Here is a 230,686-nt window from a genome sequence, read left to right as displayed (position 1 = left end):
GTTGTTACAGTTACCGATGCGAATGGTTGTACTCAAACACATCCGGTTACAATTAACAACTTAGCAGGACCAGTTGCTACTGTGTTCAGCACAAACAACGTTTCTTGTTTCGGAGACAATGATGGAAGTGCAACGGTGACAGTGAGCGGAGGAACAATTCCATTTACATTCTCATGGAGTAATGGACAAACATTGCCAACAGCTACGAACTTAGTGGCAGGAACCTATACGCTTGTTGCCACAGATGCCAGTGGATGTGTTGCTTCTGTTTCAACAACTATTACTGAACCTGTTTTATTGGATTTAGCAATTGCTATCGTTCACCCATCATGTGCAGGTGCTTGCAATGGATCGCTTACTTCTAATACATTGGGTGGAACAGCTCCATATACTTATTTGTGGAATCCGGGTGGAGTAACCACTCCATTTAATTTAGGATTATGCGCTGGCACTTATACACTTCAAGTAACCGATGTAAACGGATGTACTGCATTTAAACCGGCAACTCTTGTTGATCCAATTGCAGTAACTGTAGCCATCGCAAATACAAACGTAAGTTGCAGTGGATTATGTGATGCAACTGCTACTGCTAATCCTTTAACAGGAACAGGACCTTTCACTTATTCCTGGAACGATATCAATGCACAAACAACTCAGGTTGCTACTGGTTTATGTGCTGGATCTTATACAGTAACCGTTACAGATGCAAACAATTGTACAGCCACTCAAACCGTAACAATTACAACCCCTGCCTCAATGGTGGCTTCCATTACTTCAATTGGAAATGTCACTTGTTTCGGAGCCTGTGATGGATTTGCTTCTGCTACAGTTGTTGGTGGATCTGCACCTTATGCCTATCTATGGAATCCGACAAGTACTGCCGGAGCTTCTGTAAACAATTTATGCGCTGCCAACTACACCGTAACCGTTACAGATGCAAATGGTTGTACCGCATCTACAACAGCAAATATTACTGAACCATTCGAATTAATTGCAACCATTACGAGTACGAATGTTACTTGCTTTGGAGCATGTGATGCTACTGCAAATGCAGTGTACACGGGTGGTACTGGACCATATACTTTCTTATGGACACCTTCTTTTGCAACAACACCAAACATCACCGCAATTTGTGATGGAGTGCACGATTTAACAGTAACTGATGGTAACGGCTGTTTAGCAACTGCTTCTGTTGTAATTACGCAACCAACAATTCTTGCGGTAACAACTACAACAACAAACTCCAGCTGTGGAAATGCTGATGGATCTGCATGTGCTGCAATAACAGGTGGTGTTCCACCATTTGCATATTCATGGAATGACCCTTCGACACAAACAACAAGCTGTGCGTCAAATATTAATGCTGGCGTTTACACCATTTCAATTACGGATGGAAATGGTTGTAGTGTGGTAGGAGTTGCAAACGTGAATGACAACACTGCACCAGTGGTAACAATTCCTACCAGTGCAAATGTTACATGCGCAGGCGCTGCTAACGGAAGTGCACAATCATCCGCAGTTGGTGGAATCATTCCTTATTCAATTACATGGACCCCAACCGGACAAACAACAGCTTTTGTGAGTGGACTTTCGGGTGGAATTTATACTGTCACATATACTGACTCAATTGGCTGTATTGGATCTGCTTCAGTTACCATTAACGAACCGGCACCATTAGTTTCCGGCATACTTGCTTCCAGCAATGTAAGTTGTTTCTTGACCTGTGATGGAACTGCTACTGTAGGCGCTGGAGGCGGAACTGCTCCTTATACTTACTTGTGGAATACTAGTCCTGTTCAAACAAGCCCAGCAGCAACAGGATTATGTGCTGCAGGTTATACTGTAACCATTACCGATGCAAACGGTTGTACAAGTACCAGCTCTGTTAACATCACAACACCTCCTGCTATTAATATTGCACTTACATCCACTACAAACGTAAGTTGCAACGGTGGAAGCAATGGTGTTATTAATTTAAATGTGACAGGTGGTACTCCAGGGTATACATATACTTGGACACCAAATGTTGGCTCCGGACCTACCGTAACCGGACTTGTTGCGGGAAGTTACAATGTTGTTGTTGCAGATCAAAATGGATGTTCAAGTACGATGACGTTCGTTATCACTCAACCAAGTCCAATTGCTTTAACAACAATAACAAACCCAAGTACCTGTGGTAATGCGAACGGATTTATCTCTGTTACACCTTTAGGTGGTACACCTGGGTATACCTATCTATGGGATGACCCATCTGCACAAACAACGGCTATTGCAACCTCATTGCCGGCCGCAACCTATTATGCAATTGTGACCGATGCGAATGGATGTACAGCAGACACTTCCGTAGTATTAGCTGATCAAGCTGGTCCTACATTGGCACCATTCACATTCACAGAACCATTGTGTAATGGAACAGCATTGGGTACTGCAACTGTATTCCCAGTTGGTGGAACTCCATTGTATACATACTTGTGGAGTGGAATTGGCGCTCAAACAACACAAACAGCCACTGCATTGGTCGCAGGAACTTATACTGTAACTGTTACTGATAACAATGGATGTACCGCAGTCGGTTCAGTAGCTGTAACTCAACCTTCACCAAATGGCATTATTGTTAGTCCGACTGATACAATCTGTATCGGAGAGAACGCAATGATTTACGGTGCCGGATACGGAGGAACACCAACTTACACTTACACATGGATTCCTGCAACATTCACAGGAGCAGGTCCTCATGTTGTAAATCCTACAATTACCACTACTTATGACGTATACGTAACAGATGCAAACGGATGTGTTTCTCCGACTGAAACCATTACATTGTTTGTTAATCCTCCGGTTACCGTTACGGCAACAGATGTAAGCGTTTGTAGTGGAAGTTTTGTAACAATCTCTGCTGCAGCTTCCGGTGGTAATGGAGGACCGTATACATACACATGGAGCAATTCATTTGTAGGTGCTTCTCAAAGCGTATCACCATCAATCGCTTCGTCACCATTTAATTATATTGTGATTGTAGATGACGGTTGTTCATTACTTGCTACTGATACTGCTACAGTTACTGTTAATCCTTTAGCTGTATCATTTATGTTAGCAAACGATACTGCAGGCTGTGAAGATTTCACGGTTACATTTAATGGTGTAAGTGATATCGGAACTGTTTATTCATGGAACTTTGGAGATGGTACACCAAACGTTGTTGGGGAACCGGTTACACATACCTATCCAGATCCGGGAACATATAATGTAACATTAACCGTTACAACGGCTTTAGGTTGTACATCAACAATAACAAATAATAGTTATATCGATGTATATCCCGCTCCTACTGCTGCATTTAGTTATTCACCAACCACCATTACACAAACGGCTCCATTGGTAGACTTTACTGATTTATCCACAGGAGCGAATGCTTGGGAATGGAATTTTGAATATCCTTCCGGAATTTATTCCGATACTACTCAAAATCCATCCTACTCATACAATGACACTGGTTCATATACAGTTATGTTGGTTGTAACCAATAGCTATGGATGTACCGATACAGCCTTCAACGATTTAGAAGTACTGCCGGAATATACATTGTATGTACCAAACGCCTTTACACCATTAAATCATGATGGAAATAACGATACCTTCTTCCCGCAAGGTGTTGGTATTGATCCTGAAAACTTTGAAATGATGATTTTTGACCGCTGGGGAAGTATGATTTATAAAACTACAGATATCAACAAAGGTTGGGATGGTAAAGCGAATGGAGGCGACAAAGTAGCTCAAATAGACGTATATGTTTGGAAAATCACCACAAAAGATTTCAAAGGTGACACGAAGCAATATGTTGGAACCGTTACAATTGTAAAATAATCCATCCAAAATACTTTTCGATGAGGCCGGAATTTCTTCCGGCCTCTTTTTTTTGCACCAATTCCTGAATTATTAAAAAATCAGACCTCTTCATGCAACCTTTTGGCCATAAAAAGCATCAATTTTATAGTGAAACGGAAAAATTGAATTTTTCACTGATTTTTGTTACATTTAATGAAACGAAACAACATAGATTTCATACTCTCTTTTTCTTAATATTTATTTTCTCTAAACTAAAACAAAATGGCTAAATTTTCTAAACTACTCGTTGCTCCGCTTCTTTTTGTTATATGTTTTTTAAACATAAATATTTTAAAGGCTCAAATGGTAGGGGCGAATGCCTATATCAGAGGTACATTTGTTGAAATCGGATTAGCCGGAAACGGTGGTTACGAAGGATGTCCAACAGGAGTTTCACCTCCATTACCAGGCATGCACTTTCGTTCGGGAAATCCATTTTTTGGTTTTGTTTCTAATCCTCAAGCCAACGCATGGTTGACCTTTGATGGTGATTTTTTTACGCCTGGAAGTCCTGAAAATGGATGGGGCGTTGAAGTAGGTAGCGCAACGGGCATCAAAGCAAGTAATAACTGTGCACCGGTTCAACAAATCAATGGAGCGCTTACTTCTTGGTCGCAAACATTCAGCTGTATCAGCTCTGATTGGGAAGGAGATTTAACATCGTCAACAAACATTCATATAAAAATTAATTACTTTTTAAAAACTACAGATTTATTTTATACAACTACTGTATCCATCACGAACAATACGGGTGCTACAATTCCTGAGTTATTTTACTACCGAAATTTAGATCCAGATAACAATCAGCCTATCAGCGGTGACTTTACTACTCAGAATACTATTGTTTCACAACCCTTTTCTGGTTTGTGCAATACAGCTCACGTAAAAGCAACCTCTTCACTACCAGCAAGTCAGCCAATGTCCTATTTTGGATTAGCTGCAACTGGAGCAAATTGGAGAGCTTATTATGGTGGATTTGCGAACCGAGACGCTTCCGATTTATGGAATGGAGTCGCGGGTTTTACACAAACTGTAGGCTCAACGTTATTTGTTGATGGGGCTATTGGTTTGGCATATAGAATACAGAACTTGGCTCCTGGTGCAACTGAAACCTTTAAGTTCGTTTGTATTCTGGATGACTTAGCAGCTGCTCAAGCGGTTGCAAACACAACGTATTTAACCTATCCAGGTTCTGCAACTGCACCACCTGCTGCATGTACACCTTACACGGATACTGCAAGAATCTGTCAAGGTGTTCCTGCGACTTTAGGAGTTACCGGGCCAAATATTGCAAGTTATAACTGGTCTTGGAGCCCGGCTGCAGGCCTTTCATCTGCTACAGGAACTACTGTTTCTGCTAATCCTGCAACAACAACAACTTATACTGTAACTGGAACACCAATAAATGCTTGTTTTACATCCATTTCTTTCCCAATTGTTGTTTACGTTACCCCAAGCCCAACTGTGGTTCCGGAAACCAATCTCACATTTTGTGCTGGTGATGTAGTTCCTATTAATACATTTACGAGTACTCCTGCCGGTGCTACATTTGCTTGGACAAACTCAAATGCTACGATCGGATTAGCCGCGAGTGGAACAACAAGTTTACCGTCCTTTACAGCAGTCAATGCGGGTGCCGTCCCTATTACATCAACAATTACTGTTACCCCTACAATACCGGGAAGTACATGTCCGGGTGTAGCGAGCACATTTACGATTACAATTAATCCTCGACCAGTTGTTTCTGTTAACTCCTTAACAGTTTGCCCGGGACAACCCGCTGTTCTTACAGGCGCAGGAGCAACAACATATGCTTGGTCAACAGGCGCAACAACAAATCCGATTACTGTATCCCCTTTAGTAACAACCACCTATACCGTTACCGGTACAACTGCAGGCTGTACAAACACAGCAATAGCTACCGTTACCGTTGGAGGATCTGTTGCTGTTACGGTTAACTCACCTACAATTTGTGCCGGCCAAACCGCTACACTTACTGGTGCTGGAGCTACTACTTTTTCTTGGTCAACAGGTGCTACAACGAATCCAATTACAGTATCCCCTGCAACTACAACAACCTATACTGTAACTGGAACCTCTTCCGGATGTACGGGCTCTGCCATTGCAACCGTAACTGTAAATCCATTACCTGTTACTACCGTTAACTCACCAACCATTTGTGCTGGTGATGTGGCTACTTTAACCGCTGCCGGTGCTACTTCGTATGCTTGGTCTACTGGTGCTACAACTAACCCGATTACTGTTACACCTGCTACAACTACTACTTATACCGTTACTGGTACTTCATTGGGTTGTACGTCTACTACTGTTGCTACCGTTACCGTTAACCCTATTCCGGTAACTACTGTAAACTCTACCAGTATTTGTCCTGCAGGTACTGCAACATTAACTGCTGCTGGTGCTACTACCTATGCTTGGTCGACTGGTGCTACAACCAATCCAATTAATGTTACTCCTGCTGCCACTACATCCTATACCGTTACCGGTACTTCATTGGGTTGTTCATCAACTGCTGTTGCTACTGTTACAGTAAACCCGGGTTTAACTGTTAATGCAGGATTAAATGATACCATTTGTTTTGGTGCTAGCACTGTTTTAGGTGTTACACCAACCGGTGCTGGATTTACTTACAACTGGACTCCGGCTGCATCACTTGTTGGTGCTACCACCGCTACTCCTACCGCTTCACCTGCTACTACCACTACCTATTCGGTGTTAGTAACCGATGCCAGCGGATGTACTGGAACAAGTACCGTTACCGTATTTGCTGATCCTCAAATTACACTTGCCATTGCTGGTATTGATGTAACTTGTAATGGTGCATGTAACGGACAAACCATTGTGATTCCTTCTGGTGGAACACCTGCATATAATTATGCATGGTCTTCCGGATGTGCGGCCGCTTCTTGCAGTCCGTTATGTATTGGAACATACACCGTTACCGTTACCGATTCGTGGGGTTGTACCTCTTCAGGAACAGCTACCGTTGTTGAACCTACTTTGCTAACAGCTACTGCTGTTGCTACACCTGCTACTTGTAATGCTGTTTGTGATGGAACAGCTACAGCTACCGGTGCCGGTGGAACTGTGGGCGCTGGATATTCTTATTCATGGAACACCGTTCCTGTTCAAACTACGGCTACTGCTACCGGATTATGTGCAGGTACTTATACTTGTACCATTACGGATGCAAATAGTTGTACAGCTACCGTTACCGCTACAATTACAGAACCTACATTGGTGGTGATTGCACCGATTGCACCTGCTGGCGTTTGTACAGGTGGAAGCACAACTATTACAGCTTCCGCTTCCGGTGGAAATGGTGGAGCATACAATTACACTTGGTCACCAGCTGGAACGGGAACGACTCCTTCTGTAGTGGTTACACCGGCAACAACTACAACCTATACTGTAAATGCAACCGATGTAAATGGTTGTCCGGCTGCACCGGTTACCGTTACAGTTACCGTAAATCCTCCACTAGCTGTGGTTGCCAGCGGCACTGCATCTATTTGTCCGGGAGCATCTACCAGCATTTCGGCATTGGCTTCACTAGGAACTGGCGGACCATATACTTATACATGGGCACCTGCAGGTGCTGGAACACCACTTACGGTTTCACCTGCGGTAACTACGACATATACAGTTACTGCGAGTGACGGATGTTCACCTACCGTTACTGCTACCGTTACTGTTACCGTATTACCTGCACCGGTAGTTGCATTCAGCGCTCCGGTTACTTCCGGATGTGCTCCGTTATGTGTCACATTTGCTGATAACACAACCGGTGGAACCGTTGCTTCTTGGAACTGGAACTTTGGTGATGGAAACACCAGCACTGCTGCTGCACCAACCAACTGCTATGCGAATCCGGGTAATTATACTGTTACATTATCAACAACAACTACACTGGGTTGTACAGCTACCGATAGCATCGTAAACTACATTACCGTTTATCCAAATCCGGTTGCTAGTTTTACTGCACCATTGTCGAGCAGCATTCTTAGTCCAATTGTAAATTACACCGACAACTCCACCATTACAAGCGGTGCTATTACCGGATGGAATTGGAATTTCGGTGATCCATTTGCAGGAACAGACAGCACAAGTAGTTTGCAAAACCCAACGCATACGTTTACCGAAGCAGGAACTTATTGTGCAACGCTGACAGTAACTAGTAACTTTGGTTGTACAGACAACACACAGTTGTGTTTAGTGATAGAACCAGATTTTACGTTCTTTATCCCAAATGCTTTTTCACCAAATGGAGATGGAATCAATGATGAATTTTATGGAAAAGGTGATTACATCAAAAAGTTTGAAATGATGATTTACGATCGTTGGGGAAATTTAATCTTCTTCGCAGATGACATCAATAAACATTGGGATGGAATTGCTAACCATGGGAAAGAAATTGCACAACAAGATGTATATGTTTATGTAGTTAAAATCACAGATCAAAACGACAAAAAACATAAATATACTGGTACAGTAACCATTGTAAAATAGATAGGATTTTTCCTGATTTTTTATAACTTTGTAATAGATAAAACTACTAACTACTATGAAAAGCAAACTGTTCAAATCAGCAGCAATCATTTTAACAATGATGTTAAGTGTATTGCTACCAAAAAGCAATAATGCCCAAGACAATGTTGGTATAGGAACAACTACTCCGGATGCAACAGCAATTTTAGAATTGCTATCTGCTAATAAAGGGCTACTCGTTCCAAGAATGAATACAGCCGGAATGCTAGCAATCGCAACTCCTGCAAACTCATTATTAATCTACAACACAGATTCTATGTGTTATTTCTTTTATAGAGTTCCAACAACAACCTGGGTATCGTTATGTAACGGAACGGGTGGTGGAGGCTCAGGTGCTACTGGACCGACAGGTCCTGCAGGAACAGCTGGTGCTACTGGACCGACAGGAACAGCTGGAGCTACAGGTGCCACAGGAATTGGTACAACAGGAGCTACGGGTGCAACAGGACCGACAGGTGCTGTTGGACCAACAGGTTTTGGAGCAGGAACCCCCGGTGCAACTGGTGCGACTGGTCCAACAGGAACAACTGGTGTAACTGGAATTGCAGGAGCAACCGGAGCGACTGGTTCAATTGGTGCAACGGGCGCTACCGGAGTTGTTGGTGCGACTGGTGCGACTGGTGCTGTTGGCGCAACTGGAACGGCTGGTGCAACAGGTGCTACCGGAACAGCAGGAGCTACGGGAGCTACAGGGACAGCAGGTGCTACGGGAGCTACAGGCGCGACTGGAACAGCAGATGCGACAGGCGCTGTGGGCGCAACGGGTGCAACAGGACCTTCTTGGACATTAACAACTCCTACTTTAAATACGGATGGTACTTTCACAGTAAATGGAACAGCTGGATCTGGCGGACCAGTTACATCCACAGTGGCTGCATGGCTATGTGCTCCATCTGTTGCAACGGCAAATGTGAATGCAGGTACACGTTTTTTAGGAACAACAAGCAATACTCATATGGACCTTGTTTCGAATAGCTTAACAAGAGGCCGTTTAAGTAATTTAGGAGAATTTTTTATTGGAACAACTGCAACTGTTTTGGCTGGAGATTTAATGAATGGTGTTTCCAATGCCGCCTTTCCTTGGGCAGTAAATGGTTATTCTACATTTAATGGCTCTGGTGTTTATGGTAGTGTTACAGCCGGAACAACAGCTTTCGATGCAGTACAAGGCGAATACCTTGGAACGAGTGCCACTGGAGCTGGTGTTAGAGGGATTGACAATTTAAACAATGCGTATGGTATTCATGGTCAATCGGGAACAATTGGATGGGCTGGTTGGTTTGATGGCGATGTAAACGTAACTGGAGGGTATTTCAACATTTCTGATGCAATGCTTAAAACCAATATCAAAACCTTAAACGGTAAAGATGCCTTGGAAAAATTAAAATTAATCAATGGTGTTCAGTACGATATGGATGTAAATAAATATCCAAAATACAAACTGGATCCTCGTCATAAAATTGGATTATTAGCAGAAGAAGTTGAAGCCGCATTCCCTGAATTAATTAAACAAACAAAGCTTCATACACCTAACAATTCAAGAACAGCTAGTGACAAAACGATTGAATCAATCGATATCAAAACGGTAAATTACATGGGCTTGATTCCTGTACTTGTTGAAGCGATTAAAGAGCAGCAAAGACAAATCGAAGAGCTTAAAAACCAAATCAAAGCATTGGAAAACAAGTAGTCTTCACCTATAATTCCTTAAAAACACCTCAGTAAAAACTGGGGTGTTTTTTTTATTTTAAGAGATTTTTTTGTTTGGATAAATAGTTTAAATTTGTAATCTGTTTAAACCCAACACAAAATGAAAAACATACTACTCAAATCGATTGCTTTTTTTGGTTTAGCTACCATCTTATCAATCCCTACGAATGTTCAAGCCCAAGATAACGTGGGTATCGGAACAACAACGCCTGACGCAAGCGCAATTTTAGAAATGCTTTCGACAAATAAAGGGGTTTTAGTTCCACGAATGAATACTGCAGGAATGCTTGCGATTGCAGCTCCAGCAAACTCACTTTTAATTTACAACACAGATTCAATGTGTTATTTCTTCTATAGAGTTCCAACAACTTCCTGGATTTCTTTATGTACCGCAACAGGTGGTGGCGGATCAGGTGCAACAGGACCGACAGGTCCTGCTGGAACTGCTGGTGCTACCGGACCAACAGGGCTTGACGGAGCAACCGGAATTGCAGGTGCTACTGGAGCTACTGGTGTTGGTACAACTGGAGCAACAGGTGCAACAGGACCTACTGGTGCTGTTGGACCAACAGGTTTCGGAGCTGGAACTCCGGGAGCTACTGGTGCAACGGGTCCAACTGGAGCGACAGGTGTTACTGGAATTGCTGGTGCTACTGGAACAACAGGAGCAGTAGGAGCGACAGGTGTTACCGGAGCAGTTGGTGCAACAGGAGCAACGGGTGTTACCGGACTTACTGGAGCAACGGGAACGACAGGTGCGACTGGTGTTACTGGAGCAGTTGGTGCTACTGGTGTTACCGGAGCAGTAGGTGCGACAGGAGCAACTGGTGCTACCGGACTTACGGGAGCGACAGGTGCAACTGGAACGACAGGCGCAACAGGAGCTACTGGTCCTAACTGGACAATCACTTCAAACAATTTTAATGCTAATGGTACTCAAAGTATTGTTACTACAATTCCTTCTACCATCACTTCTACAACAGGTGCTTGGTTAACAACAGGAAATACAGGATTGACAGCAGGAACAAACTACATCGGAACCAACGACAACGTTGATTTTATTGTTAAAACACGAGGAACAACAGCAGCAAACGAACGTATGCGCGTGTTAGGTTCTGCTGCAACAGGTAACGTGGTTGTAAACAACACCACTCCTTTTGCAACAACAGACGTTTTCTCTGCTTATGGATTTGGTTATCCGGGAGCAATTAATACTACTGCGACATTAACTTACCCAATTAGCGGATACAGTGCAGGAACCGCATCCGGTATTTATGGTGAAAATACAGCAACCGGACAAGGGGTTTTAGGATCTGCTGTTTCTACTGGTATCGGTGTATGGGGAGATAATAATGCAGGTGGCGGTTCCGGAGTTGTTGGAACCAACAATGCTACAGGTGTTGGTGTATTTGGATTTGTTTCTGCACCAGCGACTGCCGCTTCTGATGCCGTAGTTGGACAAAACAACGCATTAGGTAGTGCAGGTACTTTTCAAATCGCAAATGCTGCGAATGCAAACAATGCATTCTGGGCAATTACAAACGGTACTGGACGTACTGCAGAAATTCAACAAAACAATGCAACATCTACTGCTATTGCAACGGGATCTTTCCACGCTGGTTTAGGTAGAGCCGGAAACTTCCAAACATCCAACGCAGCAAACGTTGATGTTACTTTATTCGCTTCTGCGGTTGGAAATGGCCGTGTTGCTTCTTTCCAAAATACATTGGCAACTGCCGGTATGAATACACAAGTGCTTTTTGCATCTTCTCTTTCAACAAGTACAAATGCGAATCATGCGGCTGTATGGGGACAAACAAACGGTGTTACCGGTGCTGTTTTCCTAGCTGCATTACCTAACAATGCAACTGTTGAATTAAATGCTCAAGCTACAGGTGTGGGTGCATTTAACTCAATTGGTGTTGTGGGTATTTCTGCAGGCACAGGCTTCCCAATAGGCGTTTTGGGACAAGCGGCAACTCCTGGAGATGCGGTATTCGCAAATGGTGATATGACTGCAACTGGATTTAAACCATTTACAATCGATCACCCGTTAGATCCTCAACACAAATTATTAAAGCATTTCTCTATCGAATCCAACGAAGTATTGAATATGTACAGAGGTAATGTGGTATTGGATGGAAATGGTGAAGCGACTGTTGAATTGCCGGATTATTTTGATGCAATCAACATCAACTTCAGCTATAACTTAACTGCTATCGGATCAAAAGCTGATTTATACATCAAGACTGAAATTGCAAACAGACGATTTGAAATTGCCGGTGGTAAACCTGGTCAAAAAGTTTCATGGGTAGTATATGCTGATCGTAACGATCCATATGCGCAACAAAATCCAGATGCTAAGAAAACCGAAGTACAAAAGCCTGATGGTTGGGATGGAAAATACTTACAACCGAAGTTATTTGGTGCTTCCGAAGAGCAAGGTATTTTCTACTACTTGAAGAAAGAGCCACAAGAAAATGCAACACCTGCTGCTCAAAGTCAAAAACAAGAAACAGCTGCACCGAATACTGCAACCAAAAAATCTACAACAAACAGATAATTGCAATATCATTTAACGAAAAAGGCTTCGAGATTCGAAGCCTTTTTTGTTTTTGTTCATCTCCAATTATTCCAATAAAAAAGGCCAATCGATTGATTGGCCTTTTTACTATTTATGTATTAAATATTATACATCAATATTCGCATACTTCGCGTTCTTCTCGATAAACTCTCTACGCGGTGGCACTTCATCGCCCATCAACATTGAGAATATTCTATCCGCTTCTGCTGCACTATCAATTGTAACTTGGCGCAAAGTTCTGAATTCAGGATTCATTGTCGTTTGCCATAATTGTTCTGCGTTCATCTCTCCCAAACCCTTATAACGCTGAATACCTACGGTACCTTCTTTCCCTTCACCACCCGCTAATTCCTTCACGTGTGCATTTCTTTCTTCTTCTGTCCAGCAATATCTTTGCTCTTTGCCTTTTTTCACTAAATACAAAGGAGGAGTTGCAATATAAATGTATCCGTTTTCTACCAACTCCTTCATGTGACGGAAAAAGAAAGTAAGAATTAAAGTAGTGATATGACTACCATCCACATCGGCATCACACATGATGACAATTTTATGGTAACGCAATTTGTCAATATTTAATGCACGCTCATCTTCTGATGTTCCACGAAAAACGCCCAATGCGGTGAAGATATTTTTAATCTCTTCGTTATCATAAATTTTATACTCCATGGCTTTTTCCACATTCAAAATCTTACCTCTCAATGGCAAAATTGCTTGAAATGCACGGTTACGGCCTTGTTTCGCTGTACCACCCGCAGAGTCACCCTCAACTAAATACAACTCACACATGGATGGATCTGACTCAGAACAATCGGATAATTTTCCGGGTAAACCTGTTCCAGTAAGAACACTTTTACGCTGAACCATTTCACGCGCTTTACGGGCAGCATGACGAGCAGTAGCAGCAAGAATTACTTTATCAACGATTTGACGCGCTTGCTTTGGATGTTCTTCCAAATAATTCTGAAGCATTTCACTCACCGCTTGATCAACTGCACCCATCACCTCGTTGTTACCCAACTTGGTTTTTGTTTGCCCTTCAAACTGAGGCTCCTGAACCTTTACAGAAATAACAGCTGTTAATCCTTCACGGAAATCGTCACCATTAATTTCAATTTTTACCTTGCTTAACAATCCGGATTTTTCCGCGTAGGATTTTAACGTACGTGTTAAACCTCTTCTGAAACCTGCTAAATGGGTACCACCTTCATGTGTATTGATATTGTTTACATAGGTATGAAGGTTTTCAGAATAAGAAGTATTATACATCATGGCAACTTCAACGGGAATTCCGTTTTTCTCACCTTCCATATAAATTACATCCTCAATTAAACGTTCACGGGTTGCATCCAAATAGGTTACAAATTCTCTTAAACCACCTTGAGAATAATAATCTTCTGTCGGATGGTTTCCAGCCTCATCTTTTTCACGTAAATCCGTTAAAGTGATGTGAATTCCTTTGTTCAAGAATGCCAATTCGCGTAAACGAGCTGAAATGATGTCAAAATGGTAAACTGAGTGGGTAAAAATGCTTGTATCCGGCTGAAAAGTCACAATTGTACCTCTATAATCGGTAGCGCCTACCTCTTTTACTGGATATAATGGCTTACCGATATTGTATTCCTGGATGTATTCTTTCCCGTTTCTGTGAACATTTACCGTTAAATGGGTAGAAAGTGCATTTACGCAGGAAACCCCTACCCCATGCAAACCACCGGATACTTTATAGGAATCCTTGTCGAATTTCCCACCGGCATGTAATACCGTCATAACCACCTCTAAAGCGGATTTTTTCTCTTTTGCGTGATAATCTGTAGGAATACCCCTTCCATCATCCTTTACAGTAATGGAGTTATTTTCATTGATACTTACGTAAATATTTTTACAATGACCGGCCAACGCCTCATCAATGGAGTTATCCACCACCTCATATACCAAATGGTGCAATCCTTTTAAGCCAATATCACCAATGTACATGGCAGGTCGTTTCCGAACCGCTTCCAACCCTTCTAATACCTGAATACTATCGGCTGAATAATCGGATGATTTTGCTAGATTTTCATTCACTGTCTCTTCCATAATTTATTGTTGTTTTTTATGCTTTTTTTAATGCTAACAAATATAGCTTTTTACCGCGTAAATAGTGGTGTTTCGGGAGAATAAAAAAGCCTGGTTTTATTAACATTTAGTTAACAAAAAAAAGCCCAAAAATTTGGATAATTAAAGGATAGTTTACTGAAAAAAATCGTTAAAACGAATAGGACAATCCGGCCATAAATCCAAGACGTTGTGTTGGATAATTATTGTAACGATAGTATCTGAAATTTGTAATATTATTAAAGTTCAAAAAGAATCCCAACTTCTTTGTATACCGATATTCTAATCCGATATTCGCATCAAAAACACCTTTTAATTCCTGTGCTACCACTCTTTTTCCGGTAGCGGATGTTGTATCAGTTACAAATGTTTTTGCAAACTGATTATCGATGTAATACAAATCTACACGTGCTACAATTTTATCTCTTAAATTATAGTTTGCGGCAAGAGTAAATTGCATTTGTGGTTTGTACCATGCTTTTTGTTCTGTTGCCATCTTATAACTGAAATATTCTCCACGCAATAATATGCGCAATTTCTCGCGCTGTTGATAGCTGACTTCCCCTTTCACAGTAAGTATTTCAGAATTATCATAAATCACATCAAAACGATTCTCCAACAACTCTTTTATATTATTCACATACAAGGTCATCGTATCATTTACATACAAAGCCATATCATCTACACTGGAATAACCTGCTCTTACATCGTATGCTACGGTGGAAGACAACGTTCCTCTCAACCCTCCAAATATTTCATACTTATAATTTGAATTTTTCATGGTTAAATCGGAAAGCACAAATGGATTTTCATCAGTTAAAGCTTTGTAACTATTCTTCTGAAGTTTTCCGGAGGCACCTGCATACGGAATAATGATATCGTCAACAATATTGTAACTCAAATCAATGTTCGGGTAGAAATAAAATTTTGATTTTACAAAAACATCCATCACTCCCGTTAATCCGATACTCGCTCTATAACGTTCTCCTGTTGCAATAAAATTGGGATTCAACGTAATGATTGTATTGTTGATAGTATCACTGATTGTTTTATAATTATAATAATCCACAGAAGCATTTACCTTCAATACTTCTTTCAATACAGCTGTTTGAAGATAACCGTTTGCTTTCAAATTCGTTTCCGAAGATTTATACGTATCCTGCAAATTGTAAAAATTTAATTTCACATCGTGGTTATAACGTTCTGCTTTTGCATAATGACTTTTAAGCTCTGCATTCGCTCCGAAATAATTATAACGTTGAACTGTTAACTCCTTATCAGTAATATCAAATTTAGCCGTATCATACCCATAAAAATGCACCACATTTCGGGCGTAATCAAAATTACCTGACAGCGTATGCTCTTTCAAAAATTTCTTTCCATACAAGCTTACTTCGTTATCACTAAATCCACCAAAACCATAATCTTCCAAATTTGTTTGTGAGGATAAATGTTTCAAGCGCAAACCATAGGCATATTCTTTCGAACGTAAATGATTGTACCATGCTTCGCCATAAGGTGTTGTATAATTTCCAAAACCTATTTTCACCAACCCATTGTAAAGCTTCGTTAAAGGCTCTCCCACCATTTCAGCGGCCTCAATCGGTTCCACATCATAAGTAGTGGCAATCTTTTTAGAACTGATGCTGTACCCGTTTACTTTCAATTTTTTTGTTGAATCCACAATGGTTGGTTGCTCCAATAATTTATTGGCATCTACAATTATTGGACGGTACGATCCAACACTGATGATTAACATGGAATCCAATACTTTTTGTGCAACCATCTCTCCAATTGTTCCCAACGATAACAACATCAGAAAACTGTATTTTAACGACATCTTATTCATGTTTTTCTTCTCCTTCCTTTACCGGTGGTGTAGTTGTTGACGGATCAGTAAATAATTCATTTTGCTGTTCGCTATTGCCTTCAAATTCCACTTTTATAGGTTCTGCAACTTTTTGACTTTTCTTTGCTTCTTCTTCCGCAGCAGTTATTTGATTCAATTTTTCTTGTGCCACTTTTATCAATTCAGGTGTATCTGATTCATCCACCACAATTTTCAAATACGCTTTTGCCTGGAAGTTATCATTCATTGCCACATAATTATCTGCCAACAAAATCATTCCGTTAGTTACCCAATACGGATAATCGCCATCGCCATTGATTAAATCAAACACAATCTTTTTGGATTGTTTGTAATCTTTTTTCAGGTACTGAATATACGCGACATAATATTGCGACTCCGCTCCTATTTCGGCTTTTGAAGTATTTACAACAGCTTGAAATGAAGCCATAGCATCGTCTAGCTTTTGCATACTTAAATAGGCTTGAGCGATATCATAATTCGCTTCACTGCTCAACTCATTATTTACATTTTCTATCTTCAATACTTTTCCTGCATAAACAATTACATCATCGTATGCTTTTGTATTGAAATACGAACGCATCAAACCAACAATAGCAGTTGTATTGCTTTTGGGATTCTCTGCCTGCATCTCCAATTGTTTATACAATTCGATTGCTTTTGCGTAATCCTTTTTCTTAAACGTTATATCCGATGCGCGTAACAAAGCCTGCTCTGTATATTCCGTTTTTGGTTTGCCGGCTATGTATGAATAACAAGCCAATGCTGCATCCATATTGCCTAATTTATAATCGCATTCCGCTTTATAAAAATTCGCTTGCATGATAAAGATTCCATCCGGAAATTTTGAAATATACTTTTCAAAATCACTCACCACACTTTTACAATCTTGCTCCATGTAATGATTCTTCCCATTGTTGTAAGTCAATGAATCCAATTCTCCCTGAGGAATACTTGCTCCAACGGATGCTAAATACGTGCCCAATCCATCCGGATCACCTTTGGATGCATAAATGGCTTTCACGGTATTAATGGCCTCACTTGCTTCCGCAGATTTACGGTCACGTTTGATTAGTTTATCAAAATACGACAATGCTTTATCATCCTCTTTCTTTGCATAATAAATCAAACCAATTTTACTCAAACACACATTGATGTAAGCACTGTTCGGATATTCCTCCAGAAAGGATTTAAACTTCGTTAACGCCACTTCTTGCTGATTGTCTTTATCAAACGTTAAAGCCAATTCAAATTTTGCTTTTTGGAGATATGGTGATTTCGGATACGCTGTAATAAATGCATTTAAATCAGCAATTTTTGCAGGATATTTTTTCTGCACTCCATTTGCCAATGCTTTTTGAAACAAGGCATAATCGGCATCAATCAATTTCATTTTATAGGATTGATCATAATAGTCTACTGCATTCGCAAAATCACGTTGCATAAAATAACCATCACCGATACGATTCAAGGCATCGTTTATTTTTTTTGCATTTGCTTGTGGTTTGAATGTGACAAACTTGCGGAACCATAAATTACTATTGGTATAGTCTTTCAATTTATAATAGGCATATCCAACATTATAATTTGCATCACTCAACTCTGACTTACCAATGGCACCAGGCTCAGCAGTATAATCAATATAATTTTCAATCGCATCGGGATATTTTCCCAAACGGTAATATGATTCAGCCTTCCAATAAATAGCATTGGCACGAATACTTTTGTCAAACAAATAGGTATTGGATTTATCAAATAACTTCACCGCCTCTGCAAATTCCATGTTGTTAAACAAATCAACTCCTCGGTAATAAGCTACTTTTTGATGTGCAACTTTTAATTCCGGTGTTAGCACTTTAATATTTTCAATCGCTTCTAAAGCGTCTTTATAACTTTTGGTGGTAATGAATACATTTGCCAAATAAGTATACGCTTCGTCAATATGCGCTGCATTCGGGAATGTCTTGATGTATTTTTGAAATGCTTTTATCGCTTCGTTGTAAGGATTAAATGCCAATTCATAGGCGAGTTTCGCATAATTAAACAAGGCTTCTTCCTGCACCAATTTATCAAAATCCAATTTGGCAGCCAATCCGAATGCATTTAATGCATTTTGTTTGCTATCGGTTTTTACATAACAATCTGCAATGTGGTAATAAGCACTTTGCGATAATGAATCATCAATATTTCCGACTCTGATAAAATAGCTAATGGCATCTTCATAATCTTTCACCTGATAATTTGCAAAACCCATTTGATAATTATCTTTTCGTGTTAACGAACCATTTGCCTTTTCATATTTTTTCAAATACGGAATGGCTTCTTTGTATTTCCCAGTTCGGTAATACGACTCACCCACCACTTTAGCTATTTCAGGCACACGCTTAGTAACCGCTGAATCGAGCAAAGCGGGAGCGTAACTGATTACGGTTTCATATTTCCCTTGCAAAAAATAAATCTGGGCGATGTAATAAGGAACAATCGGTCCAAACGTTTCATTGGTTTGCAATTTCAAAAAGTCACCCAGTGCTGTTTCGTAATTTTTCTCTCCGTACAAAATATGCGCATAATAATATTTTGCAGCTGCTGCATATTTATTGTCGACATCTTTTATTTCATAAAAATCCTTTTTTGCGTCTGTTAATTTTTTAGATTCAAAAAAACTATATCCGCGTTTGAAATAAAACTCAGCCAACTCTTCTGTTGTTAAGTCATAAATATCAACCTTTTCGAACCATTCGATGGCATCTCTGTATTTCTTTTTGCGGTAGTTGTATTTCCCTAAATAAAAGTAAGCCGTCTTTACTTTCGGACTTTCAGGATGATTGGCGATAAATTGTTTGAGGTATAATTCTCCATCCTTATTAAACAATTCGATGGCACAAATGGCATTGTAATATTCTGCATCAATATGAATCAGCGAGTGCACATCTGTATGGGTTTCCATAACAGCAGCAAAGCTTTTTTGCGCAGCGCCATACTTCTCTTTTTGAAGAAGTTCAATTCCCTTTTTGAATTCCGAATCTTCATGTAGTACATGAACTGTTTTTTGTGCAAAAACAGAAATCGAAAAAAGAAATCCAATAACTAATACAGCCCCTTTTAAATTCTTCATTGAATTGGTAAATAGATGATGATTGTAAAATTAGTAAGGATAGCTGCATGAAGTTTTGTACTGGTTGGAAGTTATTAACGCAGAGATGTTGAAAGTATTGCAAACAATTACCGAATGATTGCAGCTTAAGAAGTAATTTTATACAATCAATAAATCATGTAGTTGAAGCATATACAACATAAACATGCTTTAAACCGAATAAACAATGGCACTCGACACAATTATCAGTCTGCATAACGTTTCAATTTTCCAAAAGTACAATTTGGTATTGGCCAATGTGAACATCAGCATCGACAAAGGCGAATTTGTTTACTTAATCGGGAAAACGGGCAGCGGAAAAAGTAGTTTGCTCAAAACCTTGTATGCCGACTTAGATCTTATCGAAGGAAGTGGAACCGTTGCCGGATTTGATTTGGCTATCATTAAACGCAAAGAAATTCCATTCCTAAGAAGAAAACTGGGCATTGTTTTCCAGGATTTCCAATTATTAACCGATAGAAGTGTCAACGACAACTTGATGTTTGTATTAAAAGCCACAGGCTGGAAAGATAAACTGGCAATGCAAAAACGCATTCAGGAAGTATTGGAAAAAGTGCATTTAACTACCAAAGGCTTCAAAATGCCACACGAACTTTCCGGTGGAGAACAACAACGTATTTCCATTGCTCGTGCTTTACTCAACGACCCTGAATTAATCTTAGCTGATGAGCCTACTGGTAACCTCGACCCTGAAACGTCCGAAGGCATCATGAATTTATTGGTAGAAATCAGCAAAAATGGCAGAGCTGTGCTTATCGCTACTCACGATATTATGATGTTTGATAAATTTCCTTCCCGCACCATCAAATGTGAAAACGGGAAGGTGATTGATTCTAAACTGAATTAAACCAATTCTTGTTTAATTCTTACAATCCTTAGAAAAACATGGACTTAAAAACTGCAGAGCGTTTCCATGAAGAATACGCAGAACAGTATGAGGAGAAAAATGCGGAAAATTCCATCAATCAGGAAAAGTTTTTTTTGAATTCACTTGAAATCGTACATCTCCCCCCTTTCGATGACACAAGTTATGATGTAATTCTTTATGCCATTAAAGAAGGAAAAGTAATTACATTTAAAATACAGGATGCCATACGAATTTTTGGGGATAGCTTAAAGTAAAACAGCTTGATTAAACCTTCGGTGTACCAAAGGTTTGGTTTCAGAAGAACCGGAAACAAATGAAGGGGTCCTGGGTTCGAATCCCAGCGGGATCATTGCTGATTATTTAGATTTTAAAAAACTGCTTGGGACAATTGACGTTTAATAACAGAAGTTGAAATAATTATAATAATACAATAAGATGCATAAGTTAAGTAAATTACTTTTTCTTCCTTTCTACCTAATTGCTTTAGGTTGTGGCTCAGACCAAGAAATACACATAATTCTTTCTGAAGGGTTCAAAGGGGAAGCTACTGTAGTTTGCGATGAAGTTTGTGGAATTCCAATAAAGGAATCTGACTCAGGAATTATTACTTTAGAAATCCCTACAAATGGTATTTTAATCACTCAATTGCCAATGAGTTGCAAAATTGATAAAAGGAAATATTTTTACAAAAATGCTGAAGGAGCAGTTACTGAAATTCCTAAAATGTCTGAGCTTGAAGAGATTCGAAGTTGGACTAGAAAAATTGGTGCTGCTGATCCTGAAAGGGACATTATTGGAGCATATGAGGAAATGTGTGGGTTTAAAACGGATAATGGATTTAACTCACAATCTGTAACAATTATGACTTATAATGAATTGCAAGATAGCTTAGCTAGTCCATTTTTTGCCATTAGAAATCATTTGAATATCCAAAAGGAATTAAAAAAGTGTCAAGAGTCCAAACGTTAAACTTATATTAAAATTTCAAACTAATTTTATGAAGCATATTAAAGCAATCTTTTTGTTCCTTCTTTTTCCTCTTTTTTCTGTTAAAGCCCAGGAACCTAAGATCAACAAAAATCTTTCTTTTTTAGAAGGGCAAAAAACTATCAAACTTGAGTTTACTTATGAGAACTTAACAATAAGCGGTGATAAAGAAGAGGATTTTTTAAAAGAGAATTACTTAAATCAACCTGGATTTTTAACGTATTGGGAAAACGAAAAATCGAAAAATATTCCAGATTGGTTTATGTTATCGTTTAATAATTACTTTGAAAAATTGGATTTCACTGGACAGTTATATTCTGATGAATCAAAATATGTTTGTGTTATTCATCTTTTGTCAATAAAAAAAGGAATAAAAAATTTAATTACCCCTACTTTTTGGGTATCCTATACATTCTATGAAGAAGGGAAAAGGGATATTCCATTGGCATACTTTAAAGAACATGTAGCCTATGCCAAAGGAGGAACAATTATTACAAAAACCGAGATTAAATCAATGGCTACAGGAGACTGGGATGAAGCATATTCCGGATATTATAAGGAAGGAAAGAAAATTGCGAAATTGGTTAAAAAGGGCGCAAAAGTTAGAAAAAAGCCAAAAAAGTAGTTCCTTCTGAACTTAAAAAAACATTTTATGCATCGGCAAATAATGTCGGTGCTTATTTTTTTAATTTAAACGATTGAATTATTGTTAAATTCTGTTGAAAACAGCATTCTTGTATGTTCTTCTTTAACTCCGATACGTCCGCAATGGACACAGGATTTTAAGTCCTGTTCATCTCATATTTCTCCGGTCATCCTGAAACCAATACTTCGGTAGACCGAAGGTTGTTAATGATAATCATTCCCTACCAAAACGGATTCTTATCACTCCCTCGTTCCGAAGTAATTATCAAAACTCTAAAACCAACAAATGGAGATGCCCCATTTTTATTAAACACCGAAAGCATATTCAGATATTCATCTTTGTTCTGCCAACAGCAACCTCTCATTTTTAATTCCCCTTCTTTACTTTTTATTAATTCACTTACATGTCCAGCCAAACAGCACGCTTCCACATTATCGGGATACAATGCAGGTTCTGCAGGATTACCGGAACTTTTCGATTTTACATTTTTGTAGTTTATTGCCTTTTTGAATATTTCAATCATTTCTGCTTCGCTCATCCCAAATCGGTTAACATCTGAAAGTTTATCCATAGGCGTTTCTTTGCTCTTGTCAATTTTGTTCACCTGTGATGTGCGTTTATAAAAACCTTTGTCCACCAACCCTTCGCTCGGGTCAAAAATCGTATTATAACCTGCACAATTAGGAATAAGCGCATAGGCGGCATCCGCAGCGTATATCCATTCGTAATCGTAAGGCAAACGCACCAGCAATTGTTTTCTTTTGCCTCCACCTTGCACTTTGGAAGTCTTAGACGAAACACCAACAAGTTGCTCATTGATTTCCATCTGCAACCATTCGCAATACATCATACTTGCATTCAAATCGATGTTTACAACGGGGAAATCGTTATACATTTCATTAGAAAAATAGTTTTTGGCTAACGTTGGACAACCATATTCATTCCATACAGTTTCGTTCGGCAAACATTTTTTCATATCCTCAAATCGTCCTTGCATCACCAAGTCGGCTAAAAATGTTTTGTATTCTAAATTCGTAACAGGAAAATTAGCCATTACAAAAGGAGGCACAATCACTTCCGTGTTTTTATACATGGTGGAACCGGGTGCTGTTTTCGCGTACAACAAATCATCGATCTTCAACAATTTTTGCAACATTTTTTCTTTTACTTTGGCAAAATGTTCCAAACCCGCTTTGTTAAAATATGGGAGTTCTTTTTCCTTTTCAGGCATTGGTTCGTTATTAACTTCAGGAGCGTATGTCTTCACAATTCCTAAACTATCAATAACTGGAGGTGTAAATTTATCTGTGACAACATACGGTGAAGTACTTAAAGATTTTTTTTCTTCCACTTTCTCTTCATCTATTGTGGAAGAAGAAACAGTCTGAGTTTGCTCAGAAGCAGAACGAGAAGTTTTTTCTAAAGTTGACGAAGTTGTGTTTGTTACTTTTTGTCCATCCTCTTTCCCTGTAAACAAAACAAGTGATGAACCACCAAGTAAAACCAAGCCAATAACAATCCAAAGGATATTTTTTCCTCCACCAGATTTTCCACTTAAGCGTGCCAGCATTGCGGCTTCTTTTTTAGGATTGATGGTTACGTTGTATTCTTGCTCCAAACAAAAACGCGCAACACCTTCATCCTCCTTTTGAGAATAGGTCTCCAGAAACAGAGCATTTAATGCTCCTTCCAAATCGTTTTCGTGTATGGAAGTCGAATCTTTCATTCGTTTTTATTCATGCAATCGTTTGTTTTTTCTGTCACTACTTTTTTCAAACGCATGTGATATACTTTAAGTTGATCGCCTGGTCGCTCCACATATTTTGAAATTGCTTCATAGGAATGATCTTGTGCACGCATCAATAAAAGTATGCGTTGCCAATCCTCCAATATCGCTAGTGCTTTTTGCAAACACCGCATCAAGGGGCTTTCTGGCACTTGTTCTTGCTCGCTGTCGACACGATCATTTACAATTTTTTCATGTACTTCCAATAAATCTGTCGTCACGATACCTTTTGCCTTCGTATCTCGATAATGATTACGCAAATAGTTGATGAAAATCTTGAAGAGAAAACCTGTAAACTTACTTTCGTCATTAAATTGATAGCGATGCCCAACATCCATTACCTTATACAACGTTTTATAAACCAATTCCCATGAATCATCCTCGCTAAGTTTCCATTTGGTTATTGCATAACCGTATAGTTTTTTTCCATACCGTTGGTAGAGCAACGCAACCGTTTCCTTTTTTGCCTGACCATTAGGCAAGTCGTTATTTTTGAGTATGGAATTAATATCAAACATATTGAGTATACCCGCTATTAAACGGGTATACTAAGATATAAATTTAAAATTTAAAATTTTGAGCGAATCTTTCTTTTCATACCGTATTCTTTGCTCAACTTCACATTGTAGCGGAATGTTTCCCGATCCATGTCTTTCATATTATCAATCAACAATGCATATTCTGATAATTGTTTATCAAATTCACGTAAATAAACATTTTCTCCAACCTTTTTGAAATGCACATCTAAAATATCACGGGCTTCTTTTACTACTAATTTAGCTGCTGCATATTGCTCAGCATTTGCATTTTCCACTGCTTTATCATACAACTCTTGTGTAATTCCATGTGCATAGCCTTCACTTGCTGCATAATTATATCCTGAATCGTATTCTTTCTCATCAGCGGCTTGTTTCATCTCCGATTTTCTGGCATCTGTCACCACCACTGCCGGATCAACATTCGCGTTGGAATACTCGATAAAACTTTCTATTGCAAGAGGTGTCGTTAATTTCCCTTTGGTTTTAAAACAAATCAAAATAGATTTTTGCTCCTCCGCAAACAGGTCATTAAAACTGATCTCCAAAACATCTCCTTTTAAGTTGCTACTGAAATTGAATGTTCTATCATACGTTAAATATTCGGTGGGAAATTTAATTTTCAAAATTGTATTTTTTGCAATGACTTTCGACAACCCTTTTAATTCTTCATCAAAGATGGAAGGAAGTTTTTCTGGTGAGTAAATAAAATAATACAATCCACCCCCTTGCAATGCCATTTTGGCCATGAGGTTTTCATTGTAATCATTTCCAACTCCAAACGTAGAAATAGAAATATGATTTTCTTCAAAATTACTTTTTGTAATGGCGCACAATCCTGCTTCATCCGACAATCCAACATTGGGCTGTCCGTCAGAAAGCAACATCACACGGTTAACCATTTCGGAGCCAATTAATTTTTTTGCACTTTTCACCAATTCATAGCCTTTGCGAATACCGCCTTCTAAATTGGTAGAACCGGCAGTTGCAATTCTATCAATTCGTTTTAACAAACCCTCTTTATCTTCCAAGCGTTGTGGTGATAAAAAAACGTCTACCTCCGTATCGTATAAAACTATGGAGATGACATCGTTTTTGTCTAAATTATTCACTACGTACTTCAATGCTTCTTTTGCATATTTCAATTTATCACCATCCATCGATCCACTTCTATCCAAAACAACAGAAATGTTTAATGGCATACGTTCTTTTACATCTGTCAATGTTTTTTGTACTCCCTGTAAATGGACATAGTAATACAAATTTCCGGCTTTATCGGGCAGAAAATTATTTACGGGTTCGGCTCTGAAATAAACAGAGCCGTTACTTGCAAGTGCACCATGGTGAACATTTTGCGCGTTGACTGACAAGGCAAAAATAATTGCCAGCAGCAGAAGGTTAATTTTCGATTTACTCATCGCTTCAATTCTAAAGCGAATGAATTCTTGAATCTTTGATTTCATAGTTTTTCTTATTTAGGGTTTTTATTTTTATTTAATTGTTCTTCGATTTGTTTTTGTTTTTCCAGCAATTGTTTCTTTTTCTCTTCGGCATTTCCTTTATCAATTTCTTTTTCTATGGTGATGCGCGGAAGTTTTAAACTGATCCCTATTCGGCAACGCAAACCAAAACTGACTGTATTGATATTGGTTCCAGTTTCCTTAAAAAATCCGCTTCCAAGTCCGGCAGACGGTTCCAATTCCATTTTTAAATGATTATCGATTAAAAACAATTGACTGCAAAGCCCAACCGTTAATGAATGCTGGAATGCTTGTTCGTTGCTTTTAAAATTTGCAAGGAATGTAGTTTGATTTGCTCCACCTGCGGTAGTAACGGAGACGGACGTATAGCTTTCGAAAGAGGGCGTATATGTAAATGTGAAACCAAAACGCAGTTTCTGTTGATTCATATGATGGTAACTTCTATATCCTCGACTTTGAATCCAACTGTAAGAAACAGGAAAACTCCAATAAGAAATTTTTCCATCTACTGTTGCAACACCAAATTGATTGCTTTCAGGAAAAGTGCCTTGCCATTCTTTTTGATATTTAATTTCACTCAATCCCATTCCAATCCCAATAAAATGTTTTCGTCTTACTGCGATGTGGTACGAACCACCAATAAAATTTCCTTCACAACGATTTATTTTTTCTGATAGTCCGAATACCGTTTCGCCAACTTGCGGAATTTTATAGTGCGAAATGGAATAATCAAAATTTAGGAAGTTGCGTTGGCCATGCAATGAGATTCCCAAATGAAGGGTAAGAATAAGAGTAATTAGGTGCTTTTTTGACATCACAGTTGTAATTGGATATCATAATAACACAAAGAGGTAACAAGCAAAACAAGCGCCTGAATATCAAATACTTACAAGTAAAACTAAATTAAGTCGATAAGTTTTTTCACATTTTTCGCATTGGAAAAATGTTCCATGAGGATGGATTCACGCTTATGTTGCTCCTGCATATCAAACGGTTGTTCAAACAAGCGTATAATTTCTTCCGACATCGCCTCCGGTTGATCCTGGATAGAACATAGCTGCTCCAAACCTGTATTGGCTACCATTGGAGAGTTTACAACGCAATGTCTGCCGGTAAACAAAGCAGCCAACAATTTTAATTTTATTCCGGTAGCTTGAAAGGTGGGTAATACATTGATTTGAGCTGTACGGATCAACTCATCGATATCTTGCGTGTTGATGTTCGCTTTAATGCTGATGTGTGAATAATTGGAAACGGCTGCAACTAATTCTGCAGAAGGTTTTCTGCCGGCAATCATCAACGGAATTTTTATTTTTGAAAACACTTGATTCACCAAATACATTGCAGCTTCATTGTTTTCACCTACTTCCAAATTCCCGTGATACAAACAGAAATTACCTTTTCCTTCTTTAATCTTTACTTCTGAATTTGGATGAAATGCAGTGATGTGATGCACATTTTGGTAGCGTGTAGAAAGTTCCTTTGCATCAGCAGGCGAAATAGCGGCAACAAAATCTGCCTTTTTTAAAACGCGTTCAAATCGTTCCAACTTCTTGCCCTCCATTCCAAAATATACTTTTTTGAAAACGGATTTTTCTACTTTCTGAAGATTTTTGTAATACTCATGTTCGATGTTATGAGTACGCACAATTTTAATACGTCCCATCAAACGATTATCATTCAAATGAAAACAAGAATGCAGCCCTTCAAACAAAATCGGATAGGTATCGCGTAATAAATTCTCCATAAGTTTTTCGGAGGAGCGAGTAACAACCACAAAAGGCAGCGGACTAAATAGCAAGGATTTGCTCATGTTCCGTTTGTAGTAATATACCTTTTCGCAAATGCTCTCCAAACTCAACGCTTCTGCCCTTCCGTACTCAAAACAATGCAAATGAATTTTTATGCCTTCGCTATGCAGTGCTTTTAATTTATAATATACATCAATCACCCCACCATAATTGGCTGGATAAGGAACATCAAAAGAAATAATATGTAAATGTTTTTCCATTTTTTTCATTCCCCTCTCCCTCGGAGAGGGGTTAGGGGTGAGGTCATAAAAATTTCGAATAAACTTCAACCAACTGTTTTTCCTCGTTCTCCCAATTTAATTTTTCGGATGCAATTTTAGTGTTTTTTTTCCACAACTGGAGTTTATTTTCGTCCGACAAAATACCATTAATTTTGTCGGCAATGTGCTTGGAGTCGTGCGAAGTAATACAATCGCCAATAGCATACTCATCAATTATTTTTTTTATCTCTACCAGTCCGGAAGCCAATACAGGAACACCTGCGTGGATATAATCAAACAACTTATTTGGCAAACTGTATTTATAATTAATATTTGTGTCTTTATCTAACGTCAATCCTAAATCAGCATGACGGGTGTATTGCACCAATTTTTGGAATGGAACTTTACCTATAAATTTAACTTTATTATTAAGTTTTAAGTCCTGGACCATCTTCTTCAACACATCCATCACATCTCCACTACCGATAATTAGTAAAATAGCATTATCAACATATTGCATTGCTTCAACGGCCTCCTCTCCTCCTCGGTCGATATTAATACCAGCTCCTTGCAAAACAATTATTTTTTTATCGGTGGGAATACCTAGAGTTTCTTTGCTTTCATGCGCAATGGTTGCCTGGGTTGAGAGCAAAGGAATATTCCGCACCACTTTAACAATTACCTTGTATTCTTCCGAATAGATTTTTGCAATGGAATCATTTACCGTAAAAACATGTTTCAATTTCGGGAAAATTTCCCGTTCAATGTTTTTCCAGATATTTTTTTTCTTTGGATTATTTTGTAATTCGGGCACTTCACAAAACAATTCATGACTATCATACACCAGATGAGACGACTTTAATTTGGAAATCTGATAATTCGGCCACAAGGTATCCAAATCGTTTGCGACCAGCACATCTGCTTTATGGAACAATAAATAAAGAAATAGTCGGAATTGAAATTCTGCATAAAAAAGCGGACCTTTTTCAAACAGCAAAAACATCCGTTTTGTAGAATAGGTTCTCGCTGCAATTGGTAAGCTTGCGCGTTGCCTTCTGCCAACCAAAGTAACCTCATAACCCAGCTCCTCCAAAGTCGTGCACACCTTATGTACACGCTGGTCGGTACTCAAATCGTTTATGACGGAGACAATGACTTTTTTCACTATGCTAAGATATGGAAAAAGTTGATTGAGTGACTCCAGTGGTAACTAGGTGACCAGGTGACTAAGTAACTAGGTGGTAATTCCAAAGGAAAATATTATTAAATTTGGCTATGAAAATCCTGGAATACCATTCCTTAAAAAACCTCAACACATTCGGTATTGATGCCTCTGCAAAATACTTTGCCGAATTTTCAAGCATACAGGACATCGAAGAGCTTTTATCCAACCCTAAATTTTTAAATACTAAAAAATTAATTCTCGGAGGAGGAAGCAACTTGCTGTTCACCAAAAATTTTGACGGAATTGTTTTAAAAAATAACCTCAAAGGAATTGAGTTGGTAAAAGAGGATACTGATTTTTATTATGTAAAATCTGCTGCCGGTGAGGTATGGCATGAATTTGTAATGTATTGCATCCAACACAATTATGCAGGATTAGAAAACTTATCTTTAATTCCGGGAAATGTAGGTGCTAGTCCGATGCAAAACATTGGTGCTTACGGAGTAGAAATCAAAGATGTGTTTTATGAATTAGAGGCATTTCACATTGCGGATAAAAAAATGCGCACCTTCTCAAAAGCGGAATGCAAATTCGGTTACCGTGAAAGTGTTTTTAAACGTGAATTAAAAAATCAATACATCATCACCTCCGTTACGTTTAAGCTTTTCAAAACACCACAATTCAACACGAGTTATGGAGCCATTGAAACAGAGCTGAAAGCAATGGGCATCATCGAAAAAAGCATCCGAGCAATCAGCAAAGCCGTTTGCAACATCCGAAACAGCAAATTGCCTAATCCTGCAGAAATTGGCAATGCAGGAAGTTTCTTTAAAAATCCGGAAGTGGTTCGTGGGAAATACGAATTTCTTAAAATAAAATATCCAACCATTGTTGGATACGAATTAGAAAACGGAAATGTAAAATTGGCTGCAGGATGGCTGATTGAACAAGCCGGCTGGAAAGGTAAAACAATCGGAGAAGCCGGTGTTCACAAATTACAAGCACTGGTACTCGTAAATTATGGAAATGCAAAAGGGAACGAGATCTTCGATTTATCCACCAAAGTATTAGAATCAGTAAAAGAAAAATTTGGAGTAGAATTGGAACGTGAAGTAAATATTATCTAATTACTCGTTCAAATATTTTTCTTTAATCACATTCATATGATGGGTGGCATGCCCGGCAATCATAAACAACATTGCACGCACTGTAACCTCCAAACCATTGGCAACGCCTACTTGGCTTAATGCTTCCTCGTTCCAGGTTTTAAATAAAGCCAAATTCGCTTCACGAACAATTGCAAATTCATGCCCTAAACTATACAATGTTTGATTATTAAAATTAGCATTCGCTACAAAATGATTTTCATCGTAACCCGGCAAAGGGGTTTTATCTTTTCGAGCAAAACGCATGGCACGATACCCCAACACTCTTTCCGTATCAATGATGTGGCCAATAATTTCTTTGATAGTCCATTTTCCAGGAGCATAGAGATACTCCTCTTTCTCCTCCGGAATCTCTGAAATAATCGCTTGAATATCGATTACCTGATCGCGCAGCTCCTTAATAATATTATCTGTTTTAACATTATCAACATAATGTTTATAGAATGAAGGGTACTCGTTGGGAAGAGGACGTTTCATGTTTCTAAATTAAAGTTTATCTAATTCGGATTTAACAAAATCTGCTAATTCTTTTACATAGGCTTGTGAAAAATTAAATTCAATCCCTGCTGTTTTATAAATTTCAGGAATTGATTTTGTATATCCTAAACGCAATGCTGCTTCGTATTCATTTAACGCTTTTTCAGGATTCTTTTTATAGTTGCGCCACACAGCAATTGCTCCTAATTGTGCCATTCCGTATTCGATGTAATAAAATGGAACTTCATAAATATGCAATTGACTTTGCCACCCTCTCGCTCTTACATCATCCAATCCTGTATAATCAATTTCTTTGCTTGCAAACTGATTGATTACTTTTCTCCAATTCTCCATGCGCTCCTGCACCGAATGTGTTGGATTTTCGTAAATCCAATGTTGAAATTTATCCACTGCAGCAATCCATAATAATGTTTTTAAGGATTTATCCAGCTGTTCTTTTTTAGCACGTTTTAAATCATCTGCATTTTTGAAAAACACGTCCCAATGTTCCATGGAAATTAATTCCATCGACATAGAAGCTAATTCTGCAACTTCGGAAGGTGTACTTTTAAAATCGGTGATGGGTAAATCTCTGGTAACAAAAGAATGAATGGCATGTCCGCCTTCATGCACCATCGTGACTAAATCACGGTGTGTTCCTACCGAATTCATAAAAATAAACGGAACACCAATTTCATATAATGGATAGTTATAGCCACCGGGAGCTTTCCCAATTCGGGAATCCAAATCCAAATAGCCCATTGTTTTCATTATTTGGAGATAATCACCAAAGTCAGAACGCACTTTATCAAAACACTCAATGGATTTATCTGTCAACTCAGCGGCACTCGCAAAGGGTTTTAAAGCGGGTTTCCCTTCCACATCCACATCCGTATCCCAAGGTTTCAAAACATCCAACTGCATTATTTTTTTTCGTTCTTTATCCGATGCTTCTGCCAAAGGAAGAATTTCTTTTGCAATGGATTCATGAAAGTTAAAACAATCTTGTACGGAATAATCAAAACGGCCTAGCTCATCAAATTTATAATCGCGGTAATTTTTGAATCCCGCATTGATGGCCACCTGATGACGCAACTGAATGAGTTCCGTAAACAAATCGTTAAGGGTATTTGTATCAACAGCTCTTCTTTTCTGAATTTTCTGATACACCTCTTCACGAATTTTTCGATTCACATCTTTCATCAAACTGGAAGCCATCTGTAAAGTAATTTCTTTCCCTTCCCACTCAATCGTCATGGCAGCAGTGATCGCTCCATACTTTTGCGATTCAATTCCTATTTTTGTTTGAAGCGGAATATTTTCCTCCCGATACAATTCCAATGCTTTTTTTACACCACGAAGATAGATGCGGTATTTTTCCTGATCCAGCTCCTTTAAATAGGGAGATGCAATCAACTTAATATTCAATTCGTTGCTGTAGGGCGCAATGTGAGGATCAATTTCAGAAACAAAGAAGTTATAGGAATCTGTCAATGCTTGATTTGCAGTATCACATGTCATTTTAATATAACGCCATGCAAAATCTTCGCTCAAAGCAGCTTCTAGTTCACTGCGGTCAAACAGCCATTTCTCCAGCTCGCTTACTGAAGAAATTTTTCGTTCTTTCAAATCGATAAAAAATGATTCAATTCTTTTCCAAGAATCAATTGTCAAATCTTGAGGAAGGAAGTGACGAATAGGTTTTGTAGGAATAGCAACCTGTTTAGTCTTCATTCAAAAAATATTGATTTTAAACTTCTATCTAAAAAAGAGGATGGTAAATAAGAAGCTAAAAAATTAGAATTAATAAAAGAAAATCCGGTGCTTATGCAACTCCGGATTTTCTAACGCCTTGTACTTTTACTTTTGAGCTGGCTGTTTTCACTGTTTTAGGACCAGTATCCTTTACTGTTTTAACAGCCCCTTTTGCATCCGCAACAGGTGCTTTTACTTTTGCCTTTTCAGCATCAGTTTCTGCCTTCTTTTCAAGCAAACCATCTTTCTGAAGTGCATTGTACCAATTCAACACTTTTTTGATATCCGAAACGTATACTCTTTCTTCATCGTATTCAGCAAACGCAGCTTTGAAATATTTTTTCAATTCCGCATCAGCCGATTTATGATCAATACACGCTCCACCTTTTTCTTTGTCGTAAATTTTTTGAAATACGTCTTTCAAAGGCACATCATCACCTGTTGAGTAAATACTAACATCTTCTAACGCACTGATTTTATGTGTAGAGAATGCTTGCACTCTTTTTTTGTCGATTAATGATTCAACAATTAATCCGTTTTTTGTTTGAGCGATAACTTTAAAAAGTCCGCTCATTCCTGCAATTGAAATAATTCCACTTAAATCCATAGTTCTTTTTTAATTGAGCCTCAAAGGTAAAAAAATATTGTTTGTGATTTACTTCGTTACCATCAATTTTTGTACATACTTTTTATTTCCAACAGTCAACTGATAGTAATACAAGCCATTACTCAACGTAGACGTTTCGTAAACAAAACGGTGTTTCCCTGCTGCATACTGCTCAGAAGTGATTACACCGATTTCTTTACCCAATACATTGAATACACGTAAATCAATTTTAGCTGATTCTGTAAGTGTTAAATCCACAAATGATTCTCCGCTAGTAGGGTTTGGGAAAACGCTAAATGCATTGTCACCATCCATTGTTACAGACGTAACATCTGTAGTAACACCTAATCCATCGTACATTACTTGCGCATTTCCGGCACTTACAATTAAGTCTGCTAAGTCATCACCTGCCAAGATAGCAAATGCCACTTTTACGGAATCACCGGAAGCAATGGCATACGGACCGGTACTTACCACATCACATACATCGGCACCTAGTCCGGCAACACCGGCAGTAGCACGATTGGTTGTCATGGTAATGTATTTTTCATTTCCACTGTATCCATTGGTCAAATCTTGTCCACCAGCACCACCAGCAACGTTATCGATTGCATAATGAAGAACAGGAGCAGAAGTCGTTAACAATTTGATTCCGGCATATTTCCCTGCAGCACCACTGTACCAAACATATCCCATTTTAGTTGCAGCATCAAATGCAGCACGGTTTTCACCAAATGTAGCCGCATCAATATCCCAATCGGCAAAAATTCCGGCATATAAACTCGATAAGCTGGAAGCTCCAGTATTTGCAATCGTGTATTCTACAATCACATATTTTCTGTTACCCGGTGTGCTCCAAGCAAATGCTTTATGATGAACATCAATAGGTAATGGCAAAGTAGCCAAGTTATCTCTAAATTTTCCATCCACATCAAACTCTGAATAAACAGAAGGAATTACTTGATGCGCAGATACCAATGAGCTAAAATCAGCTGAAGGAGTTGAAAATGCTCTAACACAATCAGAAACACGACCGGTATCTCTACCAATCATTAATCCTGCCTCATAAAGCATAGCCGTTCCCAAATAATTAAACCCTAATCCACCGGTTTGTCCGTTTTGTGAGTAACCAATACGACCATTACTTCCAATAGACGTGAACACATCATTAATAGTGATATTTACATAATCTACATTTACAGTGATGTAAAAGAATTCAGCAGCTGAATAAGAGGTTGCAGGATCACTATACGTGATTTTAAATAAAATAGATGAATTTAACGGAGCTGTTGGTAAAATCTTCACTGTATATGGATCCGCATTGTTATTTCCAACACCCAACGTTCCAATTGCACCTAAGGTTGTTGTTCCATCAATCACCGTTACGAAAGGAGATGTTGAAGAAAGTGTTGCTGTTAAATTCACTGTTGGCGCAAGGTAATTCGTATAGTTTCCTGAAATACGCATTGTATCATTTGCTACAAAGGTATTGTCGTTGTTATCTACAATGTTACGACTTGTCATTACAACAGAAGGTGTATTTGTAGCAGTCAAGGCCTTAAATAAATTTACACGTCCGTTTCCAAGTTTGTTTGCATAAACCGGACTGTGTAAAGGATAAATATTATCGCAAGTTACTTTCAAACGTTCACCAACTTGTAAAGCAGTATAGGTTGGGAAATACGATTTAATAATTGCAGCAACACCGGAAGCAAATGGCGAAGCCATAGATGTTCCGGTTAAAGAAGAATATGAATTTGTTGGATAAGTAGAGTTAATTCCTGTTCCCGGAGCACATACATCCGCAGTATAGTTGTAGCTAGAACCGGTATTTCTTCTATCATCTGTTTTTGTGTTTACAACGCTGATAACGTAAGTATAACCTGCAGGATAAGAGATTTCATCCACTCCACCATTTCCGGCAGCCGCAATTACCAATGCATCCTTATTAATCGTTGCGTAGGTTACAGCATCTTGTCCGAATGTTCCACCACCGGCTCCTCCCCAAGAGCAGTTGATAATATCACATCCATGGTCAGCAGCATATACAATCCCTTGATAACTTTGTGTTAATGTTCCTGCAGAGTTTGCAATTTTTACAGGTAAATATTTACATTTAAAACCCACACCTGCAACACCAATCGCATTGTCTGTTTTTGCACAAGCAATCCCAGAAACGTGAACACCATGCGAGTCGCCTGTCCATGTAGGATTATTATCATTGTCTCCCAAATCCCATCCACGGTAATTGTCTAAATAACCATCTCCATCACCATCACCACTGCCGGGAAGGTCACCTTGATTAATTTTAATTTGATTTTTTAAATCATCGTGTGTCAATTCAGTACCTGTATCTGTAATACCAACCACAACGTTTGTATCACCACGAGCGGTGGTTGTATTTACCCCCCAACCAGCTTCTACCTGAACATTCGTCATTCCCCATTGTGTTGAAAACAATGGATCATTTGGAGTGTAACTTACTTTTGGAATATAATATGGTTCCACATATTCAAATATACCTGCTAATGCTATTTTATTAATCGCCTTTTCTAACGTTACATATGATGTATAAGAAAATTGATAGATCAATGTTAAGTCAGCATATTTTTGCCCTTGTTGATTATACTCTCTTTCAGGCGCTTTTACAAACGGGAAAATTTTCTTAAAGTCCATTCCGCCTAATTCTGCAAACAATTTAGTAAAGGTAGGATCTTCAATTTTCCCGGCAGAACAAATAGAACGGTATTCAGGTTTTACCTTTATAATGATTGTTTTTTCAAGGTAATCACCGGGCTTTAGATTTTCAGCCATTCTAAATTGAGGCACAGCTTTGTAACCACCAATTTTTGTTTGTGCAATCATCGTTGAAACGCACATTGCGCTTGCAAAGATAACGAGAGAGATTTTTTTCACTTGTAGCATTGTAGGGGAATTAAATTGTTAATTTACTGCAATATAGGGAAGATTTTGAAAAAAACAAATCCTGGTTAAAAAACCGGAATTTCTTCCAAAAACCGGTAGTTATTCTTTTCATAATCCATTTTACAACAGAAATGATCCATCCCATTCGTAACCACCAAATAGGTTACCTTAAACGACATATTGTACCGTGCTACCTGGTCAAAAACATCCTGTGATATCTTTACCTCAGGGGCTTTGCATTCAACTAATAAAAACGGACTTCCTTGTTTATCGTAAACCAAAATATCGGCTCGTTTTTGAAGTTCATTGTATTTCAAACCGGCCTCTACTGCAATTAAAGATGCTGCATATTTTTTCTCGGTGATTAAATACTGCAAAAAATTCTGACGCACCCATTCTTCAGGTGTCAATACCACATACCTCTTCCTGAAAGCATCAAAAATCTTGATTTTTCCATCCGCTTCCTTTAGTTTAAATTGATATTTAGGCAAATTGAGCTCCTGCATCACGTTCACGAAGTAAGCATATTTTAGCTGTAGTTGATCGATTATATTTATAAAAATTTCTTAACAAAAGTCTATTCACAAGCCATAATTTGTAATTTCGCTCAAACCTATTAAAGCGGATGAAAAACAAAGAAGAGATTGTTCAAAATTGGTTACCCCGTTATACCGGAACTCCATTAAACGAATTTGGCAAATATATTCTCCTAACCAACTTTGGGAAGTATGTTAGAAAATTTGCCGAATGGAATAACGTTCCAGTAAAAGGTGAAGATATGCCAATGCCAAATGCAACAGCAAATGGAATTACAATTATCAATTTTGGAATGGGAAGTGCAAATGCCGCCACAATTATGGATTTACTTAGCGCCATCGAACCCAAAGCCGTTTTATTTTTGGGCAAATGCGGTGGATTAAAAAAGAAAAACGAATTGGGCGATTTGATTTTACCAATTGCAGCCATCCGTGGTGAAGGAACCTCTGACGATTATTTTCCACCGGAAGTACCGGCTTTACCAGCCTTCAGCCTTCAAAAAGCAATTTCAACAACCATTCGAAACCACAACAAAGATTATTGGACAGGTACTGTTTATACCACCAACAGGAGAGTTTGGGAACACGATGAAGAATTCAAAGAATATCTTCGTTCTATCCGTGCCATGGGAATTGATATGGAAACAGCCACCATTTTTTCAACCGGTTTTCACAACGAAATACCAACTGGCGCATTGCTTTTAGTAAGCGACCAACCCATGATTTCAGAAGGTGTAAAAACGACTGAAAGTGATAAAGTAGTTACACAAAATTTTGTGGATGAACATTTAAAAATTGGTATCGACTCGCTAAACGAGCTTATCAATAATGGTTTAACAGTAAAACATTTACGATTCGAATAGATTCGGATAGCGAAAACAACGAAATTACGAATCGACAGAAAAACTTAAAAATAAAAGTAAAAGACAATTGGAATACAACGAAATTATATCTGAATTAAAGAAGAAAACCTATCGCCCCATTTATTTCTTAATGGGAGAAGAGCCGTATTTCATTGATATGATTTCAGATTATATTGAGAACAATGTATTGGATGAATCTGAAAAAGAATTTAACCAATCAGTCCTCTACGGCCGTGATGTTACCACCGCTGAAATTATCGGTGCCGCAAAACGATTTCCGATGATGAGCGAACACCAAGTGGTTATCATCAAAGAAGCACAAGACATTAAAGATTTAGTAAAAAAAGAAAAGGAAGATAAAAAAGATAAAGTTAAAACACCCTTCGAAGCATACCTAGAAAATCCGCTTCCATCAACCATTTTGGTGTTTTGTTACAAATACAAAACCATTGATAAACGAACAGCATTGGCAAAATTAATTCAGAAAAATGCCGCATTGTTCGAATCAAAAAAATTATACGACAATCAAGTTGCCGATTGGATTAGTAATTATTTAAAATCGAAAGATTACACCATTAACCAACGTGCAGCTGCTTTGCTCAACGAATACTTAGGCACCAGCCTAAGCAAAGTTACTAACGAGCTCGACAAGCTCATTATTAACTTGCCTCCGAAATCGGAAATTACACAAGAACACATCCAGGCAAATATTGGTATCAGCAAAGATTACAATGTGTTTGAATTACAAACTGCCATTGCGAAAAAAGAAGTAGTGAAGGCCAATCGGATCATCAATTACTTTAATGCAAACCCAAAGGAAAACCCAATGGTAATGACCGTTGCGTCCCTCTATGGTTATTTTTGTAAAGTATTAATTTATCATTTTTTAGCCGACAAAAAAACTGCCGCTGCAGCTATGGGAGTAAATCCATTTTTTGTAAAGGATTATGAAATGGCTGCAAAAAATTATTCGGCAGGAAAATTAAAATCCATTTTCAGCTATCTACGCGAATACGATTTAAAATCAAAAGGCATCGACAGAGGCTCTGCCACTGAAGGAGAATTGCTGAAAGAATTGATTTTTAAAATCATGCACTAAACGGTTACAATTAACCAAAATAAGATTAGTACTTTATCAACATGCAACACTGGCTCGTAAAATCAGAACCCTTCAAATACAGTTGGGAACAATTTCTAAAAGATAAAAAAGCGGTTTGGGATGGTGTAAGAAATTATGCCGCTCGAAACAATATGCGTGCAATGAAAAAGGGAGATCTTGTTTTCTTTTATCATAGTAACGAAGGATTAAACATTGTTGGAATCGCCAAAGTAGTAAAAGAAGCGTATCAAGACCCAACCACGGATGATACTGCTTGGAGTGTAGTAGAAATCGCTCCATTCAAAACCTTAAAACGGCCTCTTTCACTTGCCGAAATAAAAGCAGATGCGCAATTAAAAGACATCCAGTTGGTTCGCTTGAGTCGATTATCTGTTGCTGCCATAAAGGTGGAAGAATTTGACAGAATCCTGGCTTTATCGGAAACGAAATAACTCCTCCTTTTTCATTCAAACCCTTATTTTTCTTATCTTCGCTACTCTTTTTTAAATACGAATTACCAATGAGCGAATTAAACAAACTTACTGCTATATCTCCCGTAGATGGTCGCTACAGAAATACGACCGAAAAGCTTGCGGATTATTTTTCGGAAGCCGCACTTATTAAATATCGAGTGTTGGTTGAAATTGAATATTTTATCGCACTGTGTGAATTGCCATTGCCTCAACTAAAAGGATTCGATAAAAATTTATATCCGGCATTAAGAAAAATATATTCTGAATTAACAGAAGCGGATGCGCAACAAATTAAAGACATCGAAAAAATTACCAATCACGATGTAAAAGCGGTTGAATATTTTATCAAAGAAAAATTCGATGCATTAAAAATTAACGAGCAAAAAGAATTCATCCATTTCGGATTAACCTCTCAAGACATTAACAACACCGCTATTCCTTATTCTATAAAAGTTGCGATGAACGAATGTTTGTTGCCTGTTTTAGAAGAAGTAGTTTCGAAACTTTCCGCTTATGCTGAAGAGTGGAAAAGCGTTTCGATGCTAGCCCGCACACATGGACAACCTGCCTCTCCTACAAGATTAGGAAAAGAAATCATGGTATTTGTGGTTCGTTTGCAAAACCAAATTGCCATGTTAAAAGCAGTTCCTTACGGAGCAAAATTTGGTGGAGCTACCGGAAATTTAAATGCACATCACGTAGCATACCCACAAATTGACTGGCTAACATTTGCCAACGATTTTGTAAACAAAAATTTAGGTTTGTCGCGTTCATACCCAACAACACAAATCGAACACTACGATAATTTTGCTGCCTATTGTGATGCTTTAAAACGCATCAACAACATCATCATTGATTTGGATCGTGATATCTGGACGTATATTTCCATGGATTACTTCAAACAAAAAATTAAAGCCGGAGAAATTGGTTCTTCTGCAATGCCTCATAAAGTAAACCCAATCGACTTTGAAAACTCGGAAGGAAATTTAGGAATTGCAAATGCTATTTTTGAACACCTGTCGGCTAAACTTCCTATTTCTCGTTTGCAGCGCGACTTAACAGACTCTACTGTATTGCGCAATGTGGGCGTTCCTTTAGCACATAGCTTAATCGCTTATAAATCTTTAATCAAAGGATTGGATAAATTAATTTTAAACCAAGAAGCCTTTGAAAAAGATTTAGAAAATAATTGGGCTGTAGTTGCTGAAGCCATTCAAACGATTTTACGAAGAGAAGGATATCCAAAACCTTACGAAGCGCTAAAAGAATTAACACGCACCAATACGCATATTACAAAAGAGAGTATTTCTGCTTTTATTGATACCCTAAATGTAAACGATGCTATCAAAACAGAATTGAAAAAAATATCCCCGAGTAATTTTACAGGAATATAATTTTTTTAGCTTTTAAAAGTAAAGGCTCAAAGAAAGGATGATTTTAAGTAGCTATGAAAGTAAGCGGATTCACAATTGTACGCAATGCCATCAAATACGACTACCCCATCGTTGAAGCCATTACGTCCATCCTTCCCATCTGTGATGAAGTGATTGTTGCTGTTGGAAAATCCGAAGACGACACATTGAAACTGATTCAATCCATCGATTCACCCAAAATAAAAATCATTGAAACCATTTGGAACGAAAGTCTTCGTCAAGGTGGAAAAGTACTTGCCGATGAAACCAACAAAGCCTTTGCTGCTGTTGCAAAAGACAGCGATTGGGCCTTTTATATTCAAGGGGATGAAGTAATCCATGAACAGTATTTGCCGGTCATTAAAAAGGCAATGGAGGACTTTAAAAACGACAAACAAGTGGAAGGATTGCTCTTCAACTATACTCACTTTTATGGCTCTTATGATTATATCGGAGATTCCAGACGCTGGTACCGAAGAGAAATACGTATCATCAAAAATGATAAATCTATTTCTTCTTATTTAGATGCACAAGGATTCAGAAAAAACGGACAAAAATTAAATGTAAAACACATTGATGCATTTGTTTACCACTACGGATGGGTAAAACCACCGGAAGCACAGCAAGCAAAACAACAAACATTTAATAAACTCTGGCATGACGATGAATGGATGAAAAAAAACATCCCTGATGTAAATGAGTTTGATTATTCTCAAACAGACTCTGTTGCGCTTTTCAAAGGCACCCACCCCAAAGTGATGCAGAACAGAATTAATCAAATGAACTGGAAGTTTTCTTTCGATCCCACCCAGAAAAAAATTTCCTTAAAAGTTCGATTCCTCATGTTCATCGAAAAAACTACCGGATGGAAAGTTGGTGAATATCGTAACTATAAACTTCTCAACACATTACTTTTATTAGTCACATTGTCGATTCCCCTTTCCGCACAGCCTCCTAAAGAAGGATTTGCCGGAAGTAAAACCAGCTCCAGAATACTGGATAGATATGAAGTACTAAATAAAACCAGTGATATAAAAAACGGACATAGCGAAAAATGGTACAGAGGTATTAAAATAGTGAGTTGTGAATATTTAAATGGAAAGAAAAACGGATTGTGGAAAAGTCAAAGTGTAGATGGCCGTGTTTTTTTTCAAGGAAATTATTCAGATGATAAAAAAAATGGAGCATGGAAATATTATTTGAATCAAAAACGACTTTGTATCATTTATTTTAAAGACGACAAAAAAGACAGTACCTGGCAATCGTTTTATCCAAATGGAAACATACAATGCATAAAAACGTATGCGAATGATGTTTAGAATGGCCCATACAAGTTATACTATGAAAGTGGGAAAATCAAAAATGAAAAAAATTATCGTGATGATGCAGTGGAAGGAAACGACATCTACTATCATCCCAATGGAGCAATTCTTTCCAGTATTGAATACAAAAATGGCTTGCCTTACAATGTTATTAAAATGAACGACTCGTTAGGTAAATCGCAAGATTTCGGCACATTTAAAAATGGAAACGGAAAACTAATCGAATATTCTCCAAAAGGAACCAAACGATTTGAAAAAAATCACAAAGACGGATTAAAAGACGGAATCACCAATCGCTATTTTGAAAACGGAAAATTATTCTCCGAAGAAAATTATACGCAGGGAGAAAAAGACGGAAGTGCTACCTATTATTTAAGCAATGGCACCATTTATTACTCTTACGAATACATGAATGGTACTCGAATAAAAAGTTATACCAATGAGAAAATCGATCCAGCCCAAGCTAAAAAAGACGCTGATGAAATACAATCTTTAAATGAAGATTTCGTACAAGTAAATCCGATTTCATTGGGTGGTGAAGAAGGTTTAAATAGCTTTTTGCAAGCAAATTTTAATCCTCCGGAGGCTTCTAAAACATCCGGACATCAAGGAACAATCTATACAACATTTAATGTAACCATTGACGGGGCAACACAAAATGTCAAAATTTTAAAAGGCCTTTCAGCCGAATTAGATATGGAAGCTTTGTCTGTTATCAAAAAAATGCCTCCTTGGATTCCTGGATTTAGTGATGGATTGCCGATGACCGTTCAATTTAACTTACCTATTCAATATTCTGTATACCGATGAAAAAATCAATCTTTACATTGATCCTTTTGAGTGCTTTATTTTTCTCCTGCTCTTCTGACAGCGGAAAAACCAACAACACCTCAACAACAAAAGATTCCATTCCTGCTAAAGAAAAGTTTGCAACTGGAACATTAATTGAAAAGGTAAATGTTCTAAGCAACAGCAATCAATCGTACGCCCTGTATTTGCCATCCTCCTACACACCCGATAAAGCACTGCCTGTTATATATCTGTTTGATGCACATGGCGCAGGGAAATTACCGCTCTCGATGTACAAAAATTTAGCAGAAAAATACGGATACATCCTCATTGGCTCAAACAATTCCAAAAACGGAACACCCTGGGAAGAGACTCAAATCATTGCCAACAATTTATTTTCTGACTCTCAGGAACGAATGGCAATCAATACCTCACGCATCTATGTAATGGGGTTTTCAGGTGGAGCGCGCGTTGCAAATGCGTTATGTTTAACAAACGGAGGCATTGCAGGTGTAATTTGTTGCGGTGCTGCTGCTCCTGCTATTAATGCACAAGACCCAAGAAGCAATTATACATTTTTAGGCATCTGTGGAAATCAAGATTTCAATTATGTAGAAATGAGACGATACGACATGATTGACTTAGCAGGCCGACCGGTTAAACATGCCTTCATTGAATTTGACGGGAAGCATGAATGGCCAACTGAAGAAGTGATGAAAGATGCTTTTTTATGGACAGAATTTGGTGCGATGCGTAAAGATCCGAAGTTAAAAAATGAACCGTTAATCAAAGAAGAGATTGCTCTTTTTGATAAAAAAATTAAAGCCGCCCAACAAAACAATAAAACGTTTGAAGTATATACACTTGTTCGGAAAACCATTAATTTTTTTGATGGCCTTACTGACTTAAAAACCTTTTTTGAAATTTACAACCCACTCAAAGACAACAAAGAAGTAGACAAGGCGCTAAAAAAGGAAGAGGCTACTTGGAAAAAGGAGGATGAATTAAAAGCATTTTACTCAAGTGCAATACAATCCAAAAACATCGACTGGTGGCGCCAGGAAATAGCATCAATTACTAAAAAAGTAAAATCAGCCAACGCAGAAGATGTTTTAGTGTATAAACGAACCCTCGACTATTTAAGCCTATTAGCATATATGCAAACAACCAATGCAATGCAAAAACAAAACTTCCCGGCTTCCAAAATGTTTGCAACCATTTACCTGATTATTGACCCAGCGAATAGCGAAGCACATTATTTAAATGCAAACATTCTTGCGATAGAAGGAAAAGAAAAGGAAACAATTGAGGCCTTAGACGGTGCGATTAAAAATGGCTTTACAGATGTTGCCAGAGTTGAGAATGATGCACTCTTCGGAAAAATGAAAGAAAACGAAGACTTTAAAGCAATCCTAAAAAAAATGACTGCTGCCGATTCCACAGCAATTAATTAAAGTATACCTTCATCAGCAAAACTATAAAACCCATTTTCGGCAACAATCAAATGGTCGAGCAAAGGAATTTCCATTAATTTTCCGGCTTCCTTTATGTTTTTTGTAATGCGGATATCTGCATCGCTGGGCTTCCTATTTCCGGAAGGATGATTGTGGCAAATGATGATTGAGCATGCATAATTTTCAACTGCAGCTTTAAAAATAATCTTAGTATCCACAACAGTACCCGAAACACCTCCTCGAGAAATGAGTTCTTTCTTAACAACAAGATTTGCTCGATTCAACATCAACAACCAAAATTCTTCATGTGGCAAATCCAACAAAATGGATTTCATGATATCATATACATCTTTACTTGTCGTAATTCGATCACGCTTCGCAACCTCTGCTTCCTTTCTCCTTCGCCCCAATTCCATCGCAGCCATTACACTAATTGCTTTCGCCTCACCAATGCCTTTAAATTTCACCAATTCATGTATGCTTAATTTTCCTAAATCGTTTAAATTATTTCCGACACTGGCTAATATTCTTTTCGAAAGCTCCACGGCTGTTTCATCTTTACTTCCTGAACCAATTAAGATGGCAATCAATTCAGCTTCTGTTAAAACATGTCTCCCTTTTTCAATTAGTTTCTCTCGTGGCCGATCTTCCTCTGCCCAAGATTTTATTCCAAACCTATTTTCCTCCATACAATTTTGAACTTTTTTTTGCACTACTCTTATTTACGCACCTAGAATCCGCATGTCCTTACTCTATTTTTTAACATAAAAAAAAGGCTCCGCAGCATTGCGGAGCCTCAATTAAATGTATTATCGTTAAATAGTGTACGCTATTATTTTTTTAGCGCATTTACTTTTTTAGTCAACTTTGATTTTAAGTTAGCTGCTTTATTCTTGTGAATAACGCTTTTCTTCGCTAATTTATCTACCATAGCAATAACTTTTGGAAGTTTCTCGCTAGCCGATTTTTTACTTTCGTCAGCTCTCAATTCCTTCACTGCATTACGCATTGTTTTCGCTTGGTAACGATTTCTTAATCTTTTAGCATCGTTAGAACGGATTCTTTTGATACTCGACTTGTGATTTGCCATCTTTTCTTTTGTTATTCGTTACAAGTACTCGCTTTGACTTTCCTTACAACAATTTACTATTAACTAATTACTTTACTCTTTTAGTAGCCCGTAGGGGAATCGAACCCCTGTTTCCAGGATGAAAACCTGATGTCCTAACCCCTAGACGAACGGGCCCTTTAATTTTGGGAGTGCAAATGTAAATGAAAAATCCATTTCTGCAAAATATTTCTTAAACTTTCCGCAAAAATCAATCAATTGATTCATTATCTGCCTGAAAACGAAAGCCTAAGCGTTTTCCGGTTTTCATTTGCATGTTCTCACTAACCGACTGCATATCCATTACACTGATCTCTTTTATGGTATCAAATGGCGGTGTAAACAGGTCAAAACTCAAACAATACAGGATTGTTGTCTCCAAAACCGCCTTAATGGCCGCCTCATCAATCACTGCATGTACAAAATCATTGTACAAAAAGCCCAATTGACGCTTGCCTTCCACAAAATAATGGTTCTCTTTATTCACAAACACCCGACCAATCACATAACCTAAGTCATTGACTCTGTTGTACTTAAATGAATCATTCAAGAAATTGTAGATGTTTATCATTCCACAATAGCTTCGGGCATGGTCTTCTTTAATATAAGAGCTTTTCCAAAGTGGATGGTTTTTATCAAACTCAAATACATTTGTATGCATCGAAAAGATCAATAAATCACCCGCCACACGCAATTCAAACTCAAATTCGCCCTTTTCTTTGTATTCGATGACAATACGCTTATCAATCTCCCGTGCCGACTTTGATAATTCAGCAATCGTTTCTTTCGAAACTTTTTTGAACAGCAGAAACGCCTGAAGTGTATTCGCATACACATCTTGCTTCATACTCGACTTCTCTTTCAACGTCTTTAAAATCAAATCTCGGGGCGATTTATTTTCCATCTTTGATACAATTAATACGCACGGGCAAATACCACTCTTCTTGAGGACGGCTTGCCACTGTATATACATTTCCCTTCTTCAGCCTTCGCATCTAAAGGAATACAACGAATTGTTGCTTTTGTTTCTTCTTTAATTTTTTGTTCCGTTTCCGGTGTTCCATCCCAATGCGCCATTACAAATCCTGGGGTTTCATCCAAAATACGTTTAAAATCTTCGTATGTATCTGCCGAATAGGTTTTCGCTTCTTTCATCGCCTTTGCTTTTTGATACAAATTATCCTGTATCTGCGTTAACAAATGCTCAATCTTATTCTCTAAATCGGCTTGCAACAAGGTTTCCTTTTCCATAGTATCTCTTCTGGCCACCTCTACTGTTCCATTCTCCAAATCTCTTCCACCGATTGCAATACGAACGGGAACTCCTTTTAATTCATATTCTGCAAACTTCCAGCCCGGACGCTGTGAATCACGATTATCATATTTCACACTAATACCTTTGGCTTCCATTGCTTTTTTCATCTTCGCAACCACTTCATTGATTTGTGCCAATTGCTCTTCGCCTTTATAAATTGGCACAATCACCACCTGAAAAGGTGCCAATTTTGGAGGCAACACCAATCCTTTATCATCCGAATGTGACATAATCAATGCGCCCATCAAACGGGTAGAAACGCCCCAAGAAGTTGCCCACACATATTCTTGTTTCCCTTCTTTACTTGCAAATTTTACATCAAATGCTTTCGCAAAATTCTGACCTAAAAAATGGGATGTACCTGCTTGTAATGCTTTTCCATCTTGCATCAATGCCTCAATACAATAGGTTTCGATTGCTCCTGCAAAACGCTCATTCGCTGATTTAATTCCTTTGATTACCGGCATCGCCATCCAGTTTTCTGCAAAATCAGCATATACGTGCAACATCTTCTCTGTTTCAATTACTGCCTCTTCAGATGTCGCATGTGCAGTATGTCCTTCTTGCCACAAAAACTCGGTTGTTCTTAAAAACAAACGTGTACGCATTTCCCAACGCACCACATTAGCCCATTGATTCACCAATATCGGTAAGTCGCGGTGAGATTGTATCCAGCCTCTATAGGTATTCCAAATAATCGTTTCTGAAGTAGGACGAACAATTAATTCTTCATCCAACTTAGCGGTTTCATCCACCACCACACTTCCATCGGGTGCTGTTTTCAAACGGTAATGCGTCACAACGGCACATTCCTTGGCAAAACCATCCACATGGCTGGCTTCCTTGCTAAAAAACGATTTAGGTATAAATAGCGGAAAATAAGCGTTTACGTGATCGGTATCCTTAAACATTTTGTCTAAGGCCTGTTGCATTTTTTCCCAAATGGCATATCCGTAAGGCTTAATAACCATGCACCCTTTAACTGCTGAATGTTCCGCTAAATCGGCCTTCACAACCAATTCATTGTACCATTCCGAATAATTTCCTTCACGCGTTGATAACTCCTTGCTCATAATCTTTTTTTTGTGGTATAGTATTTGTAATTTTATATCTGACTTTAGGAACGTAAAAATAGAAAATTAAACCTTTTGTTATTCCTTTTGTCGATTTTAAAAAGATTTAAATCATCCCCATCATATTTAAATACTAAAAAATGAAAACCTATTTAAGCATTCTGGCAATTGTTTTATTAGCGTTTACCGCTTGTAAAACTCCCGATGGTGCGCAATCGAGAGCTTACAATGATGATATTTATTATTCATCAAAAGACAAAGCTGCCGATAAAGAAAAACAAGCTTTGGCAGAAGCCCAACAGCGCGAGGAAGCCAAAAAACAACTCGAAGAAATGGCAGCCGCAGAGAAAAGAAATAATCCTGCTACTTCTGATGATTATTATACCCCGTCCGAAAACGGGAAAACAACCATCAACAATACAACCAATAATTATTACGACAACGAGCCGTTCGATTATGATGATTATTATGATGATGCTTACGCTGTTCGTTTAAGACGTTTCCATGGTAGTTGTGGTAGCTACGGTTACTATGATAATTATTATACCAACTCCTACTGGTATACAGGAAATCCTTATAACTATGGGACAAGTGTTTATATGGGATACAATTTCTGGGGACCGAGCTATTTCACCTATACCTATAATCCGAGTTATTATTGGTACGGAAACCAAGGTTGGGGTTACGACCCATGGTACAATCCTTATGGATATGGATATGATCCTTATGGATACGGTTACGGATATAACCCGTATGGATATGGTTATGGTTATGGCGGATACAATCCTTATGGCGCAGGCTATAACAATGGATACTGGGATGGATATTATGCCGGAATGTACAACAACAACTACTTCAACAGTTTCGATAATAACAGCTATTATTATGGACCAAGAGGTACAACTGGTTCGAATGGCAGAGAAACAGCACAACCGACTCTTGCTTCACGAATGGTAGAAGAATTAGAAACACAAGCAAAGGCGAATCCTGAAAATTGGAAAAAAGACGACTATGGCCGCATTAAACCGGTATACGTAAATACGGATACTTACAAACCTGTCAACAATGGTGCAACCGTTATTCCGGTGGGTCCAGTAAATCCGGCTTATAAACCTGACAATAGCACTAGTAAACCTACATCTACTGAAAATCCGGCTTACAACAAACCGGTGTACAACGAAAAGCCTGCTAATAAAGAACAACCGGTATACAACGAAAAACCGGCATATAAAGAAAAGCCGGTGTACGAAGAAAAACCTCTATACAAGGAAAAGCCAGTTAATATTGAGCGTCAAAAACCGGTTGAACAACCTAAATATGAAAAACCTCGTGAAGAAGCACCTCGATACGAACAACCGAAACCAACTCCTTCGTCTACACCGAGTGGAAGAGGCGGTTCTACTCCTCCACCATCTGGAAGCAAACCTCCAAGAAGATAATTTATTCTGAATTCGTTTTTAATTTTCACACGTTTACTCCGTGTGAAAATTAAAAACACGATTCAACTTTAAAAAAACGGATATGCAAAAACAAATTATAATTACAGGAATCGGATTACTATCGTTGTGCACTTCCTTTGCACAAAATGATATTGATGCCATGCGTTACTCGCAACTTACCTTTGGCGGAACGGCTCGTTTTGCTTCTATGGCAGGCTCTATGGGCGCTTTAGGTGGCGACATCTCAACGCTTAGTTTCAATCCTGCAGGGATTGCTATTTTCAAAAAAACAGAATTATCCATTTCACCTGCTGTGTTTTCACAAACCACTGCGTCTACCTACAATGGCTCAACCTCAAGTGATCGTAAATTAAATTTTAATTTAGGAAACATTGGTTTGGTGGCGAGCATTAATTTGATAAGCGACAAAAATAAGAGCGGTTGGGAAAATATAAATTTCGGATTTGGCTACAACCGCACCAATAATTTTCACAATCGAATGGATATCGAAAGTGATAACAAAAACAACTCCTTATTGGACGCATTTGTTCAAGATGCGAATGGTAACAACCCAACAAGTTTTGATGCGTTTTCAACGGACTTGGCATGGCAAACCTATCTAATAAACCCTGACAGTGTGGGCGTTTTACAATACAACCATGTAATACCCAACTACGGAATCAACCAACATAAAACTGTGGAAACAACCGGTTCCATGGGCGAAACCGTGATTAGTTTCGGAGGGAATTACAAAAGCAAATTGTATTTAGGTGCGACCTTCGGAATTTTAAGAACCCGTTTTTCAGAAGAATCTACTTTTGAAGAAACAGATGAAAAAGATACAATCGCCAATTTCAAATCTTTTAAATACACTCAATATTTATCAACCCAAGGAAATGGTGTGAACCTAAAAGTAGGTGCGATCTATCGTCCGAACGATTGGGTGAGAGTTGGTGTAGCGTTTCACACGCCATCTTCTATCAGCTTAAGAGATAACTACAGCAGCGAAATGAGTTCCGATTTAGACGGCTATAAATACGATACCGTTTCACCGGAAGGCTCCTATGATTACAGAATTACAAATCCCTACCGTGCAATTGGCAGTGTTGGTTTTGTGATTAATAAAATTGCGCTCATCAATGCAGAATACGAATATGTGGATTATTCTTTTGCTCAGTTGCATGCAACTGAAAATGTTTTTGGTGATGTAAACAAGCTTATTCGCACAAAATATAAAGGAACAGGCAATTTGCGTGTTGGTGGAGAAGTTCGCTTGGATCCGATTGCTTTGCGCGTTGGATATGCCTTGTATGGAAGTCCGTTTAAAAGCAATGAAAACATCAATGCGAACCGAACGAGCTATACAGCCGGAATTGGATACCGCCAAGATCATTTTTTCATTGACTTTGCCTATGTGCTCACCAAATACACGGAATTCAATTATTTATACAACACACCCAATTCTACCATCGTAGAAAACAGTTATAAAAACTCCAGCTTTATGTTATCTTTTGGTGTAAGATTTTAAGAACGAACGTCCCACTCTAATTATTGAGTGGGACGTTTTTTTGTATCTTGTATCCATGAATTCGATTTTCAATATTCTTTCCGGCACCTGGTTTATCATTAGCTCCAACTTTCCAATGTGGTTGGATGGAACCAAAACCAACCCTACATTTAATTATACCATTGCAGAAAAAAATGGAAAAACGTTTTTAATAGATGAAGTCAAATACCTTAAAAAAGGGAAAACAAAAACCATTAATGGTTTCGATTATGTAAACCCCAATAATGACAAGGCATTTACTTGGCAGGGAAAAGGATTTTTAGCAATCGCCAAAAGTCATTGGGAAATAAAATTATTTGATGAGAAAAACGAATGGGCTGTTATCTGGTTTTCAAAAACACTATTTACTCCGGAAGGAGTTGACATTATTAGCAAAAAGCAGAAACTGGATAAATCATTGATTGAAGAAATAAAAACAAAAATGCTCGCTGATACTATTTTAAAAAAGCATGTGAGTAGTTTAAAAGATCTATAAAAAAAGCCCCAAGTGAAAACTTGAGGCTTTTTTAATTAAGGTATTTCTTAAAATTATTCTTTTGTTTTTCCAGTTAAGATATCCGCATCCACCAAAATTCTTCCGCAATGCTCACACACAATCACTTTTTTATGTGTTTTGATATCCAAATGACGTTGAGGTGGAATTTTATTGAAACATCCGCCACAAGCATCACGCTCAACAGTTACAACGCCTAATCCGTTCATTACGTTTGAACGCAAACGGTGATACGCGTTTAATAAACGTTCTTCAATAATGCTTTCAGAAGCTTTTGATTTTTTAATCAATGCTGATTCTTCTTTTTCTGTTTCAGCAACAATTTCATCCAATTCTTTCTTTTTGATTTTCAAATCTTTTTGTCTGTCTTTGAAATCCTCTTCTGATGCTTCAATCACTTCTTTCTTAGAAATGATATTCGCTTTGTATTCTTTGATACGTTTTTCAGCCAACTGAATTTCCAAATTTTGGAATTCAATTTCTTTTGTAATCGCATCGTACTCACGGTTGTTACGTACTTTACCTTGCTGTGTTTCGTATTTCTTAATCAATGCTTGTGAATCTTTAATCACATTTTTCTTTTCTGTGATTGACTCTTCCAATGTTTTTAACTCTTCCGTTAAATTCGTTATACGGGTTTCTAAACCAGCAACTAAATCTTCCAAATCTCTCACTTCCAAAGGCAATTCACCTCTAACAGTTTTAATTTTATCGATTTTAGAATCTACTTGTTGTAATTCAAACAAGGCTTTTAACTTTTCCTCTACAGAAATTTCGTCAGTCTTAGTTTTTGCCATTTTTATAAATAGTTTATCGGATTTGTATTGATTTTTGATAAATGGAGTGCAAATGTAGTAAATTTTCTGCTTAAAATCTCATAAAATAATTCCATCGTGTATTGCTCACTCTCATAATGCCCGATATCTGCAATAATTATCTGATTTTCAGCATCAAAGAACTGATGATACTTAAAATCTGCCGTCACAAATACATCCGCTCCTGCTTGCATCGCATTTTTCAGCAAAAAGCTACCCGACCCGCCACATACAGCTATTTTCTTCACTTTTTCACCCTTTAATGCGGTATATCGTATTCCATCGGCCTTCATCACCGTTTTTAAATGCATCAAAAATGCTTTTTCGTCCATTTCAGTGGCCAATTCGCCAATCAACCCTGCTCCAATGCGATTATTTTTATTACTTAACTCCACTAAATCATAGGCTACCTCTTCATACGGATGTGCCAAAAACAAGGCTTTTAGCAACTTCGACTCGAGATATGCCGGATAAATCAACTCTATCCTGGTTTCTTTTTCTTGGTGTTGTTTGCGGATCTCACCTACATGCGGATTGGCATTCGCTCCCGCCTTAAATGTCCCATACCCATTTCCATTAAAACTGCATTCTTCATAATTTCCGATAGAGCCACCACCTGCAGCAAATAATGCTTCACGGATAGGCGCTGCGTTCACATCCGGACAATACGTTACCAACTTTTTAATGCTACCATTCATTGGAGCAAGTACTGAACAATTTTCCAAACCAATCATTTCAGCAATCTTAGCATTTACTCCATTGTGTACATTGTCCAAATTGGTATGTGCCGCATATATCGCAATGTTATTTTGGATTGCTTTTATGATGACGCGCTCGACATAATTTTTCCCGTTAAATTTTTTTATTCCGGAAAACACAATCGGATGATGGGCAATTACTAAATTACATTTCTTCGCAATCGCCTCATCAATAACAGCTTCAGTGCTGTCCAAGCAAATAATTGCTCCGGTAATTTCCATATCGGGATTGCCAAAAATCAATCCTGAATTATCATAACTCTCTTGATAAGCAAGCGGAGCAATGGATTCGATATGGCTGGTTATTTCTTTTAATTTCATTTTTTATAAATTACGAATCTGCACGAATTTACGAATCTATTTAACATTGTTGAATCTGCAGCTCCTCAAATTTGCTCAAAAGAGACTACTTCGGAGCACATTAATTCGTATTTTAGGGCTGTGAAGTTTATTCGAATCATATTATTACCGATTTCCTTTTTGTACGGCTGTATCACATTTCTGCGAAACATGTTTTACGATTTGGGACTTTTTTCTTCCAAGCAATTTGATTTGCCAACTATTTCCGTAGGCAATTTAAGTGCCGGTGGAACCGGAAAAACTCCGCATATTGAATACCTGATTCGCCTTTTAAAACCAGAATTTTATATTGCAACACTCAGTCGTGGCTATGGCAGAAAAACGACAGGTTTTATATTGTCTGACACACAATCAACAGCAAGTGATATTGGTGATGAACCACTACAATTCAAGAAAAAATTTAGCGGTTTGCGCGTTGCAGTAGATGGGAACCGGGTGAGAGGAATCAAACATTTATTAAAAGAATTTCCTTCCTTGCAAAGCATTTTGTTGGATGACGCCTTTCAACATCGAGCTGTAAAACCCGGACTAAGCATTCTTCTTACCGACTTTAGCAGATTGTTTGTAAATGACAACCTTCTTCCAAGTGGTAGTTTGCGCGAATTTAAATCCGGAATGAAACGTGCCGACATTATTGTTGTTACTAAATGTCCGGAAATATTATTACCCATCGAACGCAAACGATTAATTTCAGAAATAAATCCATTGCCCCATCAACGCATTTATTTTTCGTACATCAAGTATGGCGATTTTATCCCGGTAACCGGTGACGGCACCAACCCTTTGGCAAAAGAATATTATTTTGAACGAAACTTTTCGGTCGCACTTTTAACAGGTATTGCAAATACACGACCATTAGAATACTATCTAAAGGATAAAATTAAAAATATTGTTCCTATCAAGTTTGGCGACCACCATCACTTTACTAAAAATGACATCAGCAACATTCAAAAAATATTTAATAATATTGTAACCGCAAATAAAATTATTTTGACGACCGAAAAAGATGCGATGCGTTTAAAAAGCGCAGCGTATGCCGAAGCCATTAAAAATCTTCCTCTTTTTTATATTCCGATAGAAATTGAATTTCACAATAACGATAAACAAGCGTTCAACGAGCAAATACTCCATTATGTTAGAGCAAATCAAAAACACAGCAGCATACATTCAAAGTAAAATTTCATTCACACCTGAAGTAGGAATTATTTTAGGAACAGGTTTAGGTGGATTGGTGAAAGAGATAAACATCCAACACACCATCCCGTATGAAGAAATCCCCAACTTTCCTGTATCTACCGTTGAAGGCCATTCCGGAAAATTAATTTTTGGTGAGCTTGGAGGAAAACGCGTTGTTGCAATGCAAGGTCGCTTTCATTATTATGAAGGATATACCTTACAGCAAGTGACCTTTCCTGTTCGTGTGATGAAACTACTCGGCATAAAAAACTTGTTTGTATCCAATGCATCCGGTGGTGTAAATCCTAATTTTGAAATTGGCGACTTAATGATTATTAACGACCATATTAATTTTTTTCCTTCCAATCCGCTGATCGGAAAAAACATTAAAGAACTAGGTCCGCGTTTCCCGGACATGAGCGAAGCCTATAGCAAAGCAATTATTGTAAAAGCTAAAAAAGTAGCAGCAACTAACAACATCAAAGTACAGGAAGGAATTTATTTAGGCTTATCCGGACCAACATTCGAAACACCTGCCGAATACAACATGGTGCGTGTATTGGGTGCCGATGCTGTTGGAATGAGTACCGTTCCGGAAGTGATTGTTGCACGCCATATGGATATCCCTTGCTTTGCAATGTCCATCATTACAGATTTAGGTGTTCCCGGCAAAATTGTGGAAGTCACCCACGAAGAAGTACAAGAAGTCGCTTCTCACGCAGAAAAAAAGATGACCATCATTATGAAAGAATTGATGAAGGAATTATAATATTCCCCTCTTCATTCTCGTTATCTGGCGTATATACTAATTCCTCGTATCATGCGCAGCCTCTCTCTTCTGCTATCCATTTGTATGATTTCATGCAGTGCGCAAGCGCCATCCAACGATGAAGTATTGGATGCATCCATCAATACTGCCAAAGAACAAACACTTTCCTATGAAGAATTAAAATCATCTATTCTTTCAACCCGCAACAAAATCAATAAAGAATACCTTTCAGCCGATAGCATCGGTAAGGATTCCATCGTTAAGTATAGCCAAGAATTTTTACGCAACATCACACAAGAAGTGTTTACCTATTGGTACAAAACGCAATGGGATTTTAATGGCATTACACAAACCCCGCAACAAGGAAAATTGCCTGCGGTTATTTTGTAACCACCGTGATTCGTGATATTGGCTTTGACATTCCTCGATCCAAATGGGGACAACTCCCTTCCGAAACCATGATCAAAAAACTAAATCCGGAAGTCAAAAAATATTCCAACAAATCCATTACAATCGTTATTGATTATTTAAAAAATCGAGAAGATGGAATTTATGTTGTCGGCATGGACACGCATGTCGGATTTGTTTCCAAAGAAGGCAAACAATTAAAATTTATTCACGCCAATTATTATCAACCGGAAATTGGTGTAATGGAAGAAAACCTCAAAGGCAACAATCCCCTTAACGATGCCAGCTATCGGGTAATCGGACAACTCTTTCAGTATGACATGGCTAAAAAATGGATTCTGAATGAGAAGTACGAATAGTTTCGTATCTTTATAATTCAAAATTTTAAGCATGAAAAAAATCTACATTGCACTATTATCTATTACTCTTTTGTTGAATGTAAAAACATTCGCACAGTATAGCTCCAATAATATTTCGTTGGTTGGCCATTGGTACAACCCATCACAACCTCCTGAACCCACTTATGGAATTAAATACAACAGTGTTTGGGGATGGGTGGATACGGCAGATTCAAATAAAGAATATGCTATACTGGGTTCCGGACTCGGCACACACATCATCGACATTTCTGTTCCGAGCAATCCTGTTCAAATTGATTTTGTTGCCGGACGAAGAGATGAATGCATTTGGCGCGAATACAAAACCTATGGCAACTACCTCTATGCAATTAGTGATGATGGTGCTCCCAATAGTTTTCAAATCATCGACCTCAGCTACCTCCCGGATTCGGTGCATGTGGTTCATGATGATACCACCATTGTTGAAAGAGCACATACTTTATTTATTGAAGGAGATAAATTATACATCGGTAGCGTAAAAGAACATTCACCGGGTGGTGGTGTATATTCCATGGCTGTTTATAGCTTAGCAAATCCGGAAGTTCCACTTTTGCTCCGTGCATTGAATCAAGATTACCCATCCATAACATGGGTGCACGACATGTATGTTAGAAACGATACCGTATACGCCTCCTGCGGATTTGACGGATTATACATCTATAAATACAATACAGGAACAAATAATTTCATGGCACTTAATTCGCTTACCTCTTATCCTGATCAAGGATACAACCACAGTAGCGCATTGACACCGAATAGTCATACACTTGTTTTTTGTGATGAAGTACCTGAAAACACCTTGGTAAAAGTTTTGGATGTGACAGACGTTACCAATCTTGCTATTTTGGATACCTTTAAATCCAATGAAGGCGCCACACCACACAATCCTTACATTTGGGGAACCGACAGAGTAGTGATTGCTTATTATCAGGATGGACTTCAAATTTTCGACATCAGCAATCCGACCAATGTTACCAAAACAGGTTTTTTCGACACCGACACGTTGCATGGACTAAATGATGGATTTCCTACAGGCAGCACCTATCATGGCGCATGGGGCGCTTATATTGATTTACCAAGCGGACTATTTTTAGTAGGTGATATGCAAAACGGATTGTTCGTGCTTAACCCTTCATTGGCATTGGGTGTAACAGAAAACAACATCAACGAAAACACTGTTTCGGTTTTTCCAAATCCAACAAACAATTATTGTTCAATCACAATTAATTTAACACAATCTGAAGCTGTTTTATTTGAATTGTTTGATGTAACAGGGAAGAAAATTTTCAGCAAAACAGAAACGATTGGAGCTGGAAACTCAACACGCACAATCTTTATGGAACAATACAACAGCGGAATGTATATTTTAAAAATGACCGGAAAAGATATTTACTACACTCAAAAAATTATTAAGAAATAAAAATCTCTTTAAAATTGAAAAAGCTTCTGAAAACTAAATTTCAGAAGCTTTTTTTATGACTAAAATTTATCGGGACAAATAATTGCAACATTTTGGGGAGCAGAATAAATCTTTTTCAGGGACACTCATTTTAACAAAATTTGCATCTACGATTACGAATTATTCAGCAAATCCATCCTCAATTTTACCCCAATACCATTGATTTTTTTCGTATCTTTCGCGCTTTAAAACTGTTGATTAAAAAATGAGCATTTACGATAAATACGAAGCGGTTATCGGGTTGGAAATCCATACACAATTATCCACCAAAAGCAAAGCGTATTCCAGCGACTCAACCGAATTCGGTGTGTTGCCCAATACCAATGTAAGTCCGATTACTCTCGGTCACCCCGGAACATTACCCAAATCAAACAAACGCGTAATTGAATATGCCGTGCGCTTAGGTCTTGCTTGCAAAAGCACCATTCGTGAAGTGAACGAATATGCCCGCAAAAATTATTTTTACGCGGATTTACCGAAAGGATATCAAATCACCCAAGATAAAACGCCTATCTGTACAGGAGGATACATCACCATCAAAACTGCAGACGGTAAAGAAAAACAAATCAACATCACACGTATTCACATGGAAGAGGATGCCGGAAAAAGCATTCACGACATTGATCCGTTTGATACACTTATCGACTTAAATCGTGCGGGTGTAGCCTTGTTGGAAATTGTAAGTGAGCCGGATATCCGCTCCGGTGAAGAAGCTTATCAATACGTTACTGAAGTGCGCAAGCTTGTTCGCTACCTCGACATCTGCGATGGAAACATGGAAGAAGGAAGTATGCGTTGCGATGCCAACGTATCTGTTCGTTTGAAAGGCGCAACAGAATTTGGGAAACGTACCGAAACAAAAAACATGAATTCCATCCGCAATGTGCAACGCGCCATTGAATACGAAATAAAACGTCAGATTGATATCATTGAAAGTGGCGGAGAAATTTCTCAAGACACTATGGGATTTGATGCTGTTGCGGGAACAACGTATCTGATGCGGAGTAAAGAAATGGCGAACGATTACCGCTATTTCCCTGAACCGGATTTACAACCAGTTGTTGTTACACAAGCATACATCAACAAAGTAAAAGAGACATTGCCTCCATTACCAAACGAACTGTTTAAAAAATATACAGCGTTGGGCTTATCTGAATACGATGCCGGTGTATTAACCGACTCGAAAGAAATTGCCTTGTACTTCGAAAAAATTATCGCAAATACAAAAAATGCAAAATCTGCATCCAACTGGTTAACCGTTCAAATCAAGTCTCATTTGAACGATAGTGCATTGCACATTTCTGATTTCAACATTACACCGGAGCGCATTGCTGAGTTGGTGAACTTTATTGATACCGGGAAAGTAAGTCATACCATCGCGACACAAAAAATATTTCCAATCATGTTAACAGATGTTACAAAGTCGCCTGCACAAATTGCGACTGAAAACAACTGGATACAAGAAAGTGATAGTGGTGCCTTGACTGCATTTGTGCAGGAAGCCATTGCAAAATATCCTGACAAAGTAATTGAATACAAAAATGGGAAAACAAATTTACTCGGTTTGTTTATGGGCGAAGTGATGAAACTTTCGAAAGGAAAAGCAGACCCGAAAGTGGCTACCGAGATTGTAAAAGAAATGCTTGAAAAATAAACAATTTGAAAATCTTAATATCAATCAAATGAAATTTATAAACACATTCATCGCTGTTTCCGTTTTATTGTTCTCCGCTTGTTCGAACCCAAACAATGAATCTTCTTCCGGATTTGAATTGAAAGGAAAATTTGGAAATGCACACGGTGACACCCTTTACCTTGAGTTGATGGCTACCGATGGATTGAAAAAAGTAGATACCGCCATCCTGGATGAAAATGGTGAATTCACCATGAATCCAGTTATTCCTGAAATCGGATTTTACCGTTTGAAAACAAACGATAGAAATTTTGCTACGCTGATTTTTGAGCCCAACCAAAAAGTAAACATCACAGGTGATGTTGCCGATTTAGGAAACACTTATAATGTTGAAGGATCAGAAGACTCTAAGCTATTCTGGGAAATCAATTTGGCTTCAGCTGAAAGTTATCGCAAACGAGATTCGCTTCAAAAAATGTTTCAAGCCTTCGTGAACATGACACAAATGGATTCACTCCGCATCGACTCCATGAGCAATGAACTTGAAAAGCCATACACACAATTGGTAAACGACCACAATCAATTTTTAAAAACATTCATTGAAAAACATGCATCCTCGTTTGCTTCTTTAGCTGCGATTCAACAATTGCAACCGGATGAATTTATGGACACGTATTTTAAATTGGATGATGGTCTTTTTGCAAAATATCCCAACTCACCTTACATCAAAGCATTTCACGATGGCGTATCCAGCAGCAGAAAATTAGCTATTGGTACACTTGCTCCAGAAATCAATATGAATACTCCCGAAGAAAAACCATTAGCACTCTCCTCGTTAAAAGGCAAAGTAGTGTTGATCGATTTTTGGGCTTCTTGGTGTGGACCATGCCGCGCTGAAAATCCAAACGTGGTAAAAGCTTACAACAAATACAAATCAAAAGGTTTCGACATTTATAGCGTTTCGTTGGACAAAGACATGGAAAAATGGAAACAAGCCATCAAAGCAGATGGATTAACTTGGAAAAACCATGTTTGTGATTTTAAATTCTGGCAATCACCGGTTGTTGCTTTATATAATTTCAACGCGATACCTACCAATGTGTTGATTGACAAAGAAGGAAATATCCTTGCGAAAAATTTACGAGGAGAAGCATTGGAAGAAAAACTTGCAGAAATTTTAAAATAATATTACATCGATGAAAATTCGCTACTCCCTTCTTTTATTTATTCTTGCATGGTCCAACCTTGCAATGGCACAAACTTATTTTCAACAAGAAGTGAATTATACCATCAACGTGAAGTTGGACGATGTAAAGCATGAATTGACAGCAGATGAAAAAATAGAATACATCAACAACTCGCCTACAACGCTTACCTACATCTACATGCATCTTTGGCCCAATGCATACAAAGACAATAATACCGCTCTTGCCAAGCAGTTGATGGAAGGCGGAGAAACTAAATTGTATTACGCCAAAGACGAGGAAAGAGGGTATATCGACCAATTGGATTTCAAAGTAAATGATGTGGCTGTTAAATGGGAACTTATTAAAGACAGTACCGACATTTGTAAAATCATTTTAAACGAACCATTAAAAAGTGGTGGGGTAATCGTTATCACAACTCCGTTCCATGTTAAAATTCCTTCCGGAGAAATTTCCAGAATGGGACATATTGGACAATCGTATCAGATTACACAATGGTATCCAAAACCGGCCGTATTCGACCGTTACGGATGGAACCCCATTCCATACTTGAATCAAGGGGAATTTTATTCTGAATTCGGCAGCTTTGATGTAAGCATCACGCTTCCTAAAAATTATGTATTAGGAGCAACTGGTGATATGGTAGATGGTGAAAAAGAAATTGCTTGGCTGGAAAAAAATGTAAAAGCTACCGAAGCAATCACTTCGTTTGACAAAAGCGATGTGGCTTTTCCTCCATCCGAATTGGAAACAAAAACCTTACGCTTCAAACAAAAAAACGTGCACGACTTTGCATGGTTTTGCGATAAACGCTATCACGTTCTAAAAGGCGAAATTGTTACTCCACATACAAAAAACAAGGTCACCACTTGGGCCATGTTCACCAACACTGAAGGCAATCTCTGGAAAAACAGTATTCAATATTTAAACGATGCCATTTATTATTATTCCTTGTGGAATGGTGATTATCCTTACGCACATTGCACAGCCGTTGATGGAACCATTAGCGCTGGAGGCGGAATGGAATACCCAAACATCACCGTGATTGGTGGTAGCGGAAGTGCATTTCAATTAGACGTAGTCATCACACATGAAGTAGGACACAATTGGTTTTACGGAATGCTTGGCTCCAACGAACGCACACATGGATGGATGGATGAAGGCCTTAACTCTTTCAACGAACATCGTTACATAGAAACAAAATATCCTGACCAAAAACTAATTGGTGATTTGGCAGATGGACCAATCGGCAAGGCATTTGATTTATCGCGTTACAAACACAAAGCACAATATGAATTGTCTTATTTGTTTGCCGCAAAGAAAAACGAAGATCAACCCATCGAATGTCATTCGGCACATTATACACAATTAAATTACGCTGGCGTGATGTATTCCAAAACAGCCATTGTAATGGATTACTTAATGGCTTATTTGGGTGAAGCGGAAATGGATAAAGTGATGCAAGCCTATTTTGATGAATGGCATTTTAAACATCCGATGCCAGAAGATTTTAGAAGATCGGTTGAAAAAACAACCGGCAAAAATTTATCGTGGTTGTTTGATGGATTGATTAACTCCACTCAAAAACTAGATTATAAAATCACCTTCGTGCATAAAAACCAAGATGGCACTTGGGATATTGGTGTTAAAAACAAAGGCGATATCAATGGCCCGGTTTTTATTCAGGGAATTAAAGATGGTAAACTCATTGGAGAAGTTGTTTACGATGGTTTTGATGGCAAGCAAGCATTAACCTTCCCGAAATCTGAAATCGATTATTTTAAGATCGATATGCGTGAAGACATGCCAGAAGTAAATCGCAACAACAATAAAATACGCACTACCGGAATCTTCAAAAAAACAGAACCCATCAAACTACAATTCTTGGGCAGTTTGGACAATCCGGATAAAACACAATTATTTTGGACACCGGTTGCCGGTTGGAACAACTACAATCGTTGGATGTTCGGACTCGCATTTTACAACAATTTGTTACCACAAAAGAAATTTGAATTTGAATTGATGCCAATGTATAGCATCACCACAAAAGATTTTGCAGGATATGGCCATGTTGCATACAACATGTTTCCAAAGAATGGATTGCAACATGTTGCTATCGGGTTAACCACCACACGATATGCATTCTCGAATCATCCGGATGATGCAAACGGAAAACCATTGAACTTCAATTTCAATAAAATTGCACCTGAAATTTTCATCAAACTTAAAAAAGCAGAGTTAAGAAGTCCGTTTAACCTTACTATCCGCTACCGCAACATCACGATCATGAAAGAGTTTCCGGTTGGAAATTATGCGGTGCGTCCTGCAATCTACAAACGCGATACGCTCACCACCAACTTTAACGATTTAACATTCTCTTTTTCAAAAGAAGATGCGATTACACCTTACGATGTGAATGTGAATTTTCAGCAAGGAGAGAAAATGATGAAAGCGGCAGTAACCGCACATTACTCGTATAACTTCAAAAAGAAAAACAAAGGTGTGGACATTCGTTTGTTTGCCGGAACATTTATTGGAACCGAAGCGGTGGATGCCGGTCCTTACCGTTTCCGAATGAGCGGACAAACCGGATTACAGGATTATTTGTTCGACAATATCTTTTTAGGTCGCTCTGAGTTGATCAACAATGGCGAAATTCTTTCCAACCAATTTACCGATACCGATGGTGGCATGAAAGTGTATTCACCACTAGGACAATCATCTACCTGGTTGGCTGCATTGAATTTAAAAACATCGTTAGGAAACATGAAACTTCCTATTAACCTGTATGCAGATATTGGAACGGCAGACAAAAAATCCATGAGTACAGAAGATGTTTTATACGATGCAGGAGTTTGTTTGTCGTTTAGAAAAAAATTCTTTGAAATTTATTTTCCGGTAGTGATGTCCAAAAACATTCAGGATTTTAATACCGCAAACAACATTACTTATTTAGAAACCATACGTTTTACATTGAACTTAAATTTGATTAATCCATTTGGGTTAATTCGGAATTTTTCGTTGTAACAAACAAAAACACACCCCTGCCCCTCTCGAGAGGGGATTTGACAGTGTGAACATTGAGAATTAGTTTACTATTGAATAATTTTATTTAGAACTATAATTTAAAAACTGACGAGAATCCATTCCCCTCTTGAGAGGGGTTAGGGGTGTGTAAAAGTTACGAAGCCAAATGCCCGACAAAACCAAAATATACTTTGCCTCCGATTTCCACTTAGGTGTTCCAAGCTACGAAAAGAGCTTAGAGCGTGAAAAGCGCATTGTAAAGTGGCTGGATGAAATCAAGCACGATGCAAAAGAAATCTACTTGATGGGCGATATGTTTGATTTTTGGTTTGAATACAAATACGTAGTTCAAAAAGGATTTATTCGCTTACTCGGCAAGATTGCGGAGATTGTAGACTCCGGCACTCCGGTAACCCTCTTTACCGGCAACCACGACATGTGGATGTTTGGTTATTTAGAAAAAGAGCTCGGTGTTACCGTGCACAAGAACCCGATTACACGCGAATATTACGGCAAAAAATTTTACTTAGGACATGGTGATGGCTTAGGTCCAGGAGACAATGGATATAAGTTCATCAAAAAAATATTTTCCAGTACTGTTTGCCAATGGTTGTTTGCTCGTATTCATCCCAATTTTGGAGCCGGCATTGCCAGCTTCTGGTCAAAAAAGAGCAGAGCATCCAACGCGCCCAAAGATGAACAATTTAAAGGTGAAGAAAATGAATGGTTAGCAGTATACTGCAAAGAAGTTCTACAGAAAGAACATTTCGATTATTTCATTTTTGGCCACCGCCACTTACCACTCGACATCAAACTTTCCGAAAAAAGCCGCTACATCAATTTAGGGGAATGGATCAATTATAATACATACGCTGTATTTGATGGGGAGAAATTGGAGTTGAAGGAGTATAAGTAGGTCATCCAACAAGATGTCAAAATATAATTAACCTACCCTACCTTCGCGATCAAATCTGCCAATCTACTGGAGTAACCGTATTCATTATCGTACCAGCCAATAACTTTAACCATGTTACCAATTACGGATGTAAATTCAGCATCGTAGATACAGGAATGTGGGTTTCCAACGATATCAACAGAAACAATTGGATCTTCGGTATATTCTAAAATTCCTTTGAGATAGGTTTCACTTGCTTTTTTAAATGCTGCATTTATTTCGGCAGGTGTAACTGGTTTTGTGAGTACGCAGGTAATATCGGTAAGAGAACCATCCGGAACAGGCACACGCATTCCACAACCTCCCAGCTTTCCAGTTAAGTGAGGAAATATTTTTGTAATTGCTTTTGCTGCTCCGGTTGAAGTAGGAACGATAGAAAGTGCTGCTGCGCGTGCTCTTCTTAAATCTTTATGGGGTGCATCGTGCAAACGTTGGTCGCCAGTATAGGAATGAACCGTTGTGATGTATCCATCTTCCAATCCCTAGTTTGCATCTAGCACTTGTATCATGGGTGCAGCACAGTTGGTAGTGCATGAAGCGTTTGAAATAATGATGTCATCACTTTTTAAAATGTCGTCATTGATTCCAAGTACTACGGTTTTAATTTCATCGGTGGTTGGAGGAGCTGAAACAATTACTTTTTTTGCTCCTGCCAAAATATGTTTCCCTGCTGTTTCTTTGTTTAAGAAAAATCCGGTAGATTCAATCACAACATCAATGTCTAAATTTTTCCAAGGTAAATTGGTGGGATCTTTTTCTGCAAACACCGCAATGCGTTTTCCATTGATGATGATTGCTTTTTCTTCGGCAACCACGGTTGCATCGATGCGTCCATGAACAGAATCATATTTTAACAAATGAGCTAATGTTTTGCTGTCTGTTAAGTCGTTGATGGCAACCACTTCTATATTGTCGCGGGTTAAAAGAATACGAAGTGTAACTCTACCTATTCTTCCGAAACCGTTAATTGCAACTTTGATTTTTTTCATTCGAGGGAATTGTTTTTACAAAGATAAAGTGAAAAGTGATTGCAAGATGGAATTTATTTACACTGTTGTCAGTTCGAGTGATTTTTGACTCGAGTCTTCGAGGCAAAAATTGTATCGAGAACTGTTTGCAAAACGTGTCTCATCTCCGAAATTGTTCTCGATACGTTTCTTTCGCTTCCAGCTCTAGAAACACTCGAACTGACAATCCGGTCAGACGATATCAATCCCATACTTATGCAACAAGCCATCCAATCCCATTCTGGAAAATTTTGCTTTCTTCATTCTGTTCTCTTCGGGGTCAATTGAAAAGTTAAATGCGCTGCGAAAGTCGGCTTTTTCGAGAATGCTGTTTTTAAAAACGGCTCCAAGCAAGTCGCAATCAGCAAACACAGCACCTGTTAAGTCGCTATCAGAAAAATCGGTTTCGTGTAGGCTGCAGTTTTTGAATTTTGTTTCTTTCAATTTTAAATTGTAAAACATGGAGAGATTCAACAAACAATCTTCAAAATTGAATGCTAGCAAAAAAGGATTGGCTTCAGCAAAATTGACACCAAGCACTTTGCAGTTTTTAAATTTGACGGTTTTAAAAGCGGTATTGCTGAATTTGGTCATGCTTAAGTTGCAATCAATAAATTCACAATCCACAAAAACATAGTTGGATAGATGTCCATTCGAAAAGTCGCAATCTTTGAATTTGCAATTTTCATATTCACCTTTCGGTAGGGGCTCGTTTGAAAGAATAATCTTTTCAAACACTTTATTTTCCGTGAGTGGGAGTGCCATAGCACAAAGATAGAGGGAAAAGCGGTTCCTGGGAAATAATATATTCTGAATAAAATGATTTTGACAGGGCGTACTTGGCAGTACGAAACAATCTAAACAGATCGAGATTGCTTCGTACCTCGCAATGACGTTCTAATTGAGAGCAATAAACACTTGTTCAATAGTGAGGAAGGTAAAGTTTGAATCACAACCATAACTACTCAGTTACCTAGTCACCTAGTTACCTAGTTACTTCCTAAAAGATATGTTTCTCCGCGTGATACGAAGATCTCACCAATGGTCCGCTTTCTACAAAACGGAAACCTTTAGCTAATCCAATTTCTTTGAATTTCGCAAACACTTCCGGGCGAACAAATTCGGCAACGGGTAAATGTTTCGGACTCGGTTGTAAATATTGTCCGAGTGTTAACACATCGCAACCAACGGCTCTGAGGTCGTCCATGGTTTCAATCACTTCCGCTTCGGTTTCACCTAAGCCCAACATCACACCACATTTGGTTTTTACACCCGCATCTTTTAAGCGTTTTAGTACTTCTAAGCTTCGGTCGTATTTTGCCTGGATGCGCACTTGTTTGGTTAATCTGCGAACGGTTTCTAAATTATGAGAAACAATATCCGGCTTCACATCGATGATGCGTTGCAAATTTTCCCACTTTCCTTGAAAGTCGGGAATCAAAGTTTCAAATTTTGTTTGCGGACTCACTCTACGAATAGCGTTAATGGTTTCTGCCCAGATCGTGGAACCACCATCTTTTAAATCGTCACGATCAACAGAAGTGATCACACAATGTTTTACATTCATCAAGCGAACAGATTCAGCAACACGTTCCGGCTCCTGCAAATCAACAGCGAGTGGTCGGCCTGTAGCCACATTACAAAATCCGCACGAACGGGTGCAGATGTTTCCGAGAATCATGAAGGTAGCAGTACCTGCACCCCAGCATTCTCCCATATTCGGACAGTTTCCACTTTCGCAGATGGTATGTAATTTATGTTTGGAGACGATTTCACGCACTTGCGCATATTCTTTCCCTGTAGGTAATTTTACGCGTAACCAATCCGGTTTTTTTTGAAATTTTCTCTCTGGGGTAATTGTATCAGCCATAATCTTTGTTGCAGTGTTTTATTTAGAACGTCACTTCGAGCGGAGTCGAGAAGCGTTAAGTCGTTGGAAATTTTTTCAGATAGATTCGTAAATTTGTTTTGATTCGTTATCCGTACTAAAACCATTTCTTCCCCCAAACCATTTTCAGGTACAAGGTAGCAAACACACGTTGCTTCGGAGCGAACGCCATAAGAGGAAGAGCCACAGGATACACATCAACAACGGCACCTGTTTCGATGGCTTTAATCACATTGTAACGTTTACCATATTCAAAACTCAATGCGATTTTACCATATCCACCCGGATATAATCGTGTTTGACCAAGTCCTTTGAAAAAAGGTGCTTTGCCATAAATATCAGATGGGAAATGTTTATCCGGATCATAACGTTCCGTTGAAATAGGATTTAAATTCGGATCGTTGGTTTTCACAACCACTTCTAAATAGACAGGCTTGGCAAAAGCTAACGTTGCTCCAACAAAATAAGAGAATCGAATTTCTACATTCTTTTTTTCTTGTTTTTCGAAAAGTGTATTTTGAAAACCAACACCGGGACGAATCACCAAAACAGAATTTAATTTTCCGTAAACAAATCCTCTGGCGTTGTCATAATACGGATTGACACTTTTAATTTCTTTTGCATGTTTAAAATTTTGTGCTTCCACTTCCAACACACGTTTGCGTGTGCCATGAACGTGATAACCTCTGCGATAGGCAATACCAAGACCACCGGCAGAATGCACAAACAAACCAAAATTGGATTCGTTACGATACAACACTTTTAAATCCTCTCCGGCATCTATACGCGACTGAGAATCTTTCAAGTCCTGACCAACGGTTGGAAAAGAAAAAACAAAAAGGAATACGATTAGAAATATATTCTTAAACATTCGCATGTGATTACTATTTTCAGAATCGAGATTCTGCTATCTTTGTATGTATCAATCTCGGTATTCAGAGATTATCAATTCTTTTATTTAAAACATTTTAAATCGAAGAATTGTTTAACAAATATACGAAACAAAACACATTTATCCCACACTTTACAACGATGAAAACGTCTAAAATAGTATACCAAGGAAATCTTCGTACCGAAGCCACTCATTTACAATCGGGAAAAACCATTATAACAGATGCACCGCTGGACAATAATGGCAAGGGAGAGGCCTTTTCACCAACCGATTTACTGGCTACATCTTTAGGATGCTGTATGTTGACAATCATGGGCATCGTTGCAGGGCGTCACAACATCAATATTGACGGGACAGCCATCGAAATCACCAAAATAATGAAGGCAGATCCTCGCAGGGTGGGTGAAATTATTGTAGAATTTGCAATGCCTAAAAACAATTATTCGGAAAAGGACAAAACCTTGCTGGAGCATGCGGCACATACATGTCCGGTGGCAAAAAGTTTAAGTGCAGAATTAGTACAAACCGTGATTTTTAACTATTAATCGCTGCTTCTATTTCAGGGCTACTGATATCAGAATGGGTTGCAGAATAAATACATTTCCCATTTTTGATGACCAGAATCTGAGGAGATTCGTGCTCAATGCCGTATTTCTGTGCAATGGCTTGAGAGATGTTTCTATGATTTAATAAGTCGAGATAAAAAGTAGGCACTAGCGTATCCATTAATTTCCACGACCGCTCCAATCGTCCAAGTGCAGCAATACTAATAGAACAGCGTGTACTGTGTTTGAACAACAGGACAGCTTTCACATCGTTGCGATTAGACAAAGCGTCAACATCCATCAACTGTTCTTCAGCGATGAGCGGCAACCAATTCATAAGAAATAACGGAATTAGATAGAACGTGGCAAAGCGCTCACTTTCACTTTCTCAACTTTTTGAGTAGTGATTCCAGCGCAATTCCCATGAGACTTGCAAGAAGTTAAGATTGAACCTGTAACAAATACAGCTAGAAGGATAAGTGCAAGTTTTTTCATGAGATATAGGGATTTTTAGATTGATTTTTCAGTCTTATCGGTAATTTTCTTACCTGATTCGATTTTGTTAATTTTTCCATATGCAGCACAACGCTCGTGGCTTCTGCATGATGACAACGTAGCACCAACAAAAACGACTGATAAGATAATTACAAATACTTTTTTCATGTGGAATCTGATAATAATTAATTCTAAATAATCATAAAGGATGAATTGCAAAATTATAATAAATATAGATTTAAACAAACCATTTCAACTATTTTTTTTCAGCAAGTAGTCAAAAACCCCATAATTAGTCTATTTTTGGCAATAAAATGCGGTAAAAATGCCCAAAACGGAGGTAGACATTCATGAGAGCTGGAAGCAAGTTTTGAAAGAACAATTTGCAGCTCCCTATTTTAATGAATTGAAGTCTTTTCTTACTAACGAAAAGAAAACGCATATCGTATATCCTCCGGGCAATCAAATTTTTGCAGCCTTTAATCGCACCCCGTTCGACAAAGTGAAAGTGGTGATTATTGGTCAAGATCCCTATCACGGACCGGGACAAGCAAACGGGCTTTGCTTTTCTGTGAGTCCGGGCATCCGAAAACCACCTTCACTGGTCAATGTTTTCAAAGAATTACAAACCGATTTAGGCATTCCCATTCCACAGGATGGCAACTTGGAATCCTGGGCAGATCAGGGCATTTTATTATTAAATGCCACCTTGACGGTTAGAGGCGGCATGGCAGGCTCTCACCAAAAGAAAGGTTGGGAACAATTTACGGACGCGGTGATAAAGGCGATTTCAGACAATAAAAAAGGAGTTATTTTTATGTTATGGGGAAACTTTGCACAAACCAAAGCCGAACTGATAGACAAAGACAAACATTTTATATTAACTGCAGCACACCCTTCCCCACTCGCTCGTGGTGCTTTTTTCGGGTGCAAACATTTTTCAAAAGCCAATAAGCTGCTCGAACATCAAGGTATTTTGCCAATCGATTGGCGATTAGCTCCGTAGGAGTCCCTTCGGCAAAAAATAGAAAAGCCCATAGTTCAATCTGAACTACAGGCCATTCATCCCAACAAAAAAAATTAATTCTTGGTAATCTTTCGAATCACTTTTGAATTTCCAACGGTGATTTCAACAAAATAAATTCCAGATTCTAATTCAGAAACAGAAATTGCTTCTTGGTGTTTTTGATTTGCATGAACGTCCATTTGCTTTTCAATCACATTTTGTCCTAATACATTTTTAATGGTCAAAACAGCCTTTCCTGTTCCTCCATTTTCAATTACGAGAGAAAGAGTAGAAGAAACTGGATTCGGAAAAACCAAAACATTGAATGCATCAATAGGAGAAGTGATACCGGTTGATAAGATTGAAATTGTATTGGATGGATATGGACAGGTATTGTAATACGTCACCATCACATAATAATTTCCATCGGTGGTGGTGGTATAACTTTGAGAAGTCGCTCCAGGGATAATGCTTCCATTCCAATACCATTGGTAGGTAGTTGCAGGTGTAGCGGTTAATACCGCCCCGGCTTGTGTAATTACCGGTGCATTAATTAAACATGCTTGATCGTAAGTAATACGAGGCGACACCGTCAATGAATCGTTAAATGTATCCCAAGAAGTGCAATTATCTTTTAAATAATACTCCAACCACAATTTTAAAAAATCTGCAACGGCATCTTGTTGTTGCGCTCTGGTAATTGCAAGTGTGGGAGTGCAGGTAGACTGCCCGAATGCACAATTAAAATTATAATTTGCAAATTCACAATGAGCTGCCCCTTTAACACTGATAAATGTTTTGCAAGTCGAACCCAATGAATCGTACATTGGAATCTGATGATCAGCAGGAGGAGCAACACAATCATTCTCACCTGCAAACACCAATGCCGGAACGGATACATTTGTTGCAGCAGCAATAGATGGCGGTGTGGTATTGGCAGCTGCAAACGTTACCATCGTGGTAATGTTCGGATTACTTTCTGCCGCCAAAAAGGTACTTCCTCCGCCCATCGAATGACCCATAATGGCTGATTTTGTGTTGATGTGATTATAAAACGGGGATGATAGATTGGTGGCGCTTTCACTTTGCAATTTGGTTACCAAAAATTTCAAATCCTTACCAAATTCTCCATGCGAAGGACTAATACTACCTTCGGTGCGAGGGAACGCTACAATATATCCCTGAGGAACTAAATCCTCCCAAATATTTTGATAGGCATCCCAACTCATCACAAAGCCGTGCCCAAATATTATTATTGGGAATGTTCCTGCAGAAACAGGCACACTTGTTCCGGCTGTTGCAGCGGGATAATAAATCTCTGTTTGGATACTTCTGCTTGCTCTTGCAGGATCCGTATAGGTAATTTGAACGTGACCTACCGCATAGGTTTGTGCTTTTCCCAATAAGGAAAGGAATAGGAACGAAACAAAAAATAATTTCTTTACAATTACCTCCGTTTCGGTGAATGATTTTTTTAGTAGTTTTTTAATCATGGCGATTTTTTCTTACAAAGTTAACGGGCATTCCCGAGGAATAAAAGTCTGTAGTGTACAGTTTCATCAGATGAGAATTCCCATCAACCACTTCCAAACGAAGCTTAGGATGAAGAAAATCGAATAAATAACATCCTCATCTTCGACCAAAAATCAGAATGGAGTTTTTATTTCAAAAAATTTTAGATACTTTAGGGCGGGAAAAAAAATTATGTTAAGCATCCAAAAAACCATATTACTTCTTGACGATTTTCATTTTGAAGAATTTAAGCTTCATCTGAAAAAGAGTAATGCCGAATTACCGCTTAAACTAATTTTGCAAATTCGTAAAGACGAATGGAAGCAGAAAGAGTCGGATGACTTATGCAAAGACGTATACGGTTCAAAGGATGAAAAAAGCAAAAAGAAATTTTTCCAGCTCGTTCACTACACTTTTCGCTTAACATCCTTCTTAAGTCGCAACCATCCTTCCTATCTAACCTATAACATTTCAAAAATTGAACAACTCATCAATAAGGGTGAATTGGTTCAAGCCAATCATCTTGGTGAAATATTATTGGACATTGCAGAAAAAACAGAAGATTTTCCAACGGCCATTGCTGTCTTAAAATATTTTGCACAGCAATCTTTTGTACTGGAAAACAAAAATGCAGCTATCAAATACCATCAGCGCATTACCGAATTGCTAAAAAACGAACACATCATCAACCTGATGTATTTGTATATGCGTCAGAATTTAAATTTCAAAGGGAAGAGTGTTTTATCGGATAAGGAAATGCAAGAGCATTTACTCTTCTACGACAAATACCGCGACAATCCTTCTTTAAGCATCCAAATGTTGAGTCGCTATGCCTATTTCCATACACTCAACTACTTGAATGACGAACGCTTTTATAGCCAAGAGATTTTATCCGAAATTAATAGTTTGATTTACGACTTAGAGAAAAACGCGTATGTGATTTTTTCTTTTTCTGACGATATTCAGTTAAATGTAGATTATCTGAAATTAAAACATCTGATTGGTTCGATGACCAGAGATGAATTGCAGAAAGAATCCGCTTTTTTAATTAAACAGCGTGAGCCACTGCGTTTTTGGAAAAACTATGTAAATACACCTGAAATCATCTATTTGAGTATTCAGGCAAGTTATTTTATGACACATTTTTGTCATGGTTACAAACCCGGTTACAACGAAAGTTTACCGAAAGACATCAAATCGCAAATTGAATTTTACAAACAAAAGTGTGAAGAGATTCTGGCAAAACCTATCTGGAACGAAGGCATGCATGTTCGATTCATCAACCTCAACAATATCTATTGTGGATTTTTAATTTTAGGAAGCAAAGAAGACATTAAAAAAGCAGTAGAAAAACTCGAACACTTATTAGTTAACTTCCAGCAAATTGCTTTCCAGCGCCTCTATGATGCATTGTTTGCAACCCTTATGCTGGGGTATTTCTTTTTAGGAGAAAACGAGAACATACAAGAGTGCTACAAACGTTATGAAAAATTAACGGCAAACATTAATAAGAATGTGGAGAACGATTTGACCATCAAATCCATTTATTACGCGTCACAATGGAATGCGACACAGCGAAAACAATACATCGAAAAACTACAAAGTATCTCTGAGAAAACTTCAGAAAGTGCTACACTAAAACATCTTCAAACCTTTATTACCGATGTTGTGGAGCATTTTGAAATCCCCATAAAAACGGCAAAATAATTTTTCTACGCGTGCACTGATTTATTCTCATTTATAGCTATCACAAATAATTTTTTATCGAAACTATTATTTTTAACAAAATCCTTCTAATTCTTTTTTTACATAAGAAAATTTGTGAATCTGTGGCAAACCTTCAACAAATCCTAATTAAATGAAAATAGCGTTGCTTTACTTGATGGCATTGATTTATATAGCAGCGGGAATTTACCACTTCGTAAATCCAAAACTATATCTGAAGATAATGCCAACATATCTTCCTTATCACTTACAATTAATTTATCTCAGTGGCGTTATCGAAATTGGACTAGGAATATTATTGATTCCGGAAGGCACACGCTCCATTGCAGCTTGGTTAATCATCGCGATGCTGATTGCTATTTTCCCAGCAAACATTCAAATGGCAGTTACCTTTTGGCAAAAGAATAGCTCTTCCCTTTGGATCGCCATTGCCCGATTACCTTTACAAGGGGTATTGATTTGGTTGGCGTGGTTGTATACGAAACGGTAAATTTATTTAAGAACGTCATTGCGAGGCACGAAGCAATCTGGTTTTTAACAGATAGAGAGATTGCTTCGTACCTTGCAATGACGATACAAACGAACATTTCCTATAAAAAAAAGCGAACCTATTTAACATATAGGTTCGCTTTTCGTTTTTGTAAGATATCTGTATTTTAAAGATACGTCTTCGCCTTTTCCAACGCCTTAGGAATTCCTTGCAAGTTACTTCCACCTGCATTTGCATAGAACGGCTGCCCACCTCCACCACCTTGAATTTCTTTTGCGATATCACGCATAATCGTTCCAGCGTTTAGATTTTTCTCTGCAACTAAATTATCAGAAATGATAATCGATAAACTTGGCTTGCCTTTTACCTCTGCACCAATCACCATAAATAAATTATCAATCTGACTTCTTACTTCATACAATAAATCTTTTATTGCATCAGCGGAATCCAATTCAATTTTCTCGGCAATAAAATTAATTCCATTAATCGATTGCTTCTTTGCAAGCAACTCCACTTTCAATCCTTTTGCTTTTTCGCGAAGCATTTGATCGATTTGTTTTTGCAATTCCGAATTGTGATCCATCAACCCTTGCAAACTCTTCACTACATCTTTAGGATTTTTCAAAAGGCTTTTCACTTCATTCACCAATGCAATTTGTTGATTAAAAAATGCTTCGGCTTTTACAGAAGTGATTGCTTCAATACGTCTGATACCTGCCGCAACGGCTCCTTCCGAAACAATTTTAAACAAACCTATTTGTCCGGTTGCCGGAACATGTGTTCCACCGCACAACTCGATGGAGAATTTTTTATCGAAGGTGACTACACGAACCAAGTCGCCATACTTTTCACCAAACAAGGCCATTGCCCCCGTTTTACGCGCTTCGTCAATTGGCATCTCTTGTATGTCAGAAGGAATGTTCTCACGAATTTTTTGATTCACGATGGCTTCAATCTGCGCAATTTCTTCATCTGTTACTTTTGAAAAATGAGAAAAATCGAAACGCAACTGTTCATCGTTTACCAAACTTCCTTTTTGTTCTACGTGTGTTCCTAATACTTGTCGCAATGCTGCATGCATCAAGTGAGTTGTACTGTGATTGTTTTCAGTTAACGAACGTCTTTCTGCATTTACTTTTGCAACAAATGTTTTAGTAAAGTTTTCCGGAAGTTTATCAGCAAAATGAATGATAATCCCGTTTTCTTTTTTGGTGTCAGTAATGGTAATTGTTTCGTTTGCAGATTCCAATATTCCAATATCTCCAACTTGTCCACCACTTTCTGCATAAAAGGGAGTAACATCTAACACCAATTGAAATTGTTCTTTCCCTTTTGCTTTTACTTTTCGGTATTGAATAATTTTACTTTCTGCTTCCAACTGTTTGTAACCCACAAATGCTCTTCCACCCTCGTCAGCTTTTCTACCTTCAACCAATATCCAATCTCCGGTATCCACCGCGGTTGCTTCACGCGAGCGATTTTTTTGTTTTTCCAATTCCTTTTGGAATCCTGCTTCATCAATGCTCAATCCATAACCGCGAGCAATCAAGGATGTTAAATCGATAGGAAAACCAAACGTATCGTACAATTCGAAAACGATTGCACCGTCCACAATTTGTTTTTTCTCTTTGATGGTGTTTGCACACACTTGGTCGATGCGCTTCAATCCATTTTCAAGGGTTCTGAAAAAAGCAATTTCTTCCTCTTTGATTACTTTTTCAATCAATAATTTTTGTGATACCAACTCAGGGAATGCTTGTCCCATTTGATGAGCCAATACCGGAACCAAACGATACATGAATGGTTCTTTCAAATTCAACGATTGATATCCGTAACGGATTGCTCTTCTTAAAATTCTACGAATCACATATCCGGCACCGGTATTCGATGGCAATTGTCCATCAGCGATACTAAACGAAATTGCACGAATATGATCTGCGATGACACGCATCGCGATGTTGATGATTAATTGTTTCGGATGTTTTTCTTCTTCTTCCGGTTTGTAACGCAATCCGGAAAGCTCTTCTATTTTATCGATAACCGGTTTAAACACATCGGTATCATAATTCGATTGTTTGCCTTGTAAAACACGTACCAATCGCTCGAACCCCATTCCTGTATCCACATGTTGTTTCGGCAACTTTACCAACGATCCATCGGCTTTGCGTTCAAATTCCATGAATACGTTGTTCCACACTTCAATTACTTGTGGATCATCATTATTCACACGAGAAGCACCACTCACTTTTGCTCTTTCTTCTTCGCTTCTTCCATCGTAATGAATTTCAGAACATGGTCCGCACGGACCAATATCGCCCATTTCCCAAAAATTATCTTTTTTATTTCCGCGCAAGATTCTTTCTTCCGGAATAAATTGTTTCCAGATATCGTATGCTTCTTGATCGAAACCTAAATTATCTTCTTTGCTTCCTTCAAAAACAGTAACATATAATCTGTTTTTATCAATCTTGTATACTTCCGTCAATAATTCCCAAGCCCAGGTTAGTGCATCTTTTTTGAAATAATCGCCAAAGCTCCAGTTTCCGAGCATTTCAAACATGGTATGGTGATAGGTATCCACACCCACTTCTTCCAAATCGTTGTGTTTTCCACTAACGCGCAAACATTTTTGGGTATCCACCACACGTGGAAATTTGATGGGTGCATTGCCCAAGAATAAGTCTTTAAAAGGTGCCATCCCCGAATTGATAAACATCAACGTTGGATCGTTTTTCACCACCATAGGCGATGACGGCACAATTTCATGCCCTTTTGACTTAAAATAATCTAAAAATGCTTGGCGAACTTTACTCGATTCCATACTATTACTACTATTCGTTTCAAATTAAATCCCGTCCTCAAAATCCCGACTACCAACTACAAACTAATAACGGATTGCAAATTTAGTTTTTTTGCGTAAATTCGCATGAAGCAAAGCCAAGAAAATTGAGCAAAATCAGTTATAAATTCAATACCAAGTCGCTTACCTACGAAAAAGTGACGGTACCTGTGCGCAAACGCGTATGGCAGATCTTGTCGTATTTGGCTACGGGATTGGTGTTTGCTACCATTACCATCATTATTGCCTTTAAATACTTCCCTTCACCCCGTGAAAAACAAAAACAACGTGAAATCGAAGAGTTGACCTTGCAATTTGAACTTTTGAACAGCCGAATGAATGAAGTAACGGAGGTTTTGAGTGATATTGAAACACGAGACAATAATATTTACCGTACCATTTTTGAAGCAGAACCGATTCCGGCCAGCATCCGTAAAGCAGGATTTGGCGGTGTGGACCGCTACAAAGAATTGCAAGGCTATCAGAATTCCGACTTAATGATTGAAACCAGCAAGCATTTGGATCGCATCAGTAAACAGTTGTATATTCAATCGAAATCGTTTGATGAAGTGGTAAAATTGGTGAAAGGAAAAACACAGTTATTAGCCTCTATTCCTGCGATTCAGCCCATTGCCAATGAAGATTTAAGACATCAACCCTCCGGATTCGGATGGAGAACTCATCCGATTTATAAAACACCTGAATTTCATCCGGGGATGGATTTTGCTGCTCCGCAAGGAACCGAAATACGCGCAACAGGCGATGGAACAGTTGAAAGAGCCGATGCGGCAGCACAAGGATATGGGAATCATGTGGTGCTAAATCATGGTTATGGCTATAAAACATTGTATGGTCACATGCTGAAGTTTGTGGTTCGTCCGGGGCAAAAAGTAAAACGCGGACAATTAATCGGGTTTGTTGGAAGCACAGGATTGTCTACCGCTCCGCACGTGCATTATGAAGTAATGAAAGGCGGAGAAAAAATGAATCCTATCAATTATTATTACAACGACTTAACACCGGAGCAATATCAAAAGTTGATTGAGTTATCTGAACAATCGTCTCAGTCGTTCGATTAGCAGAACGCAAGATTTAAGACACAAGAATCCAGATGTATTGAGCGTTCGCAAAATGAATAAATTACATTATATTTGTTAAGCACATTAAAATCCTAAAATTAATACTTGCCTTATAAAGAAACCGATACCGTTAAGTTGTACTACACCATTGGTGAAGTTTCGGAAATGTTTGAAGTAAACACGTCCCTGATTCGCTTTTGGGAAAAAGAATTTGATATTATCAAACCAAAGAAGAATAAAAAAGGCAACCGCTTATTTACTCCCGAAGACATTGATAATTTTAAAGTGATTTACAACCTTGTGAAAGAACAAGGCTTGACGTTGGATGGCGCAAAAAAATACCTGAAAGAAAACCGCAAAACAGTAAAGCACGAAATGAAGATTGAGAAAAATCAATTTTCGGAAATCGAAAATAAACTGAGAGCCATTAAGAGTAATCTGATGGAGATTAGAGCTTCGCTTTAGTAATACTTCTTCCCTACCAAATAATTCTTTACATAATCCTTCACACCTTCTTCCAATGTATGAAATGGTTTTGAGTAACCAATGGATTTCAGTTTGGTCATATTCGCTTCGGTAAAATATTGGTATTTATCACGAATGTCAATTGGTGTATCCACAAATTCTATTTGAGGTGTTTTGTCAACCCCAGCAAAGGTGTTTTTCACAAGATCTAAAAACGTACGTGCTTTTCCGGAACCAAGATTATAAATTCCGGAATCTTTGCGGTGATGCAATAAAAAATGACAGACTTCCACCACATCTTTCACATACACAAAATCACGGAGCTGTTCACCATCTTTAAATTTCGGATTGTGGGAACGGAATAATTTTACAGAACCTTTTTCCTGAATCTGATTAAACGCATGCATAATCACAGATGCCATTCTTCCTTTGTGAAATTCATTCGGTCCGTATACATTAAAGAATTTTAAACCTACCCAGAAGTAAGGTTTCTTTTCTTGCAATAATGCCCATTTATCAAAATCATTTTTGGAATCTCCGTAAGGATTTAATGGTTTTAATTTAGGAATATCAGCTTCGTTATCATCGTATCCAAATTCCCCCAAACCATACGTTGCAGCAGAAGATGCGTATACCAATGGCAAACCAAACTCCACACAAACATTCCAAATGTCTTTTGTATAATTTAAATTTAATCGGTCGAAAATTTCTTTATTAAATTCGGTGGTATCTGTGCGGGCACCAATGTGAAAAATGAATTGTACCAAACGTTGATTCTCTTTTAACCAAACGATAAACTCATCGCGGTGAATTTTTTGAGAGTACTTTTTTCCTTCTAGATTTTTCATCTTTTCGGTATCCGAAAAATCATCCACTAATATCAAATCACTAAAACCTTCTTGGTTGAGTTTACTCACCAAACAACTTCCGATAAAACCTGCTGCTCCTGTAATAATTATCATCGTTTACTAATTAAATGTTTATTTCAAACCGTCATGCCGTGCTACGACACGGCATCTGTTTAATGAAAGCATCTTCTAATTGGCAGATCCCGTGTCGTGGCAAGGGATGACGGTTACAAGGAGAAGAATTCTCCGAAACCACCACTTTAAACTAAAAAAACCTCCTCTTCAATTTTATTAATCACTCCCAACTCCTGTGCTTTGTCAAAAAGCAATTTAACAGCACGTTTTCCTTCAACTCCCAAATCCACCGAATAGTTGTTCACGTATAAATCGATGTGTTTATACATCACTTCTTCACTCATCTCCTGAGCGTTTGCTTTTACAAAGTTAAGACTAGATTTAGGGTTTGCAAATGCATGTTCTACACTTTTTCGTAAAACACGGTCGAATTTCTTTTTTACTTCATCCGGAAAATTTCTTTTTATTACAATTCCTCCCAATGGAATGGGTGCTTTTGCTAAGGTTTCCCAATATTCACCCAAATCAATGATTTTTTTCAACCCTTTTTGTTCGTAGGTAAATCTGTTTTCATGAATGATTAAACCAGCATCTACTTTTCCAGTCAAAACAGCATCTTCAATTTCAGAAAACACCATTTCTAATTTATTTTTTGCATCCGGGAAAGCAAGTGATAAAAGAAAATTTGCTGTTGTATATTTTCCCGGAATAGCTATTTTGAGATGGGACCCTTCGACTCCGCTCAGGGTGACGTTTTCGTTTTTTGAAATTAAAAGAGGGCCGCAATTATTTCCCAAAGCACTTCCTGCATTTAATAATTGGTATTCTTTTACAAGATGAGCATAGGCATGATAACTCAATTTGGTAACATCCAATTCTCCTTTAAATGCTTTTTGATTTAGCGTTTCCACATCCTCCATAAATACTTCAAACTTCAAGCCTTCCGTATCAATTTTCCCATGCAGCATTGCATCAAAAATAAAGCAGTCGTTGGGGCAAGGGCTAAAACCCAGTGTGATTGAGGATGAAGGATTAAGGATTATTGGATTATTCATTTTATCTTTTTGTCATTTCGTCCCGATAGCTATCGGGAGAAGCGGAGAAACCTATTATAATTTATCTAAAATTTCAAAAACCTGTTTATTCAAATTCTCAATCGCCAATGGAATATTCCAGGCCTCACGATTTCTTTTTTCAACATAATTAGAAACCGCTCTTATCTGAACATAAGGAATATTCTCGTTTTCACAGGCAAACATAAATGCGGCTCCTTCCATGCTTTCAACATACGGATGAAATTGCTCGTAAACCTTTTTAATACTTATTTCATGTCCATGTGCCGTATTCACAGTAATTCCATTTACTTTCGGAAGTGCTTCAATAAGAGAATGCATTGCCCCGGTTTTGTTTTCAATTTTAGAAACACCTTGCAGGTTTAATTCATCCAGCGATAAAAATGCATCTCCATCTTCTGCTCCGAGCTCCGAAAAACAATCTTGAAAAACATTTACAACGGTTCCAATCTCCAAATTGCGGTTAAAACTCCCACAAATACCGAGATTAAATGCCGCATCGTACGTTTCATTCAACACTTTTCCGGTATGATATGCAGTCGCCACCATTCCTACACCTGTAATTAAAAAATCAATCTCCAGATTTTTAAATCGACAGGAAAACAATCGGCCATCAGCAGCTGATGATGATTCCATTTTAGTTAATAAGGAATCAATCTCAAATTTAGTAGCGGCAACAATTAAAATTTTCATCAGAACAAAGATAACATCTTCTAAACAAAAAATGCACTGAAGTGTTTAATCTCAATACATGTCCGTTTTGATACAAATATTCAGCAGATACCGTATATTTGTATCTTATTTAAAAGACTATGATTTATATAACACGCAGAGAACATTTTAACGCAGCACACAAGCTTCACAACCCCAATTGGACGGACGAACAAAATGCTGAAATTTTTGGAAAATGTGCCAATCCAAACTGGCATGGCCACAACTATAACTTGTATGTTACGGTAAAAGGAAACGTAAATCCGGATACCGGATATTCCGTTAACTTGAAAGATTTAAGTACCATTATCCGCACACATATTACAGACAAACTGGATCATAAAAATTTGAATTTAGATGTTCCATTTATGAAAGGAGTAATGCCCTCTACTGAAAATGTAGCAATTGCAATTTGGAAAGAATTAGTACCACATGTGAATGCGATGGATTGCAAATTACATTCAATAAAATTATTTGAGACAGAAAACAATTTTGTAGAATATTTCGGAGAAGAATAGCCTAACAACTTTAAACCTTAAACTTTCCAACTTTAAAACGAATATGGGACACGATGAATTTGATGATGTAGAAGGCTACAAAAAAATCGACAGATACAATACAAAATCTGTTGAGAGCATTGCTTCAAAATACAAGAACATTTTATTGGACATGGGTGAAAACCCTGAGCGCGAAGGATTATTAAAAACACCGGAGCGTGTTGCTAAAGCAATGCAATTTTTAACGCATGGTTATGATTTGAATCCGGAAGAGATTTTAAAATCGGCTATGTTTAAGGAGGATTATAGCCAAATGGTGATTGTAAAAGACATTGAAGTGTATTCGATGTGTGAGCATCACATGTTACCCTTTTTCGGGAAAGCACATGTTGCTTACATTCCGAATGGCTGTGTAGTTGGATTAAGTAAAATTCCACGTGTGGTAGATGCGTATGCGCGAAGACTACAAGTACAAGAACGATTAACCAACGAAATTCGCGATTGTATTCAAAACACATTGAATCCAAAAGGTGTTGCAGTGGTAATGGAGTGTTCACATTTATGCATGCAGATGCGAGGTATTCAAAAACAAAATTCGGTAACCACCACCTCTGCATTTACAGGTGAATTCTTAAAAGACACCACCAGAAAGGAATTTATCAGCTTAATCGGATCAAAATTGCACTAAATTGTGTCAAAAAACGTTAAGAAGGCTGACATTTTTGCATAATCCTTCAATCGGTATTATCTTTGCACGGTAACGTTTACAAAAACATATATAAATGGAAACTAACAACATTAACAACTTCAATTTTATATCGCAAGAAGATCGTTCTTCTATGTCTAAGACCTTTATGGCAAGTGTATTTTCGTGGATGTCAGCCGCGCTGATTGTTACAGGAATAGTAGCTTATTACTTTGCAGCAAATGACGAACTAAGTTCATTACTGAGAACAATCAACCCTTTTACTGGTAGATATTCACATACGACACTTGGCTATGTAGTTATGTTTGCTCCTCTTGGACTTTTGATTGTAATGGGAGTTGGGTATCGAAAACTATCGTATCCGATACTACTTTTTCTCTACTTATTTTTTTCAATGCTAGTGGGAGCAAGTATTAGCTATATCTTTTTGGCATACACTGGTCAAAGCATTCTCGGAATCTTTTTTGCAGCATCCGGCATGTTCGGTGCAATGGCAATATTGGGTTATACAACCAACATAGACCTTACAAAATTTGGTTCCATTATGATGATGGGTGTAGTTGGAGTATTTTTCGCAAGTTTAATCAATTTCTTTTTTCTTGAAAGCGATACAATGGGATATGTTATAAGTACTGTTGGAGTTTTAGCATTTACCGGATTGACAGCTTGGGATGTACAAAAACTGAAACGAATTGGAGCAGGACTTGAATATGGAACAGAGGAAACCAGTAAGCTTGTTATTTGGGGTGCAATGGATTTATATTTAGATTTCATCAACATTTTCTTGCATTTATTGCGTTTATTTGGTGATAGAAAATAAGCACACATTTTAAAAATCAAAAAGGGAAAACGAAGAAATTTGTTTTCCCTTTTTAATTCTCTTATATTTGATATAGAACATCCACCTGATGAAAAAAATTGCACTTATATTCTTTTCCATTCTAATTTATTTAAATGTGAATGCTCAAGGGGACATCATTGGTGGCGACAGCAGTGACTTTGAAAGTAACATTTCATTTATTCAATTAGATACTGCGAGTGGAAATGTATGGCAAATTGGTTTGCCCCAAAAAACATTTTTTGGTACAGCCTATTCTGGTCCCTTTGCAATAATGACTGATACTATTAATTCTTATCCTATAAACAACCTTTCTTCATTTGATATAAGCTTATACGACACGGCCAGCTGGGGACTTATTCCTCATATACAAATTGGATTCTGGCACAAGTACGAAACTGACAGCTTAAAAGATGGTGGTTTTATTGAAATGTCCATTGATAGTGGGATAACTTGGCAAAACATAGCTACCCAAACTTTCACTTGGGGCTGGGCGGCTTTTCCAACAAATTTTTATTCGCCATCAGATACGATAACAGGAAACATTCCTGCGTTTACTGGGACCCAAAACATCTGGGAATATTCGGAATACCGTTTACAATTTGTTTTACCTGTGCTAAAACCAGTAGGCAATGATTTAAAATCATTTCAATTAACAGGTGATGTTTATACTCAAAAAATAATGTTTCGTTTCAACTTCAAATCTGATGGTATTGAAACAAATAAAGCAGGATGGATTGTTGATAACCTTGTAATAAGAGAGCTTAGTGTTTATGGAGGAGTTCACGAAACTGAATCAACTAATTTTGATGTTAAAGTGTACCCTAATCCTATAAACGAAATAGGAATTATTCAAGTTCTTCCCAAAAAAAATGAACATGATTTTACTATCAACATTTATAATAGTCTTGGACAAATTGTTTTAACTTCTAAAATGGATAAAAACAATCAATTTATCATCAATAAGAATGATTTGGATAGTGGGATTTACTTATTTTCTGTCATAAGTAAAGATGGTACCAGTAAAAATGGGAAACTATTAATTAAATAAGCACACATTTCATTGTGAATAAAAAGAGTCCCGGAGAAATTCGGGACTCTTTTTATTTTACTAATATTGAATAGTCTAATATTAAATCAAAGAATATGAAAGCATATGTATTTCCGGGACAAGGTTCCCAATTTGTAGGAATGGGAAAAGAGTTATATGAAACTTCTCCATTGGCAAAAGAATTATTTGAAAAAGCAAACACTATTTTAGGTTTCAGAATTACTGACATTATGTTTTCCGGCACTGATGAAGAATTGAAGCAAACAAAAGTGACACAGCCAGCCATCTTTTTACATTCGGTAATCCTTGCCGCTACTTTGGGTGAAAGTGTAAAACCAGAAATGGTTGCAGGACATAGTTTAGGTGAGTTCTCTGCATTGGTGGTAAACAAAACCTTATCGTTTGAAGATGCATTAGTGCTGGTTTCAAAACGTGCCTTAGCGATGCAAAAAGCATGTGAACTCAACCCATCTACAATGGCAGCGGTATTAAATTTAGATGATAAAATCACAGAAGACATTTGTGCTGAAATTACAAAAGGGGGAGATATTGTGGTAGCAGCGAATTACAACTGCCCGGGGCAATTGGTGATTTCAGGTTCTATCAATGGAGTAAACATTGCCTGCGAAAAACTAAAAGCAGCCGGAGCAAAGCGTGCCCTGGTATTACCGGTTGGTGGTGCATTTCATTCACCATTGATGCAACCTGCAGCGGTGGAATTGGAAGCTGCAATCAATGCAACAACTTTTAGTCAACCCATTTGTCCGGTTTATCAAAACGTAACTGCATCTGCTGTTTCTAATCCTGATGACATTAAAAAGAATTTGATTGCACAGTTGTCTGCTCCAGTAAAGTGGACACAAACTGTTCAACAAATGATTGCGGACGGAGCTACTTCTTTTACTGAAATTGGACCTGGTAAAGTATTACAAGGGTTGGTTAAAAAAGTTAATCCGGCAATGGAAGCAGCGAGTGCCGTTTAATTGTCACCTCCACTTCTAGTGCATTTACCGATTGATTAACTTTTGCAATACTATCTTTTTCAGTTAAGCGTTATTCCTAAAAAAGTAAAATGAAATACGAAGTATTCATGAATTCTATAAAAAGAAATTCCCCAATGCATAAAAAATTAATTTTATTCTCAATTGCTATTTTATCAATTGTACAAACAAAAGCACAATTCGTAAATAGTATGGGCATAACGGCAGGTGTTTCTGCTGGAAATCAAAAATTTTTATTTACAGAGCCACTGGCAATTTCCAGAAAAAAATACATCGTAGGATTTAACGCAAGCATCTTCGGTGAATTTTTTAGTCATGATTATGCCCGTTGGGTAACCGAAATTCAATACGACCAAAAAGGTTCGATTGACAAACAGCCGGAAGGAAATTATGGAAATTCGTTACAATATCTTTCGTGGAACAACTATTTGAAATTACGCTACGAAATGTACAGCATCATTCCTTACATCATGGTCGGGCCGAAACTGGAATACCGATTAACACAAGCAACCAGCTCACCTCCTGTGACCGGAAGTTTTTTACCACTTCACATCAGCGGTGCTTTTGGCGGAGGAGTTGAATTTATCAGTTATAGCCGTTTTAAATTTTTGGTAGAAGCATTTTACAACCCGGATATGATGCCTGCTTATGTTACTCCGGACTTGCATATTAAAAACAAAAATATTCAACTAAGAGTTGGCGTAAAGTATCAATTTGGTGAACAACGAGAAAGTTGCAATACACCTACTTATGTCGAATAGGTTTACGATACATTCCTAAAAAAGCGCCCCGCCCTGATAAATCAGAGCGGGGCGTTTCTTTCATTTTAATCATCACAAACTATCTTCCGCCTTTTCCGCCACCTTTGCTAGATTTAGGAGCTGAGCTTGGCTTTTGTGAAGGACGAGATGCCTTCGGTGTTGATTTTGGACGAGATGTATTTCCACCACTTTTTGTTCCACTTGGTTTGTTAGAAGGGCGATTCGGATTTGCTTTGGGCTGAGACGTTCCCGGTGTTGCTTTCCCTCCTCCAACATTGTCTTTACGATTTACATTCGAATCTTTATTTCCTTTGCCATTATAAGCAGGATTTGACTTTCCTTTGCTACCATCTATTTTACCATCGCCTTTTCTGCTTTTAGAAGCGTACGTTTTATTATACACATTTGCCTTTCTATGTGCTTGAACGGTTACAGAAACTGTTCGGTGTGGAGCATAAACACCATGTGCTCCCTGAGCCCTGTAAAATCCGGTGCGGTGATAATAACCATAATGATGGTGGTGATTGTAATGATGCCAATAATAGTTATGCCAATACCAAGGTGTCCATGGTCTCCACCAGATTGGATATGAATACCAATGCCAAGGTGAAACGTATACGACATACGTAGGACCATATACATAATGCACAATCGGCCATTGATTTACAACAACGTATGTATTGTTACCATTTCCTCCGTTGTTGTCGTTATAGTAATTATTCGTTGTATTGTTAATGACGGTAGTTCCGTTCTCTTTTGTGTTTGAGTCGGACGACTTGTTTGTATCTGCAGTTTTTGCAGTAGGGTCGTTTTCTGTTGGCTCAACAATATAGTCTTTACCATATAATTCTTCATTCCCAACAATTTGCACAATCACTTTACCGTCTTTATCTTTTTCAATTTCGATAACGGCAACGTCTTGTGTTTCCTTGTCATTCACCGGCACTTGCAAAACAACAGCATGTGATTCACCGGTTTGATGATCGATTACTTTTATATAATCGATTTTATCATCATTGTTCAAATCAAGATTGTTGATTTTAGCATCTTCGGAGTTTAAACTTTTTTCAAATGCTTCAAAGGTTTCCGATTTTTGGAAAAGGTCCAATACAGCAACCAAGTTTAAATTATCTCCCGGCAAGCCAAGAGAATCGATTTTTTCAGTTTTTTGAGCGAAACCGCTTTGATTGTAAACTATCGTTGACAAAAAAAGCAAAAAGGTCAGTCTTTTCATTTTATGATTTTATTTATTGACTAATTAAACCGGGGATGGTTTAATCTGTTATGCCAAAATCATTCCAAATAATCGAAAAAAACAGAAAATGTGTGAATTTTAAAACAAATTGTCCAGTAAACCATCGTCTACCATATTTGGCAGAGTCACTTTTAGTTCCGGAGTGCGTTCCATTTCACGTTTGATGGCAAATACTGCTTCTTCGTTTCTAGCCCAGCTTCTGCGGGCGATTCCATTGTTTACGTCCCAAAACAACATGGATTTTAGCCTTCTGTCGCTGTCCGCTGTTCCATCCAACACCATCCCAAATCCACCATTAATTACTTCACCCCAACCAACACCACCACCATTGTGAAGTGATATCCAAGTTGCACCTCTAAATCCGTCACCTACAAAATTTTGAACTGCCATATCCGCAGTAAAACTAGATCCATCATATATGTTAGATGTTTCGCGATAGGGTGAATCTGTTCCGGAAACATCGTGGTGATCTCTGCCCAAAACAACAGGTGCAGAAAGCTCACCGGATTTAATCGCCTTGTTAAATGCTTCCGCAATTTTTACGCGAGCTTCCGAATCGGCATATAAAATGCGTGCTTGCGAACCTACCACTAAATTATTCTGCATCGCATCTTTAATCCACACAATATTATCACTGATTTGCTGCTTGATTTCAGCTGGAGAAGTTGTATACATTTCTTCCAATACGCTCAAAGCAAGTTTATCAGTTGTTGCTAAATCTTTGGGATCGCAGGAGGTACATACCCAGCGGAAAGGCCCGAAGCCATAATCAAAACACATTGGTCCGAGAATATCCTGCACATAGGATTTATAAATAAATGTTCCATCCGCATTCACGATGGCTGCGCCTGCACGAGATGCCTCCAATAAAAATGCATTTCCGTAATCAAAAAAGTACATACCGTTTTTGGCTAATGTATTCACTGCATTCGCATGACGTATCAATGTTTTCTGAACTTCTTTTTTAAATTGCTCCGGATTTTTGGCCATCATTTCGTTAGACTGTTCCAATGAAAATCCTGCGGGATAATATCCTCCTGCCCATGGATTGTGCAAGGAAGTTTGGTCGGTTCCAATATCCACTTTGATATTTTCTTTCACCAAGTATTCCCACAAATCAACAACATTTCCTTGATACGCTAATGAAACAGCTTCCTTTGAAGCTTGTGCTTTTTTTACACGAGCAATTAACAATGCTAAATCTTCATATACTTCATCTACCCAGCCTTGCGTATGTCTTGTTTTTACAGCTTTCGGATTTATTTCTGCAACAACAGAAACCAATCCTGAAATTTTTCCTGCTTTGGGTTGAGCACCACTCATTCCTCCTAAACCGCATGTAACAAATAATTTCCCTTTTCTATCTTCTTCTGATTTAGAAATTTTTCTTGCTGCATTCATCACGGTAATGGTGGTTCCGTGAACAATCCCTTGTGGCCCGATATACATGTATGAACCCGCAGTCATTTGACCATATTGGGTTACACCTAATGCATTAAACTTTTCCCAGTCATCCGGTTTACTATAATTCGGAATCATCATTCCGTTTGTAATGACTACCCGAGGCGCGTCTTTGTGTGAAGGGAACAAACCCATAGGGTGGCCAGAATACATGACCAATGTTTGCTCATCTGTCATCTCCGCCAAATATTTCATGGTCAACAGATATTGCCCCCAATTTTGAAACACCGCTCCATTACCACCGTAGGTGATTAATTCGTGTGGATGTTGTGCAACCGCATAATCTAAATTATTCTGCAACATCAACATAATTGCGGCTGCTTGTTTTGACTGATGCGGATAATCGTTGATGTGGCGTGCATGAATTTTATAATCCGGACGAAAACGATACATATAGATACGTCCGCATTCTTTTAGCTCCTGAGCAAATTCTTTTGCTAAAACAGGATGATGTTTTTTATCAAAGTAGCGAAGTGCATTTCGGAGCGCTAATTTTTTTTCTTCTTTATTAAGAATATCTTTTCGTTTCGGAGCATGATTGATTGCCGAATCGTAAACTTTAACTTCTGGAAGTTCAGAAGGTATTCCTTGTACTATTTGTTTCTTAAAATTTGTACTCATAAATATTTTTTTACATTTCCAACTTGGAAAACTTCCAAATTACTTTTTCTTCTCAATTCTCCCCTTATCTTTATTAAAACCATAAGGACAGTGTTTACAACCATTCTGACAGCAATAACCCCGTTTTAACAAATACTTTTCAGTAAAAACAATATATCCTTGTTCACTATAATAAAAATCATCGGGATCCAATTGTTTGTTGTTTGAAAAGCCAAAATTCTCTGCCATTCAACAAAGATAGTGTGCTAAACAGAATTGCCAAAAGTATTTTTCAAATTCAAATTTTTCTTGAAATTACTTTGATAGAATTGCAAAACGTATATCTTTGTTGTATGGGTTCTAAGTCTAGGATTTTATTCTTTCTAACGATTGGTTTATGCTTATTAATAGCATGTTCCAAGGATCCGATTATCCCATTCGACCTAGGAGAAAAGGAATTAAAACCCGTATTGCCGGAAGCGCCTTTCGTTTATGGAACCGATACCTTCCCATCTTATTTTAACTCGCCTCCACTATCGTTTATCAATTCCATCCAAAACCCAATCACGAATGATGGTGCAACTCTTGGAAGAGTGTTGTTTTATGATAAAAAGCTATCTGTCAACAATACCATTTCTTGTGGCTCATGCCATTTGCAATCAAAAGCCTTTTCAGATCCAGCACAGTTCAGCAGTGGGTTTGAGGGAGCTATCACCAACAGAAACTCAATGGCCATTGTTAATACGCGTTATTCGTTTCGTTTTTTCTGGGATCAGCGAGCTACCTATTTGGAAGAGCAAGTCTTAATGCCCATTGAAAACCATATCGAAATGGGTATGAACCTGCTTGATTTACCCTCAAAGTTAGAAGCCGTTGCGTATTATCCCGATTTATTTGAAAAAGCGTTTGGTAATAGAGAGGTGACCATCGAAAAAATAAGCATTGCACTTTCCCAATTTGTGCATTCACTCACCAGCTACCGTTCGAAATTTGACATGGGCATGCAAAATGGGTTTGTAGATTATAGTGCGATGGAAATGGATGGCAAAGCGCTTTATTTTAGCGGAACAATAAACTGTAATCATTGTCATACGACCTACAATTTTTTTGATTCACAAGCCTTGAACAATGGTTTAGATTCAATTTATGCGGATAATGGCAGAGGTTTAATTACAGGTGACAGTGCCGATATGGGGCAATTCAAAGTCCCAACATTGCGCAACATTGAAATGTCGGCTCCCTATATGCACGATGGTAGATTTGCAACACTGGAAGAAGTGGTTGAACATTACAACAGTGGTATACAACGCCATCCTAACTTGGACGATCGGCTTACGACTAACGGAACAACAGGCGGCCCACCGAAACAATACTTTTTAACTCCTTATGAGAAAGCATCGTTGGTGGCATTTTTAAAAACATTAACCGATCAAACATTCTTAACCGATGTTCGTTTTTCCGATCCATTCAAATGATTCGCCACCAACTTCCTTTACAAAAAATCACATCCGACATTATTACAAGTAAAGGAGTTGAACTGTATGTTTATCGAACAGACTTAAACCACAAAAACATAAGCGGGAACAAATTGTATAAACTTAAATACAATTTAGAGGAAGCGAAAAAACAAAACCCGTCTCCTTTACAGACAGGTAAAAAAACACTGCTCACTTTCGGAGGGGCATTCTCCAATCACATCGCTGCTACTGCTGCAGCGGGTAAAGAATATGGCTTTAATACCATCGGAATCATTCGTGGAGACGAGTTGGAGGTATTAAATCCTACACTCACATTTGCGAAAGCATGTGGAATGCAATTGCATTTTGTTTCACGAAGCCTCTATCAAAACAAAGCAACATTAAACACCTATGTTCAAGAACAGTTTGGAGTTCAAAATTATTATTCGATTCCGGAAGGCGGCTCCAATGCACTTGGAATAATTGGGTGCAAAGAAATCACAAAAGACATCCCGATTGATTTCGATATCGTTTGCTGCCCCTGCGGAACAGGAGCGACAATAACAGGAATTATACTTTCGTTAAAAGAACATCAGCAAGCAATCGGTTTTCAAGTTTTGAAGGGAGAATACTATATTAAAAATGAAGTAACTAAATGGCTGAAAGAGTTTGATTCACCAGCCAGCAATTGGGAAATAAACGAAGAATTTCATTTCGGAGGCTATGCGAAATTAAAACCCGAGCTGCTTCATTTTATTCAGCAATTTGAAAAAGAAAACGCAATTCCACTCGACTATATCTACACAGGGAAAATGATGTATGGAATTTTTGAAAACATCAAACAAGGAAAATTCAAAAGAGGGAGTAAAATTATTGCAATACATACCGGTGGGCTTCAAGGCAATAGAGGGTTTGAGAATTAACAAGCCGGTGTTAGAAAGTTCGGTCTCCTGCTGAAAAATTCAATAGAATAATTCGTATTTTTGAATCAATGCTAAAACGCCTATCCATATTCATTTTATTCCTACTTCTTACCACGGCAATTTATGCACAGCCCGCTGAACATAAAATGACTTCCGCTCAATACATTGAAAATTTCAAGGACGAAGCCATCAAAGAAATGTTGATGAATAACATTCCTGCCAGCATCACACTTGCTCAAGGAATGTTGGAAAGTGGCAATGGAAACAGTGACTTGGCGGTATATGCCAACAATCATTTTGGAATTAAATGTCATAAAGGATGGGACGGACCAACGTTTACAAAAGATGATGATGCGAAAGACGAATGTTTTAGAAAATATCCATCCGTATTAGATTCGTATAACGACCATTCCAACTTTTTAAAATCACGTAGTCGTTATGCCGCCTTGTTCGAATTAAAAAGAACCGATTACAAAGGCTGGGCAAAAGGATTGAAAGAAGCCGGCTATGCAACCGACCCAAAATACACACAACGCTTATTGGAAATCATAGAAACCTATAAACTTTACCAATATGACAAAGTAGACGAATTACCCAACATTACGGTAGCGGCCGACAAACCACATCATCCGGAAACGATGGAAGCGAGGGAAATTTTGCGTTTCCGATTTATTAAATACATCATCGTTAAACCGGGAGATTCATTTTATAAAATTGCAGTAGATACTGATAAAGATCTTTGGCAACTTTATAAATTCAATGATTTGGAACCGGATGCAAAACTTATTGCAGGACAAAAATTATATCTTCAACCGAAACGCAACAAAGCCAAAGAACCTTTTCATACAGTAAAAAAAGGCGAAACCATGAAATCCATTTCTCAGTTGCATGGAATCAAATTAAAAAAACTGTATAAGAAAAACAACATGAAGCCGGGTGAAGAGCCCAAAGTAGGCGACCAGCTATACATGCGTGCTCAAAAGCCTTCCTCTGAAAATAAATAATTCTACTTTACTTTTTCGATTTTAAATTCCGGAATTTCATTTTCATGAATAACGCCTTCGCTATCGATATAAACGAGCTTTTTTATCCAGATGGACGAGCCAATCATCATGTGTGACAATTCTCGTAATGGCTGATTTAAATTAAAACTTTTGACATCGCCTTTTGAACATTGCACTTGCGACTTAAAAATTTCATATTCATAACTGATAATCCTGTAGCCAGTTGACTCCATTTTCTCGTTTGTCAACACCAGCCCTCCATAATTAAACATCAACGGAAACAGATTTGAGTTATACGCCTTAGGGAAATACTCTTTAAAATTATAATTATACGCACGCACACGAAAAACACGCAGTTGAGGTTTTACTTCTATGGTAGTCGCCTTCGAAATAAGATATTTTTTCGGGACTACTTTTTTCACTTTAATCGTTCCACGCTTTGTTTGCTCTTGCGAGAATGTTGTATTCCACAACAGCAAAAAGCCTGTCAAAGCAAAAACTAAAATTTTGTTCATATTCCCGGGGATTCATCTTGATAATGCTGTTGTTCGCTAAAAGATACAGCATTGGGTAATTTACTCCTGATTTCAAAAAACGATTTTTTGACAAATATTAACGAATTGTTTATAAAAACCGACTTTCCTATCTGGTTTTATTTCTACTTTTGGGGCGTTATTTCCAGCATGTCAACTCTTTCAATTTAACAATATAAATAAACAATCATTATGGGTTTTATAGCAAGCGTACAAGCTCGTCAAATATTGGATTCACGTGGTAATCCAACAATAGAAGTAGATGTAATTACGGACCAAGGAATCATGGGTCGTGCAGCCGTTCCTTCCGGAGCCTCAACTGGAGTGCACGAAGCTGTTGAATTGCGTGATGGCGACAAAGGATATTATTTAGGAAAAGGCGTATTGAAGGCCGTTAACAATGTAAATACCGTTATCCGAGAGGAATTAAACGGCATGTATATTTTCGACCAAAATGCTATCGACAAAAAAATGATTGCCTTGGATGGCACTGATAACAAAGGAAGTTTGGGTGCGAATGCGATTTTAGGTGTTTCCTTGGCATGCGCGAAAGCTGCTGCTGAAGAAGCTCGTCAGCCTTTATACAGATACATTGGCGGGGTAAATGCCAATTTATTGCCCATCCCAATGATGAACATCATCAATGGCGGTTCACATGCTGATAACAGCATCGACTTTCAAGAATTTATGATTATGCCGGTTGGTGCCACCAGCTTTACAGACGCCATCCGCATGGGAACAGAAGTGTTTCACCACCTAAAAAAGGTGCTAAAAGACAAAGGATATTCTACCAATGTGGGTGACGAAGGCGGTTTTGCTCCGAATTTAAAATCCAACGAAGAAGCTATTGAATGTGTTTTAAAAGCAATTGAAAATGGCGGATATAAACCGGGGGAAGATATTTACATTTCAATGGATGCTGCTGCATCTGAATTTTACATTGAAAAAGAAAATGTATACCACTTCAAAAAATCCAACGGAAACAAGCTCACTCCGGCAGAAATGGTTGATTATTGGGCAGATTGGACAAAAAAATACCCTATTTTATCGATTGAAGATGGATTGGCGGAAGACGATTGGAAAGGCTGGAAACTGTTAAGTGATAAAATTGGAAGTAAAACCCAACTGGTAGGTGATGATTTGTTTGTGACCAATGTAAAGCGTTTACAAAAGGGAATTGACGAAAAAATTGCTAATTCCATTCTAGTAAAGGTAAACCAAATTGGTTCTTTATCAGAAACCATTGATGCGGTTCAATTGGCTCAAAACAACTCTTATACTTCAGTAATGAGCCACCGTTCGGGGGAAACAGAAGATACAACCATTGCAGATTTGGCGGTTGCATTAAATTGTGGCCAAATCAAGACTGGTTCGGCTTCCCGTACCGATAGAATCGCAAAATACAACCAATTGTTGCGTATTGAAGAGCAGTTGGGAGAAGCAGCACGGTATTTAGGGAAAGACTTTAAATATGTAAAGAATAGATAGAGCCTCACCCCCCCTTTCCTTTTTCAAGGAGAGGGGAATGAGGATTTCATATAAATTTTATGTAAGATTGTTTTTAATCTCATAAAATCCTTTTATCTTTCGGGAATAAGAATTGCACGGATATAATTCATTAAAATTATGGATTCATTAAAAGAAAAATTTGCTGAAAAAGCAGGCCCAATGGCTGCTGAGGTAAAAAAAATCATCAAAGAAAAAGGTGATGTTAAGTTGGGCGAATATACTGTCGCTCAAGTATACCAAGGGATGAAAGGAATAGTAGGTTTAGTAACCGAAACTTCTAAACTTGATCCGGAAGAGGGTATTCGCTTTCGTGGATATACCATTCCTGAATTGCGTGAAAAACTTCCAAAAGCTCCGGGTGGAACAGAACCATTGCCGGAAGGGATTTTCTATTTGATGTTGCTTGGTGAATTACCGACTCAAGAAGATGTTTTGAGTATGGGAAATATGTGGGCACGCAGAGCAATTGTTCCAAAACATGTATTTGATGTATTGGACAAAATGCCGGCATCCACCCATCCGATGACACAATTTGTAATGGCAATTATGGCCATGCAAACAGAATCCGTTTTTGCAGCAGCATACAAAAAAGGGATCAGCAAAAAAGATTATTGGGATTATACCTACGAAGATTCTATGAATTTAATTGCCCGCTTACCACGTATTGCGGCATATATCTATCGTAGAAAATATAAAAACGGAGAACATATTGAACCGGATCCAAAATTGGATTGGGCAGCAAACCTTGCACACATGCTAGGTTACGAATCATTCGACATGAAACGTTTGATGCGTATGTACATGACCATCCACGTAGATCATGAGGGAGGAAATGTTTCTGCACATACTACACATTTAGTTGGTTCTGCATTAAGCGATCCGTATTTGGCATTTGCTGCCGGAATGAATGGATTAGCTGGCCCGTTACACGGATTAGCAAACCAAGAAGTATTGAGTTGGATTTTAGAATTGCGCGAAGAATTAGGTGGCGGATTACCAACGGAAAAACAAATTGAAGATTACATCAAGAAAACATTGGCTGACGGGAAAGTGGTTCCGGGATACGGACACGCAGTATTGCGTAAAACAGATCCACGCTTTACCGCTCAACAAGATTTCTACTTGCGTTACATTAAACCGCAAGGTGCTGACGACTTATGTGAAATCGTACAGATGGTATACAAAGTTGCACCTCCGATTTTAGAGGGCACCGGAAAAATTAAAAATCCTTGGCCAAATGTGGATTCTCATTCAGGCGTATTGTTAACACATTACGGAATGGTTGAACACGAATTTTACACCGTATTGTTCGGTGTGTCACGCGCGTTAGGTGTATTAGCCTCCTTGATTTGGGACAGAGCATTGGGTCATCCAATCGAGCGTCCAGGTTCCATTACAACCGAAGGCATCAAAAAGAAAATTGCTGCTGCAGAAGCTGCAACAAAAGCATAAAAAAGAAACCCCGAATTCACTTCGGGGTTTTTTATTTGTATCTATTTCATGCTTTCCACGTTATATGTATAAAATCTAATATGAAAAAAGTCTTCATTCTACTATTCACGATTTTCAACATACTAATTGTATCCGCTCAAACAACTTCAACCGTATTTTTTGATTCCAATAAAAGCGATTTAAAGCCAACTTCCATAAAAATGCTGGATTCACTTGTATCGTTTTTAAAAGACAAAAACAATTACAAAATAGACATTCATGCTTATTGCGATAATACAGGAACTACCACTTCCAATCAAATTCTTTCTGACCAGCGAGCCCAAAGCATCTTTGATTATTTCAAAATTAAAAACCTGAATGGTACAACTACATTTAAAGGCCACTCAGATACAAATCCCATTGCTGACAATTCAACAGAAAGCGGCAAATCAAAAAACAGAAGAGCAGAAATAATCGTAAGAGTTACTGAACCACCGCCAGTTGTTGTCAAAAAAATAATAGAACCGGAACCTCCAATTATTGTTCCCACCACTCAAACAGAAACTCCAACCCTATTAGATGATGTCAGCAAAGCGGAAGACTTAGAAATAGGCAAAATACTTGTTTTAAAAAATTTAAACTTTGTGGGAGGCACGTCTACCCTATTGAAAGAATCGGAACCCTCGTTGAAACTGCTTTTAAAATTATTGAAAGAAAATCCAACAATAGAAATCGAAATTGAAGGACATGTTTGCTGTGCGAATGACATGGCATTATCCGTTGACAGAGCATTAACGGTGATGGAATATCTGGTAACGAATGGAATAAAAGAAAAGCGTTTAAAATATGCCGGACATAGCTGGAACAATCCGGTTGCTTCCGATGCAACAGAAGAAGGCCGAAAACAAAATCGCAGGGTAGAAATAATGATTCTGAAAAAGTAAGGACGATACCGCATTTTAGAAATCCCCCTCATCAGCACACGTTGCCAAAAACGAGAACCTTATCGTGCATCATCTGATTATTCAAAAAATTTGAAGTCTTTTTATTGACTAAAATTTTCTTTACATTTAACAGATTGATATCCTAATTCCTTGCGCTATGAGAATCAAATTGACCCTACTCCTTTTGGTATTGACCATATCAAATAGTTATTCGCAATCTCCTGACAAATTGGAAAAATGGAGACCTTCAGAAATTGACACATTAACTGTGGCTCAAGACATGTTTGATGATTTGAATTTTATGATGGCCTATCCTTTCTTAAATCATTTACTTACCAATCATCCGCAAGATTATCGTTTAAAATACATGGTAGGAATTTGCTCGTTGGTTAAACCGGAAGAATATGCGCGCGGATTATCGCTACTCTTAGATGTTTATAAAAATAATAAAAGTGCGGAGGACATTGAATATTATGTTGCATTGGCCTATCACTACAACGATAAATTTGAAGAGGCAATCGACATTGTAGATATTTATTTGAAGAAAAAATTAACGAAGCCTCAAATTCGAGGTGCTGAAAAGCTAAAAGAACATTGCAATGCCAAGAAAAAAATAGTTCCGATGGAAGATGAAGGAAAACTGGAAGATTACATCAATACAAATGCGACTGGAGCAAAGTAGTTTCTAAATAATTCCATGCAACGATCTTCCTTTAACGCCTAAGGCATCCACACGTTTTTCAATTTCCGGATCTTTGATTAATGGAGGTGCATGATGCGGTTTTATTCTTGCATCAATAATCAACGAGCCTCTACAACCCCAATGTTTATTTTCCACAAAACTATCTACCCCATACATATCGTGCGAAGGGTTACTTCTTGTAAAGGTGGCCCAAAGGAAATTATTTAAATTTTTCGAAACGAAATCAGAATCGTCACAAACAATTATTAAAGGAAAAGAGGTAAGGTTTAAGAGGTGAGAAGTGAGTTGCAAAACATTTTTATTAGTAATTGATGCATCCACAAATTTTTCAGCTTGGATCGCAATAACTCCAGGCATAACTACTTTAGGATTTTTGAAACCATCTGGCAAATTCAGTTCCGGCAAACTTGTCGCCAATTCTCTTTTCTTTTCTCCGGCAGCAGCAACCACCACTTTGCTACCACTATTTAATCCATCACCGCTATAATCCAATGTATCAATAGAAGTACGTGTATGAAAATGTAAATCTCTTGTCCAATCAACCCGCTCCAACACATGTTTGAAATAATCCGCAACATCATGTGTTGTCAATTTCGGATTATCTTCACCGGCAATGATGAATAAATATTTCGCTAAACTTAATTGTCCTTTGCCAAGGATATGATTCGCAATGGTTAAAATTTCCTGTGGTTTACGCTCATTAGTATAAGGAGTGTAACGCTCGCTTCCAATAGCCAACAACAAAGGATGAACACCGGAAGCATCAACCGCGTGAACATCTTTTAATCCTGGAATTTCGTTCGGAATTGCATTTCCGGTAATCTCATGAATCAAGGCACCGAAGCTGGTATCTTCTTGAGGCGGACGACCAACAACCGTAAAAGGCCAAATGGCATTGTTACGGTGATACACTTTGTGAACGCGCATCAATGGGAAATCATGCTTTAAGCTATAATATCCCAAATGATCTCCAAAAGGTCCTTCCGGCTTATTTTGATTCGGGTACACTTCACCTGTAATTACAAAATCGGCATCAGAAGCGATACAAAAATCATCGTCATATGTATATCGGATTCTGCGGTTTCCCAGCGCACCTGCAAAGGTGAGTTCACTCATTCCTTCCGGAAGAGGCATCACCGCTCCGAGTGTGAGTGAAGGTGGACCGCCAACAAAGATGCTTACTTTTAAAGGTTTATTTTTTGCATTCGATTTTGTTTGATGCACTCCAATGCCACGATGCAACTGGTAATGCAAACCAATCTCTTTATCCTTTACATATTCATTACCACTTAACTGAATTCGATACATTCCTAAATTTGAATGCATCACACCGGGTTTATCAATATCCTCAGAATAAACCAATGGAAGTGTAACAAAAGCTCCACCATCATTGGGCCAACATTTTATTTGAGGCAAGGCCGAAATGGTTGTTTGATTTTGTAAAACAGGATTAGAGAATCTCGATCTTTTAGGAAGAGCAGAAAAAGCGGTCAAACCGACATTCGCGTACTTCAATGGATGCTTAACCGCTTCCATCGGATTATTTTTTAAATCGATAAGTATTTTTATTTTCTCAATTGTATCTCTGAAAATAAATTTACTTCTCTCAACAGAACCGTATAAATTGGATACAGCTTGAAACTTACAATTCTTAATATTTTCAAATAAAATAGCCGGTCCGTTGTTTTCAAATACACGAAGATGAATGGCAGCCATCTCCAAGTCGGAACTAACTTCTTCTTTAATACGAATCAGATGCCCATGTTTCTCTAAATCTGTAATGCACGCTTGCGTACTCTTGTATCCCATAATTAATGTGCAACAATAAATCTATTTTTTGCAACAAGTCCTTCTTTTGTTTTAATTGAAACAAAATACAATCCATTTGAAAAAGTGGAAGTATTGATGGCTATTGTCTGTTGTTGATTTAGTTTTTCTCTATGAATGATTTTACCGGAGACATCTGTAATCACTAACAATGAATTATCAGAAAGGTTTATTCCTGAAGCAACAAAATCAACCATTACGATATCTTTTGCCGGATTCGGAAACACTTTCAATGAATTAGCAGTTGAGGAAAAGGAATAATTCTGAATTCCCGATGCATAATCCATCATCGCAAAAACATATTCACCCAATTGCAACGAATCAATGGTAATGATACCGCGTTTATCATTGTTGTTTGCCTGCATGTTTTTTGTATAATAAGGATACAAACCCCAATTCATAGATGGATTGGGGCGATAAAGCAACACCAAACTATCTTCAAAGGTAGTTACCAAATTGTTATCCAACCAAAAATTACCTGAAAAAGCCGTTGTACGTCCATCATATGTTAAAGTGGCTTTCGCATCAAAAGTAGCAGGAAGAATTCCATCCACTTTCCAATAGTGGTTAGGCGACAAACGATAAGGAATAGCATATGCAGGATCAGGTGTTGCAAAATTATGTTCCACGCGAATAAAAGCAGAATCAACAATACTTAAAACATTTAAGGTAAATTTTGCATTTGCAAAAGTTGACGTTCAGTCGTTTTAACGGTTTTAAATTCAGAAACAACGGCATGGCTAATTTTTTCACCTTTATTTACAGCTACAAATTTTGGGTTAAAAGGAACAGTGAAGGTAAACGAAGCATTGGCTCCAGACATTAAAAATTGCTGTGTATTTTCTGTCCAATCTGCAGCTTTGAAAGTAACTTCCAACGGAACATTTGTATAGTAAGCAGGAGCATCGGTTAGCTTTTGTTTGACATAGATTGTTACAGAATAATCCGATCCGCTCGGAACAATCGATGTTGAATCAATTGAAAAATGAGGCCATCCGGGATTAAACACCCAATCATTAAAAAAGTAACTCATATCCATTCCGCTAGCAGCGGTGAGTTCATTCATAAAATCAGTACTGGAAACATCCTTATAATTGTTATTTGCCAGATAGGTTTTTACAGAATAGAAAAATAAACTATCTCCCATGTAACCGCGAAGAGTATGTGCAACATCAGCACCCTTGTTATATACGTGATCACCATACGTATATGTTTGGGGGATATTTGCTAACGTTAATACACCTTCTTTGGGAGTATTGAATTGCAGATTCACATCGTGATTATTTCTTACATACGTTAGGTAGTTTGGGTATCCGTTTAATGTTTCGAAAAATAAAAATTCACAATAATGTGCCCAACCTTCGTTCAACCACATATCTTCAGCAGTGCGACAAGTTGCCAAATCACCAAACCAATGGTGGGACAATTCGTGAGCATATAAATTTTGATAGGTCAACGAGCCCGTGGCCGTTGCTTTCGGATAGGAGATATTTGTGGCATGTTCCATTGCACCAGAGCTAAAAGGCACCATGCAATAACCGACTCTGTTCCACATATAGGGACCAAAATGATTTTCATAGGTAGATAGCGCCACAGGAAGGTTTAGGAATGAATTTTTCACTGCCGTTGTATCCGAAGCAACTGCAACTAAATTAATTGGATAAGTTGACGCGATTCCATTATATGTTTGATTTACTTGAGCATATGCTGCAACGGCAACCGAAGCTAAATAAGTAGGAATTTGCTCATTCATAATCCATTTGCGAGTACGATTACCTCCAACATCGGTTGTATCACCTGCCAAGTAACCATTGCAATAGGCAATCTTTCCAGAATTCGTAGTAATATTAAACTCGTATGAGGAACGTTCAACAAAATTATCGAAACAAGGAAACCAAACTCTTCCGTATACATGTGGTAGTGCAGAAAAGCCAACACCTAAATTATAAGCATAACCACTTTGAAAATAAAATCCGCCCCAGCCGGATGCATCACCTTGTGGCGTTCCTCTGTAATACACAACAACAGTAGTGGTATCTCCGATGTTATGAGTGGTTGGCAAATTCACTTGCAGCAACGTATCATTATAACTACTGGAAAGATTCACCCCACCGATTTCAATGGAATCAATCGTTAACTCCAGCAAATCTAAATTCAGCTTATTTACTCCATTCAATTTCGGAGTAAATTTTACAGTTGTATTACCATGAATAACATTGGTGGTAAAATCTGTGATATTTAAATTAATGGTATAGTTTAATATATCAATGGTATCACTTCTCAAATTCGAAGCCATCACGGTAACATCATCCGAATGTGATTTAGAAAAATGAGAAGGGTCGTGTTTTTGTTGACAGGATTGTGCAACAACTGAAGTTGAACAGAATAAGAATAGTCCTGCACTAACGATTGCATATATTTTTTTCATGGAGTAAAAAATTGGTTAATAAATTTAAGAAAATAGCGGGAAATAACCTAATCTCAGCTATTTTGCTCTTTGGTAAGAAAACTCCATTTTCGCATACTTCCCTTCACTGACGCCATCTATACATGCATACATTTTACTATCAGGAAGTTTAAAATAAACAATTCGTTTAGGGAAATCATGTTGAGGATTTTCAAAAATGGCACTATCCTTTTTGAAGCCGGTAAACTTAAAATCAACAACTTCATTATTCCCTTTTACACTCACAACATAAAAAAGCGCATCCGCACGTTGTTCAATTTTAACGGACTCAAAGAATGCGGTGTCTTTTCCAACATATCCTCCGCCTTCACCATTTAAAACAGTTCCCTGCTTCATCTCCCACTTTTCGAACAATTGCAAGTCACCTGACGTGCCCGTCCAGTTGCCTTCCAACCAAGCAAAATCAGCAACTTCAACTTTTGTAGTTGAACAAGAACATAAAGAAAGTACAAGAAAAACTAAGATTATTTTTTGCATTACTTAAGGATTTGCTTCATCAAACATCTCTTGAATAGCGCCTAAATAATAAGCGTTCCAACCATCAGAAATACTATTAACCGATTTTTCCGGAACATCTTCATGCAGGAGCTCTACGATTGTTTTTTTACCTTTTCCTTTTAAAGTAAAGGTCACTTTTGATGGCGCTTCCCACTGGTCGTAACACCATTCTTGAACCAATTTTTTATTTTTAACAACTTCCAGATTGGTTCCAAACATTTGTCCGCCCCAAAGTGAAAATTTCGCTCCCACTTCTGGACTCATCTTTGCTTCATCACCGCTCCAATCTTGAATAATATCGGCATTAACCAATGCTTCAAACACTTCTTCAGGTGAAGCATTTATTTCATAAGTTTGTTCAATTGTCGGCATTTCTAGCTGTATTAATTATACGCGAAAATTAGTCAAAAAAATTACATTTTTGCTTGTTGTAATGCAAAACTTATCAACCTAAAATTCAGAGGACAACTTATTGGTCACGTCCATTTTATACATCAAATCGTTGTAGATATTTTGTTCAGGTAAATATTTTATAGTATAACCTTTAGAAAGATAGTCCTTCATTTTTTTTTCGTTTATGTAAGGCACAAAAATAACACTGGCAGCATTGTCAGGAAGTAGATTTACCATAATTTCGTTGTACCACCAACCGGCAATTACAACTGTATTAGGATTCATTGAATTTACTTGATCCAATACTTCATCCGTGTATTTCATTTTCTGCAATCTTTTTGAATAATCAGAAAATATAGGTCCGGAGATGGGATCCAAAAACAACTCCTGCCCCGATACTTTAAACGTTATTGCCAATGGTGAATAGGAAGCACCTCTTAATTTATCTGTGAGATTAACACTGAAGAGAAATGAAGAAATAATCAAAGCAGAACAAAGGAAATTAAACAACTTACTATTTAAATAATACCCCATAAGAAGAATTACAAAAGGAATAATAGTAATCATATACCCTGATTTTTGTGGTAATCTGAAATAAGAAATTATAAATAAAACAATTACAACAAAAGAACTTACAACTATTTTTTGGCTTAATCCACCTTCAAACAAATCACCTTTCATTAATTTATTGCGATTAATAAGAATCCAAACAATACAAATAGAAATGGCTATTACTCCCAAAAAGCCAAACACTCCGGGAATCATTTTATAAAACACTTTTGCCATTGACGGATATGGAAACTGATCGTAATACATAAAAAACTCCGAACCAAACTCAATCATCAAGGGCAGATACGATACAATCGAAACAATCACTAACGGAATTAAAATCTTTGTTGCAACGCTAACATTCTGCTTAAGATTATTCTTCTTCCAGAAAATAATTAAAAAAGGCAAGAGCATTGCCCCGCTGGTGATTCTGCATCCAATAGCCAAACCAAGAAATATCCCACAGAATATAAACTTATTTTTCAAAAGGGCATAAAAGCTAATAAGAACAAAAGCAATCGTCCAAGTAAAATCAATTGTATAAGTAGAACTGATGTAAAAAACGGGAGTAAATGCAAAAGCCATTGATGCAATAAAAAAATGTTTGAATTGTAAATGCTTCAATATAAGAGCGAAAAACATAACGGCAACTGCACTAAAAAATGCGCTAAAAAAATTATAAAACCAATCAGGATGAAGTGGGAAAGCCGAATAAATAAATTCGTGGACAGGATGCCCGGGGAAACGAGAAGGTTCGTAAATGCCAGTCAAATAAGTATGCGCACCGGCCAACGCAATCCCCCAAGAATCTTCTTCAACGCCATATCCAGCTGATAAGAAAGGTAGACGAGAAATGAGCACGACAGAGAACAGAAGGAAGAAGGGTAAATATTTTCTATCGGAAAAATTCATCTTAATGAACTAAACGTTGACTCACCGCTTCATACAAAATAATTCCGGCAGCCACAGATACATTTAACGAACCAATCTCACCCATCAAAGGAATTTTTGCTTTACCGTCCGATTTTTGAAGGTATTCGTTCAAGATTCCATCTTCTTCAGAACCCATAATGATGGCAGTAGGAACGGTAAAGTCAATCTGAAAATAATAATCGGTTGTTTTTTCAGTACAAGCGATAATTTGCAACCCACATTCTTTCAAATAATCAATAGTAGTTTTTAAATTTTCTTCTTTACAAACCGGAATTTTTTGTAATGCACCAGTAGACGTTTTAATTGCATCTGCATTGATTTGAGCACTGCCTCGAGCAGGAATAATAATTGCTTGAACACCTGAGCATTCAGCAGTACGGGCAATTGCACCAAAATTCCGCACATCTGTAATACGATCTAGAATAAGCAACAAGGGAACTTTCCCTTCTTCAAACACACCCGGTAAAACATCCGCAATTTTATAATAACTGATGGATGAAATATATCCAACAACACCTTGATGATTTTTAGCTGTTAGTCGATTTAACTTTTCGACAGGAACATATTGATACGGAATATTGTGTTGTTTTAGCAAACCCATCAACTGACTTACCAACTCACCCTTCAATCCACTTTGCACTAACAGTTTATCAATTTCTTTCCCGGCATTAATTGATTCAATAATTGGACGTAATCCAAAAATCAAACTTTCTTCTTCTTTCTTTTGTTGTTTTGTTTGCATAATTTGTTGTATTAATCTTGTAAATAGGTTCTGCCTTGTCGCCAAATGTCCACAGCGATGCCCCAATTTTGTTTATAAACTGCAGAGCGTTCCAATATATAATCATTATCTGTAAACGGATTATCTACTTTAGAGAACGAATAGCTCAACGAATTGATATTATTAACTTCTCCATATGTCCAGGTTTCGGCATAAGCCGTTCTGTAAATCACATTCGGAGCTCCATAAATCAAATAAATCATTCCTCGATCGGTTTTCCATCCTTCGATATAAGAAGTAAAAAACAGGTTTGCATCTTTTTCACGGTTATAGTATTTACGAATGATTTCTTTGGCTCTATCTTGGTTCCCAGTGCAATTCATCCAGAATTTTTCAACTGCAGCTTTTGGATTAGGGCTAGCAAGTAGTTCATCGTATTCCTGTTTGGAAGTAATAAAACGCAAAGGAGGAATAAGATCTTCCGCCTTCTTGATTTCAGGAAATGTTTCAGAAAAATTAAACAGCGTCAATCCGATTCTTTTGGTAGTATCCAATTGAAAATGATAAAATCCTTTTTTTGATGTAGAGAAATTTGCATTTCCTTGTTGATCCAATTGAATCGTAAACAAACTGTCCGCCTTGTACATAAAAGGTTTCGGATCTGTAATAGAAAACGGAGGAGCTGCCAATGGGAATTCTCTCTTGTAATATCTTACAAAAAGTGTAACGGCCATTTTTGCTTTGTAACTGATTACCAGTTCTTCATTTAGCTTAAAGTAGTTATGAAAAAGAGGCGCCTCTGTTGCTTTGGATTTCACCAAAAAATTTTGTCGATTTAAATCGTTATCTTTTTCAATTTCCATTCCGCTCGCAACACTGATATTTCGGTTTAAATCCGTTATGGTTATGCGTAAATAATAACTCCTTGGAGTAACTGCCTTTACATTCATTTTACCGACCAAAAAATTTATTCGCATTTTCGTTACCCACATCCACCAATCTAACGCTAGCACTATCAATTACATCTTTTGAATCAAAGTTGCTAAACAAACGATAAGAGATTAAAACATTGGAAGAAAAAGTAATTCCATCCGGGCGGGTATATAACAATTCTTTACTGTTTATTTTATAATGCAATTCGGTAAGGTCATCACTTGCATGAAAAATAGTAAATTCAGGATGAATCGTATTATTATCATGCTTATAATTGGATGCAGGGGCAGTGGTTGGCTCCGCTTTTCTACTTGTGCCGCAAGCAACAATAACACTTAAAAAGAAAATATATAAATACGTTTGTTTCATTTTATTGATCCGAACCTTCCGTTAGTGATGGTGTTTCGTTATTTTCAATATATTTTGAAGCAATTTGTTTAGATGTTTTTGCACCCAACTTTTCAATATCTTGTGCTCGCTTCACTAAATTTCCACTTCCTTTGTGTAATTTATTAATCGCATTTTCATAAGCCGTATGTGAGGCATCAATACTTTTTCCAATCTTATCCATATCTTCTACAAAGCCAACAAACTTATCATACAAGGCACCACTTTGTTTCGCAATTTCAATCGCATTTTTTGTTTGACGCTCCTGTTTCCAAACCGATGCAATTGTTCGAAGGGTTGCCAATAAGGTAGACGGACTCACAATCACAATTTTTTTATCCCAAGCAAAATTAAATAATTCCTGATCTGCTTGAACGGCAACACTGAAGGAGGACTCTATAGGAATAAACAACAAAACAAAATCGGGAGTATTAAAGTCGGATGAGGTAGGATAATTTTTTTCACTCAATGATTTAACATGTGTACGCACCGATAGCAAGTGATCTTTTGTGAAACTTAGTCGTTGTTCTTCAGAAGTTGAATTCACAAGTGCTTCATAGGCAATCAACGAAACCTTCGCATCAACAATGATATGTTTATTATCGGGAAGCATAATTACCGCATCCGGTTGAATGCGTTTTCCATCATCATTGTTGGTACTGTATTGCAATCGATATTCCTGATCTTTCACTAATCCGGAACGTTCTAATACTTTTTCAAGAATCAATTCTCCCCAATTACCTTGCGTTTTGTTTTCACCTTTTAAAGCCTTGGTTAGGTTATTCGCTTCTTCACTAATCTGTTTATTTAAATCAACCAAATTTTTAATCTCTGTTTTCAGAGTGATGCGTTCATCCGATTCCGTTTTGTAGGATTTCTGAACTTGCTCTTCAAACCGTTTAATGTTCTCTTTTAGCGGATTGAGAATAACATCCATATTGGTTTTATTCTGCTCAGTAAATTTTTGAGATTTTTCGTCTAGAATTTTATTCGCGATGACTTCAAATTCAGTAGAATATTTCTTGTGAACATTTTCCAGTTCTGATTTCAATGTATTGAATTTTTCTTCCTGAGATTTAAAAATTTCTTCTGCTCTAGCAATTCGGGTTTCTGCTTTCAGTACTTTTTCTTTTTCTTGAATCAATTCAGAATTCAATTGCTCCTTTTCTGAAGAAATACGTTGCTTCTCCCTTTCGGAAAATGACAAATCTTTTTCAAGAGACAATACTTTTGAGTCCAATACGGAGGTATCGACAACGGCCGTTTGTTTTCCTTTAAAAAACAAATAAGCAATGCCAAAACCTAGAATCAGCCCAAAAATCAAAAATAAAAACTCCATAAAATGACTTGAAAATATGAAAGGCTAATTTAAGCAATATTTTGCTTGGTTGTGCTCGGAAAAAGAGGACATTACTAGAAATAATTCACGATACCAAAATGGATTTTACCGCTCCGAAGTTCAATGGGATTATTAAATTGTTTTCCGAGGGCGTAATTGATTGAAAATATGCCCGCCTTGGTTTCAAAGCTGATACCCGCTCCGAAACCAACAGGAGTATCGTTTACATATTGACTCACTTCGTTGTTTTCATACCAGGCGCCATCTCCAAACACATACAGATAAGAATTTTGTTCCAAAATAAATCGGTATTCCAATGTTAAAATGGACATGCTAGAAGCATAAATGGATTCTTCATCAAAACCACGCAATGTTTTTAAACCTCCTATTCGAAACAATTCGTTTTGAAACGTGGATTCACCATATATAAATGCAGCTTGAACACCTACTTTCATTGTGCTTCTGGCAGCAATTGGCAGAAACACATTTCCTTCAAAATCTCCGATATACTGTGCCGATGTCAATTTCAATTTCTCATACACCACCGGATTGAGTTTATCATTCACCTTAATTTTTTTTGTTCCTGCACTCGCATTCACCAATACTGTAAATCCTTTCCGGGGATTCAATCGATAATCCAGTTTCTCATATTTCAATCCCAAACCATACATATTGGTGCTTACATCTGCATTGGTAGGCAATGTTGTAACATATTCCAAACCTTTTGTAGAAAGCAAGGTGGAAGTTTTGTTATTATAAAAAACTTTTAAATAATTCCCTCCAATCAATAAATACTGAACACCAATATTCTGATTGACATCTAAAAAAGTAGTATCTCTCTTGTACAATTTAAAATTATAATCCACACCAAATGGAGTACGCAGAATAAACGGATACACCAACCGGGCTTTTAAATCCTGAGTTTGTGTTTGCAACCTTCTCCAATTCAAATCTATTAGTTCGCCTCTACCCAACCCGTTTTGCAATTTCAATCGCACATCACCGGTGAACAAAATTTTACCCGTGATATTATCCGGCAAAATACCCACAACACCATCAAATTGACTCGCACGTTTCTTTTCGAGATTTAAAATAAGTTTATTCTTTTTATCGGAAAATATAACGGAGGCAGGGCTAACCGCACGAACAAAAGGCAATTCGGCAATGCGCGTATTCACTTTTTTTAATTGTGATTCATCATATAAACTTCCCGGTTTTATTCCCAAATAGTTATGGATATACACCGCTGAGATTTGCGCTGAACCTTTAATAAGAATACTATCAATTTTTATTTCTGCATTTTTAGTGAGCTTTAAAACTGCTGAAATACTGCCGTCATGTATTTGAATACTATCCAGCTTTACTGAAGCAAACGGATAACCATTGTTTTCGTAGTAGGTAATTAATTTTTCCTGAACACGTTTTACATTTTTAAAATTTATTGGCTTATTTGCGTATAACTTTTCACGGTAACCGATTTCACTCAATACACCTTCATCCACATTCCCCTTTTTTAAACTTGCCCATTTATACTGGGATCCAAAATTCAAATACACCTTCATTGAAAGCGAATCCATTGCTACACTATCATACATTGCCGTTAAATAAGCATTATCATAACAAGCAAACAATACATTCTGCAGCTCTTTGTCACGCTCCGTTTTCGTGCTGAATAGCTTTTTATAGGGAATCTTCTTTAACAGCTGTGCATCTTTGATTGATTGAATTTCAAGAGAGAAATTTTTCTGAGCAGAGACGTTTCCTAACAAAAACAGAAATACCAGCATTAAAAAGTAGCCTTTCGCATGCTTTTGTTGTGGGAACCGGAAGAAAAATCTAAAAAAATGCATTGTATAAAGGTAATCAATTAGAAGAAACGAAAAAAAGCGGATTAAATTGAGTCCCATAAAGGAAAAAAGGGAAATAATTTTGCCGTTACAATAAATATATTAGTTTTGTTACAAGCAAATTGATTCACCCATTAAAAACTACTTTAATATGATTCGAACCACCAAGTACATTGCCATCTTCATCGCTTCGCTAAGCTTAATCAGCTGTGGGGGATCGGAGAAACCAACAGAAACACCGGTTGACTCAACCGAAGTAAAAACAAACATTGACACATCAAAAACGGTTGTATTTTACAACATTCCATCTCCGTTAGAAACATTTACAATTTTAAAGATGTCAGGGTCTGCATTTGATAAGGCGGTCTTAAATCCAACAGATAAAATGTCGAAGTATGTGACTAGCTTTTCTAAGGCGGTTAATTTAGGTGCCTATTCCAGCGACTTATCATTTTGCTACTTATACAAACAAAATCAAGATTTCAACAACTACTTAAAAAACATCAATGAATTAACTACTGCTTTAAGTATTGACGGTAGCTACGGACAAGAAGTAAACAAACGTCTGCAAGCAAACAGCTCCAACCTGGATTCATTAATGGCGATTGTTACAGAAGCAGGAATTAATGCTGACCAGTATTTAAAAGACAATCAACGTAACACAGCAGTGGCTCTGATTGCTGCAGGAGGCTGGGTAGAAGCGATGTACATCTTAACAAACATTGCTGACAAAACACAAAAAGAAGATGTGATTGGATTAGTAGGTGATCAAAAAATTGTATTAAAAAATTTAACCAACATGTTGGAGCAATTTGAAGGTGACGAAGAAATCAACTCATTGCTTACCGACATGAAAGGAATTGCAAGCATTTACGAAAGTGTTCAAGCAACACCAGACAAACCGATTACTTCTGATAAGGACATCATTAGTGTTGGGAATAATTCCTCTTATAAATTATCAAAGGAACAGTTAAAAGCTGTTTTAGAAAAGGTAACCGTGCTTAGAAATAAAATCACACTTTAATCCTTGTCAATCATGAAAATCTCAAAACAAACCATATTCTCTCTTCTTGCTATTTGTGTATTCTCATTAGCAATGACCATTACATCAACTGCTCAGTGTTCCGGACCAGCAAAAGCCGGTATCAAAAAACTAGCGCCTTTCATGCCGAATGGTAAAGTGAACGATGTGACACTGATTCTTGGAGAACCTTCTGAAATTCATCTTTCCGTATACAGAGGTTTAAACTACAAATTTCAAATTGGTTCTGAAGATGCTTTAGGAAAAGTAACATTCAGAATCTTAGATGAAAACAAAACAGAAATTTACAACAGCGCAACTTCTAAAGATCCTGAATCGTGGGTATTCTTTTCTAACTCTTCACAAAATTTAATTGTTGAAATTTATGCCGTTGATAAAGAAAAACAAGGCTGCGCATATTTAGTAGTTGGAATGCAACAACCGAAAAGTAATACGGTAAGAAACTTATAAATAGTATTTATAAAATGAAACGTCCCACATTTGTAATTCAAATGTGGGACGTTTCATTTTATGAATTTGAAAGAAGATATCCTTTCTTTATCGAATCTCCGCTCCTACTTTCTCTTGATACGTTTTCATCAACTTCTCCATAATCTTCTCAATTTGTTTATCTGTAAGCGTTGCATTTTCATCTTGCAAGATAAAACTCAAAGCATATGATTTTTTACCGGTTGGCAACTTATCTCCTTCGTACACATCAAACAAGTTCACGTCTTTTAATAGACTTTTCTCCGACTGAAATGCCAATTGCTCCAATTGTTCAAACTGCACCGCTTTGTCAATTAGTAAAGCTAAATCTCTTCTTACTTCAGGGAACTTTGGAACTTCCGAATACATGATAGATGTTTTTTTCAACGCTTCCAAAATCAAATCCCAATTAAAATCAGCATAATATACCGGCATTTTAATATCCATTAACTTGGATGAAATAGGTTTTGCTACTTCTCCAAACTCCACTAACACCTTTTTATTCCAATTTAATGTTAATGCCTGCGAAAACAAATCTGAATTCAATTCAGCCAACTTCACACCATTTATTCCCAATCGCTCAACAACAGCATTCACAATTCCCTTTAATGTAAAGAAATTCACACCGGCTGTAGTTGCATTCCAGCCTTCTTCTTGTTTACGCCCCGTTATAAAAACAGACAAATGTTTCGTTTCAATATATTTTGTTGTTTCGCCTTTTAATGCGATGTATGTTTTTCCAAATTCATACAATTTCAAATCAGCATTCTTTCGATTCTGATTGTAAGCAATGGTTTCCAGACCGCTAAACAATAATGTTTGGCGCAATACATTCAAATCGCTGCTCAAAGGATTCATCATCACAACACTTCTGTCTTCACTTAATGATTTTAATTTCGTAGCGTATTCACCTTTAGTTAGCGACAAACACATCATTTCAGAAAAACCATTATTGGTCAACAATTCAGAAACAACATTTTGAATTTTTTCTTTATCCGGTTTTTCGGCAAATGATAAAGAAGAATTTAACACCATTGGTATTTCAACATTGTTGTATCCATAAATGCGCAATACTTCTTCGATCACATCTTGCTCCCGCGTAACATCCACTTTAAATGGAGGAACAGACAATAGCAAAGCATCATTCCCTTCGTGTTCAATTTCAATCCCTAAAGAAGTGATGATAACCTTCACCAATTCAAAATCGATTTTTTTACCAATCATCTGTTCGCACTTTTCGAAAGAAAATGGCACTTTAAAATTTTCGACAGGAGTAGGATAAAGATCAATTACCTCCGATGAAATTTTTCCACCGGCAATTTCTTTAATCAAAATTGCAGCACGTTTTAAAGCGTATACGGTAATATTTGGGTCGGTTCCTCTTTCATATCGGAAAGACGCATCGGTTTTTAAACCATGTCGTTTTGACGATTTACGGATGGAGGATGCATTAAAATAAGCACTTTCTAAAAAAATATTTTTTGTTTCCGAAGTAACACCCGATTCAATTCCACCAAACACTCCGGCAATACACATTCCGCCTTGGGCATCACAAATCATCAAATCCTCTGCAGACAATTCACGTTCTGTTTCATCCAACGTTTTAAATTTCGTTTTATCTGCAAGTTTTTTTACAATTACTTTTCCGCCTTTGATTTTATCCGCATTAAATGCATGCATCGGTTGCCCTAATTCATGCAATACATAATTGGTGGCATCCACAATATTATTGATTGGGCGAAGTCCGATTGCTTTCAAGCGATTCTTCAACCAATCCGGTGATTCTTTTACAGTGATATTGGAGATAGAAATTCCGGAGTAACGCGGACAAGCAATTGCGTCTTCCACAACAACTTCAATTGGAGAAGTTGTTTCATCCACTTTAAAAAGTCGTTCATCCGGCAATGTCAATACATTGTCCATAGCAACCGCTTTTGCATTTAATACGGCAACTAAATCGCGAGCAACACCCACATGAGAAGCGGCATCGGCACGGTTAGGTGTCAATCCGATTTCGAACGTATAATCTTCTTCAATCTTAAAATATTCATTTGCTGGAGTTCCAATTTTTGCAGACGCATCCAACACCATAATTCCTACATGTGAAGCACCCAATCCGATTTCATCTTCTGCACAAATCATCCCTTCTGATTCTTTTCCACGGATTTTTGCTTTTTTGATTTCGAATGATTCACCAGCTGTTGGATATAAGGTTGCACCTATGGTAGCCACCACCACTTTTTGTCCGGCTTCCACATTTGCAGCTCCACAAACAATGTTCAACAATGTTCCTGTTCCAACATCTACGGTCGTCAAATTCAATTTGTCGGCATCCGGATGTTTTTCTTTCGTTTTTACTTCACCGATAACAATTCCTTTCAATCCGCCTTTTACAGTTTCGAACTTTTCGATACTTTCTACTTCCAATCCGCAATCGGTTAACAACAAACCTAACTCATTGGGAGACAAGTCCGTTTTAATATATTCCTTCAGCCAGTTATATGATATTTTCATCAGTTATTATTAAACTATTTAGTTATTGTCTGATGGAACAAACATGCCTGTTTATCATTTTTTGAACGATAACGCATGTTTGTTTCATTCTTTTATTTTATCCTTTGAATGGATACAAAAATAAGAAATATGCCACAGATTCACAGATTTATTCTTTATTTTTAATTTCACTCTAGAATCGCTCAAACCTATTGATTTTAATAGAAGTAAGACAATTATATTCCTAATTAAAAACCCTTCAAATTAATTTTTCACATAGAAAATCTGTGAATCTGTGGCTAATATTTACGTAGCTTTGCTTTCCATGAATACCTTACTATCATACTATACAAACAGAATAACTACCTTCAACAAGGAAATTGAAGAGCACAACAGTAAATTCAATAAGATTTTCTATTCCCGAATTTTCTTATTTCTTTTAGCGGTTGTACTTTTCCTCCTTTACTATAAAACACATGCTGTTTTTGCATATTCCTTTTCCGCAATAACCGTTGTTCTTTTTCTTTTTTTACTAAGCAGAGAACTTCAATTGAAAAGAAAAACAAGCTTTCTAAAAAATTTGATCAAAGTCAACGAAATTGAAATTCAACTTTTAAAAAAAGATTTTAACGGAATTAATGAAGGAACTGAGTATATCGACAAACAACATCATTTTATTTCCGATTTGGATATTTTTGGAAGAAAATCCATTTTTCAAATTCTAAACCGAACTTCGACCTATACCGGTAGAACAAAGCTGGCAAACTGGCTAACGTATCCATTTATGGATAAAGAAACCATTTTAGCACGCCAAGAAGCGATAAAAGAATTATCATCCAAACCGGAATGGAATCATGAATTTATTGCATTGGGATTTCAAAACAAAGAAAAGGCAACCGACAAGGAAGTCATTGAAGAATGGTTAAATGAAAAAAACACCTTCTCCACTTTATTTTTGAAAATCTCATGTGTTGTACTTCCAATTTTATCGATCACCTCAATTGTGCTCTTTTTTATTGGCCTGATTAATGAAACACCTTTCACACTTTTGTTCTTTATCCAACTTGGAATTATTGGCGCCTACACCAAGCGCATCAACAAAATTCATGATAATTTAAGTCGCAAGTTTGACTCGATAGAGAAATACCGCCAATTGATTTCCATAATTGAAAAGGAGTCGTTTAATTCAACTTTATTAAGCAAACTAAAATCTGTTTTTGTAAACGAGAACACTTCTGCCAGCAAGAACATCAAAGAGTTAAAAAGCTTAACCGATAAGTTGGATGCCAGAATGAACATTGTGGTAGCGATTTTATTGAATGGTATTTTATTGTGGGACATCAATGTGATGTGTGGCATCGAAAATTGGAGAAAAAAGAACAAGGATTTATTTATGAAATGGGTAGATGCCATAGGCGAATTTGATGCATTCATCAGTTTAGGGATGTATGCACATAATAATCCTTCGTATGTTTTTCCGGAAGTAGAAACGAATCATTTCATCATTGTAGCAGAAAATCTTGGACATCCATTGATTCAAGATACTGTTTTAGTAAAAAACAATTATAGCATTTCTCAAGCACCCAAAGTAGATTTACTAACGGGGGCAAACATGGCCGGAAAAAGCACCTTCTTAAGAACGATTGGCGTTAATTTAACTATAGCAATGATTGGCGCTCCTGTTTGTGCAAGTCGTTATAAATTTTCGCCCATTCATTTATTTACCAGCTTACGCACCAACGATTCTTTGCAAGAAAACGAATCGTTCTTTTATGCTGAATTAAAACGTTTGCACTTATTAACGGAGCAATACGAACAAGGAAAACAAGTTTTCTTTTTATTAGATGAAATATTAAAAGGAACCAACAGCAAGGACCAACATGCAGGTTCGGAAGCACTCATCAAAAAGATTTTACGATTAAACGGAGTTGGAATAGTCGCCACACACGATGTGGAATTATCAAAACTCTCTGCTCAGTTTCCTGAGCAAGTAAGAAATTTATGTTTTGAAATTACAATTAAAGACAATAAACTCAACTTTGATTATAAATTAAGTGAAGGTGTTTGTTCTACCATGAATGCTTCCTTTTTAATGAAGACAATGGGGATTGTGGATTAAATCACTCTTTCACAACCTTCTTCATCCCAATCACTTCACTATCACTAATCACCTTAAGAAAGTACAAACCAGTCGCGTGATCTTTTAAATCAATTGTATTTTGTTGGTTGATGATTTTTTGTGAAAGAATCAATTCACCAACAACATTGTAGATTTCAATACTTCCGTCATTAATTTGCTCCGAAGTTGACAGATTAAATGAGCCGCTGGTTGGATTGGGATACAGAGAAACTTTCCATTCATCTTCTTCATCTATCCCTACAGTCGTCTCAGCAAGATAGACGTCATCAATAAAAACATAAATAGGTGTTGTGGTTAAAGAATCTGTGACATAGGTATTCGGATTGTTCTTAAAATTACCAATAATTAAAAAACTCTCTCCTCCAGAGGCAGTGTATGTAGCTGTTACGGATATCCAATTCAAAGAATCAGGAAAATTACCAGCAACATTATTAATTTGTGGAACGAAAGGTAAATTCACATTATTTGCTACACCAGAAACAATCGTATCTGAAAAATAAGCTCCGATATCGTATGTACTGCTAACACACGCGTTGGATAAATTAATTTTCATATCAAAATTGTAAGTAACACCAGCAGAAAGTGATGTACTAAGCGGCACTTCAATATACTCGCGATAACTGTAGCTAAAACCATTATTCCAGACAAAAATTCCAGCAAATCCCACTCCACTGTATGCTTGTTGATAACCACCAAAAGTGTACGGAACATTTACTGTAGACAAATTACATTGATTAAAATAATCTGAGGTTCCTAAGGTAGGCGTTATCCAAAATTCAGAGGAATCAAGTTGACTAATATTCGTTGGGCAGCCATAATAGTCTTCAAAATCCCCGTTTAATACAAGATTTTGCGCGACACCAATCTTAAACAACAATAAAAAGAATAGTAGTAAATTCTTCATTTTAGTTATTTTTTATAAAAATAGTCTACAATTTTTATAAAAACAAATTGCTTTTTTTATGCGTCATAAAAATTATAATACTGATTCATGAACTATAATAATCAATATTTGCAGCAATTTTCGAAAAGGTAATTTTAAAAAATTACAACTTCAATAACAAAACGATTCGTATTGGGTATTAATGAAGAGGAAACTACTCCTTCATCACCTTCTTCATCCCAACAATTTCGCCATCACTAATCACTTTTACAAAGTACAAACCAGTCGCTTGATCTGTTAAATCAATTGTATTTTGTTGGTTGATGATTTTTTGTGAAAGGATCAATTCACCAACAACATTGTAGATTTCAATACTTCCGTCTTTAATTTGCTCCGAAGTAAAAATATTGAATGAACCGGCTGTTGGGTTTGGGTAAATGGAGATTTGTGCTTCATTGCTTATTTCACTTACTCCAATTGTAGAATTTATGAAAATGGTATCTGGTTGAGTATTAAATAAAATAGGAGAACCAGATGAATCATTAGCACTGTATCCTGAAATCGAAAAATACATTGAAGTATTTGTAGGGATTGAACTTTTTAATTGAAATTTAAAATTTGCAACTTTCCCATAGCCATTTACATTCGTATGGTCTATTCTCGTTTTTGCTCCGGAAGCAATGTTTGACAAACCATCAATCTTTGCAATCGTGATTGCATCTGTTCCAAATGTTCCAAACCAGCTCGCTGGAAATGTTAAACTTTCAGAAGCAGGTTGAACAAGGGATGCATCATAATTAATATTAAATGCAAGTCCGTACAAATTAGTTACAGACGTTGTAGAACTTCCTACCCAAACTTCCACATCAACAATGCTTCCTGAAGCATACGAGGTACCACTTGTTACAAAATATAAATCTGGTGCCGACAATCGAATCTCATTATTAATAGGTGCGAATGAATGAGTTAACGAATAATTTAAATTAATTGCAAGTGTATCGTTATTATCTATGATTCCATCACCGTTACAATCTGCATGCTTTATGTCTGCTCCATTCAATTGTAAAGTATTCCAATCAACAGCATTATATTCCAACCAAGAATTACTAATTACAGAACGAGGAGTACCTGTTTGTCCGTAGAATAATCCTATCGGCAAAAGATCATAATTGTTTGCAACATTGTTGTGATCAGCATCTCCAGGCCAAACTGTTGAAGATTTGGACATTTTAAGAACCAAAGCGTTTATTGATGCATAAATTGTCGACATACTATCTATTCCTGCATCTGGATTTACATCAATTGTTCCAGCGTATGAGCCTGTCATATAGATATTTTCCAAAGCATCAACTGCAAGTGACGCCCCCCAGCCTCCTGAAACACCATCCCCACTCAATGCCCCTGCCCAAATGAAATTACCGGATGAATCTAATTTCGAAATATATCCATGATATCCCAGAGCACTCGTATCTCCTGAAGTCAGATAAAAAGATCCTATTCCAGGGTTAAAATCTACTGTTCCGTTAAAAACCCCTGTAGTATATACATTTCCCGAATTGTCAACAACAATGGACGTTCCCTGAGTAGGCAATGAATGAATCAAACAATTGCTCCATAAATAGGATCCAGATGGATCTAATTTTAGAACAAATGCATTGGAGTTACTGGAGCTTCCACCGGAAGTATGACTAACAATACCCAATCCTGGATCTAAGTCTACTGTTCCTCCAAACCAACCTGTGATGTATGCATTTCCAAAGGAGTCCGTAGACACAGCCTTACTACCTCCATTTACAATAGAAGCTACTACTTGTTTCACCCAAACAAAATTTCCTCCATTATCTAATTTTAAAATAAACATGTCTGAACTTGAAACACTGCCACTTGAAGTCAAAGAAAAAATAGAACCACTTGGATCGAAATCTACAGTTGCATAAAATGAACCCGTAGAAATAACATTACCCATTCCGTCTATATCGAGTCCAGAAATACTTGCTTGTGAACCAGCTAAGCCGCCAATGTTTTTTGCCCATAAAAAATTTCCAGTCGCATCTAACTTCAAAATAAATGCATTATTGTATCCATCACACATCAAATTATAGGTCGCAGGTCCTGGATCAAAATCTACAGTATCTTTAAACGTGCCTGCTAAATAAACATCTCCCCATGCATCAACAGAAATTGCAGAAGATTGCGTCCATTGAAGAGGCGTACCAACAGCCTTCACCCATAAAAAATTTCCTGCAGGATCGAGTTTTAAAATGTAGGCATCACCGCTATAAATCCCAGAGGAGGTCATACTATAAACTCCAACCCCTGGATCAAAATCTATCGTCCCATTATATGTTCCTGTAACATAGATATTTCCTAAAGTATCTGTGGCAACTATCTGACCATTATAAAAATGGCCTAGAGCATCACCAAAACTCACAGCCCACAAAAAATTACCCAAAGAATCCAATTTAGAAACGAACGAAGCATAAGAACTTCCGGTTGAAGCCGACAAATTATAAACTCCCGAATTCGGATCAAAATCAGCAGTTCCATTGTATAATCCAGTTGAAATAACATTTAATGAATCATCAACTGTGACCGACCGACCATCAATAGTACTTGATACTCCTGCCTCAAGTGATTTTGCCCATTTTAAGGATGGTGCTTGAGCACATACAACGAGTCCGAAAGAAAGGGAAATAAACAGTAGTGCTAACTTTTTCATGATCTTGAGTTTTAATTATGAAACAAAATTACTCAATGTACTCATGCGTTTCAAAACAAAACTTCACAATAGTATACTTGTTCAAAAAACTGATATTCACGATAACTACTCTGAAACACCTATTTTAAATGGAGTTATAGATTCTTTTTATATACCTGTCTAAAAGACTATATCCCTTTCTGTTTTTTGATTTAATAGCAAACAAAAACCATAAAAAGAGATATTCTTTGCATATTATACAAGTACTTCCATAAAAAAAAGATTTCTTGAAGACCTCTTAAAATGGTTTTATTACTACTTAAACTTATCCTTCAAAGCAGCCAACTGAGAAGCGAAATCATTCGCAGGTGGTTCAGGTTTTCCTTTTTTATTAGAATTAGTTTGAGCAGGTTTCGAAACGGGTGCACTGCTGACATTATCTTTCATTGATAAAGCAATTCTTTTTCTTTGTGCATCTACTTCGGTTACAGTTACCATTACTTGCTGTTGAACTTTCACAACCGTGTTGGGGTCGGAGACAAATGTGTTTGACAATTGAGAAACGTGTACTAATCCATCTTGATGAACGCCAATGTCTACGAAGGCACCAAAGTTGGTAACGTTGGTTACAATTCCGGGCAATTTCATTCCTACTCTTAAATCTGCAATTTCATGAACGCTGTCGTCAAACTTAAAAACTTCAAATGATTTTCGCGGATCTCTTCCCGGTTTATCCAACTCGTTCATGATGTCATTCAAAGTAGGAAGCCCTACTTTTTCTGTAACATATTTTTGCAACGAAATTTGTTTACGAAATTCTTTTTCGCTCATCAATTGTTCAATCGTGCAATTTAAATCAGCGGCCATTTTCTCCACAATACCATAACTTTCAGGATGTACTGCACTTTTGTCCAATGGATTTTTTCCATTTGCAATACGTAAAAATCCTGCTGCTTGCTCAAATGCTTTTTCGCCCATTCTTGGAACTTTCAAAATATCTTTCCGAGATTTGAACGGGCCGTTTTCATTTCTGTATTCCACAATATTCCTAGCCAATACGCCACCCAATCCGGAAACGTAGGTTAACAATTGTTTGCTTGCTGTGTTCACTTCTACTCCAACTTTATTTACACAACTCTCTACTACTTCATCTAATTTTTTCTTCAAGAGGTATTGATCCACATCGTGTTGATATTGTCCCACTCCAATCGACTTTGCATCAATCTTCACCAATTCAGCTAATGGATCAGCCAATCTTCTTCCAATCGAAACAGCTCCACGCACGGTGATGTCTTTATCAGCAAACTCTTCGCGTGCAACATCGGATGCAGAATAAATCGAAGCTCCGCTTTCGTTTACCATAATCACATTGATGCTTTTCGGAAGGTCTTCTATACTTCTAATAAATGTTTCGGTTTCTCTTCCTGCTGTTCCGTTTCCAATAGCAATCGCTTCTACTTTATGTTTGTCGCACCACGCTAAAATCAATTGTTTGGTTTGAAATATTTTATTTTGTTCGTGTGGATAGATCACCGTGTCATCCAATAGCTTTCCTTGTTTGTCCAACACCACCACTTTACAACCGGTTCTAAAGCCCGGGTCAATCGCCAAAATTGCTTTTTGTCCAAGCGGAGAAGCCAACATCAATTCGCGTAAATTATCCGCAAACACTTGAATGGCTTTTTCATCTGCCAATTCTTTGGTCATCATGCGCATTTCTGTTTCAATTGATCCTTGCATCATACGATTGTAGGCATCATCACAGGCCAACTTCACTTGAGCAGAAGCAGCATTGTTGGATTTCACAAATTGATTCACCAAGATATCAATAGCTTCTTCTTCAGGTGGAGCAATGTGAATGCTTAATATCTCTTCGCTTTCTCCTCTGCGGATGGCTAATAATCTATGAGAAGGACAGCCCATTAAATTTTCTTCCCAATCAAAATAATCTTTGAATTTTTCACCGGCTTCTTCTTTTCCTCTTAGCACTTTACTTTTGATTGTAGCCGAACGTTTAAATAAATTACGAATCTTATCACGTGCTTCTGCATTTTCATTGATCCATTCTGCAACAATATCACGTGCACCTGAAAGTGCATCACCGGCCGACTTCACATCTTTCTCGTCAGAAACAAATTTCTCTGCTTCATCTTCCACATCAATTTTTCCTTGATCAAAAATCAGTTGCGCTAATGGTTCTAATCCTTTTTCACGTGCAATGGTTGCTTTTGTTCTGCGTTTCGGTTTGAAAGGCAAATAAATATCTTCCAATGCAGAAACAGTTTCCGCTTGTCTTAACAAAGAAATTAATTCAGGAGTTAATTTTCCTTGTCCTTCGATGGACTCTAAAATAAATTCTCTGCGTTTTTCCAATGCACGCAAACGTTCAATTTCATCTCGAACATTCGCCACTTGAACTTCATCCATACTCCCTGTCATTTCCTTCCGGTAACGGGAAATAAAAGGAATGGTAGCTCCTTCATCCAACAATCCAACAACAGCATCAACTTGCTTTTCGTTGAGGCTTAAGCTTAAAGCTATCTTTTTATAAAAATGTGATTCTGACATAAATTTTATATTTATGCTAAGGTAAGTATCTTGAAATCCCTTTTTAGATAATGTTTTCAACAGTTTTATGACTTTTGTTGAAAAATAAAAATCTATTTTGAAATGAAGGATAATTCAAATACTTTTACCATTAGATGTTAGACGATATCACATTAAAATGGACTACCTGGAAGAAATTTATTTTTCTCTTCGTCTTATCATACACCTTCTTTTACATTTTCCCTTTCCCTTTTGATGCCTTCCCTCAATTAGATTTTATATTTAATTTTTATGATAAACTAAATGATGCATTTGTGATTGGTATCGGGAAAAACATTTTTCATATTCAACACCTAAAAAAGCTTGAGTTTTCCGACAGTGGCGACACCACTTTTGATTTTTTAAAATTTTTCATCTCCCTCATCCTATCGATAATCGCTGCAGTAACGCTATTGCTGATTGATAAAAAAAGACCCAACTATGAAAAGCTCCAATCCTACTTGTTTGTTTACATCCGCTATTGTATTGGATTTTATATGTTGGTTTATGGTTTCGATAAAGTATTCAAATCGCATTTCCCTTTTCCAAGTTTAGAAAAGCTGGAACAAACATTTGGTGAATCTACACCGCAAGGACTTCTTTGGGCATTCATGGGCTACTCAACCAGCTACACCATCTTTTTGGGAATAGCAGAAGTGTGCGCTGGATTTTTATTGTTATTCAGAAAAACAACCGCATTAGGAGCATTAATTACATTAATCATCATGATTAATGTAGCGGTTATTAATTTTAGCTACGATGTACCGGTAAAACTTTTCGCCTTACACATGGTTGGATATTCTTTCGTATTGCTTTACCCTTTTTTCAATTCTATTTTCCAATTTTTTATTTTACAGAAAGAAAGCAAACTACCGCAACAACCGGAAATGGCATTACCCCAACCTATTCAAGCCTATCGAAAGATTATAAAAGCAGGGGTAATTGTTTCGTTCACTTTATTGTTTATGAATTTCAGCTGGACGAATATGAAAACAGATGGCGACAGCGCACCGAAACCACCATTATATGGAACATACAACTATAGCGGATCGAACATCAAAGACGGCAAGAAATTAAAACAGATTATTTTCGATCGAAAAAATACGTTAATAAAGTGGGAAGATAGTTATCGCTATTACACAGCTACTGTTGATACTATTGCCAAAACAGTCATCTTTCAATCCAACAGCGATCCATCCGACAAGCGATTATTACATTATGATTTTGCGGAAAACATATTGACACTCTCTGAAAATGATTCCAGCAGTATTCAATTCAGAAAAGTTGACATAAAAGAATATCCATTGCTCAACAGAGGATTTCATTGGGTAGTGGAATATCCCATGAACAATTAGGATATTCGACTCCAGTTCGTACGATTGCTATTCATCATCGAAAAATGATATGCAATGGGTGCATTCTCCGGATTTTGTAATTCAGAATCTTCTGATAATAATTCAATCACCATATTTCTGGCGGTATGCAAAATTTGAGAATCTTTTGCCAAATCAGCAATGTTCAAATCCAACACACCACTTTGCATTGTTCCCGCCATATCACCCGGACCACGCAATTTCAGATCCACATCTGCTATTTCAAAACCATCGTTGGTTCGACACATGGTTTCCATTCTTAATTTTCCATCTGCGCCCAACTTATGACTTGTCATCAATATACAATACGATTGATCGGCTCCACGACCCACTCGTCCACGTAACTGATGCAATTGAGATAAACCAAAACGTTCAGCACTTTCAATTACCATCACACTTGCATTTGGAACATTCACGCCAACTTCAATAACAGTGGTCGCCACCATTATTTGTGTTTGATGTTTTACAAAGCGCTGCATCTCGTATTCTTTTGCATCCGCCTTTAATTGTCCATGTACAATACTCACATGATATTGAGGCATAGGAAATGCTCTAACAATACTTTCATACCCATCTTGCAAATCTTTAAAATCCATCTTCTCCGATTCTTTAATCAATGGATAAACCACATATATTTGGCGCCCTAATGCAATTTGTTCACGCATGAACCCAAATACTCTGTCGCGGTGGTTATCAAAACGATGAACTGTTGAAATTGGTTTTCTTCCAGGAGGCATTTCATCTATCACACTTACATCTAAGTCGCCATATAAGGTCATGGCTAACGTCCGTGGAATAGGAGTTGCCGACATAATTAATACATGCGGTGGTTGTGTGTTTTTTGTCCACATTTTTGCACGTTGCGCAACACCAAAACGATGTTGTTCATCAATCACAACCAATCCTAAATTTTTAAACTGAACGATGTCTTCAAACAAGGCATGGGTTCCGATCAATATTTGTAATTCGCCACTCAACAATTGTTCATGCAATATTCTGCGCTCCTTTGTTTTTTTTGATCCGGTAAGCAATCCTACTTTTATATCAAGCGGTTTAAGTAATTCCGAAATTGTTTCAAAATGTTGATTGGCCAATATTTCTGTCGGTGCCATTAAACATGCTTGAAAACCATTATCCAAAGCAATTAGCATATTCATCAACGCCACCAAGGTTTTACCGCTCCCCACATCTCCTTGCAACAAACGATTCATTTGTTTACCACTTCCCATGTCCAAACGAATTTCCTTGATAACTCTCTTCTGAGCATTCGTTAGTTCGAATGGTAAATGTTTATTAAAAAAATTATTAAAATAGTCTCCTACTTTGGGAAATACAAAACCTCTGTACGTTTTTTCCCGATGTCCTTTTTGCTTTAACAATTTCAACTGAATAAAAAACAATTCTTCAAATTTTAATCTGAATTCAGCACGTTTCAACAATTCAGGATTTTGTGGAAAATGAATTTGTTTCATCGCATCTTCTCTCGAAATCAATTGATAGCGATCGATAATTGTTTTCGAAAGCGTTTCCGGAATATTATTTTTTATAAGAGACACCAATCCTTTTTGCAAACGGGCAATCCCTTTGGTATCCAAACTTCTTCCTTTTAATTTATCTGTGCTATGATAAACGGCCTGTAAGGCAGGAGCAAATGTTGTATTTTCTTCCGTAGCCAATTCAATTTCAGGATGAGCGATATTGAATTTCCCGGCAAAGGCAGCAGGCTTTCCAAAAACAACATATTCATTGGTAAGATGCGGTTTTATTTTTTCACCAAACCACTTCGCTCCTTGAAACCACACCAATTCCAATTTACCGGTTCCATCTGTAAAGGTGGCAACAAATCGTTGTGAGCGTTTTACGCCAACCATTTCGGTATGCACAATTTTTCCTCTCAATTGCACAAATGGCAAATCCGCATTGATCTCGTTGACTTTATAAAATTTGGTACGATCTACATACCGAAAAGGATAATAGGTAAGCAGATTAGAATAATTGAAAATATGCAATTCCTTTTTCAGCAAATCGGCTCTTTGTGGACCAACGCTTTTCAGATATTCAATAGGGGTATTTAAAAAATTATTCGACATATTTCTATGCGAATTTAAGAAAATACTGAGATAGCACGTTCAAGAAAGATAGATTGCTTCGTACCTCGCAATGACGTTCTTTAAATCAGTAAGGTTAAAATAAGTCGTCATTGCGAGGTACGAAGCAATCTATTACTATGAAGGCGGGATTATTTCGCTTCTGGAGTAGGTGGAGGAAGCGCTTCTTTTCCGGAAACGCGTGGTTGTTTTCTTCGCTCTTCACGTTTCTTTTTCATTTCGGCTTCTTTCTGCTCAAATTTTTGAAATTGTTCCGCAGTCAAAACCGTTTTTAACTCTTCCTTTACTTTAGCCGGACCCTCTTTCATTTCTTTGGCAATTTTATCTCTTTCCAATTCCCGTTTTAAAATAATTCCTTTAATTTTCACTTGTTGATCAGCACTTAAACTTAACTCTTTCGTTAAACGTTTGGTCATGTTTTCAGCCCGTTCTTCAGGTGTTTTTTTTGGTGGTTTTGCTTTTACAGGTTCTTGCGCCAGTGCATTTACAGAAGCTATCGCAACAGTAAATAAAATTAAAAATATTTTTTTCATAGTTATAATGTTTTGCGGTATGACAATGACAAATTAAAAAGGTTTAATCCAATTAAATGTATTCTACATTTTATAGGAGACCGGCTTTAAAAATGCTACTTTTGATTCAATGAAAAAAACAATTACCATTATCGGAGGCGGAGCTGCTGCACTCATGCTCGCAGCTCAGTTGGACGAAAGCAAGTTTGATGTTACTATCTATGAACGCAATGCAGCTTTGGGAAGAAAATTTCTGGTGGCCGGTGATGGAGGATTCAATTTGACGCATTCAGAAGAGATAGAAAAATTTATTCAGCGCTATTCACCCGCAGATTTTTTCAAGCCCATTCTATCTTCTTTTTCAAACACCGATTTACGCGATTGGCTAAAAAAAATTGGGATCGAAACATTTGTGGGATCCAGTAAAAGAGTTTTTCCAATTGAAGGAATAAAACCAATCGATGTGTTGAATGCAATTCTGAATGAACTAAAAAGAAAAAATGTAGCGATCAAAACAAATCATATTTGGAAAGGCTGGGAAAATGATACACTTATATTAGAACACAATCAGGAAATCCTAAATCTTCAATCCTCCATCCTTATTTTTTCACTCGGTGGCTCCAGCTGGAAAGTCACTGGGTCGGATGGTTCATGGATCAATTATTTTTCAGAGAAAGGTATTGAAGTACATCCATTTCAAGCATCTAATTGCGCCTATCAAGTAAAATGGAAAAGCGACTTTATTTCTTTAGCAGAAGGGAAATCGTTAAAAAACATTTCTGTAAAGTGCAGTAATCATGAACGTAAAGGAGAATTAGTGATTACCAAATTCGGATTAGAAGGTGGCGCCATCTATGCATTGAGTCCGGAAATACGTAAACAACTTAGCGAAACTGATGAAGCAATTATTTACCTTGACTTAAAACCTTCATTAACAATCGAACAAATAAAAGATAAATTTTCCGCAAGAGGAAACCGTTCCATTAAAAAACTACTCATTGATCGATTAAATTTAGATGACATACAGATTGAACTTTTAAAAACAATATTGTCAAAGGATGATTTCACCTATTTAGAAGTATTAGCATCAAAAATCAAAAATTTGCCTATCACAATTACAGCAACTGCTCCAATTGATGAAGCAATTTCTACGGTTGGAGGAATCTCCTTAACAGAAATTGACTCCAATTTTCAATTATTAAAAATGCCAAACACTTATTGCATCGGTGAAATGTTGGATTGGGATGCACCAACAGGTGGCTATCTCTTACAAGGATGTTTCAGCATGGGGTATAAATTGGCAGAACATTTGAATTCTCAAAAATAAACATTGAATGCCTTTTTTAATATCACCAAACAAGACCATTTGTCAATCCACTCATTTTTCATTAAATTTGATTTTCACAAAACATTTGTCATGAAACTAATAAAACGCATTACCATTTACCTTTCCGTTGTTTTTACAATCCAAGCATCTGCTCAAGTAAAATCAACACGCTTCACAATTCCAAAAGCGGCAACAATTAATGCCGGAGATATTAAGGAAGACTGGAACCCGGTGATTCAAAACATTGAAATGCCTACTCCTGATGGGAAAAGTGAAAAACAAAAACTCAATGCAATCAAGGATAGCTTATCACATGTGTACCCAAAAAAACACATCGCTTTAAAATCAGAAAATAAAATGCCGGCACCTCCTGCGCCTTTCCTTGGACAAAATTTAGCCGGTAACTTATACAATAGCAGCGTGCCAAACGACAATGACATTGCTATTTCTGACGGGAATAAAATCATCTCCGTTCAAAATTCAACAGTTTTCAAATTTGATATGAATACCTGGACATCCTTAGGTTACGTTTCATTAGGAGCCTTCGCTACCGTGCTTGCAAATCCAAATGTAAAATACGATCCGAAAGTTATTTATGATCCAGTTCAAGATAAATATATTTTAGTTTTCTTGAATGGATTTACAGATACAACAAGCAGCATCACCGTTGCTTTCTCCGCTTCCAATGATCCAAACGGAACATGGAACATGTATGAACTTCCCGGCAACCCATTTAACAATGGTTTGTGGACCGACTATCCGATGTTAGCCATGACCGACCAAGAAGTATTCATTACCGGAAATTTATTGTACCCGGATTCCAGCTGGCAAACCGGATTTAATGAAACGGTAATCTGGCAAGTAAATAAAAACAGTGGTTATACCGGAAGTCCTATTCAAGCTATGGTGCACAACAACATCACCTGCGTAGGCAAACCAATTCGTAACCTTTGCCCGGTAAAAGGGGGAATTGATACATATGGTCCGGACATGAATTTTCTTTCCAACAGAAATTTAGATGTAGAGAATGATACCATATTTGTTGTGAATATTAACGATACATTGGGTGCACCCGGACAAACCATAACCGTAACGCCACTCATCTCACCATTAAAATACATCATGGCTCCGCAAGCAGCACAACCCGGACCGGGAGTACAACTCCTCGAAACAAACGACTCACGTATTTTGGGTGCCTTTATCGAAAATGATAAAATCCAATTTGTTAGTAATTGTTTGGATACTGCAACCGGGCATTGTGCCGTGTATCATGGAATTATCAACGACATTAGCAGTTCTCCATTTATTACTGCCAATATTATTTCGGATACATTACTTGAAATTGGTTACCCAAACCTTTCCTATGCAGGAGTGAGTTCAACGGATCATACTGCAATCATCAGTTTTGATCATACAGCACAAACTGTTTTTCCTGGAGTATCAGCAGTAACATCAGATGGATTAGGAAATTATTCACCATTAACAACCATCAAATCCGGGGCAAGTTATTTTAATATCTTATCCGGAAACGAGCGTTGGGGAGATTATTCCGGCTCTCAAAGAAAATACAATCAGCCGGGAAGAGTTTGGGTAAACGGAATGTGGGCAAATGCTTCCAAGAAAAATGTGACCTGGATTGCCGAGCTATCAGTGGGTTCATTAGCAGGTGTAAATGAACAAACAAACACAACATCCAATGATGTTTCTATCTATCCAAATCCAACTGCCGAATTGATGAATGTAAACATCACCATCGAAAAGTCGGATGTATTAAAATTTGAAGTTTTGGATGTTACCGGGAAATTGGTAAAAGTTCTATTGCAAGATAAAGTAAAAGCAGGAAAAAATAATTTTAGCTTCTCTACAACTCCTTTGGCAAATGGAATTTATTTTTTGAAAATAAGCTCTTCTACAAAAGAAGTGTTGACGCAGAAGTTTGTTAAGAATTGATGGAACGCGGATGACGCGGAAAAATGGATTTTCGCGGATTTATTTCAGCCTTTTTTCCTTTATAAGAAACACACCCAATACAACGGTTGTTCCGGCAATTATAATCGGATACCACAAACCTGAAAAAATATTTCCGGTGCTAACAACCAATGACTCTGCAATCAATGGAGTTAATCCTCCGAATACGCCATTACCAATATGATATGGTAGTGACAAAGAAGTGTATCTAATCTCAGGCGGAAATAATTCTACCAAGAATGCTGCAATTGGTCCGTAAGCCATACAAACGAATACTAATTGTAGAAATATTAGAAGCCCTATTATAAAAATGTTTTTTGCTGGCAAATGATTCGTACTTGTCATCTTTGCAACTTTATTGTTTGTTTGTTTTAAGGAATACTCAAGTTTCTCAATTCTTCTCGCACCATTTGTATAACTTAGATGACTTGTAACGGTTTGAATCTGCGAAACAGAATCTACTTTCACCTCTGACATCAAAGTATCATTTACTACGCGAGTCCAATTTTCATAATCCGCCTGCTTTGCCATTCCATGATAAATTGGCATGTACAAACAAGCTGCCAATCCCATTCCTGTTAACATAATCCATTTTCTTCCATATCTATCCGACAGTTTTGCAAAGAAAATAAACAGTGGAGTACCAATTAATAAAACAGGAATCAGCATCCATTGAATTTGTGCGGCATCAATATTTAAATTTTTAATACAGAAATTCATTGCATAAAACTGTCCGGTATACCAAACCACTCCTTGCCCGGCAGTAGCACCAAACAAAGCAATCAACACCAACTTTAAATTTTTCCACTTCCCAAAACTTTCTTTCAACGGATTTTTAGACGTTTTGCCTGCTGCTTTCAATTCCTTAAAAACAGGCGACTCTTCCATTTTTGTGCGGATATAATAAGAGATAATAACTAAAAAAATGGAAACCAAAAATGGGATCCGCCAACCCCAAGCAATAAAATCATCCGCACTCATGAATGATTTACACGTAAGAATTACGGCAAGAGAAATAAACAATCCGAAGGTTGCTGTTGTTTGGATAAAGCTGGTATAATATCCTTTCTTTCCTTCGGGCGCGTGCTCCGCAACATAAATGGCCGCTCCTCCATATTCACCGCCCAATGCAAGTCCTTGAAGTGCACGCAAAACAAAAACAATGATAGGCGCAAGTATTCCGATGGATTCATAACTAGGAATTAATCCGATGGCAAAAGTTGCACCACCCATAATTAATAAGGTCAAAAGAAAAGTATATTTTCTTCCTACAATGTCACCCAACCTTCCAAACACAATGGCGCCAAATGGTCGAATCACAAAGCCGACACCGAAGGCCGCTAAAGTGGCCAAAAAAGCAGCTGTTGGATTTTCTTTCGGAAAAAACTGAGTAGCAATGATTGGTGCTAAACTCCCGAAAATATAAAAATCATACCACTCAATCATTGTCCCGACTGAGGAGGCTGTAATTACTTTACGGATGGAATTAGTGACAGACAAATTATTTTAATTACGATACGTTTATTCTTTATTTACGACTGTTGTAAATTTCTTTTTCAATTTCAAAATCGGTTTTTCAAAAAAGTAATACAATACCGTAGAAAAGCCCATACTCAAAACGACTGCCATGATTGGCAAACCCCAGCCCAATTTGATTTCTGAAAAATGTGTGGTATTCTTTTTAAAATAGGCAATGGCAATACCAATGGTGATAATATGTGTAATGTACATCGCATAGGATATGTTACCAAGATATTTTGACATCTTCGGTTTCAATTTGAAAATAAAATTTTCCTGTGTTGCAGCCCACACTAAATAACAACCAAAGAGTCCGGTAAAAAGCAGAATACTAATGATGGATTTATGATTGCCCCACCCGTTAAATACAAACCCAAAGAAAACAAAACAAACTACCAGTTGAACCCACGGAGCAAACAATGTTTTTTCATAAGCTTTACCCGAAATAGTTCCGTTTCGAATACAAGCAATCAACATTCCAATTCCGAAATAATAAAAGTAGCTTGTACTAACAAAATAAGCGTAGGAATAGTGCCCTTCGGTTTGCATTCTAAAAAAATACAACCAGGAAATTAAACCTGTAATTATTAAAGCGTAAGACAAAGTTTTAAACTTGTGTTTGAAAAGTAAAAGCAAAAAAGGCAAGAGTAAATAAATGTGCTCTTCAATACAGATCGACCATAAGATGGAATATGTTTTTACAACTTCCTGAAAGATTAATTGATAATTAATGGTGAAGGTGAAGGCATACAATAAATTTGTTTGGATATGAGCTGCCGACATACCACTCAAGGCAGGCAACAACCAAATTTTTACAATCACCGCCAAAAAGTATAATGGCCAGATGCGAATAATCCTTCGCATGAAAAAGTTTTTTAGCGAAAAGGTTCCTAATTCAAATTCTTTCATCAAAATCAATGAGATTAGAAAACCGGAGATGATAAAAAAAACATCTAAAAAAAATGAACCCGAATAATGATGAATTTCTGCCGCTTTAGTAGGAATCCCTTTATCACTCAATGTTTGAGTGGCATGATGAAAGATAACCCCGGTAGCACAAATAAAACGAAGCACATCCATCCCTGCAAAATAATTAATAGAAGATGAAGGTTGTAGTTTCGCTTTCAAGTAAAATGGATTTAAAGATTTAGACTAATATACAAAACATTTCAAACAAAAAAAACGTCAGCAAAGCTGACGTTTAATAGTATTTAAATAACCTACTAATCGGTAGGCAGGTATTATTGTAAAAATTATATCGAACTTGCGCCCAACATCAACACCGGATTTTCCAAATTGTGTTTCAACGTTTGCAAGAATGCTGATCCTACCGCTCCATCCACTACTCGGTGATCACACGACAAGGTTACCTTCATTATGTTGCCCGGAACGATTTGTCCGTTTTTCACCACCGGAGTTTGCTTGATTCCACCCACGGCTAAAATACAAGCATCCGGAGGATTGATAATTGCAGTAAATTCATCGATTCCAAACATTCCTAAATTAGAGATGGTAAATGTATTTCCTTCCCAATCGCTTGGTTGTAATTTTTTCTCACGTGCTTTCACAGCGTAGTTGCGCACCTCCGTACCAATTTGTGTTAATGTTTTACCATCTGCAAAACGTACTACTGGAACCAATAATCCTTCTTCAACGGCAATGGCAACACCAATATGGATATGATTGTTATAACGAATACGATCGCCCAACCATGATGAATTTACTTTCGGATGTTTACGCAAAGTAGCAGCAACTGCTTTTATCACCATGTCGTTAAACGAAATTTTTAATCCTGCAACAGTATTGATGGCTTCACGTGCTTTGATTGCTTCATCCATATCAATCTCCATTGTTAAATAGAAATGAGGAGCTGTAAATTTACTTTCACCCAAACGTTTTGCAATCACTTTACGCATTTGTGAAACTGGCTCTTCGGTAAAGCCTTCCACACCAACAAATGTTGATTGTGCACCATTTGATTGGAAATTATCAATATCGCGTTTGATGATTCGTCCATTATCACCACTGCCTTTCAAGGCAGAAACACTAATCCCTTTATCTTCTGCTAATTTTTTTGCCAATGGAGAAATCTTCATTCGATCACCATTTGCAGTTGTTTTTGAAACGGTCGTTGCTGCTACTTTTGTAACAGCAGGAGTAGCAGATTTATTTTCTGTAACTTTTACTTCTTCTTTAACAGCTGGCGCAGCAGACTTATTGGCCTCAGCAGCAATAATTGCTGCAACATCTTCTCCACCCTTTCCTAAAATTGCTAAAATCGAATCTACCGGGGCACCTTTTCCTTCTTGCACACCAATATGCAAAATCACACCATCCTGAAACGATTCAAATTCCATCGTAGCTTTATCTGTTTGAATATCTGCAAGCAATTCACCAGACTTCACTTTATCTCCTACCTTTTTATGCCATTTCGCAACAACGCCTTCAGTCATGGTATCACTCAATTTCGGCATGCGTACAATTTGAACGGTATCCGGAATTTTTACTTCAATTTTTTTCTCAGCAACTGACGACTCAACTTTTGAACTTTCCAACTTTGAACTTTGAACTGCCGCTTTACTCTCCACTCCATTTCCTGCATCAGCAGCTAATAAAGCGGTTATGTCTTCTCCTTCTTTTCCCAAAATAGCAAGGATTGAATCAACCGGTGCCCCTTTCCCTTCTTGCACCCCCACATGAAGTAGAATACCATTTTGAAAGGATTCAAATTCCATGGTTGCTTTGTCTGTTTCGATATCAGCCAACAATTCACCCGACTTCACTTTATCACCTACTTTTTTATGCCATTTCGCAACCACGCCATCTGTCATGGTATCACTTAATTTGGGCATTCGTACTACTTCAGCCATAAATCTAATTTTTATTTGTCGATCTTAAGAGTTGTTGTTCGTCTTAAAAATCTGAAATTATTTTATACTACTTGTTTTAAATTCTATAAATCAGTTTGTTTCAACTCCACAATGGCATTAAATTTTATTCAACGATATACGGATAATCATCTTGCGTATACACATCTTTAAATAATTCATCCGGAGTTGGATATGGAGAGTCTTCTCCAAACTTCACTGATTCTGCAACGATATCATCCACTTTTTGTTCTGCGGCTTCAATCTCTTTTTCACTCATCCAATTATTTTTTTTGATGGTCGCCAATACTTTTTCAATCGGATCTTGTGCTTGATATTCTTTCACTTCATCTTTTGTACGGTAACTTTGTGCATCACTCATCGAGTGACCTTTGTAACGATAGGTTTTCATTTCCAACAATGTTGGACCATCACCTTTTCGTGCACGGTTAACCGCCTCTTCCACTGCTTCATGAACAGCTTCACATGTCATACCATCTACAGCATAAGAAGGCATATCGTATGACAAACCCAATTTCCATAAATCATGCACATTGGATGTACGTTCAACTGAAGTACCCATTGCATAATTATTATTTTCGATGATAAAAATCACTGGCAATTTCCAAAGCATAGCCATATTAAACGCTTCGTGCAAAGCACCCTGACGTACGGCTCCATCGCCCATGTAACACAAAGTTACATTGTCGTTTCCATTGTATTTATCTGCAAATGCAATACCTGCACCCAACGGAATTTGTCCGCCTACAATACCATGACCACCAAAGAAATTAAATTCTTTAGAAAAGATGTGCATCGAACCACCTTTGCCTTTTGAGCAGCCGGTTACCTTCGCCATCATTTCTGCCATAATGTATTTCGGATGTAATCCTCTTCCAATCGGATGAGCATGATCACGGTATGCAGTTATCACACGATCTTCTCTGCGTAAAACAGATTCAGAACCTGCTACCAAAGCCTCTTGCCCGATGTATAAGTGACAGAATCCACGAATTTTTTGTTGGATATATAAATGTCCGGTTTTCTCTTCGAATTTACGCATCAGCAACATCGACTCATACCACTTGATGTAGGTTTCTTTGCTGAATTTCGTTGTTGATTTAGTTGCTGCCACAGGCGCTGCTTTTTTCGTTTTACTCACTACTTTTTCCATTTGTTCGATTTATGTAGAACTACAAATTTAACAATTATAATTCAAAACTAAAACTCTATTGCAGAAACTCTAATACCCCAAAATCAGCCTTTTTTTAGCGCTTCGGCCTTAAACATAAAAGGTAATAAGTCGGCAATGCTATCCATTACCCTTATTTTCCCGGTTTCTCCAGCCAAAATGATTCGAATATTTTGACTGTGACGCATTTCATATTCCGATATGGCTTGGCGGCAAGCACCGCATGGAGAAAGGGGTTCAGACACATGAAATTGCTTTGATTTGCATGTAATCGCGATGGTTTTGATGGCCACATTCGGATAATGAGCTCCCGCTGCATAAATCGCCACTCGCTCTGCACATAATCCACTTGGATAGGCTACATTTTCCTGATTATTTCCACTTACAATCACGCCATTTTCGAGCAAAAGCGCGGCACCTACATAAAAATTTGAATACGGAGCATAGGCTAAATCACTAGCTTCACGTGCCTTTCTAAGCAATTCTTGCTCGACAGCCGTTAACTCCAGCTCCGAATCGTATTCTGTAAACGCAATTTTCAATTCCTTTTTTATCATCATCCATCTATTTGATTCAAAGATAATGGATTTCAATCAATTATGGTCTTGACAATCAAAAACGAATGTTTTATTTTTGGTTAGATAAAACTAAAATAACCCATTAAACCAATTATTGTTTTTCGGGTCTGATTACCGAAAATTAATATCCAACACCATGAAATTAAAAAAGCTACTCCCGGTTTTTATAATTGCTTGCACCCTATTCGCGCAGAAATCTAAAGGCCAAACAGAAGGCGACCTGTTTTTCGGACAAGCAATTGTACATGATGTATACATGACCTTTCCACAAACCAATTATTGGGATTCGTTAGTTGCATACAAACCACTCGACCTCTACCTAAAAGGAGATGTAACCATTGATGGTGTTCTTTATTCGAATGTGGGAATTAAATTCAAAGGCAATTCTTCGTATTCAAATCCAAGTACAAAAAAACCATTCAAAATAGATATGAATGAATATGTTGTCGGGCAGAATGTTGACGGATTAAAAAAATTCAACTTAAACAACGGTTTCAAAGATCCTTCGTTCATGCGAGAAAAACTGGCTCTAGATTTTTATAACGAACATGGTTTAGCCGCTCCTAGATGTGCTTACACGCGCGTCTATTTAAATGGCATCTACTGGGGATTATATATGTTTGTAGAAGAAGCAGATAAAACATTTTTAGATGATGACGATCGATTTGGAAACAAGCAAGGCAATATGTTTAAAGGCGATCCAACTGGAGATTTAAGATGGTATGGAAGTTCTCCTACCTCTTATTATTCCAAATACGAATTACATACAAATGAAACTGCTAACGATTGGACCGACTTGGTGCACTTCATTGATAAAATTAACAACAGCGGAGCAAATTTTCAGGATTCACTCGAAACGGTTTTAAATACAAGTAGTTTTATTAGACATTGGGCTGCAATGAATATGTTTGTTAATCTCGACTCTTATATTGGTAGCGGACACAACTACTTTATCTATCATGATACCCTTTCAGATAAATTTGAATGGGTAAGTTGGGATGCCAACGAATCGTTTGGCAATTTTAATATGGGATTAACAAACACCCAACTTAAAAACCTCAGCATGTTCCATGTTTCAATGCCTTCCAGCAACCGACCATTGGTTCAAAAAATGTTAACAGTACCAACGTATAAAAACACTTTGGTGGATGTTTTCTGTCAATGGTTGCAATATGACTTCAGCAATGCAGCATTGGATTCAAAAATCGACTCGTTAGCCAATGCGATTCGAACCGATGTTTATGCCGATGCAATAAAGTTCTTTTCGAATGTTGACTTTGAAACAAATCTCACCTCCGATGTAGGTATGATTATGGGAATTAAATCCTTTATTACAGAAAGAAGAAACGCATTAATGAGTGAACTCTTTACAAATGGCTGTTATGTTGGACTAAACGAAAACAGTGTAAACGAAGCCGTAATAAGCGTATTCCCAAATCCAACAATCGACTTCATAACAATTGATTTTAATCCAAGTTCAAACAACAACACCATCCGAATTTACAATGCAATTGGACAAGAATTACTCCACCAAAACACAACTTCTCTTTCCGAAAAAATTGACATTTCGCATTTTGCTGAAGGAATGTACTTGATAAAAATAAACGAGGACAGTTATCACAAGATTCAAAAAATAAAGTAAAAAAGCATTGAATTCATTTCTAAATTAATTTACATTTGTTGAAATGAATAAAAAAACCAATCAGGTTGTTGTCCACTTATTAGGATGTGCTATTTTTTTAGCACTTCCAATTATTTTTTCTCCTGACCTTTCATTGGATTTTGATTTTATTCATGCAAAAGGATTTCAGCGCGATTTACTCTTCTCAATCATTCTTATACCTTATTTCTATTTTAGTTATCTTGTATTAATTCCGAAACTCTATTTCGAAAAAAAATATTTTCCATTTTCAGTCATCAACTTTATTTCCTTTGTTTTAATTTTTGCCTTACCCATTGCAGCAATCCCTTCAACAAACTTTAACAGCAACTCCTTTGATACATTTTTCATTCGAGAATTAAAAATTCGATTGTTTCAGTTTTTAATTGTTTTTGTTTTTTCATTAATGCTAAAAATCAATATCCGATTAAAATTATCTGAAAAAGAAAAACTAGATGCCGAGTTGGCCTACCTAAAAGCTCAGATCAATCCTCACTTTTTGTTCAACACATTAAACAGCATCTATTCGTTAGCAATTGTTCAGTCCGACAATGTTGCATCCTCCATTGTGAAGCTGTCTAATATGATGCGCTATGTTTTAAGCGAAAGCTCGAACGACTACGTTCGTCTGGAAAAAGAAATCGAATACATCGAAAATTTTATTGAACTCCAACAAATTCGCTTTGGCAATTTTATTCAATTTGAATGCACCATCACAGGGGATCACAAAAACAAAGTGATTGCCCCATTGATTCTAATTCCATTTATTGAAAATGCGTATAAACATGGTGTAAATGCTGAAGACAACTCCATCATCAAAATCAATATTGAAACTACAGAAAACCAATTACTTCTATTCGTAAAAAACAACAAAGTTTTTGTACAGCGTAGTGAAGAATCAGAAAGCGGAGTGGGTGTGGAAAATACAAAAAATCGACTGCAGATGATTTACCCCGGCAAACACAAACTAATAATAGACAACTCAGATAAAGAATATACTGTTTCACTAACCATTGACCTGAAATGATAAAAGCAATTGCAATAGACGATGAAGTTCCGGCTCTTAAAATCATTGAGAAATTTTGTGAAAAAACCGGTTTGATTGAATTACAAAAAACATTTTCGATGCCGAATGAAGCGTTGAAACACCTAAGTAAATTCCCTACCGATTTATTATTTTTAGACATCAACATGCCCTCGATTTCCGGGATTGAGTTGTACAAGTCAATTGAACAAAATACAATGGTTATTTTCACTACCGCATACAGTGAATTTGCAGTAGAAGGATTTAATTTAAATGCCGTTGATTACCTATTAAAACCCTATACCTACGAACGTTTTTTACAAGCCGTAAACAAAGCAAACGACCTTTACAATGCAGGCACCGGAATAGGAGAAAAGAACCTCGACCAATACTTATTTGTACGAGCAGACTACAGCTTAATAAAAATTGCCATCAATGATATTGTTTTGATTGAAGGATTAGACGATTATTTAAAAATCCATTTACAAAGCAATCCAAAACCCATTGTCACCCGAATGACGATGAAAGGAATTATGGAAAAACTTTCATCAAAAGAATTCATTCGCGTGCACCGTTCTTTTATCATTCCTTTCAGTAAGATAGAAAACGTTCGAAAAAAAATCATTTCGATTGCAGGAAAAGAAATTCCGATTGGAAGCAGTTACGAAGCCGATTTTAATGCCATTTTTAAAAAATAAAAACGATTGTAACTAAACGAATCCTCAGGCAATTCGTCAAAGAAGGAACATTCGAATGACAAATATCATGAAACAGGAAAAGAAATTTCAAAACACTTGTATTCGCTCTCCTTTTGTGTTAAATTTACTTTAAATTAACAATGTCTATGTTCGGCAATCTACTCCGTTTTAGCTTTTTATTTTTAGTCTTTTTTACAACTTCAATAAATGCGCAGGTAGTCATTAATGAAGTTTCCAGCGCCAGTGTATCCACATACTTGGATGAAGATGGTGACCAAGAAGACTGGATTGAATTTTACAATACCTCTTCTACGCCCATCAATATGCAAGGGTATACTATCAATCCCATTGAAAACGGCAAAACAAAATCTTGGACATTTCCCAATATCACCATCAAAGGAAACGACTATCTCACTGTATTTTGCTCCAAGAAAAACAGAAACGCTTATTTCGATCATTGGGAAGTGCCGGTATATCCGCAACTAACATGGAAATACTATTTGGGTGTTTCTAACCCGCCTCCTACCTGGACAGACATCACCTTTAATGATGCTTCTTGGCTAAGCGGAATGGGTGGCATTGGATATGGTGATGGTGACGACAGCACCGTAACACCTCCAATCAGTTCTGTCTTTATGCGAACAAGCTTTACGATTGCCGACACAAGCATCATTCCAACTGCTTTACTCTTTTTGGATTTTGATGATGGTTTTGTTGCTTATTTAAATGGCGTTGAAATTGCTCGAGCAAATGTTGGCGTTTATGGAGATCGTCCAAACTATAACACTTGGGCGTATGATGAACATGAAGCAACCGTTTATTCCACCGGTAATTTTTCTGCTGCCTATTTCGTTTCTCCGGAATTGGTTGATTCAGCCATCAAACCCGGATTAAATGTTTTTAGCGTACAAGTGCATAATTTTTCCAGCGGTACGGATGACCTTTCCATGATTCCCTATTTTTTAATTGGGGTAAACGATACAAATATTACCTATTTCCCTTTTGCAGCAACCGTAAACCTACATACAAGCTTTAATTTAAATAGTACAGGACAAGAACTTATTTTAAAATATGCAACCGGAGCAATTGCGGACCAACATATCATTGGCGATATGCAGTTGAACAATACCTTTGGAAGACGTCCAAATGGGGCAAATAATTGGTATTACTTTGATTCACCTACTCCTGATACAACAAATAACACGTCAGCTTTTTACACAAATTATTTGTCCAAACCTTCGTTTTCATTGGGAGCTGGATTTTATAGCGCACCTCAAACACTAAGCATCTCATCGCCTACAGGATTGGTGAGATATACCTTGGACGGAAAAGATCCCGACCAAACAAGCGCCTTGTTCACCGGACCAATTATCATTGACTCTACCAGAGTGGTAAGAGCACGCACCTACTCTAGCGACCCACTCCAATTACCAAGTGAAATTATCACGAATACTTATTTCATTAATGAAAACATTGAATTACCTGTTGTTTCCCTAACCAGCGACCCTTACAATCTCTTCGATTATTACTATGGAATTTATGTAATGGGACCCAATGCTGATACCGTAAACGTTCCATTTCAAGGGGCGAACTTTTGGCAAGGATGGGAACGACCTGCCAACATTGAATATTTTGACCCTAATGGAATACTAGGTTTTGAAACACCTTCCTCTATCGCTATTCAAGGTAATTATTCAAAAGCCTGGCCTCAACGTGGATTTGCTGTGCGCACCCGAGAAAACTACAAAGGTGAAACCATTGATTACCCTTTATTCCCCGACAAACCATACATCACCCAATACAAATCGTTCAACATTCGTAATGCCGGCTCCGATTGGAATAAATGTCATATGCGAGATCGATTCAACCAAAAAAATGCGCAAAAAAGTACGAACCTCGATATTATGGATGGAAGACCGTGTGTACTTTTCATTAATGGCGACTATTGGGGTGTTTATGAGCTTCGTGAAAAACAAGACAAAGACTATATTGAAAACAATAGCGGTATTCCTGCTGAACACATCGACTTTCTTCAATTTGACGGGAGTATTATCGAAGGCAGCAATACTGCATTTCTAAATATGTCCAGCTGGATTGGCGCAAATGATATGTCGATTCCTGCAAATTATAACACCGCAAAAAGCATGTTGGATATCGAAAATTTTTGTGATTACTTCATTACCGAAACGTATATTCTAAATATAGACTGGCTGGGTAGCTATACGAATAACATCAAATTCTGGCGCCCTAATAATCCCGTAGGGAAATGGCGTTATGTTTTATGGGATACCGATCTATCGTTGGGTTTTGCTGCGGCTTGGGGCGGAGCAGTGAGCACCGACTTTTTAGATGTAGCCATCAATCCTGTAACTCCAAATCCGCATTCAACGATGTTATCAGGGTTGCTTGAAAACACCGAATTCAAAAATTATTTTGTCGACCGCTATGCTGATTTAATGAATACCATCTTTTTGCCAAGCACCATGCAAGAAAATGTTGATGCAATGCATGATGAAATGTTACCTGAAATGCCTCGACATTTTAACCGCTGGGGTGGGAGCTTTTGGGGCGGATTAATTGGACCAGCAGCCAATGTAACAGAATGGGAGTATGAAATTGACTCGTTAATGCTTTTTGCTACCAACCGAATCGGATTTGCCAGAGATCAAATACAAAGTCAATTTGCTCTTACCAAACAAGTAGATGTTACATTGGACGCAGTACCTGCCGGTGCAGGTAAAATAAAGATCAGCACGATTACTCCGGAATCCCTTCCGTGGACAGGAGTCTACTTTGATGGTGTTCCTGTAACCATCACCGCCATTGCAAACCCAGGTTATGAATTCAAGTATTGGGAAGCAAATAGCAATCTTCTAACGAACGACTCTACAGCGAGTATAACACTCAACATTGACTCAAACGATGTTTTCAAAGCGCACTTTGACATTTTAGAACTTGGTTTAAATGTATATCCAAATCCATTTAGTAACAACATTACCATCAACTTCCAACTGCCAAAAAGCATGCAAGTGAGTGTTAAACTTTATTCAATAATTGGCCAGGAAATTGCAACCATCATTTCTCCTGACACCTTCCACCCAGAAGGAAGCTATACATTTAATTATGACACCAATGGTTTAGCATTAGCACAAGGAATGTATTTTATTGAATTAAAAACAAAGGATTTTACTAAAACTGTCAAATTGGTGAGAGGAAAATCGAACTAAAAATCAATTTGTTCATATTAATACCATGAATTAAATTACAAAACATAAATTATTTTTACATTGCAATAACATTTTCTTAACAACTAAAAATGAAGTCTATTTTAACCAATACCAACATGTATAAAAAAACAGCACTCTTTACATTTGCTGCACTTGCAGCATTCGCAATTTCTTCTTGTAATAAACCGGAAGGCGAAGGCGGACAAGCTACTATCAAAGGGAAAATTTGGGTAGAAAACTACAGCACGCTCAACAACATGGCCGACACGTATACGTTTAAAGGAGAATTTGCCGGTGCCGACAAAGATGTATACATCATCTATGGTGACGATGTGAGTTACGGAAACAAAGTAAAATCGAGCCCGGATGGCGTTTTTGAATTTAAATATTTGCGTAAAGGCGATTATAAAATTTACGTTCAATCGAAAGACACTACAAGAGCATCCTTCTTTTACGGATCAGGAATTAAAACAGTAGATGTTTCTGTAACAATCGGAAACAAAAAAGAAACAGTGGATGCAGGAACGTTAACAATCTTAAACTAATTAATCTTTTTCAAAATGAAAATTTTAAAACTATCATTTCTTTCATTATTTATCTTCAGCTTATTCAGCATCTCTTCTTGCAAAAAAGAGGAAGGAGAAGGCGGACAAGCATCTATTACAGGAAAAATTTGGATTAAACGTTACAACACGTTCGGAACACTTGTTATTGGGGAATTTGCCGGTGCTTACGAAGACGTTTATATCGTTTATGGCGATGACGAAACGTATGGCGACAGGGTAGAAACCAACCCGGATGGTGTTTATGAATTTAAGTATTTACGTCCCGGCAAATACACAATTTATGCTTATTCAACCGGCCCTTCATTATCTGTATCACGAGTAGCCGTGCAAGTTGAAGTGGATATCACAAAGAAAAAACAAACCGTTGATGCCGGCACAATTGAAATAACACAATAACAGAATACCATGACAAATAAAATAATTTCAACTACTTTACTATTTGCACTTTTTAACTTCGCAGCTATCGCTCAAAGTAAAAAAGATGTAAAAAAATTAAAAATCAAAGCTAGCACAACCGTTGTTACAGAAACCGTTGACGGCAATGAAAAATCAAGAACCGACTCCTATCAAAAATTTGACAATGCCGGCAATGTAATTGAACTGGTGGAATACAACAAAGACGGATCGATTAAAAAGAAAGAAGCACATACCTACAACAAAAACAATGATGTAGTGGAAGAAATTGTGTTTGATGAAAAAGGCAATGCTAAAAAGAAAATTACCACCGAATACAATTCAAATAAAGATAAAACAGTTGAAACAACCTATGATGCTCACGGGAAGCTAATTGAAAAAACACAACATGGGTACAATGCCAAAGGGGATCGCTCCTATGAAATCACGATGGATGCCTCCGGCAAAATGATAAAAAAATCAATTTATGCCTACGATAAAAACGGATTAAAAACCGAGAAGAAAACAACCGATGGAAATGGCACAGTGATTTCAATAAAGAAATACACTTACGAGTACTAAAATTTTGAACGAATTAAATAAAATACTGAATGAGTTTGAACCCATCACCCTAAAGGAGATGGACAGCGTGAAGTTGATGGACCGAACAGATACAAAATTTGTATTCAAATTTGATCAGCTTCCTGAATTTTTAAATCAGCTAAAGAATGATTACAAAGTATTGGATGTAAATGGGAATAAAATAAGCAGATATGAATCACTTTATTTCGACACCAAAGATTTTGACTTATATCATTCACACCACCGCGGCAAGCCTAGCAGATTTAAAATACGGTTCAGAAAATATGTTGAATCTGAATTGAATTTTTTTGAAGTGAAATTTAAAAACAATAAAGGAAGAACAATAAAAGACAGAGTTAAACAAAAAGAAATTGATGGATTTATTAAAGAAAAAGCGGAAGCCCTGCTCACCGACAAAACGCCTTTAAAACCAGCTAATTTGGAAGCTAAGATCTGGGTGAATTATTCCCGAATTACTTTTGTAAACAAACATTCGCCCGAACGAGTAACCATTGATTTGAATTTAACTTTTAAAAACAACGAACAAAACAAAACAATAGAAAACATCGTCATTGCAGAAGTAAAACAAGATAAAGCTATTACTTCAGCATTTATGAAACTCATGAAAAAATATCACATTCGTGAAGGTGCTATCAGCAAATATTGTTTTGGAATTATCAACTTATTTGGAAAAATAAAACACAACAATTTTAAACCAAAATTAATTTTAATAAAAAAAGCATTACATGGTACTACTGCAAGAGTTAACTGAAGACGCTATTAATACAGGATTTACGCTGTTTGAAAAGCTTGGACCTAAATTTTTTATTCGCCTAAGCATCAATTTAGTTTCGGTATTTATATTGATCCGATTCATCTATTTCCCTGTCTATAAAAACAGAGAAAACTTTTTTACATTATTCATTTTCAATCTCATCATCTTCTTAATTACATTTATTTTAAACAAATCAGACATGAGTATGGGAGCCGCATTCGGTTTATTTGCAGTATTTTCCATGTTACGTTATCGCACAGAAGGCATCTCTACAAAAGATATGACATACTTATTTTTAGTAATTGCCATGGGATTAATCACCGCCTTAAGCAAAGGAAATTGGATTGAAATTTCTTTCATCAATTTAATCATCATCATCTTCACATTTGCTTTGGAAACGACAATTTTTATGAAAAAAGAAGTTTCACAAAACATTCAATATGAAAACATTGAAATGATTAAGCCCGAGTTGCGTGTTCAGTTGATTGCAGATTTAGAAAGCCGTATGGGAATTAAAATCAATCGCATCTCTATCGGTAAAATTGATTTTTTAAAAGACACAGCTATCATCCGTGTATATTACAATGTACAATAAAAAATAGTTAGACGATTAAATTTTTACAATGAAAAAAATTATATTCTTAGCAGCACTTTCCTTAGGATTCGTTTCACAAGGCTTCTCACAAGCAAGTAATGATGCTGGGTTGTGGTGCACGTTTAATCTTGAGAAAAACATCAACCAAAAACTTTCACTATTTCTTACTGAAGAATACCGAGTTCGAGAAAATTTTAGCAGAAACAATCTTTTTTATACCGACCTAGGATTCTCCTATAAACCTTTAGATTTCATGAAGGTTTCGTTGTCGTATCGAAACATCGAAAAATTCACTAACGATAATACAATTAGTCTGCGCCACCGGTTTACAGTGGATGTTGTTTTGAAGAAAAAATTAAACCAGCTTTCTTTTGCCTTTCGCCAAAGATTGCAAACCGAATACAGAAATGTATACTCCAGTGAATTAGGCGCTATTCCGGAATGGTATACACGCAGTAAACTAACAATCAAATACGATTTAGACAAACCCGTTACTCCTTATGTTGCAACAGAGTTTCGTTATCAAATTAATAATCCTAGAGCCGTTGACAGCAATAAACTATGGCATCGAGGAAGATATATTGCCGGAATAGATTATAAGAAGAGTGACAGAAATACCTTTGGAGTCTACTATTTAATTCAGCGAGAGTGGAATGTATCGGCACCGCAGAACTTATACATTATTGGGCTAGAGTATTCACTTACGTTGTAATCGAACGAAGTTTATTTCTGGATTAAGGCAACAGCATAGGCACAAACACCTTCTTCCCTTCCAACATATCCCATTTTTTCATTGGTGGTGGCTTTAATACCAATATCATTCACCTCCACTTCTAGGATGGCAGACAAAGTTTTTTTCATTTCGTCTATATGCGGATTAATTTTCGGTTGCTCCATCACCAATGTACAATCAATATTTCCAATCGAATATCCTTCTTTTTAAGCAACTGATTCACACGATCCAGCAGAATTTTACTGTCAATTCCTTTAAATTCTGCAGCCGTATCTGGAAAATGAAACCCAATATCACGCATTCCTGCCGCCCCTAACAAGGCATCGCAAATTGCATGAATAAGTACATCCGCATCCGAATGGCCAACAGCACCTTTCGTATGCGATAATTTTATACCACCTAGCCACAACTCTTTCCCTTCTTTTAATTGGTGAACATCAAATCCGAATCCTACACGTACTTTCATATTTTTTCATTTAAAAAAACACCCACATTCAAATGGTTGAATATGGGTGAGTTTAAGTTTATGTTGATTACATTATTCTGTTTTCGCCTCTTCTTTGTTTTGGTCTTTGAAAGCATCAAAGTCAAATGTAAGTGTAAAGCGTAATGTGTTTTCTAAAGGATTGCGTTGTTGAGTCGGAATCAAATATGCAAAATCCAAACCGAATACATTGTATTTTACACCAGCACCAATCGTAAAAAATTGACGATTCCCTTTTGTTGGATGCTCATAAAAATATCCTGCACGAACAGCAAACAAATGATTGTACCAATATTCTAAACCTGCTGAATAATTTAACTCACGCAATTCTTCTTTTCCACCGCCCGGTGCATCGGAAAATGAGCCAAACATACCTTCAGCAACACCGCGATTCGGGTCTTTTCCTGATTCAATAATCGGATTTCCATCGGCATCAGTTGCAATCTCTCCGGTTGTTTGACCAGTAATAGGATCAACTTCATATTTATAAATTGGCGGAGTTGGCACCATTAATTTATTAATATCTGCCAATACTGAAATTGAATTATAATCATCCAACTCAACATTTAACGAACCGCCTAAACGTAAATTAATAGGAATAAAATCTGTGCTATTGGCTTGACCTCTGTCAGAATAAGACATCTTTCCACCAATATTTGAAATGTTTAATCCAATACCAACAATTGCTTTTTTATCCGCCAATTTTACTTTTTCCTTTTTGTACAAAGCAGAAATATCAACAGCTACTGTTCGTCCGGCATGCGTTTGAGAACTTTCTACCAATGCATTACCAGTTAAATTTGAATTGATGTAACGTACAGCGCCACCCACCGAAAAATTATCTGCTAACTTTACTCCATATGCAACATCTAATGCAAATTCGTTCGGACGAAATTGACCAATAACTTGACCATTTGCATCTGTAAACGTAATGTCACCTAATGAAAAATAACGCAAAGAACCCGCAATGGTTCCTTTTTTCTTCATCTGATAAAAACCAGTGATATATGCTAAATTAATATCAGGCACTAAGGCTCTTAACCAAGGCGTGTAGGAGACACCAAACCCCATTTTTTTCTTAGTGAACCCTAACTTCGAAGCATTCCAATGAACCGCATTTACATCGTTTAAAGATGCAACACCGGCATCGCCCATTCCACCAGCTCTGGAGTCTGGAGTAATTAACAAAAACGGAACTGCAGTTGTAATGGTATTTAACTGAAGTTCTTCAGCTCTCTGCGAATTCGTGGTTTGTCCTTCTGCATTCGTTCCAACTATAATAGCGGTAGCAAATAAAAATAGGTGTTTGCTGTATGCTCTAATATCTATCATTCAATTTTTATTTAGGATTGCTAATGTACAAATTAATTTAAAATAACAAGCTTTTCGAATTTTTCGGCTACTGCCCCCTCACTTGTTTTTACTTTTATTCTATAAATATAAACACCTTTACCGATTCGATCTCCAAAATCATCACGTCCATCCCATTCAATTGGATCAGATCGGAAACCTTCTGTTTGAACAAACTGATCAATGCTCTTCACCAACTTACCGGAAACGGTAAAAATCTGAACCGATACATCTAAAACCTGGCAACATTGATTTTGTTCAAAATAAAATTGTGTTTTTGTAGTAAAAGGATTCGGATAATTTAGCACATGGCTTAATGCCAATTCTGCTGAGCGTGCAACAATAAATTCAGTATACGATTGACTCGAATTATTATATACATCCCATACTTTCAAGCTCAATGTATGCTTCCCTTCACTTAATTCAGAAAAAGGGTAACGAATGGTTCCACTTTTATAACTGTTTAAATCTGCTTGGTAATAATCATTCAAAACAACAGTGTTCTCCGTATTAGCATCTAAAACTGCAGTAATATCATGACCAATACCATTTCCTACTGTATTCACACCATTCTCATCTTTTAAAATGGCAAACAAATCAGGTGTTTCATCGGTTAAGCCACCAAATACAAATTTTGCATCGTTCATAAACAAATCCACATTCGGACCTGCATTATCGGTTAAGGCGGAATCATTTGACCCACCGATAATTACCTTTTCATAAAAGCCGTTTGCATCTTCTGTCCCATTTTCTGCATAATAACTGACTCTACCAATTCCATAGGCATAGGCAATGTCTTTCGGAACAACAAAAGAAAATTTAAATGCTCCATTTGTAACGCTCGCCTTTCCTTTGTAAAGAATATTTTTTTGAACACCAAATGTGTAAGGCGGACTACCCGCATCATTCGACAAAGTTGTAATGTTTTGAGATTTGTCATACACCGTTGGATAGATAACACCATTGTAGGAATTTAAAACAGATCCGCTACTCGACCGCACAAAACCGCTAATCGTTACCAAAGAAAGTGCTTTCAAGGTAGCCGAGCTACTAACAGAAACAGGGATTGAATTTACGGTATCCGTAGAAACATCATATTTCGGATAGGCCAAGGTCAATGCCGGATCGCCCAATAGCGTAAAGTTTCTGCTGTTCACAGAATTTCCACCCGGCTCCGTTTTTACATGATAATACAAATCACCTAAACGTGGCATTTTTCCGCTTGCCATGGGAGTAAACGCTTGCTCATACAAATCACGATTTACTATAAAATTACCGGACGCAAATACCAATCTTACTGTTGTAAACAAAGCAATTCCTCCGCCTTCCGAATTTAACAAAACATACTCACCGGCAGATGTTCTGTCCGGATCATCAAAGCGACTAAACTCACATGTGGCTGTAACAAATAAAGGAAGTTTGTTGTAATTATTCCAGCCATTGATTTGAGCAACTTCAACAACACGCTCATGTGACAAACCTACTTCTCCTCCATGTCCGGTATAGTTCCAGATTAAACATCCTTTTTCAATACGCTTGTTTATAGCTTCTGCAACAGTTGGATAACGTGATCCACCCGGTGTTGATTCCTGAGGATAAGCATCTAAAAATATTTTATCGACATTGTAATCATTCGCTGCAGTATCTACCATTATTGCCAATCGATTCGCATCAATTTGGTGCAACCCCCCATCTTCATCATCCCCAACAAAACACACAATGTTTCTCCAATCGCCAAAAGGAGAATCGTTCGATAAATTAGCACATCCATTGTTTACAACTGAAGGAGAAAATCCGGTTTTATTGTAATCAATTACTTTCTTTAAAACAACATTCGACTCAGCAATATTCTTTACAGGGAACCGACCAATCCCAATGTCTACAGCATCTGTAGAGGACCATAATCCTTCAGCATCATCCAGCAATCCATAAAAATCATCCGACACATACGATTGAGTTAAAATCGTTGAGTTATTGGATTGATATGTAGGAATAAAATTGGTGTTGTTACTGAATCGCTTTTTATTATCGTAAGAACCATCACCATACATCAACAAATATTGCGGCAACTCATTCGCAACAGTCGCTCTGTCGTAAAACATTTTTACAAAATCTCGGAGAGCGCAAATATCTTGAGCACCGGAGGAAAATTCATTATAGATCTGCTGAGGTGTAACAACTACAGTAGAAAGTGTATCAAACGTTTCGTGAAATGCAGCCAATTGAGTTGCATCTGAATAAAAATCTGGGTGTGCAATAATAATATAATCTTTGTTTGACAAAGCATGTAGGTCTTGGTTTGCAACCGTTCCAGAAATTTTAGGTGTCAAATAACTTAATCCATTGTGAGCAACAAATTGCTTTAAAGAATCCGAAGGAAGAACAAATTGATAGGTTGAACCAACAGAACTTGTATTTTGCAGAAAAGCATTAGTCGGTTCCGTTACATCCCAAATTTGAACTGGCAAAGAGCTGGTAATAGTATATTGGGAAATATTACCTGATCCTACCGATTGTCCATCTCTAAAGGCCATCTGATCACCGGACATTGTTAATTGTCTGCGAGCATTCACATCAATACAATCCAACCAGGCAACAGCACTCGAAGTTAGTTTCGTTACAGAAACGAGAACAGAAGCATTGTTGGGGTTGAAAGAAAAACATCCAGAACCAACAATTGCATAATCGCTGTAGGAGTCTCCGGGAGTAGAGCCTATCGGAATGTTAACACTTCCGGTTTGACTAACAACAGAATAACTAGCAGTAGTTGTTAAAGAACGTGACGCTATGCGCGTTGACACCGTGGTTGGAGATCCCATATCTATATTTGGGAAATTGAATGAAAAATTATAGGTGGCAATGTTGTCAAAAAATTCACCGTACCAATTTCTGCCGGATTTAATAAAATTAATATTATCACTTTCATGAAAATCATAATCATCAAAAGATGTTACTAGGTTTGTTGGTGTTGCTCCAGAGGAAGCTTGTGCTTGAATTCTCTTTCCAGCGCCCAAATCAACGGTTACAAAATAATAGGCAGAATCTGAATATAAATTGAGGGTATGAGAAAATTTAGGGCAGCCAGCTGCATTATAATTCCAAGTATTAGGTCCTTTCCCATAAAACAACACATAGTCGGAAGGATCAAAAACACCATCACCTTCCCCTTGAACAAAAATGGCATTTTCAACCAAATCATCTTTGCGGGCAACAGAATTTAATTCAGAAAGCATTCCACCACCATTTCCATAAATTCGAATGTCTTGTGGATTGAGCGTTGTCAAATCAATTCCTAAATCTTGAAAAAAGGAATAGGATAACTTATAGATTCCATCCTTTATTAATCCGATTTTATACCAATTACCACTTTGCAACACCGAATTAGAGGCATACGTATGCACAGCACGATTCTGAGATTTAGCATTCGCTGAAGAAGGAACAACATCCAAATCAAAAGCGACCAACTTTTCATACTTTCCAGAGGTCGCATTTTTTCGAATCGGAATAAAAGAAACGATACCGTATTTTTGTTTTTTAGCAATAGATACTACCGATTTTACAACTATTTCGGAAGTAATCAGTCCTGGGTTTTTAATAATTGCAACTTCGGTTTCGGTTAAGGGCTCAAAAACAGCGTTGATTATGGTTGTATTAAAAGAATAATCGGCATTTGAAAGGGCAATTTTTTGTATGTATCGGGGTAAAAATGCATCCTCCGGCTCAAAATGCGCCTCCGAAAAGGTCAAAAACTTTTGGGTCTCAGTATCAGAAGGTTTAACCGTACCAGGAGTTTGCCATGAGATGCGATACTTTGCCGGCACTTCTTTGGAGGAGTATTTAGATTGGCCAACAGCCGAAAATTCAATAATTAACAATAAAAACAAGGCAAGAGAGACGCGCATATCCAGAATGATTAGATTTCAAATTTAGTTAAAAATGAGCATTTATTGTTGTTTGTATCCATTTTTTTGTGTAAATTTGTATAACAAAGCTCAAGTTATATTGTTTGGAAAACGTTTTTTAAAGTCAATTATTGCATAATTCTTTAAAATAATGCTTCCCAAATGTAACATTTTGAGAATATTTGTGTATAATTGTGTCCCATTAAAAACAGAAATGTTATGTTAAAACGTATCGTTTTAATTTTATTAGTCGTATTTTCATTCGGATCCACGGAGAAACTATTCGCTCAAGATCCTGAATTTACTCAATTCTACGCAAACCCTCTTTATTTGAATCCTGCTTTCGCAGGTACTGCGAGATGTCCTCGAATCAATTTAAATTATCGTAACCAATGGCCGAACATTTCGGGAACTTATGTTACTTATTCTGCTTCGTATGATCAGCACATTGATAAAATTGCAGGTGGATTAGGGTTATTAGTTACAAATGATAAGGCAGGACAAGGAACATTAACAACAACGAATGTTTCTGCGATGTATTCTTACCAATTGAACATCAATCGTGAGTTTTCAATGAAATTTGGTTTCCAAGGAACTTACTTCCAAAAAAGTATTGATTGGAGCAAGTTAACTTTTGGTGATATGATTGACGAACGCAGAGGATTTGTATACAATACAAACGAAGTTCCGGGAGTTTCAAAAAAATCAAATGTGGATTTATCTGTAGGATTATTGGGATACAGCAAACGCTATTTCTTTGGATTTGCTGCTCATCACTTAACACAACCGGATGAAGGTTTAATCGGACCAAGTAAACTGCCTTTAAAAATCACAGGACATGCTGGAGCAGTGCTACCGGTTGGTGATAAAGGAAACGAAACATACATTTCTCCAAATGTATTGTACCAAAAACAACAGGATTTCCAACAATTAAACTTAGGTGTTTATGTTGTAAGAGGTTCAATTGTAGGCGGACTTTGGTATCGTAATCAAGATTCATTTATTGCGCTTATCGGTTTCCAACAACATTTTTTCAAAGTTGGATATAGTTATGATGTAACGGTATCTAAATTGACAAATGCGACTGCCGGTTCACATGAAATTTCTTTTTCATTACAATTCGAATGTAAGCCTAAAAAGAAAAAATTCAGAACAGTTAGCTGTCCTTCATTCTAAAAACAATCATTTATACAATATTTATATCTAAAACATAGTTTTATTACGAATACGCTTTTATTACAAACTAAAACAAACAAAATGAAAAAAGTATCAAGCAAATTTATCGCACTAGCAGCTGTTGTTGCCCTTGCATCTTGTAGCAAAGAGAGATCTCCTGTTACAGCATGGGAATACAATGAACCTAGAAACGGAGGATTTGAAGTTGGACCTTATGAAGAACAAGAAACCGGACCAGGATTAATCTTGGTTGAAGGTGGTACGTTCACCATGGGTAGAGCTGAACAGGATGTTACTTACGACTGGAATGCTATTCCACGAAGAGTAACGGTTTCTTCATTCTATATCGATCAAACAGAGGTGCGTAACCTTGATTACCTTGAATATTTGCATTGGACAGGCAGAGTATTTGCTGCCAATTTCCCTGATATCCTTAAAAAAGCAATGCCGGATACATTATGCTGGCGCGACCGTTTAGCATACAACGAACCGTATGTTGAATATTATTTACGTCACCCATCTTATAGAGATTATCCGGTGGTTGGTGTAAACTGGTTACAAGCTTCCGATTTCTGTGCTTGGAGAACGGATCGTGTAAACGAGTTCATCCTTGTTCGTGAAGGTATTTTGGACTATGCTCCTACACCTACTGAAAATGACTATTTTAATACTGACCAATACCTTGCAGGTAAATGGACTGGTCCAATCAAAAACCCAATCCCTAGTATGGATCCTAACGGAGGTGAGCGTTTGGTTAGAATGGAAGATGGTATCTTTTTACCACGTTACCGACTACCGACAGAAGCTGAGTGGGAATATGCTGCTTATGGCTTAATTGGTAACACAATCGGTGAACGTATTACCGATAGAAGATTATATCCTTGGAATGGTCACGGTACTCGTAACCCTGACTCTAAATACTTAGGTCAAATGTTAGCAAACTACCAAAGAAGTAATGGTGATATGATGGGTAATGCTGGTCGTTTGAACGATGCTGGAGATATCACTACACCAGTTTTCTCTTATTGGCCAAACGATTACGGTTTGTATAACATGGCTGGTAACGTTTCTGAGTGGGTAATGGATGTATATCGTGCTCTTTCTCCTGAAGACAAAGCTGATTTCCGTCCTTTCCGTGGTAACGTTTTCAAAACACAAGAAAGAGATGTTGACGGTATCTTAATTAACGATACAATCAAATATGACGCTGATAGTAATATCATTTCTGTTCCGGGAATGGTTCGTTGGAGAGATGTAAGTCCTGCATTTCCTGATGATAACTTGGATGAAAGAAGAAACTATACATATGCTGATAACATCAACTACTTAGATGGTGACGTTAAATCGCAAGCCGCAACATTAGTTGGTGGTAGCTGGAGTGAACCATATGACCCATCTTCAGGAAAACCTGAATCTGCTGGCATGTATGAGTATGCTAACACTTCTATGATCAACGATAAAGCTCGTGTTTATAAAGGTGGTTCTTGGAAAGATCGTGCATATTGGATGGTACCGGGAACAAGACGTTTCCTTGACCAACGTCAAGCAACAGCATGGATTGGTTTCCGTTGCGCAATGACTCGTGTTGGTAGTCCGGTTGGATTAGGCAAATAATACCAATTACTAGATATAAAAAACGCCCTTGCATGCAGCAAGGGCGTTTTTGTTTTATAGTACTTTAATATTAAACCACCTCCGCAACTGTAAAGGTGCTACCTCCAACAAAAACCAAATCCTTCTCGGATGCATTCGTTTTTGCAGCCATAAACGCATCCTGCACACAGGCATATACATCTCCGTTTAATCCAAGAATTCTTGCTTGTTTTGCTAGATCTGAAGCGGACAATGCCCGTGGAATATTCGCTTTGCAGAAATAATAAACTGCATCTTTAGGTAGCATGCTGAGAATTTTCGAAATATCTTTATCATTCACCATTCCCAAAACAAAATGCAATTGATGATGCGGTGTGTTGCGTATTTGTTTTAAAACCTCTTCAATTCCCGCTTCGTTATGACCGGTATCTGCAATCGCAAGTGGTTTTTCCGAAAGGATTTGCCAACGCCCCAACAAACCTGTTTGCGTAACGACCTTCCGAATTCCCTCTTGAACATTTTCTTTGGTTATAAAAAAACCTACTCGATTCATTTCATGCAGCGCGCATAATACAGTGGCAATATTTTTCTTCTGATAACTTCCTAAAAGCTCACATTCTAATCGTTCAAATACAATTCCACTCTTGTCTCTTACACTATAAATCTGAGTCAAATCGTTTTGAGGAGACTCTGGTTGTAAATCAAACACTTCATTTGCAAAACTCACTTCCGAGGAATTCTTTGTTGCTATTTCAATAAAAACAGAATCAATCCCTTTTTGTCGCTCACCAATCACAACCGGAATTTTCGGCTTTATAATTCCTGCTTTTTCTATTGCAATTTTTTCTAACGTATTACCCAGTAAATTCACGTGATCATAACTAATGTTGGTAATCACAGATACTTCCGGTGTGATGACATTGGTTGAATCCAGTCTTCCTCCTAACCCTACTTCAATAACAGCAATATCAACTTTTTCTTTTGCGAAATAATCAAACGCTAAACCAACCGTCATTTCAAAAAAAGAAGGTTGAATTTTTTCGAAATCTGTTTTATAGGTTTTAACAAAATCCACGACCACATTTTCTGGAATCATCTTTCCATTGATTTTAATTCGTTCTCTAAAATCTTTGAGATGTGGTGAGGTATACAATCCAACTTTTAAACCTGCTGATTGTAAAACCGAAGCCAGCATGTGAGAAGTAGAACCTTTTCCATTGGTACCTGCAACATGTATGGATTTAAATTTATTTTCCGGATTCCCAAGCAGCTTACAAATTGCAAGCGTGTTGTATAAATCCGCTTTATAAGCAGCACTTCCAACACGCTGAAACATGGGAAGCTGGCTGAATAAATAATCAATGGTTTGTTGGTAATTCATATTACATAACCTACACTTCGACTAAGCTCAGTAAAACGTAAGTCTGAGCATAGTCGAAAAAAGTTCCCTACAAAAGTAACTGAATTTTATTCTAAAGTGAAAACGAATGTATACGTTCCACGTTGTTCTTTTGCGCCAGATGGGCTCGGACTGAATTTCGCTTCTTTTGCTGCACCGCGTGCTTTCGCATACAACTTGGAGCTTGTTGTTGTAGAACCGCGTGCTCCTGGGGTGGCTTTAATAACTTTACCTGTTTCGTCAACTATAATTTCAACCACTACAATTCCTTCTTCTTCCGAATCAGTCATACGATCCGGCTTTTTCAAAAGCGAACGACCTTTCAAATCCCAACCTGTTCCACCCGGTCCGCCCGGTGTGCCATCACCGATACCAGTTCCCGGACCATCACCCACACCACTATTTGTTCCATTCCCGGTACCTCCTGTATTTTTTCCTCCATCACCTTTCCCCTTTTTATCTTTCATTGCTTTAATCTTCGCTAATGCTTTCTCCAATTCTTCTCTTTCTTTTTTCTCTTCTGGTGATAATGTTTCTACTTCTGTTGTAGTTGTTGAATTCGGATTTGTTTTTACACTTACTTCCGTTTCAGTAGCATCGGTAATCACATTTGGAGCACTTTCTGTAGCGCTAACAGAAGCTTCCATACTGGTTTCAATATTGGGGTCGTTTTCACCGGAGCCTCCGCTGGCTGTATTTCCAAGGCCTTCCATCCCTAGGCCAATTTCAATTTCCGGAACGGGTTTTATTTCAAAAGCAGGAATCGGTGTAATAAACACGATTAAAATAAACAGCAAAAACAACAAAGCATGAAAGCCGATTGTAAATAGCAATGCTAAATATTTATTTTTATTTCCTGTTGCTTCCATTTTATTTATCAGTAGCCTTAGTCGCCAAAACCATTTTCACACCTAATGAATAACCAATTTGCATCACATCTGCCAAATCTTGAATAGATAATGTATTATCCAGTTTCAAAACAACGGTTGGCTCCATATTAGATGCTTTTATTCTTGCAATCTCAACTTTCAATGCATCTTCCAACTGGGTAAACGAAATGGGCAATTTATTAATTATGAATTGATGATTCGCATCAGATTCAATAGTAATTTGTTGCTTTTTAATGGTTTCTCCTGAACTTGAACTTGGCAATGTCAATTTCAAAACACTTGGGTTTGCCAATGTTGAAATGATTAAAAAGAAAAGTAAAAGGAAGAACATGATGTCATTCAATGACTCTGTACTTACCTCGGCACCTTCTTTATGTCTGCGTTTTAGTTTCATCTTACTTGGTTGGTTCTTGTAATAAATCAATAAACTCTACAGAAGCAGTTTCCATTCTATTAATGGTTTTATCCAACATGGCATTCAAGATATAATATCCGATAAATGCGATAAGCCCGATTACCAAACCAGAAGCACTCGTTATCATCTTTTGGTACAAACCACCCGAAATAACACCGATGCTGATATTGTCGGTAAGAGAGATGTCGTAAAAAATTTTGATAACACCGGCAATTGTTCCAACAAATCCAAGGATAGGTGCTATTCGTCCAACTAAACTCAACACACTCAGATTTTTTTCCAAGCGATTAATTTCCAATTTCCCAACACTTTCCATTGCTTCTTCAATTTCTTTGATTGGTTTTCCGATGCGGCTCACTCCTTTTTCAATCATCCGGGCAGCAGGGCTTACGGTATTTCTGCAAAGCGATTTTGCAGCATCAATATTTCCATTATGAATAAAATCTTTGATGCTATTCATGAAATTTTTATCCAATTTTGATGCTTTACTAATGGTCATCAAGCGTTCAAAAAAGAAATATAGTGTTAATAACGACAGTAAACCCATTGGTATCATGATGAGTCCGCCTTTCATTACTAAATCGAGTAACGAGAGTGTATCTTGTTTTGGTGTAACAATCGTTGATGCTGCAGGAAGCTGACTGGCTTGCACAGCAACATTCTTAGCTGAATCCACAACTTGGTTTGCCGCTTCGGTTGCACCACTTACAATTTGTAATAAAACTGAATTTAACATGTTTTTAAGTTTAGATTTTATTTAATATAAAAAAGCAATCATGAGGTATTAACTCACGATTGCTAAATTAATTATATGAAGTGGCGCTTTTTTTTTACTTTGCTTAACTTATAAACAGCGAATTGTTTATTTAATGCGGAACTTAATCGGCAAATTGCATTGTACACGTTGCGGAACATTCTTTTGTGTTCCGGGCTCCCATTTCGGCATTTTTGCAACTACGCGCATAGCTTCTTCCTCACAACCATCACCAATACCCTTCAATAATTTTATATCACTGATACTACCATCTCGTTCCACAACAAAGGTTACAAATACGGTTCCTTCGGTTCCATTATCTACAGCTTGTCTTGGGTACTTTAAGTTATCTGCAATAAACTGAGCCATATTCTCCAACTTTGGCATAATGTCAACATACTTTACAACGTCAGGTAATTTTTCAGGAATAAAAGTTGTGACAACCACATCCGGAACTTTTGGTTTTGCACTATCACTCCCATTCGGGTTTGGATTTGCACTTATGAGTTGCTGGTCGTTTGGTTTAAGATCCGTTTTTTGCGGTTCGTTAGAAGCAACATATGCCCCACTCACGGATTTAGGTGCAGCCGTTTCTACTTTTGCTTTTGGCTGTTCGATTGGTTTCGGAATTACGATTTCCGGACCCAAATAAATCGGTGGCGTTTCATTAATACCGATATCAGGAATTTCAATTTTGGTATTGGTTAAAGCAATCGCAACAACGACTAATAGTCCGAAAAAGGCAGAAGTCACTAACATGGAAATTGTGATGTTATCACTTTCCGATTTACGAATTGCATAAGCGCCATAGGCTTTGTTTTTATTTTCAAAAAGCAATTCATTGAAATTGTCTGCGGAGTTGAAGTGTGTGTTCATGGCCTTTAAGTTTAAGTTAGACGATTGTGTTTTTGATATTAAGATGCAACTGAATAAATTATTCCATACTAAAAAATCATATTTATGGAAAACATCAATTAAGCAGGGGAATTCCCGAAACACAGGAAATACTTAAAAGCTAAGAAATAGTTAGGGGGATGTAATGCGTAATTCTATAACATTAACGAAGACGGATATGGATTATTGTGTCCTTGAAAAAAAATTACTGAAAAAGCAAAAAGGTGTCAAAAATCAGTTTTTGCAAATCCTTCAAAAAAATTATGGTTTTTACAAATTATGTTTTATTTTTATAATATGAATGCAACGTCCTGAAAACGCTCATAAAAAAATAGTTTATTTTTTTTCGATTATTTTTTGTTTGAAAATAAATTTTTCAGAAATTTGTATAAGTACTAATAAACAGAATAGAACTTTTTAAAAACAATTTGCAAAACAAATTTCATTACAAATGAAAAAGCCAAGCAATTCAAAAAAGAGTCCGGCTAAAAAAGTCGGTGACAAAGCGAAGGATTCAGGGGAATTAAGAAAGCCAACCAAACTTACTCCGTTAAAAGAGAAAGATAAAAAAAGCTGGAAAAGCAATCTGGATGAGGATGATGATGATTTCACAATGGATGACGATGTGAAACTAGATAGCAATTTTGATGACGATGATGATGATGATGATTTCTATGATGATGATTATTAAAATCTAATTAACCATAAGTAGCAGCCTCCCAATCCGGGAGGCTGTTTTAATTATAGACTGCCCCTCCGCAGTTATCACGAGAAGCCCCTGTTACACTTTTTAAACAATTCACTTCGTTTCTCATTTTGAGCACACCTAAAAATGCGAAGATTAACGCTTCTTTGTATTCGATCGTTTTTTTATCAGGCACTACGATCTGATGCTCCGTATGCTGTTGAATACATTCCATCAAAAAATGATTATAGGCCCCACCACCGGTAATCAACAATTTTCCCTTCGGTTTATTTTTTAAAGATTTCCCGATTTGAAAAGCAATGTGCTCACAAAAAGTGCGAAGCAAATCTTCATCCGAAATTTCATATTGTTCGATGAGTGGATCAATGTTCTTGATGACCCATTCCTTTCCTAAGGATTTTGGACTATCAGGAATCATCTTGTAAAACCCCAATTGATTAAATTCATTCAACAAATAGCCGCTCATCATTCCTTCTTTTGCCATCTGCCCACCTTCATCATAGGGCTTGCCCTTTTTTTCAGCAATCGCATTCATCACAATATTTACCGGACAGATATCATAGGCGATTCTAACCCCTAGCCCTATTCCGGAAGGAGAAGGAAGATTATAGGATACATTGGCAAAACCGCCCAAATTGAGGCAAAATTCATAGTCCGAAAAGAGAAATTTATCCCCAATCGGCACCAATGGTGCACCTTGTCCGCCCAACGCCACATCCAACGTACGAAAGTCACATACAACGGGTAAATTACATTTGGAGGCAATGGCGCTACCGGCACCAATTTGAACTGTTAATTTTTTATCCGGTTGATGAAAGATGGTATGACCATGAGAAGCCACAAAATCGACTTTAATGGAGTGTCGTATAATAAAATCGGAAACCAAACCACCCAAATAATGACCATAATCAACATTTACCTGCTGAAAACGTAGCGCGTCAGCGGTTTCAAGGCTCAAAATTGTTTGTTTCCAAGCTTCAGGGTAAGCAATGGTTTGAGCAACCTCAATTTCATACGTCCAGGTATTATTCTCTAAAATAAATCGACAAAATGCAATATCTAGCCCATCAAGAGAGGTGCCTGACATTAAGCCAATTACGTTATACTTTATTTGCGTCATATTTGTCGAAAAACTATTAGCAAAATTTGAATATTAAATATACATTTGCTACCCACCTGAAAGAAGTATTTCAATCCGGTTGGACTCAAAAATAAAGCAATTTTTAACATAAAATTTATTACGAATGCTATTTAACTTAACAGAAGAGCACTTAATGATTCAGAAAGCGGCTCGTGATTTTGCAAATGATGTATTAAAACCGGGAGTTATTGAGCGCGATGAGCATCAAAAATTTCCTGCAGAAGAAATTAAGCAAATGGGCGAATTGGGTTTCATGGGCATGATGGTAGATCCAAAATATGGCGGTGGTGGAATGGATTGCGTATCCTATGTTTTGGCAATGGAAGAAATTTCAAAAATTGATGCATCTTGCTCTGTAGTAATGAGTGTAAACAACTCCTTAGTATGTTGGGGATTGGAAAAATTTGGAACAGAAGCACAAAAACAAAAATACCTTGTTCCTTTGGCAAAAGGAGAGATCATCGGTGGATTTTGTTTATCGGAGCCGGAAGCCGGTTCGGATGCTACTTCACAAAAAACGACAGCAATTGATAAAGGCGACCACTATTTAGTAAACGGAACAAAGAACTGGATTACCAACGGGAACTCTGCTTCTGTGTTTTTGGTGATTGCCCAAACTGATGTTAGCAAAGGACATAAAGGGATCAATGCATTAATCATTGAAAAAGGAACACCGGGTTTTGTTGTGGGGCCGAAAGAAAATAAATTAGGAATCCGTGGTTCAGACACCCATTCCTTGATGTTTACTGATGTGAAAGTTCCGAAAGAGAATCGTATTGGTGAAGATGGATTCGGATTTAAATTTGCGATGCAAGTATTGTCAGGAGGCCGAATTGGAATTGCATCTCAAGCATTAGGTATTGCATCCGGAGCTTATGAATTGGCCTTGGCGTATTCAAAAGAGCGTAAAGCTTTTGGAAAAACGATCAATCAACATCAAATCATTCAATTTAAGTTAGCGGATATGGCAACAGAAATTGAAGCGGCTCGTTTGCTTTGTATCAAAGCAGCTTGGATGAAAGATCAGCATATGAATTTTGACAAAGCTAGTGCAATGGCAAAAGTGTTTGCATCAAAAGTTGCGATGGCCGTTACTGTTGAAGCAGTTCAGATTCACGGAGGTTATGGATTCGTAAAAGAATACCATGTAGAACGATTGATGCGTGATGCAAAAATTACTCAAATTTACGAAGGGACAACGGAGGTTCAAAAGATTGTAATATCGAGAGCTTTATTGGCTTAGACCTCACCCCAACCCTCTCCAAAGGAGAGGGAGTTGGTTTCGAAAAATAATTTTCAAAAAAGTCTTGGGAGAAATCTTAAGACTTTTTTGTTTTCTTAAAATACGGAGCTCTCCACCCAATTGAAATCACTTCATTTTTTCCGATATAACTCAAGGTAAATGAAATCCAGATTAAGAGTGGCAGTAAAAAATAAAACAGTGGGTACAACCAAAAAGAACTTAAATCGTAAAGCAAAGGGGCATCCGGACTATGATTTCTTAATAATACCGGAACGGTTTCACCCTCTTCATACTTGGTGTTTTCTTTCGCACGAAATTGATACGTGCTATCTTTCACAGAATATTCAATAATCGGAAAAACAACTTGCTCTTCTTTCACCACCTCATCGATGTAAAAAACAAATTTCCCTGTAATGACTTCTGAACCCATGATGTGACGAAAACGATCTATGGAATAAACCAAGAGCATTATTCCTAAGCCTGAAAGGATGAGTTTTGTTTTGGTGAGTTTGAGCATTAATGGTGAATTTTAGTAAGGATGAAAAAGATTTCTCCAACTCTCCCGATAGCCATCGGGGCGAAATGACAAACAATGGGCATTTGACTACAACACCTCAACAACCTTTTCCAACTTAATTCCGCGTGAACCTTTTATAAGGATGGTTGAATCAATAACTTTATTTTGTTTTAAAAAGTCTACTACCTCATCGCTGTTCGAAAACGTTTTTGCTGAAACTTTTTTACCTGCAGCAATAAAATGTGGTCCGACTAAAATAGCATTCGAAATATTTTTTTGTTGCAAGAGTGCAACAATCGCATCATGTTCTTTTTCGCTTTCGGAGCCTAATTCGAGCATATCGCCCAAAATCACCATTTTATTGGATTGATTTAAATTGGCAAAATTTTCAATGGCTAAGCTCATGCTGGAAGGATTTGCATTATAATAATCCAGGATGAGTGTATTGCTCTTTGTTTTGTGCAATTGCGAGCGATTGTTGGAAGGGGTGTATTCCTTTAATGCTTGGTTAATCAATTCATCTTCTACTTTAAAATAGTGTCCAACGCAGGCAGCACATAATAAATTGTAGTAATTATAAATTCCGACCAATTGGGTAGGTATCAATTCTGATTTTTTAATATTGACAGCATTGTAGCGGGTTGCCCATTGGAATGAAATGAATTCAGTTGCATTTTCATGAATGGAACCAACAATATCGTAAAGTTTTTTTGTACCGTATGTTACTTTTTCAGTACTACCGGCAAGCTCTAACAACACTTCATCATCACCATGAACAAATAATTTACCGCCTTTACTTTGAATGTATTTATACAATTCACTCTTACCTTTCTTAACGCCTTCTATTCCACCGAATCCTTCCAAATGTGCTTTTCCGATGTTGGTGATGACACCAAAATCCGGCTCGGCAATTGAACAGAGTTCTGCAATTTCACCTTGATGGTTGGCGCCCATCTCAACAATTGCCATTTCGTGTTCCTTTGTGATAGAAAGTAATGTAAGTGGAACACCAATATGATTGTTTAAATTTCCAACGGTTGCCAACACGTTGAATTTTTTTGAAAGAACAGCATTGACTAACTCTTTGGAGGTTGTTTTCCCATTGGAGCCAGTGATTCCGATTACGGGAATGTTTAATTGTTTGCGGTGGTGATTCGCGAGTTGTTGAAGTGTAGAAAGAACATCATCCACTAAAAAATAATTTTCATTCTTCTGGAATTCTTTTTCATCAATCACAGCATACACGCAGCCCATTTCTAGTGCTTTTTTAGCAAATTGATTGCCATTAAAATTACCACCTTTGAGTGCAAAAAAAATGGAGCCTGGTTTAATGTCTCGTGTATCGGTGCACACGAGTGGATGTTTTAGAAAAATGGAGTAGAGCTTTTCTATCATACTATTTTAAATTGTCTGGAATAACACAAACCGGAATTGGATTCATTTTGTGTTGGTTTGCTTTATTCATTCTGGTATAAATATCCAAAACTGTTTTTTGACGATCATTAAATGTTGAAAAATCGTTAGGATTGGCAATAAATTTCATCGCCCATTCCAATTCATCATAGGTTGCACCAATCTGATCTTCGTCACTTCTGCTATCGGCAAACAATCCATCGGTTGGCGGTGCCACTTGAATAGAAGATGCCACACCTAATTCTTTTGCCAAAGCATATACTTCTGATTTCATTAAATCAGCAATCGGACTCAAATCTACACCACCATCGCCATACTTTGTAAAAAATCCGATGCCAAAATCTTCCACTTTATTTCCTGTTCCGGCTACCAACATTTTATGATGGCACGCAAATGCATAAAGTGTCGTCATTCGCAAACGAGAACGAGTATTGGCCATGGTTAGCCAATCTTGTATATCTGTTGGCAATGCGGAACTGATTGTTTTAAAAGTTTCGGTGAGTTCCACTTCATGAGAGGAAACATTTTTAAAATTTTGTTTCAGCCAGTGAATGTGTTCATGTCCTCGATCGTATTCTGCTTTATGCTGATGAATAGGCATATTCAAGCAAATGACCGGCTTGCCTGTTTTTGCACAAAGTGTAGAAGTAACAGCAGAATCTATTCCACCGGAAATGCCAATCACAAATCCGGAAGTTTTGCTTTGATCTGCATAATGGGAAAGCCAATTAACAATATGGTTGATTACTTCTTTGTTTTGCATTATTCAAAAATAAAAAATCCCGACCCTATAAAAACAAGGTCGGGATAAATCTTACTAACTATCTCATGTTAGAACAAAACACCTACTGTTAAAACTACTGCATTTGATTTTAATACTTGCGGCATTTTTTCATAAGAAGGAGCGATTGTTGTATTTGCTCCGTATGTTTTTTTCTCGATATAATCAGAGCTACCTTTTACAGCATTTGTAAAACCTAAATCATAGTTTAAGCCGAACACCAAAGAAGTTGTTCCGGAAAGATTCATTTCAGCACCAAAACCAAACGCTAAAGATGCTTTAAAGAAACTCATGTCTTTCGTCATGTCTACTTTTGTTTTTGTCTCTGTACCACCAACACCATTCGAAGGAGGGAGAACCGTTACTTTATCGGTAACATTTGCTTTCCAACGGAAAGAAGTATTAAATCCAAATTGTCCGAAATAGGTCATCGTTCCAATTTCTTTGGTTTTCAACTTTAACATCAACGGAATGGTAATGTATGTTGCTTTGTATTGACGCTCATTTAATTGATAGTGCGTGTTGGACAAATTGTAAGTATAAACTGAAGCTGAGTCAGATGGAGCAGAGTTATATTCTTGAATTTCATCATCTGCAATGTTATAATAATAACTCATTGTACTTGCATTGGCAGCAGTTCCGCCATTATTATATTTCACCTTGCCACCATCCATATCAATTTGCAGCCCTGTTTGAAAAGAAGCCACTTTTGCCAAGCGAAACTCCAAGATTAATCCTCCGCCAAACTTCATTCCGGCACCATTCCCTGATATTAACTTGCCATCAGGCTTATACCAATTTACAGATGGGGTTACTTTTAAACCAAAACGAAAATTTTTCATTTCATTTTCTTGAGCCAATGTAACATTCGCAATTAGTGCCAATGCAGTTATTGTAAGAATCTTCTTCATATTTTTCATATTTTTGTTTTTTTAAAACTAATTGTCTTAGCAATTAAATCTAATACAATATTAAGTATATTTTTTTATATGAGAAATCTAGGTACCTACTTATCTATTGTTTTGTTTTTAACAATTGCAGGTTGTGGAAATGAACGGTTGGATGTTGACCTTTCAGAAACTACCGTTCCTGAAATTTCAATGAACCGATTAGAACAAGATATTTTCCGCATGGATACCACGGACGTGGCAAAGGCAACCAAACAACTGCAAGCTAAATACGGGAGGTTTTATACTACGTTCATTTCTGTCATACTAAACAATGGTGGATTAAGGGACTCTTCCTATGCCTTTCGCATGAAGAGTTTTATTAGCGACTTTTATATGAAAAAAGCATTTGACGAAACGCAGAAAAAATACCCGAGCACCGATGTTATTCGACAACAATTGTCAGAAGCCTACAAATATTTCAATTACCATTTCCCCAACAGAAGTATTCCTCAACCCATTACCATGATTTCCGGCTTTAATTACTCAGTGGTGGTTGCAGATAGTACAATGGCTATTGGCTTGGAAACTTACTTAGGGAGCAATAATGAATTTTACAAAGGCTTGGGAGTGCCAAGATATAAATCGATGTTTATGAATGAGGAGAATATTATTCCCGATGCAATACGTCAATGGATGCTAATCGAGTTTCCAAACAACATGAACAAAACCGATTTTTTGAGTGAAATTGTATATATGGGTAAAATCATGTATTTAACAGATGCTCTTTTGCCAAATGTTCCAGATTCTTTGAAGATACAATACTCTATCCCGCAAATGGAGTATTGCAAACAAAACGAATTTAATGTATGGAGTTATTTTGCTGCAAAAAAAATGCTTTACACCACCGACCAGGCAGAAATTGCTAAATTTACAAGTGATGGACCATTTACCAGCGCACTCAGCAAGGAAGCACCTTCACGTATCGGACATTGGATGGGATGGCAATTGGTTCGACAATACATGAATAACAACCCCACCACAAGTTTGCAAGACCTTATAAATGAGAAAGATGCGCAATTAATATTGTCAAAATCGAAATATAAACCAGGGAAGTAAATAATTCAAAAGGAGAACCAAATTAATCTATATATAATAGCCCATCAACAAAACATCCATCAATATACCTGTGAACTAATTAATCAATGAACTAATACCATGAGAGAATCAGAAATCAATTTTAAAATCACATTAGACGAGAACAATTTACCAGAAAAATCGACTGGAGTGCAACAGAAGGCACCGAAAAAAGCAGTAGTAAAGCAGTAATGATTGCCCTTTGGGATGCAAAAGAGAACAATACATTGCGCATCGATTTGTGGACAAAAGATATGATGGTGGACGAAATGAAACAATTTTACCACCAATGTTTACTTTCCATGGCGGATACATTTGACAGAGCGACCGGGGAAACGGAAGCTGCAAAAGAAATGCGGGGATTTGCCAACCATTTTGGCGAAAAAATGGAGTTAATTGCCAAAAAGCAACCCTAGGCGACCAAAATGCGTCTAATATTTAGGCTAATAATTTGGTTTTTAACCATAAAATCAGTTATTTTTGCTTAAGTACTCCTTATACATTTGAGACATGAAAATAACTACTAAACTACTTGCGTGCAAATCATTGTCGTTATTGGCATTGATGACAGGAATTTCTGCAACATCCTTTGCACAAACTATTTTCTTTAACAATGGCGCAATGGTGTTTACAGCATCCTCAGCAATTGTTCAAATTAATGGAGGTTTTCAGAATGATGGAACATCCGGAACCACACCTGTATTTGAAAACAACGGAACCATGACGATTGCGAACAGCGGAACACCGGGAAGCGTTTTCTTAACAAATGGATCAACGTTGCAAGGGGACGGAACCATATTTGTGGAGCAGGATTGGACCAACGATGCAACATTTATTGCATATAACAGTACCGTTAATTTCAATGGCGACTTACAACAATTTATTACCAGTACAATAGGAACTGTAACCACTTTCAACAACTTGACACTTAGCGGTGCGGGTGTTGGTATTGCCAACCGTAAAAAAACATTACAATTGGTAAATGCAAGAGTTGGAACAACGGGAATATTAACAATCAACGATCGTGAATTGGAAACACAAACAAATACCATGTTTGTTGACAATCCGGCTGTGACTGCTGTAACAAACAATGCAGTAACATTTGGTGCTGAAGGTTTTGTGAGCAGTGCTTTTGGAGGAACATTGTCAAGAGCAACCAATTCAACAGGTGTTTATTCGTTCCCTACTGGATCAAGTGTAGGAACATTGCGTTACCGCGAATTAAGACTAACCCCTTCAACCGCTGCAGCAAACGTATTTACTGGCCGCTTAGGAAATAACAACGCAACATTAGATGGATTTCCTGTTGCACAAATTGACACCACAATGTGTAAAGTAACCAACAGGTTCTATCATCAAATTACAAGAACTGCTGGTGTTGACAATGCAGACATTGACGTATTTTACGATTTAGCTGCTGATGGTCCTTGGGATGGTTTAGCACAATGGGGAACACCTACACTAGCAGAGTGGAACAACATGGGAGCAGTAACAGTAACTGCTGGAACCTACAACGATAACAAAAAAACATCTTGGTCCAATTTCACAACGAACCCATTCATTTTATCCCGCGCAAAATTAGCAGATCCTGTATTTGCTTGTGCTGACGTATGTGTAAATTCAACAGGAAATATCTTTACTGCTTCAGGTGGAGCACCTGGAGATTCATATGTATGGACAACACCTGCAGGTACAACAATCACCTCAGGCAATGGAACGAATACAATTTCAGTTGATTGGGGCGCTGCAGGCGGACCGGTTGTTGTAATTGACACCAACTCTGTTGGCTGTTTTTCAGATCCAGTTTCCTGCTTTGTGAATGTATCAACACCTCCTGTTGCAGCATTTGATACTACTTCATCCGGATTTACTTTTAACTTCACGGATATGAGTACAGGTGGTGCAACCAATTGGTTTTGGGATTTCGGTGATGGAGCAACCTCTACACAACAAAATCCTTCATACACCTATTCAGCAAATGGCCCACAAACAGTATGTTTAACCGCTGGAAATGCAAATGGATGTGTGGATTCCGTTTGTTTCACAGTTGATGTGGATGTATTTGAATTTATCAATATTCCGAATGTATTTTCACCAAATGGCGATAACAATAATGATGCATGGTACATCAACAGCTCCGGATTAAAAGAATTCCAAGTAGAAATCTACGACCGTTGGGGATTAAAAATTTGGGAAGCTGATGCAGCTACGATTAAATGGGATGGCAGAACAACAGCCGGACTTGAATGTACAGATGGAACGTACTTCTTTATTTTGAAAGCGACTTCTCAAACAAATAAAGATTATAGTACAAAAGGATTTATCAATTTGGTTCGTAACTAAAAGAAATTCGATCTCATAAAAAAATCCCTCCGAATTGTTCGGAGGGATTTTTTTATTTAAATAACTTATTTGTTTTCTCTATGAATGTTAGAAGTTCGTCTCGACCTTGCTTTTTTTCTGCGGAGGTATAGAAACATTCAGGCAAGGCATCCCAATGTTTTCCCATTTCTTCTTTATAAAAAGCAATATTGTCGGCTGTTTTCTTTTTCGACAATTTATCGGTTTTTGTAAAAACCATTACAAATGGAACTTGTTTCTCGCCACACCAATCCATAAACTCCAAATCAATTTTTTGCGGTTCTAATCGGGAATCGATTAAAACAAAAAGGCACATTAAATTTTTTCTTTCTAAAATGTATTCCGAAATATAGGCTTGAAAAATGTCCCGCTTTTCTTTAGAAACTTTTGCATAGCCATATCCTGGTAAATCCACCAGGTACCAACTATCATTTATTCCAAAGTGATTTATCAGCTGTGTTTTACCTGGCTTTCCGGATGTTTTAGCTAAATCCTTCCGATCAACCAACATATTAATCAAAGAAGATTTGCCAACATTGGATCTTCCAATAAAAGCATATTCAGGTTTTAGTGGAGCCGGACATTTTGCAACATCCGTACTACTAATTAAAAATTTTGCGGATTTTATTTCCATCATTTTTGTATTTTAAGAATTAAAAAACGGAGGAAATTATTTTTTGTAGGTATTGATATGACGCTCCTTCTTTGTGTCATAAATATCAGCAATGGTCACAAGAATTCCAGTTTCTTCCACTTCTCCAAAGTGAGAGTTCATGGCAGTTCCAAACATCTTCATGGTTGCAGACAAATTCATATACGCATTTACCAAGGGGGGAATGTGTTCTCCTTTTTCTCGCACAAATTGTCCCAGAATACGATGTGCTTCTTTATAAGACAAGCCGTTGATTGCTTTTAAGAAAGCAGAGGTATCCGATTTTAACCCAAGAGGTTCAATTGGGAATACCAGCTTTTCGTTATCAGGAAAGAAGTAATTCATAAAGGAAAGAATGTAATCACGTGCTTCTACATTAAAATCGGTGTACATCGTTACTTTCCCGTAAAAATGCTTCACATCAGGATTGTCAACTACAATTGCACCCAATCCGTCCCAAAGATTATCCAATGAGAAAAGTCCTTTACGATTATCAACAGAAGGTTGATATTTGGGCTGAACAAAAGAACGTCCTAACTCAATTGTTTCAGGAACATATTTTTTAACGAATGCATCAGAGAAATTAAAAAGTTCGGTTGTGGCAACGTGAACAACACCATTCACAACCGGAGCATCTTTTAATTTAATATAACGATATCCGCCAACAATTTCCTTTTCAATGGGATTCCAAACAATTAATTGTTTGTATGGAGCATCAGCAGTATCAAATTCATCTATATCAATTTCTTCACCTGTTCCACCACCAGCTGTGCGGAACGTATGTTCGCGCAAACGCGCAATCTCTTTCATTACGTTCGGTGAATCATGATGTGTGATAATGTAAATCAAATTATCACCATTATTGGTTTCACGAATAAACTTATCCTTTGAAAGTTCTGACTCTAAAATATTTTTTGCAACCGGTTCTATAATTGGTTTCATATCTTTTCTCTAAGCTATACTAATGAAGCAGTTACTTTTTAATTGTGGGCAGCATCTTTGATTTATCTCCTGATTTTAAGGCGTAAACATGTTGCTTTACTCTCTCCGACCAAAATTCAGCCGGTTTATCTTTTGTGAATGTTTCCCAAGAAATTTCTTCACCAAATGTAAAGGTAAGGGTTTTACCTCTCTGTTTGTACATTTCGTCCACCAAATAAAACATTTCAATATTGGCTTTTATTCCGATTTTTTTTCTCCAATAGGCCAAATTGTAAAAAAAGGAAGAGTTATTGCCATCAATGTAAACCGGGACAATGTTTTTTGATATTGAATGGCCTTGGTTACAAAACTTTTTTTCCAAACCAAATCCTCAATTCTCCCATCCGATTGTTTGCGGGAAACGAGTCCTGCCGGGAATAACAATAAACATTCATCAGAAGCATATGTTTCTTCAAATTTTTTTGTGTACTCCGAAGAATTTTTTCCGTGTTTATTTACAGGGACAAGGATAGGTGCTAAATTTTTAAATGCCATTAATAAATCATTAACAAAAAATTTAATATCCTTCCGATGCTCTCCTACCACATCCATGAATGCAATACCATCCAACCCTCCCAACGGATGATTGGCTGTCATGATAATACCACCTGTTTTCGGAATATTTTCGGCACCAATAACAATGGGTTTTGAACCAAATTCTTCCATTGCCGCATCCACAAAATCATGCCCAAAACGGTGTTTATTTCTATCAACGGCAATATTTAATTCTTCTTGGTGAACGGTTTTAATAATGTATCTGAGAATAAAGTTTGGTAAAAACTTCAATAGTTTTGGGTTCTTTGCTCCAATTGCTTTTTTGACATCAATAAATTTTTCGGAAGGTATCGTTGACGATAATTCGGTCATAGAGATTATGTAAAAATAGTATTCAAAGGTAAAAATAAGGAATATTCATCTATTCCAAAATTTACTTTGGGTTTGTAATAAATTCGAACGATGCTTTTTGATACTTTTCCATCATTAATCGATCTCTCATTTTCACGGATGTATCAAATGGCCCTTCCACCATTGCTAAATTCACTAACCAAGCAGGAATAGAACCGGCAGGATTCACAAGTAATTCATACTCCACCAAAACAAATCCATTTTTCAATGGTGTAAGTGTCCACAATGCTCGAAATTGTGTTATTCGAACATGTCCTTTTAATTTGGGAGAATAACTGGGCAATGCACTTACTTTTTGATAAACCACATTCGTTTTTTCATCTTGCCGTGTATTAACTTCTACAACAACATCACGGTTATCTACCGGCCATGGAGCAACAATGGTTTGGTAGCGGATTAAATGTTGGTCAGAATCTTTTTTCAGCACCTTAGACGTTTGGCAGCGGTACACCCATTGAGGATACGACTCCACATCATTCAACAAAGCAATAATACTGGATAATGAGGTTTTAATTTGAAAGGTTGCTTTTAACTCTTTGTATTCTGAATCTTTCGTTAATCGGGTATAGACAGAGATGCCATTTTCAGATTTTTTTAATTCCCAATTCGACACTTCCTTTTTTGGAGAAAAACCAAAAAAAACAAAGCTGAATAAAACTATAATAACAACTTTCTTATTGAAACTGAAAAGCATCAGACGCATTTGGTTAAATCAAAAACTGGGATGAATTTAAGGCTAATTTAGCTATAACAACGGCCTATTTCTGAGAAATATAACACGTTATCTGATTTTTTAAAAAAAAGCAACCTTTTTTGAAGATAATTCGTCTAAAATGGGTAACTTGTGTATTAATTCAGACTACTAAATCATCCCATTTTTTTAAAATATAATTCAAGATGAAAAAGCGCAAACTACTATTAGTATTTTCTTTTCTTTTTATGATTTCAATTGTTTTTGCAAAACAGGATCCTGCAAAAAAAACTACGGTTGCTCCACCTGCTAAAAAGGAAAACAAAACGTTAACAGATGAGGAGATTAAAAAAGAAAAACTTAAAAAGTCAACGTATGGTTCGGCCGATCAAAAATCAGGATTGCCATATACCAGTGGACCAGTGGACGCACCAAGCCAACCGAGAAAAGATGTTGTTACACCTGTAGTAGATGCATCAACACCTAAATAAATATTAAATCTATTTTAAGATGAAAAATATTTCACATAGATATCTCGCATACGTTTTTGTATTCATCACGATGGTGCTGATTACAAGTAAAACGTTTGCAATTGCCAGAACCTGGACTGGTGCAGGTGCAGGTGGTGCAGGCACTGACTTTAACAATGTAGCGAATTGGTCCGGTGGAGGCGCATTGGCAACCGGCGATGATTTCACAATGACGTTTACGACTAACACGAGCCAAACCATTTCACTGTCTGCAAACATTACTGTGAACAATCTTACTGTAACTGAAAACAGCGGTTCAGGCCTCAGAACAACAACATTAAATGTGGGTGCATTTACACTCACAGTGAATGGAACTGGAACATTTAATGCAGTAAGATATAGTAATGGTGTCTCTTATGATGTTTTAAGATTAAACATTAATAATAGTGGGAACATTATTTTCAATGGCGTAACGCGCATACACACCACAGGAAATGGAGATACTTATGTTATTACAGAAAATTTAGCTGGTGGTGGTGCTACTCCAGGAACACTTACATTTAATAACAATGTTTACATTGGGGTTTGGGGTAGAACTGTTGGCGCCTATGAGCCACACATCGTATTTAATGGTACTGGTGCACAAACAATGGTCTTGGCAAATGCCGGTGGTGGATACTTATTCAAAGCACAAAATCTAACCTTTGGAACAACCAATACTCCTACTGTTACGATTAGAGGACCAAGTGCAGCAAATTTTGATACATATGACGGGAATATGATTGTTGCTGCAAATACCACTGTTATTATTCCGGACACGACTGTGACAGGCAGGATGACAGTTTTAGGCAGATACAATACCGGTGCAGGTTCACTAACGATGGGTGCGGGCTCTACTGTGCGAACAGGCTGTCCAAATCGCGCACCATTAAACGGTTTTGCAACCTACACAATGGATGCAACAAGTACAGTATGGTACAATTCAACTGGTTGGCAAGACATGTTGCCAATAACCTATGGACATGTGATTGCAGATGGTGTCAGTGCTATTAGCTGGAAATATTCAAATGGTGCACAAACTATGCAAGGCAACTTCACTGTACAAAACTCTGCGATTTATGGCCCTTGGTCTGCCGGTGGAATAGTAGTACAAGGAAATACATTGTTGCAATCAAGTGGTGTATTTAATGCCACTCGCGATAATAATGTTGCAAGTATAACTCATACGATACGTGGAAATTTCACAAACAATTCTACCTTTACTTCAGGCACTCCTGTTGGAATAAATACAATGCAGTTTACAGGAACTGCCGCCCAAACGATAGCTGGAACCACATTAACAACAGCATTTTATAATTTTGTTGTAAATAACACCTCTGCTACCGGAGTAACTTTAACAACTCCATTATCCGTAAACAGTGCTTTAACATTGACCGATGGGAATGTTTACACGGATGCAACAAATCTATTAACACTAATAGATAACGCTACGTCAACTGCCGGATCTTCTGCAAGTTTTGTGGATGGCCCAATGCGAAAAATAGGAAATGATGCCTTTGTTTTTCCTGTAGGTGATAATTTAATATGGGCACGAACAGCGATTACGGCTCCTTCTGTTGCCACAGATGCATATACTGCTCAATATTTTGATGCCGCTTATTCAACACTAACTCCTGTTGCAGCAACAATCGCATACGTTAGTTCTGTTGAACATTGGATCGTCAATAGAACTGCGGGTACATCCAATGTGTTTGTAACACTCTATTGGGAAAATGGAACAAGAAGCGGAATCAATACTTTCACTACAGATTTGCATGTTGCGCGCTATGATGGTGCTACATGGCAAGACCACGGAAGTGGAACAATGACAGGCAGTGCTGCTTTGGGTACAATCCAGACATCTGCAGCTGTTACTGCTTTTAGTCCCTTTACGTTTTCTTCCGTTTCTGTCAGTATTTTAATAAATCCCTTACCAATTGAACTGCTAAGTTTCGAAGCACAAACAAACAACAATCATGTTGATCTAAAATGGTCAACGGCTAGTGAAACAAACAATGACTTTTTCACAATTGAAAAAAGCAAAGACGGACAAAACTTTGTTGTAGTAGGAAAAGAAGATGGTGCAGGAAACAGCACAACCATAATTAACTACTCTGGAGTTGATTATTCACCATATACAGGAATTTCTTATTACAGGCTTAAGCAAACCGATTTTAACGGACAATTCACTTATTCTAATATTATTCCTGTAGAATTTAATAGGGTCGATGAGGCAAATATTTCGATTTTTCCAAACCCTTTGTCGGCAGGAAACGCGAGTCAAGTTCGATTGAGTATGTTCACAGGTGAGGTATTAGTGGTTGTGAGAGATGCAATGGGTAAAGAAGTGTTTTCCAAAATGGTGAATGTTTCTTCTGATTCTCAGCTAGTGACAATTGACTCTGATGTTCTTTTAGCAAAAGGTATTTATTTGGTCACCGCCTCTAACACAAATGCCTACCACAGCCAGAAACTCGTTATTAAATAATATTTTTTCATTATAAAACAAAACCCCTGAAGTTAAAAAACTTCAGGGGTTTTGTTTTATATTTTTAAAAGGTTTAATTTTTATGATTCGCATTGAGGACCATTTTTTTCAATGCATCAATCCATTTAGGTGAGTCATTTAAACTTTCCACTAATGTTACTTTTTCACCACCATGTTCTTTAAAAATTTCATCGTACTCCACTCCTATTTCATAAATGGTTTCCAAACAATCGGCCACAAAAGCAGGTGAAAAAATCAATAATTTTTTCTTTCCCTCTTTTGCTTTTTGCTCCACTACCTTATCACTGTATGGCTTTATCCACTTATCATCCAAACGACTTTGAAATGTCGTTTCGTATTTCCCTTCAGGAATATTTAGGTGTTTTACTAATTGGCGGGTTGTTTCGAAACAATTTGCACGATAGCAGTATTGATTGTTTTTTGTAATCTTATCGCAACAACTTCCCAACTGACAAGTGCCTTTACCATAATGGTCTGATCCCTTTTTTATGTGTCGTTCGGGCAAACCGTGATAAGAAAATACAACATGATCGTAGTCTTTGATATCGTATTTTTTTGCGACCTCCACACATGCTTGAATAAAATCCGGGTTATCGTAAAATTTTGAAATCACTTCAAATGACGGTGTTACTTCCCATTTTTTCAACAAGCGTATTGCTTCTTCAACAGAAGATCCAGTACTGGAAGAAGCGTATTGCGGATACAATGGAATCATAATAATTTTATCCACCTGCGCCTCTTTCAACTTATTCAATGCAAATTCCAAACTGGGATTTTGATAACGCATCCCCAGTTCAACAACATACTGATCTCCTAATTCCTTTTGCAATAACACTTTCATTTTATTGCTATTGGTTAAAAGTGGAGAACCTTCATTTGTCCAAATGTGTTGATATAACTTTGCAGATTTGGAAGAACGAAAAGGCACAATGATTCCGTTCACCAATAAAAAGCGACCAATCGGATTGATGTCAATAACACGAGGATCATTCAAAAATTGAGTTAAATATTTTCGAACATCCGCGGTAGAAGGGCTATCGGGTGTACCAAGATTAATTAAGAGAACTCCTGTCTTCATCGTTACAACTAAATATGTAATGCTCTTTTTGCTGTAGCGTCCAAACAAGCTTCTTTCATCGCTTCGGTATAAGTAGGATGTGCATGACTCATGCGAGAAATATCTTCAGCACTTGCACGATACTCCATGGCTACAACTGCTTCAGCAATCATATCGGCAGCACGGGGACCAATCATGTGTACACCTAAAATTTCATCGGTTGTTTCATCCGCTAATACTTTTACAAAACCGTCCGTATCCATTGAAGCACGTGCTCTACCACTTGCTTTAAAAGGAAAACTTCCAACCTTATACTTCTTACCTTGCTCCTTCAATTGCTCTTCTGTGAATCCAACTGCAGCAACTTCAGGCCAAGTATAAACAACACCGGGAATTAAATTATAATTGATGTGTGGTTTTTGTCCTGCAATTGTTTCCGCAACAAAGGTTCCTTCTTCTTCAGCTTTGTGAGCAAGCATTGCACCTTTAACCACATCACCGATTGCGTATATCCCAGCAACATTTGTTTGCAAATGCACATCCGTTTCAATCCTTCCTCTATCGTCCATTTTCACACCAGCTTTCTCCAAACCAAGATTATCCGTGTAAGGTCTGCGTCCTACAGAAACCAAACAATAATCTCCTTTCACTTCCACTTTTTCACCTTTTGCATTATCTGCAGAAACGATTACTTCTTTTCCTTTTGTAACCACACCAGTTACTTTGTGATTGAAATAAAATTCAAAACCAAGTTTTTTCAAACTCTTTTGAAGTTCTTTCCCTAAGGCTGCATCCATAGTACTAATAATGCCTCCTGTAAATTCCACCACCGAAATTTTTGCACCTAAACGTGCATACACAGAACCCAACTCCAATCCAATTACTCCACCACCGATTATCACCATGTGTTTGGGAACCTCTGTCATTTGTAACGCTTCAGTAGAAGTAATCACACGTTTTTTATCAATTTCAATTCCTTTCAAAGATGTCGGTTTTGAACCTGTAGCAATAATTGTTTTTGCGGTTTCTATTTGATTTTTTTTACCATCAGCTCCAGTAATTTCAATGGTGTTTTTATTTACAAAAGAACCATGTCCATTCAACACTGTGATTTTATTTTTTTTCATCAAAAAATTAATCCCATCACACGTTTGTTTTACAACTTCACCTTTGCGCTTGATCATTTGAGCAAGATTCACTTTTACATCTTTAACATCAATGCCATGTTCGGTAAAGGTATGGGTCGCATTGTGAAAATGTTCAGATGAGTCCAGTAATGCTTTTGATGGAATGCATCCAACATTTAAGCATGTTCCACCAAGAGTGGAATAACGTTCAATAAGTGCAGTTTTCATTCCTAACTGCGCACAGCGAATAGCCGCTACATATCCACCGGGACCTGAGCCTATAATCGTAACATCAAATTTTTCCATAAAAAAGTATTTTGAAAATTCGTTTTGGATATTTGCTCCAAAAACCGCACGAAATTACGATTTTTTAATAATTCTGAAACGGATTAACCAAGAATAAATAATCAATAAAAATGATATAAACATTGCCATTCGCCCAATATAATCGCCAAAACGAGTATAAAAAGTCAGCTGGTTTTTATATTCTACAGCCCCTGAAATCACTGCAGGCACCCAATAATCCGTTGCCTGTGATATTTTCCCATAAGGATCAATAAAACAAGATATTCCCGTGTTTGCTGAACGCGCTATCCATCTGCGGTTTTCAATTGCACGCAATCTTCCTAGTTTCAGATGTTGAATATGTCCGGGTGTATTCCCCCACCAACCGTCATTCGTAATAATTGTTATGAGTGTTGCACCTTTTCTAACATATTCAGTAACATATTCACCATACACACTTTCATAACAAATAACTGGTGCAATTGTTTTTGTTTCATCTTTCGAATAAAAAACACTTCGTTCAACTTGAGTTCCTAAACTTCCACTCGTTCCTCCCATTTCCAATGCAAGTTTATCAAGGTATTTAAAAATAAATTGCAAAGGCATTTGTTCTACGCCTGGAACTAATTTTGACTTGTGGTATTGTTGAATATGTCCAGAATTATCAAACTGAAAAGCAGTATTATATGCATCATAATAAGCATCTGCATTATAAAATTTTCTGGCAGTTGGCGACAATGGTTCACCTGGTTTATATGCTTTCGCAGTTGAAGCACCAATTATCATCTTCACCTTCGGATATCTTTTTACAAACTCTTGGATCGCAAGAACAGAAGAAGCTTGCTGCAATTCATCCTCCCAAATATCTTCAATTAATGCTGTTTCAGGCAAAACAATATACTCGGTAGTGGAATCCGTTTTTTGAGAAGCAAGCTCTAACATTTTTTGTAATTGCTGTTCGTAAGAGCCTGAAAACTTTTCGTTATACGGATCAATATTCGGTTGAACAATCACAATTTGATGTTGATTCGGAGCGACTTTATTTAAAGTAAGAATTGGAGTTAAAAGAAAAGACACTCCGATAGGGAGAAGAAGCATTAGCGCCAAAACGATTCCTTTTCCCTTAGTAATACCTTCAGTAAGGATATTAAAAAAACAATAATTAATAATCAACACCCATAAGCTACCACCAAATATTCCAGTGTATTCATACCATTGAATGAGGCTCACGCTATCAGCGAAAGCATTTCCGAGCGTTAACCATGGCCATGTGAGTTGATCACCATGATATAAAAACTCAAACGTTATCCAAATAGAAATAAAAATGAGATATCCCCATTTTTCGCCAATGCGTTTTTTTATCTTATGAAAAAATAAAAATACCAGAGACATAAAAATAGAATTCAGGCCGATTGCCATAACTGCTCCACCCACAGAGGCATTTTTAAGCCACCAGGTCGTTAACAGATTCCAAATAAAAAAAGACAAAAAAGAAGTAAAAAAAACAATACGTGATTTAAACCGTTCCGGATTCTGATAAACAAGATGTTCAATCCAGAGCAATGGAACAAATGCTACAAATAAGAGTGGAATCCAACCATGAGGAAACCAAGCAAATGCTAACAATAAACCAGCTAAAACAGATAAAATATATAATTGATATTTTTTCAAAAAAATTATTTTTTCAAAGATACTACTAAAATCAATGATTCATTGAAGGAACAACACACTTTGGAACATTCCATTTCCCTTTCCACTCATCTAAATGAATCACGCGCCCATCGCAGGTCAAATAATTTCCTTCCTCATCCTTTTTGAGAACAACCAATTGTCCCGTTGCGAAACCATCCATTATCAATTTTTGAAGCATGATTGCTGAACGATTCTTATTATTTTGAGCAACACTGGCACCGAATGCATTGTTTCTCATATCCATAACAGAGCTGACAGAATCTGGCATACTTTTATCCTCAAGCAATTGTTTTTTATATTGTAAGTAATTGCCTTTTTCATGAGCCTTACCTAATTTGAGCGCTTGTCTCCTTCCGATTTTACAAGCTAAAGATGCCATCCAATAAGCGTGTTTAAAGGCATCCAATTTCCCTCCATTTTCTTCATTTCCGATACTGCCATTTTTGCGAACAGAATCTACAACCATCTGTACTTTTTGGGTAACGACTTGTGCCTTTTTAGCTTTAATTGGATGAGTAACCACCCACCATTTTTCAGGGCGAGAAAGTTTTCTGAAAGAAGATTGTGAAAAAAGAGTGACAGAAAAGAATTGAATGAATAGAAAAACTAAAAGAAAATGTTTCATCGTATTAAATACATTTTACCAAATCCTTTATTAAAATATTGATCTGCACCACTTTCCCGTTTTTCGATTTCCTCCCCTCGTAAATTTGTTACCACACGATACAGGTAAACACCATTTGCAAGTTGATCACCAAATTCATCTTTACCATCCCACGCATAATCTGTGATGTTTCTGCCTACATGCAACAATCCCAATTCATCATTTGTAATTTCCCGAATTACTTTGCCGGTAATTGTTAAAATTTGGATTTTAAAGTAGGTTGGCACTTCCGAACCGGTTAATGTAAATACAAAATGAGTAGCTGTAGAAAAAGGATTCGGATAATTCATCACTTCGGTAATCGTTGCTTTATTTACGATTTCAAAATTAATTTTATAATCAATTCCACCCGATTGATTGTCGGACTTATCTTTTGCTTGCACAATCAATTGATATTTTCCATCCTGATAAAGCGATGGGGTGAAATTCAATTTACAGCTATTGTTTGGCAATAAAGCGGGAGTAAACGAAAGGGTGGAACCAAAATAAATTCGTTGAGGAATGGTGGCCGAAGGATATTGCAGAAACAATTTAAAATCTGCAGTATCGTTCAGTGCTAAAAACTGATTTTCGTCTTTCAACTGAATTAAAACATTCGGTTTCGCAGAAACAATATCACTATTCAAAATATGAACACCATCAAACGTAACATCCAGCAGAGGGTTGATATGATCAGAAGATGTATTGAAAGGAATACGTACAATGTTATTAAAATGATATTGTTCCAGTTGTGTTTTGGGCAAATCCAATGTATCCATTGGTTTAATTGGGTTAACTTCAACCCAGAGTGCATTGGCACCCGGATAACCTTCTGTGTTGACTAAAATAGTATCAATTATAACTTCATTCGGAGTGAACAAGTTCTTTTTTAATTTCGAAGGCAAAGCGTGACTAATATTGTTTGCATCTTCTATCCAGTAAGTCACTAATAAACTATCGACAAAGGTATATTCACTAATATTTTGAATAGGCAAATGAACAACCATATTGTCGCCCTCTTGAACTGAATCCTTTGCATAATAACCCAACACCGGATTGATGGCCGATTCGGGAACGGGCGTATAAATAACTTGCCAACGTTCCAGTTGAGGAGGGGTGTTTAATGTATCGTCTTTCATGTATGCAATCAAACGAATATTGGGATAGATGGCTGCATTTGCATACGAATTTAAATTTCCAATATCCAACTGAGAGGAATTAAAATTTGCCAAGGTATCTTCCGAACCATCGGCCATTATTCCAATGACCTGAACAAAAATACTATCAGCAGTGATTGCACCATCGATGTGATGTTGTTTCCATGATAAAGAATCCCAACTTAAAGCCGGGCCAATAACCGGAGAAGCAATAAAACCCTGATTCCAGTTACTAAATAAGGCAGTATCCAACTGTATCATTGAATTAATCGAATCACCAATAACCTCGGTAGCAGATCCAATGGGATCACCTTTTGTTCCAAACATGATAAAAGGACGTTGCGAAGGCACGGATCGAATTTGGGCACTGCCAAGTGATTCGAAAGCCAAGTATAAACTTTCTTCGTAAGCAGGAATGGAATGATTGTCTTGTGAATACGCCAACACATTGTATCCGACAGGAATATCATTCATTATAAAATTGGTAATTTTTGCTCTGTTGACTGAATCAGTATCAAAATAATCACAAGCATTTTCTTCTAACCCTGCCGTAGAAAAAGTAACACTTCCAAACTGAGAAAAACCGGTTCCTAAGGAAATAGACTTCATGCTTGTGTTGCTAACAGGATCGAATGCTGCAATTGTAAAACCCGGAATTGCCCAACTGGAAACGTATTCCAAGGCTCCATTCAATTTATAATTCACATTAAACCAACCAACATAACCAGATAAACCATTATTACATTGCAAACTCTTAATATCATTTACAAAATCAAATCTGCGGAAAGGGCGATTAAACTTTACATATTGATAATCATTGTTTTTAAATTGAAAAAAATGAGCTTGCTCCCAACCGCGTTTTCCGGGAATGTATTGAAAAGAACTCTCTCTCCATTTATATCCACTTGCAATAGAAGTAGAGTCAGGGCTCACTCGCCAATAGTAAACAGTTAAAGGACTAAAACTAAAAGACGGTTTCCATTTGATTACCCCCCCAGTAGAACTAATAAGAGTAGACGTTTGCAAAAACGGACTATTAAACGTATCTGTTGTATCAATTTGAAAAACATAATTACGAAGTGGAGCAAATAAATCTGCTGTAGATGCTTTGAGGGTTATTGTATCAATGGGTAAAATTGCAAATTCATAAGGATAAACAGGAATAACATCACCACCATTAATAATAAAATTAATATCCGTTGTTGCATTATTCGACTCATTTAATTCATCCACACGATTAAAATAATCCAACGTAATTCTTATTTTATTCAACCCGATATCACGTGAGAAGTCCCATGGAATTTTGATTGCGATGGTATCTTTGAAACGAGGAGCGATTGTATACGAGTAGTACGTTTGAGTTCCGCCATCAGGAAATGTTCGATACGCTTGTGTAAAGATTGTATCGTTAGAAGCCCTTCCAAGATTTGTTCTAACTACATACGTAATAATTGAATCATTGACCTGTGTCAAATCAAAAAACACATCGCTATTTGCTATCTTATAATCCGGTTTTTGATGGGAATTGATAACAATGGCTGGGTCACCATGCAAGGTCATTTCGTTGGAGGTAGACATCACAATCGGGTCAATTAAAGCTGTTGATTCTGTTAATGAAATTGTATTCTTAATAGAACTTCCAATTGACTTTCCGTAGTTTGTGGTTGATAGTTGTCGGTACAATTCTCCCGAATAAATATTCAACGCATAAGGAACTCCAAGTCCAACAGAAGCAAGGTAACCAATCATCCCTTTATTATTATTTATCACATAATTTTCGGAGGTCGTTAAATCTGTTGAGTGAATATCTCCGGAATAACAGCCATTTGCAATCATAAAGGGATAATGCCCAGGCAAAGGATTATAAGACTCAATGTCGTCAATACTTAAATCAAAACCACTTCCGGAAGCATGCCCAAAGAACGTCATTAATGAAACACCATTATCCATAAACTCCTGCAAAGTGTCAGATGTATTTATATCAATTGGGGCAGAACTGGTTTTAAAAAAACTGCTCACATTTCCACCGTACAATGTATCCTCAACGGTTGCTTTGTATGAATTCAGGAATGCCTTAAACGTATTTTGTTCGAAAGCGCTTGTCCCTCCACCAAAATGCAAAACCTGTTTCATCCATTCTGCGGGAGGATTTAAAACTTTATCTTCATATTGAATTACTTTATTTAAATAGATGTCGATATCTGCTGTTGTTTTAGCAGCTAGTCGTCCGGTTGGAATGCCAGGCACTACCACTCCACCGCTTATTCCGGCAGTTAATAAATTATCGCTGGAAGGGTTACCATAAGAAGGTACAAGGTCGAGCGGGTAATAGGTTGGATCACTTCTCACTACAGACATGTGATGAGATTTTCCGATCAAAAATAAATTTTGAGGAGGCGTAGGAAATGTATTTAATAAATAATTACTGAACCCCTTTATTGATAGCGGATTTTTTACGATACCATATCCAAACTGATCGTACAGTTGATCAATGTCTGCTATTAAAACATTATGAAATCCTCCGGCAGCAGAACTCCTGTAGCTCTGATAATTCAGGGCCGATGTGATTAATGATTTATGTGTTATGATTACAAACGCTGAATCCAATGGAACAGATGAGTAGTTTGTGAAAAGAGCGGTTGGAGTAACAGGTTGCAGCATGGCAATAGAAGAGATGAATCCATCAGATGTGATGTAGCATTTCTTTTCTCCACCACTATTAGGAATCATAACACTATCAATGGTTCCATCACTTGTTACGTGTATTCTCTTTGCATTTGTTAAATCATAGAGATGAATCGTTCCCGATGAATTAAAATTAGTAAGCGAATAAAATGTTTTTGCTTGACTAAAATTTTCGGGAACATACATGGTAAAATTTGTCCCACCTTCTAAGTTCAACGTATGAGGGTATTTTACATTGATGTAGGAAACAGCAGTACGATTGGATGTAAATGCAGAGGTAACACTTGTAAATTGAAAAGGTGTTGAGCCACTGACAAGTGCAGTTAATGGAACACTATACGTAAATCGAATCGCTTCGTAACCTGTGAATGTAGTATCTACCAAAAGTGTACTATTACAAACAATTTGTAATTGATGATCGGGGGATGTTAAGGGCTTTTGAGATGCACCAACTACTACTGAACGTATTTTAGCATTTGGTCCGGGCAAATAGATATTGGGGGTATTTATTGCATACGTTCCGGTTGCCCCCAAATTAATAACACTACCAAACCATCCTTCTGCTTTTGTGTAACGGGAATCTGTACCACCAACAACATCGGTTGCGCCTTCATAATATTCGTTATGAAATTCGGAAACAGCATCTTTAAAAAAGTAACTATCGGATGTATAAGAAGAATAATCCGTGGCTGTATCCAACGACATTCGATTGTTGGACGTAGATGTATTCCACGTTAAAAAATAAACTGCAGTGTCGTTAATGAGACTATAGTAAGGATTAGGAACAAAGCTGGTATTAATATATAAAAGCGAATCGATTGCACCATCATTTTTCTGAGCATAAAACTCTATAAAATCACCGCTATTAAAAACATTATCACTCTCGCCTTCCACATAAATGTATTGCTGTACACCTTTATTAAAAATTTGAAAATTCTTTGGATTGATGGATCCGATCGGGATTCCGGCAGCTGCAAGCGTTACTGAATCTATTCGACAAACGCCATCTTGAGCAATTTTTATTTTATAATAAAACTGGGAGTAATTAATCCATTCGTTGCCATATGTTTGCGAGTTCACTTGTAAAGTGATAAACACAATTAAACATACGACAAGTAAACGTTTAATCATTTTACTTTTTTGTTGATATCCACCTTAATGGAAAACACATTGGAATATAATGCAACAGACTTGTCACCAATATCTGTCAATGCATAATCGATATAAACGGATTTAATTTTTACACCAACCCCAATGTTGGGTTGCATTGTATTTACTTTTTTACCTGTAGCATCCGTATATGTTTGGTAGTTTCCAATGCCCGCACGTAAAAAAATTAAGTTCATGTATGAAGCTTCTAATCCCATGTGGGGATCCAAACTAACGGCTTTGCTTTTAATCAATACATTTCTTTTCCCATCAAAAGTTGCATCCATATTTACTTCGGCAAGTAGAGAAATTTTTTCTGTAAAATCGAATTTACGAGCAGCGCCCAACAATAATTTCGGCAATGTAATTTCCACAGAGTTTCCGGGAATTTCATTTCCTGTAGCAATAAAAACCGCTTTTGTTTCTTCAGAAAGATTGGTGCTCCAAGCATTGAAAGTGGAAGTTACATCACGCGCCATTGCAGCGAACTTCCATTTTTTATAATCGTATTGAGCACCTGCATCTAATCCAAAGCCCCATGCACCAGCAAAGTCGCCTACCTTTCTGCGAATAATTTTCACATTTGCACCTAATCGCAAACCTGGAATTTTCAATTGTTTAGCATACGAAACCAAGAAAGCGTAATCCACCGCAGAGAAGGTTGTAATACGGTTGTAATCCACATTTCCATTCGCATCAATCAACTCAGTTGTATTGGGAATATCATCTACCCCAAAACGAACCAAACTTACCCCTAAAACACTGGCAGAATCCAATCGGGTAGCAAATGCACCATAATCATACTTTGCTATTCCAGCAAAATATTCACTGTGCATCAATGCTACTTGGTGCTGGTTTTTAATACCAAGTAATCCTGCAGGATTCCAATAGCCTGCTGTAACATCATCAACAGAGGTTACATAGGAATTTGACATTCCTAAGGCACGTGCACCTACACCAATATTCAAAAACTCATTGCTGTATTTTGGAGCTTGAGAAAATATACTTGAAATAAAGCTTAATAAAGCAATTGAAGTAGCGAAAAATTTCTTATTCATAATTGTTATAAAATTAGTCTAATTTACATAAAATACCAAACCTTTTACTAACGAATTTAAGGGCAGGATATTGCATATTCAAGCATATTAGTTCAGTATATTTGTATAAATTCCATTTGTGGCAAAAACCAGTTTTATATACCAAAATATCCATTATTACCGGTTTGTGATGTCGTTGCTTTACAAAGGCAATTATTACAAGCGTTTCAAGCCGGTTGCGGATCAAATTTCCGGGAAAAGAGTAACAGAAATTTGCTTTGGGGATGTTGTTATTGCAGAATACTGCAAAAGCAAATCCATTGAGTGGACGGGCATCGATATCAATAACGCATTTGTAAAAAATGCTCAAAAACAAGGGCTAAATGCTCAAAAACGTGATATTCTTGACCTAAATGAGCTTCCTATAGCTGACACGTGTATCATTTGTGGTTCGTTATATCATTTTAACAATCAACTAGAGAGTTTATTTGTAAAGATGTTGGCTTGTGCACCTATAATAATTATTTCCGAACCCATTAATAATCTGTCTACCAATAAAGGAATAATTGGTAAATTGGCAAAAGCTTCGGCAAATGTGAATGGCAAAAAACACGATTTTCGCTTTACACAAGAATCGTTACTGCTCGCATTAACAGAATTAAGTACTAAATTGAAGTTTGAATTTTCGATTGTCAGCCAACTAAACAAAGACATCATCATTGTCATTAAAAAATGAAAGAATTAGAAATCAGCATCGTTATTCCTGTTTACAACAGCTCTTCAATTATTGAAGAGTTGCAAAAACAAATTGCACAGGCGATGGATGTTTCTTTCGAAATTATTTTTGTGAACGACTGCAGCAAAGATGACAGCTGGAAAAAAATTGTTGCACTAAGCAAACAATTTCCAAACATCACAGGAATACACCTTCGAAAAAATAGCGGACAAGACAATGCGTTACTAGCCGGACTAAGAATGGCAAAAGGGAACTACTGTGTAATTATGGATGATGATTTACAACACAATCCAAAAGACATTATTTCTTTATATAACGAATGTAAAAAAGGATTTGATGTGTGTTACGCCAACTTCAATTCTTTAAAACAAACAGCTGTTAAAAATATCGGCAGTTCCACTAACGGTTGGATGGCTGAACTTCTGGTTTCAAAACCCAAAGGAATATATCTATCTCCGTTTAAAATAATCAACAAGTCTACTGTTGCCGAAATTGCAAAATTTGCAGGTCCATATCCGTATATCGATGGAATCATTTTAACCATCACTCAAAATTTAAGTCAGGTTGCAGTTGAACACCAAACCCGATTCAGTGGCAAGAGCAATTACACGCTTTCAAAATCAGTTTCTGTTTTTATGAAATTGTTTACTGGATTTTCTGTTCTTCCACTCCGACTTGCCACCATAACGGGATGTATTGCAACATTAGTTGGATTTATTCTTTTAATTAAATACCTCTATGATTATTTTATTGCCAAAAATTTTATTGAAGGCTGGACCACTGTCGTTGTGCTCATTATCCTTTTTGGAGGATTGATTTTAATAACACTTGGAATCATTGGCGAGTACATTGGTCGAATGTACCTTACTTTAAATAACAAACCACAATACAGTATTTCTGAAATTGTAAAAAGCGATGACGAACACTAAAATTCTTCTTCCTTTTTTTATTCTCCTCACACTCCTGACTATTTTTAGTTTTAATATTCCTTTTTTTTGGGATAGCACTTTTTTCTCTTCTCTTTCCGTACATTTTTATAACAATGGCTTTGACGGCTTTATTGCTCCTGAAGCGCTCGACACAGGAGGATTTCCATTATACTCAACCTATTTAACATGGATGTGGAAGTGTTTTGGAAAAACACTCATCGTCTCTCATTGTGCAATGTTGCCCTTTATGCTTGGGCTCTTATATGAATTTTTTAAATTATGCAAACGTTATCTGGAGGATAAGGCTATTGTATGGGCGCTAATTCTTTTTTGTATCGAACCCGTTTTTCTAACACAATCGATGTTGATGGGATATGATATTATTATAGCATACTTCTTTTTACTTTCACTAAATGCATTATATAGCAAAAGAAGTATCTTGTTTTCAATTGCCCTGCTCTTGCTTTGTTTAATAAGTATTCGCGGGATCATGCTGGCTTCAGCCCTTTTTATGATTGATAGCATTCAACATAAAAAAATTGATTTTGTTCTCATCCGAAAATACATCCCAACATTTCTTTTTCTCTCATTCTGGGCATACTACCATAATCAGCAAACCGGATGGTTGATTTTTTCTCCATACCGCGAAGACAATGCAGAAGAACTGGCAACAGGTTTTATGATGGTTCGACAATTCATCTACATTCTCTGGAAGATTCTAGACAATGGAAGAATTGCTCTTTGGTTGGTTTTAATGTTCTTTGGATTCGTCTATTTAAAGAAAGGAAAAACGGAAGCTTACCGCGAACTGATGATCAATTTATTTCTGCCATTACTAATGCTAAGCCTTTTTATGATTTTCCTCTTCAATCCAATCGGGCATAAATATTTTCTTGTAGTTTTTATTCTGTTGAACATTGCAGTTGTTTATTTAATTCAACAGATTATTGCAAAAAAATCAAGAATCATTTTATATACACTCCTTTCAGTTTGTCTACTTGCTGGAAATTTTATCATTTACCCGCAGCGGTATGGAAATGCTTGGGATTCTTCTTTAAAGGTAATCTCTTATTTTCCATTAGAGCATAAAATGAGAACATACATTAAGATAAAACAGATAGCTCCAGAAACCATTGGCACCCAGTTTCCGTTAACAAATAACTTTCATAGCTCTACGCTCGCGGATACTCCGGATGTTCCTTATTTGGATATTGAAACAAACCCCATCAACAGCTTTCACTATTTTTTATACAGCAATATCATCAATTCAGGAAGAATAGATGACCTTGAAAACGTGAAAAAAAATTGGGTTGTAGCGAAAGAATATAAGAGTGGAATGATTGAACTTATTCTGTATAAGAATCCGAATTTTTAGCTCGTTTTAGTTTACCCAGCAGTTTTACTTGATTAATTGAAAGCAAACAGATGGTAAATAAAAATGGCAAAGCCGTTACTTTATAACGGACCATTGCACCAACCACCGGGCTTGTTAATCCAATCATAGCATATTGTAACAAAGCAAACAAAAGGCAAAACAAGAACACTTCTTTTTGTAGCAGCACTTTTTTATCGAAGAATAAAACAGATAGTGTAATTAATAGTAACAGCCACATGTTTTCTATCCAAGAAAACAATTGAAGCATATTTTTTATGTTGAACAAACTCGGTTGCAAAAACACATTTAGGATTGCGAAAGGGATTTGCTTAATTGCACCCCAAAATGTTGGTTCCATTTTAGTTATCGGAAGCACTGTTTTTGCGGGAACAATTCTATACATCATTTTATAAATAGCGGTATCCTTTGAATTGGATACAAACGTGGTGTCTTTCATATTATCCAGCTTCCACGACATATAGGAATTTCCATCGCTGATGGTATAGGTTGAATCGGATTGTGCTATTAAAATTCCTAAATCGTTGTAGGCTAGTCGAACAAAATTTTTATCGTTCACTAAAAAAATCCCTCCGCTTGCTTCGCTGATGGCCTTCGATTGTTTATCAGCAATTAATTGATAATAATTGGTTCGATGACTGATTTTAGAGAACAAATGAAAGCCAACGCCAAGTATTGCAAAACATAAAATATATTTAATGATGTAGCGCTTACTTCCCGTTCGAGTGATTAAAAAATGAATAAGCAGCAAAGGAAACAAACAAGCGAGAATGTATATTTTCAAGAAAAACAGAGACAGAAAAAGCAACAAAAGGATTCCAGCTGCTTTAAGCGTATATGATTTTTTTAATCCGAAATCACTTATAAAAACCAGTAATCCGACACAAAGGATTGCAACCGCTTCTTTATAAATTCCGGATGTCCAGAATAAGACCGATGGAACGAGAAAAATGCTAAAAATCAATATTCTTTTTCGATCCGGAAAGTGGTAATGAAATGCCCGAAAGATCGCAGCTAAACCGATAAAAGAAAAGAAGCAGAAGAAAAGAATGTGAACATGAGGGTTATTGAACGAAAGAAAGCGAATAAAAAAATTGATGACAATTATAATTCTGGAATTATTGTAAAAGCTATCATCAAAATTGGAGTTCCATCCGGTAATTGGAGCAGCAGATGTGTTTCCGGCAAACTGATCAAACACATTTTTACTACCTTCGAGGTAAAGATAAAAATCGGATTGCGGATAATAATAGGTATAGATGTAATATCCTGCAATGCCTACAAATGCTTTCAAGAGAAACAATCCTATCCACTGCACTTTCAAAAGGGCATCTGAAGCAAATAGCTTCATTTTAGCGATTAAAAAAATGAAGATGGCAGTATACGTAAGCGGTAATAGGAATTGCATGTGCTAAAGGTAAGGAAAAAGTAACTAGTCCGAAGGACTACTATGGAGGTGACTAGGTAACTAGGTGACTAAGTGACTAGGTGACTAGGTGATAAAGTGATAGAGTTATAAGGCGATAGGAGGATTGGGTGATGGCACTCATTGAATTATTTTTAGTATTTTCGCAGTAATGAACATCAAAAAACATATCCCAAATGCGATTACTTGTGGCAACTTATTTTGTGGCTGCTTAGCAATTGTTGCTGCCTTCAAAGGAAACTTGGTTATGTCAGCTTATTTAGTTGGAATTGCAGCCGTATTAGACTTTTTCGATGGTTTTGTTGCTCGTTTATTAAAAGTAGGCGGAGAATTAGGGAAACAATTGGATTCATTGGCCGATATGGTAACGTTTGGTGTAGTTCCCGGAATGGTGATGTATCATCTTATCAAAGAATCATTTCATTATCAAAGTACCCTTTCAATGGCTTATAGCTTTATTCCTTCAAGCTATAATTCAGAGTATTCACAATATGAAATTTATGGGATAATTGGATTTGTAATTACCATATTCTCTTGCCTTCGTTTAGCAAAATTCAATATTGATACACGTCAAACGGATTCTTTTATTGGTGTCCCAACTCCAGCCAATACAATTCTTATATGCTCCCTTCCATTAATCCTTAATCAGATATCCCCCAAAGAACCCTTTACACTATACCCTCCATTATCAGCTTTAGGTCCAGATGTTTTAAGTCCCGAAATAGAGTCATTTCTTATGTGGCAGTCGATTATTATGAACCCTTATTTCCTTGTCGGATTGACACTGCTCATGTCCTACCTCCTTGTCGCTGAACTGCCTTTATTTGCTTTAAAGTTCAAAAACTTCGGATGGGCAGACAATAAGATTCGGTACTCATTTTTGATAATTTCTGTGATTTTGTTAATACTATTTCAGTTCATTGCAATCCCTTTTATTATATTTTTGTACATCGTTTTATCCATCATCAGCAATTTGACGAATAAAACCAAAACCATAGAACATTAAAAATTAAAACAATATGAAATTTAGAGCAGAAATTGATGTGATGCCATTAAAAGCATTATTAGATCCACAAGGAAAAGCAGTAACAGGAAGTATGAAAAACTTAGGTCTTCCTGAAATTGAAAATGTAAGAATCGGGAAACACATCACTTTAGAAATCGAAGCAGCATCAAAAGAAGCAGCTACAACAAAAGTTGACGAAGCTTGTAAAAAATTATTAGCTAATCAAATCATGGAGTTTTATGAATTTGAATTGTTTGAGAATTAATATATTCATTCTATAATTATAAAACCCGTCCAGATAATTCTAGACGGGTTTTTTGTTATAAAAATGAAGCTTACGTTGTTGGCTTAAAAGAAAAAAACTAATCTATAATATCTTGAACCTCATCTAACAAAGAATTGTCATTCTCCGCTTTCTTTCCTCTTAGCTCAAAGTTCTTTCCTAAATATACTCTTCTTACTTGCTCATCACTCGCCAGTTCTTCAGCCGTTCCGGCCTTTAAGATACTTCCTTCAAAAAGCAAATATGCTCGATCGGTAATTTGTAACGTTTCTTGCACATTGTGATCTGTAATTAAAATACCAATATTTTTTTTCTTCAGTTTTGCTACAATACTTTGAATGTCTTCAACGGCAATCGGGTCAACTCCTGCAAATGGCTCATCCAACAAAATAAATTTAGGATCTGCAGCCAAACAACGAGCAATTTCTGTTCTTCTTCTTTCCCCACCGGATAAGCGGTCGCCCAAATTTTTACGAATATGTTGCAAATGAAACTCGTTTAACAATTCTTCCAATTTCAGATTTTGTGCTTCTTTGCTCAACTTTGTCATTTCCAAAATGGAACGAATATTATCTTCTACACTTAACTTTCTGAAAACCGATGCTTCTTGCGCCAAGTAGCCAATTCCCAATTGTGCGCGCTTGTACATTGGTTCATCCGTAATATCTTTATCATCTAAAAATATTTTTCCCTCGTTGGGTTTTATCATCCCCACAATCATATAGAAAGAAGTTGTTTTACCGGCACCATTCGGTCCGAGTAAACCTACAATTTCTCCTTGTTTTACATTCACCGTAACGTTTTTAGCAACGGTTCTGCTTTTGTATTTCTTAACCAGATTATCAGTACGTAAAATCATGTTGATATACTATATTAGAATGTAAACTGCAATGATGCTTTGATACTGAATGGAATTGCTTTAGGATTATCTAAATAAGATAATCGCCAAACGGCATCCACTCTGAAAATTTTAAAAATGTTTTCTATTCCCGTGGTTGCTTCAAAATACGGGCCACGGTTCAATGCATATAAATGTTCAGGGAAAATTAACAAATTTTTATTTTGATCATTCACTCTTCCTATCAGGGCTTTTGCGCCTACTACTTCTCTCCATTTTAATTTACGCATTAAAGGAATACGATTTAAAAAGAACCCGTCAAAGTGATGCGAAATAGTTGCTGATGCATATTCATCACTCACAAATTCGTAATAATTCATAGAGTTGAACGCATACAAATCAAAAATATAGGTTTCATTCCCTCCATGCAATTCGAGCAAAGGATACGGAATTGGATTCCAGGTTTTACCGTAAGATAAAATATAATCGAAGTAGCCGATTGGATTTATGCGGATACGATCATCCACATTGATTGTAAATTTATGGTAGTTGTAGTCGCTATGAAATAAATTTTTAATTCCCATTGTATATTGGGCTTGTACAATTGGGTAATGTGTTCCTAAACTTACACGTGTAAATTCCCCTTCTACGTACTTTTCATTGTAGGCCAAACGCGCCAGCAAACGAATTTCGGAAGTGGTAATGCTCTCTTTAAATGCTGTTTCCGTTGCATTTTTTTGATACTCATAATGAAAATTTGCAAGCGGCATCATCGTTCTGTTATAGAAACTTAGCTTGGTATTAAAACCTGTAAACCATTCACGTTCTACATAAGCGTACACTTGTTTTACGTTCGTCAGATTTCTTAAAGGAGTAATTCGAAAGACGGAAGCAAGAATATTGTCGGTCGTAAATCCATTTTGACTTTGTCCCAAAATCTCATTGTCGTTTTTGTAATACATACCAACCATTGCACGCGGCTTCTTGCTAATGAACGATCGAATACCTAAACTGTATTTGAATTTTTCATCTCGAGTACCATAGGCGACATAGCCACTCAACTCGTACCATTTGCTGAATTGATTGCTGGTTCGTCCACCAAAACGGAAGCGATTTCCTTCAATTTCGTTGGTACTAAACATATTGTAATAGGGACCATATTCAAAATTGCCTTTTACTTTATAGCCTGTAACAAAAATCTGTATGACATCAATCCAAGTTTTATAAACGGGTAACGACTGAAGTGTGTCCACCATTTTATAAATCTGCTTTTCATTTTTAGAAAGCGTATCATGGCGGTGTTCATTCCAAAATTCCTCTGATTTTTTGAAAGCATCTTCGTTTACTTTCAAATTTTCTGTTGCAGAATAAAATTTGTCTTCACGAGGTTGATTGATTTTAAAATTACTATAATCTGCTGTTTTTCTGCCGTACACGCCCATCATGTTCTTTTCCTTTCGCTCAACAGGAAAAGGATTAAAATCGATGACCAAACGTTCTTTTTGCATCATCCAGGCACTATCAATCAATGTATACGTTTGAACAACAGCGGTAGAATTGATAAAATTAATATTCGCATCTTCCGCAATGCTCATTTCAATTTGCTTGATTGCAAAAGAGGTATCAGCTGCCCAAAGATTTCCTACGAAGGCTAATTCCTGCTTTCGCTTTGGCTTAAATTGAAGTTGATAACATTTATGACCATCAATCACCATACTATCTATTAAATAAAATTTATAAAACAACAATGCATTATCAGAAATGGGACTGTTGAAATTTTTCCCAAACACTAAAATGGTATTATCGTAGATGTTTACATTTTGATACATATCACCCATGAACTGTGATACACTCGAATTTTCAAGACCGGTAACTTTACTCGCTTTAATGACTTCGTTGCGTGCTTTGGGGCTTCTGCGGTAATAATAATCCGACAATGCTTCTGTCATGAATACCGGCAAATACGGTTTCTCTTTTGCGTTGCTACTATCGATGTTATCAAAAATAAAGGAGAAGGGTTCCAGCAACTTTTTATTTTTAAAATCTTCGCTTAAGTTGTTTAAATCAAATTCCACTTTATTGTAAACCTCATACTCATAGGCGTCCAATTTCTCTCTGTCGTTTTTATCTTTATTTGCAATGATTTTTCTCAAAATACGATGAGCAGGATTTTCTCCTGGGCGAACTTCAACGGTTATTAAATCGACACCTTGCGTTAATCCAATGTTTAAAATTTGTTCTTGCCCGCGCTTAATGACACGGGTAATTTTGTTGTATCCAACATAGGAAATAGTAATAGAATCAACTTTTTGTAGAAGTTGATAAGGTATAATTTCCTTCGATATCACTAGCTGCTCCAATCGTTGTTCCGGTAAATATGATGTTTACAAATGGTAAGGGTTCACGAGTAATTGCATCCACAATTTTCCCGCTAACTTTGGTTGTTTGAGCAACCAAAGAAGAAGAAAACAACACTAGAAAAAGTAGTGTAGAAATTAAGAAGGTATTTTTTAAAATAGGTTTCAATCAGCTATACTTTATGTAATTCTTCCCAAAACTCGACTGCTCTTCGCGTATGAGGAATAACAATTGTTCCTCCAACAATGTTTGCAACAGCAAATACTTCAAACACTTCTTCGCTACTAACATTATTCTCTTTGCATTTTTCCAGATGGTACTTAATACAATCATCGCACCGTAAAACCATTGAAGCTACCAAACCGAGCATCTCTTTTGTTTTTACAGGCAATGCACCTTCAGCATAGGTGTTCGTATCCAGATTAAACAATCGTTTCAAAACAATATTATCAGCTGCCATGATTTTATCATTCATTTTAGCGCGATAGTCGTTAAATTCTTTTACTGAGGACATAAGTTAATTGGGTTAAATGGGTTAATTGGGTAGATTTAGGTTAAATGGCTTTGGGGGTAAATTAGGGCTGGCCTAATTTCACCAAATTACTTAATCAACCTAATCAACTATTTTCTCTTTCCTTTTCACTACAAAGTAAGAAACAAAGATACTCGCTTCGTACAAGAAATACAAGGGAAATGCAACCAGCAATTGTGAGGTTACGTCTGGGGAAGGGGTGATTATTCCGGCAACGATTAAGATCACCACAACAGCATGTTTGCGGTATTTTCGCATGAATTCCGGGTTAAGGATTCCAAACCTCGTTAAAAAATAAACAAGAATTGGCAATTCGAAAATTAAACCGGTGCAGAGAGTAAGTGTGGTAACCGTAGAAATATAGGAATCCATGGTAAAATTATTCTCGATTTTGTCACTTACCTTATAATTTCCCAAAAAATTTATCATTAATGGTGCTATAACAAAATAGCTGAAACATGTGCCGATAATAAAAAGGAAAGATGCCGAACTTATAAAAAATGTTGATGCTTTTCGTTCTTTCTCTTTTAAAGCGGGCTTAATGAAACGCCAAACTTCCCAAAGAACATATGGAGAACCAAGGATCAATCCTCCAATAAAAGCAATCCACATCTGAGAGGTGAATTGATCGGACAAGCCAATACTTTGAAGATGAAAGGTTGCTTTTCCAAAACACAAATCCTCTCCCAAATTCAGAAAATGACCTAACTTGCAAAATGCACGGTACGTAGGAAAATTCTCTTCCATAGGACCAAAAAGTATTGTGTCAAATAGGAACTCTGGAAAGCAAAAAAGCACTACCGCTATTACAACTACAACGATGGCAGAACGGAACAAATGTCCACGCAAGGCATCAATATGCCCCCAGAAAGACATTTCGCCATTGTTTTTACCTGATTTATTAAAAAGTCCGAATAGTGCCATTTAAAAGCCCAAAGTTAATATTATTTAGCTTGTGTGATTCTTATAAATAGAAAGAAAAATATGTATTTTTGAGTACCTAAACGGCAAATTCGATACTTTTTGATTATGAAGCAGCAACGTACGTTTTACATTTTGGCAGTATTCTCCTTTCTTCTGTTGTTTGGGGCTTACTGGAACCATTTTCATAACCAGTTCCAATTTGATGATGCACATACAATTGTAAACAATAACGCCATCCGAAGCCTCAAAAACATTCCTTCTTTTTTTACCGATGCCCGAACCACCAGCTCCTTGCCTGCCAATCAAATTTACCGTCCAGGGTTAACTACCCTTAATGCTATCGATTACTGGATTGGTGGACATGAAAATCCAGAGCCATTCAACTTTCATGTTTCTATCTTTATTACCTATATACTTCTAGGTATTTTTCTCTATTTTTTATTTCTAAAGTTATTCAACAATAGCTTTGAACATAAATGGAACAATTATTTTGCGTTGTTCGGTGCTACTTTTTATAGTTTACATGCAGCCAATGCCGAAACAGTCAATTATATAATTGCCCGTTCCGATTTATTTTCAACCTTAATGATTATTCTTTCATTGTTGATTTATCTTTACAAACCACAATGGAAAAACAAACTGATTTATTTGATTCCTGTATTGATTGGTTTTTTTGTAAAAGAGCCAACCATCATGATTGCACCGCTCCTATTTATTTATGTAATTCTATTTGTCAAAGATTTACCAATCCCCCAATGGTTTACCCTTAAAGGAATAAAAGAAGGAATTGGCACCTTGTACATCTTATTACCATTATTTGTATTGGCAGTGATTCTTTTTATCGTTTCTAAAGCAATGGCTTCCGACACGTTTGTTCCTGGAGGAGGTTCACGCTTGGAATATATTTTATCACAACCTTTTGTGATTGTGCATTACTTCAACAACTTTTTGTTACCACTTAATTTATCTGCAGACACCGATTGGTTGCCCATTTCCAATATGGCAGATGATAGAGTGATCATCGGAAGTATTTTTATTTTAGGAATGATTTCAGTTGCAATCTACTCCTCTACCAAACGGATTCTCTATCCCATTGCTTTCGGGATTTCATGGTTTCTATTGGCACTTCTTCCAACATCCCTAATTCCGTTATCAGAAGTATTGAACGACCATCGTACATTTTTTCCTTACATTGGATTGGTAATTGCAGTTGCTTGGACGTTGGGCCTAATCGCTATTCGTTTTCAAGAAAGTATTGAAACCAAAGGAACGATTAAATTTATCTTTTTTGCGTTACCGATAGTATTGGTTTCGGCACATGCGTATGGAACGCGACAACGAAATATCGTTTGGAGCTCCGGTGAAACATTGTGGGCTGATGCAGTAAAGAAAAGTCCAAATAATGGACGAGCACTTATGAACTATGGATTGGCATTGATGGGCAAAAATGATCACGCAGGAGCGTTGGATTGTTTTGAACGTGCATTAAAAATTTTACCAAACTACTCGTATTTATATGTTAACATGGGCGTTTTAAAAAGCGCTATGGGTAAGCCTGTTGAAGCAGAAGCCAATTTCAAACAAGCACAATATTTAAATCCGGGCAATCCCGAATGTTATTATTTTTATTCTAATTGGTTACGATCACAAGGGCGATTTAAAGAAGCGCTTGAACAAGCAACACAAGGGTTAAAAGTAAGTCCGGGGCATGCAGGAAACCAATTACTCTGCAACGAATTGATGGCAATGGCAGCAAACGAGGACAACCAATTGCAAATAGCAGAACAAACAGCAAAAGAAAAACCAAGTGTAGACAATTACATAGCGTTGAGTTTGGTCTATTACCAAAAACACAACTATGAAAAATGCATCGAAGTAGCAAAGGAAGCGATTAAACTAAAAGCTGATTGTATTGAAGCATACAATAACATTTGTTCTGCACAAAATATTTTAGGAAATTATGATGAAGCGATAAAAGCAGGTGAACAAGCATTAAAGATTGACCCCAACTATCAATTGGCAAAGAATAATTTGGCAGATGGGTTGGCCAGAAAAGAAAAAGAGAATATGGCACTGGAGCTTGTAAAAAAAGAACCATCGGAGGCCAACTACATGAACTTGAGTTTGGTGTATTATAATTTAGGGCGTTTTCAAAAATGTGCAGATGCAGCAGAATTGGCAATAAAAATAAATCCAAACTCTGACAGTGGATACAACAACATATGCTCCGCTTATAACATGTTGGAACTTTGGGATAAAGCGATTGAAGCCGGAGAAAAGGGATTAAAGATTAATCCAAACAACCAACTACTCAAAAACAATTTAGAAGTTTCTAAAAAAGGAAAAGCCGGGAATTAATCATACGAATGAAACTGCTTTGTTTTTACATTATAACATCGAGTAAAACCGCGAAAAGTGTTAAACTTAATATAGCAAGTTGAATCACTCCTCAATTGTGGCCCTAAATAAAATATAGAGCCTACAGCAGCGAATCTAGGAGAATCATTAAAAAAATCGCCCTCTAAATTTTCAGGAAAATTTCCGTTCTCCAATAGATACCTTTCAACATCTTCTCCTAAAACGATTGCTTGTTCGTCAGCTTTCTTTCTAAGATAATCTTCACTAGAATAAGACAATAAGTGAAATGATGCAAACAAAAGAATAGACGTTAGCGCATATAATTTTAATCTTGTTTTTCGAAACAAATCAATTAAGAAAGCAATAATAAACCCTAAGGTAAGCATCGAATAGAAACCTTTGGTCAATATATCTCCCATCATCCAAGAGAAAGAAATACCATGCACCAAAACAATTAAGAATGGTGAAAGTAACAACCCAAAAATAATTAGTAGTTTGAAATTAGGTCTTACAATCTTTTCTAATAGTTGGTTCACCAAAAAGTACTTTTTAATGCTTTTTTCGAATGACGATTATATGATGTAAAGCAAAAATTGAATTAAAAGGAATAAACATAAATTCAAAAAGCTTTATTACTGGCGAGAAGAAAGAAGGAAGAATTTGTCTGAAATTTAATCCGCCTGACAACACATAACGCATATAATTATTCAACGGCTTCTGGATAACAATTTCCAACCGTGGATACATAGCTTCAAACTTTGCTTTGTCGCGTTTAAAAACGATGTATGAAAGTGCCTGATTTGCGCCATTCATAAAACCAAGCGATTCGTTTACCCACTCTTTTTGATTCATGTCAAACGTCTCGGTATCAAATATTTTTTTGTAAAAACGTTTGGCAACGGTTCCATAATATGGATCAATCAAAACACAACCACAACCTCTGTCTAACACCCTTTCCAATTCCTTAAAAAATAAATTCGGATTTGGAAAATGATGAAAACAATTGATGCCGTAGATAGCTCGTACACTGTTATTTTCAAAAGGCATGTTCTGAGCATCCACCACCATATCCAAATTATCAGCTTTCTTGATGTCTGTTGAAATAATCTCTGGATACAATTTTTTAAAGAAACTCACACCAGCACCAATCTCAACACGTTTAGAATGAGTTTGCATAAAGTATTTATTATCCAAGTCGATACATGTATCATAAAACTCAGCAAAAACTTCACGCATCATTGGCTTTTCGTACAAGACCTTGCTATGAATCTGCAACATTTCTTCACTATCAGGATCAACGCCAATCAAGCGAGGCTCTTGCAACCAGGTTCGTATTTTTTTAAATAAACTCATTAGTAAGCATCAAAGTCAAACGCGTTAAAAATAACTTTTTTGTATTCCAATTTCCTATTCAGTTTTGTTAAATCTTTAAAGATAAAATTTAATGGAGACGGCCGCATACGTTTAGGAACATTAAAATACATGGCTTTACTCCAGTTGATCGCTGCGTTGATTCCAATCCAAAGTGTGATGGGACGAAAACCAAGATTAATAGCATTGTCTTTTACAGAAAAAGCTTTTGTCTCCAGCAACATTGCTTCTATTCCAGTCTTATCCGTTGGTGCATAAATCAAACCATCTTTTATTTTATACTTGATTGCCGGATTTTTCAACTTCCAATCGAGCATTTCTTTGTTCCATTGTTTCAAAAATTGCACTTCTCTATCACTTTCTGAAACAGAAATTTTTCCAAAACCAAGTTTAGCTTCCAAAGCACCTACTAACTGAAAGCCCAATTTATTTATAAAACCAGGCGTACTGTTAGCGTTGGCAACACCAGCAACAAAACCAAATCCTTTCTCTGCCGCAAGGGTATAAGTAAGGCCTGCCAAAGAAGTGAACAACTTCTTTCCTTGATGGTCCGGATGTGTCGCAGTATTTAGAGAAAGTACGCCTCTCTCTTCCTTGCCAAACAATATTGCTTTCATAGGAATAGTCGCATAATGTGCAACCAAAACTCCATTTTGATAAGCATTATAGCCTACAACGGTTCCATCCGGATTATCTTTGTATTGCCATTTTAAAAATGCCTCTGAATATTTTTTTGCTTCCGGAAAAACAAAACGCAACAATCCGGCAATTTCTTTGATTGCTTTATCATCCGTCTTTACAGGTGAAAATTCGTAGCTCATTCTATCAATACAGCTTTTATGCTTTCAGAATAGTTTTTCAAAGTGATTTCCAATTTTTCCAAATCACGCTTTGTCTCAAATTTAATCAAATGTTTTAAGCCCAATACACTTTCTGAAGAAACAGGAAGTTTCAACCCAATTATTTCAGCCATTTTACAGATAAAATAGAACAGCGGAAGTGGAAAAGGAATAAACCGAATTTTTTGATCCAGTTGCTTCGCAATTTCCTGGTAAAAGACTTTCATCGTAATAGCATCCGGCTCTGCAACATGATACAATCCTACTTTTTCTCTTTCAAATGCATACTCTACAATCAAACATAAATCATCCACATGAATTGTTTGAACAGGTTGCACTCCTCCCCCAATCAGCGGGAGAATAGAGGATCGATTAATTGTATTAATTAATTCGGCAGCCAATCCTTTTTTACCAATAACCAATCCCGGTTTTAAAATCACATCCTTTGATAAGTCAAATAATTTCTCACACGTCAATTTGGTTTTACCATAATGTGATTCCGCATCCTTGTGAGCCGAAAAGGATGAAAGAAATAACGGTTTAATATTTTTTCTGCGACAAACTTCTACAATCTTTTTTGTTCCGGAGACATTTATTTCATCCGAATTTTTATTTTGATCAAAGCGGAGATAGGCGCAATGAACTAAATAATCAACTGAATCAAAAACAGATTCATCCGGCATCAATTCCAAATCATACACAACATATTCTACATCCCTAACCACTTCTTTCGGAAGCGTTCGCACAAATGCTTTCACTCTCCAGCCATTTTCAAAAAAATAATGCACCAGATGTTCTCCGATAAATCCACTCGCTCCGGTGATGATGATACTAGGCTTAATCATTTTTTAAAACATTTTTAGCAACAGTATATGCATTTGCCATCAGCGTTAATGTCAATCCTTTTGCGGGCAAATATTTAAATCCTGATCCGTCAGCAACAAAAACATTTTTTGTTCCTGCTAATTTTCCATTTGAATGAATGGTAAACAAATCACCGCTTTCATCGAACGGCAAAGTTCCAGCATAATGAATACTCCCTCCATGTGGTGTATAAACAGTTTTCAACGGTTGACAACCCAAAGTTTTTAGTGCAGATTTTATTTTTTGTTCCCGTTTTTCATTTATATGAATTTCTTGTTCGGATAAAACATATTGTCCTGTTAAGATATCACCGGTTAGGGTATTCGTATTTTGTTGCATCCGAATGAACTTTGTTGCAGAACCTTTTTCTGGATGATGAATTCCTGCAATTGTAAAAGAAGATTGCAAATAATGCATAATGATGCGTGCATCCGCATAATTTAAAGGCGTTTCCTTTATCAGCTTAAACAACAACAATGAACGATAACTAAACAATGCGGCCATCCCCACATCAAAATTATCGTTTTTCTCATCCAAATACATTACTAACTGCCCTAAGCTGGTTTTCTTTTGTTCGATTTCTTTCCCTAACATTCTCCATTGTAAACAAGGAATATAGCAATAAGGATTACAGATCACGGGCAACTGCTCCTTCTTATAATCAAATGAACGGATAAGGATTCTTGCAGTCCCTAAAACTCCCGGAGCTAAAATTAATTTCTTGCAGGTGAAAACTTGTTCTTCATTTGTATCCGTTCTTCTAACAATTACATCCACTCCCGCAGCATGTTCCTTAAACTTTAACACTAAACAATTTTTATGGTATGTAAAATTGGATTTATCTTTCAACTGATCAATTGTTATCCAAGAACGGTAAGCCGATTTATCTTTGTCGCTCCAAAAATCCATATCCTTATACTGAACTGCGGAACGATTTTCTTTTGCCTTGGTAAGCAAAGCCAATGCTGATCGACCGAGGAATACACCCTCTCTATTCAGACTGTCTTTTTGTTTGTTATAAGAAGAAAAAAGGCCTTTTAGATTTGCCTCTAAGTCTGAAGCTGGTTGAATATTCTGAAGGTTTTTTAAACTATATGGTGCACCATCATCATTCTCTCCTGAAATTCCAATCAGATTGCCCACTGCTTGGTAAGCAACATCCATGTGAGAATCATTTAATCCAATGGCATTCAGTTCGGGTTTTGAAAAAGCATAACAGCCTAATCCCCAGCCGCCACCTAATCCACCTTTGGCCATACTTTCCATTGGCTTAAATGTATCCGATTCAAATGGAATAAATTTTTCTGTGAGTTGTGTTAAAAAACTTCTCGGTGGAGTTAATTGCGACCCTACTTTCGTTGCTTCCCAAGGAATACCCTCAAATTGTTTTCCTAAAAAATAATTGTGTTGATTTTTATCATCTTTACGAATGGAAATAAAATCTTTATTCGGAATTAATTCTTTGTAGTTTTCATCTTCTATACCAACATCGAGCACTGCAACATTCACACCCGCTTCCACCAACGAATTGGCAGCAATGGCACCTGTTGCTCCTGAACCAACAACGATATAGTCGTAGCTTAATTCCATTTTCGTTTAATAGAGTTGACGATAAACATTCCGATTGTTGCTCGAAAAACAGCGCGTATTCCTACCAATCCAATCTTAATAATATAGAAAGGTGAAAAATTACGAGATAAAAAATAGGTTGTATAATTGGGTGATGCTTCCAGAATTGCCAGCATCGTAAATAATTTTCTTCGGACATTATTATTGGGTTCTTTCAAAGCCAAAGCTGCATCAATGCATGCCATACGACTTTTGCTTTTTAGCATGGATTTCCAAAGCGATTGTTCATAGTTAGACAACGTGATATTTAATTTTTGCATTGCATCGGCATAGGTATTCTTTTCAGAATGCTGAACATGAATGCCCAACAAATAATAACCTATTCGCTCCGCTTCAAAAATATAAGTCTGCTTATCTTCCATTTATGTTTTGAGCATATTCTTTATACGTAATAATTTTACAATCGAATGTTTCCATGATTTTTTCTAAACGATCAAACATGTTTTTACGATTATAATACATGAGTTTATTATAAAACCAACTATCCTGAATCCCAGGATGCATGAACGACTCCTGTTCTGTATCGCTGTCATAAGGATGAAAATAACTGGTGACAGCTAATCCTTTAGAAAAATGATTTTCAAATCCTTTTTTTAATCATTGGCATGGGTAATACTCTAAAATAAACTCCACCGGCAAATGGAACATTCAAAAAACGAGCGCCTCTAACACTTACAGGAATCTCCAATAGTTTTTCAGTCATCATTCGTGGTACTTCTCCGAATCCTTCCCATCCGAACAAAGGATTCTTTGCCGGGAGTACTGAACTGGAGTAGGTAAAACCCAACTCGGCCAATACTTCAAAAGCCCATTCAGTGTCTTTAGTAAGCGAGTAAATAGGAGCACGATAACCAACAATCTTTTCAGCACCAGCGTTGTTTAGATTTTCTAGATTTTTCAACAAATCCATCTTAAAAGCTTCTTTAGTTTGCTGCGTAACAGGAATGTGCGTATTCGAATGGCAAGCAATCTCATGTCCTTCAGAAAGAATTGTTTTTATCAAACCCGGGTAATGTTCAGGAATATCACCAACCGTAAAAAAGGTAGCTTTTGATTGGTATTTATTTAAAAAGCGCAGATAGTGTTCAACCATGAGATCAACTCTAGGCTTATAGTTTAATCCATCTTCCATTCGCAAACGAACGTCTTCCAAATCGACACTAAACAAAAAAATATTTTTAGCGGTGTTCGCCATTCTACTATCGCTTAATTTTTGTTATTTTGCTTAAAATTAACGACAAATTACGGAAATTTTAGCATTCTAAAACAATTATAAATGATAATCATTACAGGAATTACAGGAGGAATCGGAAATTTTTTGTTCCATCAATTTTCGAAATCGGGGGAAGAAATTATCGGCACCTATCATTTGAACAAACCGGAGGGTGAAGTTTTTAAAAATTCCATTCAATTGGACATTACAGATTTTAATCAAGTAGAAAAATTTATTTCATCCATCAATGCAAAAAACATCACACTTATCAATTGTGCGGGGGTGAGTGCAAATGCGTTTGCTCATAAATCAAGTATGGCAGAATGGAACAACGTTATTAATGTCAATCTGATTGGTACTTTTCAACTAATTCGAGCAACATTGCCTTTGATGCGAGAACAGAATTTTGGTCGCATTATTAATTTATCATCCATTGTTTCACAAACAGGAGTCATGGGAACAAGCGCCTACGCAGCATCTAAAGCCGGAATTAACGGCATGATAAAAAGCATTGCTTTGGAAAATGCACAAAAAGGAATTACCATCAACAACATTAATTTGGGTTATTTTAAAGTAGGAATGATTAATACTGTTCCTCTTGAAATTCAGGAAAAAATTAAATCAAAAATTGCATCCAATGAATTCGGTGATCCGGAGAATATATTTTCTACAATTCAGTACATTCGAAACACTCCTTATTTGAACGGAGCTTGTTTAGACTTGAATGGAGGATTGGTTTAGAACTACTTTTGCTCCATTTTTCCCTTCAACAACGCAATATCCTGCGCTAGTTGTTTATTTTGCGCTTGAAGCTTAGAAACAACAACACTTAGATGAAGTAAATAAATGAAAATAACGAAAATGGCTGCGGTAAAAACTAGGTTCGGTGGTGAATAAATGCCTATTAAGGCAGAAACCACATCCAAACCTTTTCTCCAAAAAGAAAACAACACGAGCACAATCGTACAAACAATCCAAACGATAGAATATTCTTCGCGTAATTTTCCTTTGATGATAAGACGAACAATGTATAATAAAAACAAGATACTGATTGCAATCGCGATGATTTGAATTTTTTCCATGTTCTATTTTTTAAATTTTATCCTTATAAATGTATAAATAATTGCCAAAGTAACTTTAAACATATAATAAACTGAGGCAGCAAAACCAATGGAAGAAACACCGCCTTGCCGTTCCTTCATCTGCACAGCGACTTCTCCAATTTTCAATTTATTTAATGAATATAAAATAATCGCTTCCGGTTCCGGATATTCATCCGGGTAATAGTTACTTACAATTTCAAGCGTTTTACTATTGATGAGTCTAAAACCAGAAGTACTGTCATTTATGGTAACACCTACCAAAAAATGATTCAACCACTTAAAATAATTAATTCCCATCCTTCTGGCCATTGAAGATTGAAAGCCTTCTTTAGAAATAAAACGTGAACCAATCACAACATCCACATTCTTTTCAAGAATAACAGAAATCAATTTCGGAATCTCAGAAGCCGGATGCTGGCCATCTCCATCAATCTGAATAGCATAATCAAATCCGTTTTCAAAGGCATATTTGAATCCTGTCTGTACAGCACCTCCAATGCCCAAATTAACAGGCAAGTTTAGAGCAATACAATTTAATTTTGAAATAATTTCAGAGGTCGTATCTTTTGAACAATCGTTGACAACAATAACGGCAATGGATATATTTTGGGATTGAGCAGTTTGAAGAATATCATTTACAACAGATGTAATTGCCATTTCTTCATTATAAGCCGGAACGATTGCTGCTATCTTCATTAGTAGTTTAAGATTTGAACTACGTTTAAATAATGCCTTCTTTCAACAAATCATGTAAATGCACAAAACCATGATATTTGCCGTTATCTGTCACAATCAATTGTGTGATATTAAATTTCTCTAATAACTGCATTGCATTCACCGCCAACTCTTCTGCTTCTATTTGTTTCGGAGTTTTATTCATGATATCAGCTGCTCTTAATGAATTAATTGCATCCGTTTTTTCGAGCATTCGCCTTAAATCTCCGTCAGTAATCACGCCTACTAAATTTCCATTTTCTACTACTGCAGTAGCTCCCAAACGTTTGGAAGAAATCTCCATGATAACAGATTTTATGGAATCGTCCGGTTTCACAATTGGTTTTTGATTTTGAGTCGCAATATCACCTACCTTTAAATACAATTTTTTTCCAAGAGCACCACCGGGATGATATTTTGCAAAATCGCTGCTGGTAAAATCTCGGCAATCCAACAGGCAAACAGCCAAAGCATCACCCATTGCTAGTTGAGCTGTTGTACTGGACGTTGGAGCCAGATTATTTGGGCAGGCTTCTTTTTCAACCGTTGAGTTCAAAACGTAATCCGATTGTTTTGCTAAATAAGAATCTACATTCCCAACCAAGCCGATTAATTTATTTCCACCCGTTTTTAATAAGGGCACCAACACTTTTATTTCAGGTGTATTTCCACTCTTAGAAATACAAATCACAACATCTTCTTTTTGAATTGTTCCTAAATCTCCATGAATGGCATCTGCTGCATGCATAAAAATGGACGGAGTACCCGTTGAGTTCATGGTTGCTACCATTTTTTGAGCAATTATCGCACTCTTTCCGATGCCGGTCACCACAACACGTCCCTTCGATTCATAAATAAGCTTTACCGTGGCTACAAAGTCGTTATTGATGAAATTCTGCAAGTTTCGAACCGAGTCGGCCTCAATATTTAAGGTACTTATAGCTAGTTCTTTTATTTTATCGATGGATTTATTCACTTCGTAGGACATTTAAAATAAAGTAGAGAAATGTTTGTCTGTGTAACAATTTTTTATTATATATTTACATTAGAAATCATGGAATCGAATATTTATTCGTTCGATAATTAAAGGTATAAAAATAGTACATTTTAAAGATAATCTTAACATAAACATTAATTAAAAAACAAAGAATTGAAAATGCTCGATGTAGAAACATCGCTTTCGGAATGTTTGCAAAAATATTTTGGATTTAAAAAATTCAAAGGACAACAAGAAGCGATAATTGGAAGTTTATTAGAAGGGAAAGACACATTTGTTATTATGCCAACAGGTGGTGGCAAGTCATTATGCTATCAATTACCTGCACTGGTTAGTGAAGGCACAGCAATAATTATCTCCCCACTTATTGCATTAATGAAGAATCAAGTAGATGCACTTCGTAACTTTGGGAACGAAGAAGGGATTGCTCACTTTTTAAATTCTTCGCTTACAAAAGCGGAAATTACTAAAGTGAAAAAGGATATCACTGATGGCAAAACAAAATTATTATACGTTGCACCGGAAAGCTTAACAAAAGAAGACAACATTGCATTTTTCAATGAAATAAAAATCTCTTTTTTCGCCATTGATGAAGCTCATTGTATTTCAGAATGGGGACATGATTTCAGACCTGAATACAGAAGACTGCGCCCAATTATTGAACAAATTGGCAAAGTACCAATCATTGCCTTAACAGCAACTGCAACGCCAAAAGTTCAGCAAGACATTCAGAAAAATTTAGGCATGAGCAGTGCCAATCTTTTTAAATCATCTTTCAACCGCTCGAACTTATATTATGAAGTGCGTCCGAAAGTGAATGTGATTAAAGAGGTAATCAAGTATGTAAAAAGTCAACAAGGTAAATCCGGAATTGTATATTGTTTAAGTCGTAAGAAAGTAGAAGAGCTTGCTCAAACCTTACAAGTAAACGGAATCAAAGCATTGCCCTACCATGCAGGATTAGAAGCAAAAGAACGTGCTAAAACGCAAGATGCTTTCTTAATGGAAGACATTGATGTGATTGTTGCTACCATTGCATTCGGAATGGGAATTGACAAACCGGATGTTCGTTTTGTTATTCACCATGATATTCCAAAATCATTAGAAGGGTATTATCAAGAAACTGGTCGCGGTGGACGTGATGGTGGTGAAGGAAATTGCATTACTTTTTACAGTCACGATGATATTGTGAAGTTGGAAAAATTCATGAAAGGCAAGCCGGTTGCTGAACAAGAAATTGGGAAACAATTATTGGCAGAAACCGTTTCATACGCTGAAACATCCAGCTGCAGAAGAAAATTCTTATTGCATTATTTCGGTGAAGAATTTGACGAAGCAGGATGCGGTGGCATGTGCGATAATTGTCGCAACCCAAAACAAAAGTTTGATGGAATGGATGACATTGCTTTAGCAATAGAAGCCGTTACCGATGTAAAAGAAAAATTTAAAACCAAAGATGTCATCAATGTTTTATTAGGAAACATTACTTCTACCGTAAAATCCTACAAACACAATGAATTAGAGTGTTTCGGAAAAGGAACGGAAGACGACAAAAATGAAAAATACTGGAATGCCATATTCCGCCAAGGCGTTGGTTTCCGGATTACTTTCTAAAGATGTAGAAAACTATGGTCTTTTAAAAGTAACCAAAGAAGGAGAAAAGTTTCTAGACAAACCTTATAGCATGATGGTGACCAAAGATCACGATTATGAAGGAACTGAAAGTGATGACGAAGACGGACCATCCGGTGGTGGAGGAAAAGGCGGATCAGGTGCTGATGAAATTTTATTCTCTGCATTAAAAGATCTTTTAAAACAAACAGCGAATAAATTAAAATTACCACCGTACGTTATTTTCCAAGAAGTTTCTTTGGAAGAAATGGCCATTCAGTATCCAATAAAAATGGATGAATTGGTAAATATTACAGGAGTAGGACAAGGGAAAGCTCAAAAATTCGGCAAACCTTTCCTTGATTTGATCTCCAAATATGTGGAGGAAAATGAGATTGAACGTCCATTAGATATGGTTGTAAAATCCATCGTTAACAAATCTGGATTAAAAGTATACATCATACAAAACATTGACAGAAAGCTACCTTTAGAGGATGTTGCCAAAGCCAAAGGATTGAGTTTATCGGATTTGATTATTGAAATTGAAAGTATTGTTCACTCAGGAACTAAAGTTAATATCAGCTATTATATTAACGATATTTTGGATGAGGACAAACAAGAAGAAGCAATGGAATACTTTAAAGAGTCTAATTCCGACTCTATCGCTGATGCATTAAAAGAATTGGGTGAAGATGAGTATTCAGAAGAAGAAATTCGGTTGATGCGAATTAAATTCATGAGCGAATTCGGAAATTAAATTTTTCATTTTTGTAAAAAACCGCTCTTAGGAATAAGGGCGGTTTTTTTATGTTTAATCAATTAGCATCTATGACATCATTAAACGAAACGAATTTATTTCAAAAAATAATTTCTGTTTTTAAGGAGTCCTTAAAAGAAACACCTCGCGATTATACGGAAGGAAGTATTCGCAGAGCCGTTTTTTTATTGGCGATTCCTATGATTCTAGAACTAAGTTTGGAAAGTGTGTTTGCTGTTGTAGATATGTTTTTTGTAGGCCGACTAGGCGAAAACGCGATTGCAACTGTAGGCTTAACCGAATCGGTACTCACCATTATTTATTCCATTGCCATTGGATTAAGCACCGGTACAGCTGCAATTGTTGCCAGAAGAATTGGAGCTAAAGACGCAGAAGCAGCTGCTCGTGCAAGTGCACAATCATTAATCATTGCTGCCATCTTAATTACCATTACAAGCATCACAGGAGTTGTTTTTGCCGGCAATATTTTAAAACTAATGGGGGCGAGCGCTGAAGTAATTGCCGAAGGAACAACATTTGCGCAAATTATGTTGGGCGGAAGTGCTGCTATCTTTTTACTATTCCTTTTAAATGGTATTTTCAGAGGAGCCGGAAATGCAGCAATGGCAATGAGGAGTTTATGGATTGCCAGTATCATCAATATCATCCTCTGCCCTATTTTCATTCAGCTATTTGGCTTGAAAGGAGCCGCTATTGCAACCACAATTGGCAGAAGCATGGGGGTTATTTATCAATGTTACCATCTATTTAAAGGAAGCGGAGCCATTCAATTTTATAAAAGACATTTCAATTTCGATGGTGAAATTGTAAAATCGATTCTGAGCATCGCTTGGTCAGCTACATTTCAATTTATTATTGCCAGTGGCAGCTGGATTGTTCTTACACGCTTGGTTGCTGAAACAGGAGGCACAAGTGCTTCGGCAGGATATCAGATTACGTTCAGAAATATCATCTTCTTCATTTTACCTGCTTGGGGTTTTAGCAATGCCGCAGCCACACTGGTTGGGCAAAACTTAGGTGCGAAAAAATTTGATCGAGCTGAACAAAGTGTAAAACTTACGATGAAATATAATTTCTATTTGATGGCATTTGTTACCCTGTTATTCTTTTTCTTTTCTGAACCAATTATTCGAATTTTTTCAAAAGACGAATCGGTTATTGCTTACGGAGTTTTATCGCTGCAAATCTTAGGCTCTGGGTATATTTTTTATGGACTTTCCATGGTTTTGACACAATCATTAAACGGAGCAGGTGATACAAAAACACCAACCATCATCAACATTTTATGTTTTTGGGTGTTTCAAATTCCATTGGCTTATTTTTTAGCAAAAGGATTGGACATGAAATCTACCGGTGCCTTTATTGCAATTCCTGCCGCACAGGTTTTGATTGCTATAATGGCTTGGTATTATTTCAAAAAAGGAAAATGGAAACAAATTAAAATTTGATGCATAACTCCTTGCTTTTAATAACTGTTTTGCTTAAATTTATTGGAGATAAAACCTACTCACATGAAAAAGCAATACATACTTATTTTTTTATTCCTAACTCTTGTTATCAATATCTCATCACAAAACACTTGCTCAACCCCATACCCTTTTATATCGGGAACAACAAGCACATATACTCTTCCAGCGACTGGAATAAATACTGACCTATCTAATGATTATGGGTGCTTTTCAAATAGTGGATATGATGTTTCTTGGATTTATATTGGTGTTTGCTCTCCTGGAAGTATAGACTTAGAAATAAGTCCTATCACAGCTGGTCTCGATTTAGATTTTGTAGCATGGGGGCCTCTTACTGCAGCTACTGATTGTGGATTAGATTCCTCACAAATAATTGATTGTAGTATTTCTGGATCGCTTACAGAAATAATAAATATTTCTTCTGCACTTCCTGGTGAATATTACAAAATTATGGTTGGTAGATTTAGTTTTGGAGGCCCTTCCTCAGCGTATTTTAATATGGCACAAATTGGAGGAACTGGCAATGCTTGCATAAACACAATATATGCCTGTCCTGAACCTATAGCAACTCAAAATATATGTCAAGTCACAACTGACCTATTATTAAATCAAAACATTATTATTTGGGAGAAGGATACAACTTATACAGCTCCGTATTTAATACAAAAAGAGACCACTACGATGGGTGTATATAGCACAATTGCAACAGTAATGAATAATGACACATCTGCATATGTTGATAGCATTTCAAATCCAATGATTCAAGCATTTAAATATAGAATTGCTACAACTGACAGTTGTGGTTTAGGAACTTACGCTTATGGAAATGTTCACAAAACAATTCACCTATTAACTTCCACCAGTTCAAGTACTGGTTATCCACAATTAAGCTGGAGTGCATATTCAGGATTTAGTTTTGGAACGTATTATATATTTAGAGGGACATCACCAAGCACTATGACATTATACGACTCTATTTCTGCATCCTTTAATTCATATACTGATATAGCTGCAATTTCTGGAATGAACTACTATTCTGTCTCAGTTATTCCAGCAAGTCCATGCCAACCATCACGAACAATGAATATGTATAGCTATTCAAACGTCAGCCCAGTTACTTTTACAGGAATCAATGAATATGAATTCAATCAATTAGCTATTGGGCCAAACCCCGCTAATGATATTTTGAATTTTACTTTAGGAAACATCTCTGCTGATATACAAATTGACATTATTGACATTACAGGCAGACTCATTCTTTCAAAATCATTTAAAAATGTAAACCAAGATGTGATTTCCTTAAACGAAATTGCTAATGGAAGTTATATTGTAAGATTTATATCCGAAAATAAAACAACTCACAGAAATATTGTTATTGCGAAATAAATAATTTTAATTGCAATGAAAAAGCCTCTCAGTTTTGAGAGGCTTTTTATTATTTTGTGGTTTTTCCTTCATATAACTTCGTAAAAGACCCATCAATAGGCTCCCACAATTCTACTTTATTACTGTCACAATCGAGAATATGGAGGAATTTTCCATAATCATAAGCCTCAATCGTATCTAAAATAACCACATTATTTGCTTTTAATTTTTTTTGCAGCTGCTCCAAATCATCAACACGATAATTAATCATAAAGTCTTTCTTTGATGGCAAAAAATACTTCGTTTTATTTGCAAACGGACTCCATTGTGTATAGGCAATTGTTTTATCATCACTATCACGCCACTCGAACATCGAGCCATAATCATTAGGGGCAAGTCCTAAATTATCGTAATACCAAGTATTTAACGACTTCGCATCTTTACTTTTAAAAAATACGCCACCGATACCTGTTACTTTTCCGGATTTTTCCTTTAAAGAGGATGTCTTCTCTGAATTATATTCATAAAACACATTTAATTCGTTAATTTTTACTGTAAACATCTTATTGATGATAGCACTATCCGAATTCACAATGTGTTTCGCGTTTTCCAAACCCATCGCAGCAATAAAAACAATTCCTTTATCAGCATACCGAGCCCCAAATTGAATAATGCCCTGCTTTCTTAAACTCTGTAAATAATCAGAATGGTGCTTGCTATATTTTTGATCGTCAAACTCCTTTTTAGTGTCCCACGAACTTCCTTTCGAATACTCAACAATATAAATTGTTGGTGGCTCTGCGACCTTTGATTCAAATTTATAAGAACATAAAAATGCTCCAAAAACAATTAAATTAGAGGCAAGAAGAATTGAAACAATATTCTTTTTCATGGGTACAATTTTTTATTAAAAATAAGAAAATAGACTAAATGAAACTGGTTTTCTGAGGTTGCTTTAAAACCGAAGCATAATAAAAAATTATATCAAGCCACCAGCAGAGGCACCTATTATCAACAATGCTAACAATAGAAAAGTGGCCAAAAGGAGTCCAATCGAAACAAAAACCCAATCAAACACCTTACTGAATTTTGAATACTTATTAGGGTTTTTCTTAATTCTAGCCAGTGAAATAATGCTCAATATTATCACGATTAAAAGAATCAAAAAAAAGAGACCGCCTGCTATTGTTGGAATTAATGCGGATACAATAACCCCTACTAATAATGTTAAAAATGCTGCAAGATTAAATGGTTCTATTTGTTTCCACTTTGAACTTCCGTTGGGGTTAGGGTTTGGTTTTTTTTCTTTATATAAAGACCAATTAGGATCATCCATTTTATTCTTAGGAGGAGTATCGCAAACAATTATAAAGCTAGGAGATTTGTAATCACAAATTATACTTTCTGTGTTTGATGTGCTCACAACTAGTCCATCGTAATTATTATTCTCAACCAAAGAATCCAATTGTGGTTCTACGAATCTTTCCTCGTTATTAATCGCTTGTTTTTGGTGCTTATCAATTGAGATATTAACTGAATAACCAGGACGGTATTTTCTTTTTATAATATTAAGAGAAGTATTGCAGGAAGAAACCAGAATAGCAATCAAGAATATAAACAAAACAAGTGAGTTGATTTTTTTCATCAATTTTTCAACTCATTTAAAGTCAACCACGCCATCAATCCCACACCTACCTCCAACGCTTGCTCATCAATATCAAAGGTAGCAGTATGAACACCACTGGTGATTCCTTTTGCTTTATTTCCTGTACCTAAGCGATAAAAACAGGAGGGCCCTAAATAATCTTCCGCTGCTGCTATTGCTTTTTTTGTCGTTACAGCATCATTTACTAAAAAAGGATATCCGTGCTCAACGGTAAACTCACAGATACCGTTCATGCTTTTTGCAACCTCTTCGGCAATCGTTTTCATTTTGATATGCGCTAACTTTCTCCACTTTTCATCCATGGTTCTGAATGTTCCTTCAATTTTCACTTCATCCGGAATCACATTGGTGGCACCATTCCCAATTATTTTACCAAATGCCAAAACAGTCGGTGGATGAACATTATCTCCTTCTAATAAAGAATACGCAGGAGGAACAACCATAAATGCTTTATTAAGCTCAAGCAAGATTGCCGAAGCAATCAACAAGGGATTATTGTATTCGTTTGACATTGCAGCATGTCCACCTTTGCCTTTTACAGTGAGATACAATTCATCTGTACTCGCCATGTACATTCCAGAGCGGAATCCCACTTTTCCAACTTCCATGCTCGGAAAAACGTGCTGGGCAAACATATTGTGAGGCTTTGGATTGTCCAAAACACCTTCTTTAATCATTAGTGAAGCACCACCGGGTAATTTTTCTTCTCCGGGCTGAAAAATCAATTTAACCGTCCCTTCAAATTCACCTTTTAACTCATTCAATATTTTTGCAACACCTAACAACGAAGCACTGTGCACATCATGTCCACAAGCATGCATCACGCCTTCATTTTTAGATGTATACTCGCAGGTGTTTTTTTCAACTATTGGAAGTGCATCCATATCACCACGCAAAGCAACAATCTTTTTTGTGGGATTCTTTCCTTCTATCAAAGCAACAATACCCGTTTTTACGATTCCTTGTTTATAGGGAATGTTGTATTCTTTTAGTTTGGAGGCAATATAATTGGATGTATTGTATTCCTCAAACGACAATTCAGGATGAGCATGTAAATGTCTTCGTATAGAAATTACCTCTGATAAGGATGATTTGGCAAGGGATTTTATCTTTTCTTTCACAACAATAACGCTATTTACCAAAAATCATTTTTAAAGAAAGTAACAAGATGATTACTCCAAATACTTTTTTCAATGTTGTTTGATCAATTGCAATAGAAATTTTAGAACCGAAATAACTACCAATTACAAATGTGCTTGCCATCACGAAAGCTGTTTTCCATTCGATGTGTCCGGCTTGATAATAATTAAACACACCTAAAATTCCAATGGGCAACAAAAACATAAACAAGACCGTTCCTTGTGCCTGATGTTGTGAATATCCAAGAAAATATACCAATGCAGGAACAATTACTATTCCTCCTCCGATACCCACCATACCGCTCAGCATACCCGCAACTAAGCCAAGGCAGAGCAAAATAACTATTGTAGTCATATTTAATTGAGCGTTTTTCAAGATTTTGAAAATTAGAAATCTAAACTGAGAGACAAATACCAAAGTGGTTTAAGAATGATTCCATCTTGCACACCCCAAGCTCTGTCGATGCGAATGAAATAACCAAACACTCTGCTTCTTACACCCCAACCATAACCTCCAACCAACGGATTGTGTTGTGTTTTTAGGGTAATAATCAACGGAGTGATTGAACTACCGACAACTGTAGTATTTAAAGAATTATTTTCGGAATAAGGCGAATCACCTGTCCAGGCAGTACCCAAATCGCCAAATCCAATAATTTGGAAGTTCTGAATAAAGTCGGAACGAATTGGGCGCTTGAAAAAATATTTGAAAATTGGAAAACGTAATTCGCTGTTGATAACCGCAAAACTATTTCCATTACGCACATTCTGGTAGAATCCACGCATATTAGTAGCAAGCGTTTGGTAAGTATAATTTTGATCCCTTGCAATATTGGTGGTGTTATCAAACTTTGGACTGAACCAATTATCAACTCCACCCATATAATAAATCAACTTTTTATTTCCAAACGAAGTGCTGGCAGCCAAACGATTTGCCCAAATCAAATCGCGATGAATTTTTTTATACCAACGTCCATCAAAACCAACTACAAAGAAATCGGTTTTTGCCTTATCAACCTGGCGGTAATATTCACCGAATATTTTTGCACGCACACCATTGTATAAATTCAAGCCTTTTTTGATGGAATTATCAAACACCCATTCCAATTTTGCCATCCCCCAGTTTTCATATGCATTGTCACGTTTCAGGTTTGCCATATCTGTGGATGTATAGACAATCCTATCGTTACGATAATTTAGAGTTCCTCTCAAACTTGTTACTTCGTTGAAAGGATATTTTAAGATATATTTTATTTCATGCGTATACACTTTTACTATTGAAGCATTGTCAACAATATCTAAAATAGATTGACGGTGCAACACAACTTGTTTATCAATATTTTTAATTCGATTTTCACGACTCAAGAAAAATTCATTGCTATTTAAATCGCCTGAAAAACGAACGCCACCAACAATTCTATAATCTTCAAACAAATCACTTACTCCTACTTTAAAAAACGCATTTAATCCGGGGTTCAAGTATATCGGACTGCCACCACCTGAAAACTTTTGGTAAGAAGCATTTAAAAATGAATTGTCAATTTGTGAAACAACATAATCAACAGAATAATTGATGTTATAATTTCGCTGCTTCGACAAAACAAAATCCGCATTTGGGTTTGCGATTGCTTTTGTAGAAGTGTCTACATTCGCTGTTGATGTTGTTTCACCTGGTCTTCCAACTTTAGGTTGCTCATTTTCAAAGGTGTAATTATTGATGTCGACTTCACTCGAATCCTTTTTCACAGGCTCGCTGATACTGATTACAATTTTTACATTTTCGGCAGTAGGTGTCTCTTTGATGTTTTTATCTTTTGCTTGCGCTTCAACTTCTTCTTTGCGCTCAATTCGGTCTTTATAATCGCGATAAGAGGTGTTTTTTAATTTCAATTTTGGTATTTCGCCAGATGGAATCAACGGAGCAACAAACAATCTGTATTTACCATTTTCGTAAATGATTTCAGCAAATTTATTTGCTTTTACATTTATATCCTGTTCTATGATATTCCGTTTATAATTTGAAATCGGATAAGAAGAAACTACTGTTCGATAATGCGCAGAAGTATCCACATACGCAATTACACTATCAAAATGTGCAATGTAACGATTGCGCACTCCATTCAAATCACTTAGGTAAGAAATATGTGTACTATCGTAATCTGTAGGATATGATTCATCGATATGTGGCGTATTGGTTACACGTTTTAGAACTCTTGATTTTGTAACATTATCAAAAACAAACAAATCCTTAAAAGGCATGGCCGGTTCTGCTTTGCGCTTTGGGTCATGAAACAAAGTATCTAACGGACGATTAGAAGAGAACACAATCTCTTTTGAATTATGAACAAAACGAGGTGTCAAATCATCGTAGATATCATTCGTAATTTGATCGTAAGCACTGGAAGCTGCAGTAAAAATAAAAATATCCGTTTGCCCTTTTTGCACGGCTGACATCACAAATCGCTTTCCTTCAGTGTTGTAGGAATAATCTAATATTTTTTCGAATCCGGTAATGTTGCGCTCGTTCCTATCTTTTGTTTCCAATTCGTAGGTGGTGAGCACCAAGTAACTTTTCCGTTCGATGATGTAAGAAAATATTTTACTACTCGGGTGCCATGCAACCAAAGGGAAGGAACAATCACTCGGACGGTCAATTTTTTGTCCGGATTTTAAAATCCGTTTTGCTTTATTTTTTTGAACATCATACAACCAGATTTTATATTGCCCCATTTCATTTGTGGTATATAAAACATAATTTCCATCCGGACTCACCTTCAGTTGACCATATACACGATCTGCTTTTGGTTTTTTAACCGTCAACGGCATCTGTTTCGGCATCGTTGCTGTAGAATCGCGCTCGATGTATTTTCCTTTATAGGAATCAAAACATTCACTCCAAAGGTTCTTAACAGAAATCCCCAATACAAAAAGAGAAGAGTTATCGATATTCCTACTCACTTTTGTCATGTACAAAATATTAGAGATCACCGCTTCGCCATAATTATCCGCAATGTGTTTCCAAAGTGCATGACCGGCATATCGAGCATCATTCCCTTCCAAGCGATTGATGTTTTTGTATTTACCGCTAGTAATTCCATCTTTCACGCGACTATCAATGTCTGAATTCCAATCACAAGCAACATAATCTACCAATCCTTTTATATACCATTCAGGAAGATTTAAGAGCGTACTGTTCTTCACCATCTCACGCACATTTCCGCCATACATCATTTCGTTGATTAATACCTCTGCTAAACCTGTACGAATTTGCGCATCTAATTTTGCATGGTCACCTTCATAGTATAAAATCACTTTAGAGCCAACTACACGCGTTACACCACCGGTATTGTAATCCTCTTCTGTTGAAAGCCCAATATTGCTTTGTTTATAGTCTGATTGTTTGTTATAAACAATAAACTGCACCTTATCTTCAAACGAATAATCGAATAACTTTTCTACTTTTTCCAATTGTGTTTTAGCAGAAACAGAAACATAATTTGCTAATTCACGACCTTGCTCATAAAAATAAACATCGTATTTGGGATAGGAATAATAGGTCCAGAAATAACTATCGTATTTCACACGATTTTTTCCAAAATCGGTTTGAGAACCACTATAAAATTGTGCAAGGGCATTTGTATTCGAAAAAATAGCGAATAGCAAAAGTAGGTAGGCACAACCTTTTTTATATGAAGGGGTAAAAATCTTGCTCACGTAAAATCTGATTAGAATGCTAAAATACTAAATAATGAAAGCAATAACAAGGGATAAGGCCTAATTTTGCTAATTTTATTATGCCAAAACAACAATATTATTAGTTAATTTGTTGTGGCATAATGCCCATTGTACAACGTATTTTTAACCCTAATATTATGATTTCCATACATTCATTTACATTTAATCCAATTCAGGAAAACATGTACCTTCTTTGGGACGAAACCAAGGACTGTATTATCATTGACCCGGGTTGTTATGACGATTCAGAAAGAGCCCTTTTGGCTAAATTTATAGCTGATAATCAGTTAAATCCGGTAAAATTGCTCAATACACATTGTCATTTAGACCATATTTTCGGAAACCGATTTGTAGCCGAAACCTACAATTTAAAGCTGGAAATGAACAAAAATGACCAACGAATTTTGGATGCTTTTCAGATGACGTGTGATCTGTATGGAATGAATTGTGACCCTTCACCTCAGCCTTCGGTATTTTTGGAAGAAGGAGATATTATCAAATTCGGTAAGTCCCAATTAGAGATTTTATTTACACCCGGACATTCACCCGGTAGCATCACCTTTTACAATCGTGATGAAAAATTTATGATTGCAGGTGATGTATTATTTTATGGAAGCATTGGAAGAACAGACCTTCCGGGAGGAAGTCATGAAACATTGATTACAAATATTAAAACAAAATTATTTCCTTTGGGCGATGATTTTAAAGTGTATAGTGGTCATGGACCAGTTACAACAATTGGTTTTGAGAAAAAGCATAATCCATTTCTTACGTAAAATGGAACGCAGATGACGCTGATATAGGAGATTAAAACGGATTATTTTATTTTTTCTGTATGTATGATTTATGCAGGATTTATTCCCCTCTAAAGAGGGGTTAGGGGTGTGTAAAAATGTCAATCGAAAAACTCAAATGAAACTCAAACTCGGAAAATACAAACATTACAAAGGCAAGGAATACGAAGTGATTGGACTTGCCCGTCATAGCGAAACGCTAGAAGAATTAGTCGTTTACAAAGCGTTGTATCAGAAAGAAGGAGAAAATTTATGGGTGCGACCTTTGAAAATGTTTATTGAAGAAGTGGAAATAGAAGGAAAAAAAATGCCCAGGTTTGAATTTTTGGGCGAAGACTAATCTATTTCTGAGCGTCATTGCGAGAGAAGCGAAGCAATCTCACCTATTCCTTCACAACTTTTCTAATCCCAACAATTTCATTCTCACTCATCACTTTCACAAAATATAAACCATTGGCTTGGTTTGATAATTCAATTGAATTTTCTTGATTTGCAATTTCCTCTTTGTAAACCAAAGAACCCAAACTATTATACACTTCTATACTTGCATTCTTTATTTGTGATGCAAAAGAAATATTAAATGTTCCATTGTTTGGATTTGGGTAGATTGAGATATCGTTTGAATTTGTTGCTTCGTTTATTCCTGTTGGGGGTTGACTTAATTTTTGAACAAAAAAATCAGTGTTTCCAGCTGAGGTTAAATAAACTATTCCTGTACCTGAATCAAAGTCTGCCATCCCATAAAAATATCCTGTTGTAAATACATTGTCTGATAAGTCTATAGCAATAGAGTACCCACGAGTAAATCCAGAAGCGCCACCCATATTTACTGCCCATACAAAATTTCCAGAAGCATCTAATTTTGATATGAACAGATCGTCACTTTCTGCAGTTAAACTATCGGTTCCTGAACCTGGATTAAAATCTACAGTTCCATGAAAATAACCTGTTGTGTATACATTACTCATTAAATCTAAAGCAATTGAATATCCATAAACATAATATGCAAATCCCGCTCCGCCAATGTTTTTTACCCATACAAAATTTCCCGTAGAATCTAATTTTAATATGAACGCGTCTCCACTACTCACAGATGTTAAATTTACAACTCCTGCCCCAGGATCAAAATCTATTGTTCCTCCAAATTGCCCAGTAGAATATATATTTCCCATTGCATCAGATGCAATTGACCACCCAACAGAATATGGAGATCCAGACCCTTGCATTGTTTTTACCCAAATAAAATTGCCCGAAGTATTTAGTTTTAAAATGAACATGTTGTTTTGAGATCCAACAGAACTTAAATCAAATGAGCCTGCATCTGTATCAAAATCAACTGTTCCAGAAAAGCAACCTACTGCGTAAAGATTTCCTATAGAATCTATAGTAATGCAAGTTCCATTTTCAAAAGTCCCAACAGTCCCAGTCAGTTGTTTTGCCCAAAGAAAATTTCCAAAACTATCTACTTTCGAAATAAATATATTATTATAAAAACTCACAGTGGTTAAATCAAACACTCCTGCACCAGGGTCAAAATCGACTGTTCCAGAAAAATCACCGATCGTATAAACATTTCCTGAAAAATCGGTTCTAATAGAGGTGCCTATCCCGCTTGACCCATAAGTCGCAACCATTTGTTTTCCCCAAATAAAATTACCAAAAACATCCAATTTTAAAATGAACACATCGTTTGCACTTGTAGAGTCTGCCCATAAATTATATATACCTATTCCAGGATCAAAATCGACTGTTCCATTAAAATTACCTGTAATAAATATATTACCATTTATATCAATAGTAATGGATTGTGCATTGATATTACCTGTTCCTACCAATTGTTTTGCCCAAAGAAAATCTCCAAAAGCGTTTAATTTCAAAATAAATACATCTCCTGTAGAAGAAAAGCTGGAGGTGGACGTGGATGTTAAAGTAAATACACCTACACCTGGATCAAAATCAATTGTTCCTTGAAAGTTGCCTGTTGTATATACATTTCCAACTGAATCTGTTATTATAGATCTTCCTGAATCAAAATCTGCCCCTCCCACACCTTTCGCCCATTCAAAATTTGGTTCTTGTGCATATGTAAAATTTAAGCACACAACATAATTCACAAATAATATTATTTTTTTCATTGATGGAGTATAATTACTAATACCCTATAAAGTTAGACATTAAGCATTTCCATGTCAAATCATAATTGCCCAATTATATACATGTCTAAGCGTATGAAAATAGAAAAAACAGCTCGGTTTTGTTTAAACAAAAGTAGAATTAAGCATGATAAATAACATTAAATAAAAAATGCCCGAGTGTTGTACTCGGGCATTTTCATAGTAGTTTTTCTTATTTAATTATTTCACAATGGTCACATGTCCGATATATTGACGGTCGTTACCTTTACCATCTTTCGTATTTATTTTCCATACATAGGTATCCATTTGAGCAATTTTTTCTCCACCGTTTGCTTTTCCATCCCAACCTTTATTGATATCGGTTGTTTTGAAAATCATATTTCCCCAACGATCGAAAATTTGCATTTCAAAGTTGTCAGGATCAAGTCCGACACCTTTTGGAATAAATGTTTGATTCAATCCATCGTTGTTGTTTGGAGTAAATGCATTCGGTACATAAATCGCATATTCCGGAATTACATAAATCGTATTGTAAGCGGTATCGGTACAACCATAGCTATTGGTTACTACTAACTCAATAATGTAGCTTCCGGTATCACTGTAGGAATAAGCAGTGTTTTGAAGTGTATCCGTGTAAATTCCATTCGGACTATCAAAATCCCAAGCCCATGCTACAGCTCCGGTAGACAAATCTGTTACCGTTACTTCAGGAGTTGTTTGCGTGATTTCAGCAGGAGATGTTGAGAACGCTGCTGTTGGAGCAGGATACACATCGATATAACTAGTACTAGTAATACTTGACGTACAACCCAATGCCGTAGTAACCGTTAAAGTAACATCAAAAGTACCGGCAGTAGGATATGTATGCGTTACAGGCTCGCCCGATTGATCCGGACTACCATCTCCAAAATTCCAAGAGTAGTTCGTTCCGATATCACTCATACCATTAAATGTAGTTGTGAATTCTGCACAACCTGCTGTATCTGTAACAAACATGGATATGTTCGCCAATGGATTCACAGTAACGGTTGCTGTATCAAAAGCACTGTATGAAGGAAGTGTACATCCGTCATCCACATAAACAATGTAGTTCGTTGTTACAAGTGGCGTTGCAATAGGATTCGCAATTGAGTCATCACTCAATCCAGTTGGAGGAATCCAAGCGAAAGAGTATGGTCCGCCATTACCACCAACAGCTGTTGCAGAAATACCTACCGAGCTTCCAGCACAAACAGATACATCTGTTGCAGTAACTACAATTGGTGGATTTACAAACAAGGTGATGGTTTGAACAGGAGAAATACATCCGTTAAAGTCTGTTGCAAAAACATCATAATAAGATGTTACAGTAGGACTCACGGTATTTGGTCCTGCACCAGAAACGGTTGAAGGTAACCAAGTGTAAGTATATGTTGGAGTTCCACCATAACCAGCACCGTAAATCATTGCACTTTCTCCAATACAAATTGTATCCGTTGGACTCACAATAATGTTTAAAGGAGTAGGCTCAGGAACAATAATAGAACCTGTAACGGTACAACCATTATTATCTGTTACGGTTACCGAATAGAAACCTGCTGTTAAAGCACTTGCTGTTGGTGTTGTTTGAGCACCAATACCTGTCCACAGATAAGAATATAAAGGTGTTCCACCTGCAGGAACAACCGTTGCGGTTCCATTAGAAGCTCCATTACAAGAAGGTTCAGAATAAGAAATACTACCAATTGTTGGTCCGAAAATATCAGACAATACAACCGCTGTTGTTGCAGTACAACCATTTAAATCCGTTACAACAACATTATAAATACCAGCCGGCAAAGCTGTAGCAATTGCTGTTGTTTGATTCAATGGATCATCCCACAAGTAAGTGAATCCCGGAGTTCCACCAGAAGGAGAAACCGATACAAATCCGTTCGCATTTCCACAAGTACTTGAATTGGTAATTGTAGAAAGTGTGATTGCACCCGGCTCAGAAATAGTAATCGATAATGGAGTTGAGCATCCATTTTGATCGGTAACTGTAACTGTATATCCACCAGCTACTAATCCTGTTACAGATGGGCCTGAACCAACGTTTGGAGTCCAAGAATACGTATATCCCGGAGTTCCTCCGCCTGCAGCAATTGTGATTGCTCCATTATTACCACCATTACAGCTTACATTTGTTGAACTAACCAATGTATTTGTAAGAGCAGTTGGACCAGTAATCATAGTGCTGCTTGTACTCGTACAACCATTTGCATCCGTAACCGTAACTGTGTATCCTTGTGCACACAATCCTGTTGCAGTAGCTGTTGTTTGCGTTGCAAAGTCATTCCATAAATACGTATAAGGAGCTGTTCCACCACCTGTTCCAACAGTTGATGTTCCGTTACAAGTTAAGTAACAGCTCACATTCGAAGAAGTAAGGATTCCGGAAACCAATGTTCCAGGTTCATTAATTGTTACAGAAGCTGTTCCGATACAACCAACAGAATCTGTAACGGTAACGGAATAAATACCACCAGATAAACTGTTGATGAAAGCTGTTGTTTGACCTGTTGGAAGCCATAAGATATCATAAGGGATGATACCACCGGTAACCACTGCCTGAGCACTTCCGTTTGCCGCTCCGTTACATAAAACATTGGAGCTTGTTGGTATTGTAACAACAGGAGCTGCATTATCATTTACGTTTGCAACACCGGTTACCATACAACCTTGAGCATCTGTAATTGAAATAGAATAAACTCCGGCACTGATGCTACTTGCACAACTTGTTGTTTGAGCAGCAGGGTCGTTCCACAAATAATTGAAAGGAGGAACACCACCTGTAATAGTAGCACATGCAGAACCATTTGCAACACCACAATTTGAATTTGTAGCTGTTGTTGAAACAGCAAGTAATGTTGGTTCTGTAATGGTTGCTATTGCATATGCGGTACAACCATTTGCATCTGTTACCGTTAAATTTTGAACACCTGCACAAACGTTAATAATAGAAGGTGTTGTCGCAAACGAAGGATTCCATTGGAATGCATAAGGACCTGTTCCACCTGTATAAACAGCTGTTGCCGAACCATCACAAGCTCCGAAGCAAGTAACATTGGTGCTGGTTATTGATGCTACCAATGCATTTGGTTCTGTAATCGTTACCGATGTTCCAACAGTACAACCATTTGCATCTGTAGCAGTAACCGTATAGGTTCCTGCACAAAGGTTATTTACAGAAGCACCTGCTATTCCACCCGGCATCCAGTTGTATGCGTATGGTGTAGAACCTCCCACAATCGCAACAGAAGCAAATCCATCACAAGCATTGAAGCAAGAGTTGTTTCCAACTGATGTTACTGTCATTGTCATAGAAGCCGGACTTGTAACAGTAGTCGTAGCAGTAGTCGTACAACCGCCTGCATCTGTTACAGTAACGGTATATGTTCCAGCACACAATCCTGTTGCTGTTTGTGTTGTTTGTGCACTAATATCACTCCAAGCGTAGGTAAACGGACCTGTTCCTGTAACAGCAGTTGCTGTTGCCGTTCCGTTACACAATCCGCTACAGCTCACATTTGTTGAGCTGGCAGTCACACTAAATGCAACCGGATCAATTAAAGTATAAGGTGTAAACACCATACATCCGTTTGCATCTGTTACTTGTAAAGTATATGTTCCGGCACAAGCTCCTAAAACGAAAGGAGTTGTTATTCCACCCGGACTCCATGAATATGTATATGGAGCAGTTCCACCGGTAGGTGTTCCTGTCATTGTACCATTACAAGCACCAAAACATGAAGGATTTGTTCCTGTCATATTTGTGCTCATGAAGGTAGGTTCAGTAATCGTTACAGAAGTAGACGCTATACATCCGTTCACATCTGTAGCTGTTAATGTATAGGTACCGGCAACTAAATTGGTAGCTGTTGGTAATGTTTGTCCGTTACTCCATAAGAATGTAAATGGAATAACACCTCCACTCACTGTTACAGTTGCACTACCATCATTGTTTCCAAAACAGGAAACGTTGTTTGATGCAAATACAGTAGCAACAGGTCCAAGTAAATTACCAATTGTTACAGAAAGATTCTGAGCACATCCATTTGCATCCGTTACTGTTACCACATAGGTATTAGAAGATAAATTGGTAGCGGTTGTTGTTGTTTGTGCAGCAGGATCACTCCATAAATAAGTGTACGGACCGGATCCACCAGTTACCGATACAGTTGCGCTACCATTCGCTAAATTACATGTTGCATCTACTTGTGTAGAAGTTAATGTCATACCGGTTGGTTCTGTAATTGTAACAGAAGCAGATTTCGCACATCCATTTGCATCTGTGAAAAGACAAGTATAAGTTCCTGCCGGTACACCAGTGATTGTTTGTGTGGTGTAACTTCCGGGAGTCCATAGATAGGTATACCCCGGTGTTCCACCTGCAGGATTAATTGTTGCAATTCCATCAGAACCACCGAAACAAGAAACATTCGTAGTTGTAAATGTTTGAGATAAAACAGTTGGTTCAGTAATTACAACAGCGGCTGTTGAAATACATCCGTTACCATCTGACACTGTAACCGTATAACTGCCCGGTGATAAAGAAACAGCAGTTACTGTTGTTTGAGATCCTGGTGACCAAGAATAGGTATATGGAGGTGTTGCACCAGCACCCATTGAAACAGTTGCTGTTCCATCATTTGCAGCAGCACAAGTTACATTTGTACTGGATGAAATAGTAGCAACTCCACCTGGATTAGAACCAACGTTTACAACAACACTTTGTGTACAACCATTTAAATCTGTTACCAGTACAGTATAATTTCCTGCTGATACACCACTATAAGTGGACGTTGCAGAACCAGCACCTGGTGACCATGAATAAGAATATGCAGGAGTACCACCAGCTACAGCAACCGAAGCAGAACCATTAGACGCTGTACATGTCGCGGCAACGGAAGCCGGAGTTAAAGCAAGAGCAGCAGGTTGTGTAATAATTATCGAAACTGTGCTTGTACAATTGTTTGCATCTCGAACAGTAACAGTATGTGTACCCGCAGTCAATCCAGTAAATATTGGACTACCAACAAAAGGACCTAAATCAAGAGAATAGGTATAAGGAGCTGTTCCACCAGCAGCAGCAACTGTTGCACCACCTGTAGCACCTGCAAAACAAAGCACATTTGTTTGACTCACCAACACCCCTGATAAAACAGCTGGTTGGGTGATCGTTACAGGAACAGTAATGGTACAACCATTTGCATCTCTAGCAATAATAGCATAGGTACCTTGAGATAAGCCTGTGAACGTTCCTGTTGCACCAAATGGTCCACCATTGAATGAATAACTATATGGTGCTAATGAACCAGAAGCAGTAACTGCAACACTTCCGTTTGTTCCACCATTACAGCTAACATTTGTTTGAGCTGTAATAGAAGCTACTAATCCACTTAAGTCTGTAATGGTAACAGTAGTCGTAAACTGACAACCATTTGCATCTTGAACAGTTACGTTATAAGTATTTGCAACCAAACCTGTATAAGATGTTGTTGCCGCTAATGAACTTCCATTCACTGAGTAAGTGTATGGTCCAGTACCACCTGTTACAGTACCAATTGTAATAGTACCATTCGCACCTCCGCAAGTTGTATTCACTTGTGTTGTTGCCAATGCAGTTGGACCAGCAACATTCAGAACAGCAGGGTTAACAGTAAACTGGCAACCATTGGCATCCTGAACAATCACAGGATATGATCCTGCTGCTAATCCTGTATAACTTGTTGTAGCTGTAAAACCACCACCATTAAATGAATAAGTATATGGAGGCGTTCCACCAGTTGTTACACCAATATTCACCGCACCATTACTTAATCCGCAAGAAGAAGGATTTGTAGATGTTGCTTGTGCTGTTGGACCAGTTATGTTTGTAATGCTTGCAACAGTTGAAAAGGTACAACCGTTAGCATCGCTTACAACAATTGTGTATGAACCAGATGCAAGACTTGTATAACTAGTTGTAGCAGTAAAAGCACTTCCACCAAATGAATACGTGTATGCTGGAATACCACCAGTTACAGCGCCCAATGCAACTGAACCATTATTCACGCCACAGGTAGCATTTGTTGCAGTTGTAGCAATTGCGGTAGGACCACCTGTATTTGTTAAGGTAGCAGTTGTAGAGAATGTACAACCATTCGCATCTCTAACAATTACTGTATAGGTTCCAGCAACTAAAGATGTGTAGTTGGTAGTCCCAGAAAATGCACTTGCATTCACAGAATACGTATACGGTAGAGTTCCACCAGTAACTGCACCAACGGTGATTGTTCCGTTAGCTCCACCACAAGTAGTATTCGTAGAAGAAACAAGAACTGAAGTTGGACCGCCAATATTAGAAATCGTAACGGTTGTTGTGAACGTACAACCACCAGCATCTCTCACAATAAGCGTGTAGGTTCCAGGAGCAAGACCTGTATAATTAGTTGTTGTTGTGAATGCACTTCCGTTAAATGAATAAGACAACGGCAATACCCCACCGGTTGTAGCACCTATGGTTACAGTACCATTATTATTACCGCAAGTTGCATCCGTAAAGGTAGCTGCCAAAGCAGTTGGTCCGCTTGCATTACTGATTGTTGCAGATGTAGTGAACGAACATCCATTAGCATCCTGAACTACTACTGTATATAAGTTAGCAGGTAATCCTGTATAAGATGTAGTTGTTGTGAATGCACTTCCATTAAATGAATAAGTATAAGGAGCTGTACCTCCGGTTGTCGCACCGATTGTAACAGATCCAGTGCTTGATCCACAAGAAGCATTCGTAGTTGTAGTTGCCAATGCTGTAGGACCAGCAACGTTTGTAAGAACAGCATTCGTGCTGAAAGTACAACCATTTGCATCCTGAACTACTACGGCATAAGTACCTGGAGTCAAACTTGTAAATGAAGAAGTAGATGAGAATCCACCTCCTCCAAAAGAGTATAAGTAACTGGAGTACCACCTGTAGTAGCACCTAAAGTAACAGTACCATTGCTGGTTCCGCAAGTAGGATTTGTTGAAGTCACCGCCAAGGCAGTTGGGCCAGGAGAATTGGTCAATGTAACTGTTGTACTAAATGTACATCCATTTGCATCTCTAACTACTAATGCATAAGTACCTGCAGCTAAACCGGTATAGCTGGTCGTTGCAGTAAACGCACTTCCGTTAAATGAATAGGTGTATGCAGAAGTACCACCTGTTACAGCACCCAACACAACAGAGCCATTACTTGCTGAACATGTTGTATTTGTAATTGTTGTAGCAATTGCTGTTGGTCCAGCAATATTAGTAATGATAACACTTGTAGAATAAGTACAACCGTTTGCATCTCTAACAACACAAGTGTAAGTTCCGGGACCAAATCCTGTATATGCAGTTGTTGCTGTGAATGGACTTCCATTTACAGAGTAGGTATAAGGAGTTGTTCCGCCAGATACAGCACCCAATGTAATCGTACCATTGCTATTTCCACAAGTTGCATTTGCACTTGTCACAACCATTGCAGTTGGACCAGCAACGTTACTTACAGTAGCTGTTGTTGTAAACTGACATCCATTAGCATCTCTTACAATTACAGTGTATGTTCCTGCAGCCAATCCAGTGTAGCTGGTTGTACTTGTGAAAGCACTTGCATTCACAGAATAAGAATATGGAGCTAAACCACCGGTTGTAGCACCGATAGTAAGCGTACCGTTACTTGATGCACACGTAGCGTTTGTTGTAGTTACAACAAGAGCTGTTGGTCCAGAAGAGTTTGCAACAACAACAGTTGTTGTGAACTGACATCCGTTAGCATCACGAACGATTACCGTATATGTATTTGCAGCAAAACCAGTATAAGTAGTTGTTGCTGTAAATGGACTACCATTCACAGAGTATGTATATGGAGCTGTACCACCTGTAGTAGCACCCACCGTAATTGTCCCTGTGCTTGCACCACAAGCAGTATTTGTGCTCGTTACTCCAAGAGCTACTGGTCCAGGCGTGTTACTAACTGTTGCTGTAATTGTGAATGAACAACCGTTGGCATCTTGAACAACGACATTGTAAGTTCCAGCAGCTACTCCTGGATAACTTGTAGTAGGTGAGAATCCCCCACCGTTGAATGCGTATGTATATGGAGCAACGCCACCAGTAACTGCACCAATATTTACAGTACCATTTGCATTCCCACAAGTTGAATTAATTGTTGTTGCAACTAGTCCAACGGGTCCAGTTGTAAGTCCTACAGATGCAAGAGTAGAGAATGTACATCCATTTGCATCTCTCACAACTACTGTATAAGTACCTGGAGCTACTCCTGTATAGTTTGTTGTTGGAGTGAAAGCACTACCATTGAAAGAATAAACATACGTAGCTGTTCCACCGGTAACAGCACCAATGTTTACAATACCGTTACTACCTGCACATGTTGAGTTAGTAGTTGTTACAGCCAACGCTGTTGGTCCAGGAGAATTAACAACTGTAACTGTTGTAGAGAAAGTACAACCGTTTGCATCTCTTACAATAACGGTATATGTTCCTGCACCATAACCGGTATGACTTGTTGTTGCGGCAAAAGGATTTCCGTTAACAGAATAAGTAAATACAGGAGTACCACCCGTTACTGCACCAATATTGATAACACCATTGTTATTACCACAAGTAGAGTTAACGGTAGTAAGAGCAACAGCTGTAGGTCCAGGTGAGTTGATTACGTTTGCGGTTGTACTGAATGTACATCCATTTGCATCTCGAACCACAACAGTATAAGTACCTGCAATTAAACCTGTGTAAGAAGTTGTTGGAGTAAACGCACTCGCATTCACCGAATAGGTATATGCAGCTGTTCCACCGGTCACAGCACCAATTGTGAGCGTTCCGTTTGAGGCACCACAAGTAGAGTTTACAGTGGTTACCGCTACAGCACTTGGTCCTGCGTTGTTACCAACCGTTACGGATGTA

Annotated in this window: 181 protein-coding genes, 1 tRNA gene and 7 pseudogenes (2 of these 189 cut by a window edge); 85 read left to right on the top strand and 104 right to left on the bottom strand. The window is 37.2% G+C overall.

What is annotated here, in order from left to right; genetic code table 11:
- The 4 genes from IPP64_03750 to IPP64_03735 form a co-directional block, all read left to right on the top strand.
- A protein-coding gene (locus tag IPP64_03750; protein MBL0328538.1) for a gliding motility-associated C-terminal domain-containing protein crosses the window boundary here: on the top strand, window positions 1-3,864 show its 3' portion. Its footprint begins 7,461 nt before the window's first position; only the last 3,864 of its 11,325 coding nucleotides appear in the window; its start codon lies beyond the left edge, outside the window; the stop codon is at window positions 3,862-3,864.
- A 243-nt stretch (window positions 3,865-4,107) separates the two neighbouring features.
- The gene (locus tag IPP64_03745) at window positions 4,108-8,415 is read left to right on the top strand and encodes a gliding motility-associated C-terminal domain-containing protein (GenBank protein MBL0328537.1); all 4,308 of its coding nucleotides are present in this window, start codon (window positions 4,108-4,110) and stop codon (window positions 8,413-8,415) included.
- Between the two features lie 55 nt (window positions 8,416-8,470).
- On the top strand, window positions 8,471-10,144 hold the full coding sequence (locus IPP64_03740) for a tail fiber domain-containing protein (GenBank protein ID MBL0328536.1): 1,674 nt from the start codon (window positions 8,471-8,473) through the stop codon (window positions 10,142-10,144).
- A 120-nt stretch (window positions 10,145-10,264) separates the two neighbouring features.
- Window positions 10,265-12,727, top strand: a complete 2,463-nt coding sequence (locus IPP64_03735) for a collagen-like protein (protein MBL0328535.1) — start codon at window positions 10,265-10,267, stop codon at window positions 12,725-12,727.
- Between the two features lie 126 nt (window positions 12,728-12,853).
- Here the strand turns inward: IPP64_03735 and gyrB are convergent, their stop codons facing one another.
- The 3 genes from gyrB to IPP64_03720 all read right to left on the bottom strand — a co-directional run bounded on the left by gyrB (window position 12,854) and on the right by IPP64_03720 (window position 19,824).
- Window positions 12,854-14,824, bottom strand: a complete 1,971-nt coding sequence (gene gyrB / locus IPP64_03730) for a DNA topoisomerase (ATP-hydrolyzing) subunit B (protein ID MBL0328534.1) — start codon at window positions 14,822-14,824, stop codon at window positions 12,854-12,856.
- Window positions 14,825-14,993: 169 nt separating this feature from the next.
- Window positions 14,994-16,682 carry a TonB-dependent receptor gene (locus tag IPP64_03725; GenBank protein MBL0328533.1) on the bottom strand — a complete coding sequence of 563 codons (1,689 nt, stop codon included), beginning with the start codon at window positions 16,680-16,682 and terminating at the stop codon, window positions 14,994-14,996.
- A 1-nt stretch (window position 16,683) separates the two neighbouring features.
- Entirely contained in the window at window positions 16,684-19,824 is a 3,141-nt protein-coding gene (locus IPP64_03720; GenBank protein ID MBL0328532.1) for a tetratricopeptide repeat protein, read from the bottom strand.
- Between the two features lie 205 nt (window positions 19,825-20,029).
- Here IPP64_03720 and IPP64_03715 point away from each other — a divergent pair, with 205 nt between their 5' ends.
- The 4 genes from IPP64_03715 (at window position 20,030) to IPP64_03700 (ending at window position 22,343) form a co-directional block, all read left to right on the top strand.
- Window positions 20,030-20,710 (top strand): ATP-binding cassette domain-containing protein, encoded by a 681-nt coding sequence (locus IPP64_03715; protein MBL0328531.1) that lies wholly within the window; start codon window positions 20,030-20,032, stop codon window positions 20,708-20,710.
- A 38-nt stretch (window positions 20,711-20,748) separates the two neighbouring features.
- Window positions 20,749-20,985, top strand: coding sequence for a hypothetical protein (locus tag IPP64_03710; protein ID MBL0328530.1), 237 nt, complete (start codon window positions 20,749-20,751; stop codon window positions 20,983-20,985).
- Between the two features lie 181 nt (window positions 20,986-21,166).
- Window positions 21,167-21,700, top strand: a complete 534-nt coding sequence (locus IPP64_03705; protein MBL0328529.1) for a hypothetical protein — start codon at window positions 21,167-21,169, stop codon at window positions 21,698-21,700.
- A gap of 28 nt (window positions 21,701-21,728) precedes the next feature.
- Window positions 21,729-22,343 carry a hypothetical protein gene (locus IPP64_03700; protein ID MBL0328528.1) on the top strand — a complete coding sequence of 205 codons (615 nt, stop codon included), beginning with the start codon at window positions 21,729-21,731 and terminating at the stop codon, window positions 22,341-22,343.
- 241 nt (window positions 22,344-22,584) lie between these two features.
- On the opposite strand, the gene IPP64_03695 is transcribed toward IPP64_03700, so the two are convergent.
- The 6 genes from IPP64_03695 to IPP64_03670 all read right to left on the bottom strand — a co-directional run bounded on the left by IPP64_03695 (window position 22,585) and on the right by IPP64_03670 (window position 29,346).
- Window positions 22,585-24,090: an SUMF1/EgtB/PvdO family nonheme iron enzyme gene (locus IPP64_03695; GenBank protein MBL0328527.1), complete on the bottom strand. Its 1,506-nt coding sequence runs from the start codon at window positions 24,088-24,090 to the stop codon at window positions 22,585-22,587.
- Window positions 24,087-24,668 (bottom strand): sigma-70 family RNA polymerase sigma factor, encoded by a 582-nt coding sequence (locus IPP64_03690; GenBank protein MBL0328526.1) that lies wholly within the window; start codon window positions 24,666-24,668, stop codon window positions 24,087-24,089. The genes IPP64_03695 and IPP64_03690 overlap by 4 nt, the downstream gene beginning before the upstream one ends.
- Before the next feature lie 50 nt (window positions 24,669-24,718).
- Window positions 24,719-26,149 (bottom strand): VWA domain-containing protein, encoded by a 1,431-nt coding sequence (locus IPP64_03685; GenBank protein MBL0328525.1) that lies wholly within the window; start codon window positions 26,147-26,149, stop codon window positions 24,719-24,721.
- Between the two features lie 8 nt (window positions 26,150-26,157).
- Window positions 26,158-26,982, bottom strand: coding sequence for a hypothetical protein (locus IPP64_03680; GenBank protein MBL0328524.1), 825 nt, complete (start codon window positions 26,980-26,982; stop codon window positions 26,158-26,160).
- Window positions 26,983-27,065: 83 nt separating this feature from the next.
- On the bottom strand, window positions 27,066-28,178 hold the full coding sequence (locus IPP64_03675; GenBank protein MBL0328523.1) for a glycosyltransferase: 1,113 nt from the start codon (window positions 28,176-28,178) through the stop codon (window positions 27,066-27,068).
- A 43-nt stretch (window positions 28,179-28,221) separates the two neighbouring features.
- Complete coding sequence (locus IPP64_03670; protein MBL0328522.1) at window positions 28,222-29,346, bottom strand: glycosyltransferase; 1,125 nt, start codon at window positions 29,344-29,346, stop codon at window positions 28,222-28,224.
- A gap of 107 nt (window positions 29,347-29,453) precedes the next feature.
- Between IPP64_03670 and murB the strand changes: the two genes are divergently transcribed.
- Window positions 29,454-30,470 carry a UDP-N-acetylmuramate dehydrogenase gene (murB, locus tag IPP64_03665; GenBank protein MBL0328521.1) on the top strand — a complete coding sequence of 339 codons (1,017 nt, stop codon included), beginning with the start codon at window positions 29,454-29,456 and terminating at the stop codon, window positions 30,468-30,470.
- On the opposite strand, the gene IPP64_03660 is transcribed toward murB, so the two are convergent.
- The 5 genes from IPP64_03660 to IPP64_03640 form a co-directional block, all read right to left on the bottom strand.
- On the bottom strand, window positions 30,471-30,986 hold the full coding sequence (locus IPP64_03660; protein ID MBL0328520.1) for a DinB family protein: 516 nt from the start codon (window positions 30,984-30,986) through the stop codon (window positions 30,471-30,473).
- 9 nt (window positions 30,987-30,995) lie between these two features.
- Window positions 30,996-32,720, bottom strand: a complete 1,725-nt coding sequence (locus tag IPP64_03655) for a M3 family oligoendopeptidase (protein ID MBL0328519.1) — start codon at window positions 32,718-32,720, stop codon at window positions 30,996-30,998.
- 91 nt (window positions 32,721-32,811) lie between these two features.
- Window positions 32,812-33,348, bottom strand: coding sequence for a DUF5606 domain-containing protein (locus tag IPP64_03650; protein ID MBL0328518.1), 537 nt, complete (start codon window positions 33,346-33,348; stop codon window positions 32,812-32,814).
- A gap of 48 nt (window positions 33,349-33,396) precedes the next feature.
- Window positions 33,397-36,264, bottom strand: coding sequence for a S8 family serine peptidase (locus tag IPP64_03645; protein ID MBL0328517.1), 2,868 nt, complete (start codon window positions 36,262-36,264; stop codon window positions 33,397-33,399).
- A gap of 74 nt (window positions 36,265-36,338) precedes the next feature.
- Window positions 36,339-36,779, bottom strand: coding sequence for a type I restriction enzyme HsdR N-terminal domain-containing protein (locus IPP64_03640; GenBank protein ID MBL0328516.1), 441 nt, complete (start codon window positions 36,777-36,779; stop codon window positions 36,339-36,341).
- Window positions 36,780-36,898: 119 nt separating this feature from the next.
- Between IPP64_03640 and IPP64_03635 the strand changes: the two genes are divergently transcribed.
- The 8 genes and pseudogenes from IPP64_03635 to IPP64_03600 all read left to right on the top strand — a co-directional run bounded on the left by IPP64_03635 (window position 36,899) and on the right by IPP64_03600 (window position 44,221).
- A complete protein-coding gene (locus tag IPP64_03635) occupies window positions 36,899-37,672 on the top strand; it encodes an AMP nucleosidase (protein ID MBL0328515.1) in 774 nt (257 codons plus the stop codon).
- Between the two features lie 67 nt (window positions 37,673-37,739).
- Window positions 37,740-38,771, top strand: coding sequence for a DNA polymerase III subunit delta (holA, locus tag IPP64_03630; GenBank protein ID MBL0328514.1), 1,032 nt, complete (start codon window positions 37,740-37,742; stop codon window positions 38,769-38,771).
- Between the two features lie 41 nt (window positions 38,772-38,812).
- Window positions 38,813-39,223: an EVE domain-containing protein gene (locus IPP64_03625; GenBank protein ID MBL0328513.1), complete on the top strand. Its 411-nt coding sequence runs from the start codon at window positions 38,813-38,815 to the stop codon at window positions 39,221-39,223.
- A 68-nt stretch (window positions 39,224-39,291) separates the two neighbouring features.
- Entirely contained in the window at window positions 39,292-40,638 is a 1,347-nt protein-coding gene (gene purB / locus IPP64_03620; GenBank protein MBL0328512.1) for an adenylosuccinate lyase, read from the top strand.
- Window positions 40,639-40,691: 53 nt separating this feature from the next.
- Window positions 40,692-41,558, top strand: a pseudogene (locus IPP64_03615) (glycosyltransferase family 2 protein).
- Between the two features lie 420 nt (window positions 41,559-41,978).
- Window positions 41,979-42,038 (top strand): annotated as a pseudogene (locus IPP64_03610) (hypothetical protein).
- Window positions 42,039-42,044: 6 nt separating this feature from the next.
- A complete protein-coding gene (locus tag IPP64_03605; protein ID MBL0328511.1) occupies window positions 42,045-42,788 on the top strand; it encodes a TonB family protein in 744 nt (247 codons plus the stop codon).
- Entirely contained in the window at window positions 42,785-44,221 is a 1,437-nt protein-coding gene (locus IPP64_03600) for a hypothetical protein (GenBank protein ID MBL0328510.1), read from the top strand. Before IPP64_03605 ends, IPP64_03600 begins: the two co-directional genes overlap by 4 nt.
- On the opposite strand, the gene radC is transcribed toward IPP64_03600, so the two are convergent.
- The 5 genes from radC to IPP64_03575 form a co-directional block, all read right to left on the bottom strand.
- Window positions 44,218-44,910, bottom strand: a complete 693-nt coding sequence (gene radC, locus IPP64_03595; GenBank protein MBL0328509.1) for a DNA repair protein RadC — start codon at window positions 44,908-44,910, stop codon at window positions 44,218-44,220. The two genes, IPP64_03600 and radC, sit on opposite strands and share 4 nt — an antisense overlap.
- Before the next feature lie 143 nt (window positions 44,911-45,053).
- On the bottom strand, window positions 45,054-45,311 hold the full coding sequence (locus IPP64_03590; protein ID MBL0328508.1) for a 30S ribosomal protein S20: 258 nt from the start codon (window positions 45,309-45,311) through the stop codon (window positions 45,054-45,056).
- Window positions 45,312-45,395: 84 nt separating this feature from the next.
- Window positions 45,396-45,467, bottom strand: a tRNA-Glu gene (locus tag IPP64_03585).
- A gap of 73 nt (window positions 45,468-45,540) precedes the next feature.
- Complete coding sequence (locus IPP64_03580; GenBank protein ID MBL0328507.1) at window positions 45,541-46,233, bottom strand: hypothetical protein; 693 nt, start codon at window positions 46,231-46,233, stop codon at window positions 45,541-45,543.
- Window positions 46,234-46,244: 11 nt separating this feature from the next.
- Window positions 46,245-47,717 carry a proline--tRNA ligase gene (locus IPP64_03575; GenBank protein MBL0328506.1) on the bottom strand — a complete coding sequence of 491 codons (1,473 nt, stop codon included), beginning with the start codon at window positions 47,715-47,717 and terminating at the stop codon, window positions 46,245-46,247.
- 140 nt (window positions 47,718-47,857) lie between these two features.
- Between IPP64_03575 and IPP64_03570 the strand changes: the two genes are divergently transcribed.
- From IPP64_03570 to IPP64_03560, 3 genes are all read left to right on the top strand, one after another.
- Complete coding sequence (locus IPP64_03570; protein ID MBL0328505.1) at window positions 47,858-49,156, top strand: hypothetical protein; 1,299 nt, start codon at window positions 47,858-47,860, stop codon at window positions 49,154-49,156.
- 82 nt (window positions 49,157-49,238) lie between these two features.
- Entirely contained in the window at window positions 49,239-50,684 is a 1,446-nt protein-coding gene (locus IPP64_03565; GenBank protein ID MBL0328504.1) for an outer membrane protein transport protein, read from the top strand.
- Between the two features lie 55 nt (window positions 50,685-50,739).
- Window positions 50,740-51,198: a hypothetical protein gene (locus tag IPP64_03560; protein MBL0328503.1), complete on the top strand. Its 459-nt coding sequence runs from the start codon at window positions 50,740-50,742 to the stop codon at window positions 51,196-51,198.
- Between the two features lie 53 nt (window positions 51,199-51,251).
- On the opposite strand, the gene IPP64_03555 is transcribed toward IPP64_03560, so the two are convergent.
- Both IPP64_03555 and IPP64_03550 read right to left on the bottom strand, forming a co-directional pair.
- The gene (locus IPP64_03555) at window positions 51,252-52,013 is read right to left on the bottom strand and encodes a hypothetical protein (protein ID MBL0328502.1); all 762 of its coding nucleotides are present in this window, start codon (window positions 52,011-52,013) and stop codon (window positions 51,252-51,254) included.
- Between the two features lie 2 nt (window positions 52,014-52,015).
- A complete protein-coding gene (locus IPP64_03550) occupies window positions 52,016-53,110 on the bottom strand; it encodes a Nif3-like dinuclear metal center hexameric protein (GenBank protein ID MBL0328501.1) in 1,095 nt (364 codons plus the stop codon).
- Window positions 53,111-53,230: 120 nt separating this feature from the next.
- Here IPP64_03550 and lpxK point away from each other — a divergent pair, with 120 nt between their 5' ends.
- The 9 genes from lpxK to IPP64_03505 all read left to right on the top strand — a co-directional run bounded on the left by lpxK (window position 53,231) and on the right by IPP64_03505 (window position 64,140).
- Window positions 53,231-54,325, top strand: a complete 1,095-nt coding sequence (gene lpxK, locus IPP64_03545; protein MBL0328500.1) for a tetraacyldisaccharide 4'-kinase — start codon at window positions 53,231-53,233, stop codon at window positions 54,323-54,325.
- On the top strand, window positions 54,282-55,094 hold the full coding sequence (locus tag IPP64_03540; GenBank protein MBL0328499.1) for a purine-nucleoside phosphorylase: 813 nt from the start codon (window positions 54,282-54,284) through the stop codon (window positions 55,092-55,094). The genes lpxK and IPP64_03540 overlap by 44 nt, the downstream gene beginning before the upstream one ends.
- A 51-nt stretch (window positions 55,095-55,145) precedes the next feature.
- Window positions 55,146-55,484 carry a hypothetical protein gene (locus IPP64_03535; GenBank protein MBL0328498.1) on the top strand — a complete coding sequence of 113 codons (339 nt, stop codon included), beginning with the start codon at window positions 55,146-55,148 and terminating at the stop codon, window positions 55,482-55,484.
- Between the two features lie 68 nt (window positions 55,485-55,552).
- A complete protein-coding gene (locus IPP64_03530) occupies window positions 55,553-55,861 on the top strand; it encodes a hypothetical protein (GenBank protein ID MBL0328497.1) in 309 nt (102 codons plus the stop codon).
- Between the two features lie 31 nt (window positions 55,862-55,892).
- The gene (locus IPP64_03525; GenBank protein ID MBL0328496.1) at window positions 55,893-57,320 is read left to right on the top strand and encodes a choice-of-anchor B family protein; all 1,428 of its coding nucleotides are present in this window, start codon (window positions 55,893-55,895) and stop codon (window positions 57,318-57,320) included.
- 244 nt (window positions 57,321-57,564) lie between these two features.
- The gene (gene gatB, locus IPP64_03520) at window positions 57,565-59,013 is read left to right on the top strand and encodes an Asp-tRNA(Asn)/Glu-tRNA(Gln) amidotransferase subunit GatB (GenBank protein ID MBL0328495.1); all 1,449 of its coding nucleotides are present in this window, start codon (window positions 57,565-57,567) and stop codon (window positions 59,011-59,013) included.
- A 28-nt stretch (window positions 59,014-59,041) separates the two neighbouring features.
- Window positions 59,042-60,178, top strand: coding sequence for an AhpC/TSA family protein (locus tag IPP64_03515; GenBank protein MBL0328494.1), 1,137 nt, complete (start codon window positions 59,042-59,044; stop codon window positions 60,176-60,178).
- Window positions 60,179-60,188: 10 nt separating this feature from the next.
- Window positions 60,189-63,224 (top strand): M1 family metallopeptidase, encoded by a 3,036-nt coding sequence (locus IPP64_03510; GenBank protein MBL0328493.1) that lies wholly within the window; start codon window positions 60,189-60,191, stop codon window positions 63,222-63,224.
- 166 nt (window positions 63,225-63,390) lie between these two features.
- On the top strand, window positions 63,391-64,140 hold the full coding sequence (locus IPP64_03505) for a UDP-2,3-diacylglucosamine diphosphatase (GenBank protein ID MBL0328492.1): 750 nt from the start codon (window positions 63,391-63,393) through the stop codon (window positions 64,138-64,140).
- Window positions 64,141-64,172: 32 nt separating this feature from the next.
- Here the strand turns inward: IPP64_03505 and gap are convergent.
- The 4 genes and pseudogenes from gap to IPP64_03485 form a co-directional block, all read right to left on the bottom strand.
- Window positions 64,173-65,168 (bottom strand): annotated as a pseudogene (gene gap / locus IPP64_03500) (type I glyceraldehyde-3-phosphate dehydrogenase).
- A 210-nt stretch (window positions 65,169-65,378) separates the two neighbouring features.
- Window positions 65,379-65,951 (bottom strand): pentapeptide repeat-containing protein, encoded by a 573-nt coding sequence (locus IPP64_03495; GenBank protein MBL0328491.1) that lies wholly within the window; start codon window positions 65,949-65,951, stop codon window positions 65,379-65,381.
- Window positions 65,952-66,186: 235 nt separating this feature from the next.
- Window positions 66,187-67,056, bottom strand: a complete 870-nt coding sequence (gene lipA / locus IPP64_03490) for a lipoyl synthase (protein MBL0328490.1) — start codon at window positions 67,054-67,056, stop codon at window positions 66,187-66,189.
- A 115-nt stretch (window positions 67,057-67,171) separates the two neighbouring features.
- Window positions 67,172-67,945, bottom strand: a complete 774-nt coding sequence (locus tag IPP64_03485) for a hypothetical protein (GenBank protein ID MBL0328489.1) — start codon at window positions 67,943-67,945, stop codon at window positions 67,172-67,174.
- A 161-nt stretch (window positions 67,946-68,106) separates the two neighbouring features.
- On the opposite strand from IPP64_03485, the gene IPP64_03480 reads away from it, so the two are divergent.
- The gene (locus tag IPP64_03480; GenBank protein ID MBL0328488.1) at window positions 68,107-68,511 is read left to right on the top strand and encodes an OsmC family protein; all 405 of its coding nucleotides are present in this window, start codon (window positions 68,107-68,109) and stop codon (window positions 68,509-68,511) included.
- Here the strand turns inward: IPP64_03480 and ytxJ are convergent.
- The gene (gene ytxJ / locus IPP64_03475; GenBank protein ID MBL0328487.1) at window positions 68,501-68,848 is read right to left on the bottom strand and encodes a bacillithiol system redox-active protein YtxJ; all 348 of its coding nucleotides are present in this window, start codon (window positions 68,846-68,848) and stop codon (window positions 68,501-68,503) included. The genes IPP64_03480 and ytxJ overlap by 11 nt on opposite strands.
- A 483-nt stretch (window positions 68,849-69,331) precedes the next feature.
- Here ytxJ and ung point away from each other — a divergent pair, with 483 nt between their 5' ends.
- Window positions 69,332-70,012: a uracil-DNA glycosylase gene (ung, locus tag IPP64_03470; GenBank protein ID MBL0328486.1), complete on the top strand. Its 681-nt coding sequence runs from the start codon at window positions 69,332-69,334 to the stop codon at window positions 70,010-70,012.
- Between the two features lie 74 nt (window positions 70,013-70,086).
- Here the strand turns inward: ung and IPP64_03465 are convergent, their stop codons facing one another.
- Window positions 70,087-71,505, bottom strand: coding sequence for a T9SS type A sorting domain-containing protein (locus IPP64_03465; protein MBL0328485.1), 1,419 nt, complete (start codon window positions 71,503-71,505; stop codon window positions 70,087-70,089).
- A gap of 211 nt (window positions 71,506-71,716) precedes the next feature.
- Between IPP64_03465 and IPP64_03460 the strand changes: the two genes are divergently transcribed.
- Both IPP64_03460 and IPP64_03455 read left to right on the top strand, forming a co-directional pair.
- Window positions 71,717-73,231 (top strand): hypothetical protein, encoded by a 1,515-nt coding sequence (locus IPP64_03460; GenBank protein MBL0328484.1) that lies wholly within the window; start codon window positions 71,717-71,719, stop codon window positions 73,229-73,231.
- Between the two features lie 151 nt (window positions 73,232-73,382).
- The gene (locus IPP64_03455; GenBank protein MBL0328483.1) at window positions 73,383-73,739 is read left to right on the top strand and encodes a DoxX family protein; all 357 of its coding nucleotides are present in this window, start codon (window positions 73,383-73,385) and stop codon (window positions 73,737-73,739) included.
- 166 nt (window positions 73,740-73,905) lie between these two features.
- On the opposite strand, the gene alaS is transcribed toward IPP64_03455, so the two are convergent.
- Entirely contained in the window at window positions 73,906-76,560 is a 2,655-nt protein-coding gene (alaS, locus tag IPP64_03450) for an alanine--tRNA ligase (protein MBL0328482.1), read from the bottom strand.
- Window positions 76,561-76,685: 125 nt separating this feature from the next.
- Between alaS and IPP64_03445 the strand changes: the two genes are divergently transcribed.
- Both IPP64_03445 and IPP64_03440 read left to right on the top strand, forming a co-directional pair.
- Window positions 76,686-77,657: a peptidoglycan DD-metalloendopeptidase family protein gene (locus IPP64_03445; protein MBL0328481.1), complete on the top strand. Its 972-nt coding sequence runs from the start codon at window positions 76,686-76,688 to the stop codon at window positions 77,655-77,657.
- A 105-nt stretch (window positions 77,658-77,762) separates the two neighbouring features.
- Entirely contained in the window at window positions 77,763-78,122 is a 360-nt protein-coding gene (locus tag IPP64_03440) for a MerR family transcriptional regulator (protein MBL0328480.1), read from the top strand.
- Here the strand turns inward: IPP64_03440 and rfaD are convergent.
- The 3 genes from rfaD to mqnB form a co-directional block, all read right to left on the bottom strand.
- On the bottom strand, window positions 78,119-79,084 hold the full coding sequence (gene rfaD / locus IPP64_03435) for an ADP-glyceromanno-heptose 6-epimerase (protein ID MBL0328479.1): 966 nt from the start codon (window positions 79,082-79,084) through the stop codon (window positions 78,119-78,121). The genes IPP64_03440 and rfaD overlap by 4 nt on opposite strands.
- 146 nt (window positions 79,085-79,230) lie before the next feature.
- The gene (locus IPP64_03430) at window positions 79,231-80,100 is read right to left on the bottom strand and encodes a 1,4-dihydroxy-6-naphthoate synthase (GenBank protein ID MBL0328478.1); all 870 of its coding nucleotides are present in this window, start codon (window positions 80,098-80,100) and stop codon (window positions 79,231-79,233) included.
- Window positions 80,101-80,154: 54 nt separating this feature from the next.
- Window positions 80,155-80,811 (bottom strand): futalosine hydrolase, encoded by a 657-nt coding sequence (mqnB, locus tag IPP64_03425; protein MBL0328477.1) that lies wholly within the window; start codon window positions 80,809-80,811, stop codon window positions 80,155-80,157.
- 119 nt (window positions 80,812-80,930) lie between these two features.
- Between mqnB and IPP64_03420 the strand changes: the two genes are divergently transcribed.
- The 6 genes from IPP64_03420 to IPP64_03395 all read left to right on the top strand — a co-directional run bounded on the left by IPP64_03420 (window position 80,931) and on the right by IPP64_03395 (window position 85,683).
- Entirely contained in the window at window positions 80,931-81,347 is a 417-nt protein-coding gene (locus IPP64_03420; protein MBL0328476.1) for a 6-carboxytetrahydropterin synthase, read from the top strand.
- Window positions 81,348-81,390: 43 nt separating this feature from the next.
- On the top strand, window positions 81,391-82,014 hold the full coding sequence (folE, locus tag IPP64_03415) for a GTP cyclohydrolase I FolE (GenBank protein ID MBL0328475.1): 624 nt from the start codon (window positions 81,391-81,393) through the stop codon (window positions 82,012-82,014).
- Window positions 82,015-82,108: 94 nt separating this feature from the next.
- On the top strand, window positions 82,109-82,852 hold the full coding sequence (locus IPP64_03410; GenBank protein ID MBL0328474.1) for a Bax inhibitor-1/YccA family protein: 744 nt from the start codon (window positions 82,109-82,111) through the stop codon (window positions 82,850-82,852).
- An 88-nt stretch (window positions 82,853-82,940) separates the two neighbouring features.
- Window positions 82,941-83,921 carry a T9SS type A sorting domain-containing protein gene (locus IPP64_03405; protein MBL0328473.1) on the top strand — a complete coding sequence of 327 codons (981 nt, stop codon included), beginning with the start codon at window positions 82,941-82,943 and terminating at the stop codon, window positions 83,919-83,921.
- A 95-nt stretch (window positions 83,922-84,016) separates the two neighbouring features.
- A complete protein-coding gene (fabD, locus tag IPP64_03400) occupies window positions 84,017-84,904 on the top strand; it encodes an ACP S-malonyltransferase (protein ID MBL0328472.1) in 888 nt (295 codons plus the stop codon).
- An 89-nt stretch (window positions 84,905-84,993) separates the two neighbouring features.
- On the top strand, window positions 84,994-85,683 hold the full coding sequence (locus IPP64_03395) for a hypothetical protein (GenBank protein MBL0328471.1): 690 nt from the start codon (window positions 84,994-84,996) through the stop codon (window positions 85,681-85,683).
- Window positions 85,684-85,762: 79 nt separating this feature from the next.
- On the opposite strand, the gene IPP64_03390 is transcribed toward IPP64_03395, so the two are convergent.
- The 3 genes from IPP64_03390 to IPP64_03380 form a co-directional block, all read right to left on the bottom strand.
- Window positions 85,763-86,917 (bottom strand): hypothetical protein, encoded by a 1,155-nt coding sequence (locus tag IPP64_03390; GenBank protein MBL0328470.1) that lies wholly within the window; start codon window positions 86,915-86,917, stop codon window positions 85,763-85,765.
- A gap of 99 nt (window positions 86,918-87,016) precedes the next feature.
- Window positions 87,017-89,020, bottom strand: a complete 2,004-nt coding sequence (locus tag IPP64_03385; GenBank protein ID MBL0328469.1) for a urocanate hydratase — start codon at window positions 89,018-89,020, stop codon at window positions 87,017-87,019.
- A 39-nt stretch (window positions 89,021-89,059) separates the two neighbouring features.
- A complete protein-coding gene (locus IPP64_03380; protein ID MBL0328468.1) occupies window positions 89,060-89,248 on the bottom strand; it encodes a hypothetical protein in 189 nt (62 codons plus the stop codon).
- Between the two features lie 104 nt (window positions 89,249-89,352).
- Here IPP64_03380 and IPP64_03375 point away from each other — a divergent pair, with 104 nt between their 5' ends.
- The 3 genes from IPP64_03375 (at window position 89,353) to IPP64_03365 (ending at window position 92,383) form a co-directional block, all read left to right on the top strand.
- Window positions 89,353-90,474, top strand: a complete 1,122-nt coding sequence (locus tag IPP64_03375) for a cytochrome-c peroxidase (GenBank protein ID MBL0328467.1) — start codon at window positions 89,353-89,355, stop codon at window positions 90,472-90,474.
- Entirely contained in the window at window positions 90,471-91,379 is a 909-nt protein-coding gene (locus IPP64_03370; protein MBL0328466.1) for a 1-aminocyclopropane-1-carboxylate deaminase/D-cysteine desulfhydrase, read from the top strand. The genes IPP64_03375 and IPP64_03370 overlap by 4 nt, the downstream gene beginning before the upstream one ends.
- A gap of 68 nt (window positions 91,380-91,447) precedes the next feature.
- Window positions 91,448-92,383 carry a glucosaminidase domain-containing protein gene (locus IPP64_03365; protein ID MBL0328465.1) on the top strand — a complete coding sequence of 312 codons (936 nt, stop codon included), beginning with the start codon at window positions 91,448-91,450 and terminating at the stop codon, window positions 92,381-92,383.
- Window positions 92,384-92,385: 2 nt separating this feature from the next.
- Here the strand turns inward: IPP64_03365 and IPP64_03360 are convergent, their stop codons facing one another.
- Window positions 92,386-92,898 carry a hypothetical protein gene (locus IPP64_03360; GenBank protein MBL0328464.1) on the bottom strand — a complete coding sequence of 171 codons (513 nt, stop codon included), beginning with the start codon at window positions 92,896-92,898 and terminating at the stop codon, window positions 92,386-92,388.
- A gap of 210 nt (window positions 92,899-93,108) precedes the next feature.
- Between IPP64_03360 and eno the strand changes: the two genes are divergently transcribed.
- From eno to IPP64_03340, 4 genes are all read left to right on the top strand, one after another.
- On the top strand, window positions 93,109-94,404 hold the full coding sequence (gene eno, locus IPP64_03355) for a phosphopyruvate hydratase (protein MBL0328463.1): 1,296 nt from the start codon (window positions 93,109-93,111) through the stop codon (window positions 94,402-94,404).
- Window positions 94,405-94,542: 138 nt separating this feature from the next.
- Window positions 94,543-95,877 (top strand): citrate (Si)-synthase, eukaryotic, encoded by a 1,335-nt coding sequence (locus IPP64_03350; protein MBL0328462.1) that lies wholly within the window; start codon window positions 94,543-94,545, stop codon window positions 95,875-95,877.
- 80 nt (window positions 95,878-95,957) lie between these two features.
- Window positions 95,958-96,800 (top strand): OmpA family protein, encoded by an 843-nt coding sequence (locus IPP64_03345; protein ID MBL0328461.1) that lies wholly within the window; start codon window positions 95,958-95,960, stop codon window positions 96,798-96,800.
- 157 nt (window positions 96,801-96,957) lie between these two features.
- Window positions 96,958-97,482 (top strand): hypothetical protein, encoded by a 525-nt coding sequence (locus tag IPP64_03340; protein ID MBL0328460.1) that lies wholly within the window; start codon window positions 96,958-96,960, stop codon window positions 97,480-97,482.
- 3 nt (window positions 97,483-97,485) lie between these two features.
- Here the strand turns inward: IPP64_03340 and IPP64_03335 are convergent, their stop codons facing one another.
- From IPP64_03335 to IPP64_03285, 11 genes are all read right to left on the bottom strand, one after another.
- Window positions 97,486-99,312 carry a UbiD family decarboxylase gene (locus IPP64_03335; GenBank protein ID MBL0328459.1) on the bottom strand — a complete coding sequence of 609 codons (1,827 nt, stop codon included), beginning with the start codon at window positions 99,310-99,312 and terminating at the stop codon, window positions 97,486-97,488.
- A 2-nt stretch (window positions 99,313-99,314) separates the two neighbouring features.
- A complete protein-coding gene (locus IPP64_03330; GenBank protein ID MBL0328458.1) occupies window positions 99,315-99,959 on the bottom strand; it encodes a T9SS type A sorting domain-containing protein in 645 nt (214 codons plus the stop codon).
- A 35-nt stretch (window positions 99,960-99,994) separates the two neighbouring features.
- Window positions 99,995-101,758: a M1 family metallopeptidase gene (locus IPP64_03325; GenBank protein MBL0328457.1), complete on the bottom strand. Its 1,764-nt coding sequence runs from the start codon at window positions 101,756-101,758 to the stop codon at window positions 99,995-99,997.
- Between the two features lie 57 nt (window positions 101,759-101,815).
- Window positions 101,816-102,274 (bottom strand): hypothetical protein, encoded by a 459-nt coding sequence (locus tag IPP64_03320; protein ID MBL0328456.1) that lies wholly within the window; start codon window positions 102,272-102,274, stop codon window positions 101,816-101,818.
- 3 nt (window positions 102,275-102,277) lie between these two features.
- Window positions 102,278-102,667: an SRPBCC domain-containing protein gene (locus IPP64_03315; protein MBL0328455.1), complete on the bottom strand. Its 390-nt coding sequence runs from the start codon at window positions 102,665-102,667 to the stop codon at window positions 102,278-102,280.
- Window positions 102,668-102,745: 78 nt separating this feature from the next.
- Complete coding sequence (locus IPP64_03310; protein MBL0328454.1) at window positions 102,746-104,149, bottom strand: hypothetical protein; 1,404 nt, start codon at window positions 104,147-104,149, stop codon at window positions 102,746-102,748.
- Window position 104,150: 1 nt separating this feature from the next.
- Entirely contained in the window at window positions 104,151-104,912 is a 762-nt protein-coding gene (rlmB, locus tag IPP64_03305; GenBank protein MBL0328453.1) for a 23S rRNA (guanosine(2251)-2'-O)-methyltransferase RlmB, read from the bottom strand.
- Window positions 104,913-104,923: 11 nt separating this feature from the next.
- A complete protein-coding gene (locus tag IPP64_03300; GenBank protein ID MBL0328452.1) occupies window positions 104,924-105,868 on the bottom strand; it encodes a GWxTD domain-containing protein in 945 nt (314 codons plus the stop codon).
- Window positions 105,843-106,193 (bottom strand): hypothetical protein, encoded by a 351-nt coding sequence (locus IPP64_03295; protein ID MBL0328451.1) that lies wholly within the window; start codon window positions 106,191-106,193, stop codon window positions 105,843-105,845. Before IPP64_03295 ends, IPP64_03300 begins: the two co-directional genes overlap by 26 nt.
- 1 nt (window position 106,194) lies before the next feature.
- Entirely contained in the window at window positions 106,195-107,550 is a 1,356-nt protein-coding gene (rmuC, locus tag IPP64_03290) for a DNA recombination protein RmuC (protein ID MBL0328450.1), read from the bottom strand.
- A gap of 74 nt (window positions 107,551-107,624) precedes the next feature.
- Window positions 107,625-109,337 (bottom strand): BamA/TamA family outer membrane protein, encoded by a 1,713-nt coding sequence (locus tag IPP64_03285; GenBank protein ID MBL0328449.1) that lies wholly within the window; start codon window positions 109,335-109,337, stop codon window positions 107,625-107,627.
- Between the two features lie 211 nt (window positions 109,338-109,548).
- Here IPP64_03285 and IPP64_03280 point away from each other — a divergent pair, with 211 nt between their 5' ends.
- Together IPP64_03280 and IPP64_03275 are read left to right on the top strand one after the other, a co-directional pair.
- The gene (locus tag IPP64_03280) at window positions 109,549-110,421 is read left to right on the top strand and encodes a hypothetical protein (protein ID MBL0328448.1); all 873 of its coding nucleotides are present in this window, start codon (window positions 109,549-109,551) and stop codon (window positions 110,419-110,421) included.
- A gap of 12 nt (window positions 110,422-110,433) precedes the next feature.
- Window positions 110,434-110,889 (top strand): hypothetical protein, encoded by a 456-nt coding sequence (locus tag IPP64_03275; protein ID MBL0328447.1) that lies wholly within the window; start codon window positions 110,434-110,436, stop codon window positions 110,887-110,889.
- Between the two features lie 87 nt (window positions 110,890-110,976).
- Here IPP64_03275 and IPP64_03270 read toward each other — a convergent pair whose 3' ends face one another.
- Window positions 110,977-113,421: a phenylalanine--tRNA ligase subunit beta gene (locus tag IPP64_03270; protein MBL0328446.1), complete on the bottom strand. Its 2,445-nt coding sequence runs from the start codon at window positions 113,419-113,421 to the stop codon at window positions 110,977-110,979.
- Window positions 113,422-113,695: 274 nt separating this feature from the next.
- On the opposite strand from IPP64_03270, the gene IPP64_03265 reads away from it, so the two are divergent.
- Entirely contained in the window at window positions 113,696-115,519 is a 1,824-nt protein-coding gene (locus IPP64_03265; GenBank protein ID MBL0328445.1) for a hypothetical protein, read from the top strand.
- Between the two features lies 1 nt (window position 115,520).
- Here the strand turns inward: IPP64_03265 and IPP64_03260 are convergent, their stop codons facing one another.
- The 3 genes from IPP64_03260 to IPP64_03250 form a co-directional block, all read right to left on the bottom strand.
- Window positions 115,521-116,444, bottom strand: a complete 924-nt coding sequence (locus tag IPP64_03260; protein MBL0328444.1) for a T9SS type A sorting domain-containing protein — start codon at window positions 116,442-116,444, stop codon at window positions 115,521-115,523.
- A 193-nt stretch (window positions 116,445-116,637) separates the two neighbouring features.
- Window positions 116,638-119,142 (bottom strand): T9SS type A sorting domain-containing protein, encoded by a 2,505-nt coding sequence (locus IPP64_03255; GenBank protein MBL0328443.1) that lies wholly within the window; start codon window positions 119,140-119,142, stop codon window positions 116,638-116,640.
- A gap of 294 nt (window positions 119,143-119,436) precedes the next feature.
- Window positions 119,437-121,689: an RNA-binding transcriptional accessory protein gene (locus IPP64_03250; protein ID MBL0328442.1), complete on the bottom strand. Its 2,253-nt coding sequence runs from the start codon at window positions 121,687-121,689 to the stop codon at window positions 119,437-119,439.
- A 134-nt stretch (window positions 121,690-121,823) separates the two neighbouring features.
- On the opposite strand from IPP64_03250, the gene IPP64_03245 reads away from it, so the two are divergent.
- Window positions 121,824-123,062, top strand: a complete 1,239-nt coding sequence (locus IPP64_03245; GenBank protein MBL0328441.1) for a hypothetical protein — start codon at window positions 121,824-121,826, stop codon at window positions 123,060-123,062.
- Here IPP64_03245 and recG read toward each other — a convergent pair.
- Window positions 123,059-125,170 carry an ATP-dependent DNA helicase RecG gene (gene recG / locus IPP64_03240; protein MBL0328440.1) on the bottom strand — a complete coding sequence of 704 codons (2,112 nt, stop codon included), beginning with the start codon at window positions 125,168-125,170 and terminating at the stop codon, window positions 123,059-123,061. The two genes, IPP64_03245 and recG, sit on opposite strands and share 4 nt — an antisense overlap.
- Window positions 125,171-125,319: 149 nt before the next feature.
- Window positions 125,320-125,721 (bottom strand): hypothetical protein, encoded by a 402-nt coding sequence (locus IPP64_03235; GenBank protein MBL0328439.1) that lies wholly within the window; start codon window positions 125,719-125,721, stop codon window positions 125,320-125,322.
- Window positions 125,722-125,830: 109 nt separating this feature from the next.
- Between IPP64_03235 and IPP64_03230 the strand changes: the two genes are divergently transcribed.
- Together IPP64_03230 and IPP64_03225 are read left to right on the top strand one after the other, a co-directional pair.
- A complete protein-coding gene (locus tag IPP64_03230) occupies window positions 125,831-127,027 on the top strand; it encodes a TIGR03862 family flavoprotein (GenBank protein MBL0328438.1) in 1,197 nt (398 codons plus the stop codon).
- A 90-nt stretch (window positions 127,028-127,117) separates the two neighbouring features.
- Window positions 127,118-128,977: a T9SS type A sorting domain-containing protein gene (locus IPP64_03225; protein ID MBL0328437.1), complete on the top strand. Its 1,860-nt coding sequence runs from the start codon at window positions 127,118-127,120 to the stop codon at window positions 128,975-128,977.
- A gap of 39 nt (window positions 128,978-129,016) precedes the next feature.
- On the opposite strand, the gene IPP64_03220 is transcribed toward IPP64_03225, so the two are convergent.
- From IPP64_03220 to IPP64_03200, 5 genes are all read right to left on the bottom strand, one after another.
- Window positions 129,017-130,441 carry an MHS family MFS transporter gene (locus tag IPP64_03220; GenBank protein ID MBL0328436.1) on the bottom strand — a complete coding sequence of 475 codons (1,425 nt, stop codon included), beginning with the start codon at window positions 130,439-130,441 and terminating at the stop codon, window positions 129,017-129,019.
- Window positions 130,442-130,516: 75 nt separating this feature from the next.
- A complete protein-coding gene (locus tag IPP64_03215) occupies window positions 130,517-131,641 on the bottom strand; it encodes an acyltransferase (protein ID MBL0328435.1) in 1,125 nt (374 codons plus the stop codon).
- A 125-nt stretch (window positions 131,642-131,766) separates the two neighbouring features.
- Window positions 131,767-133,383, bottom strand: coding sequence for a 2-oxo acid dehydrogenase subunit E2 (locus tag IPP64_03210; protein ID MBL0328434.1), 1,617 nt, complete (start codon window positions 133,381-133,383; stop codon window positions 131,767-131,769).
- Window positions 133,384-133,507: 124 nt separating this feature from the next.
- Window positions 133,508-134,554 (bottom strand): pyruvate dehydrogenase (acetyl-transferring) E1 component subunit alpha, encoded by a 1,047-nt coding sequence (gene pdhA, locus IPP64_03205; protein MBL0328433.1) that lies wholly within the window; start codon window positions 134,552-134,554, stop codon window positions 133,508-133,510.
- Between the two features lie 83 nt (window positions 134,555-134,637).
- Window positions 134,638-135,129, bottom strand: a complete 492-nt coding sequence (locus tag IPP64_03200; protein ID MBL0328432.1) for a cytidine deaminase — start codon at window positions 135,127-135,129, stop codon at window positions 134,638-134,640.
- 157 nt (window positions 135,130-135,286) lie between these two features.
- On the opposite strand from IPP64_03200, the gene IPP64_03195 reads away from it, so the two are divergent.
- The 10 genes from IPP64_03195 to IPP64_03150 all read left to right on the top strand — a co-directional run bounded on the left by IPP64_03195 (window position 135,287) and on the right by IPP64_03150 (window position 145,382).
- On the top strand, window positions 135,287-136,792 hold the full coding sequence (locus IPP64_03195; GenBank protein MBL0328431.1) for a CotH kinase family protein: 1,506 nt from the start codon (window positions 135,287-135,289) through the stop codon (window positions 136,790-136,792).
- Window positions 136,793-136,835: 43 nt separating this feature from the next.
- Window positions 136,836-137,837 carry a sensor histidine kinase gene (locus IPP64_03190; GenBank protein MBL0328430.1) on the top strand — a complete coding sequence of 334 codons (1,002 nt, stop codon included), beginning with the start codon at window positions 136,836-136,838 and terminating at the stop codon, window positions 137,835-137,837.
- Window positions 137,834-138,532 carry a response regulator transcription factor gene (locus tag IPP64_03185; protein ID MBL0328429.1) on the top strand — a complete coding sequence of 233 codons (699 nt, stop codon included), beginning with the start codon at window positions 137,834-137,836 and terminating at the stop codon, window positions 138,530-138,532. Before IPP64_03190 ends, IPP64_03185 begins: the two co-directional genes overlap by 4 nt.
- Before the next feature lie 146 nt (window positions 138,533-138,678).
- Window positions 138,679-141,759: a CotH kinase family protein gene (locus IPP64_03180; protein ID MBL0328428.1), complete on the top strand. Its 3,081-nt coding sequence runs from the start codon at window positions 138,679-138,681 to the stop codon at window positions 141,757-141,759.
- Window positions 141,760-141,848: 89 nt separating this feature from the next.
- Window positions 141,849-142,304: a hypothetical protein gene (locus tag IPP64_03175; protein MBL0328427.1), complete on the top strand. Its 456-nt coding sequence runs from the start codon at window positions 141,849-141,851 to the stop codon at window positions 142,302-142,304.
- Between the two features lie 15 nt (window positions 142,305-142,319).
- The gene (locus IPP64_03170; protein MBL0328426.1) at window positions 142,320-142,721 is read left to right on the top strand and encodes a hypothetical protein; all 402 of its coding nucleotides are present in this window, start codon (window positions 142,320-142,322) and stop codon (window positions 142,719-142,721) included.
- Window positions 142,722-142,730: 9 nt separating this feature from the next.
- Window positions 142,731-143,300 (top strand): hypothetical protein, encoded by a 570-nt coding sequence (locus IPP64_03165; protein ID MBL0328425.1) that lies wholly within the window; start codon window positions 142,731-142,733, stop codon window positions 143,298-143,300.
- Between the two features lie 4 nt (window positions 143,301-143,304).
- Window positions 143,305-144,072, top strand: coding sequence for a polyphosphate polymerase domain-containing protein (locus IPP64_03160; protein ID MBL0328424.1), 768 nt, complete (start codon window positions 143,305-143,307; stop codon window positions 144,070-144,072).
- Window positions 144,047-144,670: a DUF4956 domain-containing protein gene (locus tag IPP64_03155; GenBank protein MBL0328423.1), complete on the top strand. Its 624-nt coding sequence runs from the start codon at window positions 144,047-144,049 to the stop codon at window positions 144,668-144,670. Before IPP64_03160 ends, IPP64_03155 begins: the two co-directional genes overlap by 26 nt.
- Before the next feature lie 28 nt (window positions 144,671-144,698).
- The gene (locus IPP64_03150) at window positions 144,699-145,382 is read left to right on the top strand and encodes a DUF2490 domain-containing protein (protein MBL0328422.1); all 684 of its coding nucleotides are present in this window, start codon (window positions 144,699-144,701) and stop codon (window positions 145,380-145,382) included.
- 11 nt (window positions 145,383-145,393) lie between these two features.
- On the opposite strand, the pseudogene IPP64_03145 reads toward IPP64_03150, so the two are convergent.
- The 3 genes and pseudogenes from IPP64_03145 to porU form a co-directional block, all read right to left on the bottom strand.
- A pseudogene (locus IPP64_03145) lies at window positions 145,394-145,869 on the bottom strand (2-C-methyl-D-erythritol 2,4-cyclodiphosphate synthase).
- 72 nt (window positions 145,870-145,941) lie between these two features.
- On the bottom strand, window positions 145,942-147,219 hold the full coding sequence (gene porV, locus IPP64_03140) for a type IX secretion system outer membrane channel protein PorV (GenBank protein MBL0328421.1): 1,278 nt from the start codon (window positions 147,217-147,219) through the stop codon (window positions 145,942-145,944).
- A gap of 32 nt (window positions 147,220-147,251) precedes the next feature.
- The gene (porU, locus tag IPP64_03135; GenBank protein MBL0328420.1) at window positions 147,252-151,139 is read right to left on the bottom strand and encodes a type IX secretion system sortase PorU; all 3,888 of its coding nucleotides are present in this window, start codon (window positions 151,137-151,139) and stop codon (window positions 147,252-147,254) included.
- A 219-nt stretch (window positions 151,140-151,358) separates the two neighbouring features.
- Here porU and IPP64_03130 point away from each other — a divergent pair, with 219 nt between their 5' ends.
- Together IPP64_03130 and IPP64_03125 are read left to right on the top strand one after the other, a co-directional pair.
- Window positions 151,359-152,315, top strand: coding sequence for a type IX secretion system membrane protein PorP/SprF (locus IPP64_03130; protein ID MBL0328419.1), 957 nt, complete (start codon window positions 151,359-151,361; stop codon window positions 152,313-152,315).
- A gap of 81 nt (window positions 152,316-152,396) precedes the next feature.
- Window positions 152,397-153,929: an SUMF1/EgtB/PvdO family nonheme iron enzyme gene (locus IPP64_03125; protein ID MBL0328418.1), complete on the top strand. Its 1,533-nt coding sequence runs from the start codon at window positions 152,397-152,399 to the stop codon at window positions 153,927-153,929.
- A gap of 70 nt (window positions 153,930-153,999) precedes the next feature.
- Here the strand turns inward: IPP64_03125 and IPP64_03120 are convergent, their stop codons facing one another.
- The 5 genes from IPP64_03120 to IPP64_03100 form a co-directional block, all read right to left on the bottom strand.
- Window positions 154,000-155,289, bottom strand: a complete 1,290-nt coding sequence (locus IPP64_03120; GenBank protein ID MBL0328417.1) for a bifunctional folylpolyglutamate synthase/dihydrofolate synthase — start codon at window positions 155,287-155,289, stop codon at window positions 154,000-154,002.
- 86 nt (window positions 155,290-155,375) lie between these two features.
- Window positions 155,376-156,176, bottom strand: a complete 801-nt coding sequence (locus IPP64_03115; protein MBL0328416.1) for an energy transducer TonB — start codon at window positions 156,174-156,176, stop codon at window positions 155,376-155,378.
- A gap of 1 nt (window position 156,177) precedes the next feature.
- Window positions 156,178-156,591, bottom strand: coding sequence for a biopolymer transporter ExbD (locus IPP64_03110; GenBank protein ID MBL0328415.1), 414 nt, complete (start codon window positions 156,589-156,591; stop codon window positions 156,178-156,180).
- Between the two features lies 1 nt (window position 156,592).
- On the bottom strand, window positions 156,593-157,348 hold the full coding sequence (locus IPP64_03105; GenBank protein MBL0328414.1) for a MotA/TolQ/ExbB proton channel family protein: 756 nt from the start codon (window positions 157,346-157,348) through the stop codon (window positions 156,593-156,595).
- Window positions 157,349-157,474: 126 nt separating this feature from the next.
- The gene (locus tag IPP64_03100; protein ID MBL0328413.1) at window positions 157,475-158,242 is read right to left on the bottom strand and encodes a TonB family protein; all 768 of its coding nucleotides are present in this window, start codon (window positions 158,240-158,242) and stop codon (window positions 157,475-157,477) included.
- 469 nt (window positions 158,243-158,711) lie between these two features.
- On the opposite strand from IPP64_03100, the gene IPP64_03095 reads away from it, so the two are divergent.
- Window positions 158,712-158,951, top strand: a complete 240-nt coding sequence (locus tag IPP64_03095) for a hypothetical protein (protein ID MBL0328412.1) — start codon at window positions 158,712-158,714, stop codon at window positions 158,949-158,951.
- 46 nt (window positions 158,952-158,997) lie between these two features.
- Here IPP64_03095 and IPP64_03090 read toward each other — a convergent pair whose 3' ends face one another.
- A complete protein-coding gene (locus IPP64_03090; GenBank protein MBL0328411.1) occupies window positions 158,998-160,086 on the bottom strand; it encodes an anhydro-N-acetylmuramic acid kinase in 1,089 nt (362 codons plus the stop codon).
- Window positions 160,087-160,210: 124 nt separating this feature from the next.
- Between IPP64_03090 and IPP64_03085 the strand changes: the two genes are divergently transcribed.
- On the top strand, window positions 160,211-161,350 hold the full coding sequence (locus tag IPP64_03085; protein MBL0328410.1) for an acyl-CoA dehydrogenase: 1,140 nt from the start codon (window positions 160,211-160,213) through the stop codon (window positions 161,348-161,350).
- A gap of 76 nt (window positions 161,351-161,426) precedes the next feature.
- Here IPP64_03085 and IPP64_03080 read toward each other — a convergent pair whose 3' ends face one another.
- The 4 genes from IPP64_03080 to IPP64_03065 form a co-directional block, all read right to left on the bottom strand.
- Window positions 161,427-161,867 (bottom strand): hypothetical protein, encoded by a 441-nt coding sequence (locus tag IPP64_03080; GenBank protein ID MBL0328409.1) that lies wholly within the window; start codon window positions 161,865-161,867, stop codon window positions 161,427-161,429.
- 87 nt (window positions 161,868-161,954) lie between these two features.
- Window positions 161,955-163,262 carry a UDP-N-acetylmuramoyl-tripeptide--D-alanyl-D-alanine ligase gene (locus tag IPP64_03075; protein ID MBL0328408.1) on the bottom strand — a complete coding sequence of 436 codons (1,308 nt, stop codon included), beginning with the start codon at window positions 163,260-163,262 and terminating at the stop codon, window positions 161,955-161,957.
- Window position 163,263: 1 nt separating this feature from the next.
- Window positions 163,264-164,043 (bottom strand): NAD(+) synthase, encoded by a 780-nt coding sequence (gene nadE / locus IPP64_03070; protein ID MBL0328407.1) that lies wholly within the window; start codon window positions 164,041-164,043, stop codon window positions 163,264-163,266.
- 68 nt (window positions 164,044-164,111) lie between these two features.
- Window positions 164,112-164,972, bottom strand: coding sequence for a PorT family protein (locus tag IPP64_03065; GenBank protein ID MBL0328406.1), 861 nt, complete (start codon window positions 164,970-164,972; stop codon window positions 164,112-164,114).
- A gap of 78 nt (window positions 164,973-165,050) precedes the next feature.
- Here IPP64_03065 and IPP64_03060 point away from each other — a divergent pair, with 78 nt between their 5' ends.
- From IPP64_03060 to IPP64_03050, 3 genes and pseudogenes are all read left to right on the top strand, one after another.
- Window positions 165,051-166,067 (top strand): hypothetical protein, encoded by a 1,017-nt coding sequence (locus tag IPP64_03060; protein MBL0328405.1) that lies wholly within the window; start codon window positions 165,051-165,053, stop codon window positions 166,065-166,067.
- Window positions 166,068-166,166: 99 nt separating this feature from the next.
- Window positions 166,167-166,501, top strand: a pseudogene (gene gldC / locus IPP64_03055) (gliding motility protein GldC).
- A 94-nt stretch (window positions 166,502-166,595) separates the two neighbouring features.
- A complete protein-coding gene (locus IPP64_03050; protein MBL0328404.1) occupies window positions 166,596-168,428 on the top strand; it encodes a gliding motility-associated C-terminal domain-containing protein in 1,833 nt (610 codons plus the stop codon).
- A 52-nt stretch (window positions 168,429-168,480) separates the two neighbouring features.
- On the opposite strand, the gene IPP64_03045 is transcribed toward IPP64_03050, so the two are convergent.
- The 4 genes and pseudogenes from IPP64_03045 to IPP64_03030 form a co-directional block, all read right to left on the bottom strand.
- Window positions 168,481-169,080 (bottom strand): YihA family ribosome biogenesis GTP-binding protein, encoded by a 600-nt coding sequence (locus IPP64_03045; GenBank protein MBL0328403.1) that lies wholly within the window; start codon window positions 169,078-169,080, stop codon window positions 168,481-168,483.
- Between the two features lie 36 nt (window positions 169,081-169,116).
- Window positions 169,117-170,040 (bottom strand): GNAT family N-acetyltransferase, encoded by a 924-nt coding sequence (locus IPP64_03040; GenBank protein MBL0328402.1) that lies wholly within the window; start codon window positions 170,038-170,040, stop codon window positions 169,117-169,119.
- A gap of 31 nt (window positions 170,041-170,071) precedes the next feature.
- Window positions 170,072-170,946, bottom strand: a pseudogene (locus IPP64_03035) (glycerol acyltransferase).
- 61 nt (window positions 170,947-171,007) lie between these two features.
- Complete coding sequence (locus IPP64_03030; protein MBL0328401.1) at window positions 171,008-171,679, bottom strand: START domain-containing protein; 672 nt, start codon at window positions 171,677-171,679, stop codon at window positions 171,008-171,010.
- Window positions 171,680-171,882: 203 nt separating this feature from the next.
- Here IPP64_03030 and IPP64_03025 point away from each other — a divergent pair, with 203 nt between their 5' ends.
- Window positions 171,883-172,167: a hypothetical protein gene (locus IPP64_03025; protein ID MBL0328400.1), complete on the top strand. Its 285-nt coding sequence runs from the start codon at window positions 171,883-171,885 to the stop codon at window positions 172,165-172,167.
- A gap of 19 nt (window positions 172,168-172,186) precedes the next feature.
- Window positions 172,187-174,673 (top strand): T9SS type A sorting domain-containing protein, encoded by a 2,487-nt coding sequence (locus IPP64_03020; protein MBL0328399.1) that lies wholly within the window; start codon window positions 172,187-172,189, stop codon window positions 174,671-174,673.
- A gap of 73 nt (window positions 174,674-174,746) precedes the next feature.
- On the opposite strand, the gene hemH is transcribed toward IPP64_03020, so the two are convergent.
- Genes hemH through IPP64_02990 form a run of 6 tightly spaced genes read right to left on the bottom strand, consistent with a single transcriptional unit; the run spans window position 174,747 to window position 185,547 of the window.
- Window positions 174,747-175,772 (bottom strand): ferrochelatase, encoded by a 1,026-nt coding sequence (gene hemH, locus IPP64_03015; protein MBL0328398.1) that lies wholly within the window; start codon window positions 175,770-175,772, stop codon window positions 174,747-174,749.
- An 8-nt stretch (window positions 175,773-175,780) separates the two neighbouring features.
- Window positions 175,781-177,184, bottom strand: coding sequence for a dihydrolipoyl dehydrogenase (gene lpdA, locus IPP64_03010; protein ID MBL0328397.1), 1,404 nt, complete (start codon window positions 177,182-177,184; stop codon window positions 175,781-175,783).
- Between the two features lie 54 nt (window positions 177,185-177,238).
- The gene (lnt, locus tag IPP64_03005; protein ID MBL0328396.1) at window positions 177,239-178,834 is read right to left on the bottom strand and encodes an apolipoprotein N-acyltransferase; all 1,596 of its coding nucleotides are present in this window, start codon (window positions 178,832-178,834) and stop codon (window positions 177,239-177,241) included.
- Between the two features lie 31 nt (window positions 178,835-178,865).
- Window positions 178,866-179,480: a hypothetical protein gene (locus tag IPP64_03000; GenBank protein MBL0328395.1), complete on the bottom strand. Its 615-nt coding sequence runs from the start codon at window positions 179,478-179,480 to the stop codon at window positions 178,866-178,868.
- Window positions 179,477-184,471, bottom strand: a complete 4,995-nt coding sequence (locus tag IPP64_02995; protein ID MBL0328394.1) for a hypothetical protein — start codon at window positions 184,469-184,471, stop codon at window positions 179,477-179,479. Before IPP64_02995 ends, IPP64_03000 begins: the two co-directional genes overlap by 4 nt.
- Window positions 184,468-185,547, bottom strand: coding sequence for a PorV/PorQ family protein (locus IPP64_02990; protein MBL0328393.1), 1,080 nt, complete (start codon window positions 185,545-185,547; stop codon window positions 184,468-184,470). The genes IPP64_02995 and IPP64_02990 overlap by 4 nt, the downstream gene beginning before the upstream one ends.
- A gap of 118 nt (window positions 185,548-185,665) precedes the next feature.
- On the opposite strand from IPP64_02990, the gene IPP64_02985 reads away from it, so the two are divergent.
- Genes IPP64_02985 through IPP64_02975 form a run of 3 tightly spaced genes read left to right on the top strand, consistent with a single transcriptional unit; the run spans window position 185,666 to window position 188,566 of the window.
- Window positions 185,666-186,262, top strand: a complete 597-nt coding sequence (locus IPP64_02985; protein ID MBL0328392.1) for a hypothetical protein — start codon at window positions 185,666-185,668, stop codon at window positions 186,260-186,262.
- Window positions 186,259-187,191 carry a glycosyltransferase family 2 protein gene (locus IPP64_02980; GenBank protein ID MBL0328391.1) on the top strand — a complete coding sequence of 311 codons (933 nt, stop codon included), beginning with the start codon at window positions 186,259-186,261 and terminating at the stop codon, window positions 187,189-187,191. The genes IPP64_02985 and IPP64_02980 overlap by 4 nt, the downstream gene beginning before the upstream one ends.
- A complete protein-coding gene (locus IPP64_02975; protein ID MBL0328390.1) occupies window positions 187,178-188,566 on the top strand; it encodes a hypothetical protein in 1,389 nt (462 codons plus the stop codon). The genes IPP64_02980 and IPP64_02975 overlap by 14 nt, the downstream gene beginning before the upstream one ends.
- On the opposite strand, the gene IPP64_02970 is transcribed toward IPP64_02975, so the two are convergent.
- Window positions 188,538-189,992, bottom strand: coding sequence for a hypothetical protein (locus tag IPP64_02970; protein MBL0328389.1), 1,455 nt, complete (start codon window positions 189,990-189,992; stop codon window positions 188,538-188,540). The genes IPP64_02975 and IPP64_02970 overlap by 29 nt on opposite strands.
- A 169-nt stretch (window positions 189,993-190,161) precedes the next feature.
- Between IPP64_02970 and IPP64_02965 the strand changes: the two genes are divergently transcribed.
- Both IPP64_02965 and purS read left to right on the top strand, forming a co-directional pair.
- Window positions 190,162-191,016: a CDP-alcohol phosphatidyltransferase family protein gene (locus tag IPP64_02965; GenBank protein MBL0328388.1), complete on the top strand. Its 855-nt coding sequence runs from the start codon at window positions 190,162-190,164 to the stop codon at window positions 191,014-191,016.
- 13 nt (window positions 191,017-191,029) lie between these two features.
- Entirely contained in the window at window positions 191,030-191,281 is a 252-nt protein-coding gene (gene purS / locus IPP64_02960; protein MBL0328387.1) for a phosphoribosylformylglycinamidine synthase subunit PurS, read from the top strand.
- A 97-nt stretch (window positions 191,282-191,378) separates the two neighbouring features.
- Here the strand turns inward: purS and lptB are convergent, their stop codons facing one another.
- The 5 genes from lptB to tatC form a co-directional block, all read right to left on the bottom strand.
- Window positions 191,379-192,158 carry an LPS export ABC transporter ATP-binding protein gene (gene lptB / locus IPP64_02955; protein MBL0328386.1) on the bottom strand — a complete coding sequence of 260 codons (780 nt, stop codon included), beginning with the start codon at window positions 192,156-192,158 and terminating at the stop codon, window positions 191,379-191,381.
- Window positions 192,159-192,172: 14 nt separating this feature from the next.
- Window positions 192,173-194,485 (bottom strand): hypothetical protein, encoded by a 2,313-nt coding sequence (locus tag IPP64_02950; protein MBL0328385.1) that lies wholly within the window; start codon window positions 194,483-194,485, stop codon window positions 192,173-192,175.
- Window positions 194,439-194,663, bottom strand: coding sequence for a carboxypeptidase-like regulatory domain-containing protein (locus tag IPP64_02945; protein ID MBL0328384.1), 225 nt, complete (start codon window positions 194,661-194,663; stop codon window positions 194,439-194,441). The genes IPP64_02950 and IPP64_02945 overlap by 47 nt, the downstream gene beginning before the upstream one ends.
- Before the next feature lie 4 nt (window positions 194,664-194,667).
- Window positions 194,668-195,009 (bottom strand): carboxymuconolactone decarboxylase family protein, encoded by a 342-nt coding sequence (locus tag IPP64_02940; protein ID MBL0328383.1) that lies wholly within the window; start codon window positions 195,007-195,009, stop codon window positions 194,668-194,670.
- A gap of 99 nt (window positions 195,010-195,108) precedes the next feature.
- Window positions 195,109-195,951, bottom strand: coding sequence for a twin-arginine translocase subunit TatC (gene tatC, locus IPP64_02935; protein ID MBL0328382.1), 843 nt, complete (start codon window positions 195,949-195,951; stop codon window positions 195,109-195,111).
- 105 nt (window positions 195,952-196,056) lie between these two features.
- On the opposite strand from tatC, the gene IPP64_02930 reads away from it, so the two are divergent.
- The gene (locus tag IPP64_02930; protein ID MBL0328381.1) at window positions 196,057-198,309 is read left to right on the top strand and encodes a tetratricopeptide repeat protein; all 2,253 of its coding nucleotides are present in this window, start codon (window positions 196,057-196,059) and stop codon (window positions 198,307-198,309) included.
- Here the strand turns inward: IPP64_02930 and IPP64_02925 are convergent.
- From IPP64_02925 to IPP64_02895, 7 genes are all read right to left on the bottom strand, one after another.
- Window positions 198,306-198,845: a hypothetical protein gene (locus tag IPP64_02925; protein MBL0328380.1), complete on the bottom strand. Its 540-nt coding sequence runs from the start codon at window positions 198,843-198,845 to the stop codon at window positions 198,306-198,308. The genes IPP64_02930 and IPP64_02925 overlap by 4 nt on opposite strands.
- Before the next feature lie 13 nt (window positions 198,846-198,858).
- Entirely contained in the window at window positions 198,859-199,662 is an 804-nt protein-coding gene (locus tag IPP64_02920; protein ID MBL0328379.1) for a class I SAM-dependent methyltransferase, read from the bottom strand.
- Window positions 199,662-200,501: a GNAT family N-acetyltransferase gene (locus IPP64_02915; protein MBL0328378.1), complete on the bottom strand. Its 840-nt coding sequence runs from the start codon at window positions 200,499-200,501 to the stop codon at window positions 199,662-199,664. Before IPP64_02915 ends, IPP64_02920 begins: the two co-directional genes overlap by 1 nt.
- Window positions 200,498-201,364, bottom strand: a complete 867-nt coding sequence (locus tag IPP64_02910) for an NAD(P)-dependent oxidoreductase (protein MBL0328377.1) — start codon at window positions 201,362-201,364, stop codon at window positions 200,498-200,500. The genes IPP64_02915 and IPP64_02910 overlap by 4 nt, the downstream gene beginning before the upstream one ends.
- Complete coding sequence (locus IPP64_02905; GenBank protein MBL0328376.1) at window positions 201,357-202,973, bottom strand: hypothetical protein; 1,617 nt, start codon at window positions 202,971-202,973, stop codon at window positions 201,357-201,359. Before IPP64_02905 ends, IPP64_02910 begins: the two co-directional genes overlap by 8 nt.
- Window positions 202,964-203,374 (bottom strand): hypothetical protein, encoded by a 411-nt coding sequence (locus tag IPP64_02900; protein MBL0328375.1) that lies wholly within the window; start codon window positions 203,372-203,374, stop codon window positions 202,964-202,966. Before IPP64_02900 ends, IPP64_02905 begins: the two co-directional genes overlap by 10 nt.
- Before the next feature lie 218 nt (window positions 203,375-203,592).
- Complete coding sequence (locus IPP64_02895) at window positions 203,593-204,207, bottom strand: polysaccharide deacetylase family protein (GenBank protein MBL0328374.1); 615 nt, start codon at window positions 204,205-204,207, stop codon at window positions 203,593-203,595.
- An 81-nt stretch (window positions 204,208-204,288) separates the two neighbouring features.
- Here IPP64_02895 and IPP64_02890 point away from each other — a divergent pair, with 81 nt between their 5' ends.
- Window positions 204,289-204,966 carry an SDR family NAD(P)-dependent oxidoreductase gene (locus IPP64_02890; protein ID MBL0328373.1) on the top strand — a complete coding sequence of 226 codons (678 nt, stop codon included), beginning with the start codon at window positions 204,289-204,291 and terminating at the stop codon, window positions 204,964-204,966.
- A gap of 2 nt (window positions 204,967-204,968) precedes the next feature.
- Here the strand turns inward: IPP64_02890 and IPP64_02885 are convergent, their stop codons facing one another.
- From IPP64_02885 to IPP64_02875, 3 genes are read right to left on the bottom strand one after another with little or no spacing between them, the layout of a single operon-like run.
- On the bottom strand, window positions 204,969-205,307 hold the full coding sequence (locus IPP64_02885) for a DUF2304 domain-containing protein (GenBank protein ID MBL0328372.1): 339 nt from the start codon (window positions 205,305-205,307) through the stop codon (window positions 204,969-204,971).
- A 3-nt stretch (window positions 205,308-205,310) separates the two neighbouring features.
- A complete protein-coding gene (locus tag IPP64_02880; GenBank protein MBL0328371.1) occupies window positions 205,311-206,024 on the bottom strand; it encodes a glycosyltransferase family 2 protein in 714 nt (237 codons plus the stop codon).
- A 25-nt stretch (window positions 206,025-206,049) separates the two neighbouring features.
- Window positions 206,050-207,030, bottom strand: coding sequence for a KpsF/GutQ family sugar-phosphate isomerase (locus IPP64_02875; protein MBL0328370.1), 981 nt, complete (start codon window positions 207,028-207,030; stop codon window positions 206,050-206,052).
- Window positions 207,031-207,198: 168 nt separating this feature from the next.
- On the opposite strand from IPP64_02875, the pseudogene recQ reads away from it, so the two are divergent.
- The 3 genes and pseudogenes from recQ (at window position 207,199) to IPP64_02860 (ending at window position 212,283) form a co-directional block, all read left to right on the top strand.
- Window positions 207,199-209,407: pseudogene (gene recQ, locus IPP64_02870) on the top strand (DNA helicase RecQ).
- Between the two features lie 71 nt (window positions 209,408-209,478).
- Entirely contained in the window at window positions 209,479-210,876 is a 1,398-nt protein-coding gene (locus IPP64_02865) for an MATE family efflux transporter (GenBank protein MBL0328369.1), read from the top strand.
- A 63-nt stretch (window positions 210,877-210,939) separates the two neighbouring features.
- Entirely contained in the window at window positions 210,940-212,283 is a 1,344-nt protein-coding gene (locus tag IPP64_02860) for a T9SS type A sorting domain-containing protein (protein ID MBL0328368.1), read from the top strand.
- A 49-nt stretch (window positions 212,284-212,332) separates the two neighbouring features.
- Here IPP64_02860 and IPP64_02855 read toward each other — a convergent pair whose 3' ends face one another.
- The 5 genes from IPP64_02855 to IPP64_02835 form a co-directional block, all read right to left on the bottom strand.
- Entirely contained in the window at window positions 212,333-212,794 is a 462-nt protein-coding gene (locus IPP64_02855) for a VOC family protein (protein MBL0328367.1), read from the bottom strand.
- 447 nt (window positions 212,795-213,241) lie between these two features.
- Entirely contained in the window at window positions 213,242-213,907 is a 666-nt protein-coding gene (locus tag IPP64_02850; protein ID MBL0328366.1) for a hypothetical protein, read from the bottom strand.
- Entirely contained in the window at window positions 213,907-215,055 is a 1,149-nt protein-coding gene (locus IPP64_02845; GenBank protein ID MBL0328365.1) for an amidohydrolase, read from the bottom strand. Before IPP64_02845 ends, IPP64_02850 begins: the two co-directional genes overlap by 1 nt.
- 4 nt (window positions 215,056-215,059) lie before the next feature.
- Window positions 215,060-215,422 carry a sulfite exporter TauE/SafE family protein gene (locus tag IPP64_02840; GenBank protein MBL0328364.1) on the bottom strand — a complete coding sequence of 121 codons (363 nt, stop codon included), beginning with the start codon at window positions 215,420-215,422 and terminating at the stop codon, window positions 215,060-215,062.
- 32 nt (window positions 215,423-215,454) lie between these two features.
- Entirely contained in the window at window positions 215,455-218,781 is a 3,327-nt protein-coding gene (locus tag IPP64_02835; GenBank protein ID MBL0328363.1) for a hypothetical protein, read from the bottom strand.
- Between the two features lie 158 nt (window positions 218,782-218,939).
- On the opposite strand from IPP64_02835, the gene IPP64_02830 reads away from it, so the two are divergent.
- Both IPP64_02830 and IPP64_02825 read left to right on the top strand, forming a co-directional pair.
- Complete coding sequence (locus IPP64_02830; protein ID MBL0328362.1) at window positions 218,940-219,578, top strand: MBL fold metallo-hydrolase; 639 nt, start codon at window positions 218,940-218,942, stop codon at window positions 219,576-219,578.
- Window positions 219,579-219,714: 136 nt separating this feature from the next.
- Window positions 219,715-219,936: a DUF1653 domain-containing protein gene (locus IPP64_02825; protein MBL0328361.1), complete on the top strand. Its 222-nt coding sequence runs from the start codon at window positions 219,715-219,717 to the stop codon at window positions 219,934-219,936.
- 43 nt (window positions 219,937-219,979) lie between these two features.
- Here IPP64_02825 and IPP64_02820 read toward each other — a convergent pair whose 3' ends face one another.
- The 3 genes from IPP64_02820 to IPP64_02810 all read right to left on the bottom strand — a co-directional run.
- Entirely contained in the window at window positions 219,980-221,731 is a 1,752-nt protein-coding gene (locus IPP64_02820; protein ID MBL0328360.1) for an SBBP repeat-containing protein, read from the bottom strand.
- A gap of 219 nt (window positions 221,732-221,950) precedes the next feature.
- Window positions 221,951-228,637 (bottom strand): gliding motility-associated C-terminal domain-containing protein, encoded by a 6,687-nt coding sequence (locus IPP64_02815; protein ID MBL0328359.1) that lies wholly within the window; start codon window positions 228,635-228,637, stop codon window positions 221,951-221,953.
- Window positions 228,634-230,686 carry the final stretch of a hypothetical protein gene (locus tag IPP64_02810; protein ID MBL0328358.1) on the bottom strand. 3,170 nt of this gene lie beyond the right edge of the window, so only the last 2,053 of its 5,223 coding nucleotides appear in the window; the start codon falls outside the window, past its right edge; the stop codon is at window positions 228,634-228,636. Before IPP64_02810 ends, IPP64_02815 begins: the two co-directional genes overlap by 4 nt.

Source organism: Bacteroidota bacterium, from assembly GCA_016722565.1.
Classification (GTDB): domain Bacteria; phylum Bacteroidota; class Bacteroidia; order 2-12-FULL-35-15; family 2-12-FULL-35-15; genus 2-12-FULL-35-15.
The sequence above is the reverse complement of the archived record's forward strand: the minus strand, read 5'-3'. Positions and strand labels throughout refer to the sequence as shown.

Excerpts from the sequence above, each read along its gene's own strand:
- IPP64_02900 (MBL0328375.1), bottom strand. The coding sequence starts at position 203,374 with ATGGAAGATAAGCAGACTTATATTTTTGAAGCGGAGCGAATAGGTTAT.
- gyrB (MBL0328534.1), bottom strand. The coding sequence starts at position 14,824 with ATGGAAGAGACAGTGAATGAAAATCTAGCAAAATCATCCGATTATTCA.
- IPP64_03675 (MBL0328523.1), bottom strand. The coding sequence starts at position 28,178 with ATGGAAAAACATTTACATATTATTTCTTTTGATGTTCCTTATCCAGCC.
- IPP64_03540 (MBL0328499.1), top strand. The coding sequence starts at position 54,282 with ATGTTAGAGCAAATCAAAAACACAGCAGCATACATTCAAAGTAAAATT.
- IPP64_03655 (MBL0328519.1), bottom strand. The coding sequence starts at position 32,720 with ATGAAGACTAAACAGGTTGCTATTCCTACAAAACCTATTCGTCACTTC.
- IPP64_03410 (MBL0328474.1), top strand. The coding sequence starts at position 82,109 with ATGGAAACTAACAACATTAACAACTTCAATTTTATATCGCAAGAAGAT.
- IPP64_03245 (MBL0328441.1), top strand. The coding sequence starts at position 121,824 with ATGTTAGACGATATCACATTAAAATGGACTACCTGGAAGAAATTTATT.
- tatC (MBL0328382.1), bottom strand. The coding sequence starts at position 195,951 with ATGGCACTATTCGGACTTTTTAATAAATCAGGTAAAAACAATGGCGAA.
- IPP64_03075 (MBL0328408.1), bottom strand. The coding sequence starts at position 163,262 with ATGATAGAAAAGCTCTACTCCATTTTTCTAAAACATCCACTCGTGTGC.
- IPP64_03550 (MBL0328501.1), bottom strand. The coding sequence starts at position 53,110 with ATGAAATTAAAAGAAATAACCAGCCATATCGAATCCATTGCTCCGCTT.
- IPP64_03280 (MBL0328448.1), top strand. The coding sequence starts at position 109,549 with ATGATTCGAACCACCAAGTACATTGCCATCTTCATCGCTTCGCTAAGC.
- IPP64_03495 (MBL0328491.1), bottom strand. The coding sequence starts at position 65,951 with ATGGCACTCCCACTCACGGAAAATAAAGTGTTTGAAAAGATTATTCTT.
- purS (MBL0328387.1), top strand. The coding sequence starts at position 191,030 with ATGAAATTTAGAGCAGAAATTGATGTGATGCCATTAAAAGCATTATTA.
- IPP64_02885 (MBL0328372.1), bottom strand. The coding sequence starts at position 205,307 with ATGGAAAAAATTCAAATCATCGCGATTGCAATCAGTATCTTGTTTTTA.
- IPP64_03740 (MBL0328536.1), top strand. The coding sequence starts at position 8,471 with ATGAAAAGCAAACTGTTCAAATCAGCAGCAATCATTTTAACAATGATG.
- IPP64_03185 (MBL0328429.1), top strand. The coding sequence starts at position 137,834 with ATGATAAAAGCAATTGCAATAGACGATGAAGTTCCGGCTCTTAAAATC.
- IPP64_03120 (MBL0328417.1), bottom strand. The coding sequence starts at position 155,289 with ATGAATTACCAACAAACCATTGATTATTTATTCAGCCAGCTTCCCATG.
- IPP64_02910 (MBL0328377.1), bottom strand. The coding sequence starts at position 201,364 with ATGATTAAGCCTAGTATCATCATCACCGGAGCGAGTGGATTTATCGGA.
- IPP64_03505 (MBL0328492.1), top strand. The coding sequence starts at position 63,391 with ATGCCCGACAAAACCAAAATATACTTTGCCTCCGATTTCCACTTAGGT.
- murB (MBL0328521.1), top strand. The coding sequence starts at position 29,454 with ATGAAAATCCTGGAATACCATTCCTTAAAAAACCTCAACACATTCGGT.
- IPP64_03535 (MBL0328498.1), top strand. The coding sequence starts at position 55,146 with ATGCGCAGCCTCTCTCTTCTGCTATCCATTTGTATGATTTCATGCAGT.
- IPP64_02860 (MBL0328368.1), top strand. The coding sequence starts at position 210,940 with ATGAAAAAGCAATACATACTTATTTTTTTATTCCTAACTCTTGTTATC.
- IPP64_03200 (MBL0328432.1), bottom strand. The coding sequence starts at position 135,129 with ATGATAAAAAAGGAATTGAAAATTGCGTTTACAGAATACGATTCGGAG.
- IPP64_03485 (MBL0328489.1), bottom strand. The coding sequence starts at position 67,945 with ATGTTTAAGAATATATTTCTAATCGTATTCCTTTTTGTTTTTTCTTTT.
- IPP64_02930 (MBL0328381.1), top strand. The coding sequence starts at position 196,057 with ATGAAGCAGCAACGTACGTTTTACATTTTGGCAGTATTCTCCTTTCTT.
- IPP64_03720 (MBL0328532.1), bottom strand. The coding sequence starts at position 19,824 with ATGAAGAATTTAAAAGGGGCTGTATTAGTTATTGGATTTCTTTTTTCG.
- IPP64_03385 (MBL0328469.1), bottom strand. The coding sequence starts at position 89,020 with ATGAGTACAAATTTTAAGAAACAAATAGTACAAGGAATACCTTCTGAA.
- IPP64_02980 (MBL0328391.1), top strand. The coding sequence starts at position 186,259 with ATGAAAGAATTAGAAATCAGCATCGTTATTCCTGTTTACAACAGCTCT.
- IPP64_02940 (MBL0328383.1), bottom strand. The coding sequence starts at position 195,009 with ATGTCCTCAGTAAAAGAATTTAACGACTATCGCGCTAAAATGAATGAT.
- IPP64_03065 (MBL0328406.1), bottom strand. The coding sequence starts at position 164,972 with ATGAAGAAGATTCTTACAATAACTGCATTGGCACTAATTGCGAATGTT.
- IPP64_03090 (MBL0328411.1), bottom strand. The coding sequence starts at position 160,086 with ATGACGCAAATAAAGTATAACGTAATTGGCTTAATGTCAGGCACCTCT.
- recG (MBL0328440.1), bottom strand. The coding sequence starts at position 125,170 with ATGTCGAATAATTTTTTAAATACCCCTATTGAATATCTGAAAAGCGTT.
- IPP64_03695 (MBL0328527.1), bottom strand. The coding sequence starts at position 24,090 with ATGAAAGATTCGACTTCCATACACGAAAACGATTTGGAAGGAGCATTA.
- IPP64_03345 (MBL0328461.1), top strand. The coding sequence starts at position 95,958 with ATGAAAAAAGTCTTCATTCTACTATTCACGATTTTCAACATACTAATT.
- IPP64_03455 (MBL0328483.1), top strand. The coding sequence starts at position 73,383 with ATGAAAATAGCGTTGCTTTACTTGATGGCATTGATTTATATAGCAGCG.
- ung (MBL0328486.1), top strand. The coding sequence starts at position 69,332 with ATGCCCAAAACGGAGGTAGACATTCATGAGAGCTGGAAGCAAGTTTTG.
- IPP64_03315 (MBL0328455.1), bottom strand. The coding sequence starts at position 102,667 with ATGCCGACAATTGAACAAACTTATGAAATAAATGCTTCACCTGAAGAA.
- IPP64_03250 (MBL0328442.1), bottom strand. The coding sequence starts at position 121,689 with ATGTCAGAATCACATTTTTATAAAAAGATAGCTTTAAGCTTAAGCCTC.
- lptB (MBL0328386.1), bottom strand. The coding sequence starts at position 192,158 with ATGATTTTACGTACTGATAATCTGGTTAAGAAATACAAAAGCAGAACC.
- IPP64_03210 (MBL0328434.1), bottom strand. The coding sequence starts at position 133,383 with ATGGCTGAAGTAGTACGAATGCCCAAATTAAGTGATACCATGACAGAT.
- IPP64_03310 (MBL0328454.1), bottom strand. The coding sequence starts at position 104,149 with ATGAATTTTTCCGATAGAAAATATTTACCCTTCTTCCTTCTGTTCTCT.
- IPP64_03565 (MBL0328504.1), top strand. The coding sequence starts at position 49,239 with ATGCAAAAACAAATTATAATTACAGGAATCGGATTACTATCGTTGTGC.
- porU (MBL0328420.1), bottom strand. The coding sequence starts at position 151,139 with ATGCGCGTCTCTCTTGCCTTGTTTTTATTGTTAATTATTGAATTTTCG.
- IPP64_03340 (MBL0328460.1), top strand. The coding sequence starts at position 96,958 with ATGAGAATCAAATTGACCCTACTCCTTTTGGTATTGACCATATCAAAT.
- IPP64_03690 (MBL0328526.1), bottom strand. The coding sequence starts at position 24,668 with ATGTTTGATATTAATTCCATACTCAAAAATAACGACTTGCCTAATGGT.
- IPP64_03040 (MBL0328402.1), bottom strand. The coding sequence starts at position 170,040 with ATGAAACCAATTATAGAACCGGTTGCAAAAAATATTTTAGAGTCAGAA.
- IPP64_03555 (MBL0328502.1), bottom strand. The coding sequence starts at position 52,013 with ATGGCAAAAACTAAGACTGACGAAATTTCTGTAGAGGAAAAGTTAAAA.
- IPP64_03095 (MBL0328412.1), top strand. The coding sequence starts at position 158,712 with ATGAAAAAGCCAAGCAATTCAAAAAAGAGTCCGGCTAAAAAAGTCGGT.
- IPP64_02915 (MBL0328378.1), bottom strand. The coding sequence starts at position 200,501 with ATGAGCTACGAATTTTCACCTGTAAAGACGGATGATAAAGCAATCAAA.
- IPP64_03275 (MBL0328447.1), top strand. The coding sequence starts at position 110,434 with ATGAAAATCTCAAAACAAACCATATTCTCTCTTCTTGCTATTTGTGTA.
- IPP64_03460 (MBL0328484.1), top strand. The coding sequence starts at position 71,717 with ATGTTAAGCATCCAAAAAACCATATTACTTCTTGACGATTTTCATTTT.
- IPP64_03270 (MBL0328446.1), bottom strand. The coding sequence starts at position 113,421 with ATGAAAATATCATATAACTGGCTGAAGGAATATATTAAAACGGACTTG.
- IPP64_03745 (MBL0328537.1), top strand. The coding sequence starts at position 4,108 with ATGGCTAAATTTTCTAAACTACTCGTTGCTCCGCTTCTTTTTGTTATA.
- IPP64_03735 (MBL0328535.1), top strand. The coding sequence starts at position 10,265 with ATGAAAAACATACTACTCAAATCGATTGCTTTTTTTGGTTTAGCTACC.
- IPP64_03525 (MBL0328496.1), top strand. The coding sequence starts at position 55,893 with ATGAAAAAAATCTACATTGCACTATTATCTATTACTCTTTTGTTGAAT.
- IPP64_03390 (MBL0328470.1), bottom strand. The coding sequence starts at position 86,917 with ATGAAAAGACTGACCTTTTTGCTTTTTTTGTCAACGATAGTTTACAAT.
- IPP64_02880 (MBL0328371.1), bottom strand. The coding sequence starts at position 206,024 with ATGAAGATAGCAGCAATCGTTCCGGCTTATAATGAAGAAATGGCAATT.
- IPP64_03625 (MBL0328513.1), top strand. The coding sequence starts at position 38,813 with ATGCAACACTGGCTCGTAAAATCAGAACCCTTCAAATACAGTTGGGAA.
- IPP64_03195 (MBL0328431.1), top strand. The coding sequence starts at position 135,287 with ATGAAATTAAAAAAGCTACTCCCGGTTTTTATAATTGCTTGCACCCTA.
- IPP64_03725 (MBL0328533.1), bottom strand. The coding sequence starts at position 16,682 with ATGTCGTTAAAATACAGTTTTCTGATGTTGTTATCGTTGGGAACAATT.
- IPP64_03325 (MBL0328457.1), bottom strand. The coding sequence starts at position 101,758 with ATGAAAAAAATATATGCAATCGTTAGTGCAGGACTATTCTTATTCTGT.
- rmuC (MBL0328450.1), bottom strand. The coding sequence starts at position 107,550 with ATGGAGTTTTTATTTTTGATTTTTGGGCTGATTCTAGGTTTTGGCATT.
- radC (MBL0328509.1), bottom strand. The coding sequence starts at position 44,910 with ATGGAGGAAAATAGGTTTGGAATAAAATCTTGGGCAGAGGAAGATCGG.
- IPP64_03050 (MBL0328404.1), top strand. The coding sequence starts at position 166,596 with ATGAAAATAACTACTAAACTACTTGCGTGCAAATCATTGTCGTTATTG.
- IPP64_02825 (MBL0328361.1), top strand. The coding sequence starts at position 219,715 with ATGAAACTCAAACTCGGAAAATACAAACATTACAAAGGCAAGGAATAC.
- IPP64_03285 (MBL0328449.1), bottom strand. The coding sequence starts at position 109,337 with ATGCTGGTATTTCTGTTTTTGTTAGGAAACGTCTCTGCTCAGAAAAAT.
- IPP64_03295 (MBL0328451.1), bottom strand. The coding sequence starts at position 106,193 with ATGAAACAAACGTATTTATATATTTTCTTTTTAAGTGTTATTGTTGCT.
- IPP64_03700 (MBL0328528.1), top strand. The coding sequence starts at position 21,729 with ATGAAGCATATTAAAGCAATCTTTTTGTTCCTTCTTTTTCCTCTTTTT.
- IPP64_03530 (MBL0328497.1), top strand. The coding sequence starts at position 55,553 with ATGATCAAAAAACTAAATCCGGAAGTCAAAAAATATTCCAACAAATCC.
- IPP64_03130 (MBL0328419.1), top strand. The coding sequence starts at position 151,359 with ATGTTAAAACGTATCGTTTTAATTTTATTAGTCGTATTTTCATTCGGA.
- IPP64_03220 (MBL0328436.1), bottom strand. The coding sequence starts at position 130,441 with ATGATTGAGTGGTATGATTTTTATATTTTCGGGAGTTTAGCACCAATC.
- IPP64_03480 (MBL0328488.1), top strand. The coding sequence starts at position 68,107 with ATGAAAACGTCTAAAATAGTATACCAAGGAAATCTTCGTACCGAAGCC.
- IPP64_02820 (MBL0328360.1), bottom strand. The coding sequence starts at position 221,731 with ATGAAAAAAATAATATTATTTGTGAATTATGTTGTGTGCTTAAATTTT.
- IPP64_03335 (MBL0328459.1), bottom strand. The coding sequence starts at position 99,312 with ATGGGATACAAGAGTACGCAAGCGTGCATTACAGATTTAGAGAAACAT.
- IPP64_03230 (MBL0328438.1), top strand. The coding sequence starts at position 125,831 with ATGAAAAAAACAATTACCATTATCGGAGGCGGAGCTGCTGCACTCATG.
- IPP64_02875 (MBL0328370.1), bottom strand. The coding sequence starts at position 207,030 with ATGTCCTACGAAGTGAATAAATCCATCGATAAAATAAAAGAACTAGCT.
- fabD (MBL0328472.1), top strand. The coding sequence starts at position 84,017 with ATGAAAGCATATGTATTTCCGGGACAAGGTTCCCAATTTGTAGGAATG.
- folE (MBL0328475.1), top strand. The coding sequence starts at position 81,391 with ATGGGACACGATGAATTTGATGATGTAGAAGGCTACAAAAAAATCGAC.
- IPP64_03000 (MBL0328395.1), bottom strand. The coding sequence starts at position 179,480 with ATGAAACATTTTCTTTTAGTTTTTCTATTCATTCAATTCTTTTCTGTC.
- lipA (MBL0328490.1), bottom strand. The coding sequence starts at position 67,056 with ATGGCTGATACAATTACCCCAGAGAGAAAATTTCAAAAAAAACCGGAT.
- IPP64_03560 (MBL0328503.1), top strand. The coding sequence starts at position 50,740 with ATGAATTCGATTTTCAATATTCTTTCCGGCACCTGGTTTATCATTAGC.
- IPP64_03580 (MBL0328507.1), bottom strand. The coding sequence starts at position 46,233 with ATGGAAAATAAATCGCCCCGAGATTTGATTTTAAAGACGTTGAAAGAG.
- IPP64_02990 (MBL0328393.1), bottom strand. The coding sequence starts at position 185,547 with ATGAATAAGAAATTTTTCGCTACTTCAATTGCTTTATTAAGCTTTATT.
- IPP64_03030 (MBL0328401.1), bottom strand. The coding sequence starts at position 171,679 with ATGCTTTTCAGTTTCAATAAGAAAGTTGTTATTATAGTTTTATTCAGC.
- IPP64_03590 (MBL0328508.1), bottom strand. The coding sequence starts at position 45,311 with ATGGCAAATCACAAGTCGAGTATCAAAAGAATCCGTTCTAACGATGCT.
- IPP64_03105 (MBL0328414.1), bottom strand. The coding sequence starts at position 157,348 with ATGTTAAATTCAGTTTTATTACAAATTGTAAGTGGTGCAACCGAAGCG.
- mqnB (MBL0328477.1), bottom strand. The coding sequence starts at position 80,811 with ATGAAAATTTTAATTGTTGCCGCTACTAAATTTGAGATTGATTCCTTA.
- IPP64_03420 (MBL0328476.1), top strand. The coding sequence starts at position 80,931 with ATGATTTATATAACACGCAGAGAACATTTTAACGCAGCACACAAGCTT.
- IPP64_03045 (MBL0328403.1), bottom strand. The coding sequence starts at position 169,080 with ATGGAAATAAAATCCGCAAAATTTTTAATTAGTAGTACGGATGTTGCA.
- IPP64_03180 (MBL0328428.1), top strand. The coding sequence starts at position 138,679 with ATGTTCGGCAATCTACTCCGTTTTAGCTTTTTATTTTTAGTCTTTTTT.
- IPP64_03575 (MBL0328506.1), bottom strand. The coding sequence starts at position 47,717 with ATGAGCAAGGAGTTATCAACGCGTGAAGGAAATTATTCGGAATGGTAC.
- IPP64_03110 (MBL0328415.1), bottom strand. The coding sequence starts at position 156,591 with ATGAAACTAAAACGCAGACATAAAGAAGGTGCCGAGGTAAGTACAGAG.
- IPP64_02830 (MBL0328362.1), top strand. The coding sequence starts at position 218,940 with ATGATTTCCATACATTCATTTACATTTAATCCAATTCAGGAAAACATG.
- IPP64_03020 (MBL0328399.1), top strand. The coding sequence starts at position 172,187 with ATGAAAAATATTTCACATAGATATCTCGCATACGTTTTTGTATTCATC.
- IPP64_03115 (MBL0328416.1), bottom strand. The coding sequence starts at position 156,176 with ATGGAAGCAACAGGAAATAAAAATAAATATTTAGCATTGCTATTTACA.
- IPP64_03635 (MBL0328515.1), top strand. The coding sequence starts at position 36,899 with ATGAAAAACAAAGAAGAGATTGTTCAAAATTGGTTACCCCGTTATACC.
- IPP64_03660 (MBL0328520.1), bottom strand. The coding sequence starts at position 30,986 with ATGAAACGTCCTCTTCCCAACGAGTACCCTTCATTCTATAAACATTAT.
- IPP64_02975 (MBL0328390.1), top strand. The coding sequence starts at position 187,178 with ATGACGAACACTAAAATTCTTCTTCCTTTTTTTATTCTCCTCACACTC.
- IPP64_02895 (MBL0328374.1), bottom strand. The coding sequence starts at position 204,207 with ATGGCGAACACCGCTAAAAATATTTTTTTGTTTAGTGTCGATTTGGAA.
- IPP64_03640 (MBL0328516.1), bottom strand. The coding sequence starts at position 36,779 with ATGCAGGAGCTCAATTTGCCTAAATATCAATTTAAACTAAAGGAAGCG.
- IPP64_03300 (MBL0328452.1), bottom strand. The coding sequence starts at position 105,868 with ATGCGAATAAATTTTTTGGTCGGTAAAATGAATGTAAAGGCAGTTACT.
- hemH (MBL0328398.1), bottom strand. The coding sequence starts at position 175,772 with ATGAAGACAGGAGTTCTCTTAATTAATCTTGGTACACCCGATAGCCCT.
- IPP64_03080 (MBL0328409.1), bottom strand. The coding sequence starts at position 161,867 with ATGCTCAAACTCACCAAAACAAAACTCATCCTTTCAGGCTTAGGAATA.
- IPP64_03225 (MBL0328437.1), top strand. The coding sequence starts at position 127,118 with ATGAAACTAATAAAACGCATTACCATTTACCTTTCCGTTGTTTTTACA.
- IPP64_03360 (MBL0328464.1), bottom strand. The coding sequence starts at position 92,898 with ATGAACAAAATTTTAGTTTTTGCTTTGACAGGCTTTTTGCTGTTGTGG.
- IPP64_03515 (MBL0328494.1), top strand. The coding sequence starts at position 59,042 with ATGAAATTTATAAACACATTCATCGCTGTTTCCGTTTTATTGTTCTCC.
- IPP64_02850 (MBL0328366.1), bottom strand. The coding sequence starts at position 213,907 with ATGAAAAAAATCAACTCACTTGTTTTGTTTATATTCTTGATTGCTATT.
- lpdA (MBL0328397.1), bottom strand. The coding sequence starts at position 177,184 with ATGGAAAAATTTGATGTTACGATTATAGGCTCAGGTCCCGGTGGATAT.
- IPP64_03395 (MBL0328471.1), top strand. The coding sequence starts at position 84,994 with ATGAAATACGAAGTATTCATGAATTCTATAAAAAGAAATTCCCCAATG.
- porV (MBL0328421.1), bottom strand. The coding sequence starts at position 147,219 with ATGATAGATATTAGAGCATACAGCAAACACCTATTTTTATTTGCTACC.
- IPP64_03680 (MBL0328524.1), bottom strand. The coding sequence starts at position 26,982 with ATGTCAAAAAAGCACCTAATTACTCTTATTCTTACCCTTCATTTGGGA.
- IPP64_03175 (MBL0328427.1), top strand. The coding sequence starts at position 141,849 with ATGAAGTCTATTTTAACCAATACCAACATGTATAAAAAAACAGCACTC.
- IPP64_03650 (MBL0328518.1), bottom strand. The coding sequence starts at position 33,348 with ATGGATTTAAGTGGAATTATTTCAATTGCAGGAATGAGCGGACTTTTT.
- IPP64_03370 (MBL0328466.1), top strand. The coding sequence starts at position 90,471 with ATGATTCGCCACCAACTTCCTTTACAAAAAATCACATCCGACATTATT.
- IPP64_03255 (MBL0328443.1), bottom strand. The coding sequence starts at position 119,142 with ATGAAAAAGTTAGCACTACTGTTTATTTCCCTTTCTTTCGGACTCGTT.
- eno (MBL0328463.1), top strand. The coding sequence starts at position 93,109 with ATGGGTTTTATAGCAAGCGTACAAGCTCGTCAAATATTGGATTCACGT.
- IPP64_03685 (MBL0328525.1), bottom strand. The coding sequence starts at position 26,149 with ATGAAATCAAAGATTCAAGAATTCATTCGCTTTAGAATTGAAGCGATG.
- alaS (MBL0328482.1), bottom strand. The coding sequence starts at position 76,560 with ATGGAATCGAGTAAAGTTCGCCAAGCATTTTTAGATTATTTTAAGTCA.
- IPP64_03235 (MBL0328439.1), bottom strand. The coding sequence starts at position 125,721 with ATGAAAAAAATATTTTTAATTTTATTTACTGTTGCGATAGCTTCTGTA.
- pdhA (MBL0328433.1), bottom strand. The coding sequence starts at position 134,554 with ATGGAAAAAGTAGTGAGTAAAACGAAAAAAGCAGCGCCTGTGGCAGCA.
- IPP64_02965 (MBL0328388.1), top strand. The coding sequence starts at position 190,162 with ATGAACATCAAAAAACATATCCCAAATGCGATTACTTGTGGCAACTTA.
- IPP64_03060 (MBL0328405.1), top strand. The coding sequence starts at position 165,051 with ATGAGAAATCTAGGTACCTACTTATCTATTGTTTTGTTTTTAACAATT.
- IPP64_02865 (MBL0328369.1), top strand. The coding sequence starts at position 209,479 with ATGACATCATTAAACGAAACGAATTTATTTCAAAAAATAATTTCTGTT.
- IPP64_03465 (MBL0328485.1), bottom strand. The coding sequence starts at position 71,505 with ATGATTAAAAAACTACTAAAAAAATCATTCACCGAAACGGAGGTAATT.
- IPP64_03570 (MBL0328505.1), top strand. The coding sequence starts at position 47,858 with ATGAAAACCTATTTAAGCATTCTGGCAATTGTTTTATTAGCGTTTACC.
- IPP64_03190 (MBL0328430.1), top strand. The coding sequence starts at position 136,836 with ATGAATAAAAAAACCAATCAGGTTGTTGTCCACTTATTAGGATGTGCT.
- IPP64_03365 (MBL0328465.1), top strand. The coding sequence starts at position 91,448 with ATGCTAAAACGCCTATCCATATTCATTTTATTCCTACTTCTTACCACG.
- IPP64_03170 (MBL0328426.1), top strand. The coding sequence starts at position 142,320 with ATGAAAATTTTAAAACTATCATTTCTTTCATTATTTATCTTCAGCTTA.
- IPP64_03025 (MBL0328400.1), top strand. The coding sequence starts at position 171,883 with ATGAAAAAGCGCAAACTACTATTAGTATTTTCTTTTCTTTTTATGATT.
- IPP64_03085 (MBL0328410.1), top strand. The coding sequence starts at position 160,211 with ATGCTATTTAACTTAACAGAAGAGCACTTAATGATTCAGAAAGCGGCT.
- IPP64_03430 (MBL0328478.1), bottom strand. The coding sequence starts at position 80,100 with ATGAATAATCCAATAATCCTTAATCCTTCATCCTCAATCACACTGGGT.
- rlmB (MBL0328453.1), bottom strand. The coding sequence starts at position 104,912 with ATGCAAACAAAACAACAAAAGAAAGAAGAAGAAAGTTTGATTTTTGGA.
- IPP64_03320 (MBL0328456.1), bottom strand. The coding sequence starts at position 102,274 with ATGCAAAAAATAATCTTAGTTTTTCTTGTACTTTCTTTATGTTCTTGT.
- IPP64_03375 (MBL0328467.1), top strand. The coding sequence starts at position 89,353 with ATGGGTTCTAAGTCTAGGATTTTATTCTTTCTAACGATTGGTTTATGC.
- rfaD (MBL0328479.1), bottom strand. The coding sequence starts at position 79,084 with ATGATAATTATTACAGGAGCAGCAGGTTTTATCGGAAGTTGTTTGGTG.
- IPP64_03715 (MBL0328531.1), top strand. The coding sequence starts at position 20,030 with ATGGCACTCGACACAATTATCAGTCTGCATAACGTTTCAATTTTCCAA.
- ytxJ (MBL0328487.1), bottom strand. The coding sequence starts at position 68,848 with ATGAATTGGTTGCCGCTCATCGCTGAAGAACAGTTGATGGATGTTGAC.
- IPP64_02890 (MBL0328373.1), top strand. The coding sequence starts at position 204,289 with ATGATAATCATTACAGGAATTACAGGAGGAATCGGAAATTTTTTGTTC.
- IPP64_02970 (MBL0328389.1), bottom strand. The coding sequence starts at position 189,992 with ATGCAATTCCTATTACCGCTTACGTATACTGCCATCTTCATTTTTTTA.
- purB (MBL0328512.1), top strand. The coding sequence starts at position 39,292 with ATGAGCGAATTAAACAAACTTACTGCTATATCTCCCGTAGATGGTCGC.
- nadE (MBL0328407.1), bottom strand. The coding sequence starts at position 164,043 with ATGCAAAACAAAGAAGTAATCAACCATATTGTTAATTGGCTTTCCCAT.
- IPP64_03405 (MBL0328473.1), top strand. The coding sequence starts at position 82,941 with ATGAAAAAAATTGCACTTATATTCTTTTCCATTCTAATTTATTTAAAT.
- IPP64_03260 (MBL0328444.1), bottom strand. The coding sequence starts at position 116,444 with ATGAAGAATTTACTACTATTCTTTTTATTGTTGTTTAAGATTGGTGTC.
- IPP64_03150 (MBL0328422.1), top strand. The coding sequence starts at position 144,699 with ATGAAAAAAATTATATTCTTAGCAGCACTTTCCTTAGGATTCGTTTCA.
- IPP64_03165 (MBL0328425.1), top strand. The coding sequence starts at position 142,731 with ATGACAAATAAAATAATTTCAACTACTTTACTATTTGCACTTTTTAAC.
- IPP64_02920 (MBL0328379.1), bottom strand. The coding sequence starts at position 199,662 with ATGAGTTTATTTAAAAAAATACGAACCTGGTTGCAAGAGCCTCGCTTG.
- IPP64_03125 (MBL0328418.1), top strand. The coding sequence starts at position 152,397 with ATGAAAAAAGTATCAAGCAAATTTATCGCACTAGCAGCTGTTGTTGCC.
- IPP64_03600 (MBL0328510.1), top strand. The coding sequence starts at position 42,785 with ATGAAAAAATCAATCTTTACATTGATCCTTTTGAGTGCTTTATTTTTC.
- gatB (MBL0328495.1), top strand. The coding sequence starts at position 57,565 with ATGAGCATTTACGATAAATACGAAGCGGTTATCGGGTTGGAAATCCAT.
- IPP64_02995 (MBL0328394.1), bottom strand. The coding sequence starts at position 184,471 with ATGATTAAACGTTTACTTGTCGTATGTTTAATTGTGTTTATCACTTTA.
- IPP64_03710 (MBL0328530.1), top strand. The coding sequence starts at position 20,749 with ATGGACTTAAAAACTGCAGAGCGTTTCCATGAAGAATACGCAGAACAG.
- IPP64_03380 (MBL0328468.1), bottom strand. The coding sequence starts at position 89,248 with ATGGCAGAGAATTTTGGCTTTTCAAACAACAAACAATTGGATCCCGAT.
- IPP64_02840 (MBL0328364.1), bottom strand. The coding sequence starts at position 215,422 with ATGACTACAATAGTTATTTTGCTCTGCCTTGGCTTAGTTGCGGGTATG.
- IPP64_03705 (MBL0328529.1), top strand. The coding sequence starts at position 21,167 with ATGCATAAGTTAAGTAAATTACTTTTTCTTCCTTTCTACCTAATTGCT.
- IPP64_03510 (MBL0328493.1), top strand. The coding sequence starts at position 60,189 with ATGAAAATTCGCTACTCCCTTCTTTTATTTATTCTTGCATGGTCCAAC.
- IPP64_03155 (MBL0328423.1), top strand. The coding sequence starts at position 144,047 with ATGGTACTACTGCAAGAGTTAACTGAAGACGCTATTAATACAGGATTT.
- IPP64_03350 (MBL0328462.1), top strand. The coding sequence starts at position 94,543 with ATGGATTCATTAAAAGAAAAATTTGCTGAAAAAGCAGGCCCAATGGCT.
- IPP64_03100 (MBL0328413.1), bottom strand. The coding sequence starts at position 158,242 with ATGAACACACACTTCAACTCCGCAGACAATTTCAATGAATTGCTTTTT.
- IPP64_02905 (MBL0328376.1), bottom strand. The coding sequence starts at position 202,973 with ATGGAATTAAGCTACGACTATATCGTTGTTGGTTCAGGAGCAACAGGT.